Origin of the sequence: Tsukamurella paurometabola, assembly GCF_900631615.1 — a bacterium.
GTDB classification, from domain to species: Bacteria; Actinomycetota; Actinomycetes; order Mycobacteriales; family Mycobacteriaceae; genus Tsukamurella; species Tsukamurella paurometabola_A.
Genome location: NZ_LR131273.1, coordinates 110,862 through 340,068, shown reverse-complemented (window position 1 = coordinate 340,068; position 229,207 = coordinate 110,862). Strand labels below are relative to the sequence as shown.

208 protein-coding genes, 2 tRNA genes, 3 rRNA genes and 1 pseudogene (2 of these 214 only partly in view) are annotated in these 229,207 nt (G+C 71.1%); 133 read left to right on the top strand and 81 right to left on the bottom strand.

Annotation, left to right across the window (positions count from 1 at the left end):
• Both ELY19_RS01740 and ELY19_RS01735 read left to right on the top strand, forming a co-directional pair.
• Window positions 1-707, top strand: the 3' portion of a protein-coding gene (locus tag ELY19_RS01740; protein WP_126194663.1) for an ROK family protein. The gene continues 199 nt to the left of window position 1, outside the view; the window shows 707 of its 906 coding nt (coding positions 200-906); its start codon lies off the left edge, out of view; it ends in the stop codon at window positions 705-707.
• Complete coding sequence (locus ELY19_RS01735) at window positions 704-2,032, top strand: WS/DGAT/MGAT family O-acyltransferase (RefSeq protein WP_126194662.1); 1,329 nt, start codon at window positions 704-706, stop codon at window positions 2,030-2,032. The genes ELY19_RS01740 and ELY19_RS01735 overlap by 4 nt, the downstream gene beginning before the upstream one ends.
• On the opposite strand, the gene ELY19_RS01730 is transcribed toward ELY19_RS01735, so the two are convergent.
• Complete coding sequence (locus ELY19_RS01730) at window positions 2,020-3,045, bottom strand: LacI family DNA-binding transcriptional regulator (RefSeq protein ID WP_126194661.1); 1,026 nt, start codon at window positions 3,043-3,045, stop codon at window positions 2,020-2,022. The two genes, ELY19_RS01735 and ELY19_RS01730, sit on opposite strands and share 13 nt — an antisense overlap.
• A 50-nt stretch (window positions 3,046-3,095) precedes the next feature.
• Between ELY19_RS01730 and ELY19_RS01725 the strand changes: the two genes are divergently transcribed.
• Window positions 3,096-4,316, top strand: a complete 1,221-nt coding sequence (locus ELY19_RS01725; RefSeq protein WP_126194660.1) for an MFS transporter — start codon at window positions 3,096-3,098, stop codon at window positions 4,314-4,316.
• A 247-nt stretch (window positions 4,317-4,563) separates the two neighbouring features.
• Window positions 4,564-5,490 carry a hypothetical protein gene (locus tag ELY19_RS01720; RefSeq protein WP_126194659.1) on the top strand — a complete coding sequence of 309 codons (927 nt, stop codon included), beginning with the start codon at window positions 4,564-4,566 and terminating at the stop codon, window positions 5,488-5,490.
• 190 nt (window positions 5,491-5,680) lie between these two features.
• On the opposite strand, the gene ELY19_RS01715 is transcribed toward ELY19_RS01720, so the two are convergent.
• Window positions 5,681-6,445 carry a CPBP family intramembrane glutamic endopeptidase gene (locus ELY19_RS01715; protein WP_126194658.1) on the bottom strand — a complete coding sequence of 255 codons (765 nt, stop codon included), beginning with the start codon at window positions 6,443-6,445 and terminating at the stop codon, window positions 5,681-5,683.
• 57 nt (window positions 6,446-6,502) lie between these two features.
• Here ELY19_RS01715 and ELY19_RS01710 point away from each other — a divergent pair, with 57 nt between their 5' ends.
• From ELY19_RS01710 to ELY19_RS01690, 5 genes are read left to right on the top strand one after another with little or no spacing between them, the layout of a single operon-like run.
• Window positions 6,503-7,813, top strand: a complete 1,311-nt coding sequence (locus tag ELY19_RS01710) for a glycosyltransferase 87 family protein (RefSeq protein WP_126194657.1) — start codon at window positions 6,503-6,505, stop codon at window positions 7,811-7,813.
• 4 nt (window positions 7,814-7,817) lie between these two features.
• Window positions 7,818-8,882 carry a thiamine ABC transporter substrate-binding protein gene (locus ELY19_RS01705; RefSeq protein WP_126194656.1) on the top strand — a complete coding sequence of 355 codons (1,065 nt, stop codon included), beginning with the start codon at window positions 7,818-7,820 and terminating at the stop codon, window positions 8,880-8,882.
• Window positions 8,883-8,905: 23 nt separating this feature from the next.
• Window positions 8,906-10,516 carry an ABC transporter permease gene (locus tag ELY19_RS01700; RefSeq protein WP_126194655.1) on the top strand — a complete coding sequence of 537 codons (1,611 nt, stop codon included), beginning with the start codon at window positions 8,906-8,908 and terminating at the stop codon, window positions 10,514-10,516.
• Between the two features lie 40 nt (window positions 10,517-10,556).
• Entirely contained in the window at window positions 10,557-11,597 is a 1,041-nt protein-coding gene (locus ELY19_RS01695) for an ABC transporter ATP-binding protein (protein WP_126194654.1), read from the top strand.
• 4 nt (window positions 11,598-11,601) lie between these two features.
• The gene (locus ELY19_RS01690) at window positions 11,602-13,548 is read left to right on the top strand and encodes a GMC family oxidoreductase (RefSeq protein WP_126194653.1); all 1,947 of its coding nucleotides are present in this window, start codon (window positions 11,602-11,604) and stop codon (window positions 13,546-13,548) included.
• A 14-nt stretch (window positions 13,549-13,562) separates the two neighbouring features.
• Here ELY19_RS01690 and ELY19_RS01685 read toward each other — a convergent pair whose 3' ends face one another.
• Window positions 13,563-14,561 (bottom strand): cation diffusion facilitator family transporter, encoded by a 999-nt coding sequence (locus ELY19_RS01685; protein ID WP_126194652.1) that lies wholly within the window; start codon window positions 14,559-14,561, stop codon window positions 13,563-13,565.
• Between the two features lie 50 nt (window positions 14,562-14,611).
• On the opposite strand from ELY19_RS01685, the gene mgrA reads away from it, so the two are divergent.
• Genes mgrA through ELY19_RS01670 form a run of 3 tightly spaced genes read left to right on the top strand, consistent with a single transcriptional unit; the run spans window position 14,612 to window position 17,185 of the window.
• Entirely contained in the window at window positions 14,612-15,679 is a 1,068-nt protein-coding gene (gene mgrA / locus ELY19_RS01680) for an L-glyceraldehyde 3-phosphate reductase (protein WP_227967116.1), read from the top strand.
• On the top strand, window positions 15,676-16,404 hold the full coding sequence (locus ELY19_RS23315; RefSeq protein WP_164711484.1) for a TetR/AcrR family transcriptional regulator: 729 nt from the start codon (window positions 15,676-15,678) through the stop codon (window positions 16,402-16,404). The genes mgrA and ELY19_RS23315 overlap by 4 nt, the downstream gene beginning before the upstream one ends.
• A gap of 25 nt (window positions 16,405-16,429) precedes the next feature.
• The gene (locus ELY19_RS01670) at window positions 16,430-17,185 is read left to right on the top strand and encodes a DUF8817 family protein (protein ID WP_126194651.1); all 756 of its coding nucleotides are present in this window, start codon (window positions 16,430-16,432) and stop codon (window positions 17,183-17,185) included.
• A 22-nt stretch (window positions 17,186-17,207) separates the two neighbouring features.
• Here the strand turns inward: ELY19_RS01670 and ELY19_RS01665 are convergent, their stop codons facing one another.
• A complete protein-coding gene (locus ELY19_RS01665) occupies window positions 17,208-17,405 on the bottom strand; it encodes a hypothetical protein (RefSeq protein WP_126194650.1) in 198 nt (65 codons plus the stop codon).
• Between the two features lie 183 nt (window positions 17,406-17,588).
• Between ELY19_RS01665 and typA the strand changes: the two genes are divergently transcribed.
• The 7 genes from typA (at window position 17,589) to ELY19_RS01630 (ending at window position 26,626) form a co-directional block, all read left to right on the top strand.
• Entirely contained in the window at window positions 17,589-19,496 is a 1,908-nt protein-coding gene (gene typA, locus ELY19_RS01660) for a translational GTPase TypA (protein ID WP_126194649.1), read from the top strand.
• 81 nt (window positions 19,497-19,577) lie between these two features.
• On the top strand, window positions 19,578-21,437 hold the full coding sequence (locus ELY19_RS01655; RefSeq protein ID WP_126194648.1) for an ABC transporter family substrate-binding protein: 1,860 nt from the start codon (window positions 19,578-19,580) through the stop codon (window positions 21,435-21,437).
• On the top strand, window positions 21,422-22,345 hold the full coding sequence (gene mshB / locus ELY19_RS01650) for an N-acetyl-1-D-myo-inositol-2-amino-2-deoxy-alpha-D-glucopyranoside deacetylase (protein WP_126194647.1): 924 nt from the start codon (window positions 21,422-21,424) through the stop codon (window positions 22,343-22,345). The genes ELY19_RS01655 and mshB overlap by 16 nt, the downstream gene beginning before the upstream one ends.
• Window positions 22,345-22,698 carry a hypothetical protein gene (locus tag ELY19_RS01645; protein ID WP_126194646.1) on the top strand — a complete coding sequence of 118 codons (354 nt, stop codon included), beginning with the start codon at window positions 22,345-22,347 and terminating at the stop codon, window positions 22,696-22,698. The genes mshB and ELY19_RS01645 overlap by 1 nt, the downstream gene beginning before the upstream one ends.
• Before the next feature lie 35 nt (window positions 22,699-22,733).
• Window positions 22,734-25,286: a bifunctional FO biosynthesis protein CofGH gene (locus ELY19_RS01640; RefSeq protein WP_126198641.1), complete on the top strand. Its 2,553-nt coding sequence runs from the start codon at window positions 22,734-22,736 to the stop codon at window positions 25,284-25,286.
• The gene (locus ELY19_RS01635; protein WP_126194645.1) at window positions 25,283-26,050 is read left to right on the top strand and encodes a hypothetical protein; all 768 of its coding nucleotides are present in this window, start codon (window positions 25,283-25,285) and stop codon (window positions 26,048-26,050) included. Before ELY19_RS01640 ends, ELY19_RS01635 begins: the two co-directional genes overlap by 4 nt.
• 39 nt (window positions 26,051-26,089) lie before the next feature.
• Window positions 26,090-26,626, top strand: coding sequence for a Uma2 family endonuclease (locus tag ELY19_RS01630; RefSeq protein WP_126194644.1), 537 nt, complete (start codon window positions 26,090-26,092; stop codon window positions 26,624-26,626).
• A gap of 204 nt (window positions 26,627-26,830) precedes the next feature.
• On the opposite strand, the gene ELY19_RS01620 is transcribed toward ELY19_RS01630, so the two are convergent.
• Complete coding sequence (locus ELY19_RS01620) at window positions 26,831-28,054, bottom strand: NupC/NupG family nucleoside CNT transporter (protein WP_126194643.1); 1,224 nt, start codon at window positions 28,052-28,054, stop codon at window positions 26,831-26,833.
• 108 nt (window positions 28,055-28,162) lie between these two features.
• Here ELY19_RS01620 and fdxA point away from each other — a divergent pair, with 108 nt between their 5' ends.
• The 5 genes from fdxA (at window position 28,163) to ELY19_RS01595 (ending at window position 31,553) form a co-directional block, all read left to right on the top strand.
• Complete coding sequence (gene fdxA, locus ELY19_RS01615; protein WP_126194642.1) at window positions 28,163-28,495, top strand: ferredoxin; 333 nt, start codon at window positions 28,163-28,165, stop codon at window positions 28,493-28,495.
• Between the two features lie 16 nt (window positions 28,496-28,511).
• Window positions 28,512-29,597 carry a succinyldiaminopimelate transaminase gene (gene dapC, locus ELY19_RS01610; protein ID WP_126198640.1) on the top strand — a complete coding sequence of 362 codons (1,086 nt, stop codon included), beginning with the start codon at window positions 28,512-28,514 and terminating at the stop codon, window positions 29,595-29,597.
• On the top strand, window positions 29,597-30,493 hold the full coding sequence (locus ELY19_RS01605; protein ID WP_126194641.1) for a multinuclear nonheme iron-dependent oxidase: 897 nt from the start codon (window positions 29,597-29,599) through the stop codon (window positions 30,491-30,493). Before dapC ends, ELY19_RS01605 begins: the two co-directional genes overlap by 1 nt.
• Before the next feature lie 277 nt (window positions 30,494-30,770).
• Complete coding sequence (locus tag ELY19_RS01600; protein WP_126194640.1) at window positions 30,771-31,181, top strand: SCO6045 C-terminal-like domain-containing protein; 411 nt, start codon at window positions 30,771-30,773, stop codon at window positions 31,179-31,181.
• Window positions 31,182-31,301: 120 nt separating this feature from the next.
• Window positions 31,302-31,553 carry a hypothetical protein gene (locus ELY19_RS01595; RefSeq protein ID WP_126194639.1) on the top strand — a complete coding sequence of 84 codons (252 nt, stop codon included), beginning with the start codon at window positions 31,302-31,304 and terminating at the stop codon, window positions 31,551-31,553.
• Window positions 31,554-31,619: 66 nt separating this feature from the next.
• On the opposite strand, the gene dapD is transcribed toward ELY19_RS01595, so the two are convergent.
• On the bottom strand, window positions 31,620-32,570 hold the full coding sequence (gene dapD, locus ELY19_RS01590) for a 2,3,4,5-tetrahydropyridine-2,6-dicarboxylate N-succinyltransferase (protein ID WP_126194638.1): 951 nt from the start codon (window positions 32,568-32,570) through the stop codon (window positions 31,620-31,622).
• A 119-nt stretch (window positions 32,571-32,689) separates the two neighbouring features.
• Here dapD and mgtE point away from each other — a divergent pair, with 119 nt between their 5' ends.
• The 9 genes from mgtE to ELY19_RS01545 all read left to right on the top strand — a co-directional run bounded on the left by mgtE (window position 32,690) and on the right by ELY19_RS01545 (window position 41,135).
• Complete coding sequence (mgtE, locus tag ELY19_RS01585) at window positions 32,690-34,042, top strand: magnesium transporter (RefSeq protein ID WP_126194637.1); 1,353 nt, start codon at window positions 32,690-32,692, stop codon at window positions 34,040-34,042.
• Window positions 34,043-34,178: 136 nt separating this feature from the next.
• Window positions 34,179-35,255 (top strand): succinyl-diaminopimelate desuccinylase, encoded by a 1,077-nt coding sequence (gene dapE, locus ELY19_RS01580; protein WP_126194636.1) that lies wholly within the window; start codon window positions 34,179-34,181, stop codon window positions 35,253-35,255.
• 10 nt (window positions 35,256-35,265) lie between these two features.
• Window positions 35,266-36,060, top strand: a complete 795-nt coding sequence (locus tag ELY19_RS01575; protein WP_126194635.1) for an LOG family protein — start codon at window positions 35,266-35,268, stop codon at window positions 36,058-36,060.
• Window positions 36,057-36,605, top strand: a complete 549-nt coding sequence (locus ELY19_RS01570) for an LOG family protein (protein WP_126194634.1) — start codon at window positions 36,057-36,059, stop codon at window positions 36,603-36,605. The genes ELY19_RS01575 and ELY19_RS01570 overlap by 4 nt, the downstream gene beginning before the upstream one ends.
• Before the next feature lie 9 nt (window positions 36,606-36,614).
• The gene (locus tag ELY19_RS01565; protein WP_126194633.1) at window positions 36,615-38,450 is read left to right on the top strand and encodes a long-chain-acyl-CoA synthetase; all 1,836 of its coding nucleotides are present in this window, start codon (window positions 36,615-36,617) and stop codon (window positions 38,448-38,450) included.
• Between the two features lie 121 nt (window positions 38,451-38,571).
• On the top strand, window positions 38,572-39,384 hold the full coding sequence (gene folP, locus ELY19_RS01560) for a dihydropteroate synthase (protein WP_227967261.1): 813 nt from the start codon (window positions 38,572-38,574) through the stop codon (window positions 39,382-39,384).
• Entirely contained in the window at window positions 39,381-40,289 is a 909-nt protein-coding gene (locus tag ELY19_RS01555) for a glucosyl-3-phosphoglycerate synthase (RefSeq protein ID WP_126194631.1), read from the top strand. The genes folP and ELY19_RS01555 overlap by 4 nt, the downstream gene beginning before the upstream one ends.
• A gap of 67 nt (window positions 40,290-40,356) precedes the next feature.
• Window positions 40,357-40,830 carry a hypothetical protein gene (locus ELY19_RS01550; protein WP_126194630.1) on the top strand — a complete coding sequence of 158 codons (474 nt, stop codon included), beginning with the start codon at window positions 40,357-40,359 and terminating at the stop codon, window positions 40,828-40,830.
• A complete protein-coding gene (locus ELY19_RS01545) occupies window positions 40,827-41,135 on the top strand; it encodes a winged helix-turn-helix domain-containing protein (protein WP_126194629.1) in 309 nt (102 codons plus the stop codon). Before ELY19_RS01550 ends, ELY19_RS01545 begins: the two co-directional genes overlap by 4 nt.
• Before the next feature lie 8 nt (window positions 41,136-41,143).
• On the opposite strand, the gene ELY19_RS01540 is transcribed toward ELY19_RS01545, so the two are convergent.
• Window positions 41,144-41,848 carry a MerR family transcriptional regulator gene (locus ELY19_RS01540; protein WP_126194628.1) on the bottom strand — a complete coding sequence of 235 codons (705 nt, stop codon included), beginning with the start codon at window positions 41,846-41,848 and terminating at the stop codon, window positions 41,144-41,146.
• A 58-nt stretch (window positions 41,849-41,906) separates the two neighbouring features.
• On the opposite strand from ELY19_RS01540, the gene ELY19_RS01535 reads away from it, so the two are divergent.
• From ELY19_RS01535 to ELY19_RS01520, 4 genes are all read left to right on the top strand, one after another.
• Window positions 41,907-43,085 (top strand): erythromycin esterase family protein, encoded by a 1,179-nt coding sequence (locus ELY19_RS01535; protein WP_164711483.1) that lies wholly within the window; start codon window positions 41,907-41,909, stop codon window positions 43,083-43,085.
• 7 nt (window positions 43,086-43,092) lie between these two features.
• Window positions 43,093-43,413 (top strand): DivIVA domain-containing protein, encoded by a 321-nt coding sequence (locus tag ELY19_RS01530; RefSeq protein ID WP_126194626.1) that lies wholly within the window; start codon window positions 43,093-43,095, stop codon window positions 43,411-43,413.
• A 111-nt stretch (window positions 43,414-43,524) separates the two neighbouring features.
• A complete protein-coding gene (locus ELY19_RS01525; protein WP_068532479.1) occupies window positions 43,525-43,692 on the top strand; it encodes a DUF3117 domain-containing protein in 168 nt (55 codons plus the stop codon).
• A gap of 73 nt (window positions 43,693-43,765) precedes the next feature.
• Window positions 43,766-44,629 carry a putative RNA methyltransferase gene (locus tag ELY19_RS01520; protein WP_126194625.1) on the top strand — a complete coding sequence of 288 codons (864 nt, stop codon included), beginning with the start codon at window positions 43,766-43,768 and terminating at the stop codon, window positions 44,627-44,629.
• A 168-nt stretch (window positions 44,630-44,797) separates the two neighbouring features.
• Here ELY19_RS01520 and glgA read toward each other — a convergent pair whose 3' ends face one another.
• On the bottom strand, window positions 44,798-45,979 hold the full coding sequence (gene glgA, locus ELY19_RS01515) for a glycogen synthase (protein ID WP_126194624.1): 1,182 nt from the start codon (window positions 45,977-45,979) through the stop codon (window positions 44,798-44,800).
• 166 nt (window positions 45,980-46,145) lie between these two features.
• On the opposite strand from glgA, the gene glgC reads away from it, so the two are divergent.
• Window positions 46,146-47,363, top strand: coding sequence for a glucose-1-phosphate adenylyltransferase (glgC, locus tag ELY19_RS01510; protein WP_126194623.1), 1,218 nt, complete (start codon window positions 46,146-46,148; stop codon window positions 47,361-47,363).
• An 84-nt stretch (window positions 47,364-47,447) separates the two neighbouring features.
• Here glgC and ELY19_RS01505 read toward each other — a convergent pair whose 3' ends face one another.
• The 4 genes and pseudogenes from ELY19_RS01505 to cofD form a co-directional block, all read right to left on the bottom strand.
• A complete protein-coding gene (locus ELY19_RS01505; protein WP_126194622.1) occupies window positions 47,448-48,254 on the bottom strand; it encodes an alpha/beta fold hydrolase in 807 nt (268 codons plus the stop codon).
• A 140-nt stretch (window positions 48,255-48,394) separates the two neighbouring features.
• The gene (locus tag ELY19_RS01500; RefSeq protein WP_126194621.1) at window positions 48,395-48,952 is read right to left on the bottom strand and encodes an NUDIX hydrolase; all 558 of its coding nucleotides are present in this window, start codon (window positions 48,950-48,952) and stop codon (window positions 48,395-48,397) included.
• A gap of 64 nt (window positions 48,953-49,016) precedes the next feature.
• Window positions 49,017-50,396, bottom strand: a pseudogene (locus ELY19_RS01495) (coenzyme F420-0:L-glutamate ligase); the annotation flags it as partial.
• Complete coding sequence (gene cofD, locus ELY19_RS01490; RefSeq protein ID WP_126194619.1) at window positions 50,393-51,430, bottom strand: 2-phospho-L-lactate transferase; 1,038 nt, start codon at window positions 51,428-51,430, stop codon at window positions 50,393-50,395. The gene cofD and the pseudogene ELY19_RS01495, both read right to left, overlap by 4 nt.
• A gap of 350 nt (window positions 51,431-51,780) precedes the next feature.
• Here cofD and ELY19_RS01485 point away from each other — a divergent pair, with 350 nt between their 5' ends.
• Window positions 51,781-52,107, top strand: coding sequence for a WhiB family transcriptional regulator (locus ELY19_RS01485; protein WP_126194618.1), 327 nt, complete (start codon window positions 51,781-51,783; stop codon window positions 52,105-52,107).
• Between the two features lie 130 nt (window positions 52,108-52,237).
• Here ELY19_RS01485 and ELY19_RS01480 read toward each other — a convergent pair whose 3' ends face one another.
• The gene (locus tag ELY19_RS01480) at window positions 52,238-52,738 is read right to left on the bottom strand and encodes a metallopeptidase family protein (protein ID WP_126194617.1); all 501 of its coding nucleotides are present in this window, start codon (window positions 52,736-52,738) and stop codon (window positions 52,238-52,240) included.
• 101 nt (window positions 52,739-52,839) lie between these two features.
• Here ELY19_RS01480 and ELY19_RS01475 point away from each other — a divergent pair, with 101 nt between their 5' ends.
• From ELY19_RS01475 to manA, 4 genes are all read left to right on the top strand, one after another.
• On the top strand, window positions 52,840-53,325 hold the full coding sequence (locus ELY19_RS01475; RefSeq protein ID WP_126194616.1) for a DUF3499 domain-containing protein: 486 nt from the start codon (window positions 52,840-52,842) through the stop codon (window positions 53,323-53,325).
• A gap of 126 nt (window positions 53,326-53,451) precedes the next feature.
• Window positions 53,452-54,822 carry a phosphomannomutase/phosphoglucomutase gene (locus tag ELY19_RS01470; RefSeq protein WP_126194615.1) on the top strand — a complete coding sequence of 457 codons (1,371 nt, stop codon included), beginning with the start codon at window positions 53,452-53,454 and terminating at the stop codon, window positions 54,820-54,822.
• Between the two features lie 69 nt (window positions 54,823-54,891).
• The gene (locus ELY19_RS01465) at window positions 54,892-55,998 is read left to right on the top strand and encodes a tobH protein (protein ID WP_126194614.1); all 1,107 of its coding nucleotides are present in this window, start codon (window positions 54,892-54,894) and stop codon (window positions 55,996-55,998) included.
• Window positions 55,998-57,236, top strand: a complete 1,239-nt coding sequence (gene manA, locus ELY19_RS01460; RefSeq protein ID WP_126198639.1) for a mannose-6-phosphate isomerase, class I — start codon at window positions 55,998-56,000, stop codon at window positions 57,234-57,236. The genes ELY19_RS01465 and manA overlap by 1 nt, the downstream gene beginning before the upstream one ends.
• A gap of 13 nt (window positions 57,237-57,249) precedes the next feature.
• On the opposite strand, the gene ELY19_RS01455 is transcribed toward manA, so the two are convergent.
• The gene (locus ELY19_RS01455) at window positions 57,250-57,453 is read right to left on the bottom strand and encodes a hypothetical protein (protein ID WP_126194613.1); all 204 of its coding nucleotides are present in this window, start codon (window positions 57,451-57,453) and stop codon (window positions 57,250-57,252) included.
• 240 nt (window positions 57,454-57,693) lie between these two features.
• Between ELY19_RS01455 and ELY19_RS01450 the strand changes: the two genes are divergently transcribed.
• The 3 genes from ELY19_RS01450 (at window position 57,694) to ahcY (ending at window position 62,048) form a co-directional block, all read left to right on the top strand.
• Entirely contained in the window at window positions 57,694-59,193 is a 1,500-nt protein-coding gene (locus ELY19_RS01450) for an amino acid permease (protein ID WP_126194612.1), read from the top strand.
• Between the two features lie 101 nt (window positions 59,194-59,294).
• Entirely contained in the window at window positions 59,295-60,446 is a 1,152-nt protein-coding gene (locus ELY19_RS01445; protein WP_126194611.1) for an SMI1/KNR4 family protein, read from the top strand.
• Between the two features lie 135 nt (window positions 60,447-60,581).
• Entirely contained in the window at window positions 60,582-62,048 is a 1,467-nt protein-coding gene (gene ahcY, locus ELY19_RS01440) for an adenosylhomocysteinase (protein WP_227967114.1), read from the top strand.
• 4 nt (window positions 62,049-62,052) lie between these two features.
• Here the strand turns inward: ahcY and ELY19_RS01435 are convergent, their stop codons facing one another.
• The 3 genes from ELY19_RS01435 to ELY19_RS01425 are packed head-to-tail and all read right to left on the bottom strand — an operon-like array spanning window position 62,053 to window position 64,584.
• Window positions 62,053-62,784, bottom strand: coding sequence for an Rv0361 family membrane protein (locus ELY19_RS01435; RefSeq protein ID WP_126194610.1), 732 nt, complete (start codon window positions 62,782-62,784; stop codon window positions 62,053-62,055).
• Window positions 62,771-63,298, bottom strand: a complete 528-nt coding sequence (locus ELY19_RS01430) for a DUF1003 domain-containing protein (protein WP_126194609.1) — start codon at window positions 63,296-63,298, stop codon at window positions 62,771-62,773. The genes ELY19_RS01435 and ELY19_RS01430 overlap by 14 nt, the downstream gene beginning before the upstream one ends.
• Window positions 63,295-64,584 (bottom strand): magnesium transporter MgtE N-terminal domain-containing protein, encoded by a 1,290-nt coding sequence (locus tag ELY19_RS01425; protein ID WP_126194608.1) that lies wholly within the window; start codon window positions 64,582-64,584, stop codon window positions 63,295-63,297. The genes ELY19_RS01430 and ELY19_RS01425 overlap by 4 nt, the downstream gene beginning before the upstream one ends.
• Before the next feature lie 51 nt (window positions 64,585-64,635).
• On the opposite strand from ELY19_RS01425, the gene ELY19_RS01420 reads away from it, so the two are divergent.
• The 11 genes from ELY19_RS01420 (at window position 64,636) to ELY19_RS01370 (ending at window position 74,126) form a co-directional block, all read left to right on the top strand.
• Window positions 64,636-65,157: a YflT domain-containing protein gene (locus ELY19_RS01420; RefSeq protein WP_126194607.1), complete on the top strand. Its 522-nt coding sequence runs from the start codon at window positions 64,636-64,638 to the stop codon at window positions 65,155-65,157.
• A 45-nt stretch (window positions 65,158-65,202) separates the two neighbouring features.
• Window positions 65,203-65,640: a hypothetical protein gene (locus ELY19_RS01415; RefSeq protein WP_126194606.1), complete on the top strand. Its 438-nt coding sequence runs from the start codon at window positions 65,203-65,205 to the stop codon at window positions 65,638-65,640.
• Window positions 65,637-65,933: a transcriptional regulator gene (locus ELY19_RS01410; protein ID WP_197715962.1), complete on the top strand. Its 297-nt coding sequence runs from the start codon at window positions 65,637-65,639 to the stop codon at window positions 65,931-65,933. The genes ELY19_RS01415 and ELY19_RS01410 overlap by 4 nt, the downstream gene beginning before the upstream one ends.
• Window positions 65,934-66,114: 181 nt before the next feature.
• Window positions 66,115-67,116, top strand: a complete 1,002-nt coding sequence (locus tag ELY19_RS01405) for an AurF N-oxygenase family protein (RefSeq protein ID WP_126194605.1) — start codon at window positions 66,115-66,117, stop codon at window positions 67,114-67,116.
• A 135-nt stretch (window positions 67,117-67,251) separates the two neighbouring features.
• A complete protein-coding gene (locus ELY19_RS01400) occupies window positions 67,252-68,019 on the top strand; it encodes a TetR/AcrR family transcriptional regulator (protein ID WP_126194604.1) in 768 nt (255 codons plus the stop codon).
• A gap of 220 nt (window positions 68,020-68,239) precedes the next feature.
• Complete coding sequence (locus tag ELY19_RS01395; RefSeq protein ID WP_227967112.1) at window positions 68,240-69,595, top strand: extracellular solute-binding protein; 1,356 nt, start codon at window positions 68,240-68,242, stop codon at window positions 69,593-69,595.
• Entirely contained in the window at window positions 69,592-70,533 is a 942-nt protein-coding gene (locus tag ELY19_RS01390) for a carbohydrate ABC transporter permease (protein ID WP_269462562.1), read from the top strand. The genes ELY19_RS01395 and ELY19_RS01390 overlap by 4 nt, the downstream gene beginning before the upstream one ends.
• 10 nt (window positions 70,534-70,543) lie before the next feature.
• Complete coding sequence (locus ELY19_RS01385) at window positions 70,544-71,377, top strand: carbohydrate ABC transporter permease (protein WP_126198634.1); 834 nt, start codon at window positions 70,544-70,546, stop codon at window positions 71,375-71,377.
• Window positions 71,378-71,406: 29 nt separating this feature from the next.
• A complete protein-coding gene (locus tag ELY19_RS01380) occupies window positions 71,407-72,588 on the top strand; it encodes an ABC transporter ATP-binding protein (protein ID WP_126194603.1) in 1,182 nt (393 codons plus the stop codon).
• 7 nt (window positions 72,589-72,595) lie between these two features.
• Entirely contained in the window at window positions 72,596-73,270 is a 675-nt protein-coding gene (locus ELY19_RS01375; RefSeq protein WP_126194602.1) for a metallophosphoesterase family protein, read from the top strand.
• Entirely contained in the window at window positions 73,260-74,126 is an 867-nt protein-coding gene (locus ELY19_RS01370; protein ID WP_126194601.1) for a chromosome partitioning protein ParB, read from the top strand. The genes ELY19_RS01375 and ELY19_RS01370 overlap by 11 nt, the downstream gene beginning before the upstream one ends.
• Before the next feature lie 76 nt (window positions 74,127-74,202).
• Here the strand turns inward: ELY19_RS01370 and ELY19_RS01365 are convergent, their stop codons facing one another.
• The gene (locus ELY19_RS01365; protein WP_126194600.1) at window positions 74,203-75,852 is read right to left on the bottom strand and encodes a glycoside hydrolase family 13 protein; all 1,650 of its coding nucleotides are present in this window, start codon (window positions 75,850-75,852) and stop codon (window positions 74,203-74,205) included.
• A gap of 144 nt (window positions 75,853-75,996) precedes the next feature.
• Here ELY19_RS01365 and ELY19_RS01360 point away from each other — a divergent pair, with 144 nt between their 5' ends.
• On the top strand, window positions 75,997-77,022 hold the full coding sequence (locus ELY19_RS01360) for a LacI family DNA-binding transcriptional regulator (RefSeq protein ID WP_227967257.1): 1,026 nt from the start codon (window positions 75,997-75,999) through the stop codon (window positions 77,020-77,022).
• Between the two features lie 11 nt (window positions 77,023-77,033).
• Entirely contained in the window at window positions 77,034-77,630 is a 597-nt protein-coding gene (locus ELY19_RS01355; RefSeq protein ID WP_126194598.1) for a suppressor of fused domain protein, read from the top strand.
• Between the two features lie 76 nt (window positions 77,631-77,706).
• On the opposite strand, the gene corA is transcribed toward ELY19_RS01355, so the two are convergent.
• Entirely contained in the window at window positions 77,707-78,792 is a 1,086-nt protein-coding gene (gene corA, locus ELY19_RS01350) for a magnesium/cobalt transporter CorA (RefSeq protein WP_126194597.1), read from the bottom strand.
• A 61-nt stretch (window positions 78,793-78,853) separates the two neighbouring features.
• On the opposite strand from corA, the gene ELY19_RS01345 reads away from it, so the two are divergent.
• Window positions 78,854-79,759 (top strand): glycine betaine ABC transporter substrate-binding protein, encoded by a 906-nt coding sequence (locus ELY19_RS01345; RefSeq protein ID WP_126194596.1) that lies wholly within the window; start codon window positions 78,854-78,856, stop codon window positions 79,757-79,759.
• Window positions 79,760-79,817: 58 nt separating this feature from the next.
• On the opposite strand, the gene ELY19_RS01340 is transcribed toward ELY19_RS01345, so the two are convergent.
• On the bottom strand, window positions 79,818-80,648 hold the full coding sequence (locus ELY19_RS01340) for an SDR family NAD(P)-dependent oxidoreductase (protein ID WP_126194595.1): 831 nt from the start codon (window positions 80,646-80,648) through the stop codon (window positions 79,818-79,820).
• Window positions 80,649-80,774: 126 nt separating this feature from the next.
• Between ELY19_RS01340 and ELY19_RS01335 the strand changes: the two genes are divergently transcribed.
• Window positions 80,775-81,434, top strand: coding sequence for a TetR/AcrR family transcriptional regulator (locus ELY19_RS01335; RefSeq protein WP_126194594.1), 660 nt, complete (start codon window positions 80,775-80,777; stop codon window positions 81,432-81,434).
• Between the two features lie 257 nt (window positions 81,435-81,691).
• On the opposite strand, the gene ELY19_RS01330 is transcribed toward ELY19_RS01335, so the two are convergent.
• Window positions 81,692-85,429: a multifunctional oxoglutarate decarboxylase/oxoglutarate dehydrogenase thiamine pyrophosphate-binding subunit/dihydrolipoyllysine-residue succinyltransferase subunit gene (locus ELY19_RS01330; protein ID WP_126194593.1), complete on the bottom strand. Its 3,738-nt coding sequence runs from the start codon at window positions 85,427-85,429 to the stop codon at window positions 81,692-81,694.
• A gap of 136 nt (window positions 85,430-85,565) precedes the next feature.
• Window positions 85,566-86,345 (bottom strand): hypothetical protein, encoded by a 780-nt coding sequence (locus ELY19_RS01325; RefSeq protein ID WP_197715961.1) that lies wholly within the window; start codon window positions 86,343-86,345, stop codon window positions 85,566-85,568.
• A gap of 118 nt (window positions 86,346-86,463) precedes the next feature.
• On the opposite strand from ELY19_RS01325, the gene ELY19_RS01320 reads away from it, so the two are divergent.
• From ELY19_RS01320 to ELY19_RS01295, 6 genes are all read left to right on the top strand, one after another.
• Complete coding sequence (locus ELY19_RS01320; protein ID WP_126194592.1) at window positions 86,464-86,892, top strand: acyl-CoA thioesterase; 429 nt, start codon at window positions 86,464-86,466, stop codon at window positions 86,890-86,892.
• A gap of 10 nt (window positions 86,893-86,902) precedes the next feature.
• Complete coding sequence (locus ELY19_RS01315; protein ID WP_126194591.1) at window positions 86,903-87,526, top strand: GNAT family N-acetyltransferase; 624 nt, start codon at window positions 86,903-86,905, stop codon at window positions 87,524-87,526.
• A gap of 340 nt (window positions 87,527-87,866) precedes the next feature.
• Complete coding sequence (locus ELY19_RS01310; RefSeq protein WP_322745658.1) at window positions 87,867-90,449, top strand: DEAD/DEAH box helicase; 2,583 nt, start codon at window positions 87,867-87,869, stop codon at window positions 90,447-90,449.
• Window positions 90,450-91,256 carry a hypothetical protein gene (locus tag ELY19_RS01305; RefSeq protein WP_126194589.1) on the top strand — a complete coding sequence of 269 codons (807 nt, stop codon included), beginning with the start codon at window positions 90,450-90,452 and terminating at the stop codon, window positions 91,254-91,256.
• 80 nt (window positions 91,257-91,336) lie between these two features.
• On the top strand, window positions 91,337-92,473 hold the full coding sequence (locus tag ELY19_RS01300) for a metallophosphoesterase family protein (protein WP_126194588.1): 1,137 nt from the start codon (window positions 91,337-91,339) through the stop codon (window positions 92,471-92,473).
• Window positions 92,470-95,103, top strand: a complete 2,634-nt coding sequence (locus ELY19_RS01295) for an AAA family ATPase (protein ID WP_126194587.1) — start codon at window positions 92,470-92,472, stop codon at window positions 95,101-95,103. Before ELY19_RS01300 ends, ELY19_RS01295 begins: the two co-directional genes overlap by 4 nt.
• Here the strand turns inward: ELY19_RS01295 and ELY19_RS01290 are convergent.
• The 3 genes from ELY19_RS01290 to ELY19_RS01280 all read right to left on the bottom strand — a co-directional run bounded on the left by ELY19_RS01290 (window position 95,100) and on the right by ELY19_RS01280 (window position 98,438).
• Window positions 95,100-96,623 carry an acyl-CoA synthetase gene (locus ELY19_RS01290; RefSeq protein ID WP_126194586.1) on the bottom strand — a complete coding sequence of 508 codons (1,524 nt, stop codon included), beginning with the start codon at window positions 96,621-96,623 and terminating at the stop codon, window positions 95,100-95,102. The two genes, ELY19_RS01295 and ELY19_RS01290, sit on opposite strands and share 4 nt — an antisense overlap.
• Window positions 96,624-96,788: 165 nt before the next feature.
• Window positions 96,789-97,271, bottom strand: coding sequence for an SRPBCC family protein (locus ELY19_RS01285; RefSeq protein ID WP_126194585.1), 483 nt, complete (start codon window positions 97,269-97,271; stop codon window positions 96,789-96,791).
• Window positions 97,272-97,289: 18 nt separating this feature from the next.
• A complete protein-coding gene (locus ELY19_RS01280) occupies window positions 97,290-98,438 on the bottom strand; it encodes an MFS transporter (RefSeq protein WP_126194584.1) in 1,149 nt (382 codons plus the stop codon).
• A gap of 79 nt (window positions 98,439-98,517) precedes the next feature.
• Here ELY19_RS01280 and ELY19_RS01275 point away from each other — a divergent pair, with 79 nt between their 5' ends.
• Together ELY19_RS01275 and ELY19_RS01270 are read left to right on the top strand one after the other, a co-directional pair.
• Window positions 98,518-100,977: an HAD-IC family P-type ATPase gene (locus tag ELY19_RS01275; RefSeq protein ID WP_126194583.1), complete on the top strand. Its 2,460-nt coding sequence runs from the start codon at window positions 98,518-98,520 to the stop codon at window positions 100,975-100,977.
• A 10-nt stretch (window positions 100,978-100,987) separates the two neighbouring features.
• Complete coding sequence (locus ELY19_RS01270) at window positions 100,988-101,401, top strand: hypothetical protein (RefSeq protein ID WP_126194582.1); 414 nt, start codon at window positions 100,988-100,990, stop codon at window positions 101,399-101,401.
• A gap of 2 nt (window positions 101,402-101,403) precedes the next feature.
• Here ELY19_RS01270 and ELY19_RS01265 read toward each other — a convergent pair whose 3' ends face one another.
• A complete protein-coding gene (locus tag ELY19_RS01265; RefSeq protein ID WP_126194581.1) occupies window positions 101,404-101,883 on the bottom strand; it encodes a hypothetical protein in 480 nt (159 codons plus the stop codon).
• 97 nt (window positions 101,884-101,980) lie between these two features.
• The gene (locus ELY19_RS01260; protein WP_126194580.1) at window positions 101,981-103,069 is read right to left on the bottom strand and encodes a GGDEF domain-containing protein; all 1,089 of its coding nucleotides are present in this window, start codon (window positions 103,067-103,069) and stop codon (window positions 101,981-101,983) included.
• Between the two features lie 120 nt (window positions 103,070-103,189).
• Here ELY19_RS01260 and ELY19_RS01255 point away from each other — a divergent pair, with 120 nt between their 5' ends.
• Window positions 103,190-103,600: a DUF6998 domain-containing protein gene (locus tag ELY19_RS01255; protein WP_126194579.1), complete on the top strand. Its 411-nt coding sequence runs from the start codon at window positions 103,190-103,192 to the stop codon at window positions 103,598-103,600.
• A gap of 69 nt (window positions 103,601-103,669) precedes the next feature.
• Complete coding sequence (locus ELY19_RS01250; RefSeq protein WP_126194578.1) at window positions 103,670-105,274, top strand: HNH endonuclease signature motif containing protein; 1,605 nt, start codon at window positions 103,670-103,672, stop codon at window positions 105,272-105,274.
• A gap of 2 nt (window positions 105,275-105,276) precedes the next feature.
• Here ELY19_RS01250 and ELY19_RS01245 read toward each other — a convergent pair whose 3' ends face one another.
• From ELY19_RS01245 to ELY19_RS01235, 3 genes are all read right to left on the bottom strand, one after another.
• Complete coding sequence (locus ELY19_RS01245) at window positions 105,277-106,914, bottom strand: FUSC family protein (RefSeq protein WP_126194577.1); 1,638 nt, start codon at window positions 106,912-106,914, stop codon at window positions 105,277-105,279.
• A 190-nt stretch (window positions 106,915-107,104) separates the two neighbouring features.
• Entirely contained in the window at window positions 107,105-107,401 is a 297-nt protein-coding gene (locus ELY19_RS01240; protein ID WP_126194576.1) for a hypothetical protein, read from the bottom strand.
• A 135-nt stretch (window positions 107,402-107,536) separates the two neighbouring features.
• A tRNA-Arg gene (locus ELY19_RS01235) sits at window positions 107,537-107,609 on the bottom strand.
• Window positions 107,610-107,685: 76 nt separating this feature from the next.
• Between ELY19_RS01235 and argS the strand changes: the two genes are divergently transcribed.
• The 6 genes from argS to rho all read left to right on the top strand — a co-directional run bounded on the left by argS (window position 107,686) and on the right by rho (window position 116,715).
• Window positions 107,686-109,338, top strand: a complete 1,653-nt coding sequence (gene argS / locus ELY19_RS01230) for an arginine--tRNA ligase (RefSeq protein WP_126194575.1) — start codon at window positions 107,686-107,688, stop codon at window positions 109,336-109,338.
• Window positions 109,313-110,749, top strand: a complete 1,437-nt coding sequence (lysA, locus tag ELY19_RS01225) for a diaminopimelate decarboxylase (protein ID WP_126194574.1) — start codon at window positions 109,313-109,315, stop codon at window positions 110,747-110,749. The genes argS and lysA overlap by 26 nt, the downstream gene beginning before the upstream one ends.
• Window positions 110,749-112,086, top strand: coding sequence for a homoserine dehydrogenase (locus ELY19_RS01220; protein WP_126194573.1), 1,338 nt, complete (start codon window positions 110,749-110,751; stop codon window positions 112,084-112,086). The genes lysA and ELY19_RS01220 overlap by 1 nt, the downstream gene beginning before the upstream one ends.
• Window positions 112,079-113,170 carry a threonine synthase gene (gene thrC / locus ELY19_RS01215; protein WP_126194572.1) on the top strand — a complete coding sequence of 364 codons (1,092 nt, stop codon included), beginning with the start codon at window positions 112,079-112,081 and terminating at the stop codon, window positions 113,168-113,170. Before ELY19_RS01220 ends, thrC begins: the two co-directional genes overlap by 8 nt.
• A gap of 8 nt (window positions 113,171-113,178) precedes the next feature.
• Window positions 113,179-114,189: a homoserine kinase gene (gene thrB / locus ELY19_RS01210; protein ID WP_126194571.1), complete on the top strand. Its 1,011-nt coding sequence runs from the start codon at window positions 113,179-113,181 to the stop codon at window positions 114,187-114,189.
• A gap of 486 nt (window positions 114,190-114,675) precedes the next feature.
• Complete coding sequence (rho, locus tag ELY19_RS01205) at window positions 114,676-116,715, top strand: transcription termination factor Rho (protein WP_126194570.1); 2,040 nt, start codon at window positions 114,676-114,678, stop codon at window positions 116,713-116,715.
• A gap of 87 nt (window positions 116,716-116,802) precedes the next feature.
• On the opposite strand, the gene ELY19_RS01200 is transcribed toward rho, so the two are convergent.
• Window positions 116,803-118,476 (bottom strand): serine/threonine-protein kinase, encoded by a 1,674-nt coding sequence (locus ELY19_RS01200; RefSeq protein WP_227967110.1) that lies wholly within the window; start codon window positions 118,474-118,476, stop codon window positions 116,803-116,805.
• A gap of 285 nt (window positions 118,477-118,761) precedes the next feature.
• Here ELY19_RS01200 and rpmE point away from each other — a divergent pair, with 285 nt between their 5' ends.
• From rpmE to ELY19_RS01180, 4 genes are all read left to right on the top strand, one after another.
• Window positions 118,762-118,992: a 50S ribosomal protein L31 gene (gene rpmE / locus ELY19_RS01195; RefSeq protein ID WP_013125904.1), complete on the top strand. Its 231-nt coding sequence runs from the start codon at window positions 118,762-118,764 to the stop codon at window positions 118,990-118,992.
• A 100-nt stretch (window positions 118,993-119,092) separates the two neighbouring features.
• Window positions 119,093-120,181, top strand: a complete 1,089-nt coding sequence (gene prfA / locus ELY19_RS01190; protein WP_126194568.1) for a peptide chain release factor 1 — start codon at window positions 119,093-119,095, stop codon at window positions 120,179-120,181.
• Between the two features lie 7 nt (window positions 120,182-120,188).
• Window positions 120,189-121,040, top strand: a complete 852-nt coding sequence (prmC, locus tag ELY19_RS01185) for a peptide chain release factor N(5)-glutamine methyltransferase (RefSeq protein ID WP_227967109.1) — start codon at window positions 120,189-120,191, stop codon at window positions 121,038-121,040.
• Window positions 121,037-121,696, top strand: coding sequence for an L-threonylcarbamoyladenylate synthase (locus ELY19_RS01180; protein ID WP_227967107.1), 660 nt, complete (start codon window positions 121,037-121,039; stop codon window positions 121,694-121,696). Before prmC ends, ELY19_RS01180 begins: the two co-directional genes overlap by 4 nt.
• 106 nt (window positions 121,697-121,802) lie before the next feature.
• Here ELY19_RS01180 and ELY19_RS01175 read toward each other — a convergent pair whose 3' ends face one another.
• The 9 genes from ELY19_RS01175 to ELY19_RS01130 all read right to left on the bottom strand — a co-directional run bounded on the left by ELY19_RS01175 (window position 121,803) and on the right by ELY19_RS01130 (window position 130,914).
• Entirely contained in the window at window positions 121,803-122,699 is an 897-nt protein-coding gene (locus ELY19_RS01175; RefSeq protein WP_164711482.1) for a hypothetical protein, read from the bottom strand.
• Between the two features lie 45 nt (window positions 122,700-122,744).
• Window positions 122,745-123,707, bottom strand: a complete 963-nt coding sequence (locus ELY19_RS01165) for an MlaD family protein (protein WP_126194565.1) — start codon at window positions 123,705-123,707, stop codon at window positions 122,745-122,747.
• Window positions 123,704-124,753: an MlaD family protein gene (locus ELY19_RS01160; protein WP_126194564.1), complete on the bottom strand. Its 1,050-nt coding sequence runs from the start codon at window positions 124,751-124,753 to the stop codon at window positions 123,704-123,706. The genes ELY19_RS01165 and ELY19_RS01160 overlap by 4 nt, the downstream gene beginning before the upstream one ends.
• Entirely contained in the window at window positions 124,753-125,856 is a 1,104-nt protein-coding gene (locus ELY19_RS01155; protein WP_126194563.1) for an MlaD family protein, read from the bottom strand. Before ELY19_RS01155 ends, ELY19_RS01160 begins: the two co-directional genes overlap by 1 nt.
• On the bottom strand, window positions 125,856-126,875 hold the full coding sequence (locus tag ELY19_RS01150) for an MlaD family protein (RefSeq protein ID WP_126194562.1): 1,020 nt from the start codon (window positions 126,873-126,875) through the stop codon (window positions 125,856-125,858). The genes ELY19_RS01155 and ELY19_RS01150 overlap by 1 nt, the downstream gene beginning before the upstream one ends.
• On the bottom strand, window positions 126,860-127,885 hold the full coding sequence (locus ELY19_RS01145) for an MCE family protein (protein WP_164711481.1): 1,026 nt from the start codon (window positions 127,883-127,885) through the stop codon (window positions 126,860-126,862). The genes ELY19_RS01150 and ELY19_RS01145 overlap by 16 nt, the downstream gene beginning before the upstream one ends.
• 15 nt (window positions 127,886-127,900) lie before the next feature.
• Window positions 127,901-129,049: an MlaD family protein gene (locus tag ELY19_RS01140; RefSeq protein WP_227967106.1), complete on the bottom strand. Its 1,149-nt coding sequence runs from the start codon at window positions 129,047-129,049 to the stop codon at window positions 127,901-127,903.
• A gap of 27 nt (window positions 129,050-129,076) precedes the next feature.
• Window positions 129,077-129,940, bottom strand: a complete 864-nt coding sequence (locus ELY19_RS01135; protein ID WP_126194559.1) for an ABC transporter permease — start codon at window positions 129,938-129,940, stop codon at window positions 129,077-129,079.
• 116 nt (window positions 129,941-130,056) lie between these two features.
• Window positions 130,057-130,914: an MlaE family ABC transporter permease gene (locus ELY19_RS01130; protein ID WP_126194558.1), complete on the bottom strand. Its 858-nt coding sequence runs from the start codon at window positions 130,912-130,914 to the stop codon at window positions 130,057-130,059.
• A gap of 281 nt (window positions 130,915-131,195) precedes the next feature.
• Here ELY19_RS01130 and ELY19_RS01125 point away from each other — a divergent pair, with 281 nt between their 5' ends.
• From ELY19_RS01125 to ELY19_RS01075, 11 genes are all read left to right on the top strand, one after another.
• Window positions 131,196-132,398: a glycosyltransferase family 4 protein gene (locus tag ELY19_RS01125; RefSeq protein WP_126198631.1), complete on the top strand. Its 1,203-nt coding sequence runs from the start codon at window positions 131,196-131,198 to the stop codon at window positions 132,396-132,398.
• Between the two features lie 210 nt (window positions 132,399-132,608).
• Window positions 132,609-133,022, top strand: coding sequence for an ATP synthase subunit I (locus ELY19_RS01120; protein ID WP_126194557.1), 414 nt, complete (start codon window positions 132,609-132,611; stop codon window positions 133,020-133,022).
• A complete protein-coding gene (gene atpB, locus ELY19_RS01115; protein ID WP_126194556.1) occupies window positions 133,019-133,771 on the top strand; it encodes a F0F1 ATP synthase subunit A in 753 nt (250 codons plus the stop codon). Before ELY19_RS01120 ends, atpB begins: the two co-directional genes overlap by 4 nt.
• Window positions 133,772-133,849: 78 nt before the next feature.
• Window positions 133,850-134,095, top strand: coding sequence for a F0F1 ATP synthase subunit C (locus ELY19_RS01110; RefSeq protein WP_013125919.1), 246 nt, complete (start codon window positions 133,850-133,852; stop codon window positions 134,093-134,095).
• Between the two features lie 29 nt (window positions 134,096-134,124).
• Window positions 134,125-134,637: a F0F1 ATP synthase subunit B gene (locus ELY19_RS01105; protein ID WP_126194555.1), complete on the top strand. Its 513-nt coding sequence runs from the start codon at window positions 134,125-134,127 to the stop codon at window positions 134,635-134,637.
• On the top strand, window positions 134,638-135,984 hold the full coding sequence (locus ELY19_RS01100) for a F0F1 ATP synthase subunit B/delta (protein WP_126194554.1): 1,347 nt from the start codon (window positions 134,638-134,640) through the stop codon (window positions 135,982-135,984).
• 47 nt (window positions 135,985-136,031) lie between these two features.
• Window positions 136,032-137,666: a F0F1 ATP synthase subunit alpha gene (gene atpA, locus ELY19_RS01095; protein WP_126194553.1), complete on the top strand. Its 1,635-nt coding sequence runs from the start codon at window positions 136,032-136,034 to the stop codon at window positions 137,664-137,666.
• On the top strand, window positions 137,659-138,579 hold the full coding sequence (locus ELY19_RS01090; protein ID WP_126194552.1) for a F0F1 ATP synthase subunit gamma: 921 nt from the start codon (window positions 137,659-137,661) through the stop codon (window positions 138,577-138,579). The genes atpA and ELY19_RS01090 overlap by 8 nt, the downstream gene beginning before the upstream one ends.
• An 18-nt stretch (window positions 138,580-138,597) precedes the next feature.
• Window positions 138,598-140,043 carry a F0F1 ATP synthase subunit beta gene (gene atpD / locus ELY19_RS01085; protein ID WP_126194551.1) on the top strand — a complete coding sequence of 482 codons (1,446 nt, stop codon included), beginning with the start codon at window positions 138,598-138,600 and terminating at the stop codon, window positions 140,041-140,043.
• Between the two features lie 7 nt (window positions 140,044-140,050).
• On the top strand, window positions 140,051-140,434 hold the full coding sequence (locus tag ELY19_RS01080) for a F0F1 ATP synthase subunit epsilon (protein WP_126194550.1): 384 nt from the start codon (window positions 140,051-140,053) through the stop codon (window positions 140,432-140,434).
• Between the two features lie 91 nt (window positions 140,435-140,525).
• Complete coding sequence (locus tag ELY19_RS01075; protein WP_126194549.1) at window positions 140,526-140,951, top strand: DUF2550 domain-containing protein; 426 nt, start codon at window positions 140,526-140,528, stop codon at window positions 140,949-140,951.
• Window positions 140,952-140,984: 33 nt separating this feature from the next.
• Here ELY19_RS01075 and ELY19_RS01070 read toward each other — a convergent pair whose 3' ends face one another.
• Window positions 140,985-141,557, bottom strand: a complete 573-nt coding sequence (locus ELY19_RS01070) for a cob(I)yrinic acid a,c-diamide adenosyltransferase (protein ID WP_126194548.1) — start codon at window positions 141,555-141,557, stop codon at window positions 140,985-140,987.
• A 48-nt stretch (window positions 141,558-141,605) separates the two neighbouring features.
• On the opposite strand from ELY19_RS01070, the gene murA reads away from it, so the two are divergent.
• From murA to ELY19_RS01040, 6 genes are all read left to right on the top strand, one after another.
• Window positions 141,606-142,859: a UDP-N-acetylglucosamine 1-carboxyvinyltransferase gene (gene murA / locus ELY19_RS01065; protein ID WP_126194547.1), complete on the top strand. Its 1,254-nt coding sequence runs from the start codon at window positions 141,606-141,608 to the stop codon at window positions 142,857-142,859.
• Window positions 142,860-143,707: 848 nt separating this feature from the next.
• Window positions 143,708-145,228, top strand: a 16S ribosomal RNA gene (locus ELY19_RS01060).
• Window positions 145,229-145,678: 450 nt separating this feature from the next.
• Window positions 145,679-148,766: ribosomal RNA gene (locus tag ELY19_RS01055) — 23S ribosomal RNA — on the top strand.
• A gap of 132 nt (window positions 148,767-148,898) precedes the next feature.
• Window positions 148,899-149,015: ribosomal RNA gene (gene rrf, locus ELY19_RS01050) — 5S ribosomal RNA — on the top strand.
• The 16S, 23S and 5S rRNA genes sit together here, the layout of an rRNA operon.
• 194 nt (window positions 149,016-149,209) lie before the next feature.
• Window positions 149,210-149,905: an endonuclease NucS gene (gene nucS / locus ELY19_RS01045; protein WP_126194546.1), complete on the top strand. Its 696-nt coding sequence runs from the start codon at window positions 149,210-149,212 to the stop codon at window positions 149,903-149,905.
• On the top strand, window positions 149,905-150,198 hold the full coding sequence (locus ELY19_RS01040) for an Rv1322 family protein (RefSeq protein ID WP_197715960.1): 294 nt from the start codon (window positions 149,905-149,907) through the stop codon (window positions 150,196-150,198). Before nucS ends, ELY19_RS01040 begins: the two co-directional genes overlap by 1 nt.
• On the opposite strand, the gene ELY19_RS01035 is transcribed toward ELY19_RS01040, so the two are convergent.
• Window positions 150,199-151,302: a coiled-coil domain-containing protein gene (locus tag ELY19_RS01035; RefSeq protein ID WP_126194545.1), complete on the bottom strand. Its 1,104-nt coding sequence runs from the start codon at window positions 151,300-151,302 to the stop codon at window positions 150,199-150,201.
• Window positions 151,303-151,379: 77 nt separating this feature from the next.
• Window positions 151,380-151,883, bottom strand: a complete 504-nt coding sequence (mce, locus tag ELY19_RS01030) for a methylmalonyl-CoA epimerase (RefSeq protein ID WP_126194544.1) — start codon at window positions 151,881-151,883, stop codon at window positions 151,380-151,382.
• A gap of 52 nt (window positions 151,884-151,935) precedes the next feature.
• On the opposite strand from mce, the gene ELY19_RS01025 reads away from it, so the two are divergent.
• The 8 genes from ELY19_RS01025 (at window position 151,936) to ELY19_RS00990 (ending at window position 162,085) form a co-directional block, all read left to right on the top strand.
• Window positions 151,936-153,162 (top strand): acetyl-CoA C-acetyltransferase, encoded by a 1,227-nt coding sequence (locus tag ELY19_RS01025; protein ID WP_227967104.1) that lies wholly within the window; start codon window positions 151,936-151,938, stop codon window positions 153,160-153,162.
• Between the two features lie 5 nt (window positions 153,163-153,167).
• Window positions 153,168-153,527 (top strand): DUF3817 domain-containing protein, encoded by a 360-nt coding sequence (locus ELY19_RS01020; protein WP_126194542.1) that lies wholly within the window; start codon window positions 153,168-153,170, stop codon window positions 153,525-153,527.
• A 66-nt stretch (window positions 153,528-153,593) separates the two neighbouring features.
• A complete protein-coding gene (locus tag ELY19_RS01015) occupies window positions 153,594-156,539 on the top strand; it encodes an alpha/beta fold hydrolase (RefSeq protein ID WP_126194541.1) in 2,946 nt (981 codons plus the stop codon).
• 58 nt (window positions 156,540-156,597) lie between these two features.
• Complete coding sequence (locus ELY19_RS01010) at window positions 156,598-157,578, top strand: tetratricopeptide repeat protein (RefSeq protein ID WP_322745657.1); 981 nt, start codon at window positions 156,598-156,600, stop codon at window positions 157,576-157,578.
• 54 nt (window positions 157,579-157,632) lie between these two features.
• Window positions 157,633-158,886 carry an ABC transporter substrate-binding protein gene (locus ELY19_RS01005; RefSeq protein ID WP_227967103.1) on the top strand — a complete coding sequence of 418 codons (1,254 nt, stop codon included), beginning with the start codon at window positions 157,633-157,635 and terminating at the stop codon, window positions 158,884-158,886.
• A 207-nt stretch (window positions 158,887-159,093) separates the two neighbouring features.
• The gene (locus ELY19_RS01000) at window positions 159,094-160,050 is read left to right on the top strand and encodes an alpha/beta hydrolase (protein WP_164711480.1); all 957 of its coding nucleotides are present in this window, start codon (window positions 159,094-159,096) and stop codon (window positions 160,048-160,050) included.
• 79 nt (window positions 160,051-160,129) lie between these two features.
• Entirely contained in the window at window positions 160,130-161,551 is a 1,422-nt protein-coding gene (locus ELY19_RS00995; protein ID WP_126194539.1) for an acyl-CoA synthetase, read from the top strand.
• Between the two features lie 24 nt (window positions 161,552-161,575).
• Complete coding sequence (locus ELY19_RS00990; protein WP_126194538.1) at window positions 161,576-162,085, top strand: lipoprotein LpqH; 510 nt, start codon at window positions 161,576-161,578, stop codon at window positions 162,083-162,085.
• Here ELY19_RS00990 and ELY19_RS00985 read toward each other — a convergent pair.
• A complete protein-coding gene (locus ELY19_RS00985) occupies window positions 162,075-162,983 on the bottom strand; it encodes a LysR family transcriptional regulator (protein ID WP_126194537.1) in 909 nt (302 codons plus the stop codon). The two genes, ELY19_RS00990 and ELY19_RS00985, sit on opposite strands and share 11 nt — an antisense overlap.
• An 89-nt stretch (window positions 162,984-163,072) precedes the next feature.
• Here ELY19_RS00985 and ELY19_RS00980 point away from each other — a divergent pair, with 89 nt between their 5' ends.
• Both ELY19_RS00980 and ELY19_RS00975 read left to right on the top strand, forming a co-directional pair.
• Window positions 163,073-164,461, top strand: coding sequence for a malate:quinone oxidoreductase (locus ELY19_RS00980; RefSeq protein WP_126194536.1), 1,389 nt, complete (start codon window positions 163,073-163,075; stop codon window positions 164,459-164,461).
• Window positions 164,462-164,524: 63 nt separating this feature from the next.
• Entirely contained in the window at window positions 164,525-165,004 is a 480-nt protein-coding gene (locus ELY19_RS00975) for a lipoprotein LpqH (protein WP_126194535.1), read from the top strand.
• Here ELY19_RS00975 and ELY19_RS00970 read toward each other — a convergent pair.
• The 5 genes from ELY19_RS00970 to ELY19_RS00950 all read right to left on the bottom strand — a co-directional run bounded on the left by ELY19_RS00970 (window position 164,991) and on the right by ELY19_RS00950 (window position 172,834).
• The gene (locus tag ELY19_RS00970) at window positions 164,991-165,731 is read right to left on the bottom strand and encodes an MBL fold metallo-hydrolase (RefSeq protein WP_126194534.1); all 741 of its coding nucleotides are present in this window, start codon (window positions 165,729-165,731) and stop codon (window positions 164,991-164,993) included. The genes ELY19_RS00975 and ELY19_RS00970 overlap by 14 nt on opposite strands.
• Window positions 165,731-167,926: a 1,4-alpha-glucan branching protein GlgB gene (glgB, locus tag ELY19_RS00965; RefSeq protein WP_126194533.1), complete on the bottom strand. Its 2,196-nt coding sequence runs from the start codon at window positions 167,924-167,926 to the stop codon at window positions 165,731-165,733. The genes ELY19_RS00970 and glgB overlap by 1 nt, the downstream gene beginning before the upstream one ends.
• Window positions 167,927-167,968: 42 nt before the next feature.
• A complete protein-coding gene (locus ELY19_RS00960) occupies window positions 167,969-169,969 on the bottom strand; it encodes an alpha-1,4-glucan--maltose-1-phosphate maltosyltransferase (protein WP_126194532.1) in 2,001 nt (666 codons plus the stop codon).
• Between the two features lie 116 nt (window positions 169,970-170,085).
• Window positions 170,086-172,131: an ATP-dependent DNA helicase gene (locus ELY19_RS00955; RefSeq protein WP_126194531.1), complete on the bottom strand. Its 2,046-nt coding sequence runs from the start codon at window positions 172,129-172,131 to the stop codon at window positions 170,086-170,088.
• A 52-nt stretch (window positions 172,132-172,183) separates the two neighbouring features.
• Window positions 172,184-172,834: a GntR family transcriptional regulator gene (locus ELY19_RS00950; RefSeq protein WP_126194530.1), complete on the bottom strand. Its 651-nt coding sequence runs from the start codon at window positions 172,832-172,834 to the stop codon at window positions 172,184-172,186.
• 92 nt (window positions 172,835-172,926) lie between these two features.
• Here ELY19_RS00950 and ELY19_RS00945 point away from each other — a divergent pair, with 92 nt between their 5' ends.
• Window positions 172,927-174,171, top strand: coding sequence for an MFS transporter (locus ELY19_RS00945; protein WP_126194529.1), 1,245 nt, complete (start codon window positions 172,927-172,929; stop codon window positions 174,169-174,171).
• On the opposite strand, the gene ELY19_RS00940 is transcribed toward ELY19_RS00945, so the two are convergent.
• On the bottom strand, window positions 174,087-175,043 hold the full coding sequence (locus tag ELY19_RS00940) for a LysR family transcriptional regulator (RefSeq protein WP_126194528.1): 957 nt from the start codon (window positions 175,041-175,043) through the stop codon (window positions 174,087-174,089). The two genes, ELY19_RS00945 and ELY19_RS00940, sit on opposite strands and share 85 nt — an antisense overlap.
• A 70-nt stretch (window positions 175,044-175,113) precedes the next feature.
• Here ELY19_RS00940 and ELY19_RS00935 point away from each other — a divergent pair, with 70 nt between their 5' ends.
• From ELY19_RS00935 to ELY19_RS00925, 3 genes are all read left to right on the top strand, one after another.
• Window positions 175,114-175,473 (top strand): nuclear transport factor 2 family protein, encoded by a 360-nt coding sequence (locus ELY19_RS00935; protein WP_126194527.1) that lies wholly within the window; start codon window positions 175,114-175,116, stop codon window positions 175,471-175,473.
• 31 nt (window positions 175,474-175,504) lie between these two features.
• Window positions 175,505-176,167 (top strand): TetR/AcrR family transcriptional regulator, encoded by a 663-nt coding sequence (locus tag ELY19_RS00930; protein ID WP_126194526.1) that lies wholly within the window; start codon window positions 175,505-175,507, stop codon window positions 176,165-176,167.
• Between the two features lie 61 nt (window positions 176,168-176,228).
• Window positions 176,229-177,407, top strand: coding sequence for an oxygenase MpaB family protein (locus ELY19_RS00925; RefSeq protein WP_126194525.1), 1,179 nt, complete (start codon window positions 176,229-176,231; stop codon window positions 177,405-177,407).
• A gap of 76 nt (window positions 177,408-177,483) precedes the next feature.
• Here the strand turns inward: ELY19_RS00925 and ELY19_RS00920 are convergent, their stop codons facing one another.
• The 8 genes from ELY19_RS00920 to uraD all read right to left on the bottom strand — a co-directional run bounded on the left by ELY19_RS00920 (window position 177,484) and on the right by uraD (window position 185,642).
• A complete protein-coding gene (locus tag ELY19_RS00920; RefSeq protein WP_227967102.1) occupies window positions 177,484-178,626 on the bottom strand; it encodes a glycerate kinase in 1,143 nt (380 codons plus the stop codon).
• Between the two features lie 8 nt (window positions 178,627-178,634).
• A complete protein-coding gene (gene gcl / locus ELY19_RS00915; protein WP_126194524.1) occupies window positions 178,635-180,467 on the bottom strand; it encodes a glyoxylate carboligase in 1,833 nt (610 codons plus the stop codon).
• 24 nt (window positions 180,468-180,491) lie between these two features.
• Entirely contained in the window at window positions 180,492-181,373 is an 882-nt protein-coding gene (locus ELY19_RS00910) for a 2-hydroxy-3-oxopropionate reductase (RefSeq protein WP_126194523.1), read from the bottom strand.
• Window positions 181,374-181,422: 49 nt separating this feature from the next.
• Window positions 181,423-182,259, bottom strand: a complete 837-nt coding sequence (locus ELY19_RS00905) for a hydroxypyruvate isomerase family protein (protein WP_126194522.1) — start codon at window positions 182,257-182,259, stop codon at window positions 181,423-181,425.
• Between the two features lie 219 nt (window positions 182,260-182,478).
• Window positions 182,479-183,852, bottom strand: coding sequence for a nucleobase:cation symporter-2 family protein (locus ELY19_RS00900; RefSeq protein WP_126194521.1), 1,374 nt, complete (start codon window positions 183,850-183,852; stop codon window positions 182,479-182,481).
• A gap of 13 nt (window positions 183,853-183,865) precedes the next feature.
• The gene (pucL, locus tag ELY19_RS00895; RefSeq protein WP_126194520.1) at window positions 183,866-184,771 is read right to left on the bottom strand and encodes a factor-independent urate hydroxylase; all 906 of its coding nucleotides are present in this window, start codon (window positions 184,769-184,771) and stop codon (window positions 183,866-183,868) included.
• A 5-nt stretch (window positions 184,772-184,776) separates the two neighbouring features.
• Entirely contained in the window at window positions 184,777-185,124 is a 348-nt protein-coding gene (gene uraH, locus ELY19_RS00890) for a hydroxyisourate hydrolase (protein ID WP_126194519.1), read from the bottom strand.
• Window positions 185,121-185,642 carry a 2-oxo-4-hydroxy-4-carboxy-5-ureidoimidazoline decarboxylase gene (uraD, locus tag ELY19_RS00885; RefSeq protein ID WP_126194518.1) on the bottom strand — a complete coding sequence of 174 codons (522 nt, stop codon included), beginning with the start codon at window positions 185,640-185,642 and terminating at the stop codon, window positions 185,121-185,123. Before uraD ends, uraH begins: the two co-directional genes overlap by 4 nt.
• A 113-nt stretch (window positions 185,643-185,755) precedes the next feature.
• Here uraD and ELY19_RS00880 point away from each other — a divergent pair, with 113 nt between their 5' ends.
• Complete coding sequence (locus tag ELY19_RS00880) at window positions 185,756-185,998, top strand: thiamine-binding protein (protein WP_126194517.1); 243 nt, start codon at window positions 185,756-185,758, stop codon at window positions 185,996-185,998.
• Window positions 185,991-186,380, top strand: coding sequence for a helix-turn-helix domain-containing protein (locus ELY19_RS00875; RefSeq protein ID WP_126194516.1), 390 nt, complete (start codon window positions 185,991-185,993; stop codon window positions 186,378-186,380). Before ELY19_RS00880 ends, ELY19_RS00875 begins: the two co-directional genes overlap by 8 nt.
• Here ELY19_RS00875 and ELY19_RS00870 read toward each other — a convergent pair.
• The gene (locus ELY19_RS00870; protein WP_164711479.1) at window positions 186,361-186,906 is read right to left on the bottom strand and encodes a TetR/AcrR family transcriptional regulator; all 546 of its coding nucleotides are present in this window, start codon (window positions 186,904-186,906) and stop codon (window positions 186,361-186,363) included. The two genes, ELY19_RS00875 and ELY19_RS00870, sit on opposite strands and share 20 nt — an antisense overlap.
• Before the next feature lie 71 nt (window positions 186,907-186,977).
• Between ELY19_RS00870 and ELY19_RS00865 the strand changes: the two genes are divergently transcribed.
• Complete coding sequence (locus tag ELY19_RS00865) at window positions 186,978-187,949, top strand: alpha/beta fold hydrolase (protein WP_126194514.1); 972 nt, start codon at window positions 186,978-186,980, stop codon at window positions 187,947-187,949.
• 9 nt (window positions 187,950-187,958) lie between these two features.
• On the opposite strand, the gene ELY19_RS00860 is transcribed toward ELY19_RS00865, so the two are convergent.
• Both ELY19_RS00860 and ELY19_RS00855 read right to left on the bottom strand, forming a co-directional pair.
• Window positions 187,959-188,507 (bottom strand): isochorismatase family protein, encoded by a 549-nt coding sequence (locus ELY19_RS00860; RefSeq protein WP_126194513.1) that lies wholly within the window; start codon window positions 188,505-188,507, stop codon window positions 187,959-187,961.
• On the bottom strand, window positions 188,504-189,763 hold the full coding sequence (locus ELY19_RS00855; protein WP_232015657.1) for a nicotinate phosphoribosyltransferase: 1,260 nt from the start codon (window positions 189,761-189,763) through the stop codon (window positions 188,504-188,506). The genes ELY19_RS00860 and ELY19_RS00855 overlap by 4 nt, the downstream gene beginning before the upstream one ends.
• A gap of 93 nt (window positions 189,764-189,856) precedes the next feature.
• On the opposite strand from ELY19_RS00855, the gene clpS reads away from it, so the two are divergent.
• Genes clpS through ELY19_RS00805 form a run of 10 tightly spaced genes read left to right on the top strand, consistent with a single transcriptional unit; the run spans window position 189,857 to window position 196,765 of the window.
• Window positions 189,857-190,189 carry an ATP-dependent Clp protease adapter ClpS gene (gene clpS, locus ELY19_RS00850; RefSeq protein WP_126194511.1) on the top strand — a complete coding sequence of 111 codons (333 nt, stop codon included), beginning with the start codon at window positions 189,857-189,859 and terminating at the stop codon, window positions 190,187-190,189.
• Complete coding sequence (locus ELY19_RS00845) at window positions 190,190-190,798, top strand: DUF2017 domain-containing protein (protein WP_126194510.1); 609 nt, start codon at window positions 190,190-190,192, stop codon at window positions 190,796-190,798.
• 28 nt (window positions 190,799-190,826) lie between these two features.
• The gene (locus ELY19_RS00840; RefSeq protein ID WP_126194509.1) at window positions 190,827-191,258 is read left to right on the top strand and encodes a M67 family metallopeptidase; all 432 of its coding nucleotides are present in this window, start codon (window positions 190,827-190,829) and stop codon (window positions 191,256-191,258) included.
• The gene (locus tag ELY19_RS00835) at window positions 191,258-191,536 is read left to right on the top strand and encodes a MoaD/ThiS family protein (RefSeq protein ID WP_126194508.1); all 279 of its coding nucleotides are present in this window, start codon (window positions 191,258-191,260) and stop codon (window positions 191,534-191,536) included. Before ELY19_RS00840 ends, ELY19_RS00835 begins: the two co-directional genes overlap by 1 nt.
• 60 nt (window positions 191,537-191,596) lie before the next feature.
• Window positions 191,597-192,583 carry a PLP-dependent cysteine synthase family protein gene (locus ELY19_RS00830; RefSeq protein ID WP_126194507.1) on the top strand — a complete coding sequence of 329 codons (987 nt, stop codon included), beginning with the start codon at window positions 191,597-191,599 and terminating at the stop codon, window positions 192,581-192,583.
• A 35-nt stretch (window positions 192,584-192,618) separates the two neighbouring features.
• A complete protein-coding gene (locus tag ELY19_RS00825; protein WP_126194506.1) occupies window positions 192,619-193,269 on the top strand; it encodes a rhomboid family intramembrane serine protease in 651 nt (216 codons plus the stop codon).
• Between the two features lie 28 nt (window positions 193,270-193,297).
• A complete protein-coding gene (locus ELY19_RS00820; RefSeq protein ID WP_126194505.1) occupies window positions 193,298-194,059 on the top strand; it encodes a cyclic nucleotide-degrading phosphodiesterase in 762 nt (253 codons plus the stop codon).
• A gap of 34 nt (window positions 194,060-194,093) precedes the next feature.
• A complete protein-coding gene (rph, locus tag ELY19_RS00815) occupies window positions 194,094-194,876 on the top strand; it encodes a ribonuclease PH (RefSeq protein WP_126194504.1) in 783 nt (260 codons plus the stop codon).
• Window positions 194,873-195,508, top strand: coding sequence for an RdgB/HAM1 family non-canonical purine NTP pyrophosphatase (rdgB, locus tag ELY19_RS00810; RefSeq protein WP_126194503.1), 636 nt, complete (start codon window positions 194,873-194,875; stop codon window positions 195,506-195,508). The genes rph and rdgB overlap by 4 nt, the downstream gene beginning before the upstream one ends.
• A gap of 9 nt (window positions 195,509-195,517) precedes the next feature.
• Window positions 195,518-196,765: an LCP family protein gene (locus ELY19_RS00805; protein WP_126194502.1), complete on the top strand. Its 1,248-nt coding sequence runs from the start codon at window positions 195,518-195,520 to the stop codon at window positions 196,763-196,765.
• A 74-nt stretch (window positions 196,766-196,839) separates the two neighbouring features.
• On the opposite strand, the gene ELY19_RS00800 is transcribed toward ELY19_RS00805, so the two are convergent.
• The 16 genes from ELY19_RS00800 to ELY19_RS00735 form a co-directional block, all read right to left on the bottom strand.
• Window positions 196,840-198,165 (bottom strand): hypothetical protein, encoded by a 1,326-nt coding sequence (locus ELY19_RS00800; RefSeq protein ID WP_126194501.1) that lies wholly within the window; start codon window positions 198,163-198,165, stop codon window positions 196,840-196,842.
• A 578-nt stretch (window positions 198,166-198,743) separates the two neighbouring features.
• Window positions 198,744-200,201 (bottom strand): hypothetical protein, encoded by a 1,458-nt coding sequence (locus tag ELY19_RS00795; protein ID WP_126194500.1) that lies wholly within the window; start codon window positions 200,199-200,201, stop codon window positions 198,744-198,746.
• Between the two features lie 899 nt (window positions 200,202-201,100).
• The gene (locus tag ELY19_RS00790) at window positions 201,101-201,436 is read right to left on the bottom strand and encodes a hypothetical protein (RefSeq protein ID WP_068571102.1); all 336 of its coding nucleotides are present in this window, start codon (window positions 201,434-201,436) and stop codon (window positions 201,101-201,103) included.
• Window positions 201,436-201,747, bottom strand: coding sequence for a hypothetical protein (locus ELY19_RS00785; RefSeq protein ID WP_126194499.1), 312 nt, complete (start codon window positions 201,745-201,747; stop codon window positions 201,436-201,438). The genes ELY19_RS00790 and ELY19_RS00785 overlap by 1 nt, the downstream gene beginning before the upstream one ends.
• A 2-nt stretch (window positions 201,748-201,749) precedes the next feature.
• The gene (locus tag ELY19_RS00780) at window positions 201,750-202,685 is read right to left on the bottom strand and encodes a phage major capsid protein (protein WP_126194498.1); all 936 of its coding nucleotides are present in this window, start codon (window positions 202,683-202,685) and stop codon (window positions 201,750-201,752) included.
• 8 nt (window positions 202,686-202,693) lie between these two features.
• On the bottom strand, window positions 202,694-202,864 hold the full coding sequence (locus ELY19_RS23310; protein ID WP_164711478.1) for a hypothetical protein: 171 nt from the start codon (window positions 202,862-202,864) through the stop codon (window positions 202,694-202,696).
• A gap of 13 nt (window positions 202,865-202,877) precedes the next feature.
• A complete protein-coding gene (locus ELY19_RS00775; protein WP_227967101.1) occupies window positions 202,878-203,402 on the bottom strand; it encodes a hypothetical protein in 525 nt (174 codons plus the stop codon).
• Window positions 203,395-203,982, bottom strand: a complete 588-nt coding sequence (locus ELY19_RS00770) for a VG15 protein (protein WP_126194497.1) — start codon at window positions 203,980-203,982, stop codon at window positions 203,395-203,397. Before ELY19_RS00770 ends, ELY19_RS00775 begins: the two co-directional genes overlap by 8 nt.
• A complete protein-coding gene (locus tag ELY19_RS00765; protein ID WP_126194496.1) occupies window positions 203,979-205,265 on the bottom strand; it encodes a phage portal protein in 1,287 nt (428 codons plus the stop codon). Before ELY19_RS00765 ends, ELY19_RS00770 begins: the two co-directional genes overlap by 4 nt.
• Before the next feature lie 3 nt (window positions 205,266-205,268).
• Window positions 205,269-206,741, bottom strand: coding sequence for a terminase large subunit domain-containing protein (locus tag ELY19_RS00760; RefSeq protein ID WP_126194495.1), 1,473 nt, complete (start codon window positions 206,739-206,741; stop codon window positions 205,269-205,271).
• Complete coding sequence (locus ELY19_RS24080; protein WP_126194494.1) at window positions 206,738-207,229, bottom strand: HNH endonuclease; 492 nt, start codon at window positions 207,227-207,229, stop codon at window positions 206,738-206,740. The genes ELY19_RS00760 and ELY19_RS24080 overlap by 4 nt, the downstream gene beginning before the upstream one ends.
• On the bottom strand, window positions 207,226-207,384 hold the full coding sequence (locus tag ELY19_RS23305; RefSeq protein WP_164711477.1) for a hypothetical protein: 159 nt from the start codon (window positions 207,382-207,384) through the stop codon (window positions 207,226-207,228). The genes ELY19_RS24080 and ELY19_RS23305 overlap by 4 nt, the downstream gene beginning before the upstream one ends.
• A gap of 148 nt (window positions 207,385-207,532) precedes the next feature.
• Window positions 207,533-208,450 carry a hypothetical protein gene (locus ELY19_RS00750; RefSeq protein ID WP_126194493.1) on the bottom strand — a complete coding sequence of 306 codons (918 nt, stop codon included), beginning with the start codon at window positions 208,448-208,450 and terminating at the stop codon, window positions 207,533-207,535.
• A complete protein-coding gene (locus ELY19_RS00745; protein ID WP_126194492.1) occupies window positions 208,447-208,752 on the bottom strand; it encodes a hypothetical protein in 306 nt (101 codons plus the stop codon). The genes ELY19_RS00750 and ELY19_RS00745 overlap by 4 nt, the downstream gene beginning before the upstream one ends.
• Before the next feature lie 146 nt (window positions 208,753-208,898).
• A complete protein-coding gene (locus tag ELY19_RS00740; RefSeq protein ID WP_126194491.1) occupies window positions 208,899-209,234 on the bottom strand; it encodes a hypothetical protein in 336 nt (111 codons plus the stop codon).
• Entirely contained in the window at window positions 209,235-209,453 is a 219-nt protein-coding gene (locus tag ELY19_RS00735) for a DNA-binding protein (protein ID WP_322745656.1), read from the bottom strand.
• A gap of 98 nt (window positions 209,454-209,551) precedes the next feature.
• Between ELY19_RS00735 and ELY19_RS00730 the strand changes: the two genes are divergently transcribed.
• Both ELY19_RS00730 and ELY19_RS00725 read left to right on the top strand, forming a co-directional pair.
• Complete coding sequence (locus ELY19_RS00730; protein WP_126194490.1) at window positions 209,552-210,097, top strand: helix-turn-helix domain-containing protein; 546 nt, start codon at window positions 209,552-209,554, stop codon at window positions 210,095-210,097.
• Entirely contained in the window at window positions 210,097-211,284 is a 1,188-nt protein-coding gene (locus ELY19_RS00725) for a tyrosine-type recombinase/integrase (protein WP_126194489.1), read from the top strand. The genes ELY19_RS00730 and ELY19_RS00725 overlap by 1 nt, the downstream gene beginning before the upstream one ends.
• Window positions 211,285-211,321: 37 nt before the next feature.
• Here the strand turns inward: ELY19_RS00725 and ELY19_RS00720 are convergent.
• Window positions 211,322-211,403 (bottom strand) — tRNA-Leu (locus tag ELY19_RS00720).
• Between the two features lie 87 nt (window positions 211,404-211,490).
• Between ELY19_RS00720 and ELY19_RS00715 the strand changes: the two genes are divergently transcribed.
• Both ELY19_RS00715 and ELY19_RS00710 read left to right on the top strand, forming a co-directional pair.
• Complete coding sequence (locus tag ELY19_RS00715) at window positions 211,491-211,964, top strand: transcriptional regulator (RefSeq protein WP_126194488.1); 474 nt, start codon at window positions 211,491-211,493, stop codon at window positions 211,962-211,964.
• Window positions 211,961-212,338: a DUF3817 domain-containing protein gene (locus ELY19_RS00710; RefSeq protein ID WP_227967100.1), complete on the top strand. Its 378-nt coding sequence runs from the start codon at window positions 211,961-211,963 to the stop codon at window positions 212,336-212,338. Before ELY19_RS00715 ends, ELY19_RS00710 begins: the two co-directional genes overlap by 4 nt.
• A 71-nt stretch (window positions 212,339-212,409) precedes the next feature.
• Here the strand turns inward: ELY19_RS00710 and ELY19_RS00705 are convergent, their stop codons facing one another.
• Window positions 212,410-214,194: an AMP-dependent synthetase/ligase gene (locus ELY19_RS00705; RefSeq protein ID WP_227967099.1), complete on the bottom strand. Its 1,785-nt coding sequence runs from the start codon at window positions 214,192-214,194 to the stop codon at window positions 212,410-212,412.
• Between the two features lie 100 nt (window positions 214,195-214,294).
• On the opposite strand from ELY19_RS00705, the gene ELY19_RS00700 reads away from it, so the two are divergent.
• Together ELY19_RS00700 and ELY19_RS00695 are read left to right on the top strand one after the other, a co-directional pair.
• A complete protein-coding gene (locus ELY19_RS00700; RefSeq protein ID WP_126194487.1) occupies window positions 214,295-216,100 on the top strand; it encodes a DEAD/DEAH box helicase in 1,806 nt (601 codons plus the stop codon).
• 111 nt (window positions 216,101-216,211) lie between these two features.
• On the top strand, window positions 216,212-220,429 hold the full coding sequence (locus ELY19_RS00695) for a PDDEXK-like endonuclease domain-containing protein (RefSeq protein WP_126194486.1): 4,218 nt from the start codon (window positions 216,212-216,214) through the stop codon (window positions 220,427-220,429).
• 12 nt (window positions 220,430-220,441) lie between these two features.
• On the opposite strand, the gene ELY19_RS00690 is transcribed toward ELY19_RS00695, so the two are convergent.
• On the bottom strand, window positions 220,442-221,248 hold the full coding sequence (locus ELY19_RS00690) for a shikimate 5-dehydrogenase (RefSeq protein WP_126198622.1): 807 nt from the start codon (window positions 221,246-221,248) through the stop codon (window positions 220,442-220,444).
• Window positions 221,249-221,326: 78 nt separating this feature from the next.
• Here ELY19_RS00690 and ELY19_RS23300 point away from each other — a divergent pair, with 78 nt between their 5' ends.
• Complete coding sequence (locus ELY19_RS23300; RefSeq protein ID WP_164711476.1) at window positions 221,327-222,628, top strand: hypothetical protein; 1,302 nt, start codon at window positions 221,327-221,329, stop codon at window positions 222,626-222,628.
• Here ELY19_RS23300 and ELY19_RS00680 read toward each other — a convergent pair.
• A complete protein-coding gene (locus ELY19_RS00680) occupies window positions 222,603-223,421 on the bottom strand; it encodes an SIR2 family NAD-dependent protein deacylase (RefSeq protein ID WP_126194485.1) in 819 nt (272 codons plus the stop codon). The genes ELY19_RS23300 and ELY19_RS00680 overlap by 26 nt on opposite strands.
• Before the next feature lie 308 nt (window positions 223,422-223,729).
• On the opposite strand from ELY19_RS00680, the gene ELY19_RS00675 reads away from it, so the two are divergent.
• Window positions 223,730-229,207, top strand: the 5' portion of a protein-coding gene (locus ELY19_RS00675) for a type I polyketide synthase (RefSeq protein WP_126194484.1). 3,816 nt of this gene lie beyond the right edge of the window; 5,478 of the gene's 9,294 nt are visible here — the first part of the coding sequence; it begins with the start codon at window positions 223,730-223,732; the stop codon falls past the right edge of the window.

Here is a 229,207-nt window from a genome sequence, read left to right as displayed (position 1 = left end):
TCGCGGCCGCAGGGCCGGTCGACGACGCGGCCGGCACCACGTCGCCGATCAACCTCGAGGCGTTGCACGGCTTCCCGCTGCGGGACCTCGTCGCGGACGCCGCCGGCGGACTTCCCGTCGAGTTCCGCCGCGACGGGGTGGCGATCGTCCTCGGCGAGCACTGGCTCGGTGCCGCCCGCGGCCACGACGACGCCCTCGGCATGGTGGTCTCCACCGGTATCGGCGGCGGTTTCGTCGTGGGCGGCCGTGCGCTGGTGGGCAACGCGGGACACATCGGCCAGGTGGAACTGTCGGGGTACACCGGCAGCGAATCCCTCGGCCGCACCACCATGCTCGAATCCGTCGCCTCCGGCCCGCACACCGTGGAGTGGGCGCGCACGCAGGGTTTCACCGGCGAGACGGGGGAGGACCTCGGCGCCGCCTACCGCGCCGGGGACGCCATCGCCGTTGCCGCGGTCCGACGGTGCGCCGCCGCCGTCGGCCAGGGGATCGGCAGCGCCGTGGCGCTGGTGCCCGTCTCCGTCGTCGTCCTCGGCGGCGGGTTCACCCGCGTCGCCGACGATTTCGTGGACCTCGTGCAGGCCGCGGTCGCCGCGCACCCGCTGCCCTACGTGGCCGGCGCGCGCGTGGTGCCCGCGGGCCTCGGGGGTGACGCCCCACTCGTCGGCGCGGCCGCGCTCGTGTACCGGCGGGACCTGCTGCCGTGACCGACGGGTTGCTCTCCCCGCGCGACGCTCGCACCTACTGGGCGTCCGCGGTGATCCCGAGCGACCAGTTCCTCCTGTACTGCTTCGACCACGGCGCGGGACCGGCACCGTCGGCCGCTCGGGTGGCCGACGCCGTCCTGGCGCGCGTGCCCTCCGTGACGGACCTGCGGCTGCGGATCGCCCCCGCTCCCGGCGATCTCGAGCATCCGGCGTGGGCGCCGAGCGCGGTGGCCGACGTCCGGGAGGGCGTCGCGCGCACCTGGGACGCGGTGCCCGCCGCGGTCGCCCGGCTGTTCGCGCGGCAGGTGGACGCGACCGTCGCGCCCTGGCGGCTGCACGTCTTCCCGCATGTGGCGGGCGCGCCGCGGTGCACCGGCCCGGCGACGGTCGTCGTCCTCCAGATCGCACACGCCCTCGCGGACGGGAGGCGGTCCGCCGAGATCGCCCGCGCGCTGTTCGGTCCCGGGGACCCGGTGGAGGCGCCCGTCTTCCGGCCGCTGCCCGGCCCCCTGCGTGCCGTGCGCGGCGTGCTGGGACTTCCCGTCGCGCTGGGGCGGACGGTGGCGCTCGGCGCGCTCGCCCCGCGGGCGCGGGCCGCCATCGACAGGCGCACGCGCGACGGCGCATTGCCGCCCGCGGCCCCAGGCTGCCCGCGCACCCTCCTCAACGCCCCGCCCGACACGACCCGGGACGTGCGGATGCTGGTGCGCGACACCGGACTCCTACGCGCCGAGCGCACCGTCACCGTGACCGCGCTGGCGGCGATCTCGCTCGCGGTGGAGCGGTACCTCCGGTCGCGCGGCGGCGCGGTGCCGGCGGAACTGTCCGCCGAGGTGATGGTGGCGCGCGAACGACGGCACGGCGAGCGCAACGCGTTCGGCAACGTCTCCGTGCCGCTGTACCCGGGCGCGCCCACGGCGGAGCGCGCCGGCCTCATCGCCGCGGCGCTCTCCGCGGCGCGCGAGCGCGCGGCGAGTCCCCTGTGGCGCATCGTGGGCGCGGCGGAGGATGCGGCACCGTCGGCCCTGACGGTGCTCGGCGTGCGCTCCTTCGACCCGACCGTCGTTCCGGAGACGATGGCGGGCGCGACGGTCCTCTCCAGCGTGCACCGCGGCCCGGCGGACCTGGAACTCCTCGGCGGCAGATCGGTGTTCACGGCGGGGTTCCCGGCGCTCTCGCCGGCGATGGGCCTCACCCACGGCGTGCACGGACTCGGCGAGACGGTGACGGTGTCGGCCACCAGCAGTAGGACCGCCGTCCCGGATCCGGACGCGTACGCGGACCTGCTCGCGGCGGCGCTGGACGAGGTGGCTCAGGCGCGCTGAGGCGCCGGCCCGGTGGTATCGCCGATCACGAGGTCGACCGGCAACGCGAGGGTCGGCAGCGGCGCACCCTCCTGGGCGGCGAGAACGGCCTGGGCGGCCCGCCGGCCCATCTCGACGATCGGCTGGCGGATCGTGGTGAGCGAGCGGTCGAAGCCGTCGACCCGGACACCGTCGAATCCGACGACCGAGAGATCCTCCGGGACGCGCAACCCTCTGGCCTCGGCGGCGCGGATCACCCCCGCGGCCAGGAGATCCGACTGCGCGATGACGGCGGTCGGGGCGTACCGGAATCGATCCGGCCCGCTCGCGTCGGTCCCGGCGCCGTCGAGGAGTTCGCCGCCCGCGCGGAAGCCCTCGTCGATCGTGCTGTCGGTGGAGACGACGACGGGCGCCCCCGGGAACGCGGCGAGGGCCGCCGCCGTCCGGGCCCGCTCCACGTCGCCGTGCCGGAGCCGGACCACGCCGACCGCGCTGTGGCCGAGCGCGCGCAGGTGGTCCGTGAGCCGGGTCGTGGCCGCGCGGTTCTCCACGCCGACGCTGCCGATGGCGTCGACCTGATTGCCGGCCGTGACGACCGGGATCGAGCGCTTCGCCATCGCCGCGCGCAGCGACTCGAGGGCGGGGGAGCAGCCGGCGGCGACGACACCGTCGACGGGCAGCGTTCGCAGGCGCTCCTCCGGGAGGGAGTCGGGCAGCAACAGGACGGACGTGGGGCTCGCGGCCAGCGCCGCGGACACCCCGTCGAGGATGCCGATGATCACGGGATCGCGGAAGGCGCGGCCGGCCTCGTCGTCCACCTGGACGCCGATGATGTCGGTCCGTCCGCTGCGCAGCGACCGGGCGCGCGGGTCCGGCCCCTCGTAGCCGAGGTCCGCCGCGGCGGCGAGGACCCGGGCGCGGGTGGCATCGCTGATGGGCTTGTCGACGCCGAAGGCGTGCGAGGCCGTGGACAGCGAGACGCCCGCCGCCTCGGCGACGTGCACCAGCGTTATTCGGTTTGACCCGCGTGTCATGGGGACTTAGCCTAGCAAGCAGCAATCGAAACGTTTCGAAGGGTTGAGCGGTGAGCGTGGATTTCCAGGAGCAGAAGACGGGTGCGGCAGGGGGCTCGGTGCTCGCCTGGCGCAACGGCGTCTTCGTGATCTTCGCGCTCAGCGGGCTCACCTTCGCCAGCTACATCGGGCGACTGCCCCAGGTGCGCGACGACCTTCGCGCGACCACCCTGCAGGTGGCGCTCCTGACCTTCGGCCTCGCGGTCGGCTCCGTCGTGGGGCTCGTCGGCTCCGGGGCGCTGGCCGCCCGCTTCGGGGCGCGCCGCGTGCTCGCGGTGACCCTGCCCGCGCTCGGCGTCACGATGATCGCCGCCGCGGCGGGTGCGCAGTCCGGGAACTACGCCTTCACGCTGCTGCCGCTGATCCTCGTCGGGCTCTCGCACGGCATCACCGACGTGTGCATGAACCTCTCCGGCGCGGAGAACGAGCGTGCCCTGGGGCGCACCGTGATGCCCGCCTTCCACGCCGGATTCTCCCTGGGCACCGTCGCCGGCGCGCTCACCGCGGCCGCGGCCCAGGCCGCCCACGTGCCCCTGCTGCCGCACCTGCTGGTGGTGAACGGCGTCCTGCTCGCCGCCGGGTGGTTCGCCCTGCGGCACGTTCCGTACGAGGCGCACGACGCCGACGATCACGCGCCGGTCTCGCGCCGCGAGCGCCTCGCCGTCTGGCGCGAGCCCCGCACGCTGCTCATCGGCCTCATGGTGCTGGGCATGGCGCTCACCGAGGGCAGCGCGAACGACTGGCTGGCCCTGGCGATGGTCGACGACCACGGCACGTCGAAGACCGTCGGCGCCCTGACCTTCGCGGTCTTCGTCACGTTCATGACCATCGGCCGGTTCGCCGGCACACGCGTGCTCGACCGGTTCGGGCGGGTACGCACGCTGCGGGCCTGCGGCGGCCTCGCGTTCGTCGGCCTGTCGCTGGTGATCTTCGGCCCGACCTCCGCGGCCTACGTGGGCGTCGCGCTGTGGGGCCTCGGCGCCTCGCTCGGCTTCCCCGTCGGAATGTCCGCCGCGGCCGACGACCCGCGCATGGCGGCGGCGCGCGTATCGGTGGTCTCGACGATCGGCTACCTCTCGTTCCTCGCCGGCCCGCCGATCATCGGCGCGCTGGGTGAGTACGTGACGCTGCTCTACGCACTGATCCTGGTGCTCGTGGCGGTCGCCGTGGCCGTCGCCGTGGCACCCGCGGCGCGCGAGCCGGAGGCGCAGGCACCGTCGAGCGCGGGCTGAGGCGCGCACGCGGGGCCCTCGCGAGCGCCGCCACCGTCGGGCCCTCCCCTAGCGGGACGTGCATCGCCATGGCGCGTCGTGCATTCCCCAGGTCCATGGCCATGGGGAGGCCGCCGCCCCGCTAGGGAAGAACGTGCGCGGGGCGGAGCGCGAGCGCCTGTGGATGACCGCGGTCCTGTGGATTGGACGGCCGATTCGGCGGCTCGGCCCGGCAGGCGGGAGGCGCCGGAGCGGCAGCATCGGCTCCATGGGGGAACTGATGACGCGCGATCTGCTGCTCGCGCAGGGGTGGACGCGCAACGGGATCAGGCAGGCGATCCGGGCCAAGAAATTGCGGATGCTGTGGCCGACGATCTACACCGATGCGTCCGTCGGGGAGGCGTGGATCGAGTACGAGCGGATGGTGCGGGCGGCCGGCACCGTCGGGGGATGGGGAGTGATCAGCCACCAGAGTGCCGCGGTCCTCTGGGGGCTGCCCGTGCTCAGGCCCGACCACTCCCGGGTGCACACCACGATCGACGATCGCCACAAAGGAGGTCTGGTCAGCGGGAAGCGGCACGTCCACCCACGACCGTTGCCGCCCGAGGACGTGACGGTCCTCGACGGGATCCGGGTCACCTCGCTCGCCCGGACGGCGATCGACTGTGCGATGGCGGGCGACTACGAGCAGGCCCTCGTCCTCATCGACGCTGCGCGGCGGGTCCCGCGGGTGCCCACGCCCTCGGATCGTCCGACGGTGCCGCTCGCGGAGCTGGTGCGGGTGGTGACCGCGCTCGGCAGGCGGACGGGTAGCGAAACCGTGATGCGCGCGCTCGCGGACTCCGTGGAGGGCAGCGAATCCGCGGGGGAGTCGTGGTCGCGGGCTCGGATGATCCAGTGGAAGCTGCCGGCACCGCAGTTGCAGCGCACGTTCCGGATCAGGGGGCGGACGTACCACGTCGACTTCTGCTGGGGCAGGCTCGTCGGGGAGTTCGACGGGGAGGACAAGTACCGCTCGGACGCGGACCGTCGCCGGTACGAGCAACGACGCGACAGCGACTTCGCCACAATCGGGATCACCGTGTGCCACTGGAAGTGGGAGGACCTGCTCGACCGGAAGCGGTTCTACTCGATCCTGACCACGCAGATGTTCAACACTGGCGTGATCGAATCGATCCCGCGGTTCCCCGGCTGACACCCGCAGGCACCGTCGGACGCCCCCTCGCGGGAATGCCTGCTCGGCCTCGCCGGCACCGTCCGATCTCCCTAGCGGGACGTGCTGCGCCCTGGCGTGTCGTGCATTCCCCATGTCCATGGACCTAGGGAGACGGCAGTCCCGCTAGGGAGAGAGCCACGAGCGCAGCGAGCGGGCGCGACGGCGCGGGTCAGCGCAGGAGCTGCCAGGCGAAGGCGGCGGCGAGAGCGCCCGCGCCGTTGAGGCACCAATGCAGGGCGATGGGAGCGATGAGGGAGCCGCTGCGGGAGCGGAGCCAGGTGAACACCCAGCCCGCGAAGGCGGTCGCGACCACGGCGCCCGCGATACCGAGGACCTGCGCCAGCGGGCCGGCGCCGAGGATCTTGGTCAGGCCGGCGTTGCCGCTGGTCAGGCCCAGCGACGAGGCGATGTGCCAGAAACCGAAGAGCAGCGACCCCGTGACCACCACCCAGCGGAAGCGCATCGCGCGCGACAGGGTGCCGTGCAGCGCGCCACGGAAGGCGAGCTCCTCGGGGATCACCGTCTGCAGCGGGATGATCACCATCGACGCGATGATCGCGGTCGAGAACGTGGCGTAGCGGTCGTTGAGGAACAGGCCGCGCGTGACCGGCATGAGCGCGCCGATCACGATCACCGTCGCCACCACGAACACGGCCGCGGCGGCGTACTTCGCGCCGGAACGCCAGTGCTCGCGCCCGAGGCCCAGCTCGTGCCAGTCCAGGCCCCGGTGCCGGGCGATGGCGATGAGCAGCACCGCGGACACCGGAACCGCCAGCAGGGCGGCCCAGCTGCCCGTGAAATGCGCGACCAGGTTGGTCGCGACCAGCACCGCGACGACGACGCCGACGTCGACGATCGCGCGTGCTCCCGACACCGCCGAGCGCAGGGCGGAGTGGTCGGGGGCGGTCGTCTGTGCTGCAGTCACCCGCTCCATGGTCCAGATGCGCGGCGGTTCGCGCAACGGGTGTGAGCATCGCTAAGGTGTCCACCCGTGACCAAGGACCGCAGCTCGTCCGCCGTGGGCGGTCCCGCGAGCGGTCTCCGGCGTGCCGCGCTGCCCCTCTTCCTCGTGGCCCTCGGCGCCCGGATCGTGTGGATCCTCGCCGGACAGCACAACTTCAACTTCGTCGACCTGCGGGTCTACTACGAGGCCGCCCAGCGGGTGACCGCCGACGGCGGGCTCTACGACTTCGCGCTCCGCGACTACACCCCGCAACAGCCGCTGCCCTTCACCTACCCGCCCTTCGCCGCCCTGTTCTTCTACCCGCTGAAGTTCCTCCCGTTCCCGGTGGTCGCGGTCGGCTGGGTGGCGCTCACCGCGGGCCTGCTGTTCCTGGTCATCCGGATGTGCCTGGCCATCCTCGCCGCGGGGCGCGGCGCACCGTCGCGCCTGGGCGACGTGCCGCGCGAGCTGCCCCTGGCGTGGACCGCGGCCGCGCTCTGGATCGACCCCGTGCGCACCAACCTCGACTACGGCCAGATCAACGTGGTCCTCATGACCTTCGGCGTGTGGGCCGCGTACCTCGTGGCCCGCGTCGCGCCCCGCCCCGCGCTCGCGCTCAGGCCCGAGAAGGTCGACGGTGCCTCCGGCTTCCTCATCGGGCTCGCCGCCGGGATCAAGCTCACGCCCGCGGTGGGTGGGCTGTTCCTGCTCGCCCGCGGCCGGGTGTGGGCGGCCGTCTTCTCCGGCGTGACGTTCGCCGCCACCGTCGGGATCAGCTACCTGATCCTGCCCTCGGAGACCCGCCGCTACTTCACGGTGCTGCTCGGCGACACCGGCCCCATCGGCGACCCCGCCAAGCCCGACAACCAGGCGCTGCGCGGCGCCGTCTCGCGGTTCGCCGGGCACGACGTGGGCACCGGGCCCGCCTGGATCGTCGCGGTCGCCGTGGCCGCGATCCTCCTGTTCGCGGCGTGGTGGGTCGTGCGCCGCGGCGACGCCCTCATCACCCTGGTCCTGGTCCAGTTCCTGGGCCTGCTCTCCTCGCCGATCTCCTGGATCCATCACTTCGTGTGGATCGTTCCGCTGCTGATCTGGGTGGTGCACGGCCCGCTCGGCCCCGGCGGCGGCGCCGACTTCCGCAGCCCGGGCGATGCCTTCACCCCGTGGGCGACCCGGGTCGCGGCGGTCACCGCGGTGTTCGGCTACATCGGGGTGCACTTCCTGCGCAAGGGCCTCGCCGTGATCGGGATCGAGGACGGCCCGGTCTGGGCCCTCTTCATGGCGCCGGGCGTGCTCGCCGCCGCCGTTCTGGTCGGGCTGATCCTCGCGCAGCGGCGACGGCTGGACGCACTAGTCTGAGCGGATGACCAACCTCGGCCGGTTCGGCCTGGCGATCCTCACGGCGGCGACCCTCGCGACCAGCGCCTGCGCGACCAGCACTGCACCGTCGGCGGAGAGCGGCGCACCGTCGGCCACCGGGACCGTGACCCTGGTGACGCACTCGAGCTTCCATCTGCCGCAGGACGTCCTGGCCGACTTCACGAAGCAGACCGGGCTCGCGATCAAGACCGTCGAGCTGGGCGACGGCGGCGAGCTCGCCACCAAGCTGGCGCTGACCCCGGGGAACCCGCCCGGCGACGTCGCGTTCGGCGTGGACAACACCTACGCGGCCCGGCCCGTGCGCGCCGGCGTCTTCGACGAGTACGTCTCGCCGGCCGCCGCGAACGGCGCGCAGGAGTACGCGCTCGCGGGCATGCCGCAGCTCACCGCGATCGACTTCGGCGACGTGTGCGTCAACATCGACACCCGGTACTTCAAGGACAGGAACCTGCCCGAGCCGGTCACCTACCAGGACCTGGCGAAGCCCGAGTACCGCGGCCTGACCGTCGTGCAGAACCCGGAGACCGCGTCGCCCGGCATGGCCTTCCTGGCCGGCACCGTCGCGACGCTCGGCGACGGCTGGCAGGACTACTGGCGCTCGCTGCGCGCCAACGACGTCGCCGTCAGCCCGAACTGGACGACCGCGTACTCCACCGACTTCTCCGGCTCGTCGGGCAAGGGGCCCAAGCCCATCGTCGTCTCGTACGCCAGCTCGCCCGCCGCCGAGGTGGGCAAGGACGGGGCAGCGCCGCCGACCAAGGCACTCCTGGACACCTGCTTCCGGCAGGTCGAGTACGCGGGCGTGCTGCGCGGCACCAAGAACCCCGACGGCGCGCGCAAGCTCATCGACTTCCTGCTCTCGCCCGCGGCGCAGGCCACCATCCCCGACGAGATGTACGTCTACCCCGTCACCCGCGGCGTCGCGCTGCCCGAGACCTGGGAGAAGTACGCCCCCGTGCCGCCGAGGGCCTCGACCCTGCCCGCCGACCGCCTCGCGGACGAGCGCGACGGCTGGGTGCGGCAGTGGCGCCAGCTGATGGGGCGGTGACTCCGCTGTCGTTGCGGGGCGCCGTGACGTCACCCTCGCGCGGTCGGCTCGCGCTGCTGGCCGCCCCGCTGCTGTTCGTCGCGGTGTTCTTCCTCTGGCCCGTCGCCGCGATCGTCGCGCGGGGGCTCTCGTCCGACGGTGTCGGACTGTGGGAGGGCTTCACCGGGGCGGGCGGCCCGGGGCTGGTCTGGTTCACCCTCTGGCAGGCCGCGGCGTCGACGCTGCTGACGGTGGCGCTCGGGCTGCCGCTCGCGTGGCTCACCGCGCGGGTCCGGTTCCGGGGACAGTGGCTCCTGCGCGTGGTGGCGACGGTGCCCTTCGTCCTGCCGACCGTCGTGGTCGGCGTCGCCTTCCGCACCCTCTTCGCGCCCGGCGGCGGCCTCGGCTTCCTCGGCCTCTCCGAGACCGTGTGGGCGGTCCTGCTCGCGCACGCCTACTTCAACGTCTCGGTCGTCGCGCGGATCGTCGGCGGCGTGTGGTCGGCCGTCGACCCGCGCGCCGAACAGGCCGCGCGCACCCTGGGCGCCGGCCCGGTCCGCGCGTTCCTCACCGCGACCGCGCCCGCGCTGCTGCCCGCGGTGGCCTCCGCCGCGTCCGTGGTCTTCCTGTTCTGCGCGACCAGCTTCGGCATCGTCCTCGTGGTCGGCGGCAGCCGGCTGCGCACCCTGGAGACCGCCGTCTACCAGGAGGTGGTCGGCGCCTTCGACCTGCGTACCGCCGCGCTGCTGGCCCTGGTCCAGATCGTCATCGTGGTGCTCGCCGTCGCCCTGAGCGGCGCGCTGCGCGTGCGGGTCTCGCGGCCCTCGGCGGCCGCGCGGGTCGACCCTCGCCGACCCGTCGGGCGCGCCCGGCTCGCGGTGCTCGCCGGCGTACCCGTGAGCGTCGTGCTGCTGCTCTTCCCACTCGGCGCCCTGCTGCTGCGCTCGCTGCGTCCCGACCCGTCGGGCGCGCTGAGCCTCGACGCCTACCGGCGGCTCACCAGCGACTTCGGTGGGGTCGTGCCGGCGAAGGCGCTGCTGATGTCGCTGGTGACGGCCGCGCAAGCGGGCGCGATCGCGCTGCTGGTCGGCGGGCTCGCTGCGGTGGCGATCTCCCGGTCCCGGGGGCTGCTGAGCAGATTCGCCGACGCCGTGGTCATGCTGCCGCTCGGCGTGAGCGCGGTGACGCTCGGCTTCGGCTACCTCCTCGCGCTGCAGTCGCTGCCCGCGGTCCGGGAGTCGCCCGCGGTGCTGCCGTTCGTCCAGGCCCTCGTCGCGCTGCCGCTGGTGGTGCGCGTGCTGGTGCCCGCACTCGGCGCCGTCGACCCGCGGCAACGGCAGGCGGCCGCCGTGCTCGGTGCCTCGCCGCTGCGCGTCTTCACCTCCGTCGACCTGCCGGTCATCAGCCGCTCGGTGGCCGTGGCCGCCGGCTTCGCCTACGTCGTTACGCTGGGGGAGTTCGGGGCCGCGAGCTTCCTGGTCCGGCCCGAGCAGATGACGCTGCCGGTGCTGATCGGCCGGATCTCCGGCCGTCCCGGCTGGTCCGACGCGGCGCTCGCCGCCTCGTGCTCGGTGCTGCTCATCGCCGCGACCGTGGCGGTGATCGGCGCCGTGGAGGCGCTGCGCCGCGACGACATCGGGCGGGCCGAGTTCTGATGCGGATCCGAGGATGCGAGAACAGGGGAGGGGGCCGACGGTGCTGACCATCGACCGGGTCTCGGTGCGCTACGGCGACCGGACGGCCGTGCGGGACGTCTCGCTCACCGTCGGCGACGGGGCGGTGGCGGGTGCGGCCACGGGCGGCGGAAGTGCCGTGACCGCGCTGCTCGGCCCGTCGGGCTGCGGCAAGTCCACCCTGCTGCGCGCCGTCGCGGGTCTCGAACCGCTGGCCGCCGGCCGGATCCTGTGGGACGGCGAGGACCTCGCCGACGTGCCGACCCACCGGCGCGGCTTCGGAGTCGTCTTCCAGGACGGGCAGCTGTTCGGGCACCGCGACGTGGCCGGCAACATCCGCTACGGCCTGCAGCGCCACCACTGGGCGCGGGCCGCGGCGAGCGCCCGCGTGGAGGAACTGCTGGAACTCGTCGGCCTGCCGGGGATGGGCGCGCGGCCCGTCGGGGAGCTGTCCGGCGGGCAGCAGCAACGCGTCGCGCTGGCCCGTGCACTGGCGCCCGAACCCCGGCTCCTGCTGCTCGACGAGCCGCTGTCCGCGCTCGACCGGCAACTGCGCGACCGCCTCGTGGGCGACCTGCGGCGGATCCTGCGCGAGACCGGAACGCCCGCGCTCATCGTGACCCACGACCACGACGAGGCCGTCGAGCTGGCCGACACCGTCGCCGTCCTCGACGCCGGTGAACTCGCCCAGGTCGACCGGCCCGCCCGGCTGTGGCGGCGGCCCCGCACGCCCGACGTCGCCCGGTTCCTCGGCTACTCGGTGCTGGTGGACGCGCAGGTCAAGGACCTGCAGGCCACGTCAGCGCTGGGGCAGGTGCTCGTCGACTGCCCCGACGGCCGGTTCCGGCTGGGCCTGCGCCCGGGGTCCGTCGTGATCCAGGCCCACGGGGTGCCGGCCCGGGTCACGGGCTCCGTGCCCACCGCCGACGGGGTGCGGATCACCGCCGCCGTCGACACCGACGACGGCGAACTGCTCGTCGACGCCCTCGGCGACACCGCGCCCGCGGACGGCGAGATCGTGCGCGTCGCGCTCAACCCGCGCCGCATCGCCGTGATCGGATAGTCCGGTGACCGACGTCTTCACCCCGCGCCAGGCCCGCGCGCTGCTCTCGATCGCCGACACCCTGGTCCCCGGCGGCGACGGCGTACCCGGTGCCCGCGACATCGACTTCCTCGCCTCGGTCTCGCGCACCGCGCAGCACAAGATGCTGCCCCGCGAGCTGCGCGAGCTGAAGGCCTTCCTCGACCTCTGGGACACCCGCGGCTTCGGCCTGGTCACCGGCATCGGACCGCGGCGGTTCTCCGCGCTGCCGCACGCCCGGCGCGAGGAGGCCCTACTGACCTGGGGCGCCCACTCGCTCGCACCCGTGCGCGCCGTCTTCCAGGGGCTGCGCTCGCTGCTCATCGGCTCCTACTACATCGCCCCCGACGCCATCGCCGCCCGCGCGGCGATCGGCTACCCCGAGGCCCCCGGACCGCTGCCCGACGCACCCGAGCCGCCGCTGCGGCCGCTGGCGATCCCGGCGGGCGGCACGCACCTCACGGCCGACGTCGTGGTCGTGGGCTCCGGTGCGGGCGGCGGCACCGCGGCGGCCGTGCTGGCCGCCGCCGGACTCGACGTGCTGGTGCTCGAACGCGGCGGCTACCACGACGATCGCGACTTCGGTCGCGGCGAGCTGGAATCGCTCACCACGCTGTACGCCGGCGCCCCCGCGGTCTCGGCCGAGGGGCAGGTCTCCTCGTTCATGGCGGGCGGCACGCTCGGCGGCGGTACCGTCGTCAACTGGTCCACGTCGTTCGCGACCCCCGATCGCGTGCGCGCGGAGTGGGCCGCGCACGGGGCGCGGCAGTTCGCCGGCGACGAGTTCACCCGCTCCCTCCACGCCGTGCAGCGCCGGCTCGGCGTGAACACCGAGCACGGCGCCGCCTCGTCGCGCGATGCGATCCTCGAACGCGGGCTCACCGCCCTGGGCTGGCAGTGCGATGCGATGCCCCGCAACGTGCTCGGCTGCGACCAGGGCGTCGAATGCGGGCGCTGCGGCTACGGCTGCCGGATCGGCGCCAAACAGTCCACGGCCAAGACCTGGCTGCAGGACGCCGCCGACGACGGTGCCCGGATCGCCGTCGGCGTCGAGGTGCGGCGGGTCGTCGTCGAACGGGGCCGCGCCACCGGCGTCGAGGCCGTCGGGCCCGACGGTGCCCCCGTCACCGTCGCGGCGAGGGCCGTCGTCGTGGCAGCGGGCTCCCTGCAGACCCCGCCCCTGCTGCGCCGCTCGGGCCTGCGGAACAAGCGGATCGGCGCGAACCTGCGGCTGCACCCCGTGACGGCCGTCGCCGGCGTCTTCGACGAGGACGTGCGGCCCTGGGAGGGCGGCCTGCAGACCCGCTACTCCACCGAACACGCCGACCTCGACGGCGACGGCTACGGCGTCATCTACGAGACCGGGCCCGCCAGCCCCGGCGCGATCACCCTGTTCCAGCCGTGGCACTCCGCGGCCCGCCACGCCGCCGACATGCGGGCGCTGCGGCACACCGTGCAGGTGGGCGTCATCGTCCGCGACACCGGGAGCGGTCGGGTCACCGTCGGGCGCGACGGTGAGCCCGTCGTGCGCTACCGCCTGAACGCGCACGACGCCGCGCACATGCAGCGCGGCGTGGTGGGCGCGGCCGAGATCCTCGCCGCCGCGGGTGCGACATCGGTGCGCAGTTCGCACCAGAACCGGGTGGCCGCGGACCTGCCGGGGCCGCTCGACGACTTCGCCGCCGCCGCGCAGCGCGAGGGCTACGCGCCCGCCCGGTGCTCGATGATCGCTCTGCACATCATGGGCACCGCCGCGATGGGCGGTAGCCGCGAGACCTCCGCGACGGATCCGGACGGCGCGACCTGGGAGGTGCCGAACCTCGTGGTCGCGGACGCCTCCTGCTTCCCCACGCCGAGCGGCGTGAACCCCATGATCTCCATCGAGGCCATCGCGCACATGAACGCGACCCGGCTCGCGGCGCGACTCACGTAGCGCAGGCCCGCGCGCTACGGCCGGCGTTCGTCCTCGGGCAGGTACCAGTCCGGGAGCGGCTCCGTGGACAGGCGGGTCGGGTCACCGGGCCGGGTGAGGGTGAACAGCGCCCGCTGGATGCGGGGAATCCGGTTCATGTCGTCCGCGATCGCCGCCAGGCGGGCCGCGACCTGCGATTCCGGCAGGTCGCCCTCGAGGTCGACGGCGGCGACGAGGAACAGGCGGTCGGCGCCGACCCACTCCATGTGCAGGAAGCTGACCTGCTTGACGTCCGGGTGCGCGAGCAGGGCCTCCAGCATGCGGTTGCGGGCGAGCGGCGTCGCCTCCTCACCGGTGAGGAAATCCATGTTCCGCCGGATCAGGAAGACCGCGACGAAGCCCAGCAGGATGCCGACGAGGATCGAACCGATCGCGTCCCACACCGGATTGCCCGTGATCTGGTGCAGCGCCATCGCGGCCGCGGCGATGACGATGCCGATGAGCGCGCTGAGGTCCTCCGCGAAGACCGAGCGCAGCACGGGGTTCGACGTGACCCGCACGTACCGCAGCGGGTGCAGCATCCGCTCCTGTGCGCCCTCCTTGGTCTGGCGCAGTGCCTGCAGGAACGAGGTGCCCTCGAGGACGAAGGAAATGGCCAGGACGGCGTAACCCCAGCCGTAATCCGTGGCCTCCTCGGGCGCGCCGAGGGAGGAGATGCCGTGCCACACCGACACCGCGGCACCCACGCTGAACAGGCCGAAGGCCGCGAACATCGACCACACGTAGCCCGAGCGCCCGTACCCGAACGGGTGCGCCTCGTCGGCGGGCTTGCTCGCGCGCTTCGCGCCGATGAGCAGGAAGACCTCGTTGCCCGTGTCGGCCCACGAGTGCGCCGCCTCCGCCACCATCGCCGCCGAGCCGGTCACCACCGCGGCGACCGACTTCGCCACCGCGATCAGCACGTTCGCGCCGAAGGCGATGAGCACCGTCAGCAGGCTCTCGTCCTGGGAATCGTCCGCCGCCTCGTCGCTCATGCTGCTGATCGTAGGCCCGGCGATGCCGTGCGCCGGGCATGATGGGGGGCATGGGTGCATTCGATCCGTACGCCGCCGACGACCGTCGCTACGAGGCGATGCCGTACCGGCGGGTGGGCGCGTCGGGCCTGCGGCTCCCGGCTGTCTCGCTCGGCCTCTGGCACAACTTCGGCGACGACAAGCCGCTGCAGACCCAGCGCGACATCCTGCGCCGAGCCTTCGACCTGGGCGTGACCCACTTCGACCTCGCGAACAACTACGGCCCGCCGCCCGGCAGCGCGGAGCGGAACTTCGGCACCCTGTTCGCCGAGGACTTCCGGCCCTACCGCGACCAGCTGATCATCTCCTCGAAGGCGGGATGGGACATGCAGCCCGGCCCCTACGGCTTCGGCGGCTCCCGCAAGTACCTGCTGTCCTCGCTGGACCAGTCCCTGCGGCGGATGGGCCTCGACCACGTGGACATCTTCTACAGTCACCGGCCCGATCCCGAGACGCCGCTCGAGGAGACCATGGGCGCGCTGCACACCGCCGTCACCTCGGGACGGGCGCTGTACGTGGGCATCTCGTCGTACAGCGCGGAGCTCACCGCGCGGGCGCAGGAGATCATGCGCGACCTCGGCACGCCGCTGCTCATCCACCAGCCGTCGTACTCGATGCTCAACCGCTGGATCGAGCGCGGCGGGGAGACCGGCACCGGCCCCTCGCTACTGGAGACCACCGCCGCCGAGGGAATGGGCGTCATCGCGTTCTCGCCGCTGGCGCAGGGCCTGCTCACCGACCGCTACCTCGGCGGCGTGCCGGAGGACTCCCGCGCCGCGGCGGGCAAGAGCCTCTCGGGCGGCATGCTCTCCGAGGAGAACCTCGCGCGCGTGCGGGGGCTCGCGGGCATCGCCGCCGACCGCGGCCAGACCCTCGCGCAGATGGCCATCGCCTGGGTGCTCCGGTCGCCGGCGGTGACCTCCGCGTTGATCGGCGCGTCCAGCGTCGCGCAGCTCGAGGACAGCGTGGGCGCCGTCGCGAACCTCGAGTTCACCCCCGACGAGCTGACCGCGATCGACGAGTTCGCCGTGGACGGCGACGTGAACATCTGGTGGGGCGCCACCGCCTCGACGCCGTGACCGCCGCGAGACCGGGTGCGGCCGGCGCACCCCGTGACGCCCGTGCGGCCGCTGCCGGCGGGCGGGACACCGGCCGGCACGACTCCGCCGGGCGGCTGTACGGCGGCGCCGATGCCCGGACACGGCACGCGGAGCGCCTCGCCCGGCTGGAGGAGGCGGGGCTGGAACTGTTCGCCACCGCCGGGTACCAGCAGACGACGGTCGCCGACGTGTGCGAGCGGGCGAAGGTCTCGCGGCGCCACTTCTACGAACAGTTCGCCGACCGCGAGGCCCTGCTGCGGCACCTCTACACCGCCGTCCACGACCGGGGGCGCGCGGCCGTGGCCGCCGCCCTGGCGGAGGGGGCACCCGCAGCGGGCACGGGCGACGGTGCCGTCGCGCCCCTGGTCGCGCGGGGCCTGACGGCCTACATCGAGGCGATCCTCGCGGACCCGCGCGGGCTGCGGGTCGCGCTCGTCGAGGTCGTGGGCGTGAGCGCCGAACTGGAGGCCTACCGCCTGGCCAACCGCGACCAGTGGGCGCGGACCATCCGCGCGGCGGCGGAGGCGGCCGGCGCGCGCCCGGTCGCGCCGTGGGTGCATGCGGCCTTCATCCCCTCGGTCAACGAATTCGTCCTCGCCTGGTGGCAGTACGCCGAGGATCGGTCCGACCCCGCCGAGCTGGTGCGCGTGTTGACCTCCGTGCTGACGAACCTGCTGGTGACCGCACCGTCGGACAGGAACTGACCGGATTCCGCACTAGCCTGGCGCCGTGCCCACCATCGCCGTCCCCGTGCTGCCCTGCGTCGACCCCGAGTCCCTCCGCGACTTCTACTCGGCCCTCGGATTCGAGTGCATCGACTACCAGGTGCGCCCGTACCTGTACCTCGCGTTCCGGCGCGACGGTGCGGACGTCCACTTCGGGCGGTTCGCCCGCGACGCGGACGACACGGGGACCTGCCTGCTGCTGGTCGACGACGTGGCCGCCGAGCACGCGGCGTTCAAGGCCGCGATCAAGGGGCTGCTGGGCAGGGTGCCCGCCTCCGGCGAGCCGCGGCTGACCCGCTTCCGCCCCGGCGCCACGCGGTTCACCCTCGTCGATCCGTCGGGGAACCAGCTGCTGGTGATCCAGAAGGACGAGCCGGAGTTCGATTACGGCGGCGGGAAGGAGCTCTCGGGACTGGCGAAGGCGCTCGACAACGCCCGGATCCTCAGCGGCTTCAAGAACGACGACGCCGCGGCGTACCGCGCGCTGACCTCGGCGCTGCGGCGCCCCAAGGAGGGCGACACCGACGCCGACCGGGCGCTGGCCCTGGCCTTCCTGCTCGAGATCGCGCCCGCGGCGGGGCGCGCGGCGGACGTGGCCGCGCTGGCGGGGGAGTGGCGAGCGCTGCCGGTGACGGCGGAGCAACGGGAGGTCGCGGTCGCGACCGCGGCCGATCCGGCCGCGCTCCGGGCGATGCTGGCCGGCGCCGCGGAGGATCGCGCAGGTGACGGGGAGAACCGCACGGCCGGCGGGGATACGTAGCGCCGCGACGGCACCCGCGGCATCAGGCGACGCGCGTGCGATCGGGGTTGGCGCGCACCGTCTTCAGGGACTTCTCGAGTTCCTTCTTGGTGGCGCCGTGCGCGGCCATCCGGTTGAGCTTGTGGATCACCACGGGGCACTTGAGGCACCGCGTCTTCTTGCGGCAGCACTTCTTCTTGGGCTTGCTGCCCACGAGCTTGTGCGCCTTGGTCTTACTCACACAAGTAGGTTAGCGCAACCTAAGCGTGGGATGCCAACCGTCACATCCGGCGGTCACGATGCGGCTCCGCGGGCCTCCGGGAAGTAACCTGGTCACGACCAGGCGTGTCCGCACGCCCCCTTCGACGCGCCCACGGACCACCGACCGCCGCGGCGCGCACGATCACCTCACAGGAGAACCACAGTGGCTCAGCCCAGCTTCCGCAACGTCGCCATCGTCGCGCACGTCGACCACGGGAAGACCACTCTGGTCGACGCCATGCTGCGGCAGTCCGGCGCGTTCGGCGAGCGCGCCGAACTGGTCGACCGGGTCATGGACTCGGGCGACCTGGAGAAGGAGAAGGGCATCACCATCCTGGCGAAGAACACGGCCGTGCATCGTGTCAACGCCGATGGCACCACCACCGTCATCAACGTGATCGACACCCCGGGCCACGCCGACTTCGGCGGCGAGGTCGAGCGCGGCCTGTCCATGGTCGACGGCGTCGTCCTGCTCGTCGACGCCTCCGAGGGCCCGCTCCCGCAGACCCGCTTCGTGCTGCGCAAGGCGCTCGCCGCGTCGCTGCCCGTGATCCTGGTCGTGAACAAGACCGACCGCCCCGACGCCCGCATCGAGGAGGTCGTCACCGAGGCCCAGGACCTGCTGCTGGACCTCGCCTCCGACCTGTCCGACGAGGCCGCGGAAGCCGCCGAGCTCGCGCTCGGGCTGCCCGTGATCTACGCCTCCGGCCGCGAGGGCAAGGCATCGACCACCGCGCCCGCCAACGGCGCCGTCCCGGACGCCGAGAACCTCGACGAGCTGTTCCAGATCCTGCACGACCACATCCCCGCGCCCAAGGGCGATGCCGAGGCCCCGCTGCAGGCCCACGTGACCAACCTCGACGCCTCGGCGTTCCTCGGCCGCCTCGCGCTGGTCCGCATCCACAACGGCACGCTGCGCAAGGGCCAGACCGTGGCCTGGATGCGCGAGGTCGACGGCGAGCCCGTGGTCACCAACGCCAAGGTCACCGAGCTGCTCGCGACCGAGGGCGTCGAGCGCAAGCCCGCGGAGGAGGCCGTCGCCGGCGACATCGTGGCCGTCGCGGGCTTCCCCGAGATCATGATCGGCGACACCCTCGCCGACGTGGAGAACCCCGTCGCGCTGCCGCGGATCACCGTCGACCAGCCCGCCATCTCGGTCACCATCGGCACCAACACGTCGCCGCTCGTCGGCAAGGTGTCGGGCCACAAGCTGACCGCCCGCATGGTCAAGTCGCGCCTCGACTCCGAGCTCATCGGCAACGTCTCGCTCAAGGTCATGGACATCGGTAAGCCGGACCAGTGGGAGGTGCAGGGCCGCGGCGAGCTGGCCCTGGCCATCCTCGTCGAGCAGATGCGCCGCGAGGGCTTCGAGCTCACCGTCGGCAAGCCGCAGGTGGTCACCCAGAAGATCGACGGCAAGGTGCACGAGCCCTACGAGCACCTGACGGTCGACGTGCCCGAGGAGTACCTCGGCTCCGTCACCCAGCTGCTCGCGAACCGCCGCGGCCGCATGGAGACCATGGCGAACCAGGGCGCCGGTTGGGTCCGCATGGAATTCGTCGTCCCGTCGCGCGGCCTCATCGGCTTCCGGACGGACTTCCTCACCGAGACCCGCGGCACCGGCATCGCGAACGCCGTCTTCCACGAGTACGCGCCGTGGGCCGGCGAGATCCGCGCCCGCCACACCGGCTCGCTGGTCTCCGACCGCCAGGGCACCGTGACGCCGTTCGCGATGATCCAGCTCGCGGACCGCGGCACCTTCTTCGTCGAGCCCGGCGCCGACACCTACGAGGGCATGGTCGTGGGCATCAACCCGCGCGCCGAGGACCTCGACATCAACGTGACCAAGGAGAAGAAGCTGACCAACATGCGTCAGTCCTCCGCCGACGTGATGGAGACCCTCGCCAAGCCCATCAAGCTGGAGCTCGAGGCCGCGATGGAGTTCTGCGCCGCCGACGAGTGCGTCGAGGTGACCCCCGAGGTGGTTCGGGTGCGTAAGGTGCACCTGAACGCCACCGAGCGCGCCCGCGAGCGGTCGCGCGCCAAGTCGCGGGACCAGGCCGCGGGCTGACCGCCCTCGGTCGCGGTGACGTGACCCGACGGTGACCGTCGGGCGGAGTGGACTTCGAGCGAGCGGTAGGAGGCACGAGCAGTGCGGCGTAGGTCCCTGGGGCTGACGGTGGCGTCGGCGCTGCTCGCGACGACCCTGACCGCCTGCGTCGCGGACCCGCCGCCGGCGGTGCCGGGCTCGGAGACCTCCGCGCCGCCGCAGGCCCCGGCCACCACCGGCGCCACCGTGCAGGTGGCGATCGACGGGCTGGGCCCCGGCTTCAACCCGCACCTCGCGTCCAATTCCTCCTCGGCCTCGCGGGCGCTGGCCGCGATGACCCTGCCGAGCGTCTTCCGCGAGGTCAAGGGGCCGGACGGGCGGGTCACGCTCGCGCAGAACACCGACCTCGTCCCGACGATCGAGCATCCCGCGCCGCTGCAGATCGCCTACACCATCCGGCAGGACGCGCAGTGGTCCGACGGTGCGCCCATCGCCGCCGAGGACTTCGTGTACCTCTGGCAGTCGATGACCACCGCGCCCGACACCGTGGGGTCCGCGCCGTACCGGCAGATCGAGTCGGTGGCGTCGGGCGCGGGCGGCAAGCGGGTCATCGTCACCCTCAAGGCCCCACTGCCCGGCTGGCGGACGCTGTTCCAGAACCTGCTGCCGAGCCACCTCGTCAAGGGCTCGCCCGGCGGCTTCAACGGCGCGATGCGGGAGAAGATCCCCGCCTCGGGCGCCGGCTACCTCGTCAAGAAGGTCGACGTGGCGCGCGACGAGGTCACCCTCGAGCGCAACGACCGGTACTGGATGAAGCCCGCGCGCGTGGACCGGATCGTGCTGCGCAAGGGCGGCACCGACACGCAGCTCGCCAATTCGGTCCGCACCGGCGACGTGCAGGTGGTCTCGATGCACGGCGGGCAGTCCCTGCTGGCGCAGCTCACGTCGATCTACGAGGTGCGGGCCGTGGAGCAGGTCGACCCCCGGGTGCTGTCGCTGACGCTGAACACCCGGTCGAAGTTCCTCTCCGACGTGGAGGTGCGGCGCGCCCTGCTCGACGCGGTGAACGTGGACCTGCTCACGACGGTCGGCTCCGGCGGCGATGCGGTGCGCCCCGCCCGCGCGCAGGTGCTGGCACCGTCGGACCCCGGCTACGCACCGACGATGCCGGCGCGCCCCGCCCCCGCGGAGGCGAAGGCCCGGCTGGAGCAGGCGCTCGCCGCCGCCGGGTACACGCTGCAGAACGCCCCGATCCCGCCGAGTCAGAGCGTTCCCCCCACGCCGCCGCCCACCGCGACCGAGCCCACGGCACCGAGCACCAGCACCGACCCGTCGGCGCTCCCGGTGCCGCCCTCGCCGTCGCCCGGCGAGAACGTCCAGCAGTACGTGCGCGACGGGGTGCCGATGTTCCTGCGGATCGGGGTGCCGCAGGGCAACGTCGCCGCGTTCGCCGTCGCCAGCAACGCCACCGATCAGCTCCGGGCCATGGGCGTCTTCGCCTCGGTGGTCACCCTGGAGCCGCAGGTGGTCGCGGGTACCGCGCTCCTCGACGGTGCCGTCGACGCCGTCGTCGGCTGGTCCAGCACCGGTCCCACGCCAGCCGAGCGGTTCGCCTCCCGCGTCGAGTGCCCCGCACCCCCGTCGGAGGGCACGCAGCGGCCCACGACCACCAGCGCGCCGCCGGTGCCGAACCTCGAGAACGACCCCGCGGCGACCACCGTCGGGGGCAACCTGGCCGGCCTGTGCGACGCGGACCTGCAGGGCCTCGCGCTCGACGGGCTGCGCGGCGGCCCCATCGACCTCGCGGCGATCGACGCGCAACTGTGGTCGCGCGCGACCGTGCTGCCGATCCTGCAGGACGTGACCCTGACGGCCGTCGGCCCGACGGTGCAGGGGGTGACGCTGGAGGGCCCGCCGCGCGACGGGGTCTTCACCGGCGTGGAGGGATGGTCCCGCAAGTGACGCACGCGAGCGGACGGCGGCTGCTGCTGGTGCACGCGCACCCCGACGACGAGACGATCACCACCGGCGGGACCATCGCGCGCTACCTCGCCGAGGGCGCCGAGGTGACCGTGGTGACCTGCACGCTCGGCGAGGAGGGCGAGGTGATGGAGCCGCGCTTCGCACAGCTCACGGCCGAGAACGCCGACCAGCTGGGTGGGTACAGGATCGGCGAGCTCACCGGCGCGCTGGCCGCGCTGAGCGACCCCGCGGGCCCGGTGCTGCGGCCGCGCTTCCTCGGCGGCATGGGCCGCTGGCGCGACTCCGGCATGGCCGGTACTCCCGCGGCCGAGCATCCCCGCGCCTTCGCGTCGTCGCCGTACCGGGAGTGGGTCGACGGCAGCCCCCTGGAGGCGCTCACGCGGATCATCCGCGAGACGCGGCCCCAGGTCGTGGTGACCTACGACGAGATCGGCGGCTACGGGCACCCCGATCACATCACCGCGCACCGCGTCACCCACGGCGCCGTCTCCGCCGCAGCGGATCCGGCGGTCCCGGGGGAGCCGTGGGCCGTCGCGAAGCTGTACTGGACGGTGACCTCGCGCGGTGACCTCGACGCCGGGCTCGCGGCGCTGCGCGACGCGGAGTTGCCCGCGGGCTGGCGCGTGCCCGCGACGGACGAGCTTCCGGCCCGGGACGACGCCGCGATCACCACCCGGATCGACGTCTCCGCCGTTCTCGACCGCAAACGCGCCGCCCTCCGCGCCCACGCGACGCAGCTCGGCCTCAGCACGGACGGTGCCGCGCTCGCACTGACCAACCGGATCGCGCAGCCCGTGTTCGCCGAGGAGGCCTACGTGCTCGCCCACGGTGCGCCGGTCCCCGGCGCCGACGGGCTCGAGCGCGACCTGTTCGCGGGGGTGGCGTGATGGAACCGCTCGACAGGATCCTGCTCGGCCTCGCCGTCGTGGGCGGCGCCGTCTGCGCCGTCGGCGCGACGATGTACCTCTACCTCTACGCCGGCTCGGTGCCCCTTCCGATCTCCGCGGTTCTGTTCGGCGCGCTGCTCGCGGGAATCTCCGTCGCGGCGCGTCGCCTGGGGGGCGAACCCGTCCACGGCGCGCTGCCCGTGATCGCGTTCCTCCTGGTGATCGCGGTGTTCCTGCTCGGTGGTCCGGGCGGCGACATCGTGCTCTACGCCGACTGGCGGCTGCTGCTGCTCCTGCTCTGTGGAATCGGGATGCCGATCCTCGCGGGACACCTGGCATCATCGATGGAGTGACGGACGCTTCAGAGCAGACCCCCGCTCTTCTGCCGATGCCCTCGGTGCCGAAGCGAGCGGCGGAGCCGTACGTGCCGACCGCCTCGGCCATGCGCCGCGCCCTGCGGCGGGCGCGGGACGGCGCGGTGCTCAACGTCGACGAGGCGCAGGTGCTGCTCGCGGCCCGCGGCGATGATCTGGACGACCTGTGCCGCTCCGCGGCGCGGGTGCGCGACGCCGGGCTCCTCGAGGCCGGGCTCACCGGGGCCGACGGTACGCCGCAGGTCACGTACAGCAAGAAGGTCTTCATCCCGATCACGCGGCTGTGCCGCGACCGCTGCCACTACTGCACCTTCGTGACGGTGCCGGGCAAGCTGGCCGCGGAGGGGCACGGCGCCTACATGGAGCCGGACGAGATCCTCGAGGTCGCACGCCGCGGCGCCGAACTCGGCTGCCACGAGGCGTTGTTCACGTTGGGCGATCGGCCGGAGGACCGCTGGGAGGCGGCCCGGACGTGGCTCGACGAACGCGGCTACGACTCGACGCTGGACTACGTGCGCGCCATGGCGATCCGCGTGCTGGAGGAGACGGGGCTGCTACCGCACCTCAACCCGGGCGTCATGAGCTGGGAGGAGCTGTCGCGGCTCAAGCCCGTCGCGCCGTCGATGGGCATGATGCTCGAGACCACCTCGGAGCGCCTGTTCACCGAGAAGGGGCAGCCGCACTACGGCTCGCCGGACAAGGACCCGGCCGTGCGCCTGCGCACCCTCACCGACGCGGGGCGCCTCTCGGTGCCCTTCACGACGGGGCTGCTCATCGGCATCGGTGAGGACGAGCGGGAACGCGCCGAGTCGATCATGGCCATCCGCAAGGCGCACAAGGCGTTCGGTCACGTGCAGGAGGTCATCATCCAGAACTTCCGCGCCAAGCCCGACACCGCCATGCGGTCGGTCGAGGACGCGGACCTGGAGGTCTACCGCGCGGCGATCGCCGTGACGCGGATGGTGCTGGGACCCGCGATGCGGGTGCAGGCCCCGCCGAACCTGGTGTCGGCCGACGAGTGCCGCCTACTGCTGGAGGCCGGCGTCGACGACTGGGGCGGCGTCTCGCCGGTGACCCCGGACCACGTCAACCCCGAGCGCCCCTGGCCGGACCTGGATGCGCTCGCCGCGATCACCGCGGATGCGGGCTTCGAGCTGCGGCAGCGGCTCACGGCGCAGCCCAAGTACGTGCGCGCCGGCAACCCGTGGATCGACCCGCGCGTCGCGCCGCACGTCGCGGCGCTCGCCGACGCCGAGACGGGGCTCGCTGACCCCGGGGCGATGCCCGTCGGACTGCCCTGGCAGGAGCCCGACGAGGAGTGGGCGTCCTCCGGCCGGACCGACCTCAACACCGCCATCGACATCGACGGCCGCAACACCGACACCCGCTCGGATCTCGGCTCCGCCTTCGGCGACTGGGAGTCGGTGCGCGAGCAGGTGCTCTCGCTGTCGGCGCCCGAGAAGGTGGAGTCCGACGTGCTGTCGGCACTGCGGGCCGCGGAGAAGAACCCGGGCGGCCTGTCCGACGACCAGTACCGGGCGCTCGCGTACGCCGACGGCAGCGGGCTGGAGGCGCTGGTGGCGCTGGCGGATCAGCTGCGCAAGGACGTCGTCGGCGACGTGGTGACCTACGTGGTCAACCGGAACATCAACTTCACCAACATCTGCTACACCGGCTGCCGGTTCTGCGCCTTCGCGCAGCGCAAGGGCGACGCCGACGCCTTCACCCTGTCGATGACGGAGGTCGCCGACCGCGCCGAGGAGGCGTGGCGGGTGGGCGCCACCGAGGTGTGCATGCAGGGTGGTATCGACCCCGACCTGCCCGCCACCGGCTACGCCGACCTGGTGCGCGCCGTCAAGGACCGCGTGCCCGGCATGCACGTGCACGCTTTCAGCCCGATGGAGATCGTCAACGGTGCCGCCCACTCCGGGGAGTCCGTGCGCGACTGGCTGATCGGCCTGCGGGAGGCGGGCCTGGACACCATCCCGGGCACCGCCGCCGAGATCCTCGACGACGAGGTCCGCTGGGTGCTCACCAAGGGCAAGCTGCCCACGTCGGCGTGGATCGACGTGGTCACCACGGCGCACGAGGTGGGCATCCGTTCCAGCTCGACGATGATGTACGGCCACGTCGACAACCCGTCGCACTGGGTCACGCACCTGAACGTGCTGCGCGACATCCAGGACCGCACGGGCGGTTTCACCGAGTTCGTGCCGCTGCCGTTCGTGCACCAGAGCGCCCCGCTGTACCTGGCGGGCGCGGCACGGCCGGGGCCGACCAAGCGCGACAACCGCGCGGTGCACGCGCTGGCCCGGGTCATGCTGCACGGCCGCATCGACCACGTCCAGACGTCGTGGGTCAAGCTGGGCACGGCGGGCACGCAGGCCATGCTGCAGGGCGGCGCGAACGACCTGGGTGGCACCCTGATGGAGGAGACGATCTCGCGGATGGCGGGATCGGCGCACGGATCGGAGAAGACAGTGGCCGAACTGCACGCGATAGCCAACGGCATCGGGCGGCCCGCCCGTGAGCGGACCACGACGCACGCCCAGCGGGGGGCGGCGTGAACGCGCTGGAGCCGCGCGGCGGCGCGGTCACGGGCACGGTGACGGACCTGGAACTGGCGCGCACCGTCGGGGTGTTCGTGACGGTCGCGCGGCCCGCGGTCGCCGGCGTCCGCATCGTCTCCACGCTCGCCGGGCTCACCCCGATCCCACTGGTCAACGGCTACCTCAAGCGCGACGCCGACGGGCGGTCCCGGTGGTGGGTCATCCCCGTCGGCGCGGTCTCGACGGTGGCGGTGGCCTGGCCGGGCGCGCTCGGGATCATCGCGCGGCTGCTGCCCGTGCAGACCTACCTCGGCTTCGCCAACCAGACCCTCGTGGTCGTCGGCGTGGCGGGCGAGCACGGTGTCGACCAGGTACCCGAGCAGATCGACCTCGTCGCGCGGGTGCTCTCGCGGCGCCAGATCGACGCCCGGGCGCTGCTCGGCGATCACCCCGGATTCCAGGACCTGGTGCCGGTGCGCGAGACGAGCGACAAGCTCCGCGGCGGCGTCTTCTCGGCGTTCGGCGCGGTCCGCGACGTCCTGCACACCGTGAAGTCGGCGCGCTCGGCCCTCGAATCGCGCCCGCGGCCCGCCGGCGTCTTCGACACGCTCGGCAAGCTGCCCGTCGTCGGCGCGGTGGCCGGCTACGTGGGCGAGTTCGCCACACTGCGCATCGTCGAGGCGCGCGCCTCCGACGGGGCGAAGATCCTCGGCCTGGAGGCCGCCTTCGCAGGCAGCGCGGCACCGTCGGTCATCGAGGCGGACCCCGAAGCGGAGTCGTAGTCCTGAATCCTGTCGGTCGGCGGCGCTAGACTCGGCGGCATGACCGCAGCTCGGAGAGTCGACTTGATGTCGCTGGACGACTGGCGTGCCCTGGGGGAGGACACGGCGGGCCGGTCGGAGCTTCAGGAGGGGGTCCTGATCGTGTCTCCGAGTCCGGTGCCGAGGCATCAGAAGGCGGGTTTTCGACTCGGTTTGGCGCTACACCCGCAGGTACCCGACGGCGTCGAGATCGTGCCGGATGTCGACGTCATCGTGGCGAGCGGGTTCCCGCCGACCGTGCGTCGTCCGGATCTCGTGATCGTGACGGCGAGCATCGAGACGGACATCGTCGCCGCAGATGTGGTGCTCGTCGTCGAGATCCTCTCGCCCGGCACCCGTCGCCAGGATCTGGTGACCAAGCGCAGCGAGTACGCCGACGCGGGGATCCCGCACTACTGGATCGTCGACCTCGACGGCGGTCCGAGCATCGAGGCCCTGCGACTCGAGGACGGCGCCTACATCGGCGAGGTCGTCACGGGGGTGCTGGAGACGACGGTGCCGTTCGACGTCCGCGTGGACCTGACCGCCCTCGCCTGACGAGCGTCGGCGCGAACTCCCCAGGTCCCAAAGTCGCGACCAACGCAGGGCGGAGCGTGTCGTCGAGCATCGCCGCGAGAAACCCGCCCTGCACCGAACCCCGCGGGTTTCAGCAGATGACTGCCGGCGTCGAAGGACACCGTGATCGACGCGAACATGTACCGGCGACAGCTGTGGCGACGAAGCGCGTTGGCCTCACGGCGCTCAGGAGATGAGCCCCACGACGGTCGCGGAGATGAACGAGACCAGGGTCGCGCCGTAGAGCAGCTTGAGGCCGAACTTGGCGATCTGATCGCCCTGTTCGGGGGCGAGGGATTTGGCGGCGCCGGCGATGATGCCGATCGAGCTGAAGTTGGCGAAGGAGACCAGGAAGGTCTGCACGATCGCGGTGGCGCGCGCGCTCATCTCGACCGGGCCGTTGCCGGACGGGTTCGCCTCGGTGAAGGACATCATGGCGACGAACTCGTTGCTGACGAGCTTGGTCGCCATGATCTCGCCCGCCTGCACGCTCTCGGACCACGGCACGCCGGTGAGCCATGCCAGCGGTGCGAAGGCGTACCCGAGGACGTCCTGGAACGTGGTGCCGCCGAAAATCGCCGCGAAGAGGCCGTTCACCAGCGCGAGCAGCGCGACGAAGCCGATCAGCATCGCGGCGACGGTGAGCGCCACCTTCGCGCCGTCCATGATGTATTCGCCGAGCATCTCGAAGAACGACTGCTTCTTCTGCTCCGGCGGCGCGAAGACGTCGTCCTCCGGCGCGATCTCGTACGGGTTGAGCAGCGAGACCACGATGAAGGCGCCGAACAGGTTGAGCACGATCGCCGCGACCACGTAGCGGGGCTCGATCATCGTCATGTACGAGCCGACGATCGACATCGACACCGTGGACATGGCCGACGCGGACAGCGTGTACAGGCGGTTCGCGGGCAGCGTCGGGAGGATCTTCTTGATCGCGATGAAGTTCTCGGACTGGCCGATGATCGCCGAGCTCACCGCGTTGAAGGACTCCAGTTTCGGCATGCCCGTGACCTTCGAGAGCGCGAGGCCGAGGTACTTGATGATCAGCGGCAGCAGCTTGATGAACTGCAGGATGCCGATCAGTGCCGAGATCAGGATGATCGGGGTGAGCACGTTGAGGAAGAAGACCGTGGGGCCGTCGGGGCTGGCCTTGTAGTCCACCAGGCCGCCGAAGACGAAGGCCGTGCCCTCGTGCGCATAGGACAACAACGTCTTGAAGCCGTTACCGAGGGCGCGGATGACGTTCTCGCCGACGGAGGTCTTGAGCATCACCAGGCCCAGTACGAACTGGATGGCGAGCATGCCCACGATGTACGGCGCCTTCTTCTTGAGCATGGCGACGTTCCGCGTGGGCAGGTACGCGAGGAGGAGGAAGACGACGAGTCCGAACACACCGACGATTACGTGCACTGGTGAATGAAATCACAGACCGGCAGGTTAGGCGACACTTCTTTGTGACACGTTCCAGCGGCGCGGAATACTGTCGGGTGGAAGCAGTCGGTGCGAAGGAGATGACAGGTGACGTACACCATCGCAGAGCCCTGTGTGGATGTGCTCGACAAGGCATGTATCGAGGAGTGCCCCGTCGACTGTATCTACGAGGGCAACCGGATGCTGTACATCCAGCCCGACGAGTGCGTGGACTGCGGCGCGTGCGAGCCCGTGTGCCCCGTCGAGGCCATCTTCTACGAGGACGACGTGCCGGATGAGTGGGCCGAGTACGTCACCGCGAACATCGATTTCTTCAACGAGATCGGTTCGCCCGGCGGCGCCGCGAAGCAGGGGAAGATCGATTACGACCATCCCTTCATCAAGGCGCTCCCGCCCATGAACACCGACACCGAGCACTGACGTGCCGCGCGTGCCCGTGGCGTCCGGCCTGCCGGACTTTCCGTGGGACACCCTGGCGGGCGCGAAGGCGAAGGCCGCCGCGCACGTCGGTGGCATCGTCGACCTCTCGGTCGGCACCCCGGTCGATCCGGTGGCCGAGCCCATCCGTCGTGCTCTCTACGAGGGCTCCGCGTTCCCGGGATACCCGGCGACGATCGGCACCCTCGCGCTGCGCGAGGCCGCCGCGGCGGCACTGAGCCGCCGGTACGGCACCGTCGCGCTGCCGGAGAACGCCGTCCTGCCCGTGATCGGGACCAAAGAGGCGATCGCGCAGCTGCCGTCGCAGCTCGGGCTCGGCGCGGGTGACACGGTCGTGATCCCCGAGGTGGCGTACCCGACGTACGAGGTGGGTGCGTTGCTCGCCGGCGCGCGGCCGGTGCGGGCCGACGGTACCGCGCAGCTCGGCCCGGAGCGGCCGGCGCTGGTCTTCGTGAACTCGCCGTCGAACCCGACCGGCAAGGTGCTCGGGGTCGATCACCTCCGCAAGGTGGTGCAGTGGGCCCGCGAGCGCGGCGCGATCGTGGCCTCGGACGAGTGCTACTTGGGTCTGGCCTGGGAGGCCGAGCCCGTTTCGGTGCTCGATCCCCGTGTCTGCGACGGCGACACCACCGGGCTGATCGCGATCCACTCGCTGTCGAAGACCTCGAACCTGGCCTCGTACCGCGCGGGTTTCCTCGCGGGCGATCCGGCGCTGATCGCGGAGCTGGCCGCGGTGCGCAAGCACGCCGGCGCCATCGTGCCGTTCCCGATCCAGGCGGCCATGACCTACGCGCTCTCGGTGGACGAGCACGAGGCGGAGCAGCGCGCCCGCTACGCCGCGCGCCGCGCGGTGCTGCTGCGGGCCGTGCGCGGCGCGGGCTTCGCCGTGGATCACTCGGAGGCCGGGCTGTACCTGTGGTCGACGCGCGGCGAGCCGTGCCGCGACACCGTCGACTGGCTGGCCGAGCGGGGCATCCTCGCCGCCCCGGGCGAGTTCTACGGCCCGCAGGGCGCCCAGCACGTGCGCATCGCCATGACCGCGACGGACGAGCGGATCGCCGCTGCCGCCGAGCGCCTGGCCTGATGGGGATCTCCGGCGTCTCGGCCGCGTGGCGGCCCGAGCTCGCCGGGATGCTGCTCGACGGTGCGCGGTCGGGCACCGTCGCCTTCACCGAGGTCGTGGCGGAGAACGTCGATCCGGCCGCTCCACCGCCGGAACTGGCGGACCTGGCGGGCCTGGGTGTCGCGGTGGTGCCGCACGGCGTGACGCTGGGGATCGCGGGCGCTGACCTCCCCGATCCCGGCCGCCTGCAGCGGCTCGCCGACCTCGCCGTGGCGTTGGACGCGCCGCTGGTCAGCGAGCACGTGGCGTTCGTCCGGGCGGGCACCGTCGGGCTGGACGACGATGCGCCGTCGGATCCGGCCGGGCCGCACGCCGACGTGCTCGAAGCCGGCCACCTCATGCCCGCGCCGCGCACCGCGGAGGCGCTCGACGTGCTCGTCGAGAACGTCCGGGCCGCTCAGGCGGCGTTGCCGGTGCCGCTCGCGCTGGAGAACATCGCGGCCCTGTTCGCCTGGCCCGAGGACGGCTACGACGAGCCCTCGTACCTGCGGGAACTGGTCGAGCGGACCGGTGTGCGCCTCGTTCTCGACCTCGCCAACGTCTACGCGTCGTGCACCGCGCGCGGGGCGGATGCCGCCGCCGAGCTGCGCCGGTATCCGCTCGAGGCCGTCGCGTACGTGCACATCGCGGGCGGCCGGTTCGACGGGACGCTCTACCTCGACACCCACGCTGATCCGATTTGTCCGGAAGTTCTGGAGCTGCTCGCCGTCTGGCGGGATTCACAGCGTTCTCTTGGGGGCGTTTCCGCAGGTGGGGGCGTGTTGCCCGGAGTGTTGCTGGAACGTGACGAGTCCGTGATCGAATCCGCCGTCCGGCACGAGATGCTGTGCCTACGAGAGGTTCTCGGGATCGACTGAACGACGAGGAGGTGCGGGATGGAGTTCGCCATCGTGCTCTTCGTGATCTTCGCAGTGATCGCCGTGTGCGTGTCCATCGCCGGCGGCGGTGGGAACGGTCGGCGCGGGGGACGCTCGCGCAGGCGGGGCGGCTCGTCCGGGAGCGGTTCGGCCTGGTTCTTCGACGGTTCCGACGGTGGTTCGCACCACTCGAGCCACGACTCCGGCTCCAACTGCAGCGCGAGCAGCTGCGGAGGCTCCAGCTGCGGGTCGAGCTCGTCGAGCAGTTCGAGCAGCTGTGGTTCCTCCTGAGGCGCGGGAGCGGTTGCGGCAGCGTCAGGCGGCGGTGCTCACCGATCTCCTCGCCGGCCGGGTGCCCGCCGGCTTCGATGCCGACGGCACCGCGTTGACCGGCAGGGTCCTCGCGGTGAAGCGGGCGGGCTCCGCGGCCCGGGCCCTTCCGGCGCTGCGGACCCTGCCCGGCTGGCCCGCGGGTTTCGTCGCCTATGCCGCGGCGCATCCGAAGGCCGACTGCTCCGCCCACGACGCCCGCGCCTACATCGCGTGGCTCCGCGCGCACGGCACCGACGCCGAGCGCGCCTGGGTCGCGGTGGAGGCGGTGCGCAGCGGGGCGCGGCGCTGGGCACTCGCGCGCGGCCGGCCCGTCGTCCGGGTGGGGTCCCGGGTGTACGGGGCGCGGCGACGGTAGCCGCTGCGGAGATCCGCGGCGCGGTCGGAGCCGCGGACGGTTGCTTGTGCGAAGAATTTGCGTTCCAGTGATACGCTATCGCAAAAGCGACTGAGGTTCAGTTGAGCGGAGGTGGTGAATATGCGATTCACGAAAGCGGGAACGGCGGCGGTCGCCGCACTGTGCGCGGCCGTGGTGATGTGCGGCGTCGCCCTGTGGATCATCGAATCACGGCTCGTCGCAGCTCATCCGGAGTGTGTGGGTGCGGGCTCTCCCCGGTTGTCGGTCTCGGAACGGGTCGGCGACGAACCGGTTCTCCACCGAGCGCTGGACCGGGTGCTCAGCGGCCTGGGGTGTGTTCCGGGCCTGCCGCGCGACGCGGTCGCGAAATAGAATTCACTGACACGGTACGAAAACGGCGGCCGGCGTCATGCCGGCCGCCGTCTCCCGAGACGCGGGTCAGTTCTTGTGCAGCGCGGCGTTGAGCTCGACGCCCTCGCTCTTCCAGGGCACGACCTCGACCGCGCCGGTCACCGAGTTGCGGCGGAACAGCAGGTTGCTGCGGCCGGCGAAGTCGCGCGCCTTGACCTGGGTGCCGTCCGGGGCGGTCACCTTGGTTCCGGCGGTGAGGTAGAGGCCCGCCTCGAGCACGCAGTCGTCGCCGAGCGGGATGCCCAGGCCCGAGTTGGCGCCCAGGAGGCACCGCTCGCCGAGCGCGATGATCTCCTTGCCCCCGCCCGACAGGGTGCCCATCGTGGACGCGCCGCCGCCTACGTCGGAGTGGTCGCCGATGACGACGCCGGCGGAGATGCGCCCCTCGACCATCGCCGTCCCCAGCGTGCCGGCGTTGAAGTTCACGAAGCCCTCGTGCATGACGGTCGTGCCCTCGGCGAGGTGGGCGCCGAGGCGCACCCGGTCGGCGTCGCCGATGCGCACGCCGGTGGGCAGCACGTAGTCGACCATCCGCGGGAACTTGTCCAGCGAGTAGACGGTGACCTGCCCGCGCTTGCGCAGTGCCGCGCGCACCAGCTCGAAGCCGGCGGGGGAGCAGGGCCCGAAGTTCGTCCACACGACGTTCGCCAGCAGGCCGAACTGTCCCTCGAGGCTCAGCCCGTGCGGCTGGACGAGGCGGTGGCTCAGCAGGTGCAGGCGCAGGTACACGTCGTGCGCGTCGATCGGCGCCGCCGCCAGGTCCGCGATGGTGGTCTCGACGACGACGGTACGCACCTTGCGATCGGCGTCCGGGCCCGCGAGGGCGGTCAGCTCGGCGGGCGCGCCCGCCGGATCCTGGACCGACCCGGCGGTGCCGCCGCCGTCGGTCAGCTCCGGCGCGGGGAACCAGGTGTCGAGCACCGTCCCGTCGTCGGTGAGGGTGGCCAGTCCGTATGCCTTCGCTCCACGATTCGTCACCCGCTCAGACTACTGGCCCCTCCGGGGTGGCGGCGGCCCAGGCGAGCGGTCGCGGCGGCGTTCCCTCCCCGCGGCGCGCTCGCGCTGCGCAGTCGCCGGATTCGGATACCGTCCATGCAGTGACCACGACTCTCGACACGGCCAGGCTCGCCAACCGGATCGATGACGCCGTCGACGACGGGGACCTGGCGACCGTCTCGTCGCTCATCGCACCGCTCACGTCGCACCAGGTCGCCGACGTCCTCGAGCGCCTGAGCCGCAAGGACCGCGCCGTCGTCTTCCGGCTCCTCGCCAAGGACGAAGCGCTGACCGTCTTCGAATCGCTGGACGCGCCGCTGCAGGGCGAGCTGATCCACGACCTCCAGGACGAACAGGTCACCGGCCTGTTCGCCGACCTCGACCCCGACGACCGGGTCACCCTGCTCGACGAACTGCCCGCGACCGTGGCCGCGCGCCTGCTGCACGGCCTGCCCGAGGGGGAACGTGCCGCCACCGCGGCCCTGCTCGGCTACCCGCAGGGCTCCGTCGGACGCGAGATGACGCCCGAGTTCGTCTCGGTGCACCCGGGCGACACCGCCGAAGAGGCCCTCGCCGCGGTCCGGGAGCGCATCGATGACGTCGAGACCATCTACGGCATCCCCGTCGTCGGCCCCGGCCGGGTGCTCGTGGGCATCGTCGGGCTGCGGGGCCTGCTGCGCAGCGATCCGGAGACCCCGGTCAGCGAGATCATGAACATCGCGGGCACGGCCCGGGCACGGGAGTCCGCCGAGGACGCCGCGCGCCGCTGCGCCGAGCAGCGGCTGCTGGTGATGCCGATCGTCGACGACGAGCACCGCCTCGTCGGCATCCTCACCGTCGACGACGCCCTCCGCATCCTCGAGGAGGCGGAGAGCGAGGACGCCGCGCGCCAGGGCGGTGTCGAACCGCTGAACCGGCCCTACCTGTCCACGCCCGTGCGGACCCTGGTGCGCTCGCGCGTCGTGTGGCTGCTCGTCCTCGCGATCGGCGCGACGCTCACCGTGAAGGTGCTCTCCGTCTTCGAGGACAGCCTGCAGGAGATGGTGGTGCTCTCGCTGTTCGTGCCGCTCATCATCGGCACCGGCGGTAACACCGGCAACCAGGCCGCCACCACCGTCACCCGCGCGCTCGCGCTGGGCGACATCACCACCCGCGACGTCTTCCGGGTGCTGGGGCGGGAAGTCCGCGTGGGGGCGACGCTCGGCCTGGTCCTGGGCACCCTCGGTGCGGTCATCGCGGGCGTCCTGTTCGGCACCGATGTGGGCCTGGTGATCGGCGCGACGCTGTTCGGCGTGTGCACCATGTCGGCCACCGTCGGCGGTCTCATGCCGATCGTGGCGAAATCGATCGGCGTGGACCCGGCGGTCTTCTCCAACCCGTTCATCAGCACGTTCGTCGACGCGACGGGCCTCATCCTGTACTTCCTCATCGCCAAGGCGATCCTCGGGATCTGACCACTCCCCTGGAGCGGTGACTCCGCCGTCGCGCCCTTGGCGGTGGTCGCGTCCGGTAGCGCCACCACGCTGGGGCTGTGCCCGCCCGCCGCGACCTCGGAGTGGTCGCGCCCCGTAGCGCCACTACGCTGGGGCCGTGCCCCTCGACATCACCCAGAACCCGATCGACCTCACCGCCGCGCTCGTGGACATCCCCAGCGTGAGCCACGACGAGGAGCGCATCGCCGACGAGGTGGAGGCCGCGCTCCGCGCACTCGGTCGCTTCGAGGTGCTCCGCGTGGGCAACAACGTGCTGGCCCGCACCGACCGCGGCCTGCCGCAGCGGGTGATGCTCGCGGGCCACCTCGACACCGTGCCGATCGCCGACAACGTGCCCAGCCGCCGTGAGGGCGGCGTGCTGCACGGCTGCGGCACCGTCGACATGAAGAGCGGGGACGCGGTCTTCCTGCACCTCGCCGCCACGCTGGCCGAGCCCGCGTACGATCTGACGCTCATCTTCTACGAGTGCGAGGAGATCGCCTCGCAGTTCAACGGTCTCGGCCGCATCGAGCGGGAGCTCCCGGAGTGGCTGGCCGCCGACGTCGCGATCCTCGGCGAGCCCTCGGGCGGGCTCATCGAGGCGGGCTGCCAGGGCACCATCCGGGTGCGCATCACCGCGGGCGGGGTCCGGGCGCACAGCGCGCGGTCGTGGCTGGGGGACAACGCGATCCACAAGTTGGGGCCCGTCCTCACGGCCCTGCAGGGCTACACCGCGCGCACCGTCGACATCGACGGCTGCGAGTACCGCGAGGGCCTCTCCGCGGTGAAGATCGAGGGCGGCGTCGCCGGCAACGTCGTGCCCGACGAGGCCTTCGTCGACGTCAACTTCCGCTTCGCCCCGGACCGCACGGTCGAGGAGGCCGTCGCCCACGTCCGCGAGGTCCTCGCGGGACCGCTCGCCGACGGTGCGCTGTCCTTCGACGTCACCGACGCGGCCCCCGGCGCGCTGCCCGGCCTCGGCGCCCCGGCTGCGGCGAGGCTCGTGGCGGCCGCGGGCGGCCGCTTCCGCGCCAAGTACGGGTGGACCGACGTCTCCCGCTTCGCCGCGCTGGGCATCCCCGCGGTGAACTTCGGCCCGGGCGACCCCAACTACGCGCACAAGCGCGACGAACACGTCGAGACTGCGCAGATCACCGAGGTGGCCGCCGTGCTGCGCGCCTTCCTCGCTGGGTAGGTTGTGCGTCATGGCCTCCGATAAGAAGCCCTCCGCCGACCACTACCTGCGTTACCGCGGCCCCGTCCGCGTGCAGGGCGCGGCGGCGACGGAATCGTCGACCACCGATCAGCGGCTGCTCGCCAACGCGGACGACGCCGACTGGCTGCACCGCGACCCCTGGCGCGTCATGCGGATCCAGGCCGAGTTCGTCGAGGGCTTCGGGGCCCTCGCCGAACTGCCGCGGGCCGTCACGGTGTTCGGTTCCGCTCGGATCAAACAGGATTCGGCCGAGTACGCGACCGGGCGCGAGCTGGGCGCCGGTCTCGTGCGGGCCGGCTACGCCGTGATCACCGGCGGCGGACCGGGCGCGATGGAGGCGGCGAACCGCGGCGCCAAGGACGCCGACGGTCTCTCGGTGGGGCTGGGCATCGAGTTGCCCTTCGAGCAGGGGCTCAACGACTGGGTCGACCTCGGCATCAACTTCCGCTACTTCTTCGTGCGGAAGACGATGTTCGTCAAGTACGCGCAGGCCTTCGTCTGCCTCCCCGGCGGGTTCGGCACACTCGACGAGCTCTTCGAGGCACTCACCCTGGTCCAGACGCACAAGGTGACCCGGTTCCCGATCGTGCTGCTCGGTTCCGCCTACTGGGGCGGCCTGGTGGACTGGATCCGCGGCACCCTGACGGAGGAGGGGATGGTCTCGCCCGGCGACGCGGACCTCATCACCGTCACGGATTCGGTGGACGAGGCCATCGAGATCATCGTGCGCGCCGACGCCGCCCGCGAACGCGAGGCCGAGGCGAGCGAGGTGGACCCGTCGTGACCGCGATCGCCGTCTTCTGCGCCTCGCGCCCCGTGCCGCAGGAGTACATCGACCTCGCCACCGAGGTGGGGCGCGGCATCGCCGCCGGTGGCGACTCCCTGGTGTGGGGCGGCGGCCACGTCTCGATGATGGGCGCGGTCGCCCAGGCCGCCCGTGGCGGCGGAGCCCACACGCTCGGCGTGATCCCGACGGCGCTCGTCGACCGCGAGGTCGCCGACCACGCCGCGGACGAACTGCTCGTGGTGGCGACGATGCGCGAGCGCAAGCAACTGATGGACGACAACGCGGGAGCCTTCCTCGTGCTGCCCGGAGGCGTGGGCACGCTCGAGGAGTTCTTCGAGGCGTGGACCGCCGGCTATCTCTCGATGCACGACAAGCCGGTGGTGATCCTCGACCACGAGGGCTTCTACAGCCCGCTCCTGGACTGGATCGACAGCCTCAAGGCCAAGGGTTTCGTGGGTGACGCGGCTCTCGGCCGACTGCTGCGCGCGACGGACGTCACGGCGGCCCTCGAGGCGTGCCGTGGTACGGCGGTGCCACGGTAGGCTCGCCGCGTGAGCTCTACGCATAAGAACACCACCGTCGGCGTCGCGGACCTGGCGCGGGGTGTCGGCAAGCTGGTACCCGACCTGCCCCTCCTGATCAAGGAGGGCCCGTCGATCCTGCTGCGCACGCAGAACAGCAAGGAGACCATCGGCACGGTGTTCGCCAAGCGCGCGGCGCAGCACCCGTCGCGCGACTTCCTGCGGTTCCACGGCGAGGGCATCAGCTACGGCGAGGCGAACGCCACGGTCAACACCTACGCCCGCGTGCTGCTCCAGCGCGGGGTCAAGGTGGGCGACGTGGTGGGCGTGGTCATGCACAACCACCCGCAGATGGTGCTGGTGATGCTCGCCATCGTCAAGGTCGGCGCCACCGCCGGCCTGGTGAACTACAACCAGCGGGGCGCCGTGCTCGCGCACAGCCTCGGCATCCTCGACACCGGCACCATCATCGCCGGGACCGAGGACCTGGAGGCGTTCGACTCGCTCGACGAGGCCGACCGCCCGGCCGACGGGGTGGTGCTGACCGTCGACGAGCTCGCCGAGCAGGCGCGCCGGGTCCGCGCGGAGGATCCGCGCGCGACCGAGAATCCCGCCGTCACCGCCACGCTGCCCGCGAGCACCCGCGCCTTCTACGTCTTCACCTCGGGCACCACGGGCATGCCGAAGGCGTCGATCATGACGCACTACCGCTGGCTCAAGGGCATGGCGGGCTTCGGTGCGACCGCGGTGCGGATGCGCCGCGACGACGTGATGTACTGCCCGCTTCCGCTGTACCACAACAACGCCGCACTCGTGGCGCTCGGCTCGGTGCTCGTCTCCGGTGCCACCCTCGCCATCGGCCGCAAGTTCTCGGCGACCAGGTTCTGGGACGAGGCGAACGAGAACTCGGCCACGATGTTCATCTACATCGGCGAGATCTGCCGCTACCTGCTCAACCAGCCGCCCAAGCCGAGCGACCGGTCCAACACCATCCGGGTCGCCGCCGGCAACGGGATGCGGCCCGAGATCTGGCGGGAGTTCCAGGAGCGCTTCGGGATCGAGCGGATCATGGAGTTCTACGCGGCGAGCGAGACGAACATCGCCTTCGTCAACGTCTTCAACATCGAGGGCACCGTCGGACTGTGCCCCCTCCCGCACGCCGTGGTGGAGTACGACATCGACACCGCGGGGCCGCTGCGCGACGCGCGCGGCAGGCTCAAGCGGGTCAAGAGGGGCGAGAACGGCCTGCTGCTGACGAAGATCACCAAGTCCGCACCCTTCGACGGCTACACGGATGGGAAGGCGAACGACGCCAAGCTGATCCGCGACGGCTTCAAGGACGGCGACGTGTGGTTCAACACCGGCGACGTGGTGACCAACCAGGGCTTCGACCACATCGCGTTCGTCGACCGCCTCGGCGACACCTTCCGGTGGAAGGGCGAGAACGTCGCGACCACCGAGGTCGAGGGCGCGCTCGACGAGGCCGATCAGGTGGAGGGCGCCATCGTCTACGGCGTCGCGATCCCCGGCGCCGACGGCAAGGCCGGGATGGCCGCGGTCAAGCTGGCCGAGGGACGCGAGTTCGACGGCGCCGCACTGGCGTCGCAGTTGCGGAACGAGCTGCCGGGCTACGCGATCCCGCTCTTCGTGCGCGTGGTGCCCAGCCTGGAGGTCACATCGACCTTCAAGAGCCTCAAGGGCGAACTCCGCGAGCAGGGGTTCACGGAGACCGGCGACGACCCGCTGTACGTCTTCGTCGGCGGCGCGGACGGTTACGTTCCCGCGTACGACGGCTACGCGGCGGACGTCGCCGCCGCCAAGGTCCCGGACCTGCGCGGGAATCCCGGCTCGCCGGGGCGCTCCTAGCGTGGCCGGGTCGGCGGCGGGCCCGGATCCCGCGGCGTCCCCGAGCCGGCCTCCGGCGTCGAGCGCGCCGGTGCGCCCGACCTTCTGCGGTCGCCCGGTGCCGGTGGACCGCGCGCTGGTGATGGCGATCATCAACCGCACGCCGGACTCGTTCTACGACCGCGGCAGCTACTTCGCCGTGGATGCCGCGCTGGAGCGCGTGGACACCGCGGTCGCCGAGGGCGCCGATGTCGTGGACGTGGGCGGCGTCAAGGCCGGCCCCGGCCAGGAGGTCGACGCGACCGAGGAGATCGCGCGCACCGTGCCCTTCATCGCGCAGGTGCGTGATCGCCACCCGGATCTGCTCATCAGTGTGGACACCTGGCGCGCGTCCGTGGCCGAGGCGGCCGTCGATGCGGGAGCGGATCTCATCAACGACACCTGGGCGGGTGCCGACCCGGACCTGCCGCGGATCGCCGCCGCCACCGGCGCGGGCCTCGTCTGCTCGCACACGGGCGGCGCCGTGCCGCGCACCCGGCCGTTCCGCGTGCGCTATCCCGATGTGGTGGCCGACGTGCGGGATTCGCTCGCCGCGGCCGCGGAGGCCGCGTTCGCGGCGGGGGTGCGTGCGGACGGCATCGTCATCGATCCGACCCACGACTTCGGCAAGAACACCCACCACGGCCTCGCGCTGCTGCGGCACCTCGATGAACTCGTCGGCACGGGGTGGCCGGTGCTCATGGCACTGTCCAACAAGGACTTCATCGGCGAGACCCTGGACGCGGGTCTGGAGGAGCGGGTGGCGGGGACACTCGCCGCGACGGCGCTGGCCGCGCACGCGGGGGCGCGGATGTTCCGCGTGCACCAGGTGGCCGACACCCGTCGGGTGGTCGAAATGGTGGCGTCGATCGACGGTGTGCGCCCGCCGGCCCGCGTGGTGCGGGGCCTCGCGTGAGTACGGCGCACCGGTTCTTCGAGGAGCCCCGCTGGAGCATCGAGGAACTCGTCGCGGCCAAGGCGGGCCGTACCGTCTCCGTGGTCCTTCCGGCGCTGAACGAGGAGGACACCGTCGGTGCGGTGGTGGCGACGATCGAGCCCCTGCTGGGCACCCTCGTCGACGAGTTGATCGTGCTCGACTCCGGTTCGACGGATCGCACCGCGGAGCGGGCCCGCGCCGCGGGCGCGACGGTGATCAGCCGGGAGCAGGCGATCCCGTCACTGCCGCCTGTGCCGGGGAAGGGCGAGGCCCTGTGGCGCGGGGTCGCGGCATCGACGGGCGATCTGATCGCGTTCATCGACTCGGACCTCATCGAGCCGGATCCGCGGTACGTGCCGCGGCTGGTCGGCCCCGTGCTGTTCCACCCCGACGTGCACCTCGTGAAGGCCTACTACCGGCGGCCGCTGCGCGTGTTCAAGGCGGGCGAGGACCCGACGGGCGGTGGGCGCGTCACGGAGCTCGTGGCACGGCCGCTGCTCGCGGCGCTGCGGCCGTCGTTGCGCGCGATCCTGCAGCCGCTCGGCGGCGAGTACGCGGGGACGCGCGAGTTCCTGGCCTCGGTGCCGTTCGCGCCCGGCTACGGCGTGGAGATCGGGTTGCTGTTGGACGCGGAGGCACGTTACGGCCTGGCCGGGATCGCCCAGGTGAACCTCCCGGTGCGCAAGCACCGCAACCGCGACCTCCGGGACCTGGGGGTGATGAGCCGGCAGATCATGGGGACGGCGCTGCGGCGCTGCGGTATCGACGACTCGGGCGCGGGGATCACGCAGTACCTGGTGGAGCCGGGCCCCGAGGACCGGTTCACGGAGGTCACCACCGAGCTGTCGCTGGCGGACCGGCCGCCCGTGAGCGAGGTGACCTAGCAGAAACTACTTGACGGACTGGAAAGTGCTTTCTATGGTTGAGTCATCGACCACGGAGGGAGCCGTCATGACCGAGCACTACGCGAACCCCACCCCGGAGGAGGCGCGGAGCGCCCTCGCGCGGGCCGACCGGGCCTCGGTGGCCACACCCGCCGACCGCGACCGGCTCGAGCGCGGCCTCATCACCATCGGGCTCGCGGTGGGGGCGTTGGTGCCCGCGCTCCGCGTCACCGTCGGTAACCCGGATGCCCCCGGGTGGTTCCGGCTCGGTGGCCTCGCGGTCGTCGTGCTTCTCTACCTCGCGGCGATCGCGATCGCGGTCGCGGGTATGCGGCGCGCCTCCGCCGCGCCGCGGGGCTTCACGCTGCGGTACCACCTGGGCCTCGGCGGCACCATGGCCCTGTACGCCGGATACGTCGTCCTCCAGTCCGCACGCGGCGAGGATGCGCTTGCGTGGCACTGGACGATCACCGCCGCCCTCGTGACCACGATCCCGGCGCTGCTCGGCGCTCGAGCCATCTCCAAGCTGGCCCTGCGATGACCACGACGGGCGGTCACGCGCGCCACCGGCTCGACGACGTGATCCACGCGCCGGTGCGGTTCTCCATCGTGGCGGCGCTGTCGAAGGTCGAGAACGCCGAGTTCGCCGCCGTGCGGGACGCGGTGGAGCTCTCCGATTCCGTCCTGTCCAAGCAGGCCTCGCAGCTCGAGGCGGCCGGATACGTCGCGATCAAGAAGGGGTACGTGGGCAAGCGGCCGCGCACCTGGCTGTCGCTCACCGCGGAGGGACGCACGGCCTTCGCGTCGCACCTCGATGCGCTGCGTGCGATCGCCGACGGATCCTGACCGCGGGATCAGTCCGCCCGGAGGAGCGCGTCCAGCGCCGCCGCGCCGGCGAGGAGTGCCCGCCCCCGTGCGGTCAGGGACGCCTGCCAGCCGTCGAGCGTCGCGCGGAGAGGGCCGACCCCACCCGCGGCACGGACCCGCTCGGTGAGTTCCGCGATGCGCTCCAGTCCGTACCCGCCGCGCCGCAGTTGCTCCGCCGTCCGCGCGTCGCGGACGTCCGCGGGGGAGTAGAGGCGATAGCCGGTGACGCGTTCACGGACGGGCCGCACGACACCCGCTCGCTCCCAGGCCCGCAGGGTCGCCGGCACGACGCCCAGCCGGTGGGCCACCTCGCCGACGTACAGGCCCGGGGTGCCGTCGTCCTCGGGATCGTCGAGGTCCGCCAGCGCGGCACGGACCCGCCGGAGAGTGTCGCGATCGCCCGCGAGTTCCTCGTGCGCCCGGTCGAGCAGACCGAAAGCGGCGTCGAGGTCGCCGCGGTGCACCGCCCGCAGGATCGATCCGGCCCGCGCGTGCCCGCAGCCCGGGACGAGCGCGAGGAAGGCGGCGAGCGCGAGTCGATGTCGCTCGGCGTAGGCGCGGTAGCCCGACGGGGTGCGCGCCGCAGGCGGCAACACGCCCTGCTCCTCGTAGTTCCGCACCGCCTGCGCGGAGAGGCCGTGCGGCCTGGCGAGATCGATCGGGCGGAGCCGCTCTTGAAGGTTCGTGGTCATCAACCTCGAGTAATCGACGAGAAGTTTCAATGGAGGCTTCAACGATATCGTGAAAGGGGTGATCACGGACCAGGTAGACCTCCCTTCCTTCCTCGACGCCCAGCCCACTCCGACCCGCCTGCTCGCGCTCGGCGAGCCCCTGCACGGCTCCGAGGAGATCCTGCGCGCGCGCAACGCCGCCATCGAGGATCTCGTACGGCACGCCGGCTACCGCTCGATCGCCGTGGAGTCCGACCTCCATCGCGCACCGCTCGTGAACGCCTACGTCGCGGGCGCGGACCTCGACCTGCATCGGGTCCTCGACGAGGGCTTCAGCCACCCCTTCGTGCACGCGCTCGACGCGACCGCCGAGTTGCTGCGGACCCTCCGCGACCTGAACCGTTCCCTGGACACGCCGGTCCGCTTCTACGGCTTCGACGGGCCGATGGAGATGGCGTCCGCCCCGAGCCCGCGGGCGTTCCTCCTCCCCGTGCGCGCGGCGCTGGCCGCGGTGGCACCGGGCACCGTCGGCGAGGCCGAACTCGATGCGCTGCTCGGTGACGAGGCGCGGTGGACCGGGGAACGGGCCATGTACGAGGCGGACCGGGGCGTGGGGCGGACCGTCGACGCCGACCGCCTCCGCCTGCTCACCGACGACCTGTGCGCGGTCCTGGACGCGCACGCTCCCGAACTGGCCGAGCGGCCCGAGGACTGGTGGTGGCTGCGCGCCGACGCCGCGACCGCCGTCGGCCTGCTGCGGTATCACGCGATCATGGCGACCGACACCCCCGACCGCCTCGGGCGGCTCAGTGCGCAGCGGGACGCGATGATGGGCCGGAACCTGCGGGCGATCCTCGATCGGGAAGCGGGCCGCGGGGGCACCATCGCATCCGCTCACAACCTGCACCTGCAGCGCGGGCCGAGCGAGATGCGGATGGGACCGCACCTCGTGCGCTGGTTCAGCGGTGGCGCGCAGGCGGCGGCGCACCTCGGCGACGGCTACCGCTTCGTCGCGATCGCCGTCGGGTCCGCGCCCGCGCACGGCCTCGCGGTGCCCGCTCCGGGCACGATCGAGGGCGAACTGCATCGCGCGCAATCCGCGCCCGCCCACCTGTACGCGGGGCCGGAGCTCGCCGAACGGCTGGGCGCCGCCGCCGATCGCGAGGACCGCGACGATCGCGGCGCCTACTTCCCGCTGGAGGCCGGCCGCCTCGCGGAGACCGACGGTGTGCTCTTCCTCCGCGAGGTTCGGGCATGATGGCCCCATGGTGATCGTGATGTACGCCCTGGGCCTGCTCGCCGTCGCCGCCGTCTTGTACGGGGTGGCGGCGCTGGTCTTCGGGCGCGGCGACGATACCCCGCCCCTGGAGACGGGTGCCACGCCCACGGTGCTCCCTGCGGAGGACGTCGCGGGGGCGGACGTCCGTGCGCTCCGGTTCCAGCAGGTGGTACGCGGGTACAAACCCGCCGAGGTGGACTGGGCCCTCGAGCGGCTCGCGCGCGAGATCGACGTCCTGCGGACCCGGCTGGCCGCGGAACGGGAGCCCGCGGAGGCCGTGACCGACGCCCCCGGAGAGGACGATTAGCCCCACGTTGCCAGTAGTCCGCGCCGATCAGTGCAGCGCACAGGCTAGAATGTGGAGCGGACCCGCTGCGGGCTGCGCTCGGGCGGGTGAAGGATCTGAAGGGAGCAACGGATGGCGGCTATGAAGCCACGTACGGGGGACGGCCCCTTGGAAGCGACCAAGGAGGGGCGCGGGATCGTGATGCGCGTACCCCTGGAGGGTGGTGGACGCCTCGTGGTGGAGCTCACGCCGGATGAGGCCGCTGCGCTCGGCGAGGAGCTGCGCGGCGTCACGTCGTAGCCGGTAGAACTGTTTCCCTGGAGATCCCGCGCGGTGCCACCGTGCGGGATCTCCTCGTTTCCCGAGGTGTCCCATGGTGCAAGTCCCGCCCGGTCTGGCCGCGGTGCTGCCGGCCCTGGCGTGCCCGCACTGCGCCGGCGCGCTCGAGGCCGACGACGGCACGCTGCTGTGCCCCGTCGGTCACTCCTTCGACGTCGCACGACAGGGATACGTCTCCCTCCTGGCGGGCGACGCGAGCGGACTCATCGCCGACGACGCCGACATGATCGCGGCCCGCGAACGCTTCTTCGCGACGGGCCACTACGAGACCTTCCACGCCGCCGTGGCGGCGGCCGCCGCCACGGCGCCCGCCGGACCGGCCCTGGACTGCGGCGCGGGCGAGGGCGCGTACCTCGCGCGGGCCTGCGCCGCGCGCGCGGCGAACGGGCTCGGCGGCACCGGGATCGGTCTCGACCTGTCGAAGCCCGCTGCGCGGCGCACGGCGCGACGCGGGCCGTCGATCGGCTCGGTGGTCGCGAACGGGTGGGCGCGCTTGCCCGTCGCCGACGGTGCCGTCGCCGCGGTCCTGTCGGTCTTCGCGCCCCGTAACGCGGCCGAGTTCGCGCGCGTCCTCGCCCCCGGCGGGCTGCTCGTGGTGCTCACGCCCGGGCCGCGACACCTGCGCGAGATCGTCGGACCGCTGGGGATGATCTCCGTCGAGGACGGCAAGGTCGCCCGGCTCGACGGTGCGCTGCACGACTTCTCGCTCGTCGCCCGCGAGAAGCACGAGTGGGTCATGGATCTCACCGCGGACGCCGTGGCCGACCTGGTCGCGATGGGACCCAGTGCGCACCACGGCTCCCCGGAGGCCCGGGCGGCCGCGATCGCCGAACTCACCGCGGGCGGCACCGCGGCGGTGACGGCGTCGGGCACCGTCAGCGTCTACGCCCTGCAGTGACGGGCTCGCGACAACCAGCGGCCACGCACTGAGGTAGGCGTGGCTCGCCTGCGCGGGTAGGCGCGCACGTGCCGCGTGCGCAGAGGCGGCCGCGCACAGGACGCCGCCGTGCGGACGTGCCGCGTGCGCACAGTCGCGCCACGTGCGCGGATACCCGCGCCGCGTGCTTCACCCGCGAGCGGCCCGGGCGTGCTCGTAGACGTCCAGCGTCTGCGCGGCGATGGACTCCCAGCTGAAATCGGCGATCGCGCGAGCACGTCCGGCCGCGCCGTACGCAGCGGCGCGCGCCGGATCCGCACAGAGCGCGTTCACCGCGTCGGCGAGGCCCGCCTCGAAGGCATCGGTGTGCGCCTCGTCGTAGTGCACGAGCGTGCCGGTCTCGCCGTCCACGACGACCTCGGGGATGCCACCGACGTCCGAGGCGACGACGGCGGTACCGCAGGCCATGGCCTCGAGGTTCACGATGCCCAGTGGCTCGTAGACCGACGGGCAGACGAAGACGGATGCCGCGCTGAGGATCTCACGGACCTTGGGGGTGGGCAGCATGTCCTGCACCCAGTGCACCCCGTCGCGCGAGTCCGCGAGCGCGGCCACGGCGTCCGCCGTCTCCGCAGCGATCTCGGGGGTGTCCGGGGCGCCGGCGCAGAGCACCAGTTGGACCTCCGGAGCGAACCGGTGCGCCGCGGCGACGAGGTGCTTGACGCCCTTCTGCCGCGTGATCCGGCCGACGAAGGCGACGATGGGGCGATCGGGGTCGACCCCACGGTCGACGAGCGGTGAGTCCTCGCCGAAGGTCGGAGCGGGATGCCACAGCTCGGAGTCGATGCCGTTGAGCACCACGTGGACCCGCGCCGGATCGAGGTTCGGGTACGCGTCCAGCACGTCGTCGGCCATGCCGCGGCTGACGGCGATCACCGCGTCGGCGTACTCGACGGCGTTGCGCTCGGCCCAGCTGGAGAGCCGGTAGCCGCCGCCCAGTTGCTCGGCCTTCCACGGACGGTGCGGCTCGAGCGAGTGGGCCGTGAGGATGTGGGGGACGCCGTAGAGCTGGGCGGCGACGTGCCCCGCCAGGCCGGTGTACCAGGTGTGGCTGTGCACCACGTCGGCGGCCGCGGCGAGGTTCGCCATCCGCAGGTCCGTCGAGAACATCTCGAGGGCCGTGTTCGCGCCGACGAGCTGCGGGTCCGGCCCGGAGACGGTCACGCCGTCCATGTCCGGTCGCGGGGCACCCATGCAGTGGACATCGACCTCGCACAGGCTGCGCAGCCGCGCGACGAGTTCGGTCACGTGCACGCCCGCGCCGCCGTAGACCTCCGGCGGGTACTCCCTCGTCATCATCGCTACACGCATGGCACCACGCTAGAGCGTGCCGGGGCCGCACGCAGGCGGTTCGACGGAGCCCGAGCGCTGTGGTTCACCTGTGGTTGTCCGCCCGGACGCCTGTGCTTAGCCCTGGAACAGGATCCGCTGTCGCAGAACGCTGCACGGCTGCCCGGATTGGGGTTAGCGTGGACCCGTGAGCAGCCAGCCTCGTGTCCTGGGAATCGTCCTCGCCGGCGGCGAGGGCAAGCGTCTGTATCCGCTGACCGCGGACCGCGCGAAGCCCGCAGTGCCCTTCGGCGGCTCGTACCGCCTCATCGACTTCGTGCTGTCGAATCTGGTGAACGCGGGGTATCAGCGGCTGTGCGTGTTGACCCAGTACAAGTCGCACTCGCTGGACCGCCACATCAGCCAGACCTGGCGCATGTTCGGCTTCCGCGGGGAGTACATCACCCCCGTCCCGGCGCAGCAGCGCGTGGGCAAGCGCTGGTTCACGGGTAGCGCCGACGCGATCTTCCAGTCCATGAACCTCATCTCCGATGACGACCCGGACTACATCGTGGTGTTCGGCGCGGACCATGTGTACCGGATGGACCCGTCCCAGATGGTGCAGGCGCACATCGAATCCGGCGCCGGCGTGACCGTCGCGGGCATCCGAGTCCCGCGGTCCGAGGCGAAGGCCTTCGGCTGCATCGAGTCCGACGATTCCGGCCGGATCACGCAGTTCCTGGAGAAGCCGGCCGACCCGCCCGGCACGCCGGACGACCCCGAGGTCACCTTCGCGTCGATGGGCAACTACGTCTTCAGCCGGCAGGCGCTCGTCGAGGCGATCATCGCCGATGCGGAGAACCCCGACTCAGATCACGACATGGGTGGGGACATCATCCCCGCGTTCGTGGCTCGCGGCGAGGCGGCGGTCTACGACTTCAGCGACAACAAGGTGCCCGGCGCCACCGAGCGCGACGCGGGGTACTGGCGCGACGTCGGCACCGTCGACGCCTTCTACGACGCGCACATGGACCTGGTGTCGGTGTACCCGATCTTCAACCTCTACAACCGCCAGTGGCCCATCCGCTGCGAGAACGACAACCTGCCCCCGGCCAAGTTCGCCCGCGGCGGCCTCGCCCAGGAATCCATGGTGGGGGCGGGCAGCATCATCTCCGGCGCGACGGTCCGCAACTCCGTCATCGGCGCCAACGTCACCATCGGCGACGGGGCCACCGTCGAGGGGTCGGTCCTCATGCCCGGCGTGCGGATCGAGCCCGGCGCCGTGGTCCGCAAGGCGATCCTCGACAAGAACGTCGTGGTGGGCCGCGGTGAGATCCTCGGCGTGAACCTCGACCGCGAGCGCGAGCGGTTCAACGTCTCGGCGGGCGGCGTGGTCACCGTTGGCAAGGGCGTCCGGATCGGCTGACGGGCTGTCGCTCGCCGCGACGGAGCACAAGATCGCGGCCTACGGGCGCGGACGGATTCCCTGACGGCCGGCGTCTCGTTCTCGTCAGGCGGCGTCGTCGACGGCGAGCAGGCCGCCCGAGGAACCGCGGAGGATGATCTCGACGACGGCGTCGGCATCGTCGGACATGGGGACGTGACCGCTGCCGGGGAGCCAGACGTGTTCGGCCTGCGGCAGCAGGCGGCGGGCGCGCCGGCCCTGGTAGGGGAGGAGGACGCGGTCCCGCGTGCCCCACGCGACGGTGACGGGGACATCGGCGGCGATCTCGGCCTCGAACGGGAACGCGCCACCGATGATGTCGCGGAGCGTCTTCCGCGCCTCGACCATGTTCCGGAGGTCGCCGAGTACGCGATCGGCGGATAGCCGCTCGCCGTGCGTCATCAGCGACGCGAGCATCAGGCGCCGGCCGATGCCGCTGCGGGTGAGCGTCGGTGCGAGCGGCGCCGCGACGCGCCCCGCGGCGATGAGCGCGGCGAAGTGTGCGCGGATCAGCTGGAAGTCCTTGTCGTCGCGCCAGAAGCCCGCGGGCGCGAGCCCGGTCGCGCTGCTGACGATGCCGCTCGCCGCGGCCTCGAGCGCGATGCGGCCACCCAGCGAATTGCCCGCGATGTGCGGGCGGACGAGGCCCAACTCGCGGAACAGGTCCTCCAGGTGCTGCTGGAGCGCCTCCTGGACCGTGCGGCCGGCGAGGTCGAGCGCCGGGGATTCGCCGTGTCCGGGGAGGTCGAACAGGACGACCTCACGGTGCTCGGCGAGCCGCTCGGCCACGGGGTACCAGGCCTGACGGCGGTGCGCGATCCCGTGGACCAGGACCAGCGGCTCACCGGAGCCGAATCGTTCGTACGCCAACATCTCGTGCCACCTCGTCGTGGTCGGGCGGGCCGGGCCCGCGGGGTCCGACGGTGCGCCGGACGGATTGTTCGGAGCGTACGGATTGATAGAAGTCGGCGCAATACCTCTCAGAAAAGTCGCTGGTGATGGAAATGCCGGCGTCAGTCGCGGGCGAGCGCGGCGCGGACCTGGTGCGCCACGGTGGTGTGCTCCGCCGAGTCCGGAAGGGCGTCGACCGGCCACCACCGAAGATCGTTCGATTCGTCGCTGATCGCGAGCTCCGGGGTGCCGGCGCCCACCGCGAAGGCGCGGAAGCGCAGGTCCAGGTGGCGCGTCGGCACGCCCAGTGAGCATCGGATCGGGTGGGTGTGCAGCGTGAGGAGATCCGCGTCGAGGACGAGATCGGCGAGGCCCGACTCCTCGTGCCCCTCGCGGAGGGCGGCGGCGGGCACCGTCGAATCGGTGTCCTCGCAGTGCCCGCCCAACTGCAGCCACTCGCCGACCCGCGGATGGTGGGTGAGCACGACGTGGGTGCGCGCCTCGTTGAGGATCACCACCGACGCGGTGATGTGGCCCGGCACGTTCGCGCGGGCACACGCGTTCGGCTGGGCGTCGAGGAAGGCGAGCACGGTGTGGCGCAGTGCGTCGTCGGCGTCCGTGCGGGCGTCGAACCGGGCGAGGACATCGATCGCGGAGGCGTGCAGGGAGGCGAAAGTCATTCGGCTACCGTCCCTCCGGCGCAGCGGGGGCCTCGGCGGCCTGCGCGGTGCCGCCGGGAGCGGGTATCTCGATGAGCATGTCGCCCGGCGGGAGCGGCGGCCGGGGCGCGGCCAGTGCGGACGGATCGGCCGGGTAGCCGACGGCGATCGCGCCCGCGGGGCGGTAGTCGTCGGGGAGCCCCAGTACCTCGCGCACGGTCCCGGCGGCGAAGATCGTCGACCCCACCCAGCAGCTGCCGATGCCCCGCACCGCGAGGGCCACCAGCAGCGACTGCACCGCGGCGCCGACGGCCACGGTGAACATGGTCTCCTCGGCGGCGGTGCGTCGCGCGTCGGGATAGGTGTGGGCCCCGTCGGGGACCATGAACGGCAGGATCAGCTCCGGGGCGTCGTAGAGCAGCTGCCCCCGCCGCACCCGCTTCGCCACCGATTCGGGAGTGCGCCCGTCGCCGGTGAGGTCCGCCGACCACCGGTCCTTCATGGCGTCCAGCAGCGCCGTGCGGCGCGCGGCGTCCCGCACCCAGAGGAACCGGACCGGATGCGTGTGATGCGGCGCAGGGGCCGTCAGAGCCTCCGCCACGGCATCGCGAACGTCCTCGGCCGGCACGGGCTCCTCGGAGAAGGTGCGGACCGAGCGGCGCACGAGCAGCGCCTGCCGGCGGGCGAGTTCCACGCCGGTGTGGAACAGGTCGTCCTCGCCGGGGCGGACCAGTCCCCGGGCGGTCGCGAGCGGCGAGCCGGCCTCGGGGGCGCGGACGGCGAATCCGCGCACCACCGCGACGGGAACGCCGCCCAGCTTGCCCTTGACCAGATCCGCGGCGGCGGCCAGCTCGTCGGCGACGGCGATCTCGGTGACCACGAGATCGTTGCCGTAGGCGTCGACCGCACCCGCGTAGCCGTGCAGCACCTCCATCCCGGCCGCGCCGATCGCGGCGTCGGTCTGCCCGTTCCGCCAGGCGCGCCCCATGGTGTCGGTGACCAGCACCGCGACGTCCACGCCGAGGCGCTCACGCAGGCCGGCCCGCACCGCGGCGGCGCTGCCGTCGGGATCCTCGGGCAGCAGCGCGACGGTGTCCGATGCCACGTTCGAGGCGTCCACGCCCGACGCCGCCTGCACGATGCCGAGCCTGTTCTCCGTGATCCAGGTGCGCCCCTTGGTCGCCAGGACGCGCACCGACTCCTCGGCGATCAGACGGCGCCGGAAGGCGTCCCGCTCGTCGGGGTCCGACGGCGCGTCGAGAACCCGGCCCTCCGCCTTGGAGAAGACCTTCGACGTGATGACCACGACGTCGCCGTCGCGGAGCCATGGCGCTGCCGCGGCGAGGAGTGCGGCCACGTCGTCGCCCGGAGTCACCTCGGGGACGCCGAGCACCGGAAGGATCTCGAGGGACGCGGCGCCGTGGTCGCGATCGGGTCGCGACGCGGGACCGTCCGGCGCGCTCACAGGCCCACCAGCTCGAGCCCGGCGTCGATCATGGCCGCCGTGGCCTGCGGCGAGCTCATCAGGAGCGGCACCGCCGCGACGGGCAGGCCGTCGATCGCGACGCCCGCGTCCTCCTCCGAGACCAACCAGCCGTCGAGGAGGCCGTTGCCGCTCCGGGCTCCGAAGTGCTCGCCGATCGCCCGGGCGCTGGTCTCGATGCCGAGGACCTCCAGGCAGCGGTCGGCCATGCCGCGCAGCGGCGCGCCGCCGATCACGGGGGAGACCCCGACCACGCGGGCCTTCGTGGTGCGCAGCGCGGCGCGGATCCCGCCGACCGACAGGATCGCCCCGATCGAGACGACCGGATTCGACGGGGCGAGGAACACCACGTCGGCCTCCTCGATCGCCGTAATCGCGGCCCGCGACGCCTGCGCCCGATTCCCCTGGGCGCCGGGGGAGCCGCCCTCGGCGCCGCCGACCTGCGCGAAGCCGAACGTCTCGATGTCGGCGCGGTACCGCACCCACCACTCCTGGAAGTGGATGGCCTTCTTCGCCCCGTCGGTGGAGTCGGGGTCCGCAACCACGACGTGCGTCTCGTGCCGGCCGTCGGTCGCGGGCAGCAGGCGGACCCCGGGCCGCCAGCGATTGCACAGCGCCGCCGTGACATCGGTCAGCGAGTATCCGGAGGCGAGCATCTGCGTGCGGATCAGGTGCGTCGCCAGGTCGCGGTCGCCCAGGCCGAACCAGTCCGGATCGGCGCCGTACTTCGCCAGCTCCTCCTTGGCGTGCCAGGTCTCGTTGCGGTGGCCCCAGCCGCGCTCGGTGTCGATGCCGCCGCCGAGCGTGTACATGCACGTGTCCAGGTCGGGGCAGATCCGGACGCCGTGCATCCAGGCGTCGTCGCCCACGTTCACCACCGCGGTCACGGCGTGTTCGGGGGCTCCGACGGCGGCCGTGTCGTCCCGCTCCGGGAACGGGGTCACCCCGAAGCGCTCCCGGGCGCCCTCGAGGAACCGCGCACCGCCGACACCGCCCACCAGCACCGTCACCTTCACGACTTCGAGCGTAATGGTCGGCCGGCGGCCGCTCCCGCGACGGGTCTCGACCGTCCGGCAGGTCGCGCGAACGACCCCTTCCCTGGCATGATCGACGGTGCGGCGCCCCTCTGTGGTGCGTCGGCGAGCGCGTGTGAAATATGACGCGTATCACATCTCAACCACGTGTCGAGGGCTCGGATTCGGGCATCCAGGTGGTATTAGCTAATTTCCCGGTTCAGCTTGACGTGGCAGCTTTGCACGTGTGTAATCACAACCGTGTCATTCAGTGCGGCGATCTCTTCGCCGGCGCGGGGCATGCAGACAGGAAGACCATCGAACACCACGAAAGCAACGAGGGAGGCGGGCCGATGACGATCGACGCTCATCGTGAACCGTTCGGAAGCTTCTCCGGTGGGTCCAGCCGCGCGCACCTGAGTGTCGTGCCCGCGGGTTTCGAGGAACTCTACGAGGCCGTCGAGGAACAGTGGCAGGACCGCGCACTGTGCTCGCAGACGGATCCCGAGGCGTTCTTCCCCGAGAAGGGCGGCTCCACTCGCGAGGCCAAGCGCATCTGCCTGGGCTGCGAGGTGCGCAACGAGTGCCTCGAGTACGCCCTGCAGAAGGACGAGCGCTTCGGCATCTGGGGCGGCCTCTCCGAGCGCGAGCGCCGCAAGCTCAAGCGCGGCATCATCTGATCGTTCGTCGCGCGACGACCGCCGTGAGGACGGCGGTCCGTACGACAGGTCCGTCCGAGCGGTGAGTTCCGCCCGGGCGGACTTCCTGCGTTCGGGGCGGCGCCTCGGCGTAGGGCCGTCCGCCCGCCGCTCAGAGCGCGTCCGGACCGGCGAGCAGAGTCTCCTCGGTCACGCCCAGGTAGTCGCTGATCTGATGCACGAGGATCGCGAGGATCTCCTCCAGCAGATCGGCCTCCGTCTTCGCGCGCCGCTGCAGTGGCCGCCGGAACAGGATCAACCGCGCCCGGGTGCGGTTCCCCCGCCGGTCGATCCCCACGGGAACCATGCGCGCCAACGGGATCGGGCCGTCGGCCTCGACCTCGGCCGGCCACGACACCGCATCCGGATCGTGCGGCAGGATGCCCGGCACGTCGTCGACCGCGATGTCCAACTCGCTCAGCCTGTCGTGCCACAGCGAATCGATCTCGGCGAAGGCGTCGAGCACCACCTCGTCGAAGTCCTGCGCCCGCGTCCGGTGCGCCGGCAGATCGCGGGGCACCAGCGGGCCGCGCAGCCCGTGGCCGCGACGGTCCCGCGCCACGCGGCGCCGCAGCCGCGCGCCGCCGTCGGGCGTCCGTCTCCTGCTTCTCATCGTGCTCTCAGTCTAGGTGGAGGCCCCGCGGACGGGCGCCGCGCGCCGCTGTGCGGTGTGTCGGGAGCGCGCCGTCCGAGCCAGGGGTTAACCTTCTTGCTGTGAACTCCGTCCGTCAGTGCTGCCGCCCCGGCTGCAGGAACCACGCCGTGGCGACGCTGACGTTCGACTACCGCCAGTCGATCGCCGTGCTGGGGCCCCTGGGAACCACGAGTGAGCCCCATTCGTGGGACCTCTGCGAATTCCACGCCACCCGGATGACCGCGCCCCGCGGCTGGGAGATGCTCCGCAACCTCTCCGCGTACAGCGCCGCGTCCGTCGGGAACGCCGCACTCGACGACGATCTCACCGCCCTGGCCGACACCGTTCACGAACGCGCCGCCCGCGAGCAGGGACGCCATGCGCCCGAGTCCGCCGAGGCCCCGCTGCGTTCGCTCCCGCCGATCGGCGCGATGCGCCCCGTCCACGACGGGCTCGGCGGCCCCCAGGCCACCCCCTCGGCGCAGCCCGGGGGATCCGCACCCAAGCACGCCGCCCGCCCGGGCCGCCGCGGCCATCTGCGGGTGCTGCCCGATCCGGTCGACTGAGAGTCGCCCGAGAACCGGCGCCGTCCCCGCGCCGGATGCCGGTCCGCGCTCCGTTTGCCGATAGGGTGGGGCGTCCGCACGGGGCCCGCCGGGTACCCGCATGCCGTTCACAGGAGGTCGTCGAGCGTGGTTCGAGCGCTGGAGTCGGTGCAGGCTGTCATCAAGGCGTACGACGTGCGCGGCCTGGTCGGTGAGCAGATCGACGAGGCCTTCGTCCGCGACGTGGGTGCCGCGTTCGGCGCGCTGATCCGCGGCGAGGGCGCGACCGACGCCGTCGTCGGGCACGACATGCGCGACTCGTCGCCGTCCCTGTCCGCGGCCTTCGCCGAGGGCGTGACCGCGCAGGGCGTGAACGTCACCCTCATCGGCCTCGCGTCCACCGACGAGCTGTACTTCGCCTCCGGGCTGCTCGACCGGCCCGGCGCCATGTTCACCGCCTCGCACAACCCCGCCGCCTACAACGGCATCAAGCTCTGCCGCGCCGGGGCCAAGCCCGTGGGCCAGGAGTCGGGCCTGCGGTGGATCACCGAGCAGGTGGCCGAGGGCGTCCCGTCGTACGACGGTGCCCCCGGCGTCGTCTCCGAGCGCGACGTGCTCGATGAGTACGGCGACTACCTCCGGGGACTCGTCGACCTCTCCGGATCGCGCCCGCTGCGCGTGGCCGTGGACGCCGGCAACGGTATGGGCGGCTTCACCGTGCCCTCCGTCCTCGGCCCCGTCGAGGCGCTCGATGTGCGTCCGCTGTACTTCGAACTGGACGGCAACTTCCCCAACCACGAGGCCAACCCGCTCGACCCGAAGAACCTCGTCGACCTGCAGCGGTTCGTCGTCGAGCAGGGCGCCGACATCGGGCTCGCCTTCGACGGTGACGCCGACCGCTGCTTCGTGGTGGACGAGAAGGGTGAGCCCGTCTCGCCGTCGGCCGTGACCGCCCTCGTCGCCGAGCGGGAACTCGCGAAGAACCCGGGCGCCACCGTCATCCACAACCTCATCACGTCCAAGGCGGTGCCCGAGATCATCGCCGAGAACGGCGGCACCGCGGTGCGCACCCGCGTGGGGCACTCCTTCATCAAGGCGCAGATGGCCGAGACCGGGGCGGTGTTCGGCGGCGAGCACTCCGCGCACTACTACTTCCGTGAGTTCTGGGGCGCCGACTCCGGCATGCTGGCCGCCATGCACGTGCTGGCCGCGCTGGGGGAGCAGCCGAAGCCGCTCTCGGAGCTGATGGGGGTGTACGACCGCTACGCCGCGTCGGGCGAGATCAACTCGACGGTCGCGGATCAGGGGGAGCGCACACGCGCCGTGATCGATGCTTTCGGAGACGAAATCCGGAGCACCGATGAATTGGACGGCGTGACGGTACAGTTGGATTCGGGCGCCTGGTTCAACCTGCGCGCTTCCAACACCGAGCCGCTGCTCCGGCTGAACGTCGAGGCCGCGACCACGGACGAGGTGCGCGCGCTGACCGAGCGGATCCTGGCGATCGTACGTGCCTGATCGCGCAGTGCGCTCCGGCGGTCGAAACGGCGCCGGCGGGACGCAGCGCCGATGGGACGGGAGGAAGCCGTGACCGAGATTGCCGATCTCGATGATCCGGCGGGTCTGATCGCGGCCGACGTGGGCGGACACCTGCGTGCCGCCGCGCTCGCGGGCGCGCAGGTACGCGCCGTCGCCAGCGCCGTCGACGAGGGCGCCCTCGCCCAGCTCGACGGTCTCGCCCCGCGCGCCGTCGTCGTGGTGTGCGGTGCCGGCCCCGCCGCCGCTGCCGCAGGCTTCGTCGAAGCCCTCACCGCCGGCCGATTCGACGTCCCGCTCGTGCGCTCCACCGAGCTACCGCCGTGGGTCGGCGCGCTCGACGTGGTCGTGGTCTGCGGCTTCGACGCCGGCGACCTGGTGCTCGCCCGCGCCATCGCGACCGCCTCGCGCCGCGGCGCCGTCGTCGTCGTGGCGGTCCCCATGGAGGGCCCCGTCGCCGAGGCGGCAGCGGGGCGCACCGTCGACCTCTCGCCCCGCCTGCGCGTGCCCGAACGGTTCGGCTTCGTCGGCGTCGCCGCCGCGCTCCTGGCGGTGCTCGGCCGCCTCGCCGGCACCGACCGCGGCGAGGTCCCGGGGGAGGGCTTCCTGCACACGCTCGCCGCGGCGCTCGACGACGAGGCCGTGCGCGGTGCGCCGGACCGGGACGTCGAGTCGAATCCCGCCAAGCGCCTCGCGGCCCGCATGACCGGCCGTCGGATCGCGCTCACGGCCGACACCGCGCCCGGCCTGGCCGTCGCGGAACATGCGGCGTCGCAAGCGCTCACGCTCGGCGGGCAGGTCGTCGCCGCCGTCGGCCTGGCCGATGTCGAGCTCGCCACGCCAGAGCTCGCGGCCGCCCCGTCCGGCGGCGCGCTGGAGACGGGCGCCGCCGCGGACCCGCTGTTCCACGATCCCTTCCTCGACGGCCCGGCGGCGCAGACGCCGCTCCGGGTTCTCATCCTGACCACGGAACAGCGCGCGCCCCTCGTGGAGGCGCGGCTGCGCGCCCTGCCCGACGTGGAGTCGCTGCCCGTCGACGAGGGCACGGAGCGCGCACCGGAGACGACGGTGCCGCGTGCGGACGCGCTGGACCTGCTGGCGCTCGCGGTACGGTTCGATCTCGCGTCGGTGTACCGGCGCCTGACGGGGGAGGCGTGATGCAGCGGATCGAGGGAGTCATCCGGCCGTACGCCTGGGGCTCGCGCACGGTCCTGGCGACGATGCAGGGGCGCCCGGTGCCGTCGAACCATCCCGAGGCGGAGCTGTGGTTCGGCGCGCACCCCGCCGACCCGGCCAAGCTCTACGACGCCGACACCGCGACCGACGGCGACCTGCTGTCCGCGATCGGCGCCGACCTGGACGGTCAGCTCGGCCGCACGTGCCGCGACGAGTTCGGCGACCGGCTCCCGTACCTGGTGAAGGTGCTCGCCGCCGACGAACCCCTGTCGCTGCAGGCGCATCCGTCCCGGGAGCAGGCCGAGGAGGGCTTCGCCCGCGAGAACGCCGCCGGCATCCCCCTCGACGCCCCCGAGCGCAACTACCGCGACGCCGCGCACAAGCCCGAGGTCGTCATCGCGCTGAGCCCGTTCGAGGCCCTCGCCGGCTTCCGCGACCCGGCGGTCACCGTCGAACTGCTGCGCGTGCTGGCCGTGCCCGAGTTGGACAGCTATCTGGGCCTGCTCGCCGGGCAGCCGGACTCGCAGGGGCTGCGGGCGCTGGTCACGACGTGGATCACGCTGCCGCAGCCCGCCCTCGCGGTGCTGGTGCCCGCCGTCCTCGCCGGCTGCGTGCGCTACCTGGAGAGCGGAGCGGAGCAGTTCAAGGGCGAGGCGCAGCTCGCGCTCACGCTGGGGGAGCGCTACCCCGACGACGCGGGAGTGCTGGCGGCGCTGCTGCTCAACCGGATCGTGCTCGATCCGGGCCAGGCGCTGTACCTCTCGGCAGGCAACCTGCACGCCTACATCAGCGGTGCGGCCGTCGAGGTGATGGCGAACTCGGACAACGTGCTGCGCGGCGGCCTCACGCCCAAGCACGTCGACGTGCCGGAACTGCTGCGAGTGCTGGACTTCACGCCTCGGGCACCGTCGGAGCTGGCGCCCCGGACGAGCACCGTGGGCCCGGAGGTCATCTTCTCGACCCCCGCGCCCGAGTTCCGGGTGTCGCGGGTGCGGCTCGACGGGACCGCGCTCAAGCGCGCCGCGTCGGTGGAGCTGGACGCACGCGGCCCGCAACTGCTCGTGGTCACCGAGGGAACGGTGACGGTGCGCAGCGCGGGCCGGGCGATCGACGTCCCGGCGGGCAGCGGCCTGTGGATGGCCGCGTCGGACCCGGGCGTCGTGGTGGCGGCCCACTCACCGGCGGCGGAGTTCTTCCGCACGCTGGTGGGCGGGCACTAGGCCACCGGAGGGATCAGCAGCCGCCGAGGTTCTCGTAGAACGTCTCGGGGATGTCGAAGGTCTGCATGTCACCCACGGCTACGGCCTCGGGCTGTGCCTTGCTGAGCACGGCGAGCGGCTTGCCGTCGCGCGTGAGCAGCACATCGTCTCCACCCTCGACGATGCTGAGGAGCTGGGCGACGGTCTGGTCGGTGGTGTGCGCGAAAGTCTTGGTCATAGGCCCGACGGTAAGTGTTACTTGCCGGTACGCCAACACTTTTCGCCTACCAACGAGTAACACCCGCGAGTAACTTCCGCTCCTCGTCGACGACGCTGTTTGCTATCGCGGGACGGGCGCGGGTTGTCGCAGTGCGCGGTGCAGACGCCTGAAATGCCCCGCTGCAGTGCCGCAGTGGTGTTTGATGAATCGTCACAGACCCGAGACGACTCACACTCCCGAGACGACACAGGAGCACGCATGGCCAACCCACTGCTGCGCACCAAATCGGTGGAACAATCGATCGCCGACACCGAGGTGGTAGGCACCCGGCTCAAGAAGCAGCTCACCGCCTGGGACCTCACGATCTTCGGCGTCGCCGTCGTCGTCGGCGCCGGCATCTTCACCATCGGCGCCTCGACCGCCGGTGACTTCGCCGGCCCCGCGGTGTCGGTCTCGTTCATCATCGCCGCGATCGCGTGCGGCCTGGCCGCACTCTGCTACGCGGAGTTCGCGTCGACGGTGCCCGTCGCGGGGTCGGCGTACACGTTCTCCTACGCGACCTTCGGCGAGTTCGCCGCGTGGATCATCGGTTGGGACCTGGTGCTGGAGTTCTCCATCGCCGCCGCGGCCGTCGCGAGCGGCTGGTCGAGCTACCTCGGCACGGTGTTCGGCACCGGACCCGCGGCGTTCCAGGTCGGCGGGCATACGGTCGACTGGGGCGCCATGCTCATCGTCGGGGTGCTGACCGTGCTGCTCACCTTCGGGGCGAAGGTCTCCTCGCGGGTGTCCGCCGTGATCACCGCGATCAAGGTCGCGGTGGTGCTGCTCGTCATCGCGGTCGGTGCCTTCTACATCAAGGGCTCCAACTACTCCCCGTTCGTGCCGGATTCCGTTCCGGGCAAGAGCACCGACGTGACGTGGGCGACCACGCTGTTCCAGGCGATCAGCGGCGGCTCGGGTTCGACCTACGGCTGGTACGGCGTGCTCGCCGGCGCCGGCATCGTCTTCTTCGCGTTCATCGGCTTCGACATCGTCGCGACGTCCGCCGAGGAGACCGTGAATCCGCAGCGCGACGTGCCGCGCGGCATCCTGGGCTCGCTCGCGATCGTCACCGTGCTGTACATCGCGGTCACCGTCGTGGTCACCGGTATGGCGAGCTACAAGGACCTCGCGACCTCCGCCGGCAATGGGAAGGAGAAGAACCTCGCGTACGCCTTCTCGCTCAACGGTGTGGATTGGGCGGCGACGATCATCTCCATCGGTGCGCTCGCCGGCCTCACCACGGTGGTGATGGTGCTGCTCATGGGCCAGAACCGGGTGCTGTTCGCCATGGCGCGGGACGGCCTGCTGCCCCGCAAGCTCGCCAAGACCTCCGATCGCGGCGTCCCCGTGCGGATCTCGGTGGGCGTCGGCGTCGTCGTCGCGATCTTCGCCGGCCTCGTCCCGCTGAGCGAGCTGGCCTCGCTGATCAACATCGGCACCCTGTTCGCCTTCGTCCTGGTGTCCGTCGGCGTGATCGTGCTGCGCAAGCAGCGGCCCGACCTCAAGCGCGGCTTCACCGCTCCGCTCGTTCCGCTGGTGCCGATCCTGTCGGTCATCGCGTGCGGCTGGCTGATGCTGAACCTCTCGCTGGAGACCTGGTTCCGCTTCGTCTGCTGGATGGCGCTCGGCGTGATCGTGTACTTCCTCTACTCGATGAACCACTCGGTCCTCGGGCGACGCGCGCGCGGCGAGAAGATCGAGTCGCTCGCCGACTGATCGGAGTCCGCGAGACGGTCGAGGCGCGAGGCGTCAGGTGCGGCCGGACTGCGCTCTCGGATTCTGTCCATCTCGGACACGGCTGAGTTATATTCAGAATCGTGAACACCGACGTGGGGGTAGCACGCTGGCGGGAGCTGATCGATGAGATCCTCGCTCAGAAGGAGCGGCTCATCCGGGCGGATCCCGACCTGTACGAGATGTCGCAGCCGAACCTCGGTGCCACCGAGGCGCAGTTGCTCGCCGCAGAGGAGCGACTGGGGCACCGCATCCCCGCGCAGTACCGCGAGTTCCTGACGGTCGCGAACGGATGGAACGGGTGGGGCGGCATCTCCGGCCGGCTGCTCAGCAGTGAGGCGATGAGCGGCGGGGCCGGGCTCGAGGTGTCCATCCGCCTGGCGAACAACACCGTCCTCGAATGGGCGACCGATGCGGATTGGGTTCGCATCGAGGACGACCCCGTCACGATGATGCTCCACCGCGATAGCCAGGGGTATCCGGCGGGGAGCCTACTTCGCCCGGTGTACGGCGACCGGATCTACGGGACGTTCGAGGAGTACGTCACGGACCATCTGGCCGATCTCACCGCGTGGGCGGACCGGGAGGCTCTCGGGCCCCACGGCGCGGCGTGGGGGCGCGATCTGCGCGAGGCCGAACCCACTCTCGAGGAGATTGTCCGGCGTCTGGTCGACGCCCAACTCGACCTCGCGATGCTCGAGGGCCGTGTCAAGGCGTTCGTCCCACCCGGTGCGCCCGCGGCCGCGGAGCAGGTGGCCGAGGTGGAGCGGGTGATCGGTCGATCCTTGCATCCGGAACACCGGGAGTTGCTCCTCCTCATGAACGGCTGGCCCGGCATCCCGTACATCCTCAGCACCGCCGAGATCATCAGCGGCGAACGATGGAAGGCGACGCTCGCCGAGCAGGATCGATCCGATGCCGATCACCGGCGCAACCGCGATGCGGTGTACGCGGGCGCGGGCATCCCGATTCCCGACGACGATCCGGCCGCCGCATCGCTCAGGGCGGCGCGCATCGACGCCGTGCCGTTCGCCGCGTGGGCGATCTGCTCCTTCGGCGTCGACCCCGACGACGGCTTCGTGCGATGGGTCCCGCGCGACGCGAAGTACGCCGATGACCCCCAGGGGACCTCTACACGGTCGGCGGGCACCGTTCGTGAGTACCTGCTCGCCGAGATCGACCAATTGCACGGCAGGATCGAGGCGCGCAAGTGGGCAGAGCCGCAGTCCTCGTGAGCCGTCGCGTCCGAAATCAGGGTTCTCAGGGGCTTGGCGGAATCCGGCCGCGGATCGTCGAGAAAGCCGACGTTCGGAACGCGACCGCAACGGGCGGCGGCACCGTCGAGCACCAGGAGCGATAGCCTGGAGCGCGTGACTTCTACGCTGACCGCCGATACGGCGAACGGAATCGACTTCAAGGTCGCCGACCTCTCCCTCGCGGAGGCGGGCCGCAAGCAGCTGCGCCTAGCCGAGCACGAGATGCCGGGCCTGATGGCGCTGCGTCGCGAGTACGCCGACGTCAAGCCGCTCAAGGGTGCGCGGATCTCGGGTTCGCTGCACATGACGGTGCAGACCGCGGTGCTCATCGAGACCCTGGTGGACCTCGGCGCCGAGGTGCGCTGGGCCTCCTGCAACATCTTCTCCACGCAGGACGAGGCCGCCGCGGCCGTCGTGGTGGGGCCGAACGGCACCGTCGAGGCGCCGCAGGGCGTGCCCGTCTTCGCCTGGAAGGGCGAGACCCTCGAGGAGTACTGGTGGGCGGCCGAGCAGATGCTGACCTGGCCGAACGAGCCCGCCAACATGATCCTCGACGACGGCGGCGACGCCACCATGCTCGTGCTGCGCGGCGCGCAGTTCGAGGCGGCCGGGGTCGTCCCGCCGACCGATGAGGACCAGGACAGCGCGGAGTACCAGGTCTTCCTGGCCCTGCTGCGCGAGTCGCTGGCCAAGGACGCGACCAAGTGGTCGACGATCGCGGAGTCGGTCAAGGGCGTCACCGAGGAGACCACCACCGGTGTGCTGCGCCTGTACCAGTTCGCCGCGGCCGGCGAGCTGAAGTTCCCGGCGATCAACGTCAACGACTCGGTCACCAAGAGCAAGTTCGACAACAAGTACGGCACCCGCCACAGCCTCATCGACGGCATCAACCGCGGTACCGACGTGCTGATCGGCGGCAAGAAGGTCCTCATCTGCGGCTACGGCGACGTGGGTAAGGGCTGCGCCGAGTCGCTCGCCGGCCAGGGCGCCCGCGTCCAGGTCACCGAGATCGACCCGATCAACGCGCTGCAGGCGCTCATGGACGGCTTCGACGTGGTGACCGTGGAGGACGCGATCGGGGACGCCGACATCGTCATCACCTCCACGGGCAACAAGGACATCATCCTGCTCGAGCACATGAAGGCGATGAAGGATCACGCGATCCTGGGCAACATCGGCCACTTCGACAACGAGATCGACATGGCCGCGCTGGAGAAGTCGGGTGCCGTGCGCCTGAACATCAAGCCGCAGGTCGACCAGTGGACGTTCGGTGACACCGGCAAGTCCATCGTGGTGCTGTCCGAGGGCCGCCTGCTCAACCTGGGCAACGCGACCGGCCACCCGTCGTTCGTGATGTCCAACAGCTTCAGCAACCAGGTCATCGCCCAGGTCGAGCTGTGGACCAAGCCCGACGAGTACGACAACGAGGTCTACCGCCTCCCCAAGCACCTCGACGAGAAGGTCGCGAAGATCCACGTCGAGGCCCTGGGCGGCACCCTCACCAAGCTCACCAAGGATCAGGCCGAGTACATCGGCGTCGACGTCGAGGGCCCGTACAAGCCCGAGCACTACCGCTACTGAGCGGTCAGCGCACCCGCGACGAACTGACGCACACCTTCCACCCTCCGGATTCCTTCCGGAGGGTGGTGGTGTCCGTGAGGGATCTGGAGACGACCGTCGACGAGCCGACCGGCGTCGAGGTGACCTCGGCCTCCGCCGTGCCCCGGGCACCGTCGATCCTGATGTCCCCCACGGTGACCTTCCAGCGGCCGTCGGGGCCGAGCAGCGTGTCGACCTCCGCGGCGAAGGTCTGCGCGGTGAACTGCGTCTGCAGCATCTGGACGTCCGCGGCGCAGCGCACCCCGATGAGCGCCGCGAGGTCGCGGTCGTTGAGGGTCTTGGTCTCCGCGGCGATCACGTCGCGGATCTGCTGCTCGTCGTTCGCGCCGCCGCGGTTGGCGAGGATGTACCAGGTGGCGCCGAGGATGATCGCGATGATGAGCACCGTCGCGCCCAAGACGATCGCGACGGAGCGGTCCTTCGCCGGGGGAGGTCCCGCGGGCACCGCGGGAACGTACGGCGGGCCGGCGGTCGCCGCGCCCCCGCCCCGACCGTCCGGGTCCGGCGGTGCCGCGGCGCGCGGTTCCGCCGGGGCGCCGGTCACGGCGCGGCCCGTCAGGTAGGGCGTGCCCGCGGACGAGACGGGCCCGCCCGTCCCGTACAGCTGCGGCGGCCGCGGGGGCGCGATCCCGAGCTGCCGGTAGGTCTCCGGCGGCAGGACGGGATGCAGCAGCTCGCGCGGGTCAGTCGGACGCATCGGCGCGTTCCTCGTCGACGTTGCGCGCGTGCTGCATCGACTGCAGCAGCGCGGTGAGCGCGTCCAGCTTCTCGTGCACCTCGTCGAGCTCGCGGCGCATGTAGTCGCGGCTCGCCGCCTCACCGACGGCCAGGCGCACCGATGCCAGCTCGCGGGCCAGGAACTCGGTGTCGGCCTTGGTCTGCGCGGCGCGCATCCGGTCCTCGTCGAGCGCGACGCGGTCCCGGCTCTCCTGCCGGTTCTGTGCGAGGAGGATCAGCGGTGCGGCGTACGCGGCCTGGGTCGAGAAGGCCAGGTTGAGCAGGATGAACGGGTACGGGTCGAAGTGGTACGTGAACCACAGCACGTTGAGCGCGATCCACACCAGCACGATCACGGTCTGGATGGCCAGGTAGCGGCCGGTCCCGAGGAACCGGGCGACGCTCTCGGCGCCCTGGCCGATCATGTCGTCGCCCAGGTTGAGGTGGAAGCTGCGGTTCAGCCGCGGGGTGTCGAGCCGGGAACGATCCTTCATCCGCTGACCTCCACGGTGCCCTCGTCCTGATCCTCGTCGCGCCAGTCCTCCGGCAGCAGGTGGTCGAGCACGTCGTCGACCGAGACCGCCCCCAGCAGGTGGTTCTCCGCGTCGATCACGGGTCCGGTCACCAGGTTGTACGCCGCGAAGTACCGGGTCACGGCGCCGAGGGGGTCGTCGGGGCCCAGCCGCGGCAGATCGGTGTCGACGATGCCGCCGACCAGATCGGCCGGCGGCTCGCGCAGCAGCTGCTGCAGGTGCACCGCGCCCAGATAGCGGCCCGTGGGGGTCGCCGTGGGCGGGCGCACCACGAAGACCATGCTGGCCAGCGCCGGCGTGATGTCGGGGTTGCGGACGCGGGCCAGGGCCTCGGCCACGGTGGTCGACGGGGTGACCACGATCGGCTCCGGCGTCATCATGCCGCCCGCCGTGTACGGGGAGAAGGTGAGCAGGCGGCGCACGGTGCCCGAGTCCTCGGGGTCCATCACCGCGAGCAGCTCCTCACGCTGTTTGGCGGGGAGTTCGCCGAGGAGGTCGGCGGCGTCGTCGGGGTCCATGGCCTCGAGCACGTCGGCCGCGCGCGCCTTGGAGAGGTGCGCGATGACCTCGGCCTGGTCGTCGGAACCGAGCTCCTGGATCACGTCGGCGAGGCGCTCGTCGTCGAAGGCGGCCGCGATGGACAGCCGGCGCTGCGCGGGCAGCTCGCGCAGCGCCTGGGCGACATCGGTGGCGCGCATGTCCTCGAAGACGGTCAGCGCCTCGGCGATGTCGTGGTCGGCGCCGGTGAGCGCGGTGGTGGTGAAGCCGGAGACGTGGGGGAGATCCACCACCTGGACGCCGCCGCGCCGGCTCCATCCCGACCCGCGGATCTTCACCGCCAGTCGGTGCACCACCCAGTCGCGGGTGCGGGTCTGTTCGATCCCGACGTCGGCGACCGTCGCGTCTGCACCGTCGTACGGCTCGCCCGGCTCCTCGATGCGGACCTTGGTGCCGAGGAGCTGGCCCAGGGCAAGCGCCTCGCCGGGGCGCACGTGCAGGCGGCGCAGGCTCACCGAGCCGGTGTTGAGGGTGACGGCGGCGGGTTCGATGCTGGTCACGCGCAGCATCGGGACGAAGATCCGGCGGCGGTTGGCCAGCTCCACGGCGAGTCCGAGCACCCGGGGCGCCTTGCGGTCGGCGCGCAGGCCGATCACCGCATCGCGGACGCGGCCGACGGACTCACCGTCCGGGCCGACGACGGGCAAGCCGGACAGTCGCGCGACGAATACTCTGGAGACAGCCGACATGTACTTCAGGGTAGTTTCGTTCTACGAATCGCATGTGAGGGAGGGCGCCGAATGTCGCAACCGCTACCCGGACCCGGGTCGCCGAACCAGCCGGGAGGGCCCGCCGGACGTGGCCTGCCGACGCCGCCGAAGGGCTGGCCGATCGGCTCCTACGGTACCTACGCCGAGGCGCAGCGGGCCGTCGACTACCTCTCCGACCAGGAGTTCCCGGTCCAGAACGTGACCATCGTGGGCGTCGACCTGATGCAGGTCGAGCGCATCACGGGCCGCCTGACCTGGGGGCGGGTGCTCAGCGCCGGCGCCGCGTCCGGCGCCTGGCTGGGCCTGTTCCTCGGCCTGCTGGTGGGCCTCTTCGTCGGCGGCGGGGAGGAGCTGCCCGCCACCGTGATCGCCGGCGTGATCGGCGGCATCGTCTTCGGCCTGATCAGCGCCGCGGTGCCGTACTGGGCGTCGCGCGGCACCCGCGACTTCTCGTCGACGATGCAGCTCGTCGCGGGCCGGTACGACGTGCTCTGCGACCCGCAGGTCGCCGAGCGCGCCCGCGACATGCTGGCGCGGCTCAACATCCAGTAGCCGAGACTGTTGCCGGACCGGAAACGATCGAATATCGTTTCCGGTATGGAAACGAATTCGGAGAACGGTGGCACGCTCGCCGACGTCGAGGCGGCCGGGGCCGCCGGGCGGCGCGCCGCGCTGCCGTGGTGGCTGATCGCGCTCGAAGTCCTCGTGGTCGCGGGCGTGTGGTCGATGCTCTACGGCGGCGAACAGACCTGGCGGAACATCGGGCTCACCGTGGCCGTCTTCGCCGTGCCGGCCGCGGTCCTGGTCGTGGTCGCGAAGCGGCGCGGGCGGGCCGGCGAACTCGCGTCGGGGTCCCGTGCCTCCGTCGTCCACTGGTCCGGCTTCTTCGGCGCGATGATCGCCGGGATGATCTCCACGAAGTACCTCGAGGCGGGGCGGCCGCTGACCTACGCCGCGGTCTTCCTCATCGTGGTGGTCCTGTACGGCGGTTGCCGGGTGGCGGCGGAGCGGATCGCGCTCCGGCGACCGTCGTGAGCGCGGCCGAGAACGAGGCGCCCGCGTTCGACGACCTCATCCATCCGCGGCAGCGGCTCATGATCTGCGCCGCGCTGGCGCAGACGCAGGAGCTGCGCTTCGACCTCCTGGCGAAGGCGCTGGAGATGAGCGCGCCCACGCTGAGCAAGCACCTGGCGAAGCTGGAGGAGGCGCAGTACGTCGCCTTCCGTCGCGACGCCGCCGACTCGCGGCGGCAGTGGGTCGCGCTCACGCCCGCCGGTACGTCGGCCTTCGCGCGACACGTCGCCGCGCTCCGCGAGCTCACGACCTGAGCCGGGGCGCGATGCGGATCTCCGCACGCGACAGGAATCTCCGCTCGCTCTGGGGACCCGCACGGCGCACCCGTCGAACCTGGGTCGACCTGGGGGGATCTCGGAATTCTCGCCGAACTATTTACCGGGTCGCGATGTCCTGCTAAATTCCGAAGTGATAGCGATCACAAGGAGGACTCTCATGGCGGACATTGTGGGGCGCGTGAGCCGGCGCGAGCTGGACCAGGGCTACCGCGACGTGCTGGAAGACCTGTCGGAGGGCTCGGTGCATCGCCGATTCGACCCGTTCCTCGACATCGCGTGGGACGCGCCCGAGCTCGCGCTCGACCCGAACGACCCCCGCTGGGTCCTGCCGCCGACGCTCGACTCGCTCGGCGCGACGCAGTGGTATCGCGATCTGCCCCTGGAGAAGCGGATCGAGATCGGCAAGTGGCGGCTGGCGAACACCATCAAGGTGGGCGCCGCCTTCGAATCCATCCTGATCCGCGGGATGATGCAGTACATCATGAAGCTCCCGAACCGGTCTCCGGAGTTCCGCTACTCGCTCCACGAGATGACCGAGGAGTGCAACCACATCCAGATGTTCCAGGAGCTGGTCAACCGCATCGACGTCGACGTGCCCGGCATGCGGAAGTGGTTCCGGCGTGCCTCGCCGATGATCGGCGTGCTCGGCGGCTACGCCCACGTGATCCTGTTCATGGGCATCCTCGGCGGCGAGGAGCCGATCGACCACTACCAGAAGGCGATCATGCGCCACGGGGGACAGGTCCCGCCGCTGGTGCTGCGCACCATGGAGATCCACGTGGCCGAGGAGGCTCGCCACATCTCCTTCGCGCACGAGTTCCTGCACGCCCACCTCCAGGACATGACGAAGCGGCAGAAGCGGCTCTGCGCGTTCGCCTTCCCGCTCGCGATGCGCTGGCTGGTGGGGGAGATCTTCACCCCGCCGAAGGAGTTCTTCGAGCGGTTCGACGTGCCGCGGGAGGTCAAGCGGGAGGCCTTCTGGCGCGGCCCGACGGCGCGCGCCCTTCTCAACGACTACTTCGCCGAGATGCGCGCCCTCGCCGACGACCTGGGCCTCATGACCCCGGTGGGCAGGCTCATGTGGCGTCTGCTCAGGATCGACGGGCACAAGGCGCGGTACCGCGGCGAGCCCACCCGACCCGCGCAGCTCGCCGCCTGAGCGCGACCCGGCGGCCGCGGCATCCCGCGCGGGCCGCGGCGTCCGGGTGACCCGCGGCGTCCGGGGCACTCGAGGTGCGGGCCGCGCGCCGGTGGGGCGGTGCGGCGGATGCGCGCGGGCGTAGGATCGCCGAGTATGGCGACCGCGCACGACGAGCCCGAGAGCGGCTACGAGCTGCGCTGGCGCGCCCACAACTCCCAGCGTCGCGAGCTCATCCTGCGCGCGGCCGCCGAGCTCGTCGAGGAGTCCGAGCCGGGTGCCGCGATCCCGGTGCGCCGCATCGCCGAACGCGCCGGACTCGTGAAGTCGGTGGTCTACCGCCAGTTCAAGAGCAAGGACGACTTGGCGCGGGGCCTCCGGGGCTACGTGGTCGATCAGTTCGCCGCGGAGCTCGAGGCCGATCTCGACGTCTCCACCGGCTCGCTGCGCGAGATCCTGCGGCGCTCGATCGCCAGCGCCGCCGCCTGGATGGAGGACAATCCGCGGCTCGTCGACCTGCTGCGCGCCGGCCCCACCGACGCCGCGAGCGGGCCCGACGACGTGCCCGTGGCGCCCGACGCGATCGGCGAACTCCGGCACCGCGTGGTGGCGCGCGCCGAGCAGACGATCGACGGTCTCGCGGCACTCACCGGGCTCGACCCGTCCGCCTTCGACGGCGTGCCCTTCGTGGTGTTCACCATGGTCGAGGGCACGCTCACCAGCTGGGTGCGCGGCGAGGCCGCCGTCCGGGGGCGCTCGCGCGCGGAGGTGGTCGAGTCGCTCACGGACGTCACGTGGTTCGTGCTCGACGGTGCCGCGCGCACCCTCGGGGTGCGCGTCGATCCGGACGCGGAGCTGACGCCCTTCCTCGAGGGGCTGGTGTCCGACGGGGCCACGCCCGCAGCGACTTCCGGGCGCGGGTGACGACGCGGTAGGGACGCACACCCGGAAGCAAACACAGGTACATCCGGGCTCCGGCACATCGGTCTGGCACGATTATCCCGAATGTGGTTCATCTCACCGGCCGCGTCGACTAGCTTTTCGAATCGACGCTTCCGGTCGGTAGCGGGGATAGGAGCGGCGCGTGGCGGGCAGAACCAGTCGAACGCGTAGGAGCCGGGCGGCCCGGTTCGGCGCGGTCGGAGTGACCACGACGATGGCCGCCACCCTGTTGGCGGGGTGCGGGACCGACTCGAGCGGCATCACCATCAGTGTGTACGTGGGTGCCGACAGTGCACCCACCGTGGCGCGGGCCGCGGAGAAGTGCTCGACCGACGAGTACAAGGTGGTCGGATACTCGCTGCCGAAATCGGCCGACGACGCCCGCCTGCAGCTGGCGCGGCGCGTGACCGGCGGTGACAAGACCCTGGACGTCCTGGGGCTCGACGTGACGTGGACCGCCGAGTTCGCGCAGGCGGGCTGGGCGGTGAAGGTGCCCTCGGACCTCGCCGAACGCACGAAGAAGCGCGTGCTCGCGGGTCCGCTGAAGACCGGCATGTTCGACGGCGAGATGTACGCCATCCCGGCGTGGACCAACACGCAGCTGCTCTGGTACCGCAAGGACGTCCTCGCCAAGATCACCGGCAAGCCCGTCAACTCGCCGCCGAAGCTGACGTGGAGCCAGATGCTCGAGCTGTCGGCGAAGTCCGGCGCGCAGGGCGGGCCCACGCAGATCGGCGTGACCGCCGCCCAGTACGAGGGCCTCACGGTGTGGTTCAACTCGCTCCTCGCGAGCGAGGGCGGCAGGATCGTCGACGAGACCGGCAAGCAGGTCGTGCTCGGCGAGGGCAAGAACCGCGAGGCCGCGGTGAAGGCGCTGCAGACCATGAAGTCGGTCGCGACGGCCCCCGGCCGTGATCCCAGTTTCACGCAGACGATGGAGACGGAGATCCGGCTCGGCATGGAGCGCGGCGACGCGCTGTTCGAGGTGAACTGGCCGTTCGTCCTGTCGGCCATTCAGCAGAACTCGGCCGCCGGCTCGGTGCCCTTCCTGCCGGAGATGACGAAGTTCGCGGCCGACGTGAAGAAGCCGACGAACGACCAGCTCAAGAAGATGAACGAGGTCATCCGCAAGAAGTTCGATTTCGCGCCGTTCCCGCAGGTCGCGCCGGGCGTGCCGGCCCGCCCGACGATGGGCGGCGGCAACTACGCGGTCTCGCCCACGTCGGTCCACCAGGAGCAGGCGTGGAAGGCGATCGAGTGCCTGACCAACGAGGAGTCGGAGAAGGCGTACGGCCTCGACGCGGGCACGCCGCCCGTCCTCCCGTCGCTCTACGACGACCCGGAGTACCTGGCCGTCTACCCGATGGCGAAGCTCATTCGGGACCAGTTGCAGGAGAACACCTCCTCGGTACGCCCGGTGACGCCGGTGTACCAGGCGATGTCCACGCTGCTGCAGGCGAAGCTGAGCCCGGTCGGCTCGTGGGATCCGAACACGCTCGTCGACGAGTTGGTCACCGCCGCCACGAAGGCGATCGATCAGAAGGGGCTGGTCCCGTGACGACTGCGACGACGAACGGGGGCACCGCGCCCGCGCCCGCGGAGGAGAAGGCGGCGCTGTCCCAAGGGCAGCGCGAGGAACGCAAGCTGGGCCTGATGCTCATCGCGCCGGCGGCGTTGGTGATGTTGTTGGTGACGGCGTATCCGATCGTGTACGCGTTCTGGTTGAGTTTGCATAAGTCGTCGTTGGCGGCGCCGGGGCAGGATGAGTTCATCGGGCTGGGTAATTACGGCACGGTGTTGCAGGATTCGTATTGGTGGCAGGCGTTGGGGGTGACGTCGTTCATCACTGTCGTCTCGGTGGTGATCGAGTTCGTGTTGGGTTTGGCGATCGCGTTGGTGATGCATCGGACGATCGTCGGCCGGGGCTTGGTGCGGACGGTGGTGCTGATCCCGTACGGCATCGTGACGGTGGCGGCGTCGTTCTCGTGGTTCTATGCGTGGACGCCGGGGACGGGGTATCTGGCGAATTTGTTGCCGGACGGCAGCGCGCCGTTGACGGAGCAGATCCCGTCGTTGTTCATCATCGTCTTGGCCGAGGTGTGGAAGACGACGCCGTTCATGGCGTTGCTGTTGTTGTCGGGTTTGGCGTTGGTGCCGGATGATCTGCTCAAGGCGGCGGCGATGGATGGTGCGGGCCCGTGGACCCGGTTGACGAGGATCATCATTCCGTTGATGAAGCCGGCGATCTTGGTGGCGTTGTTGTTCCGCACGCTGGATGCGTTCCGGATCTTCGACAACATTTACGTGTTGACGAAGGGTGCGAATGGGACGGGGTCGGTGTCGATCCTCGGTTACGACAATCTGTTCAAGGCGTTCAACCTGGGTGTGGGGTCGGCGATTTCGGTGCTGATTTTCATCTGTGTGGCGATCATCGCTTTCATCTTCGTCAAGGCGTTCGGGACCGCGGTGCCGGGCTCGGATCAGGACCAGAGGTAGGGGCGCGGTCATGGCTACGAGTACTGCGGGGCGCAAGGTCGCCTGGAGTGTGATCGACCTGTTGGTCGTGTGTTACGCGCTGATCCCGGTGTTGTGGATCGTGTCGCTGTCGCTGAAGTCGCCGGCGACGGTGACGGACGGGAATTTCGTCCCGAAGAGTGTGACGATGGACAATTACACGTCGATCTTCGAGGGCAGCGGCTTCGTGCGCCCGTTGATCAATTCGATCGGGGTGGCGTTGATCTCGACGGTGATCGCGGTGATCATCGGGATGTTCGCCGCGTACGCGGTGGCGCGGTTGAGTTTTCCGGGGAAGAAGTTGTTCATCGGCGCGGCGCTGCTGATCGCGATGTTCCCGCAGATTTCGCTGATCACGCCGTTGTTCAACATCGAGCGGGCGGTGGGGTTGTTCGATACCTGGCCGGGTCTGATCCTGCCGAACGTGACGTTCGCGTTGCCGTTGTGCGTGTACACGTTGTCGGCGTTCTTCCGGGAGATCCCGTGGGAGCTGGAGAAGGCGGCCAAGATGGATGGTGCGACGCCGGCGCAGGCGTTTCGTCAGGTGATCGCGCCGTTGGCGGTGCCGGGTGTGGTGACCGCCGCGATCCTGGTGTTCATCGCGGCGTGGAACGACCTGCTGTTCGGTGTGTCGCTGACGGCGACGGAGCGGTCGATCACCGCGCCGGTCGCGATCGTGAACTTCACCGGTAGCTCGCAGTTCGAGGAGCCGACCGGGTCCATCGCCGCTGCGGCGGTCATCATCACCATTCCGATCATCATTTTCGTCCTGATCTTCCAACGACGGATCGTCGCCGGACTGACCTCCGGTGCGGTCAAGGGCTGACGCCGGAAAGTACAAGGGGAGCTAACACCATGGCCGACATCGTCCTGGACCACGTCAAGAAGACCTACCCCGACGGCTCGACCGCCGTCAGTGACATCAATCTGGAGATCGCCGACGGCGAGTTCGTGATCTTGGTGGGCCCGTCGGGGTGCGGTAAGTCCACCACGCTGAACATGATCGCCGGGTTGGAGGACATCTCCGCCGGTGAGCTGCGGATCGGTGGTGAGCGGGTCAACGAACGCGCCCCGAAGGACCGCGACATCGCGATGGTCTTCCAGTCGTATGCGCTGTATCCGCATATGACGGTGCGGGAGAACATCGCCTTCCCGCTCAAGCTGGCGAAGCTCGGCAAGGACGAGATCACCGCGAAGGTCGAGGACGCCGCCCGCACGCTGGACCTGACGCAGCACCTCGACCGCCGCCCGAGCCAGCTGTCGGGCGGCCAGCGTCAGCGTGTGGCGATGGGCCGGGCGATCGTCCGCAGCCCCAAGGCGTTCCTCATGGACGAGCCGCTGTCGAACCTGGACGCGAAGCTGCGGGTGCAGATGCGCACCGAGGTCTCCCGGCTGCAGAAACGCCTGGGCACCACCATGGTGTACGTGACGCACGATCAGACCGAGGCCATGACCCTCGGCGACCGCGTGGTGGTGCTCAAAAGCGGTGATGTGCAGCAGATCGGCGCCCCGCAGGAACTCTACGACCGCCCGAACAACCTGTTCGTCGCCGGTTTCATCGGCTCGCCGGCGATGAACTTCGTGCCCGGCCGCCTCACCTCCGTCGGTATCGACACCGCGCTCGGTGAGATCCTGCTGCTCGACGCGCCGCAGCTCGCCGACAAGGCCGCCGCCGCGGGCAACAAAACCGGTGACGTGGTCGTCGGTATCCGCCCCGAACACTTCGAGGACGCCCGCCTGCTCGACCCCAACCAGCGTGTCGGCGGCCTGACCTTCCGCGCCCGCGTCGATGTCCTCGAATCGATGGGCTCGGACAAGTACGTCCACTTCGCCGTCCCCGCCGACGACGCCCGCACCGACGTCCTCGGCGACCTCAACGCCGGACAACAACTGCCGCCGCCCGCCGGCGTCGACGAAATCGTCGCCCGCCTGTCCGCCGACTCGGGCGCCGCCCGCGGCGCCGAAGTCGACCTGTACTACGACCCCACCAAGATCGCCGTCTTCGACGCCGCGACCGGTCGCAACCTGGCCCTGTAGGCCCGCCGTGCGGGTGCTCGCGGTCAGCGACGAGGAGGTCCCGGGGCTCGCCCTCGCCTCGTCGACGCTGCGGCCCGACCTGATCCTCGGGGCGGGCGACCTGAACGGCGCGTACCTCGAATCGCTCGTCGACCGCTACGGCGTGCCCTGCGTCTTCGTGCCCGGCAACCACGATCCGGACCACTCCGGGTACCGGCGCACCCGCGGCGGATTCGTGCGCGGCGGCGTGCCGTGCGAGCCGCCCGGCCCCCGCGGCGGGATCAACGCCGACGGCCGAGTGGTCACCGTCGGGGGCCTCACGGTGGCCGGCCTGGGCGGATCGATCCGGTACAACGGGGGCCCGAACCAGTGGACGCAGGCGCAGGCGGCCCGGCGGACGTGGCGGGTGCGGCTCGCGGCGCGGCGGCGTACCGTCGACGTGGTGCTGGCGCACTCACCCGCGCAGGGCGTGGGGGACGGCGAGGACGGGCCGCACCGCGGCCTCGCCGCGCTCGGACGCCTGGTCGCGCGGCTCCGCCCCCAGGTGTTCGTGCACGGGCACGTGCACCCGTTCGGGCGGCCCGGTCCGGACCACGAGATCGACGGTGTGCCCGTGCTCAACACCGTCGGGTACACCTATTTCGAGATCACCCCCGGCAGCCCGGGGGACTACCGCGTGAGGGAGCGGCGACGTGGCGCGTGACACCGGATTCCCCGACGAGGACGCCCGCACCGACTTCGAACGTTCGCGGCGGCGCGCCAACATCGCACGCCTCGCGTCGTGGGTGCGCGGCCAGCCCGGCGACGTCAACGAGGTGCTGCCGTACGACGAGGTCGTCTCCGCGCTGGGTTTCGTCTCGGAACGGCCGCTGGGGCTCCAGGTGGTGCCCGTCGCGCGGATCGTCGGCAGCGTCGACCGCACCCGCGACTTCGACCGCTACTTCCGGCCCCGCTCGCCCGCGCTGCGCGCCCGATGGCAGCGGCTGGCCGCGGCCCAGCGCCGCGGCGAGGCCATGCCGCCGGTCGAGCTGAAGAAAGTGGGCGACATGTACTTCGTCGTCGACGGCCACCACCGCGTGTCCATCGCCTTCGCCCGCGGCTTCAGCACCATCGACGCCGACGTCACCGAGGTGGTCACCCGCATCGGCTCCGGCGGCATCGCGGTCCGCTCGGACCTGCTGCTCAAGGACCACCGCCGGCTGTTCCTCGAGCGGGTGCCGCTGGAGGGCGCCGCGCGGGAGCGGATCCGGTTCACCAACGCCTGGGACTACTCGGTGCTCGCGGAATCGGTGGAGGCCTGGGGCTTCCGGCTGATCCAGGAGGCGGGGGAGTACCTCTCCCGCGACGTGGTCGCGCGCCGCTGGTACGAGGAGGAGTTCGCGCCCGTGATCGAGATGGCACGGGCCGCCGGGATCATGCAGTCCTCCACCGACGCCGAGGTCTACCTGTTCGTGGCGTGCGAGCGCTACCGGCTGGTCCGCAAGCACGTCTGGACGCCGGAGATCATCCACGAGGTCTCCGCGCAGAACCCGGGCTGGCAGCCCGGCAGGTTCTTCTAGGCGGCGACCGTCCTCGCGCGCGGGACCGGTGGCGCGTCGTGCGTCACCGGCCCCGCCTCGCTGTGCGCCGGACGGCTCAGCGCATCCAGACGGTCGTCGCCCCCGGCAGCCGGTCGCCGTCGAACGGTGTACTGGCGAGAAGGATCTCGCCGTCGGGCAGTTCGACGGGCTCGGAACCGAAGTTCGTGTACGACCGCCAGCCACCGGGCCGCTCGAAGGCGAGCACCGAGGCGGACGGGTGCGGGATCCAGGTCAGGGTCTCCGCGCTCTGCAGGTCGCCGCGCAGCGCCAGCGCCCGCCGGTACAGGTTCAGGGTGGACGCCGGGTCCCCGTCCTCGACCGAGACCGCGTAGTCGGCGAACCACGCGGGCTGCGGAAGGTGCGCACCGTCGGACCCGAAACCGTACGAGGAGCCGGTGGCGGCCCAGGGGAGGGGGACGCGGCAGCCGTCGCGGCCGACCTCCTTGCCCTCGGTTCGGAAGAACGTCGGGTCCTGACGGGACTCGGCGGGCACGTCGCCCACCTCGTGCAGGCCGAGTTCCTCGCCCTGGTAGACGTAGGTGGAGCCGGGAAGCGCGAAGAGCAGCATCGTTGCGGCGCGGGCGCGTCGCTCTCCCAGCTCGGTGTCCACCTCGTCGTGCGATCCGCCGGCGAGCGTCCACGCCGCGGCGTGGTGGCCGAGACCGGCCGGCAGGCCGTAGCGCGTCGCGTGCCGGGTCACGTCGTGGTTCGAGAGCACCCACGTACTCGACGAGCCGGTCTCGGCGGAGCGGCTGAGATTCTCGTCGATGACGTCCTTGAACTCGTGGGCATCGAACTCCGACACCAGGAGGTCGAAGTTGAAGGCCTGGCCGAGCCCGTCGGGGCTGGCGTAGGCGGGCAGTCGGGACTTGTGCACCCAGGCCTCTGCCACCGCGGTGCGCGGCGGGTCGTACTCGTCGAAGACGGCGCGCCAGGCGCGGTAGATCTCGTGGACCTCGTCGCGGTCCGAGAACGGATGGTCCGGGTGGACCGTGAGTTCGCCGTTGCCGATCTCGTGCCACGCGGCGAACGGTTCGCTCATGTCCTTGCGCAGGTAGTGGGCGACGTCGATGCGGAAGCCGTCGACTCCGCGGTCGGACCAGAACCGCAGCGTCCGCTCGAAGTCCGCGCGGACGTCGTCGCGCTCCCAGTTCAGGTCGGGCTGCTCGGGCGCGAACATGTGCAGATACCACTGCCCGGGACTGCCGTCGGGCTCCGTCACGCGGTCCCAGGCAGGACCGCCGAAGTTGGACTGCCAATCGTTGGGCGGCTCGTCACCGTTCTCGCCCCTGCCCTCGAAGAAGTGGTAGCGGTCCCGCTCGTCGGAGCCGCGCCCCGCGGCCAGCGCCGCCTGGAACCACTCGTGCTGGTCGGAGGTGTGGTTGGGGACGATGTCGACGATCAGCTTGATGCCGGCCTCGTGCAGCGCCGCGCTCATCGCGTCGAAGTCGTCCAGCGTGCCCAGGCGCGGGTCGACGTCGCGGTAGTCGGCCACGTCGTAGCCGCCGTCGGCGAGCTCGGAGGGGTAGAACGGGCTGAGCCACACCGCATCGATGCCGAGATCACGCAGGTACGGCACGCGCGAGGTGATGCCGGGCAGGTCGCCGATCCCGTCGCCGTTGGAATCGGCGAAGCTGCGCGGGTAGATCTGGTACACCACCGCCTGGCGCCACCAGTCGGCCGTTCCGAGGTCCTTGAGAACCACAACACTCCCTTCGAAGGCTTCTCCCGCCGACCGATCGTCGACGCGCGTCGATGACGTCCCACGAGCGTAGCGGATCCGTAGGATCGGACGCGGTGTTTCGCCGTCCGACCGACGGCGGCGAGGGGAGGTGCAGCTGTGGCGACCATGGCCGACGTCGCGCGCCTCGCGGGCGTCTCACGCAGCACCGTCTCCTACGTGCTGAGCGGCGCCCGCCCGATCTCCGCGGAAACCCGCGAACGGGTCCTCGCCGCCATGGAGGCGCTCGACTACGCGCCCAACGTGCTGGCCCGGGCGCTCGCCGGCACACGCACCGGCCTGCTCGGGCTGCTGCTGACGACGGAGGCGCTCGGCCAGGGGGTGGACACCGCGGGCTACGTCACCGCCGCCGCGGACGAGGCCCGCGCCCTCGGTTCGCACCTGATGCTGCTCCCGGGACCCGCCGACGACGCGGACCCGGTGCGGGAGACCGTCCGCCAGGGGCTCGTGGACGGCTTCGCGGTGATGGAGGTCTACACCGCGGACGCGCGCGTCGACTACCTCCGTGCGGCGGGCGTTCCGTTCGTCCTGGTCGGCCGGACCGACGACGTCGAGGGAACGGCGTTCTGCGACGCGGACTTCGACGCCGCCGCGGAGGAGGCGGTCGCGCACCTCACGGGGAAGGGGCACCGCGAGCTCGCCGTCCTCACCGGGCCGGCGGTGGACCGCGCCCGCGCTCCGGGGTTCGCCGTGCGCTCATCGGCCGCCGTGGCCGCGGCGGTCCGCAGGCACGGCGCCCGCGCCCGCGTCGTCCCCACGGCGGCCACCTTCGCCGGTGGTTGGGACGCCTACGCGGGCATCGCCGCCGGTCCCGCGACGGCCGTGCTCCTCTGCAACGAGCCCGCCGGGCTGGGCATGATCTCGGCCGCCGCCGCGGCCGGAGTCCGTATTCCGCAGGAACTCTCGGTGGTCACCGTGTTCGCGGGGACCGAGACCGGGGAGCTGACCCGCCCCCGGCTGACCAGCATCGGCCCCGACCACACGGCCATGGCGCGCCGCGCGATCAGGTTCCTCCTGCGCCGGGTGGCGGGCGAGCCCGCGGCCGAACTGCAGAGCCTCAGCGAGCCGGTCCTGCTCGACCGCGGCAGCACCGCGGCTCCGCGGCCGACGCTTCCGGGCGCCGGCCTTCGATAGACTCGGCGCTCGTGACTTCCGTCGTCGACGCCGTCCGGTCCCACCTCGCCGAGCACTACGCGGGACGCGGCTTCGCGCCGCCCGCCTCGGCGTCGGTCACGTTCCTCGGCCTCGAACCCATGACGATCCAGCGCTGGGTCGGTGAGCAGCTCGTCGCGTTCGCGAGCGTCGGCTGCAGCCGCCATGCGATGACGGACCCCAACGCGCTGGTCACCGGCGAGGACGGACCGCGCGCGGAGGTCGTGCTGGAGCTGCGCCCCGCGACCTCCGGACCGGGTGCGGCGCTCGACGGGGTGCACCGCTCGCTCGCCGTTCTCGCCGCCACGCCCGCCGTCGAAGGGCTGGTCCTCGCCCCCGATGCGCTCGTCGATCTGAGCGCCCCGCTGTGGGCCGGGGCGCCATTCACCGCGGTACTGCTGCGGGATTCCGCGGTGCCGGACCTCGAGCGGGCCGACGGAGAACCGGTGCGGTTCCTGCGCGCCGACCCGATCACCGCGAACGAGGCGGCGTGGATACGGCTCAAGGGCGCGGCGGCGCTGCGCGAGGCGTGGGCGGAGGCGGGCATCGACCCCGCGGACCCGGGACGGCCCGCCGCCCACGAGGTCTAGTTCACGATGTCGACACCTGCGGGCGTCCGCGTGCGTGAGGGCACGTCCACAGCCGCAGAAACCGACATCGTGAGCGTCACAACCACTTGATCCTGCGGAACACCACGAACAGGCCGAGACAGGCCACGAGCATGATCGCCAGCACGATGAAGTAGCCGTACTGCCAGTGCAGTTCCGGCATGTTGTCGAAGTTCATGCCGTAGATGCCGGCGATCATCGTGGGCACGGCGACCAGGCCGATGATCGCGGACATCTTGCGCATGTCCTCGTTCTGCTGCATTCCGATCTTCGCGACGGCCGCGTCGATGAGCGAGCTCAACACGTCGTTGTAGGTCTCCACGTGATCGGCGACCATCGCCTGGTGGTCGAGGACGTCGGAGAAGTAGCGCTGGATCTCCTGCGGGATGATGTCGCCGAAGTCGCACGTCAGCCGCTTGAGCGCGTGCGAGAGCGGGTGGATGCCGCGGCGCAGCTCCACGATGTCGCGCTTGAGCTGGTAGATCTCGTCCACCTGGGTCCGCGCGCCCGCCCGGAAGACGTCCTCCTCGACCCGGTCGATGTCGTCCTCGAGCAGGTCCGAGACGGCGACGTACGAGTCGACCACGTGGTCGGCGACGGCGTGCATGACCGCCGACGGCCCGAGCTTGAGCAGCTCGGGATTGGCCTCCAGGTTGCGGCGCACGCGGCGCAGGCTGCCGTGGTCGCCGTGCCGGACGGTGATCACGTGGTCCGGGCCGACGAGGACCATCACCTCACCGGTCTCGACGATGCGGGCCATCGGATCCGTGCGGTCGTGCCCCACGTAGTTCACGGTCTTGAGGATGAGGAACAGCGTGTCGTCGAACCGGTCGACCTTGGGGCGCGTGTGCGTGACCAGCGTGTCCTCGACGGTCAGCGGGTGCAGCCCGAACACGCGGGCCACCTCGTCCATCTGGTGCTGGTCCGGATCGAGCAGACCCACCCAGACGTAGCCCTCGCCGCGGCGCCGGACCTCCTCGATCGCCTCGACGTAACTGAACCGGCCGGGGAGACGCACCCCGTCGACGTAGACGCCGCAATCGACGACGGCGCGCGCCACGGGCACGGGGACGCGCGGCACGTCCGCCTCGCGGACCTCGCGGCGGCCGGCGCCGGGCCGGGGCATGGACGGCAGGGAGGGCATGGTCGAGATAGTAGACCGGCCCAGGCGGCCCGGCCGCGGCGGCGGCGGGTAGAAAGTAGGCGTGAGAACTCGCACGCCCCGCCTCGCCGCCGCGGCCCTCGCCGCGCTGGTGCTCGCGGGCTGCTCCGACCCCGGAGACCAGGCGGACCTGGGCGCGCGCACCGCGCCCGGCACCGTCACCGTCGGGTCGGCCGGGAGCGCCGCCTCGAAGATCGAGGCCCTGATCTACGCCGGCGCCCTGCGGATGGCGGGGACGCCGGTCGAGACCCGGCTCGGCCTCGGCCCGGGGGAGGACGCCGCCGTGGCCGCCGTCGAGCGGGGCGACCTCACCGTCGCGCCCGCGCTGACCGGCGCCCTGTGGGACCGGTACCGGCCCGGCGCTCCGCAGCCCACGAAGGCGAAGGAGGAGGAGTCCGAGAACCCGCGGGCGCAGTGGGACGCGCAGTTCGTGGCCCTGAGCGCCGTCCTGCCCGAGGGACTCGGCCTGGGTGATCCGACGCTGGCGCTCGACCAGCCGATGCTGTTCGCGCCCAAGGAGGCCCCGTCCGCGACGTTACGCGGATGCGAGGGTCTGTCCGGCGCGGTCGCGGTGCCGGCCGGGTCGCCGTCGGACCTGCGGGCCCGCTACGGCTGCCCGACGGGTCCGGTGGTCCCGGTTGCCGACGAGGCGGCGGCCGCGCGCGCCGTCCGCGAGGGCCGCGCGGCGCTCGCGCAACTCGGCACGCTCTCGTCCGCGGCGAAGGACTTCGCCCAGGTGGCCGATCCCGACGGTGTCGTGCCGTCGCGGGCCGTGGTGCCGCTGGTGCGGCGCGACGGACTGACGGTGGCGCAGACGAAGCGGCTGTCCGCGATCGCCGGCGAACTCACCACCGCCGACCTCGCGGAGATGGTCGCGCAGGTCGAGTCGGGTGAGCGCACGCCCGAGCAGGCGGCCAGCGACTGGGCCGCCGAGCACACGCTGAACTGACGATACGGCGAGGGCGGGTACCGGAACCGGTACCCGCCCTCGCCGAATCGGGGGAGCGCTACTTCAGGCGCTTGTTGAGCTGCTGGTCGATGAGCGCGTTGACGCGCTCGTAGGCGGAGCCGCCGAGACGCACGAGCACGTCGATGATCTTCGCGTCGGCGCCGATGAGGACGCGGCCGCGCTTGCGCTTGACGCCGTTCAGGATGGTGCGCGCGGCGTCGTCGGCCTCCGTGCGGGCGAGGTACTTGTCGAAGAGGGCCGCGGTGTGCGCGGTGTCGACGTTCTCGGCGCCGGTGGCGTTGCGCGCGATCGCGGTCTTGATGCCGCCGGGGTGCACGCAGGTCACGCCGACGTTGTGGTCGCTGGAGAGCATCTCGATGCGCAGCGCCTCCGTGAAACCGCGGACGCCGAACTTGGCGGCGTTGTAGGCGCTCTGGCCGCCCACGGACAGCAGGCCGAACAGCGAGCTGGTGTTGACGATGTGCGCGTCGCCCGAGGCGATGAGGTGCGGCAGGAAGGCCTTGGTGCCGTTGACCACGCCCCAGAAGTCGATGTCCATGACCCGGTCGTAGTCCTTGAACGACGTGGTCTCGACCGGCTCGTGGTGCGCGATGCCGGCGTTGTTGAACAGCAGGTTGACGGTGCCGTAGTGCTCGACCACCTCGTCCGCGTAGGCCAGCAGCTGCTCGCGCTCGCCCACGTTGACGACCTTCGTGTGCACCTCGGCGCCGCGGGCGCGGGCCAGCTCGGCGGTCTGCTCGAGCCCGGTGGGGTCGTAATCGCAGAGCGAGAGCTTCGCGCCCTCGTCGGCGAGCTGGAGGGCCAGCTCGCGGCCCATGCCGGAGGCGGCCCCGGTGATGACGGCGACCTTGCCGCGGAAAATCTTCATGCTGTTGTTCATCCCTCACACTGGTCGTGGCCGGGCGGCTGTGCTGCGCCGCTGCTCGGCGTTCTTACTCGACAGTAGGGTCGGTACGGGAGGTCTGTCAACGACCTATTGAGTATGATTCAGTAGGTGACCAGAAAGTCCGTCGCCGCAGCGGTGGGGCGCAAGCGCACCCGGCTCAGCCCCCAGGCCCGGCGCCAGCAGTTCATCGACCTGGGCCTGCTCAGTCTGAAGCACCAGGCGCTCGAGCAGGTGTCCATCGAGGACATCGCGAGCCAGGCGGGCGTCTCCGCAGGCCTGTTGTTCCACTACTTCGACTCCAAGCTCGACTTCCAGGTCGCGCTCGTGGAGGAGCAGGCGCGGATCGTCGGGGAGGTCGCCACCCCCGATCGCGACCCCGAGGACATCACCGACGTGATGCCGATCCTCACCGCGACGCTCGGTACGTACGTCGACCACATCATGGAGAACCGGCAGTCCCTGCTGCCGATGCTCGCCGGCGTCAGCTGGTCCGAGCCGCGGATCCGGACGGCCGTGAAGTCCGTCCGCGAGCAGATCGTCGACCAGTTCGTGAACCAGGCCGAGAACATCGGCATCGAGCGTTCGCCCCGGTTCGTGCTCGCCGTGCACGGCTGGATCGCCGTGGTCGAGGAGACGCTGGTGCAGTGGCTCGACGAGAACGCCGGCTTCGCCGCGATGAGCCGCGACGAGGTCGTCGACCACCTCGCCACCATGTTCGTGGGGATGGCCGGGGCGGTGGGGCTGGATCTGGCGCCCGTGGAGGCCTGACGGTGCTGGGTGTGCTGGGTGTGCTGGGCCGAGCTGGGTGTGTCGGGCCGGGTCGGGTGGCGGCACCGCCGCTCGCTTAGACCTCGCTCCCTCGCCTAGCGGCTCGCTCGCTCCGATGCGCTCGACGGCGGTGCCGCCACCCGTCCCTCGTTCAATGCCGTCCGGTCCGGTGGGCATTCATGCCCGCTGGTGTCGACATGGACGACCAGAGCCGCCCTTCCTGAGAGGGAGGGCGGCTCTGGCGTGGCTCGGAGGATCTAGAGGGTGAAGGCCTCGTCGATGATCTGGGCCTGCTCCACGGCGTGCACCTTGGACGAACCCGAGCACGGGGCGGACATGGCGCGGCGCGAGACCCGCTTGATGCCCACCAGGCGGCCGTCGAGCTCCGGCAGCGCCAGGCCGAAGAACGGCCACGCGCCCTGGTTGGCCGGCTCCTCCTGGACCCAGCGCACGTCGGTCGCGTTGGGGTACAGGTCGAGCGTGGCGGGCAGGCGCCGCGACGGGAGCGGGTAGAGCTGCTCCATGCGGACGATCGCGACGTCGTCGCGGCCGTCCTTCTTCCGGCGCGCCTCCAGCTCGTAGTAGAGCTTGCCGGAGACCAGCAGCAGGGTCGTGACCTTGCTGCGGTCGCCGCCCTCCACCTCGAACGCCGGATCGTCGATGACCGAGCGGAACTTGCCCGAGGTGAAGTCCTCGACGGGGTTCACGGCGGCCTTGTTGCGCAGCATCGACTTCGGCGTCGCGACCACCATCGGGCGACGCACGCCGTCGAGGGCGTGGCGGCGCAGCAGATGGAAGTACGAGGCCGGCGTCGACGGCATGGCGACGGTCATCGAGCCCTCCGCGCACAACTGCAGGAAACGCTCGATACGGGCCGACGTGTGGTCGGGGCCCTGGCCCTCGTGACCGTGCGGGAGCAGCAGCGTCACGCCCGAGGTCTGGCCCCACTTGGCCTCGCCCGAGCTGATGAACTCGTCGATGATCGACTGCGCGCCGTTGACGAAGTCGCCGAACTGCGCCTCCCAGCACACCAGCGCCGACTCGTCGGCCACGGAGTAGCCGTACTCGAAGCCCAGGCCCGCGTACTCGGTGAGCGCCGAGTCGTAGACCATGAACTTGCCGGGTGACGGCGAGCCGTCGGGGCCGAGGTGGTCGAGCGGGGTGTACTCGGTGCCCGACTGGCGGTCGATGAGCACCGCGTGCCGCTGCGTGAACGTGCCGCGGCGGCTGTCCTGGCCGGCCAGGCGGACCGTGCGGCCCTCCTCCAGCAGGGTGCCGAAGGCGAGCAGCTCGCCGAAGGCCCAGTCGATGCCGCCCTCGCGCGACATCTCGAAGCGGCGCTTGACCACCGGTGCCACGCGCGGGTGCACGGTGAAGCCCTCGGGGACGTTGGCGTAGGCGTCGCCCACGCGCTGGATCTGCTCCAGCGGCACCGCGGTCACGAGCGAGCTCGGCAGCGGCTGGTCGGCGATGATCGACGGGGCGGGCTCGGCCTGGAACTTCTCCAGCTCCTTGACCTCGTTGAAGACCCGCTCCAGCTGGCCCTGGTAGTCGCGCAGCGCGTCCTCGGCCTCCTTGGTCGAGATGTCGCCACGACCGATGAGGGCCTCGGTGTAGGACTTGCGGACGCCGCGCTTGGTGTCGATCACGTCGTACATGCCGGGCTGGGTCATCGACGGGTCGTCGCCCTCGTTGTGGCCGCGGCGGCGGTAGCAGACGAGGTCGATCACGACGTCCTTGTGGAAACGCTCGCGGAAGTCGACGGCGAGCTTGGCGACCCACACGCAGGCCTCGGGATCGTCGCCGTTGACGTGGAAGATCGGCGCACCGATCATCTTCGCCACGTCGGTGCAGTACTGCGAGCTGCGCGAGTTCTCCGGCGACGTGGTGAAGCCCACCTGGTTGTTCACCACGATGTGGACGGTGCCGCCGTTGGAGAAGCCGTCGAGGTTCGCCATGTTCAGCGTCTCGGCCACCACGCCCTGGCCCGCGAAGGCCGCGTCGCCGTGCAGCATGAGCGGCATGACCGGGTGCACGCCGTCGGGCGCGTTCAGCATGTCCTGCTTGGCGTGCACGATGCCCTCGAGCACGGGATCGACGGCCTCGAGGTGCGAGGGGTTCGCGACCAGCGAGACGGTGATCTCGTTCTCGCCGAACATCTGGTAGTACTTGCCCTCGGCGCCGAGGTGGTACTTCACGTCGCCCGAGCCGTGCGCCTGGGCCGGGTTCAGGTTGCCCTCGAACTCGGTGAAGATCTTGCTGTACGGCTTGCCGACGATGTTCGCCAGCACGTTCAGGCGGCCGCGGTGCGGCATGCCGATGACGACCTCGTCGAGCTGGTGCTCGGCGGCCTGGTCCAGCACGGCGTCCATCATCGGGATGACGGACTCCGCGCCCTCGAGCGAGAAGCGCTTCTGGCCGACGTACTTGGTCTGCAGGAAGGTCTCGAAGGCCTCGGCCGCGTTGAGCTTGCTGAGGATGTACTTCTGCTCGGCGACGGTGGGCTTGATGTCCTTCGTCTCCACGCGCTCCTGCAGCCACTTCTGCTGCTCGGGCTCGAGGATGTGCGTGTACTCGATGCCCACGTGGCGGCAGTAGGCGTCGCGCAGGACCGAGAGCACCTTGCGCAGCTTGAGCCGCTCGGCCCCGTGGAAACCGCCGACGTTGAACGTGCGGTCCAGGTCCCACAGCGTGAGCTCGTAGGTGAGCACGTTCAGGTCGGGGTGCGACTCGAGGCTCTCGTTGTTGTAGCGCAGCGGGTCGACGTCGGCCATGAGGTGCCCGCGCGCCCGGTACGCCGCGATGAGCTCGAGGACGCGCGCGTCCTTGTCGATGCCGTGGGCGGGGATGTCCTGCCGCCAGCGGATCGGCTCGTAGGGCACGTGCATCGTGCGGAAGATGTCGTCCCAGAAGTCGTCGCTCAGCGTGAGCTCGTGGACGTACCGCAGGAAGTCGCCGGATTCGGCGCCCTGGATGATGCGGTGATCGTAGGTCGAGGTCAGGGTGGTGAGCTTGCCGACCGCCAGCTCGGCGATCTTCTCGTCGCTCGCGCCCTGGAACTCGGCGGGGTACTCCATGGCGCCGACGCCGATGATCGCGCCCTGGCCGACCATGAGGCGGGGCACCGAGTGCACGGTGCCGATACCGCCGGGGTTGGTCAGCGAGATCGTGACGCCGGCGAAGTCCTCGGCGCCCAGCTTGCCCTGGCGGGCGCGGCGCACGATGTCCTCGTAGGCGGCCACGAACTGGCCGAAGTCCATGGTCTCGGCTTCCTTGACGCCCGCGACCACGAGGCTGCGGCTGCCGTTCTTGCCGACCAGGTCGATGGCGATGCCCAGGTTCACGTGCGGCGGGGTCACCGCGTTCGGCTTGCCGTCGATCTCGGCGTAGTGCCGGTTCATGTTGGGGAAGGCCTTGACGCCCTGCACCAGGGCGTAACCCAGGATGTGGGTGAAGCTGATCTTGCCGCCGCGGGTGCGCGCGAGGTGGTTGTTGATGACCACGCGGTTGTCGAACATCACCTTGACCGGCATCGAGCGCACCGACGTCGCGGTCGGCACCTCGCGGCTCGCGTTCATGTTCTTCACCACGGCGTTGGCGGCGCCGCGGAGCACGGTGCGCTCCTCCTCGTCCGGGAACGAGGCGGGCGCCGGGGCCTTCGGCGCGGGGGCGGGCTTCGCGGGCGACGACGGTGCCGGAGTCACCGGGGCGGACGGCGCGGGGGTCAGCGTGGTGTCGGCCGTCTTGGGGGCCTTTGCCGCCGGTGCAGCGGCGGGCTGCGCCGGTGCCGGAGCGGCGGGCGCCGCGGCGGGAGCGGCCGCGGGGGCCGCGCCGTTGCCGGCCGCGTTGCCACCCTCTGCAACTCCCGGGGTGTACTTCGAGAGGAATTCGTGCCAGCTCGGGTCGACCGAATTAGGGTCGGCCTTGAACCGCTCGTACATCTCCTCGACCAGCCACTCGTTTTGGCCGAAATCCGATACAGAACTGCTGCTCACGGCAGGTCCTCGCCTCGATTCATCATCGTCGTATCAAGCGCGCGCCACCCTGGATCGCAGAGGGCGCAGGTCCGCGCGGTCCAGGGTAGTCCACCACGGAAAACATGTGTCGGTTACTCCCGTTCCGCGGTCGCGGTCACTCCGCGCCGGGTCCGGGCAGTCCGGTCGCCGGGCCGTCGGTCGCCGACCCCTCGACCACCCGCAGGTGGGCGGTGGGCCAGGTGGCCGGGACGGGGCCGAAGGCCGCGCGGGCGTTCTTGATCACGCCCTTGCCCAGGACCCGGTTGCCGCCCGCGCCCACCACGGCGCCGATCCCCGCCGGCAGGAGCTTGCCCAGGATCAGGGGCGACTTCTTCGCCAGGAACCGGCGGCTGAACATCTTCATCAGCTGCTTGTTCAGGTTGCCGACGCCCGGGATCTGGGTGGGGTTCTTCTTCAGGTTCATCAGCGACGCGTTCTTGGCGCCCACCGTCGCCCGCAGGGCGCCGAGCCCGGCCTCGCCCAGCACCGCCGTGAGGACCAGGGCCTTGCGCAGCTCACGATCCTCGGGCGAGATGCCGTAGACCTCGGCGACGGCCAGGGCGTACAGGGCCGAGGCCTCCATGAACACCACGGTCTCCGCGCCGACCGTGCCGATCGCCGCCAGCGTGCCGACGCCGGGGACGGCCGCGGTGGCGCCCGCGGCGCCGCCCGTCCCGGTCACGGTGAGCAGGTAGCGCTTCTCCAGGCGCGCGATGATCTGCTCCGGCGTCTCGTCGGGATGATCGGCGCGCAGGCTCGCGACGTACTTGGCGACGGCCGGGGCCTGCAGGCGCGCGGCGCGGTCGATGACGGAGCCCAGGACGCCGCCCCCGTCGTGCCGCACGGCGGGGAGGTCGGGCTGATCGGGCTGGATGCGAGCGGGCTTGTTCGCCATGGTGTCCTCCGTGGTGTGCGATCCCGTCGGGACCGTCCACCCCTTGTTACCACCGATCGGCGACGGAAATTCCCCGTCGGTGACGGGGCACACGCCGGCCCCAAGTAGCGTCCGGGCCATGCCGAGCATCGACGAGCAGCCGTACACCCTGGTCATCCCCACGCGCTGGAAGGACAACGACGTCTACGGGCACGTCAACAACGTCGTCTACTACAGCTTCTTCGACACGGTGATCAACACCTTCCTGATCCGCGAGGGCGGCCTCGACATCCACGCCGGGGACACCATCGGCCTCTGTGTGGAATCTCACTGCCGGTACGACGCCCCGCTGGCCTTCCCCGAGCCGGTCACCGCCGGGTTGGCGGTCACGAAGCTCGGCCGGTCCAGCGTGACCTATGCCGTCACCCTGTTCGGGGCCGACGGTGCCGCCGCCGCGGAGGGGTGGTTCGTGCACGTCTTCGTCGATCGGGAGACCCGTCGTCCGGCCGGCGTGCCGGACGGGATCCGCACCGCACTGGAGCGGCTTCTCGTCGGTGGCTCGCAGTAGTCTGCGAGGCATGGCCTTCCTCACCCCGCTGGAGCCCGTCACGCTGACGGGGCACCTCGTCACGCTCGTGCCCCTGGCGCACGACCAGCACGACGGCCTGCGCGAGGCGCTCGACGACGGGCAGCTGTGGGACCGCTGGTACACGTCCGTGCCGGCACCGTCGGGCCTGCGCGCCGAGATCGACCGCCGGCTGCAACTGCAGGAGCAGGGCGCGATGATCCCGTTCACCGCGATCGACGCCGCGGGCCGGGTGCTCGGCATGACCACCTACTACGACATCGACCCCGCGGTCCCGCGGATGGAGATCGGTTACACCTGGAACCGGGCATCGGCGCACGGCACCGGCACCAACGCCGAGTCCAAGCTGCTCTTGCTGCAGCACGCCTTCGACGTGCTCGGCTGCGAGTGCATCGGCCTGCGCACCCAGTGGATCAACACCCAGTCGCGCGAGGCCATCGCTCGCCTCGGCGCGAAGCAGGACGGGGTGCTGCGCAGCTACAAGCGGCACCGCAACGGCGCGCTGCAGGACGCGGTCCTGTTCTCCATCCTCCGGCACGAGTGGCCCACCGTGGAGGCGCATCTGCGGCACCGCCTGCGCCACCGGCACGAGGCCTACCGCGCCGTCCCGGAGTAGGGAGGCCGCCCTGCCCCGCCCCCAGGCCGCCGCGCACGGGCTGTGGCGCCCCGGCCTCGGGCTCGCGCTCTGGTTCACCGACGAGCTCGGCGAGCCCACCGCAGAGCCCGAGGCCGCGGCCCTGCCCGCGCCCGTCGCCGAGGTACTCGGCGACCGCCGTCCCCGCCGCTCCGTCACCGTCGCGGGGCCGCAGCGGCGCCTCGTCGCGCCGGCCCTCACGCTGGGCCCGGACCGCGCCGCCGCGCTGCTCGACGCCCTCGCACCGTCGGAGGGCGCAGGCGACCTCCGGTACCTGCGGTGGGTCGCGAAGTCCGTCGAGCGGTTCGTCGCCGCCGGTGCCGTGAGCCCGGTGCTGCGCAGCGACGACGGCGATCAGATCGTGCGCTGGGCGCCCATCGAGTCGGTGCAGTGGCGCACCTGGGTGCAGGCCGCGGCCGCCGCGATGCCGCCGGTCCTGCGCCGCACGGGCGACCTCGCCGCGATCCTCGACATGGCCGCCGAGCTCGCCGACCGGTACGCCCGGGTCCGGCTCGGCGACGGCCCCTGGTCCTGGGTCGCCGCACCGTCGTTGCGCGCTCTGGTCGACGGCGAGCCCCTGCCGGCCCGGGCCGTCGCCGACGCCGGGGCCGCGGCCGCGTGGACCGAATGGGCGGGGAGCGTCCGCTCCGCCGAGACGCTGCTGGTGCTGCGCCTCGTCGAGCCCGACGGCCGCAGCCCGGGCGAGAACCCCCTGGCCCCGTATTCGATGCGGGCCGCCGGTTCCGCCGCCGGCACCGGGGGCGGAGCCCCGCCGGCCCTCTGGCGGCTCGAGGTGTGCCGCCGCGTCCCCGGCGCCGCGCCCGTGCGCGCCGATCCCGGCCGGATGAGCCCCGTCGACCTGGACGACCTGGCGGGGGAGTTGGCCCGCGCGCTCGCGGTCTATCCGCCGCTCAAACGGGTCGCGCAGGACGAGAGCTCGCTGGACTTCCTGCTCACCACCGAGGAGGCGGAGGCGCTCTTCCTGGAGGGCGCGCCCGGGCTCACGAAGGCCGGCTACGAGGTGCTGCTGCCCGCCTCCATCGCGACGGTGCGCCCCGCCCTGCGGCTCGTCGGGCGGGAGCAGCCGGGCCGCACGGCCCTGACGGTGCAGGCCGGTCTCGCCGAGGTCAAGGACTTCGCCTGGCAACTCGCCGTCGGTGACACGGTGCTCACCGCGAGCGAGCTGGCGTCCCTGGCGAACTCGGCGTCCGGGCTGGTGGAGGTGCGCGGCCGGTGGGTGCGTGCCGACCGCCGCACGCTGGCGCACGCGGCGCGGTTCGTGGCGGAGCAGCGCTCCGCCGCCGAGTCCGGTACGGACCTGAGCGACCTGCTCGGGATGATCGCCGACCCCGCGGCGCTGCCCGCGCCGCTCGCCGCCGTCGACGGCCTCGGCTGGCTCGACTCCGTGTACCGCGGCGGCACCATCGCCCCGGCGGAGGTGGCGGCACCGTCGACCCTGAAAGCGCAGCTGCGCGACTACCAGGTGCGCGGGTTGGAGTGGTTGGTCACGCTGTGGCGCAGCGGGATCGGCGCCGTCCTCGCCGACGACATGGGGCTGGGCAAGACGATCCAGGTGCTCGCGCTGCTCTGCCACGAGCGGGAGGCGGGTGAGCCGGTCCGGCCGACGCTGCTGGTCTGCCCGATGTCCGTGGTCGGCAATTGGGTCGCGGAGGCGCAGCGCTTCGCCCCGGGCCTGCGCGTGCACGTGCACCACGGCGCAGACCGCCCGACCGGTGAGGAGTTCGGGCGGATCGCGGCCGAATCCGACGTGGTGGTCACGACGTTCGCCCTCGCCGCGCGCGACCGCGAGCTGCTCGCCGGGCACCACTGGGGCCGCCTCGTGGTCGACGAGGCGCAGCACGTGAAGAACGTCAACACCGCCGCCGCCAGGGCGTTGCGCGCGTTCCCCGCGGCGCACCGCGTCGCGCTCACCGGTACCCCCGTCGAGAACCGCCTCGAGGACCTGCGCGCCGTGATCGACCTGGTCAACCCCGGCCTGCTCGGCTCGGCCCGCACCTTCCGCAATCGCTACGCGCTGCCCATCGAACGCGAACAGGACCGGGCGGCCGTCCGCAGGCTGAACACCCTGACCTCGCCGTTCATCCTGCGCCGCGAGAAGACCGACCCGGCGATCGCACCGGAACTGCCGGAGAAGGCCGAGTTCACGGTGCGCGCGTCGCTCACGCCGGAGCAGGCGGGGCTGTACCAGGCCGTGCTGAACCGGCTGGTCGAGGAGCTGCGTCAGTCGCAGGGCATGGGCCGGCGGGGCCTGGTTCTGGCGTCCCTGACCAGGCTCAAGCAGATCTGCAACCACCCCGCGCACTACCTCGGCGACGGCTCGCCGCTGCTGCGCCGCGGGCAGCACCGCTCGGGCAAGGTGGAGCTGCTGGCCGACATCCTCACCACGGTCGCCGACGAGGGCGAACGGGCACTCGTCTTCACCCAGTACGCCGAGTTCGCGCGCATGCTCCAGCCCTGGCTCACGGGCCTGCTGGGCGCGGACGTCCCCGTCCTCGACGGCGGGGTGCCCCGCGCCGAGCGCGACGCGCTGGTCGCGCGGTTCCAGTCCGGTGACGGCGCCCCGACCCTCGTCGCGACGGTGCAGTCCGGCGGCACCGGGCTCAACCTCACCGCCGCGAATCACGTGATCCACGTGGACCGCTGGTGGAACCCCGCCGTCGAGAACCAGGCCACCGATCGCGCCTTCCGCATCGGCCAGACCCGAGCGGTGCAGGTCCGCAAGTTCGTCTGCGCGGGGACGCTCGAGGAGCGCATCGACGGGGTGATCGCGGCCAAGAAGGAGCTCTCGTCGATGACGGTGCGGACGGGCGAGGCGTGGCTGACCGAGCTGAACAACGACGAGCTCTACGAGCTGGTCGCCCTGCGCGACGAGGCGGTGGTCTAGGTGGCGAGACGAACCCGCGACACCGCGCGGCCCATGGGCGCGACGTGGTTCAGCAGGCGCCTCATCCAGCAGCGCGAGGACGTCACCGAGCGGCGCAAGGTCCAATACGCCCGGCGGCTCTACCAGGAGCACCAGGTGTACTCGCTCGCCGTGGTGCCCGCGTCGATCACCGCGACGGTGCAGGGCAGCCAGCTCGACCCGTTCGGCGTCGCGCTCTCCCGCGTGCCCGGCGATCCGGCCGCGGTGGTCTCCCTGCTCGTCGCGCAGGGCGCGGCCGCGGAGCTGCTCGGCGTCACCCGCGGCGACCTCGGGCGCACGCTGGGCGAGCTGGTGCTGCCCGAGACCGCGTCCGACGTGCTGGTCGACTGCGCGTGCCCCGACGACTCCGGCGCGTGCGTGCACGCCCTCGCCCTGACCTACGAGTTCTGCGCCGCCGCCGACACGGACCCGTCGCTGATCCTCGACTTCGCCGGCGTCCCGCTCGCGGGGCTGTTGGCGCGCGTCAGCACGACCGAGCGGGAGGGCCCGGCACCGTCGGGCTCGGCGACGGGCCCCGACGGTGCGCGCGATGCCGGGGAACCCGCTGCCGGGGAGCCCGGGGACTGGGACGCGGGTGCCGCGGCGTTCTACGGCGAGGGCTACGACCTGCCGGCGCTGCCGGAGCCGTCCCCGATCGACGCCATGACCCTGCTCGACCCGTCGCTCCTGCGCAGGGCGCTGCGCCGCACCGGGACGAAGCCCGCCGACGTCGCCGAGGCGCAGGACGAGCTGGCCGAGCTCTACGACCGCCTCCGTGACCCGCGATGACGCGGCGGGGCCGCGTCGGTGACGGAACCTGTCGGTGGGGGTCACTACCCTGAGGGGCGACCTACGAGGGGGTGACGGGCATGCGATTTCTGCACACGGCGGACTGGCAGCTGGGAATGACCCGGCACTTCCTCGACGCGGACGCGCAGGCGCGATTCACCGACGCCCGGCTGGACGCGATCTCCCGGCTCGGCGCCGTGGCGGCCGAGCGGGACGCGGAGTTCGTCGTCGTCTGCGGTGACGTCTTCGAGGACAACCGGCTCGCCCCCGCAGTCGTCGCCCGCAGCCTCGACCGCATCGCCGCGATCGAGCGGCCCGTCTACCTGATGCCCGGTAATCACGACCCGCTGGACGCCGCGTCGATCTACACCTCCGAGCTGTTCCGGCGGCACCGCCCCGAGAACGTGATCGTGCTCGAGCGCCCCGGCGTCCACGCGGTGCGCCCGGGGGGCGAGCTGCTGGCCGCGCCGTGGTTCTCCAAGCACCCCGCCGGGGATCCGCTCACCGAAGCGGTCGCCGCGGCGCCGCCGCCCGCGGAGGGCGTGATCCGGATCGCCGTCGGGCACGGCGGGACGCTGCCCGTCGGCGCGCAGGACCAGCGCCTCATCGACGTCGGCGCGCTGTCGCAGCGGATCGCCACCGGACAGCTGCGGTACGTCGCCCTCGGCGACCGGCACTCGGTCACCGAGGTGGCGCCGGGCGTCTGGTACTCCGGTGCCCCCGAGGTCACCAACTTCGACCACAAGGAGACGGCGTCCGGCTCCGTCCTCGTCGTCGACGTGCCCGACGCCGGCCCGCCGGAGGTCGAGCCGGTCCGCGTCGGCACCTGGCGGTTCGCCTCCCGCGAGTTCCCGCTGACCGCCGAGCGCGACGTCGACGCCGCCGTCGGCGCGCTCTCGGCCCTGCCCGACAAGGACCGCACCGTGGTCAAGGTCGGCTTCACCGGCACCGTCGGGCTCGCCGCGAAGGCGCGCCTCGACGACGAGATCGCGGCCCTGCGGGCACGGTTCGCGGCCGTCGAGCTGTGGGAGCGCAAGACCGATCTCGCGGTGCTCCCCGGCGAGGACGAACTGGACGCGCTGGAACTCACCGGCCCCGCCGCCGACGCCGCGCAGGAGTTGCTGGGCGTCGCCCGCAGCGGAGGGGAGCGCGCGGCGGACGCCTCGGGCGCGCTCGCGCTGCTCTACCGCCTCACCCGCCAGGAGGTGGGCGCATGAGGCTGCACCGGCTGGCGGTCAAGGACTTCCGCGGCGTGGACGAGCGCGAGATCGTCTTCGCCGATACCGGCGTCACCCTGCTGCACGGTCCGAACGAGGCCGGGAAGTCGTCGATGGTCGAGGCGCTGCAGCTGCTGCTGGAGGTCAAGGCCACGTCGAAGTCGCAGCGGGTCGAGGCCGTGTGCCCCGCGCACCGCGACGCCGGGCCGTGGGTCGAGGCGGAGCTCACCGTCGGCCCCTACCGCTTCGTCTACGCCAAGCAGTACCACCGCCGCCCCGGCACCACGCTGACGGTGCTCGCACCCACGCCGCAGCAGCTCACCGGCGGCAGCGCCGAGGCGTGGGTGGCGGAGCAGATGGCCGCGCACGTCGACGGCGATCTGCTCGCCGCGCTCACCGTGCTGCAGGGCCCCGGCCCCGGGCAGCCGTCCCTGCGGGACAGCGCCGCGTTCGCCAAGGCGCTGGACTCCGCGTCGGGTGGCGCGGGCGAGGACGAGCCGGGGGCGGAGCGGCTCGCCGAGGCCGTCGCCGCCGAGCGCGCCCGGTACTTCACGCCGACGGGCCGGCCCACGGGCGAGCTGTCCGCGGCCCGCGCCCGGGAGACCGCTGCCCGCACGGCCCTGGAGGAGGCCGAGGCCGCGCTGCGGGAGGTGGACCGCGTCGTCGAGGAGCACGCCGTCGCGTCCGCCCGCCTGGGCGCACTGGTGGAACGACGGTCCGCCGCCGCCGCGGACCTGGAGACCCTCGCCGCCGACCAGGAGCGGATCGGCGCACTCCGATCGCGGCTGGCGCAGGCCCGCTCCGCCCTCGAGTCCGCACAGCTGCGCGAGCAGCACGCGGGCGATGCGGCCAACCGCCGGCGCCGCCTCGTCGACAAGCAGGCCCTCGCGGTCGAGCGCACGGCCCAGGTGCGGGTGCAGCGCGACCGCGCGCTGGCCGATCGCGATGCCCTGGCCGCGGAGGCGTCGTGGCTCGAGACCACGGTGCACGAGCTGTCGGCCGTCTCGGCCGATCGCCGGGAGCGGAAGTCGCAGGCGCAGTACGCCGTCGACTACGCCCGCGAGTCGGTCGGCTATCAGCGGATCGTGAAGCGGATCGAGCAGGCGCAACTCCTCGGCAAGGACGTGGAGGACGCGCGCAACCGGCTGGCCGCCAACCCCATTGACCGTCGCTCACTGCAGACGATCGCGGTCGCCGAGCAGCGGTACGAGAAGGCGCAGGCCCGGTTCTCCGCGCTCGCCGCCACCCTCAAGCTCGAACGACTGGGCTTCGCCGACGTGCTCGTCGACGGGCGGAACATCGGCGAGGAACCCGTGGAGGTCGTGGCCGGGAACGGCACCGTGATCGACGTACCCGGGGCCGTGCGGATCGAGGTGATGCAGCGCGGCGAGAGCGCCGACGCCGCCGCGGAGGTGAAGGCCGCGCACGCCGCTCTGCTCGCGGCCTGCCGCGATGCGGGAGCGGCGGACGTCGCGGAGGCCCGCGAGCTGCACGAGCAGCGCGAGGCCGTCGAGATCGAGCTGCAGGAGGCGCGGATCGCCCTCGCGCACGCCCTCGGCGACAACACGCTCGCGGAGCTGCGGCAGCTCGCCGAGGAGTCGGCGGAGCGGATCGTCGCGCTCGAGGCGGCGGTCGACCCCGAGCTGCTGGCCGTCGATCCCGAGCGGGCCAAGGCGAACCTCATGGAGGCCACGCAGGCCGAGGTGGCGTCGCGCACGGAGGAGAAGCGGACCCGCGAGCAGCTCGGGCAGAAGCACCAGGAGCTGCACCGTGCGACGACCGAGGCGCAGGTCGCCGCGGATCGCCTGCAGCACTTCGATCAGCAGGCGTCCGAGCTCACGGTGGAACTCGAGCGCGCGCGGGCCGAGTCCGCCGACGAGGCGCTCGGCACGGCGGCGGACGCCGCCGTCGCGGCGCGCGAGGCAGCCGCGGCAGAGGTCGCCGAGCACGAGGCGGCGGCGCGCGAGGCCGACGTAGCGGGCTTCGCCGCCCGGCTCGCCGCCGCCCGCGCGCGGGACGAACGGGCCCGTGCCGCAGAGGCGGCCGCGCGCGAAGAGCTGGCGGGACTGAACGGCCAGCTGCAGCTCTTCCAGGCCGACGGTCGCCGGGACCGCCTCGACGCGGCCGTGGCCGAGCACGTGCACGCCGAGCGCGCCCGGACGTCGGTGGAGGAGCGGGCCCGCGCCGCGGCGCTGTTGCACGAGACGCTCACCGCCCACCGCGACGCCCGCCGCGCCCGCGTGCAGGCGCCCTATCAGCGGGCCCTGGAGGAGCTGGGCCGCACCGTCTTCGGCGATCCGCTCACCATCACCGTCGGCGACGACCTCACCATCGCCTCGCGCACCGTGGACGGCGTCACGGTGCCGTTCGAGTCGCTGTCGGGCGGCGCGCAGGAGCAGCTGGGCGTGCTCAGCCGGCTCGCGTGCGCCCGCCTGGTCGACGGTGCCGACGGCGCGCCCGTGATCTTCGACGACGCCCTGGGCCACAGCGATCCCACGCGCCTCGGCGCGATGGCGGACGCGCTCGTCGAGGCCGGCCGCTCCGCGCAGGTGATCGTCTTCAGCTGCGTCCCCGGCCGATTCGACGCCCTCCGCGGCCGCGACGGCGTCACCGAGGTCGCGCTCGGTTAAACCTGCTCGCGCAGCTTGAACTTGAGCACCTTGCCCGCGGGGTTGCGGGGGAGGGCGTCCACGACGTGCAGGGCGAGCGGCAACTTGTAGGGCGCGAGGGAGTCCTTCGCGAACTCGCGGACCTCCTCGAGCGTGAGGGAGGCCTCCGGCTTGAGCGCGACGATCGCGGTCACGGCCTCGCCCCACTTCTCGTGCGGCGTACCGATGATCGCGACTTCCGCGATCGACGGATGCCGGTACAGCACGGATTCGACCTCGGCGGGGTAGACGTTCTCGCCGCCCGAGATCACCATGTCCTTCACCCGGTCGACGACGGTGACGTAGCCGTCCTCGTCCTGCTCGCCCACGTCGCCGGTGTGGAACCAGCCGTCGGCGTCGATCGCCGCGCCGGTGGCTTCGGGGTTCTGCCAGTAGCCGGGGGTGACCTGCGGGCCGCGCACGCAGACCTCGCCGCGCTCCCCGGCGGGGACGGGCGCACCGTCGGGGCCGAGCAGCGCGACCTCGGAGAGCGGCAGGATGTGGTGGCCGGCGGCACCGATCTTGCGTGCGGTGTCGTAGACGTCCATGACCAGGGCGAGCGGGGCGGTCTCGGTGAGCCCGTAGCCCTGGCAGAAGGGGATGTCCCGGCCGTTGTAGAGCGCGATGAGCGGCTCGGGCACGGGCGCGCCGCCGCACGTGAACTGGCGGACGCTGGACAGATCGGCGGTCTCGAACGCCGGTACCTGGCTCATGAACAGGAACATCGCCGGGACACCGAACATCGTGGTCACGCGGTGCTTCTCGATGAGCTGCAGTGCGGCGGTGGGGTCGAAGGCGGGCAGGATCACCAGCTGCCCGCCCTTCTGCAGGGTGATCAGGGTGGTCACGTTGAGGCCGCCGATGTGGAACATCGGCGCGGCCACGAGGCTGATGTCCGTCGACACCGTGTCGAGGCTCAGCAGCGCGTTCATGTTGTTCCAGAACATGTTCCCGTGCGTGAGCATCGCGCCCTTGGGGCGGCCGGTGGTGCCGGAGGTGTACATGATGAGCGCGAGGTCGTCCTCGGCCGGGGACTGCGGCTCGGCGATCGGCGCGCGCGCCGCGAGCAGCTCGTCGAGCCGCTCCCAGCCGTCGACCGGCTCGAGCGCGATGGCGCGCGTGATCCCGGACGAGGCCCGCACCGGCTCCACGACGGCGGCGCGGTCGGCGTCCGCGACGAGGGTGTGTACGCCCGCGTCGGTGAGGATGTACTCCAGCTCCGCCGAGGTCAGCCGGAAGTTGAGCGGCACGAAGACGGCCCCCGCGCGGGATGCCGCGAACATCGTGGTGAGGAAGTCGGGGTGGTTGAAGCCCACGTAGCCCACTCGGTCGCCGGTGCGCACGCCGCCGGCCACCAGCTCGGCGGCCAGCCGGTCGACCCGCTCCGCGAACTCCCGGTAGCTCCACGTCGTATCGCCGTACGTGACGGCGGGCCGGTCGCCGCTCACGGCGGCACGGCGCGCGATCCAGGATCCGAGGTCGACGGCGGGGCGAGCGGGCATGGTGCCTCCTTGCGGCAGCGGGCGCGGGCGATTGCGTGCATTCTGACCGCCGCCGCGTCGGGCCGGGGACGATTCGCCGGATTTCGCAGCCCGACGGTGCGCGGCACGCGGTGAGACGATCGCGGGTCGCGCGGCCGGTTCCGCCCCCTGCCGCGGGCGACCGGGCTACGCGTCGCCGTCGCCGGTGTTCTCGCTGCGGGCCTTGAGGGCCGCGAGTCCCTTCTCGAAGTCCTTGCCGACGAGCCGGTCCATCGGCACGATCCGGCCGATCAGCGAGGCCAGGCCGCTGGTCTCGCCGGTCATCGTCCAGGTGACCGCGACCCCGCCGCCGGTGGCGGCCGGGACGATGTCGAAGCGCACGTGGTTGTGCGCGGGGAAGGGCTTGAGGAACTCGAGGTCGACGTCCACCGATCGGCCGGGCTCGACCGCGGACACCGTCATCCGGCCGGCCCCGGCCCTGCGGTTGCCCTTCCAGGCGTAGCTCGCGCCCGGTCCGCTCGACGGCCCCGTGTACTCCCGGTGCAGGTGGGGGTCGAGGCCCTCCCACGGCGACCACAGCCGCCACTCGTGGAGGTCGGCGATGAGGCCGTGGACGGTGTCGGCGGGCGCGGCGATCTCGGTCGATCGGGCCACGGTGAAGGCGGTCATGAGCGGAAGGATACGGCGCTACCGCAGCCGGAGCGCGGCGAGCGCGATCACGGCCAGCACCGCCGTGAGGCCGGCGAGTCCCGCGGTGAGGCCGGCGACCGCCGCGATGGCCCCGACCAGCAGCGGGCCGCCCGCGTCGCCCAGCTCGCGGCCGATCTCCGCGGAGCCCATCGTCTGGCCCAGGTGCTCCTTCGGGGAGTTCTGCGCGAGGTGCGCGAAGCCGAGCGGTGTCACCAGGCCCACTCCGGCGCCGACCGCGACCGCGGAGACCACGATCCCGGCGGGCCCGGGGATCGCGACGGCGAGCAGGCCGAGCGCGGCGAGGGACAGGCCCGCGGCGATGCCGGCACCGTCGGACAGGCGGCCCGCGTCGCGCGCCCGCCCGGCCCGCGGCTGCACGAGCGACGCGGTGAGCGCGAGCACCGAGACCGCGGCGCCCGTGACGAGCGGCCCCATGCCGTGCTCGGAACCGGCGACGGGGAGGAATCCGACACCGACGGCGAGTACGCCCGTCGAGCCCGCGAGCGCCGCGGTGGGCAGCAGGAAGGACCGTGAGCCGAGGCGGCGCGCGAGGTCGAGCACGGTCTGCCGCTGCCGGGGGAGGGGATCGAGCGCCGGTACCGCGGCGGCGGCCCACGCCGCGACCAGCGCCGCGACGCCGCCGAGCACGCCGAACAGCAGCGCGTATCCGCCGGCCCAGATGAGCCCGCCGCCGAGCACGGGGCCCAGGGTGTAGCCGAGGCCCTTCCACGCGCCGTAGCCGCCGAAGGCGCGGCCCTGCGCGGTGTCGGGGGTGAGCCGGGAGACCATGGCGCTCGCGGCGGGCGAGAAGGCGGCGGCGGCCGCGCCCTGCGCGAACCGCGCCAGCGCGAGCCACCCGGGCTCGCCGGCGACGACGAACGCCGCCGACGCCACCGCGAAGGCCACGAGGCCGCCGAGCAGGACCGGGCGGGGACCGATGCGGTCGGCGAGCGTGCCGAAGACGGGCTTGAGGAGTACCTCGGCACCGTCGTAGAGGGCCAGCAGCAGACCGAGTGTCAGGAGCTGCGCGCCGATCGTGCCGGTGAGGCCGCCGAGGCTCGCCGCGATGCTGTGGGCGCCGAACGCCGTGGTGAAGCCCGCCGCGTACAGGGGGTACAGGGCGCGGCTCTGCGTCGTCGCGGTCACGAGCCGAACCTAACAACCGGCGGTGTCACGGGCATCACCACGGCGCCTGCGCCGCGTGCGCGTCATTAGACTCGCGGTCATGACTGCTGCCCCCGACACGACCTCCGGCGTCCCCGCGTCCGGCCTCACCGCGGCGCAGGTCGCGGAGCGGGTACGCGACGGCCGGGTGAACACGCTGCCCAACAGGTCGGGCCGGAGCACCTGGGACATCGTCCGCGCCAACGTCTTCACCCGCATCAACGCGATGCTCGGCGTGCTCTTCCTGCTGGTGCTGTTCACCGGCTCACTCATCAACGGCCTGTTCGGCCTGCTCATCGTCTTCAACTCGGGTATCGGCATCGTCCAGGAGCTGCGTGCGAAGCGGACGCTGGACTCGCTGGCCATCGTCGGGCAGGCCCGCCCGGTGGTGCGGCGCGACGGTGTCGCCACCGAGGTCGCGCAGTCCGACGTGGTGCTCGACGACGTGATCGAGATCGGTCCGGGCGACCAGATCGTGGTCGACGGCGAGACGATCGAGTTCGAGGCCCTCGAGGTCGACGAGTCGCTGCTCACGGGCGAGGCCGATCCCGTGGACAAGCAGCTGGGCGACGAGATCTTCTCCGGCAGCTTCGTGGTCTCCGGCTCGGGCGCGTACCGCGCCACGAAGGTGGGCGCCGACGCCTACGCGGCGAAGCTCGCCGACGAGGCCAGCAAGTTCACCCTCGTCAATTCCGAGCTGCGGTCGGGCATCGACAAGATCCTCCAGGTGATCACGTGGCTGTTGGTGCCGGCCGGGGTGCTCACCGTCTTCAACCAGCTGGTGATCTCGAAACAGGAACTGAACCAGGCGATCCTGGGCATGGTGGCTGCCCTGGTCCCGATGGTGCCCGAGGGGCTCGTGCTGATGACGTCCATCGCCTTCGCGGTCGGCGTGGTACGGCTGGGGCAGCGCAAGTGTCTCGTGCAGGAGCTCCCCGCGATCGAGGGCCTGGCCCGTGTGAACGTGGTGTGCGCCGACAAGACCGGCACGCTCACCGAGAACGGCATGCGCCTGTCCGAGCTGGACGTCCTCGACGGCGACCGCGCCGACATCGAGACCGCCCTCGCCGCCGTCGCGGCGCTCGACCCGCGCCCGAACGCGAGCGTGCAGGCGATCGCCGAGGCGTATCCCGACGCGCCGTCCTGGCGCGCCGCCGCGGTGGCGCCGTTCAGCTCCGCCAAGAAGTGGTCCGGCATCTCGCTCGCCGAGGATGGCGCGCCGCGGGGGAACTGGATCCTCGGGGCCGCCGACGTTCTCCTCGATCCCGAGTCCGACGGTGCGCGGCGCGCCACCGAGCTGGGGTCGACGGGCCTGCGGGTGCTGCTCGTGGCGTCGACCGACGTGCCGGTGGACACCGAGGTCGACGGGCTCGCCGCGCCCGGGAACCTGGTGCCGCGCGCGCTGATCGCACTGGAACAGCGGGTGCGCGTCGACGCCCGCGACACGCTCGACTTCTTCGACTCGCAGGGCGTCGCCGTGAAGGTCATCTCCGGCGACAACGCCGTCTCGGTGGGGGCGGTGGCGCACTCGCTGGGACTGGGCTCGCCCGACTCGTCCGTCGATGCGCGGAAGCTCCCGTCGGACAACGACGAGCTGGGCGAGGTCGTCACCGACAACGTGACCTTCGGCCGGGTGCGCCCGGACCAGAAGCGGGCGATGGTCAAGGCGCTGCAGTCGCGGGGAGACACGGTCGCCATGACCGGCGACGGCGTGAACGACGTGCTGGCGCTGAAGGACTCCGACATCGGCGTCGCGATGGGCTCCGGCAGCTCCGCGGCGCGGTCGGTCGCGCAGATCGTGCTGCTGGACAACAAGTTCGCCACCCTGCCCTATGTGGTGGGCGAGGGGCGGCGCGTGATCGGCAACATCGAGCGCGTCGCGAACCTCTTCCTCACCAAGACCGTGTACGCGGTGCTGCTCGCCTGGCTCGTGGGCCTGGCCGGCCTGGGCGCCAAGGTCTTCGGCTTCGCGCCGGTCTCGTACCCGTTCCAGCCGATCCACGTGACGATCGCCGCGTGGTTCACCATCGGTATCCCCGCGTTCGTGATGTCCTTGGCACCCAACAACGAACGGGCCAAGACCGGCTTCGTCGGGCGCGTGCTGCGGCTGGCGGCACCGTCGGGCGTGGGGATCGGCCTGGCGACGTTCCTGTGCTACCTCGTCGTCAATCCCGGCGGCTCCGGCGCTTCACTGGGCGGCAAGGCCGCGACGCTGAGCGCCGACCAGATCCAGGCCTCGACGGCCGCCTTGATCACGCTGCTCGTGGGCTCGCTGTGGGTGCTGGGGATCGTGGCGCGGCCGTACACCTGGTGGAAGGTCCTCCTCGTCGGCGCCTCGGTCGCGTTCTACGTGGTGCTGTTCTCGATCCCGTTGGCGCAGGAGAAGTTCTTCCTCGACATCAGCGACCCGGCGATGGTGGGCACCGGCTTCGCCTTCGGCGCGCTGGCGATCGTGATGGTGGAGGTCCTCCGCCGCGCGGCGCCCGCCGTGTTCGCGAAGCTCGGGCATCGCGGCGCCTGAGATGTGGTCCGTGTACGACGCGGCGTCGAGGATCGTCCCCATCGTCGCCGTCGTCGCGTGGATCGTCTTCGCCGTCGCGTCCGCCGTGGTGGGCGACAGGCGGAGGATCGCAGATGCGGTGGGCTGGGCGGCGAGCGGCCTGACGGCCCTCGTGCTGCTCCCGTACGTCTCGATCGTGGTCGGGCTTCTGCTGTTCCTTCCGGCCCTGTGGTTCGAGCGGGCCGGGGCGCCCGGTGCGGTGTCCGTCGTCGCCTGGGCCGAGGCGGTGGTCCTCACGGCGGCGGTGCTCGCGATGGGCCGGTGGTTCGTCCGGAGATTCGGACGAGTGCGGTACCTGGCCGCCGTCGTGGTGATCCTGGGACTGGGCAGCGTCTGGATGGGGCGCTACCTCGCCACCGTCGACTGGTTCGCGGGTCCGGGCTGAGCTCAGCCGGGCAGCGGCGTTCCCCACCAGTGGACGCCGTTCGCGTCGGGGCGCAGGTGATCGGCGACGGTTCCGAGCGGCTCGCCGATGCAGAAGGCGGCGGCGTCCCGGCCGACCGTCTCCGGGTCTCCGGGGAACCCGTACAGCGGTGAGATCGTCGCCTCCGTCGCGAAGCCGAGAGTGATCGGATGGTCCCGCCAGCGGTACACGACGTGGAACAGGTCGCCGGTGGTCCCGGCGGCGATCACGCCGACGCACCACTCTTCGGTGAGCGAGACGTCCCGCAGCGCGGTGAGGCAGCCGCGGAGCGCCGTCTGCGCCGCGGTGGTCGGAACGGCGAGACCGTCGATGAGTGCGCGGTGGGTGCGGGTCGTGCGCGGCCGCTCACGCGAGTAGGTCGCGGACGCCTCCGCGGCGTCGAAGTAGTCCTCCGTGACGATCGGAGGGGTCGCCCGGCCGGTCCGCCATCGCTCGATCCGCATCGCTCGATCCTAGGAGCCGGACGAACGGAGTCGGACGGACAATGCGGCCGGTGGGGGCCGGTGGGGGCCGCGGCCACCGTCACCGCCCGGAGCGGGGTCAGCCCTCGACGCTGGTCGTCCGGTTCCGGCCCGTGGTCTTGCTCGCCTTGAGGGCCCGATCAGCGCGGTCGTTGAGATCGTCGAGCGATGGCACTGCGGAATCGGAGACGTGGTCCACGTGGACGAGCCCGATGCTCAGCGACACCGTGCTGCCGTCCGGCAGCCGCACCGGATCCCGGTGGACGTCGTCGGTCAGGAACGTCGCGTCGTGCGCGGGGTCCGCGCTGATGACGGCGAACTCGTCGCCGCCGAGGCGGCCGACGACCGCGCCCGGCGTGGTACCCGTGTCCAGGAGCCGGGCGACGTTGCGCAGCACACCGTCGCCGACGGCATGACCGAAGCGGTCGTTGATCGTCTTGAACTCGTCCACGTCGATGGCCGCCACGAGCAGATCGCCCGGCGAGCGGTCGACGAGTCGCCCGCCCGAGAACGCGAATCCCCGTCGATTGAGGATGTTGGTCAGCGGATCGAGCGACGACTCGAGCAGCTGCTTGGTGATCAACCGCTGCATCTCGACCGTGTATCGCCGCAGGAGCGCCACGACCGCGTTCGCCACCACGATCGCGACCACGATCTCGAGGCTCACGGTGATCGGGTTGGTCCCGGCGGCGAGGAGTTTCGCCCCGAGGATCAGGATGACCGTGGTCGAGAAGGTGATGTGGAGGGTCATGACCTTGCCGTCGACGAAGTGTGCGACGTACGCGCCGATCACGGAGAACAGTCCCGTGCCGATCAGCGACGCCTGCGCGTTCTGCATGCACAGCACCACGCCGGCGAGGCCGAGATCCGCATAGGCGACGAAGGCGATGCTGCCCCTGTTCCGAGCGCCCTTCGACCACCAGGCGCCGGCGAGCGGTGTCCGCGCGACGACCGCCGCGGCGGGGATCGCGCTGAGGCAGATGAGGCCGATCGTGGCGCGCCGCCAGTGACTGTCGCCCGCACCGTCGGGAATGACGAGCGTGATCGCCCCGAACGCCCCGTACGCGAGGGTCAGCGCGGCGATCGCGTAGCGCCACACCCGGTCCTGCATGTCGATGCGGCGGAGCAGGTGACGTGGCGTCCCTTCCCCGACGATCGTCTTCTCCATGGGCGCTATGGTCCCACGGCGCAGGCCTTCGTGTTCGATATTGCAAGCAGATCGACACGGCCATCGGGCGGTGGGATGGAGATACCGCGCACGCGCTGAATCGTCTGCTTGGCTGCACCGATGGACCGGACCACGGAACTCGTAGCGCAACTGCACGCCATCACCTCCGAGCTGGGCGCTATACACGGCCGGAGGTTCACGCCGGATGGGCACCTCGTCGGCACTCTCGGGGAAGTGCTGGCGGCATCGATGTTCGGGCTCAGGCTCGTTCCCCCGTCCACGAAGGGCTACGACGCCGTCGACCGCAACGGCCGGAAGGTCGAGATCAAGGCGACCTACGGGACGAGTATCGCGCTGCGCGCTTCGTCTCATCAGGAGGCCGACGACCTGCTCGTACTCAGGCTGGACGTGCGCGGCGAGCCCGAGGTCGTGTTCTACGGGCCGATCACGCGGGTCGCCGAGCGGCCGGTGCAGTCCAACGGACAGTTCGCTGTAGCGCTGTCAACGCTCCGCCGCCTGAGTTCAGAATGAACATTCGAGTGTGTGGCTATGTATCGAACATTCTCGTAGAATGGTGGGAGCAGGTGAAAGGGGGGCGCGATGAGGTCCTGCACGGCAGAGGAGTATCTCGATTCGCTCTCGATGTTCGAACAGGCGGCCCAACGGCTCGCCGCCGCTGATCCGGTGATGCTCTCCTCGCAGCAGGTCCTCGACTGTCTGCGCCGGCTGGAAACCGCCGCTCGCCGCGTTCCCTACGGCCAGAACCTCCTCGCCGGAGTCGCCTTCGAGCAAGGTCTGCCCGCGCAGCTGGGGTACACCGGTATCAAGGAACTCCTCGTCGACCAGCTGCGTCTCGCCGGCGCGGAAGCCCGCGACCGGATGCACGGTGGAACGGGCCGGGTGCCGCGGCACGCCCGGGGCCTCGCGCCGGAGCCGAAGTACGCGATCATCGCGGAGGCGCAGCGCGAGGGCCGGATCTCCGAGCGGCACGCCACGGCGATGGAGCGCATTCTCGACAGGAGCTACCGGCTCAACTGCCGCGACCTCGACGATCTCGAGGAGATCCTCGTGACGGCGGCGGAGAGCGTGCCGCCGGAGGACATCGTGCTGATCGGCAAGCGAGCGATCGCCCACCTCGATCCCGACGGTGCCGAGCCCGACCAGGACCGCATCCGGCGCTCGCGGGAACTGACCGTGAGCGCCCAGGGCGACGACCTCATGTCGGACATCGGCGGTTCCCTCTCACCCGAATGTCGCGCCCTCCTGGACGTGGTTCTCGCGAAGTTCGCCCGTCCGGGTGTCGTCAACCCCGACGATGCCGACGCCCCGGTCGACCCGACGGACGCCGACGCGGTTCGCGAGGCCGCCGCCCGCGATACCCGGACCGCGACGCAGCGCAACCACGATGCGTTGGCGTACGCGCTGGGTGTCGCGATCGCCTCGGGCGGGCTCGGCAATCATCGCGGCCTTCCCTGCATCCCGATCATCACGCTCGGTATCGAGCAGCTCGAATCGGAGGCCGGCATCGCGACGACGGCCACCGGTGGCAGGCTTCCCGTCGAGGATGCACTGCGGATGATGGGCGCCAATCCCAAGTACGTCCTCGTGCTGGATCTCGCGTCGCGTCCGCTGTTCCTCGGCCGCGAGAAGCGCCTCGCCTCCGCCGACCAGCGCATCGCGCTGTACGGCGCTGAGAAGGGCTGCAGCGCACCGGGCTGCGACGCGCCCGCCACGCGCTGTCAGGTGCACCACGTCACCGAGTGGGCCGGAGGCGGCGCGACCGACGTCACGGCGCTCACTCTCGCCTGCGACGCCCACCACGGCAAGGTCGTGCCCGACCTCGCGGAGGACCCGCGCGGGTGGGAGACCATCACCATCCCGCGCGGCCGGCAGTACGCCGGGCGTACCGGTTGGCGCCGCGGGGCCGACCCGACCGGGGTGCACCGCGTCAACCACCGGCACCACACCGAGGAGCTCTACCGCGAGGCGCTCGCGCGCTGGCGCACTCGATGCGCGCAGTTCCGGGATGCCTGGGTCGAGCAGGATCTCCGCCGCCAGTTCGAGGACATGCGCGCCGAGCAGGAGATGGTCGCGAAGATTCTCGACGGCCCGCACGGCCCGCCGCTCCTGGAACAACTCCTCGCCGACCACGACGCCGAAACCGCCTGGTGTGAGCAGTCGGCGGCCACGGCGCGCGCGGCGTGAGGTCAGACGAAGCGGCGACGCCAGGCGTTGCCGTCGGTGATCGGGAGATCGGCGGGCGTCGTCCAGAAGCGCGCCGTCAGGTCGTAGCCGTCGTGGATCAGCGCGGCCCGCGCCGGCCAGCGGTCCGCGGCCCAGTCCGGCTCGTTGTGCATCGAATCGATGCCCGCGCGCACCCCACCCTCCAACTCGAAGTGCAGGTGCCGGGCCGCCTCGCGCGCGGGCGCGGAGCCGGTCGGCGCGGTCGCGCAGGCGTCGACCAGCGCCGCCGCCGCATCGCGGATCCGGCGATCCGTCCAGGCGAACGTCCGGCGGTGCGCACCCGGGTCCAGCAGGTACATCGCGAGCAGCGCTACGACGACGCCGACCACCGTCTCCAGCAACCGGTCTCGCATCACCGGCAGGGCCGGCCCGCCTGTCACGCCCGCGCCGCTCGCGAGGAGCGCCACGGGCGTGATCACGACGACCGCCGCCGCGTAGTTGCGCACCACGAGCACCTCGATGCAGAACTGCAGCACAGCGACGACCGCGATGAGCGCGTAGCCCTGCGGCGCGGCCGCATGGAGTCCCGCGAACAGCACGAGCCCCACCGCGGTGCCGAGGAACCGATGCAGCGCGCGCACGGTCCCGTGCACCCGGTCGACACCGGTCTGGAGGACGACGAGCGCGCTGATCGCCGCCCAGTGCGGACGCTCGAAGCCGAGCGCCGTACTCACGCCACCGGCGACGAGGCAGGCGACCCCGACCCGGCCCGACGTGATGGCGGCATGCGACGACGGGCTGAGCGAACGGCGCAGCCGATGGCCGACAGTCGGCCGCAGTCGCGACGTGGTGACCGCGCGCGTGGGATCGACCTCGGTGTCGGAGTCGTCGGACGACGACGCCGCGAACCGGCGGTTCGCATCCCGCAGGTCGGCCAGCAGCGGAGCGTCGGCCGGACGGTGCGCCGCCCGCGCATCGTCCATCGTCGACCAGGCGGCGACCAGGGCCGACCCCGCTGCATGCCGGCGCTCGGCCGACCGCGGACCGTCGGACGCGAGGAAGGAATCGACCGCCCCGATCGCGCGCCCCGCGGCCTCACGCTGTGGCGCCGAAGGGTCGATGAGCGCCCCGGACATGGAGACGAGGACGGACGCCATCGCGCCGAGAGCGGCGCCGGTGACCAGCATCGCGGGGTCGGCGCCGGACTCCACCGCGATCACTGCGCCGGAGCCGACCAGCGCGAAGAACAGGGCGCCCGGCGGGCCGAGACGCAGGGCGTCGACCACGAACACCGCGGCCACGGCGGGGACGACCGTCATCAGGACCGCACAGGACTTGAGGACCGGGCCGCCGGCGGGCACCGCCCACCCGACCGTCGCACCCACCGCCACCGCGGCCAGCAGGGCCAGCCCCGCGGCGGCGACCACCTGGCCGCGGACCCGGTACGCGCGCCCCTCGCCGTACAGGACGGCGAAGGCGCCGAACGTGGTGAACAGCGCGGAGGCGCCGTGACCCGTGGCGACCAGCAACGCCCCCGGGATCCCGACCGCCGCTGCGGCCCGCAGGCCGGCCCGCCACCGCCAGACCGGCGCACCGTCGGCGAAGACGAGGGAGCGAACGCGCGCGACGCGGGGCGGGGGCTCGGGGACTGGTTCGCTCACCTATCCATTCCAACACCGAGTCGCCCGCGCCGCGCACGGGGCACCGCGCCGGCGCCGGTCCCGGCGGCAGGCGCCCCGCCGGAATGACGGGGATCCGATACCACGAATGCACATGGGTGTCGCCGCACGGCGCGCGACGATCGCCCCGGCGGCGCCGTACCCCGGGTCGACGGGCCGCCGACGGCTCGCGTCAGGACACGGGCGGAGGGATACTGCTGTCGCCGGGCGGGATCGGAGTACCGATGGTGCGGTAGGTCTTGTCGTACTCGGCCTTCCAGCGCGGCCAATCCAGGTAGGGGCGGCCATCCAGGCTCCGCCGATACCGTCGGTACTGCCCGCGGGCGGTGCGCAGCGTGTTGCGCGACTGCCGCGCGGCGCGGCGCGCCTCGTAGAGCGCATTCCACTCCTCCCGCTCGGACAGCGGTCGCGGCGGATCGGTGAAGATCTGGCGGTTCAGCACATCGGCTCCGGACAGGTCTGGGCTCATTGCGGATGGCCGCTCAGGGTAGCGAATCGCGGAGCCGATGCGCGCCGGGGCGCGAATCCCGACTGCGCGGATGCCGATGGCGAGAGCGGCGGAACCGTGCGATGTACGACGTGAGAACCACGAATTCCGAAGGAGTGCCCCCGGCAGGATTCGAACCTGCGGCCTTTCGCTCCGGAGGCGAACGCTCTATCCCCTGAGCTACGGGGGCGCAGGGCGTAGCAAGGTTAGCGCATAGGGCAGGCCCGGCGGAAACCGGGCGGTCAGGCGCACCCTAGGATGGACCGGTGACTCCCGCTGACCTTTCGGAACTCCTGCACGCCACCGCGACCACCGTGCTCACCGAGCGCGGCCTCGACGCCTCCGTGCTGCCCGAACGCGTCACCGTCGAGCGGCCCCGCAATCCCGAACACGGCGACTACTCGACCAACGTGGCGATGCAGGTCGCCAAGAAGGCCGGTGTGAACCCGCGCGACCTCGCGACCTGGCTCGCCGAGGCCCTCGGCAGCGCCGCGGGGATCGACGAGGCCACCGTCGCGGGCCCCGGCTTCCTCAACATCCGCCTCGCCGCGGACGCGCAGAACCAGCTCGTCGCGAGCATTCTCGAGCAGGCGGGCGCGTTCGGTCACGGCACGGCGCTCGACGGTGCCCTCATCAACCTAGAGTTCGTCTCCGCCAACCCGACCGGCCCCGTCCACCTGGGGGGCGCCCGCTGGGCAGCCGTCGGCGACAGCCTGGGCCGCGTGCTCGAGGCGCAGGGCGCCGAGGTCACCCGCGAGTACTACTTCAACGACCACGGCGCGCAGATCGACCGCTTCGCCCGCTCGCTCGACGCCGCCGCGCGGAACGAACCGACCCCGGAGGACGGCTACGCCGGCGACTACATCGGTGAGATCGCGGCCACCGTCGTCTCCGAGACCCCCGGCATCCTCGACCTCCCGGACGCCGAGCGGATCGAGGCCTTCCGGGCCTCCGGCGTGGAGCTGATGTTCGCGCACATCAAGCGCACCCTGCACGAGTTCGGCACCGACTTCGCCGTGTTCACCCACGAGGACGAGATGTTCACCTCGGGCCTCGTGGAGAGCAGCGTCGAGCAGCTCAAGGCCGGCGGCAGCCTGTACGAGAAGGACGGCGCCTGGTGGCTCAGGGCCACCGACTACGGCGACGACAAGGACCGCGTCGTCATCAAGTCCGACGGCGACGCCGCGTACATCGCGGGCGACATCGCCTACATCAAGCACAAGTTCGACCGCGGCTTCACCCTGGCGATCTACATGCTCGGCGCCGACCACCACGGCTACATCGCCCGTCTCAAGGCCGCCGCCGCCGCGATGGGCTACGACCCCGACCGCATCGAGGTGCTCATCGGCCAGCTGGTGAACCTCGTCAAGGACGGCAAGCCCGTCCGGATGAGCAAGCGCGCGGGCACCGTCATCACCCTCGACGACCTGGTCGAGGCCGTCGGCGTGGACGCCGCGCGCTACTCGCTGGTGCGCAGCTCGGTGGACACCTCCATCGACCTCGACCTGGACCTCCTCGCGCAGGCCAGCAACGAGAACCCCGTCTACTACGTGCAGTACGCGCACGCCCGGCTCTCGGCGATCGCCCGCTCGGCCGCCGAGCTCGGCATCGCGCCGTCGACGGAGCATCTGGGCCTGCTCGATCATGCCCGCGAGGGCGACCTCGTCCGCACGCTGGGGGAGTTCCCGGCGGTGGCCGCGGGCGCGGCGAGCCTGCGCGAGCCGCACCGCGTCGCCCGCTACCTCGAGGAGCTGGCCGGCGCGTACCACCGCTTCTACGGTGAGTGCCGCGTGCTGCCGCTGGGCGACGAGGAGCCGACCGACCTGCACCGCGCCCGCGTGGCGCTGTGCGCCGCCACCCGCCAGGTGCTCGCGAACGGCCTGGCCCTCGTGGGTGTCTCGGCGCCCGACCGGATGTGAGGGGCCACCACTCGTGAGTGAATTGGACCGGGCCGTGTGGCCCGCCCACGCGCGCCGGGAGGCCGACGGTGCCGTCTCGGTCGCCGGGGTGCCCGTCACCGCGCTCGCGGCCGAATTCGGCACGCCCCTGCTCGTGATCGACGAGGAGGACTTCCGGGCCCGGTGCCGCGGCATGCGGGAGGCCTTCGGCGCCGACGCCGCGGTGCATTACGCCTCGAAGGCGTTCCTGTCCATGGAGATCGCCCGCTGGGTGCGCGACGAGGGCCTGAGCCTCGACGTGTGCAGCGGCGGCGAACTCGCCGTCGCGCTTCGCGCCGGGTTCCCCGCCGAACGGATCGCGCTGCACGGCAACAACAAGTCCGTCGCCGAGCTGGACTTCGCCGTCGAGTCGGGCATCGGGCACGTCGTGGTGGATTCGCTCTCCGAGATCGCGCGGCTCGACGCCGTCGCGGCGGAGCGGAACACGGTGCAGGAGGTGTTGATCCGCCTCACCCCGGGTGTCGAGGCGCACACCCACGAGTTCATCTCCACCGCGCACGAGGATCAGAAGTTCGGCTTCTCGCTGGCCGCCACGGCGGGCCGTGAAGCCAGCGGAGCCGGCTCCGACTCCCCGGCGATGCAGGCCGTCACCGCCGTGTTCGCCGCCGACAACCTGCGCCTGGTGGGGCTGCACAGTCACATCGGCTCGCAGATCTTCGACGTCAACGGATTCGAGATCGCCGCCCGGCGCGTGCTGGAGCTCCTGCGCGACGTGGTGGCCCGGTTCGGCGCCGAGAAGACCGCGCAGCTGAGCACCATCGACCTGGGCGGCGGCCTGGGCATCTCCTACACCGCGCACGACGACCCGCCGCCCGTCACCGACCTCGCGGCGAAGCTGCGCCACATCGTCGAAGCCGAGTCCGCCGCACTGGGACTGGCGACGCCGCACCTGGCGGTCGAGCCGGGGCGCGCGATCGCCGGCCCGCCCGGCATCACGCTGTACGAGGTCGGGACCATCAAGGACGTCGCGGTCGACGCGGCGTCGGCATCGGACGCCGCCGCGGCACAGGGCTTCCGGCGCTACGTCTCCGTGGACGGCGGCATGAGCGACAACATCCGCACCGCCCTGTACGGCGCGGAGTACACCGCCGTCGTCGCGAGCCGTGACCCGCAGGGGGCGCCGGTGCTCTCCCGCATCGTCGGCAAGCACTGCGAGACCGGCGACATCGTGGTCCGCGACACCGACACCCCCGGCGACCTGGCGGAGGGCGACCTCCTGGCCGTCGCCGCCACGGGGGCGTACTGCTATTCGATGTCCAGCCGCTACAACATGCAGCCGCGACCGGCGGTGGTGGCGGTCAAGGACGGCGCGGCGCGGCTGATCCTGCGCCGGGAGACCGTGGACGATCTGGTGAGCCTGGAGGTGCTCTGATGACTGAAAATCCTGGTCAGACCAAGGAACTGGGCGTCGCCCTCCTCGGTATGGGCACCGTCGGCGCCGAGGTGGCGCGCATCCTCGTGGAGAACGCGGACGATCTCGCCGCCCGCGTGGGCGCGAGGCTCGTCATCCGCGGAATCGCCGTGCGCAACACCGAGAGGGACCGCGGGCTCAAGGAACTCGGCCTGAAGAAGAGCCTGCTCACCGACGACGCGGAGGCCCTCGTCGGCCGCGACGACGTCGACATCGTCGTCGAGGTGATGGGCGGCATCGAGCCCACGCGCTCGCTGATGCTCAGCGCGTTCAAGGCGGGCAAGTCGGTGGTCACGGCGAACAAGGCACTGCTCGCCGAGTACACCGGTCAGCTCGCCGACGCCGCCAACAAGGCCCGCGCCGACCTGTACTTCGAGGCCGCCGTGGCCGGTGCGATCCCCGTGATCCGCCCGCTCCAGCAGTCGCTCGCCGGTGACAGCGTGGAACTGGTGGCGGGCATCGTCAACGGCACCACCAACTTCATCCTCTCCAACATGGCCGAGCACGGCGATCCCTACGAGATCGTGCTCAAGGAGGCCGGCCGCCTGGGGTACGCGGAGGCCGACCCGACGGCCGACGTCGAGGGCTACGACGCCGCGTCCAAGGCCGCGATCCTGGCCTCGATCGCCTTCCACACCCGCGTCAAGGCGGACGATGTGCACCGCGAGGGGATCACCGGCGTGACGGCGGCCGACATCGAGGCGGCCAAGGCCTTCGACTGCACCATCAAGCTGCTCGCGATCTGCGAGAAGTTCACCGACGCCTCGGGCGCGCAACGCGTCTCGGCCCGCGTGTACCCGGCGCTCGTCCCCGTCAAGCACCCGCTCGCGAGCGTCGACGGGGCGTACAACGCCGTCTTCGTGGAGGCCGAGAACGCCGGCCGGCTCATGTTCTACGGTGCCGGAGCGGGCGGCGCGCCCACGGCGTCCGCGGTCATGGGTGACCTCGTCGCCGCGGCCCGCAACAAGGTGGTCTCCGGCCGGGGCCCGCGCGATTCGGCGTACGCCAAGCTGCCGATCGCGCCGATCGGGGAGGTGCTCACCCGGTACTACGTGGCGATGGAGGTCACCGACCGCCCCGGCGTGCTCAGTGCCGTCGCGAACGAGTTCTCCGCGCGCGACGTCTCGATCAGTACCGTCCGCCAGCAGGCCGATACGCCCGACCAGGGTGCGCGGCTGGTGATCCTCACCCACAAGGCACCCGACGCGGCCCTGTCGGCCACCGTCGAGGCCCTGAAGAAACTGGACGTGGTGACCGCCGTGTCCTCCGTGCTCCGTCTGGAGGGAACCAATGACTAGCACCGCCGTGCACCGGCCCTGGCCCGGCCTGATCGAGGCCTACCGGCACCGTCTGCCCGTGTGCGACACGTGGGAGCCCGGCTGGGCCCCCGTCACCCTGCGCGAGGGCGCGACGCCGCTCCTGCCGGCCCGTGCGCTGTCCGAGCTCACGGGGTGCGACGTGCACCTCAAGGTCGAGGGCCTCAACCCCACCGGTTCGTTCAAGGACCGCGGCATGACGATGGCCGTCACCGAGGCCAAGGCCACGGGCAAGAAGGGCGTCCTCTGCGCGTCCACCGGCAACACCTCGGCGTCCGCCGCGGCCTACGCGGCCATCGCGGGCATCGAGTGCGCGGTGCTGGTGCCCGCCGGCAAGATCGCCATGGGCAAGCTCGCCCAGGCCGTCATGTACGGCGCCACGATCATCGAGGTCGACGGCAACTTCGACGACTGCCTCGAGCTGGCGCGCAAGACCACCGCCACGTTCGACACCATCGCCCTGGTCAACTCGGTGAACCCGGTGCGCATCGAGGGCCAGAAGACCGCGGCCTTCGAGATCGTCGACGCGCTCGGCAAGGCGCCCGACGTGCACGCGCTGCCCGTCGGCAACGCCGGCAACATCACCGCGTACTGGCGCGGCTACAGCGAGTACTTCGCCGACGGCGTCAGCGCCTCCCGGCCGCGCATGCTCGGCGTGCAGGCGGCCGGCGCCGCGCCGCTCGTGAACGGGGCCCCGGTGAAGGACCCCGAGACCATCGCCACCGCCATCCGCATCGGCAGCCCGGCGTCCTGGAACCAGGCCGTCGCCGCCAAGGACGAGTCCGACGGCCAGTTCCGTGCCGCGACCGACGAGAAGCTGCTCGAGGCCTACCGGCTCGTCGCCAAGACCGAGGGCGTCTTCGTCGAGCCCGCGTCGGCCGCGTCCGTGGCCGGCCTGCTCGCCGCCACCGCGGACGGCTGGATCGAGAAGGGCTCCACCGTGGTGTGCACCGTGACCGGCAACGGCCTCAAGGACCCCGACACCGCGCTGAGCAGCCTGCCCGAGATCGCGCGCGTGGGCATCGACCCCGTCGCCGTGGCCGCGGCCATGGGACTGACGGAGTAGCCGCGGCCGTGTCACCCGCCTCGAACGCCCCGCTCGTCCTGCCCGCCGGCCTCGCGGCCACCGTGACCGTCCCGGCGTCCAGCGCCAACCTCGGTCCCGGATTCGACACGCTCGGCCTCGCGCTGGGCCTCTACGACGACGTCACCGTCGAGACCGTCGACCCCGGGACCGACGGCGATCTCACGATCGAGATCACGGGGGAGGGGGCCGGCGAGGTGCCCACCGACGACCGTCACCTCGTGGTGGTCGCCCTGCGGCGCACCCTCGCCCACCTCGGCGTCACGGCGCCCGGACTGCGCTTGACCTGCGTCAACCGCATTCCGCACTCGCGTGGACTGGGCTCGTCCGCGGCGGCGGCCGTCGCCGGGATCGCGGCCGCCGCGGCGCTGGCCGCCGACGCCGACGCGCCGCGCGGGCTGACGACCGACGAGATGGTGCAGCTCGCCTCGGAGTTCGAGGGGCACCCCGACAACGCCTCCGCGAGCGTGCTCGGCGGCGCCGTCGTGTCCTGGACCGTGCCCGCCGTGCCCGTACCCGACGTCGCCGGCTACCGCGACCACGCGGCGGCGAGCGCCGCACCGTCGGCCCCCCTGCACTACGGGGCGCGCCGCGTGGACGTGCACCCCGACATCCGGGCGTACGCGTTCGTCCCCGACGTGCAGTCCTCGACGTCGGTCACGCGCGGCATGCTGCCGCGGCTGGTGCCGCACGCCGACGCCGCGTTCAACGCCTCGCGAGCCGCCCTCATGGTGCTCGCGCTCACCGCGCACCCGGACCTGTTGCTCGACGCGACCGAGGACCGGCTGCACCAGCGGTACCGCGCGGCGTCGATGAAGGAGTCGTTCGCGCTGGTGGAGCGGCTGCGTGCCGCCGGGGTGGCGGCCGCGATCTCCGGCGCCGGACCCACCGTGCTCGCACTGACCCCACAGGCACTGCCGACCCGGCTGGCGGACGCCGCCACCGAGGCCGGGTTCACGGTGCGGGAGTTCCCGATCGCCGACGGCGTCGCGCGCGGCTGACGCCCCGCCGTCGCGCCTCCCGCGCACGTGCCGCGCGCGGGACCGCTGTCGCGCATCCGGCGCGACGGTGCGGACGTGCGGCGTGCGCACCCGCGCGCCGCGTGCGCGCGAGGCCGTCCGCGGCCGTGCCGCGTGCGCGGATCCGCGGGCGAACGGCGGGCACGGTGGGGGCGGTGATTGCCGGGGACCCGCACCCGCGCTATCATGGCCGAAGTGTCCGACGAATGCGCGGACGCTGTTTCGGCACCTTGCCATTTCCACGCCCAGCAACCAGCTTCGGACGTGATGGCGCGCCGGTCTCCACATCAGGCCGAGACATCTGTGCCCCCGCCGGAAACGCGGGGCCCGGCAGCCGAAGCGCATACAAGCACCTTCGTCATTCGTGCGTCGCCCGCGAAAACGCCTGTGCACCATCGCAGGACAGCCCGGCGAGCACGGTAGGCCCCTGCTTCCGCACTGCGCGAGCAGGGAATTGAAAGGAACTCCGTGACCGAAACGGACGTGACCACCAGCCCGGAGACGGCCACCGCCGCGGCCAGCACGACGCGGGCCGACGAGCGCCGCCGCTCGGGCCTCAACGGCATGGTGCTGGCCGAGCTGCGCGGAATCGCGAGCGAGCTGGGGATCAAGGGCGTCTCCGGGCTCCGCAAGGGCGATCTCATCGCGGCGATCAACGAGCACGGCGGCGCAGGCAAGGCCGCGCCGAAGGCGACCAAGGCCGACGCCCCCAAGAGCGACGCCCCCAAGAGCGACGCCCCCAAGAGCGACGCCCCCAAGAACGAGGCGCCCAAGAACGACGTGCCCAAGGCGGACGCTTCGCCGGCCGAGGCCTCCACGAACGAGACGCCGAAGCCCGACGCCGCGACCGAGGCGCCCGCGGGCGCGGCCGACGGCGCGAAGGCCCAGGGCCGCACCCGCGCTCCCCGCGGCGAGCGGGCCGCGAAGGCGGACCGGGCATCGTCGGACCGCGGCGACGCGAGCGCCCAGGGCGACGCGCCCCAGGGGAACGCCGCGAAGGCCGACGCGCCCACGAACGACGCCGCCAAGAACGACACCGCCAAGAACGACGGTGAGCAGGGCCAGCGCCGCGAGCGCAACCAGCGCCGCAACCAGAACCAGGACGGTCAGGGCGGCGAGAACCGCCAGGACCGCCAGCAGGGCGAGCGCAACCAGAACGATCGCCAGCAGGGGCAGCGCGGCAACAACGGCCCCAACCAGAACCAGAACAACAACGGCCCCGACGAGGGCGAGGGACAGGGGCGCCGCGGGCGCCGCTTCCGCGAGCGCCGCCGCGGCCGCGACCGCAACCAGAACGACGGCGAGCCGCAGGTCAGCGAGGACGACGTCCTGCAGCCCGTGGCCGGCATCCTCGACGTCCTCGACAACTACGCCTTCGTCCGCACCTCGGGCTACATCGCCGGGCCGAACGACGTGTACGTCTCCATGAACATGATCCGCCGCAACGGCCTGCGCCGCGGCGACGCGATCACGGGCGCCGTGAAGATGCCCCGCGACGGCGAGAACGACGGCGGCAACCAGGGCGGCGGCGGAGGCGGCCGGGGCAACCAGAACCGGCAGAAGTTCAACCCGCTGGTGCGCCTCGACTCGGTGAACGGCCAGCCCGTCGAGGCGGCCAAGAACCGGCCCGAGTTCAACAAGCTCACGCCGCTGTACCCCAACCAGCGACTGCGCCTGGAGACCGCGCAGAACATCCTCACCACCCGCGTGATCGACCTGATCATGCCGATCGGCAAGGGCCAGCGCGCGCTGATCTCCGCCCCGCCGAAGGCCGGCAAGACCACGGTGCTGCAGGACATCGCGAACGCGATCGCGACCAACAACCCGGAGTGCTACCTCATGGTGGTGCTGGTGGACGAGCGGCCCGAAGAGGTCACCGACATGCAGCGCAGCGTGCGCGGCGAGGTCATCAGCTCGACCTTCGACCGGCCGCCGTCAGACCACACCTCGGTCGCCGAGCTCGCCATCGAGCGGGCCAAGCGCCTGGTGGAGGGCGGCAAGGACGTGGTGGTGCTGCTCGACTCGATCACCCGCCTGGGCCGCGCCTACAACAACTCGAGCCCCGCGTCGGGCCGCATCCTCTCGGGCGGTATCGACTCGACGGCCCTGTACCCGCCGAAGCGGTTCCTGGGCGCGGCGCGCAACATCGAGAACGGCGGCTCGCTGACCATCATCGCCACGGCACTGGTCGAGACCGGCTCCACCGGCGACACGGTGATCTTCGAGGAGTTCAAGGGCACCGGCAACGCCGAGCTCAAGCTGGACCGCAAGATCTCGGAACGGCGCGTCTTCCCGGCGGTCGACGTCGCCGCGTCGAACACCCGTAAGGACGAGCTCATCATGGCTCCCGACGAGGCCGCCGTGGTGAACAAGCTGCGCCGGCTGCTCTCCGCGCTGGACAGCCAGCAGGCCATCGACCTGCTGATCAGCCAGCTCAAGAAGACGCAGAACAACATCGAGTTCCTCATGACGGTGCAGAAGAACAGCGGCTTCGGCGACAACGACTGACGCCCGGCCCGAACGACGACGGCGCCCCACTCCCTCGGGAGTGGGGCGCCGTCGCCCGTACCCGACCTCGGTGCCCGCGGGAGCGACCTACTGCGGCAGGTACTGCGTGATCGCCGCGGCGATCTCCGTGCCGCGATTGCAGTCGCGGTTACCCACCTTCTGCAGCCCGATGTAGAGCACCCCGTTCGACAACGACTTGTACGCCGTGACGCAGTAGTCCGGCGTCGCGGTGTTCGTGCTCGGCACGGTGAAGGACCGCCACTTCGTCGAGCCCGGCACCGTCACCGGGGCGCCCGTCTCCCACGAGTTGGAGGTGACGAAGGTCGCGAACTTCACGTCCGCGTTGCTCGCCTTGGAATCGGATCCCTTGCAGGCGTACTTGGCGCCGGCGTCGCCGGAGCGCTGGCCGGGGTCGTCCGCGAGCGGGCTGATCCCCAGCGACGAGATCACGGACACCGGCAGCAGGCACGGGTCGATGAAGCCCTCCCGCAGCGTGGACGTGTTGTTCACCGGCGTCGCGGTGGTCGTCGTGGTCGTCGCCGAGGGCCGGGCCGACGAGGTGGGCGATGCGACGGCCTCGTCGGAGCTCGTGCTGAACACCAGGATCGACACCGCGGCCACGGCCACCACCGCGACCGCGGCGATCGCGCCGATGACCACGCCCTTGCGCGTACCGCCCTGCTGTCCCTGCGGCACCGGGCCCGCGAGACCCACGGGCCCGCCCTGCCAGGTGCCCTGCGGCCCCGCGACCTGCGGGTTCGACACCGGCCCCGACGGCCGGGCGAAGGGCTGCGACGGCGCGCCCTGAAAGGGTGGGGGAGTCGCCGGGCGGTACGCCGGACCCGGCGGCGGGGTCGCCACCCGCGCCGTCGGGGTCGACGGTGCCTGTGCCTGCACGCCGCCCGCCGCCGCGGCCCGCAGCGCCTGGGCGAAATCGTGACACGTCGCGAACCGCTGCTGCGGCGACTTCGCCATCGCGCGGGCGATCACCGCGTCGATCGCCGGCGGCACCCCGGGACGCTGGCGCGAGGGCGCCGGCGGCGGCGCCATCAGATGGTCGCGGATCACGGCGGTGCCGCTGCTGGCCCCGTAGGGCTTCGCGCCCGTGAGCAGCTGCACCGTCGTGCCGGCGAGACTGTACTGGTCGCTGCGGCCGTCGACGGGATCGCCGCTGAGCTGCTCCGGCGACGCGTAGTCCAGGGTGCCGACCACCATGCCGACCGAGGTCAGGTCGCTGCTCTCCTGCTGCTGCCGGGCGATACCGAAATCGCCGAGCATGACGCGCGGCGACGCGCCGGTCGTGTCGATCATGATGTTGCCGGGCTTGACGTCGCGGTGCAGCAGGCCCTGGGAGTGCGCGTAGTCCAGGGCCGCTGCCACCGCGTCGACGATGGTCAGCACCTGGGGGATCGGCAGTCCGCCGGGGTTGCTCGCGAGGAGCGCCGAGGCGTCCTGGCCGGGGACCAGCTTCATCGACATCCAGAGCCGGCCGTCGTCGTTGCCGCGGTCGTAGACCGGCACGATGTTCGGGTGATCGAGCCGGGCGGCCATGTCCGCCTCCCGCTCGAACCGGGCCCGGTAGGTCGGGTCGTGGGAGAAGGCCGTGGGGAGCACCTTGAGGGCGTCCACACGCGGCAGCCGGGGGTGCCGGGCCGCGTACACGGCGCCCATGCCGCCCGCGCCCAGCAGGCGCTCCACGACGTATCCGCCGATCACGGTCCCGGCGGGCTCGATCGCCGGTCCACTGCCTGACTCGTTCACGTCTTCACTCCCAGGATTCCTCGAGAACTCGGCCCGTTCGCCCGCTGACGCACGGTGCCGGTCCGGTGACAGCTCGTAGCTAACACCGGGCGGCTTACGGCGCGCCAGGCAACCGCCAAACGGGTACCGCATCGTGATCGGGGCTGCGCCCGCACGCCCTCCGGCCGGGAATTTCTCGAAGCCCTGTGCGTTCTGGCATACTGGAACGTCGGTATGGGTTCCGGTTCACGGTCCTGGCGCACGCCAGGGGCGACCCGGCGACCACGAACAAGAAGGACGGCAATCATGAAGCAGGGGATCCACCCCGATTACGTGGCCACCACCGTTGTCTGCGGTTGCGGTAACACGTTCGAGACGCACAGCACCAAGGCCGACGGCCGGATCAACGTCGAGGTCTGCTCGCAGTGCCACCCGTTCTACACGGGCAAGCAGAAGATCCTCGACACCGGCGGCCGCGTCGCCCGCTTCGAGAAGCGCTACGGCAAGCGCCCGAGCAAGGCCTCGGCCTCCGAGTAGCTGTCCCGCCGACGCCCGTCCTGCCCCGCAGGCCGGGCGTCGGCGCGTTTCACGGGCCGCCCGCCCCGTCACCGCCCCGTCCGAGAAAGGCACCGCCGCCATGAGCGCCACGTCCCCCTCCGCGATCGACGACATCCTCGCCGAGTACGCCGGCCTCGAGCAGCAGATGTCCGATCCGGCGCTGCACAACGACGCCGCCGCGGCCCGCAAGGTGGGCAAGCGCTTCGCCGAGCTGGCGCCCATCATGGCGACGCACCGCAAGCTGGAGGCCGCCCGCGAGGACCGCGCCGCCGCGCAGGAGCTCGCGGCCGACGACGCCTCGTTCGCCGACGAGGTGGCCGCCCTGACCGAGCAGATCGAGGCGCTCGAGCAGCAGCTCACCGACCTGCTCGCCCCGCGCGATCCGCACGACTCGGACGACGTGGTGCTCGAGGTCAAGTCCGGCGAGGGCGGCGAGGAGTCGGCCCTCTTCGCCGGCGACCTCGCGCGCATGTACCTGCGCTACGCGGAGCGCCGCGGGTGGAAGGTCGAGACCCTCGGCGCCACCTACTCCGACCTCGGCGGCTTCAAGGACGCCACGTTCGCGATCAAATCCCGCGGCCCCGCGGCCGACGGCACCATCGACGGCGTCTGGGCCCGGATGAAGTTCGAGGGCGGCGTGCACCGCGTGCAGCGCGTCCCCGCCACCGAGAGCCAGGGCCGCATCCACACCTCCGCGGCCGGCGTGCTGGTCTACCCCGAGCCCGACGAGGTCGAGGAGGTGCAGATCGACGAATCGGATCTGCGCATCGACGTCTACCGCTCGTCCGGCAAGGGCGGCCAGGGCGTCAACACCACCGACTCCGCGGTGCGCATCACCCACCTGCCCACGAACATCGTCGTGACCTGCCAGAACGAGCGCTCCCAGCTGCAGAACAAGGCGCGCGCCATGCAGGTGCTCGCCGCGCGACTGCAGGCCCTCAAGGAGGAGGAGGCCGAGGCCGCCGCGTCGGACTCCCGGGCCGCGCAGATCCGCACCGTCGACCGGTCCGAGCGGATCCGCACCTACAACTTCCCCGAGAACCGCATCGCAGACCACCGCATCGGCTTCAAGGCGCACAATCTCGACCAGGTCCTCGACGGCGAGCTCGACGCCCTGCTCGATGCGCTGCAGGCCGCGGACCGCCAGGCCCGCCTCGAGGCCGAGTAACCCGGCGGTGACCCGGCCCACAGTGCTCGCGGCCGCCGCGACGGCCCGGCTGGCGGCGGCGGGCGTCCCGTCGGCCCAGTTCGACGCGGAGACGCTGCTCGCCGAGGCCCTCGGCATCGACCGCGGCCGCCTTCCCGTCGCCGACGACGCGACGACGGAACAGGCCGCCGCGTTCGAGGCCCTCCTCGCCCGCAGGGCGTCCCGGGAGCCGCTCCAGCACATCCTGGGCCGCGCGTACTTCGGTCCGCTCACGCTGGCCGTGGGGCCCGGCGTCTTCGTGCCGCGGCCCGAGACCGAACTCCTCGCCGCCTGGGCCGCCCGGCAGGTGGGCTGCGGCGCCGCGATCGTCGACCTCTGCGCCGGCTCCGGCGCACTGGGCCTGTACCTCGCGGCGACGGTGCCCGACGCGCGTGTCGTGCTCGTCGAGCGCGAACCCGCCGCCCTCGACTACCTGCGGCGCAACGCCGCCGCGGCCGACCTCACCGGCACGGCGACCGTGCTCGACGGCGACGTGCGCGACCCGGAGCTGCCGGACCGCCTGACGGGGCGGCTCGGCGCCGTCGACCTCGTCGTCTCGAACCCGCCGTACGTGCCCGACGGCGCGGACCTCGACCGCGAGGCCGCCGCCGACCCCGCGGCCGCCCTGTTCTCCGGCGCCGACGGCCTCGACCTGATGCGCGACCTCGCCCCGCTCGCCGCCCGCCTGCTCGCCGGCGGGGGAGCGGTGGGCGTCGAGCACGACGACAGCAACGGCGACGGCACCGCCGGGCTGCTGCGCGCGGCCGGGTTCGGGGGCGTCGCCGAGCACCGGGACCTCGCCGGAAGGCCCCGCTACGTGACTGGCAGGATGGACCCGTGAGCATCGCCAGCCGCGCCTTCGACTGCACCGACCCGGAATCCCGCGCCGCGGGCCTCAGCGCCGCCCGGTCCGCCCTCAAGAGCGGGCACCTCGTCGTGATGCCGACCGACACGGTCTACGGCATCGGCTGCGACGCCTTCGACGGCCGTGCCGTCGCCGCGCTCCTCGCCGCGAAGAACCGCGGCCCGGACATGCCCGTCGGCGTGCTCGTGGGCTCCTGGAACACGATCGACGGGCTCGTCAGCCGGGTCAGCGACGCCGCCCGCGAGCTGACCCGCGCCTTCTGGCCGGGGGCCGTCTCGCTCGTCGTCGAGCAGGCGCCCAGCCTCGCCTGGGACCTCGGCGACACCCGGGGCACCGTGATGCTGCGGATGCCGCTCCACCCCGTCGCCATCGAGTTGCTGCGCGACGTGGGGCCGATGGCCGTCTCCAGCGCCAACGTCTCCGGGCGGCCGCCCGCCGCCACCATGCTCGAGGCGCGCGACCAGCTCGGCGATTCCGTCGACGTCTACCTCGACGGCGGCCCCTCCGAGCACGCCGCCCCGTCGAGCATCGTCGACCTGTCCGGGCCCCAGCCGCGGGTGCTGCGCGAAGGCGCCGTGAGCACCGCCCGGATCGCCGAGGTCCTCGGCGTCACCCCCGAATCGCTCGCCTGACCCGAATCGCTCGCCCCGCCCGGGTTCGGCCGCCCCGCGCCCACCGCGAACGGCGGAACGCCCGGTCCCCTCGCGGGGACCGGGCGCTCCGGTCGAATCGATCCGGCTAGTTGCCGGGGGCCGGTGCGGGGGCGGGAGCCGGCGCGGTCTCCGTCGGCGCCGCCGGTGCTTGGGTGGTACCCCCGGCGTCGGGCGCCAGGGAATCCATCAGGGAGCTGCCCGCATCGGTGATCTGCCAGTCCCTGGCCTTGTCCATGGTGATCTCGTAGCCGGTCACCAGATCGCGGGACGTGGTCGCCTGGATGTTGGTCCCGTCCACCTTGACGTAGGCGGTCACCTTGTACACCGAACCCGACTGCGAGCTCACCACGGCGTCGAGCGCGGTGCCCTTGGACACCCACTGGAGGGGGACCAGCAGCTGGGTCATCGCGCCCGCGCTCGCGTCGAGCTTCGCCTTGAGTTCCGGCGTCACGCCCTTCGTCAGCGCCGCGCGCCACGGACCGAGGTCGCGGAAATCGATGGTCGCGGTGCCGGTGGCGTACTCCGAGGCCACCTTCTCGGCGTGCGCCTTGTCGGCCGCCGCCTGCTTCATGTCGTCGTTCTCGGACTTCTGCATCCCCCACAGCACGCCGAAGGTGATCGCGGCGGCGAGCAGCGCGACGATCACGACGGTGATCACGACGGTGGTCACCGTGGCGCCGGCCGTCGTGGCCGCGGCGCGGGTCCGCGCCGTCTCGCGGGGCGCAGCCTTGGGACGCCGCCGCACGGGCGCTTCGTCCTCGTCGTCGTCCTCGTCTTCGTCCTCGGCCGGGGGAGCGGGGCGCTTCTTCGCTGCCGAGGGCTTCTTCGTGGTCGAGACCTTCTTCGTGGGGGCCTCGGCCTCCGCGACCGAGTCGGTCACGGCATCGGCGTTCTCGGCCTCCTCGGCGGCGTCCTGCACGGTCTCCTCGGGCGCCGCGGCCTCGTCATCGAGGGTCTTGTCGTCCGGGGTGGAATCAGTCACTTGTCGCGTAGCCAATCGTTGTCGGGGCGTCGGTCGTGCGGTGCGCTACTTCTTGGGCGGAATCACCACCGTGAGGTTCGCGGCGCCGTCGGAGCCGACCGTGTTCAACGCCTGCGAGAGTAGCGCGGCCACGTCGATCTGTGGCATCACGTCGGTCAGGGCCTGCACCACGGGCACCAGCGGCTCGTTGATCGTGCCGAGGTTCGCCAGCAGCTTGCTGGTGTTCGGGGCGATCCGCATCAGGCCGGGGTTGACCGACTTGGTGAGCGCCTCCGGCGAGCCGGACCCCTTCATCAGGGTGTCGAGCGCCTTGAGCAAATCGACGTTCTTGACCACGAAGGTCCGCGTGGCCGGGCCGAAGTCCGCGAGCGCGCCGGGCAGCCAGTTCATGTCGCTCTGGTAGTTCTGCGTGTTCTCCATCATCCGGCGGATCTCGGGCATCCGCGCGGTCAGCGTGCGCGCCAGGAGGTCGCCGGCTTGCGAGATGTTCGGCAGCGACGCCTGGGTGTTGCTCGTGGCGTCCGCCAGGGTCTCGGTGATGCCGCCCAGGTCCGTCGAGTTGATGTTGCTGGTGAGGCCCGAGATCAGCTTGAAGATCTCGGGGAGCGAGAGCGGTTCCTTGATCTTCGCCGTGTCGATCGTCGCACCGTCGGCCAGGAACGGACCGTCGAGCGAATCCGGGCGGAAGTCGATGTACGGCTCGCCGACGGCCGACAGCTGCTCGATGCGCAGCCCGGTGTTCGCCGGGATCTTGTACTTGCCGTCGTACCGGAACTTCACGACGACCTTGCCGTTCTCCCGGTCGATCGACTGGATGTTGCCGACCTTGACCCCGCGGAGCAGGACCGAGGAATCGGGCACCAGCTGGTTCGCGTCGTCGAGCTTCATCGTGACCGACCGGTAGTCCGCCAGCGGACGCCACTGCAGCACGGAGAAGGCGATGTACGCCGTGCCCAGCACCAGGACCAGCGCGAAGGTCAGGAGGCTGAAGAAGGTGCTCTTTTTCACGGAACTGCTCCCACCATCCGGAGATTGTTGACGGCCTGGCGGGCGGCCTCGGAGGTGGGCACTCCGCCGTTGGTGCCCAACTCCTTCACGTTCACCTTGGCGCCGCTCGAGAGGAACGGCAGGATCTTGTTCCTCAGCAGGTCCTCGAGGTTCGCCAGGTTCGCGGGCCGGCCGTTCATATCGGGCCAGCCGGGGAACATGAGCGGCTTGATCACGCCGGCCACCGTCGCCGTCGAGGCGTCGAGCAGGGGCTTGGTGAACACCAGGGGAGCGAGGGCGTCGGACAGGCGGCTGAGCACCTTGATGGCGCCGGTCGTCAGCTGCAGCGAGTCGGGGAACCAGTCGTCCTGCGGGCGCAGCAGCGCCACCAGCACGTCGTCGTTCTCGTTGACCGTGTTGACCAGATTGCCGACCGAGGTGATCGCCTGGCTGACGTTGTCGCTCTGCTGCCCGAGGTCGACCACCGTCTGCGACACGGTCTTCATCAGGCCCGAGAGCTTCTGCGGATCCTCCGGCAGGTTGGTGTTGATCCGGCTGAAGGTGTCCTGCAGCTGCATCAGGCTGCCGCTGCCGAGGAAGTTCGCCAGATCGGCGAGGATGTCCTCGATCTGGGTCGGCGGCTTGGTCTGCGAGGTCGGCAGGGTGTCGCCGGCCTTGAGCGGGGTGCCCGGCTTGCCCGGCGTGGACTTGAGGGCCACGTAGGTGTCGCCGAGGATCGTGTCCTGCTGCAGGGTCGCCGTGATCGTGTTCGGCACCTTCACGCCGTCCTGGATCTTGATGTCGACGACGGCCTTCTCGTCCTCGAGGGTCACCTTCTGGAGGCGACCGGCGACCACGCCGTCGAAGACGACCCGCGCGCGGTCGGGCAGGTTGAGCACGTTCGTGAAGTCGAGGTGCACGACGTAGCCGTCGCCGCCGCCGGGCTGCCCGGGCGCGGGGATCGCCGACGGGTTGAACGGCACGGAGCCGCAGCCCGCGAGCAGCGCCCCGGTCGCGAGGGTGGCGACGCCCATGGCGACGGATCGCCGGTTCAGTGGATTACGCATCAGTACGCCGCTCCTGTCGCGCGGAGGACCGTGGAGATGAGCTCCACGTTGACGTGGCCCGCATCGGCGACCTTGCACTGCCCCGGAGCGAACCGGTTCAGGTTGTTGCAGGTCTGGGCGGGGTTCTTCGACGGCACCAGCGCTGACGGCGGCCGGTAGGTGATCTTGGTGGCGAGGGTCTTCTTGTCGACGCTCACCGTGAAGGCGTGGATCAGCGGCGGCAGGATGTTCAGCAGGTCACCGAACTGCTTGCTGGAGGCGGCCATCACCGTGGTGACGGGAACCGTGATCTCCAGCAGGGGAGCGATGAAGTCGCCGTACTTGTCGAACACCGTCGCGAGCGTCTTGATCAGCGGGACCATCTGCGGGAAGGCGCCGATACCGGTGTCCATCAGCGGCTCGCCGACGTTCTTGATGTAGAAGGCGTACTTCGTGAGGAAGTCGCGCATCTCGCCCCAGTTCTGGACCAGACCGTCGGAGGCAGGGGCGAAGGCGTCGAGGATCGCCGCCACGTCGCCCATGCCGGGGCCGGGGTTGCGCATCAGCTCGCCGAGCTTGTTGGTGAGCTCCGCGATCTCCGGGCCGGTGCCCTTCGTGGCCTTGTTCAGCGCGGGGACCGCGGCCATCGCCTTGCGGAACTCCTCGTCGCCGCCGGCGGTGGTGAGGTCGTCGACGACCTGCGACACGGCCTGCAGGGACTCCGTGATCGACAGCGGGGTCTTGGTGTTGGTGATGCACTTGCCGGGCTGCCAGGTGGGACCGCCCTTGTAGGTCTCGAGGAGCTCGAGGCGGCGCTGGGCGACGAGCGAGTCGGCGACCGCCACGACACCGATGTTGGTCGGCAGCTTGCGGTCGGCCGGGATGGTGAAGTCGATCCGGGTCTTCGCGCCGTTCGGCGTGATCTTGGTGATCTCGCCGATCGGGTAGCCGAACTGGGCGACCTTGCTGCCGTCGTACAGGCCCACCGAGTTGTCGAGCTCGGCGCAGTAGGCCGTGGTCTTCTCGGTGATCCCCCGGAAGGCCACGCCGCCGACGACGAGTGCGACGGCCAACAGGACCACGAACGCGGACATCGCGCCGCGTGAAGCGAGGAACTTCCGCATCAGCAGGTCACCCCCGGGCTCGGAATGCAGACATTGGTCGCGAGGAAGGTCTTCTCGGAGTCGTTGAGCTGGAGCGTGCCGTCCGGCGCGATGGTCTTCTGCAGGCCCGCCAGCATCTCCTTCGCGTTGGCGATCGCGGGCTCGGCCTGCTTCACCAGCTCGCGGGCCTTGGCGACCAGCGCGTCGAAACGGCTGGCGATCGGGTCCACGTTGTTCAGGTACACGTTCAGGACGGGAGCGAGGCGCTGCACGATCTGCGTGGTGTTCGTCAGGTAGCTCTTGAAGCCCGCCAGGTTCACCTCCGCGGCCGCGAAGAAGGTGCTCATGTTGCGCATGAGCGAGAGCAGCAGGTCGCCGTTCTGGTTGACCGTCGTCGAGTACTCGCTCATCACCTTCACGAAGTCGCCCGCCTGGTCCTGCTGCCGCAGGATGTTGTCGAACATGCGGTTGAACGTGGTGACGGTGTTGCGGATCGACTCCGGCTGGTCCTCGAGGGCCTCGTTCAGCTGCGACATGGTCTCGCGCACCGGCGTCGCCTTGATCTTCTGCACCTTCGGCGTCGCCTGCTGGAAGGTCTCCAGGAGGCTGTACGGCATCGACACGCGCTCCGGCGGGATCGGCTTGTCACCGAGGTCCGCGGTACCCATCGGCGTGAGCGCCATGTAGTAGCCGCCGACCGTGGTCAGCATCTTCATGGAGGCGGTGGTGGCGTCGCCGAGGAAGACGTCCTTGTCCACCCGGAACTTCACCCGCACCCGGTCGTCGAGCAGCTCCACGTCGGACACCGAGCCGACGCTGATGCCGGCGACGCGGACGTCCACGCCGGAGCGCACCGCCTGGGCCTCCGTGAAGTCCGCCGAGTACTCCTTGGTCCCGGGTTGGAAGACGAAGAGGTAACCGCAGATCCCGAGGACGATCACGGTGAGCAGGGCTCCGACGATGCCCCAGTTCAGCTGGTACCGACGGTCCTGTTCGGCCGTCGGCAACGGACGGTTGAAGAGGTTCACTTTGGATTGCATACCGTCACCTTCTGACCTGCGACGAGAAAGTTCATCATGCCGGGGAGCTTGGCCTCGCCCTTGCTGCACGTCAGCGCCACCGCGTTGCCCGCCTGCGGCTTCGTGCCCTCGTTGAGGAGCTGCACGATGCCGGGGAGGGTCCCGAGCGCGTTGATCAGCTGCTCCGCCATCGGCATCGCGTTGCTGACGATCGCGTCCAGCGGGGGGTTCTCGTTGGGGGTGAGGCCCAGCGCCGCGAGGAGCGCGTTCGTGCTGCTGACGACGCCCGAGGTCTTGTCGGACCACTCGCGCATCGAGTCGATGTTGCTCGCCAGGGTGCGGGCGAACAGCTCGAGCTGCTGGAGCACCTTCGTGAGGCCGGGGGAGGCGCCGCCGATGGACTCGGAGATCGAGCCGAGGTTGGTGATCAGCTGGGTCAGGACGCGCTGGCGGTCGTTGCTGACCGCCATCAGCTTGTCCAGCGACTGCAGCAGCGGGCCGAGGCCCTCGCCGTTGCCCTGGACCACCGCGAGCACCGACTGCGTCAGGTGGTTGATGTCGTCGGCGTTGAGCGTCGACAGCACCGGCTTGAGGCCCACGAAGACCGTGGTGATGTCGAACGAGGGCTGCGTGTGCTTCTCGTCGATGGTGCTGCCGGGCTTGACCTCGGCCGCCGTGCTCCGCGGCGTGGGGCGCACCTCGAGGAACCGGGAGCCGGTGAGGTTCTGGTACCGGATGGCGAGCGTGTCGTCGGTCCGGAACTTCCGGTCGCGCTGCAGGGTGAAGGTCACCGCCGCGTTCGAGAGCCGGTGGTCGGAGGACTGCTTGACCGCGATGTCCTTCACCTTGCCCACCTGGACGCCGAGCATGCGGACGTCGTCACCGACCTTGAGGCCCGAGACGTCCTTGAACTCCGCGTGGAAGGTGTCGAGGTCGCCCTGGGGCGGCCGGGTCAGCGCCTGCATCACGAGGACCAGCAGCAGGATCATCACCGCGGCGAAGACCGCGATCTTGATCGATGTCGCCTTCATTGACTTCATGTTCGCTCAGCTCCCAGGCTTCGTGGACGTCGGGGTGCTCGGCTTCGCGGACGACGGTGCACCCTGGGACGGCGTGGCCGGGGCGGGCTCGCCCGGCTTACCGGCGGCGGGCTTGTCGCCCGGCTTGGGCGGGATGTACTCGAACGTCGGAAGCGGGGGGAGCATCGTCGCGATCGCAGGGTAGTCGACGGACAGCCGCAAGTTCAGCACCGGCCCGTTCGGGGTGTTCGGCATCGCCTTGCGGACGTTGTCGATGAGCTGCCCGAGCTGGATGCCGACGCCCGTGGCGCTCCCGTTGGGGAACGCGTTGAGCAGGGGCTGCATCAGATTCACCAGCAGCGGCGTCGCCGTCTCGAGGCCCTTGAGCGCCTTCGGATCGAGGATCTTCTGCAGCGCCGCCGTCAGGCTGTCCCGCTCATTGGTCAGGGCGTCGAGCGTGGTCTTACCGCGCTCGACCCAGCCCTTGTCGTGCAGCGGCTGGTAGCCGTAGAGGACCTTGATCGCCGGCACCAGGGCCGCCGTGGCCGCGTCCGCGTTCTCCATGGCCCGCGCGATGATCGGGAAGGTCTCCGCGGTCGTGAGGCGCTGGGTGTCCTGCACCGCCTGCGCGACGCCGCCGAGGGCGGTGAAGAGCGGCATCATGGCCTTCGACGAGGCGTCGAAGTTCAGCAGGATCTGGCTCATGTGCGGGCGCAGCGCATCGCTGTTCACGTCGCCGATCGTGGTGATCATGTTCGAGACGGTGTTGTCGGTGATCGGCTTCCTCGGCGCGATCTGGGCGCCGTCCTGCAGCTGGCCGCCGCCGTCGTGCGGGGTCAGGATGACCTCGGAGACGCCGAACAGGTTGCCGGCGGAGTACGCGGCCTCGAGGTTGTTGGTCAGCGACTTGCCGTCGGCCGACTTCATCGTGACCTTCACGCCCTGCTGGCCGTTGCCGAGCGAGCTGATGCCCGTGACCTCGCCCACCTGGATGCCCTGGATGCGCACGGGGGCACCGGCGACGATACCCGCCGCGACGGAGGGCGACCGGAGGGTGAACGAGAACTCGTCCTTCGGCCAGAGCGCCTTGACGAGCCATCCGACGAGCACGATCGCGAGGATGATGGCGACCGCGATGAGCCCGCGGCGGCGCAGCACCGACCGCTCGATCGACATTCCTGGTACGGAAACGACTCCCATTGGTTACCCCTTGAAGTAGACCGGGGAGGTGAAGCCCCACAGCGCGACGGTCATGACGAGGTTGAGGACGACGACGGCGACGAGACTGGCGCGGATGGCCCGGCCGGAGGCCGTGCCCACGCCCTCCGGGCCGCCGGAGGCGAAGAAGCCCTGGTAGCAGTGGATGATGATGACCGCGGTGAGGAAGACGGCCACCTTGATGACGGAGAAGACGATGTCCGGCCCACTGACGAACTGACTGAAGTAGTGGTCGTAGGTGCCGGACGGCATCGAGTACACCGACTTCACCACCCAGGCGCAGGAGACCCACGACAGGATCAGCGTGATCAGGTAGACGGGGACGACGGCGATCAGGCCTGCGAGGACGCGGGTGGTGACCACGAAGGACACCGAGCGGAGGCCGAGGGACTCGAGCGCGTCGATCTCCTCGTTGATGCGCATGGCGCCGATCTCCGCGGTCATGCGGCAGCCGGCCTGGGCGGCGAAGCCGACGCCGGCCAGCATCGGGGCGAACTCGCGGGTGTTCGCGAACGAGGCGACGACGGCGGTGAGCGGGCCCATGCCGAGCATGTTGAGGATCGCGAAGCCCTGGACCGCGACGATGCCGCCGACGGTGATGCCGAGGACGGCGAGCACCGGCGCCGTGCCGCCGCCGACGACGAGGGCGCCGCGGCCCCACGTGATGTCCGTGAGGATGTACATGATCTGCGATCGGTAGTGCTTGATCGCGTGCGGGACGGTGCGGATCACCTCGGCCACGAAGGAGACGACGTGCCCGATGGTGTCGAAGAGGCTCCAGGCCGATCCGGATGCGCCGAACAGGTTGAAGAACCAGCGTGTGCCCCGGGGGCGGTAAACGGTTGCCATGGATCAGCTCACCTGTTCAGGGACGGAGACGGTCGGGTGGGCGGTGCGGTGGGGCATGGTCAGCCCACCTGCGTCCGGGGTGCAGCGGGACGGGTCCAGCGGGGGTGGGGCACGGGTCAGCCCACCTGCATGGGGAAGAACATCGTCGTGACCTGCGTGATGAGCAGGTTCAACGCGAAGATGACGACGAACGAGAGGACGACGGTGGCGTTCACCGCGTCGGCGACGCCGCGCGAGCCGCCGCGGGCCTCGAGGCCGCGCTGGCAGCCGATGATCGCGATCACGGTGCCGAAGATGATGGACTTCACCAGCGAGATCCACACGTCGACGGGATGGGCGAAGGAGCCGAAGGACAGCCAGTACGCGCCGGGCGTGACGCCCTGGCCGCCGACCGCCACGAGGTAGCCGGAGATGGTGCCGACGGCGATCACCAGGATGTTGAGCAGCGGCGCGACGATCCACGCGGCGAGCAGGCGGGGGACGACGAGGCGGTTGAGCGGGTTGATGCCCATGACGCGCATGGCGTCCGTCTCCTCGCGGATGGTGCGCGCGCCGAGGTCGGCGGCGATGGCCGAGGCGCCGGCGCCGGCGAGGAGAAGGCCCGTCGCGATCGGCGCACCCTGCGTGATGACGGCCAGGCCGCCCGTGGCGCCCGAGAGGGAGTCGGCGCCGAGCTGGGAGATGATGTTGCCGACCTGGATCGAGATGACGATGCCGAAGGGAACGGCGATGAGCACGCCGGGGACGGAGGTGACGCCGATCATGTACCAGATCTGGTTCAGCGCCTCCTTCCACTGCAGCCTGCCGCGGACCGTGTCGGTCACCAGCGCCACCAGCGACATGATGAGCATGCGGACGCTGCGGCCGATGGTCCGGATGGAATCGACGACGGTGCTGGAGAAGTTCTTGCTGATGATGGACCAATAGGAAGGTCGCTTGGCAGGTGCCGCGCCCTGCGCAACGGATTGCGTCACCGCGAACGTCTCCTCTCGACTGTGGTCACACTGTGGTCCGTATATCGAACTCTCAGGTGTATGACCGAGGACACTATAACGGTCGGTGGAGTGATGTGCGTCATTGGCCTGCTTCGCCGGAGGTGAGTGAGCGACTCGTCAGTAACAAACGGGCACGCCCACAGCCGTTGTCCATCGGCTCAGGTCAGACAGGGTTCTCCTGGGGCCCGATCGCGGGGGCCGCGCCCGGACGGCCTGGGCCCCGGCCGAGGGGGAGTAGATTCGCACGCGTGCACATCGAGATGCTGGGCGGACCGGTCGTCGGTGCCGGCGCCGCCGGAGTCCCGATGCGGGAGCTGTTGGTCGTCGGACTGACAGCCGCTGTTGTCACGTTCTTCGCCACCTCGATGGTCCGCGTCCTCGCGACGCGCTTCGGGGCGGTCGCGGTTCCCCGCGCACGCGACGTCCACGTCGTGCCCACGCCGCGCCTCGGCGGAGTGGGCATCTACGTGGGAATGGTCGCGGGGATCTTCCTCGCGGCGCAGCTGCCCGCGCTCACCCGGGGCTTCGCGTACTCGAAGGACGCCGTCGCGGTCCTCGTCGCGGGCGCCGTCATCGTGGTCGTCGGGATCATCGACGACCGCTGGGGCGTGGACGCGCTGACGAAGCTGGTCGGCCAGATCTTCGCGGCGGCGCTCCTCGTGGTGATGGGCGTCGCCTGGAACGTGGTCTACGTGCCCGGCATCAACACCACCGTGGTGCTCGATCAACTGCAGGCCGGCCTGCTGACCGTCGTCGTCACCGTCGCGACGGTCAACGCCATGAACTTCATCGACGGCCTGGACGGCCTTCTGGCAGGCGTCGCGGCGCTGGCCGCGCTGGCGATCCTCGTCTTCTCGGTGGGCCTGATGTTCGACTCGGGCGGCGACGCACCGTCGTACCCCCCGGCCCTTATTACTGCGGCGTTGTTTGGCGCCTGCATGGGCTTCCTGCCCCACAACTTCCAGCCGGCCCGCATCTTCATGGGCGATTCGGGGTCGATGCTGCTCGGCCTGACCCTGGCGGCGGCGTCGACGTCGGCCTCGGGGCGCATCTCGCAGAACGCCTACGGAACGACGGACATCTTCGCGCTGCTGCTCCCGCTCCTGCTCGCCGTCGCGGTGATGTTCGTGCCGATGCTCGACCTGTTGCTGGCCGTCGTGCGCCGCACGCGGGCCGGCGTGCACCCGTTCACCGCCGACAAGATGCATCTGCATCATCGGCTCCTGCAGATCGGGCACAGTCAGCGTCGCGTCGTGGTGGTCATCTACCTGTGGGTGGGTGTGCTGGGCCTGAGTGCCGCCGCGTCCACGATGCTGCCGCCGACGCTGATCGCACCGCTGTTCGGGGCGGGTCTGCTGTGCGCGCTCGTGTTCACCGTCGTGCCCCGAATCGTGCCGCGGTTGCGGGAACGCTACTCCGAAAGCGCGAGGTCAGATACATCGCCCAAGACGGGAGCCCGGTAACGCAGGACGGGTGTCCTGTTGTACTATCGTGTGTAGTTGATCGGCGGGATCACTGCACGGACCCGATGTGGGGAGTGCCCCTACTTCTTGGTAGAGTCTCAGCCAATCACAAAGAATCCGTGATGTGACCCACGCTACGGATTCGGCAGACGCCGCCCCCGGTCGCCGCGAGACCTTCGCTGGAGCGACCCTGACCCCGAAGGAGGGGACATGACGACGCCCGCCCCCTCCGTCGATGGCCAGGTCGGCCGTTCCGTCGTGAGCTTCGTGAACCCGATCGTCATCGTGCTCGGCCTGACCGTGATCGCGGCCGGCGTCGGCACCGCCTTCGGTCACCCCTGGTTCGCCGCGTGGTTCCTGCTCGGCGGCCTGCTCTCCGTGCTCAACGCCAAGCTGGCCGTGCTCAAGGTCGCCACCGTCACCGCGGAGAACGAGCCCCGCAAGGCCCCGGTCGCCGTCAACTCGATGGTCCGGCTCGGCGTCGTCTCCGTCATTGCGATCGTGATCGCCTACTTCTTCCGGCCCGATGGGCTGGGCGTGATCTTCGGCCTCGCCGTGGGTCAGATCGTCCTCGTCCTGAACACCGTCATCCCCGTTCTGAAAGGGCTTCGCCAGCAGTCATGAACACCAATCTGTACGCCGAGGGCGCGATCAAGGTCGCCCACTACAAGTCGTTCGAGTTGTGGGGCATGACCTTTCACTGGGACACGATCCTGGCCACGGCCATCGCGGCGGCGATCGTCCTGATCCTGGCGTTCATCCTCAAGGCGAAGGTCACCTCGACCGGCGTGCCCAGCGGTGTGCAGCTGTTCTGGGAGGCCATCACCATCCAGCTCCGCGGTCAGATCGAGTCCGCGATCGGCATGAAGGTGGCGCCGTTCCTGCTGCCGCTCGCGATCGCGCTGTTCTCGCTGATCCTGTTCGCGAACTGGCTCGCCGTGCTGCCGCAGCAGTACTCCGGTGAGGGCGGCACCCCGTCGGAGATCTTCCTCCCGCCGGCGGCCGACGTCAGCTTCGTCTACGCGCTCGTGCTCGTCGTCTACCTGGGCTACCACTTCGCCGGCTTCCGCACCCACGGCATCTTCGGCTACCCGGCCAAGGTCGTGAAGGGCCACGCGATCGGCCTGGCGCCCATCAACGTGATCGAGGAGCTCGTCTCCAAGCCGCTCTCGCTCGCGCTGCGACTCTTCGGCAACGTCTTCGCCGGCACGGTCATGGTCGCGGTCATCGCGCTGCTGCCGGCCTACATCCTCTGGTTCCCGAACTCCCTGTGGAAGTCCTTCGAGCTCTTCGTCGGTCTCATCCAGGCGTTCATCTTCTCGCTCCTGACCATCCTGTACTTCTCCACCGCAATGGAGAAGGAACACCACTGACCTGTTCGCGGCCCGCACGGGCCACGGACGAGTAGACCCTGGTAGGCCGACTACCAGAAACCGAAAGGGAAAAGATAAATGGATCCGAACATCGCGCAGGGTGCCCTCATCGGCGGCGGCCTGATCATGGGTGGCGGCGCCATCGGCGCCGGTATCGGTAACGGTCTCGCCGGTTCCCAGCTCGTCGCCGGCATCGCGCGGCAGCCGGAGGCCCAGGGCCGCCTGATGACCCCGTTCTTCATCACCGTTGGTCTGGTCGAGGCCGCGTACTTCATCAACCTGGCCTTCATGGCCCTGTTCGTGTTCGCGACCCCGATCTCCTAACTCGCTCGTAAGAAACGGGAACTGACGTCATGCAGCTCGCTGAGGGTAACTTCCTCCTCCCCACCGCGGGAACCTTCCTCTCGTGCCTGATCATCTTCTTGATCGTGCTCGGAGTGATCTGGTTCTTCGTGGCACCTTCCATCCAGAAGGTCCTGGACGATCGCGAAAAGATGATCCACCAGACCGCCAACGACGGTCGCGCCGCGGCCAAGGGGTTCGAGGACGCCGAGTCGGAGTACCGCGCCGGAATCGCTTCCGCACGCGGTGAGGCCGGCAGCATCCGCGACGAGGCGCGCGCCACCGGCCGCGTCTCGATGGAGGAGCAGAAGCAGCGGGCTGCGGCCGAGGCGGACGCGATCACGCGGGAGAAGACCGAGCAGCTGCGCGCCGCGGGCGAGTCCGCGGCCGCGGCGGCGCGCGCCGATCTCGCTCCGCTCTCGGCGTCGTTGGCGAGCCGCGTGCTCGGCTTCGACGTCACGCAGGACCCGGCCCTCAAGGCGAAGCTGGATGCACTCTCGAGCGACAAGGTGGTGAAGAACTAAATGGGTGTCTTTATCGGCAACCTGATCGCCTTCGCGGTCATCCTCTTCGTCCTGTGGAAGTTCGTCGTCCCGCCGGTGAAGCGACTCATGAAGGAGCGTCAGGACACCGTCCGGGCGCAGCTCGAGGAGTCGCGCATCGCGCAGGAGAAGCTGGCGCAGGCGGGACAGGCGGGGGAGCGGGCACGCTCCGACGCCGCCCGCGAGGGCAGCCAGATCCGCGACGAGGCCCGTGGCGACGCCGACGCGATCCGCGAGGAGCTGCGCGCGCAGACCGAGCGCGAGGTCGCCCGGATCGGCGAGCACGGCCAGGGCCAGATCGCGCTCAACCGCAGCAACCTGGTGCGCGGCCTGCGCGCCGGGTTGGGCGCCGAGGCGGTCGACGTGGCCGGGCGCCTCGTCCGCGACCACCTCAGCGACCCCGCCAATCAGGTCACGTCCGTGGACCGCGCGCTCGACGAGCTCGAGTCGATGACCGAGGGCGCCGACGACGTGCGCGTCAGCGAGGCCGATCGCATCGGCACCCGGTCGCTGCGCGCCGCGAGCCGCGACGCCGTGCGGTCCCTGGCCGCCGGCTTCGACCAGCGCACCGCCGGCCTCGACCAGCCCGCGCTGGCCCGGGTCGCCGACGACCTCGCCGACGTGGTCAACGTGCTGGGCGAGCAGCCGGTGCTGCGCAAGCACCTCGCCGAGTCGGCCGAGGCCCCCGAGGCCAAGCGGACGCTGGTCGAGAACCTCTTCGGCGGCAAGATCAGCGCCGAGGCCAACGCCTTCGTGCAGGACGCCGCGGCGGCGAAGTGGTCGGCCCCCGCCGACTTCGTGACCGCCGTCGAGCGCCAGGCCCGCGTGGCCGTGCTGCTCGGCGCCGAGCGCGCGGGTTCGCTGGACGAGACCGAGGACGAGCTGTTCCGCGCGGGACGCATCCTCGAGGGCGAGCCGGAGCTGACCGCGGCCCTGTCCGACACCCGCGTCCCGGCCGCGACCCGCATCGCGCTGCTGGACAAGGTCTTCGGTGGCAAGGTGAACGAGTTCACCGCGGCTCTGCTGCGCCAGACGGTGCGCCTCGTGCGCGTCGGCCGCGTGGACGCCGCCGTCGCGTCGATCGCCGACCTGGCTGCGGCCCGGCGCGGCGAGTCCGTCGCCGTCGTCGAGTCGGCGGTCGCCCTGACCGACGCCCAGCGGACCCGCACGGCGGATCTGCTGGCCCGCATCTACCAGCGCAAGATCGCGGTGCAGACCGAGGTCGTCGCCGAGCTCCTGGGCGGCCTGCGCATCACGGTGGGCAACGAGGTCATCGAGGCCGACATCGCGTCGCGCCTCGACAAGGCCGCCGACCAGCTGCCCCGCTAACACACACAAACTTCCACCCAGAACACAAAAGAGGGAAACGAGTACTCATGGCTGAGTTGACGATCTCAACCGACGACGTCAAGGGCGCGATCGAGCAGTACGTCTCGACGTTCGAGGCCGACGCCTCCCGCGAGGAGATCGGCACCGTCTCCGACACCGCCGACGGCATCGCCCACGTGACCGGGCTCCCCGGCGCGATGGCGAATGAGCTGCTCGAGTTCCCCGGCGGGGTGCTCGGCGTGGCCCTGAACCTCGACGAGGACGAGATCGGCGCCGTCATCCTCGGTAACTACGAGTCGCTCGAGGAGGGCCAGCAGGTCCGCCGCACCGGCGACGTGCTGTCCGTGCCCGTGGGCGACAAGTTCCTGGGCCGCGTGGTCAACCCGCTCGGCCAGCCGATCGACGGCCTGGGCGACATCGAGGCCGAGGAGCAGCGCGTCCTCGAGCTGCAGGCCGCCACCGTGCTCGAGCGCCAGCCGGTCGAGGAGTCCCTCGCCACCGGCATCAAGGCGATCGACGCCATGACCGCCATCGGCCGCGGCCAGCGCCAGCTGGTCATCGGTGACCGCAAGACCGGCAAGACCGCCGTCTGCGTCGACACCATCCTGAACCAGAAGTCGAACTGGGAGTCGGGCGATCCGACCAAGCAGGTCCGCTGCATCTACGTCGCCATCGGCCAGAAGGGCTCGACGATCGCCGGCGTGAAGGCCGCGCTCGACGAGGCCGGCGCCATGGAGTACACGACCATCGTCGCGGCCCCCGCGTCCGATTCGGCCGGCTTCAAGTGGCTCGCCCCGTACACCGGCTCGGCGATCGGCCAGCACTGGATGTACCAGGGCAAGCACGTCCTCATCGTCTTCGACGACCTGTCCAAGCAGGCCGAGGCGTACCGCGCCATCTCGCTGCTGCTGCGCCGCCCGCCGGGCCGCGAGGCGTACCCCGGCGACGTCTTCTACCTGCACTCCCGCCTGCTGGAGCGCTCGGCCAAGCTGTCCGACGCCCTCGGCGGCGGCTCGATGACCGCGCTGCCGATCATCGAGACCAAGGCCAACGACGTCTCGGCGTTCATCCCGACCAACGTTATCTCGATCACCGACGGCCAGGTCTTCCTCGAGTCCGACCTGTTCAACAAGGGCGTCCGCCCCGCGATCAACGTCGGTACCTCGGTGTCCCGCGTCGGTGGCGCCGCGCAGACCAAGGGCCTCAAGAAGGTCTCGGGCTCGCTGCGTCTCGAGCTCGCCCAGTTCCGCGAGCTGGAGGCCTTCTCGGCCTTCGCCTCGGACCTCGACGACGCCTCGAAGGCGCAGCTGGCGCGTGGCGCCCGCTGGGTCGAGCTGCTCAAGCAGGACCAGTACAGCCCGTCGTCGGTCGAGGACGAGATCGTCTCGATCTACCTCTGCGGCGAGGGCCACTACGATTCGGTGCCCGTCGAGGACGTGCGCCGGTTCGACGGTGAGCTGCTGAGCCACCTGCACCACGCCGCGGCCGGCGTCTACGAGTCCATCGCGGGCGGCAAGGTGCTCGAGAAGGACCAGGCGGAGATCCTCGTCGCCGAGACCAACCGCTTCAAGCAGAGCTTCCTCGCCTCGGACGGCTCGCGCGTGGTGAACGAGGCCGAGGCCGGCGCCCTCCCCGCCGAGGACGTCGAGCACGAGACGATCAAGGTCAAGCGCAATGGCTAGTATCCGAGAGCTGCGCTCGCGGATCCGGTCGGTCAACTCGACCAAGAAGATCACCAAGGCGCAGGAACTGATCGCGACCTCGCGGATCACCAAGGCGCAGGCCCGAGTCGCGGCCGCCAAGCCCTACGCCGAGGAGATGACCTCGGTGCTCTCGGAGCTGGCCAGCAAGTCGGGCTCGCTCGATCACCCGCTCCTCACCGAGCGGGCGAACCCGAAGCGCGCGGCGATCCTCGTCGTGTCGTCGGACCGCGGCATGTGCGGCGGCTACAACTCCAACGTGCTGCGGGAGACGCGCGAGCTGATCCAGCTGCTCAAGGACGAGGGCAAGGAGCCCGTCCTCTACGTCATGGGCCAGAAGGGGCTGGACTACTTCCGGTTCCGCGGGCAGGACGTCGCGGGCGCGTGGACCGGGTTCTCGCAGCAGCCGCACCACTCGGACGCCACCGCCGCGACCGAGACCCTGGTGAAGCTCTTCGAGACCGGCTCGCAGGAGTACGTCACGATCGACGGTGTGGAGACGCACGGCGTGGACGAGCTGCACATCGTGTACACCCGTTTCGTGTCGATGCTCTCGCAGAACCCCGAGGTGCGCCGCATGGCCCCGCTGGTGGTCGAGGAGAGCGACGCGACGGGTGAGGACGAGGCCGTGGCCCGGAACTTCACCTTCGAGCCCAGCGCCGACAGCCTGCTGTCCTCGCTGCTGCCGCGGTACATCGCCACCCGCGTCTTCGCGGCCCTGCTCGACTCGGCGGCGTCGGAGAACGCCGCCCGTCGTACGGCCATGAAGGCGGCCACCGACAACGCCAACGAGCTGGCCGTCTCGCTCTCCCGCGAGGCCAACCAGCTCCGCCAGGCGCAGATCACCCAGGAAATCAGCGAAATCGTCGGTGGCGCCGGCGCCCTCGCGAACTAGAAACCGGAAAGCAGACACATGACTACAGCAACCCAGCCCGCGTCGGCGGGCACCGCTGCGGCCACCGGTCGCGTGACGCGGGTCATCGGCCCGGTCGTCGACATCGAGTTCCCGCGCGGCGCCGTCCCCGACCTGTTCAACGCCCTGCACGCGGAGATCACCCTCCCGTCCGTGGCCAAGACGCTGACCCTCGAGGTCGCGCAGCACCTGGGCGACAACCTGGTGCGCGCCATCTCGATGCAGCCCACCGACGGCCTGGTCCGCGGCACCGACGTCACCGACTCGGGCTTCCCGATCCGCGTGCCCGTCGGCGACGTCGTCAAGGGCCACGTCTTCAACGCCCTGGGCGACTGCCTGGACACCCCCGGGCTCGGCCGCGACGGCGAGCAGTGGGGCATCCACCGCAAGCCCCCGGCCTTCGATCAGCTCGAGGGCAAGACCGAGATCCTGGAGACGGGCATCAAGGTCATCGACCTCCTGACCCCGTACGTCAAGGGCGGCAAGATCGGCCTGTTCGGCGGCGCCGGCGTCGGCAAGACCGTTCTGATCCAGGAGATGATCACCCGTATCGCGCGCGAGTTCTCGGGCACCTCGGTGTTCGCGGGCGTCGGCGAGCGTACCCGTGAGGGCACCGACCTCCACCTCGAGATGGAGGAGATGGGCGTTCTCCAGGACACCGCGTTGGTGTTCGGCCAGATGGACGAGCCGCCGGGGACGCGTATGCGCGTCGCCCTCTCGGCCCTCACCATGGCCGAGTACTTCCGCGACGTGCAGCACCAGGACGTGCTGCTGTTCATCGACAACATCTTCCGCTTCACGCAGGCGGGCTCCGAGGTCTCGACCCTGCTGGGCCGTATGCCCTCGGCCGTGGGTTACCAGCCCACCCTGGCCGACGAGATGGGTGAGCTCCAGGAGCGCATCACCTCGACCAAGGGCCGGTCGATCACCTCGCTGCAGGCCATCTACGTGCCCGCGGACGACTACACCGACCCGGCGCCGGCCACCACCTTCGCGCACCTCGATGCGACCACCGAGCTCTCGCGTCCGATCTCGCAGCTGGGTATCTACCCCGCCGTGGATCCGCTGACGTCGACCTCGCGCATCCTCGAGGCGTCGATCGTCGGCGACGAGCACTTCCGCGTCGCCAACGAGGTCAAGCGCATCCTGCAGAAGTACAAAGAGCTGCAGGACATCATCGCCATCCTCGGTATGGACGAGCTCTCCGAGGAGGACAAGGTCACGGTGCAGCGCGCTCGCCGTCTCCAGAAGTTCCTCGGCCAGAACTTCATCGTCGCCGAGAAGTTCACGGGCGAGAAGGGCTCGGTCGTTCCGCTGGCGGACACCATCGAGGCCTTCGACCGCGTGTGCAAGGGTGAGTTCGACCACCTGCCCGAGCAGGCGTTCAACAGCTGTGGTGGTCTCGACGACGTCGAGGCCGCCGCGCAGAAGATCGCCGGGAAGTGACCTTCAAGTGGCTGACACGGCGTTTCAGGTAGAGGTCGTCTCCGTCGAGGAGCGGCTGTGGTCGGGCGAGGCGACCTTCGTCATCGCCCAGACCACGGAGGGTGAGCTGGGTGTCCTGGCTCATCACGAGCCGCTGTTCGGCCAGCTCACCACCGGTGGCGCTGTCGCCATCGACACGGTGGGCGGCGAGCGACTGGCCGCGGCCATCCGCGGCGGCTTCCTCTCGGTGACCGGCGAGAAGGTCACCGTGCTGGCGGACGGGGCCGAATGGGCCTCCACGCTGGAGGAGGCCGAGGTCCGGCGCGCCCTCGAGGCGGCGGCGGAGGGGTCCGACGAGCAGGCGACCGCGCAGGGACAGCTGCGCGCGATCGAGTTCCTCGCGGGCAAGTAACATAGAAGCAGCAGCGTGAAAGCCGGTGGCCCGGTCAAGACGGGCCACCGGCTTTCCTGCTATCCGGGCACGGAGCAGTGAGGAGCGCGTGATGGGCGGTGTGGTCTTCGTCGCGGTGGTCGCCGTCCTGGTGCTGCTCGCCGTCGGCGCGGTCGTCGCCCTGCGTCTCTACAGCCTCCGCGTCGCCGGCGTGCCGATCATCCTCCGGTACCTCCCGGCCCAGGAGGAGCAGGGCTGGCGCCACGGCACGCTCCGGTACGACGACCACGAGCTGAAGTACTACCGGCTCTCCAGCGTGCGGCTCGGCCCCAGCTGGACGCTGCCGCGCAACGGGACCGAGATCGTCGGCCGTCGCGCGCCGCACGGCACCGAGCTCGACGTCATCGACCCCGACATGGTCATCGTGCACGCGGTGACCCCGGGCGGGGAGACGGAGCTCGCCTTCGCGCGGGACGGCCTCACGGCGTTCCAGTCCTGGCTCGAGTCGCGCCCGAGCCCGCGCCGCCAGCGTCCGTGACCCCGCGGCCGGTCGCCGTCCGCGGCACGCGGGTCAGCGATCGCCGCCCGGCTTCCACAGCACGTCGCCCCCGGGATTCGCGACCCGGGACAGGATGAACAGCAGGTCCGAAAGCCGGTTGAGGTACTTCGCCGGCAGCACCGACACCGTGTCCCCGTGCTCGCGCACCGCGTCCCACGCCGCCCGCTCGGCCCGCCGCACGACGGTGCGCGCGAGGTGCAGGTACGCCGCGAGGGGGGTGCCGCCCGGCAGGACGAAGGAATCGAGCTTCGGCAGGTCCGCGTTGTACTCGTCGCACCACGCCTCGAGTCGCTCGATGTACTCCGGGGTCACACGCAGGGGCGGGTACTCGGGATCCGGGACGATCGGGTTCGAGAGATCCGCGCCCACGTCGAAGAGCTCGTTCTGCAGCCGGAGCAGCACGGCGCGGAGTGCGGGCTCCGGGGCGCCGACGGTGACTGCCAACCCGAGGGCCGCGTTCGCCTCGTCGCAGTCCGCGTAGGCCCGCAGCCGTGCGTCGGACTTCGTGACCCGGGTGAAGTCGCCCAGGCCGGTGGTGCCGTCGTCGCCGGTGCGGGTGTAGATGCGGGTGAGGTGGACAGCCATGGTCACAGGCTGTCACAGCCCCGGGCGACGTGCCATAGGCTGAACGGTGTGGGAGAGAAGTTTCTGGTGCACGGCGGAGCCCGGCTGACCGGCGAGGTCACCGTGGGCGGCGCGAAGAACAGTGTGCTCAAGCTGATGGCGGCGACATTGCTCGCCGAGGGCACGTCGGTACTGACCAACTGCCCGGAGATCCTCGACGTGCCGCTCATGGCGGACGTGCTGCGCGGGTTGGGCGCGGAGGTCGAGCTCGAGGGCGACACGGCCCGGATCACCACACCCGCGGTGCTGAACCACCGCGCGGACTTCGACGCGGTCAAGCAGTTCCGCGCTTCCGTGTGTGTGCTGGGCCCGCTGATGGCCCGCGAGCACCGCGCGGTGGTGGCGCTCCCGGGCGGCGATGCGATCGGTTCGCGCCCGCTCGACATGCACCAGTCGGGCCTGCGCGCCCTCGGCGCGACCAGCTCCATCGAGCACGGTTGCGTTGTGGCTCAAGCGGATTCGCTGCAAGGTGCGGAGATCACGCTGGAGTTCCCCTCGGTGGGCGCCACTGAGAACATCCTCATGGCGGCCGTCCTGGCCTCGGGGCTCACGGTGATCAGCAATGTCGCGCGCGAGCCGGAGATCGTCGACCTGTGCTCGATGCTGGTGCAGATGGGTGCCGACATCGAGGGGATCGGCACCGACACGCTCATGGTGCGCGGCGTGGAGAAGTTGCACCCCACGGAGCACCGGGTGATCGGTGATCGCATCGTCGCGGCCACGTGGGGCTTCGCCGCGGTGATGACGCGCGGCGACATCACCGTCAACGGCGTCGCCCCCGAGACCCTCGGGGTCGTGCTCCAGAAGCTGCAGGATGCGGGGGCGACGGTGACCGAACGCGCGGACGGATTCCGCATCGCGTCGCCGGAGCGGCCGCACGCCGTCAACGTCGCGACCCTGCCCTTCCCCGGGTTCCCCACCGACCTGCAGCCGATGGCGATCGGCATGGCGTGCGTCGCCGACGGGACGTCGATGATCACCGAGAACGTCTTCGAGGCGCGATTCCGCTTCGTCGAGGAGATGGTGCGGCTCGGCGCGGACGCGCGGACCGACGGTCATCACGCGGTGATCAGGGGAGTGGAGCAGCTCTCGAGTGCAGCGGTCTGGTCGACGGACATCCGGGCCGGCGTCGGTCTGGTTCTCGCCGGGCTGTGCGCCGACGGGGTGACCGAGGTGCACGACGTGTTCCACATCGACCGCGGATACCCGAACTTCGTCGGGAACGTGACGGCCCTCGGCGGGCGGATCGAGCGCGTCTCCTAGGAGCGCCCCGTTCGGGCCGCGCCCGGGCCGTGCGATCGGTTTCGTCAGCGCCCGATCGGTGGGACCACCTGCCGATTTGTGTTCCGAGTTCGACGTGTGTAACTTATATCGAGTCAGCAGCGCCCAGGCGCCGCCCGGCAAGGCCCACAGCAGTCCAATGAATCTGGATCTCGACGCGCCGCCGGAAGTTCGGAAACCGGGATGATCCGCGAGGATCGTCGCGCTGACCGCCACGGAAGAGAGACCTCTCCTCGATCGTGCACTGCACGATCGTGTGGTTCCTCCATGTGGTGAGCGGTTCGGAAGCCCGGATCGCAGCCGCGAGAGCGAGTTGCGAACGAAATTCCGACCTGCTAAGCTAGAACGGTTGCTCCGAGCAGCCAGCCCCGCGAAAGACCACTACTTTCGAGCGCATCACGCATTCGAGAGGGTTTCGTCGTGAGGTTGAGCCGCTTGAAGCGCTCCGGATGGCAGCCGCGAGAGCGAGTTGCACACGGAAATCCGCTCTGCTAAGCTAGAACGGTTGCTCCGAGCGGGTTACCAGGGTCAAGTTGACTCGGGAAGCGCGATCGAGTAGCATGAACTGCCTGCGAAGGCGCGGATCACTCCGAACACGAGTGGTCGGCCGCGTTTGGCGTGTTCTTTGAGAACTCAACAGTGTGTCGATGAAATTGTCAGTGCCAAAATTTTTTGGCACGCATGGACAATCATTATTTTGGTTGTTTGTGTTGTGGCTTTTCTCGTTTATTCTTTGCGAGATGTATTTCTGGAATCATTGATTTTTGTCAGTGGTTTCGTTTTGTTCAGGATTTCCTGGATTATGCTGAAACTTTGTGTTTCTAGTGTTTTTTATGGAGAGTTTGATCCTGGCTCAGGACGAACGCTGGCGGCGTGCTTAACACATGCAAGTCGAACGGTAAGGCCCTTTCGGGGGTACACGAGTGGCGAACGGGTGAGTAACACGTGGGTGACCTGCCCTGTACTTCGGGATAAGCCTGGGAAACTGGGTCTAATACCGGATATGACCTTCTCCTGCATGGGGGTTGGTGGAAAGCTTTTGCGGTACAGGATGGGCCCGCGGCCTATCAGCTTGTTGGTGGGGTAATGGCCTACCAAGGCGACGACGGGTAGCCGGCCTGAGAGGGCGACCGGCCACACTGGGACTGAGACACGGCCCAGACTCCTACGGGAGGCAGCAGTGGGGAATATTGCACAATGGGCGCAAGCCTGATGCAGCGACGCCGCGTGAGGGATGACGGCCTTCGGGTTGTAAACCTCTTTCAGTAGGGACGAAGCGCAAGTGACGGTACCTACAGAAGAAGCACCGGCCAACTACGTGCCAGCAGCCGCGGTAATACGTAGGGTGCGAGCGTTGTCCGGATTTACTGGGCGTAAAGAGCTCGTAGGCGGTTTGTCGCGTCGTCTGTGAAAACCCGAGGCTTAACCTCGGGCCTGCAGGCGATACGGGCAGACTTGAGTACTGTAGGGGAGACTGGAATTCCTGGTGTAGCGGTGGAATGCGCAGATATCAGGAGGAACACCGGTGGCGAAGGCGGGTCTCTGGGCAGTAACTGACGCTGAGGAGCGAAAGCGTGGGTAGCGAACAGGATTAGATACCCTGGTAGTCCACGCCGTAAACGGTGGGTACTAGGTGTGGGTTTCCTTCCACGGGATCCGTGCCGTAGCTAACGCATTAAGTACCCCGCCTGGGGAGTACGGCCGCAAGGCTAAAACTCAAAGGAATTGACGGGGGCCCGCACAAGCGGCGGAGCATGTGGATTAATTCGATGCAACGCGAAGAACCTTACCTGGGTTTGACATATAGAGGATCGCCGCAGAGATGTGGTTTGCCTTGTGCCTTCTATACAGGTGGTGCATGGCTGTCGTCAGCTCGTGTCGTGAGATGTTGGGTTAAGTCCCGCAACGAGCGCAACCCTTGTCTCATGTTGCCAGCACGTTATGGTGGGGACTCGTGAGAGACTGCCGGGGTCAACTCGGAGGAAGGTGGGGATGACGTCAAGTCATCATGCCCCTTATGTCCAGGGCTTCACACATGCTACAATGGCGCGTACAGAGGGCTGCGATACCGTGAGGTGGAGCGAATCCCTTAAAGCGCGTCTCAGTTCGGATTGGGGTCTGCAACTCGACCCCATGAAGTCGGAGTCGCTAGTAATCGCAGATCAGCAACGCTGCGGTGAATACGTTCCCGGGCCTTGTACACACCGCCCGTCACGTCATGAAAGTCGGTAACACCCGAAGCCGGTGGCCTAACCCCTTGTGGGAGGGAGCTGTCGAAGGTGGGATTGGCGATTGGGACGAAGTCGTAACAAGGTAGCCGTACCGGAAGGTGCGGCTGGATCACCTCCTTTCTAAGGAGCATGTAGTACCGTTGATCGGCTCGAATGTGGCTGATGCGGTTGCTCATATTATTGGGTGGAACACTGACACGGTAATTGTTATTGCCTGCTGGGCCGGCCTTCGGGTTGGTTGGTGGGGTTTCGTCGGCACACTGTTGGGTGTCTGAGAGGACACGTCTTCTCTGTTTGCTGCTGGATGTCAGCGCCTGCGTACCATGGCCTGTTGGTTGTGGGTGGGTGGCGGTGTGGTGGTGTGTGTTGTTTGAGAATTGTATAGTGGACGCGAGCATCAACCATGATGCCGGATCGTTTGTGTCTGGTTGTCGTGGTTTTTGTTTCTGTAATTTTATATGTTTCTGTGTAAGCATTTTGTTGTGTTTTTTTGGCGCTTGATGTCATGAAGGGCGCACCGGAATTTGTGATGGCTTGATGTTGTCTCGGGTTTGGTGTGTGTTTTGTGTGTTGTAAGTGTCTAAGGGCGCACGGTGGATGCCTTGGCGCAAGGAGCCGATGAAGGACGTGGGAGGCTGCGATATGCCTCGGGGAGCTGTCAACCGAGCTGTGATCCGAGGATTTCCGAATGGGGAAACCCAGCACCAGTCATGTGGTGTTACCCGCCGTTGAATATATAGACGGTGTGGAGGGAACGAGGGGAAGTGAAACATCTCAGTACCCTCAGGAAGAGAAAACAATAGTGATTCCGTGAGTAGTGGCGAGCGAAAGCGGATGAGGCTAAACCATGCACATGTGATACCGGGTAGGGGTTGTGTGTGTGGTGTTGTGGGGTTCATCTTTCCAGTTCTACCTGGCTGGACAGCAGTAAGAAAGCATCGTGTTAGGTGAAGTGGCCTGGAATGGTCTGCCGGAGAGGGTGAGAGTCCTGTAACCGAAAACGTGGTGCCTGTTGTGATGGATTCCCGAGTAGCAGCGAGCCCGTGGAATTTGCTGTGAATCTGCCGGGACCACCCGGTAAGCCTGAATACTACCTTGCGACCGATAGCGGACAAGTACCGTGAGGGAAAGGTGAAAAGTACCCCGGGAGGGGAGTGAAATAGTACCTGAAACCGTGTGCTTACAATCCGTCAGAGCCCTCGTTGTGGGGTGATGGCGTGCCTTTTGAAGAATGAGCCTGCGAGTCAGTGCTCGGTGGCGAGGTTAACCCGATGGGGGTAGCCGTAGCGAAAGCGAGTCCGAATAGGGCGTGTGAGTCGCCGGGTCTGGACCCGAAGCGGAGTGATCTACCCATGGCCAGGGTGAAGCAGCAGTAAGATGTTGTGGAGGCCCGAACCCACTTAGGTTGAAAACTGAGGGGATGAGCTGTGGGTAGGGGTGAAAGGCCAATCAAACTCCGTGATAGCTGGTTCTCCCCGAAATGCATTTAGGTGCAGCGTCACGTGTTTCTTGCCGGAGGTAGAGCTACTGGATGGCCGATGGGCCCTCACAGGTTACTGACGTCAGCCAAACTCCGAATGCCGGTAAGTGAGAGCGTGGCAGTGAGACTGCGGGGGATAAGCTTCGTAGTCGAGAGGGAAACAGCCCAGATCGCCGGCTAAGGCCCCTAAGCGTGTACTAAGTGGAAAAGGATGTCCGGTCGCGAAGACAACCAGGAGGTTGGCTTAGAAGCAGCCACCCTTGAAAGAGTGCGTAATAGCTCACTGGTCTAGTGGCTGGGCGCCGACAATGTAGCGGGGCTCAAGTACACCGCCGAAGCCGCGGCACTCACGGTTTTGACTGTGGGTGGGTAGGGGAGCGTCGTGCAGCCGTAGAAGCAGCAGGGTGACCTAGTTGTGGAGGCTGCGCGAGTGAGAATGCAGGCATGAGTAGCGAATGACAAGTGAGAAACTTGTCCTCCGGATGACCAAGGGTTCCTGGGCTAGGTTAATCCTCCCAGGGTGAGTCGGGACCTAAGGCGAGGCCGACAGGCGTAGTCGATGGACAACGGGTTGATATTCCCGTACCCGTGTCAGATCGCCCCTGATGAATCAGTTGTACTAACCGTCCTGAAGCCGCGAGATCACCTTCGGGTGACGAGCTGGTGGATGCACGGGACCTCGGCTGGTAGTAGTCAAGCGATGGGGTGACGCAGGAAGGTAGTGGGGCCAGTCAGTGGTTGTACTGGTGTAAGCCTGTAGGGCGAGATCTAGGCAAATCCGGATCTCATGCAGCCTGAGAGGTGATGCGTAGCCGTTGCGGTGAATTCCATGATCCTATGCTGCCGAGAAAAGCCTCTAGCGAGATCTGATGTGGCCCGTACCCCAAACCAACACAGGTGGTCAGGTAGAGAATACCAAGGAGATCGAGAGAACTGTGGTTAAGGAACTCGGCAAAATGCCCCCGTAACTTCGGGAGAAGGGGGACCTCGCATGGTGACCGGACTTGCTCCGTGAGCTGTGTGGGGTCGCAGAGACCAGAGAGAAGCGACTGTTTACTAAAAACACAGGTCCATGCGAAGTCGTAAGACGATGTATATGGACTGACGCCTGCCCGGTGCTGGAAGGTTAAGAGGACCGGTTAGCCGTAAGGCGAAGCTGAGAATTTAAGCCCCAGTAAACGGCGGTGGTAACTATAACCATCCTAAGGTAGCGAAATTCCTTGTCGGGTAAGTTCCGACCTGCACGAATGGCGTAACGACTTCTCTGCTGTCTCAACCACAGACTCGGCGAAATTGCAGTACGAGTAAAGATGCTCGTTACGCGCGGCAGGACGAAAAGACCCCGGGACCTTCACTATAGCTTGGTATTGGTGTTCGGTTCGGTTTGTGTAGGATAGGTGGGAGACTGTGAAGCGGGCACGCCAGTGTTCGTGGAGTCGTTGTTGAAATACCACTCTGATCGTATTGGATACCTCAACCTCGGACCATGATCTGGTTCAGGGACAGTGCCTGGTGGGTAGTTTAACTGGGGCGGTTGCCTCCCAAAATGTAACGGAGGCGCCCAAAGGTTCCCTCAGCCTGGTTGGCAATCAGGTGTTGAGTGCAAGTGCACAAGGGAGCTTGACTGTGAGACTGACAGGTCGAGCAGGGACGAAAGTCGGGACTAGTGATCCGGCACCGGCAAGTGGAAGCGGTGTCGCTCAACGGATAAAAGGTACCCCGGGGATAACAGGCTGATCTTCCCCAAGAGTCCATATCGACGGGATGGTTTGGCACCTCGATGTCGGCTCGTCGCATCCTGGGGCTGGAGTAGGTCCCAAGGGTTGGGCTGTTCGCCCATTAAAGCGGCACGCGAGCTGGGTTTAGAACGTCGTGAGACAGTTCGGTCTCTATCCGCCGCGCGCGTTAGAAACTTGAGGAAGGCTGTCCCTAGTACGAGAGGACCGGGACGGACGAACCTCTGGTGTGCCAGTTGTTCCACCAGGAGCACGGCTGGTTGGCTACGTTCGGAAGGGATAACCGCTGAAAGCATCTAAGCGGGAAGCCTGTTCCAAGATTAGGTTTCTCACCACCTTGAGTGGGTAAGACCCCCTACAGACTATGGGGTTGATAGGCCAGAACTGGAAGCGCAGTAATGCGTGTAGGTGACTGGTACTAATCGGTCGAGGGCTTACCACACACATAACATTCGCCAAAACGAGCACAAGCTCACAGGTGAAAGCGTGTAACAACAACAGAAACCAGGCAGTGTTCTGGTTCGCGTCCACTATGCAATGTCTGAGACAGCACACGAGTGTTGTTTCGCAGTGTTACGGCGGCCATAGCGGAGGGGAAACGCCCGGCTCCATTCCGAACCCGGAAGCTAAGCCCTCCAGCGCCGATGGTACTGCACTCGCGAGGGTGTGGGAGAGTAGGACACCGCCGGACTAAAATTAGATACAGGAGAAGACCCTCGGGTCGGTGAGCAGGAATGCTCCCGGCGCGGGGGTCTTCTTCGTATCCGGGCACGGTGCTCGCTCCTCCGGGGTGCCTCGTCGCGTACGGAACGGCCCGCCCCCGAGGGGCCGGCGTGCGCCCCGGGGACCGCGGCACCGTCGATCCCGTGCCGTAAGGTGGTGGCCGTGCGTGTCGTGATTGCCGAATGCCAGGTCGACTACGTGGGTCGGCTGACCGCCCACCTCCCGATGGCCCGGCGCCTGATCCTCGTCAAGGCCGACGGATCCGTCAGCATCCACGCGGACGACCGCGCCTACAAGCCGCTGAACTGGATGAGTCCGCCCTGCTGGCTGGAGACCACGCCGCCGGAGGACGAGGCGAAGGACGTGCCCGAGGGGCATCAGCTGTGGATCGTGCGCAACAAGGCGGAGGAACAGCTCCGCATCCTCATCGGCGCGGTCGAGCACGACAGCAGCCATGATCTGGGCGTCGACCCGGGCCTGGTGAAGGACGGCGTCGAGGCCCACCTGCAGGAGCTGCTCGCCGAACACACCCAGACGTTCGGGGAGGGCTACACGCTGATCCGGCGCGAGTACATGACGGCCATCGGCCCCGTAGACCTGCTGTGCCGGGACGCGGACGGCGGCACCGTCGCCGTGGAGGTCAAGCGCCGCGCGGAGATCGACGGCGTGGAGCAGCTGACCCGCTACCTGGAGCTCCTCAACCGGGACCCGCTCATCGCTCCCGTCACGGGCATCCTGGCGGCTCAGCAGGTCAAGCCGCAGGCCCGGACCCTCGCGGAGGACCGCGGCATCCGGTGCGTCACCGTCGACTACGACGTGCTCCGCGGTACCGAGGACACGTCCTACAAGCTCTTCTGATGGGCCGCAGGCCCGTCTCCCGGGAGCGGGCGGCCGCGCGGGACGGGCATCGACCCCTGAGCGCCGGCGGTTTCGGCGCGCGCGTCGACCTCGGTGACGAGGCCTTCCAGGTGCGGACGGTGACCGGGACGGGGGCGGTCAAGGACTACCGCTGCCCCGGCTGCCACCAGGTGATCGCCGCGGGCACCGCGCACGTGGTGGTGTGGCCGGCGGCCGAAGGCGGGGGCGTCGCCGAACGGCGCCACTGGCATCGCGGATGCTGGGCCAGGGAGGCCGGCCGGCGCTCTCGGTGATTACCGCTTGGCGGTGTTGATCGCGACGGTGTCCTGCGTGGACGCCGACGGCGCGGCGTCCGGGGACGCGGTCTTGATGGCGACGGTGTCGTCCGAGTCGTCCGACCCCAGCACCTCCTGGGCCCGTTGCGCCGCGGTGGGCGCGTCGTCGGTGACGTGCGCCGCCTTGGGCGCCGGCGCGGCGGTGAACGGCGCGGGATCGATCCGCTTCTCCACCACCTGTGCTTCGCCGTCGCCGGTCGCCAGGGCCTCGGGCACGAGCGAGAGCTGGCGGCGCACCGTCTCCAGCTGGTCGAGGATCGACGCGCGCAGGGACTGCATGTCCTCGGTGATGCGACGGGCGTTCGCGACCTGCGTGGCGATGCGGGTGTTCGTGTCCTCGAGCTTCTGCTCCGCGGTGGCGTTCGCCGTGTTGAGGGTCTGCTCGGCCCGCTCGTTCGCCGAGTCGATCCGCTCGCGCGCCTCCTCCTTCGAGGCCTCCTCGAGCTCGGTGATGGTGCGGATCGCCTTGTCCCGGCGCATCGACATCGCCATGTCGAAGTCGTTCTGGACGCGCTCGCGGTTCTCCGCCGCGGACTGCGCCAGTCGCTCCATCTCGGCCTTCGCCTCGGCCTTGATGCGCTCCGCCTCGGCGTGCGCCGCCTTCATGGTCTTCTCGTGCTCGGCCTCCATGGCCTCGCGCCGTGCCGTCATGTCCGCGCGCAGGCGGTCGGCCTCGCGGCGGGTGGCCTCGGCCTCCTGGCGCGCCAGCGAGCGCACCTCGGCGGACTCGTTCTCCGCCGCGGCCCGGATCTCCGAGGCCTCGTCGGACGCGAGGCGCATCATGCGGGCGATACGGTCGCTCATGCCCTCGGCGCTCGTCGGCGGGACGCTGAGGCGGTCCACCTCGCGGCGCAGGTTGTCGATCTCGTCCTGCGCCTCGTCGAGGAGGTCCGTCAGCTCGCGCGCGTGCGCCGACGCCGCGTCGCGGTCGGCGGCGAGAACCCGCAGCTCGGCCTGGTACCGATGGAACTGTTCGGTGACCTGGTCCCGGTCGTACCCACGCAGGACCACCGCGAACGGTGCGGGCGCCGGGCCGCCCGGGGTGTTGTCCGTATTCGCCATGCTCCGAATGGTACGTGGGCCGCCCGGTCACGCGGCGTCAGCAGTCGCAAAAGGTCCGAAATATGGGCCGGTCGCGGTCAGGATGCAGGTTCGACCAGCTCCACGAGGATGCCGCCCGCGTCCTTCGGATGCAGGAAGTTGATCCGCGAGCCCGCGGTACCCGCGCGGGGCTCGTCGTACAGCAGGCGCACGCCCTGCTCCCGCAGGTGCGCGGTGACCGCCGCGAGGTCCGTGACCCGGTAGGCCAGCTGCTGCATCCCCGGGCCGTTGCGGTCCAGGAACTTCGCGATGGTCGACTCCGGGGTCAGCGGGGCCAGCACCTGCAGCTGCGCCTGGCTCGACGGTGCGCCGTCGGCGGCGACGAGCGAGGCGGGGGAGAGCATCCCCTCCCGGACGCCCTGCGCCTCGTTGATCTCCTCGTGCGTGCAGACCATCCCGAGGACGCGGGCGTACCACTCGAGGGCCGCGTCGAAGTCGGACACGGCGACGCCCACGTGGTCGATGCCCAGGAGGTATGCGGCGGGCACGGCGTGCGCAGCGGGCGCGGTGTGATCGGAATGTCGCGATTGGCTCTCTGTCATGCCTCGAATGTAGCTTTGAGGCGGAAGACCCATGCCCACGAGGAGGAACGAAGTGGCCCCGACCGTATCCCCGCAGGACGCCAGCCACGACCCGACGGTCATCGTCGCCGGCGCGCGGACGCCCTTCGGCAAGCTGCTCGGCGCGCTCAAGTCGCAGTCGGGTACGGACCTCGGCGCGGTCGCCATCCGCGGCGCCCTCGAGAAGAGCGGCGTCGACCCGCAGACCATCGACTACGTCATCATGGGGCAGGTCCTCACCGCCGGCGCCGGGCAGATGCCCGCCCGCCAGGCCGCCATCGCCGGCGGCGTGCCGTGGGACGTGCCGACCCTCACGATCAACAAGATGTGCCTCTCGGGCATCAACGCCATCGCCCTCGCCGATCAGCTGATCCGCGCCGGCGAGTACGAGGTCGTCGTCGCCGGCGGCCAGGAGTCGATGACGCAGGCGCCGCACATCCTCACGGGCAGCCGCGAGGGCCACAAGTACGGCAGCATCGAGATGCTCGATCACACCGCCTACGACGGGCTCCACGACGTCTTCACCGACCAGCCGATGGGCGGCCTCACCGAGCAGCTCAACACCACCGACACCGTCACCTACTCCCGCGAGGAGCAGGACGTCTTCGCCGCCGACTCGCACCGCAAGGCCGCCGAGGCCTGGGCGGCCGGCAAGTTCGCCGACGAGGTCGTGCCGGTCGAGATCCCCCAGCGCCGCGGCGAGCCGATCCGCGTCACCGAGGACGAGGGTGTCCGCGGCGACACCACCGTCGAGTCGCTGGCGAAACTGCGCCCGGCCTTCGCCAAGGACGGCAGCATCACCGCCGGCAACGCCTCGCAGCTCACCGACGGAGCGGTCGCGGTCGTCGTGATGCGCAGGAGCAAGGCGCAGGAACTCGGCCTCGACTACCTCGCCGAGATCGGCGCGCACGGCGTCGTCGCCGGCCCGGACTCGTCGCTGCAGCACCAGCCGTCGAACGCCATCAAGAAGGCCTGCGAGAAGCAGGGCATCACCCCGGCCGATCTCGACCTGCTGGAGATCAACGAGGCGTTCGCGGCCGTCGGCCTCGCGTCCACCGCCGACCTCGGCGTCGACGCCGCCAAGGTCAACGTCGACGGTGGCGCGATCGCCATCGGCCACCCGCTCGGGGCGTCCGGCGCCCGCATCGTCCTGCACCTCGCACTCGAGCTCGCCCGCCGCGGCGGCGGCACCGGTGCCGCCGGCCTGTGCGGCGCCGGCGGCCAGGGCGACGCGCTCATCATCACCGTCCCCGGGAAGTAAGAGACATGAACGAATCCCTCGCGTCCAAGGTCGTCACGGCCTTCAAGATCGTCGCCTTCGTCGAGGCGCTCACCTGGGTGTGGCTGCTCATCGGCATGTACGGCAAGTGGGTCGGCGGCGATGCGACCGCGGTTCGCGTCCCCGGTATGACCCACGGCATGGTCTTCGTCCTGTTCGTCGCGCTCACCCTCGCCGTGGCGTGGCTGCGGAAGTGGGACCTGAAGACCCTGGCGCTCGGCCTGCTGTCCACGGTGCCGCCGCTGTGCTCCGTGGTGTTCGAGGTGTGGGCCCAGCGCGCCGGCAAGCTCGACGCGCCCGGGACCGCGGCGAAGGCGGCCGAGCCGGCCGACGCGATCGGCGGTTAGTCCGTCGTGGTGCCCCGCCTGCAGGTACGTTGATTCGCTGACCGGCGCGAACGAGAGGTGGGGTACGTGGTGGACATCCTGGGTGGACTTCCCGGCGGGAGGGCGCTCGAGGCGTCGGTGAACCGCCTGACGGCGACCGCGCGCAACGGCTTCGAGGTGCTCACCCAGGGCGGCCTCGAGACCGGGGCGAAGCCCTCGCAGTTCACGGTCGTGGAGCGCTCGCCGATGTACCGGCTGCGGCGCTACTTCGCCGACCGGGCGCCCGCACCGGCCGTGGACGACCGGCCGGTGATCCTGCTGGTGCCGCCCATGATGGTCGACGCGAACGTCTTCGACGTCACGGAGCACAACGGCGCCGTCTCGGTCCTGCACCGGGCGGGCCTCGATCCGTGGGTCATCGACTTCGGCGCCCCCGACCGCGAGGAGGGCGGCCTCGAACGCAACCTCGCCGACCACGTGGTCGCCATCTCCCGGGCGATCGACCAGGTGACGGCCCTGCGCGGCCGCGACGTGCACATCGGCGGCTACTCGCAGGGCGGCATGTTCTGCTACCAGGTGGCCGCCTACCGGCAGTCCCGCTCCATCGCGAGCCTGGTGACCTTCGGCAGCCCGGTCGACATCTCCGCGGGCCTGCCCCTGGGGGCGCCGCCGGCCCTGGTCAACAAGGGCGCCGAGTTCGTGGCCGATCACGTCTTCAACCGCTTCTACCTGCCCAGCTGGATGGTGCAGCGCGGTTTCGAGCTGCTCAACCCCGTGAAGGCGGTCCGCTCGCGGCTCGACTTCGTCCGGCAGCTGCACGATCGCGATGCGCTGCTCCCGCGCGAGGACCAGCGCCGGTTCCTGGAGGCCGACGGGTGGGTCGCCTACGCCGGGCCCGCGGTCGCCGACCTGCTCAAGCAGTTCGTCGTGCACAACCGCATGCTCACGGGCGGCTTCGCGATCGACGGTGACGCGGTCTCGCTGGCCTCGATCACGAGCCCCGTGCTGGCCTTCGTCGGCCTCTCCGACCAGATCGGCCGGCCCAGCGCCGTCCGTGGGATCCTGCAGGCCGCGCCGAAGGCGAAGGTGTACGAGGCGCAGGTGTCCGCCGGCCACTTCGGGCTCGTCGTCGGCAGTTCGGCGGGCGCGGTGACGTACCCGACGGTGACGCGGTGGATCAACTGGCTGGAGGGCCGCGGCCCGCAGCCCGACAACGTGGCGGCGATGCAGCCCGACGACGGCACCGACGTCGGCGTCAATCCGCTCGTCGCGGGCCTCGGCGGCATCGCCACCGTCGGCTTCGTGGCCGCGCGCGACGTCCTCGACGCGGCCTCCGGGGCCGCGGCCGGCGCGTCCGCGGTCGCCCGCGAGGTGACCCGCGGGCTGCCGAAACTGGCCCGCCTCGGCCAGCTGCAGGCCCACACCCAGGTGTCCCTCGGGAAGCTGCTCGCCGAGCAGGCGGCGTCGGACCCGCACGGCGAACTCTTCCTGTACGAGGACCGCGTGCACACCAAGCACGCGGTGAACGAGCGCATCGACCGCGTGGTGAGCGGCCTGATCCAGGTCGGCGTGCGCCAGGGCGAGCACGTGGGCGTGCTCATGCACACCCGCCCGTCGGCGCTGGTCGCGATGGCCGCGCTGTCGCGGCTCGGCGCCGTCGCGGTGCTGCTCCCGCCGGGAACGGACTACGCCGCGGCCCTGCGGCTGGGGGAGGCCACCGCGATGGTCACGGACCCCGAGCACGCGGAGGACGCGGCCGCCGTCGCGGAGCGCGTCTTCGTGGTCGGCGGCGGCGACCGACGCGACCGGCCCGGCGCCTCCCGGCAGGACCTCGGCGCCGAGCTGGTGGACCTGGAGCAGGTCGACCCGGACAACGTGCGGATCCCGCGGTGGTACCGACCCGACGCGGGACTGGGCCGCGACCTGGCCTTCGTGATGTTCTCCGAGGTCGGGGGCAGGCTGCGGGCGAAGCGGGTCACCAACGGCCGGTGGGCCCTGTCGGCGTTCGGCACCGCGTCGGCGGCCCGGCTCTCGCAGAGCGACACCGTGTACTGCCTCACGCCGCTCAGCCACAGCTCGGGCCTCATGACGAGCCTCGGCGGGGCGCTCGCCGGGGGCTCGCGGATCGCTCTCACCCGCGACTTCGATCCCGACCGGTTCATGGTCGAGGTGCAGCGGTACGGCGTCACCGTGGTCTGCTACACGTGGAACCTCATGCGGGCGGTGCTCGACACCCCCGGCCTGGAGATCCCGCGGTACCACCCGGTGCGGGCGTTCATCGGCTCCGGCATGTCGGCGGAGCTCTCGCGGCGGGTCGGTGAGACGTTCGACGCGCAGGTGATCGAGTTCTACGCGTCCACCGAGGGCGAGATCGTGCTCGCGAAGGTGCGGGGCGGCAAGCCGGGCGCGAAGGGACGACGCCTGCCCGGCAGCGCCGACGTGGCCCTCGTCGACTACTACTTCGATTCCGGGCGGTTCGTCGAGGACGACGACGGCTACCTGCAGGAGGTCGGCGACGGTGAGGTGGGCGTGCTCATCGGCCGCGCCGACCCGGATGTCACCCACCGCGACGTGCTGCTGCGGGGCGTGTTCCGGCCCGGTGACGCCTGGTTCTCGACGGGCCACCTGTTCCGCCGCGACGAGGACGGCGACTACTGGCTGGTCGACGACGTCCGCACCGTCGCCGTGACCGACCGCGGCCCGGTCTACTCCATCCCGATCACCGACGTGCTCGAACAGCTCGGGCAGGTGGATCAGGCCGTCGTGTACCAGGTGCCGGGCGACGGTGCCGGCGACGCGCCCCGCGTCGTCGCCGCGGTCACGGTCCGGACCGGCGCGGAGCTCACCGCCGACGACATCAGCGACGCCTTCGCGGGCCGGCACGACCAGTACCCGGACGCGGTGCACATCGTCGGCGAGGTGCCGCTCACGAGTTGGTACCGCCCCCGGCGGGCGGCGCTCGCCGCCGCGGGCATGCCCGAGCCGGGCCCGACGTCGTGGCGGTTCGACCCGGATCAGCAGCGCTACCGCTGATCCGCGGCCGGGTGGTCGCCGCGGGCGGCCGCCGGATCGGGCGTGCCAAGATGGAGGGGTGACTACACCTCGAGGCGCATCCAGGCAGGATCAGGAACGGGCGCTGCGCACCGCCGCGGCGATGGCGGGGGCTGTCGACCTCTCGGGTCTGAAGGCCCGGGCGGAGGCGAAGGCCGCGCAGCAGGCCCGCCCGGCACCGTCGGGCGACGCGGGGGAGGCGGGCGGCGCCCCCGGTCCCGGCGTGGTCGACGTGACGGATCAGAGCTTCCCCGTCGAGGTCATCGACCGCTCCGCGAAGCAGCTGGTCGTGGTGCTGCTCGCCGCGTCGTACAGCGAACAGTCGCAGGCGATGTCCGCGGTGCTGCAGAAGCTCGCGACGGACGACGCGGGCCGGTGGACCCTGGCCCGCGTGGACGTCGACGGTGCGCCGGGCGTCGCGCAGGCCTTCGGGGCGCAGTCGGTGCCGATGGTGATCGCCGTCGCGGGCGGCCGCGCGGTGACGGCCTTCGCCGGCGCGCAGCCCGAGGCGGCGGCGCGGCAGTGGCTGGACGACGTGCTCGCGCAGCTCCCGCCCGAGTTCGGCGGGGGACCGGCGAGCGCGGGCGAGGCACCGTCCGATCCGCGGCGCGAGGCCGCGGAGCAGCTCGCGGCCGACGGCGACTACGAGGGCGCGCGCGCCGCCTACGAGGCGATCCTGCACGCGAACCCGGGCGACGCCGAGGCGGCGGCCGCGGTCAAGCAGATGGCCTTCTTCGCCCGCGCCACCGGCGCCGAGCCGGGCGCGATCGCGCGGGCCGACGCGGCGGCCGGGGCGACGGGGGAGGAGCGGGTCGCACTCGCGCTCGCCGCCGCCGACGAGGAGCTCCTCACGGGATCGCCGAAGGGCGCGTTCGACCGGCTCATCGCCGGGATCCGCGTCACGGCGGGCGACGACCGCTCCGCGTTGCGCACCCGGCTGCTGGAGCTCTTCGAACTGTTCGACCCGGCGGATCCCGTGGTCCTGGCGGCCCGGCGCGACCTGGCGGGCGCGCTGTTCTGAGAGCGGACCCGTTCCTCGTCCGCGTGCCGTGCGCAGGTTTGCGATACTTACCCGGTGTCTGACTACGGTGTGCCCCGCCGCGCGGTGCTGACGGGCCTGGGCGGCCTGGCCCTGGCCGGCGCTCTCGCGGCGTGCGGCGACGCCGGTCGCGGCGCGCCCCGCGGTGACCTGCGGGTCTGGTTCCACCAGTACGGGGAACAGGGCGCGCAGGAGGCGCTGGCGCGCTACGCCGCGGACTACCCCAAGGGAGGTGTGCGCGTCAGCTCCTTCCCGGCCGACTACGACGAGCGGGTCTCGTCCGCCCTCGGCGGCGACGACGGCCCGGACGTCTTCGAGTTCGCCAACGGCCCGACGATCGACATGATCACCTCCGGCCAGGTCGCCGATCTCACCGGCCTGCTCGGGGACGCGCGCTCCGACTTCACGCCCGCGCTCCTCGAGCGGATGACATCGGGCGGCCGGGTGTACGGCATCCCGCAGGTGACCGACATGCAGCTTCTCGTGTACCGGAAGTCGCTGCTCGCCCAGGCCGGTGTCGTCCCGCCCCGTACCCTCGACGAGCTGGTCTCGGCCGCGCGGGCGTTGAACCGCGGCACGGTCAAGGGGCTGTTCCTCGGGAACAGCGGCGGCGCGGACGTCCTCGGCGGGGTTCTGCTGTGGTCCGCCGGCCGGGACTACCTGACGCCCGACCGCCGGCCGGGATTCGTCGCCGAGGAGGTCGCGGCGGGCCTGCGGACCATGCGCGGCCTCTTCACCTCGGGTGACCTGCTGCTGGGCGCCGCCCGGGACTGGCCGGACCCGAGCGTCTTCATCGCCGGGGAGGCGGCGATGCAGTGGACCGGTCTGTGGGCGCTGCCCGCGATCCGCGCGGCGCTCGGCGATGACGTCGGGGTGCGGCCGTTCCCCGCGATCGGCAGGAACGGCGCCACGAGCGTGCCCTTCGGGGCGTACGGCGCCGCGGTCAACGCCCGGGGTGACGTCGACCGCGCCAAGGACTTCGTGCGCTGGCTGTGGGTCGATCGGACCGACCTGCAACTGGACTGGGCCCAGCGCTACGGCCTGCACGTACCGTCCCGGCGCTCGCTGGTGCCGCAGGCGACCCAGTTGGCGACGGGACTGTTCAACGAGGCCGCCGACCTGGTGAACACCGTCGGGCACCCGCAGACGCCGCTGCTCTGGACGCCGCGCAGCGCCGCCGCCTACCGTGATGCGCTCGACCGGGTGATCCGCGGCGGCGCCGAACCGATGGCGGAGCTGCGCGCGGTCGCGTCGGTGGTGGAGGCGGAGCTCGCGCGGTTCCCGCGCTGACGCCGCGCTCCGACACGCCGACGCCGCCGCGTGCGCGCCGTCGCCGTCGGCCTCGGGGTGCGCGTGACCTGCGCCACAGCCGGATGGGCCCGGCGACCCGGCCACGCGCCGAGCGGTGATAGTCCGATTCACTGGATCTATCGGATGCTTCGGCATAGTCTGAACCGGTTCTGTCCGGCCCCTCCGGCCGGGCGAGAGGAGACGATGATGTCGGTCACCGAACACCGCGGTGTGAGCGTCCAGTCGGCGCTGGCCATCGCGGGCGCGCGACTGCTGCTCAAGCCCCTGATCGCGCTGTACCCGGTTCGGTCCTGGTCGTTCGCGCCCCTCGCCCTCGGCGAGGGCCTGGCGAACCTCATCGGCTGGTCCCCGAACGACGTCGAGGTGGAGCGGATCGAGCTGGCCGGCGTCCCCGTGGAGCGCCTGGTGCCGACCGCGGGCGACCTCCGGACCGACGTCGCGATCTGCTACTACCACGGCGGCGCCTTCCTGGCCGGCGGCCCGGGCACGCACCGCCGGGTGGCGGCGGCTCTCGCCAGGGCCCTCGGGGTGACCGTCTTCAACGTGGATTACCGGCAGCTCCCCGCCGTCGGCGTCGGGACGTCCGTCGACGACGGCTACCGCGTGTACCGGGCCGTCGCGGATTCGGGCCGGTACCGCCGGGTGGCCGTGGGCGGGGATTCCGCCGGCGGCTACATCTCGGCCAAGGTGGTCGAACTCGCGTACCTCGACGCCGCGCGCACCCCGGCGGCGTACTTCGGGTTCTCGCCGCTGCTCACCCCCACGGTCACCGAGGACGACCCGCGGCACGGCATCGACGACGCGTACCTCACCGCGGGCAAGCTGGCCGGCCTCCGTGGCTTCTTCGACCGCGGCCCGATCGCCTTCCGCGGGCAGGACGACGCCACCGAGATCGAGCCCGCGGCCTTCCCGCCGGCGCTCGTGATCGCCTGCACGGACGAGATGCTGCGCGTCGACGCCGAGCGGCTGCACGAGCGGCTCGACCGCGCCGGCAAGCCGTGCGATCTGCACCTCTACCGCGGGGGTGTGCACGCGTTCCCCGTGCTGGCGGGCGCCACCCCGGAGAGCGCGCAGGCCGTTCAGATCACCACGCTGTTCCTCGACGCCGCGTTCGACGCCCGTCTTCAGTACCGGGCCGCCTGACCGGGCGACAGCCGGCCGCCGAGCCGGGCGACGGCCGGGGCGCCGCGGGATCGGCCGCCCCGCGGCCTAGGCTGGGTCCATGCTGCTGCCGCACACCCGCACACCCGTCCCGCCCGGCTCCGACGGTGAGCCGGCCGTCACCGTCGGCGGCCGCACGCTGACCCGCACCGAGCTGATCGGCGCCACCACGGCCGTCGCCGAGCGGCTGGGCGGCCTCGGCGTCCGCGGGCCGGTCGCGGTGTGGGCGGAGCCGACACTCGCCACGGTGATCGCGATCGTCGGGGGCCTCCGCGCCGGCGTCCCGGTGGTCCCGGTCCCGCCCGACTCCGGCGCGGCCGAGATCGCGCACGTGCTCACCGATTCCGGCGCGCAGGCGTGGCTCGGCGTCACTCCGGCGGACCCGCACGGGCTGCCCGCGGTCCCGGTGCGCGAGCACGCCCGCGGCTGGCACGCCCTGCCCGAGCCGCCCGGGGCTGCGACGGCGCTCATCATGTACACGTCGGGTACCACGGGCGCGCCGAAGGGCGTGCCGATCCGGCGCGAGGCCATCGCGGCGTGCATCGACGGGCTCGCCGATGCGTGGGCCTGGACCGCGAACGATACTCTCGTGCACGGTCTTCCGCTGTTCCACGTGCACGGCCTCATCCTCGGCGTCCTGGGGCCGCTGCGCGTCGGCAGCCCGCTGGTGCACACCGGGAAGCCGACCCCCGAGGCCTATGCGGCGGCGGGCGGCACGATGTACTTCGGCGTGCCCACCGTGTGGTCGCGCATCGCGCGCGACCCGGAATCGGCCGCGGCACTGCGCGACGCGCGCCTGCTCGTCTCCGGCAGTGCGCCGCTGCCGGCCCCCGTCTTCGAACGGATCCGCGACCTCACGGGCCATGAGATCGTCGAGCGCTACGGCATGACGGAGACCCTCATCACGGTGAGCGCCCGCGTCGACGGCGAGCGCCGTCCGGGCTGGGTGGGCCTCCCGCTCACCGGGGTCGAGTCACGGATCATCGCGGAGTCCGGCACTGAGGCGCCGCACGACGGCGAGTCGATCGGCGCCCTGCAGATCCGCGGCCCGATGGTCGGCACGCAGTACCTGAACCGCCCGGAGGCCACCGCCGAATCCTGGGTGGGCGACGGTTGGTTCGACACCGGCGACGTCGCGGTGATCGACGAGGGCGGTTTCCACCGCATCGTGGGCCGCGCGTCCACCGATCTCATCAAGACCGGCGGGTTCCGGGTGGGCGCGGGCGAGATCGAGGCAGCCCTGCTGGGGCATCCCGACGTCCGCGAGGCCGCCGTCGTCGGCCTGCCCGACGACGACCTGGGACAGCGGCTCGTGGCCTTCCTGGTCGCCGACGGTGCACGCGACGACCGCGCCGCCGCCGCGATCGTCGAGTTCGTCGGCGAGACGCTGTCGAAGCACAAGCGGCCCCGCGAGATCCGCTTCGTCGACGACCTGCCGCGGAACCCGATGGGCAAGGTGCAGAAGAAGCTCCTGTTGGACTGAGCGCCGGTGTGGTGCAATGTCCCCATGAGACGGTGGGGGATGGGGATGGCCGCGGTCTGCGTCGCGGCGGCGACCGCGGGCTGCACGAGCACGATCGGCGGCACCGCCGTCCCGGCCGGGTCGGACGGCACGGGTGCCGCGGTCACGTCCGCGGCGCCCTCGGCGGGGGAGACGCCGCAGCGCGGCGCACCCGCCGCGCGGACGGCGACCGTGACGATCGACGACGAGGTGCCCGCGGGCGGCCGGGAGTTCGGCGTGGAGTGCCACACGACCTCGGACAAGCTGGCGGCGAATTCGACGGGATCCGCCGTCACGCTGCTCCTGGTCGTCGCGACCACGGGCGAGCCGCGCACGGAGAACCTGGTCCTCAGTGTCGGGAGCATGCCGCTGGTCGGGGACGAGGGCTCCTACCGCACCGTTCGCGACGGTGCGACCTATCGCATCACCGGAACGGCTATGGGCTTCACCGGGAACGTCGACACCGGGGACCTGCGGTCGGTGTCCAAACGCATCGCCGTCGCGATCACCTGCTGATCGCGCGCCGGGTGGGCTCGCCGGCGGCGTCGAGGAGGAAGTCGTGCAGGTGCCGGGTGGCGGGGGCGAGCGTGGACGTGGCGCGGGCCAGGGCGATCGCGCGGCGGTGTTCGCCCTCGAGGGGGACCTCCACCACGTCCGACGGTGCGCGGTCGTCGTGCGGGAGCAGCGCCACCCCGAGCCCGCGGGCGATGAGCTCGCGGATCGTGGCGAACTCGGTGACCTCCACGGCGATCTCCGGTGTGAATCCGGCCGCGGCGCACCAGCGCTCGGTGCTGCCGCGCAGGTGGTAATCGGGCGGGTTGGCGATGAAGGTCTCGGACCGCAGCTGCGCCAGCCGGATCCGCTCGGCACCCGCCTGCGGGTGGGAGCGGGGCAGGGCGGCCATGATCTCCTGGGATCCGATCACGGTGTGCGGCAGTCGTTCCGGAGGCGGGATCGTGACGGCGAGGTCCAGGGACCCCGACTCGAGGTCCCGGACGAGTTCTGAGCCGTGGCCCTGTTTGAGCGTGACGGTGATCCCCGGGTGGGCGCGCCGGAACGCGGAGAGCAGGTCGGGGAGCCGGCCCGAGCCCATGGTGAGTGGGAAGCCGAACCGGACGGTGCCGTGCTCCCCGTCGCCCTCGCCGACCACCGCGTCGATGGCGAGCTCGAGCTCTCGCAGGGGCTCCCGGATTCGGCGCGCGAGCTCCTCGCCCGCCGGTGTGAGCCGCACGGCCCGCCCGGCGTGGGCCAGCAGCGGCGTCCGCAGGTCGCTCTCGAGTGCGTGGATGCGCCGGCTCATCGACGACTGGGGGACGCCGAGCGCGGCCGCGGCGCGGGTCATGTGACCGTCGTGCGCCGCCAGAGCGGCGAGCGCCTGGAGCTGGGGCGCGAGAAGGCTGAGCCATTGATCCATATTCGGATGATAACGCTGCGATACGTCATTGGACGGATGAGTGGCGCGCGGTCGATGCTGGATCCGAACCCGGCTACGAGGAGGATCCGATGGTCACCCAGCACCCGTTCGACGCCGATGTCGTCCTGATCGGCGGCGGGATCATGTCCGCGACGCTCGGCGCGATGCTCGCGCAGGAGCGGCCCGAGTGGCGGATCCTGCTGCTCGAGCGCGCCGACGCGCTCGCCACCGAGAGCAGCGGCCCCTGGAACAACGCGGGCACCGGCCACACCGGTTTCTGCGAGCTCAACTACATGCCCGACCCCACCGACGCCACCAAACCCCTGGCGATGGTCGAGCAGTTCGGCCGCTCCCGCGCGTGGTGGGACGGCCTCGTCGCGGCCGGCCTCCTCGACGGCGGCTTCCTGCATCCGTCCCCGCACCTGGACGTGGTCTTCGGGGAGCGGGACATGACGTACCTGCGCCGGCGCTACGAGACGCTGCACACCCATCCCGAGTTCGCGGCGATGGAGTACACGGAGAACCCGGAGACGATCCGGGAGTGGGCACCGCTGGTCATGGAGGGCCGCGGCCCCGAATCGATGTGGGGCCGCATGGCGGCGACCCGCCATCCCGGCGGCACCGATGTCGATTTCGGGGCGCTGACCCGCGGCCTCACCACGATACTCACGGACGCCGGCGGCGAGGTGCGCCTCGGCCACGAGGTCACCCGCCTGCGCCGCACGTTCGCGGGCTGGACCGTCCGCGGCCGCGGGCCCGACGGGCGCTTCACGATCCGGGCCCGGCGCGTCTTCGTGGGCGCGGGTGGGAAGGCCCTGCGCCTGCTGCAGAGCGCCCGCGTGCCCGAGGTGCGGGGCTACGCCGTGCTCCCGGTCGGGGCCGCCTTCCTGCGCTGCTCGGATCCCGACGTCGCCCGCCGCCTCGACGGGAAGGTGTACGGGCAGGCCGACATCGGGGCACCGCCCATGTCGGTGCCGCACCTGGACCGCCGGTACGTCGACGGCGCCGACCACCTCCTCTTCGGCCCGTACGCGACCTTCAGTACGAAGCTGCTCAAGCGCGGCCGGCTCACCGACTTCTTCACCACCCTGCGGCCGGGCAACCTGCACGTCGTCGCCGCGGCCGCCCTGCAGAACCTGGGCCTGGTGAAGTACCTCGTCACGCAGCTCGCGGCGAGCCGCCGGGCGAAGTTCGCGCAGCTGCAGCGGTTCTACCCGGCCGCCGACCCGGCGCAGTGGGAACTCGTCGCCGCCGGCCAGCGCGCCCAACTGGTCACCCCCGACCGGCGCCGCATCGGCGTGCTCCAGCAGGGCACCGAGCTCGTCACCGGCGCGGACGGCACGATCGCGGGCCTGCTCGGCGCCTCGCCGGGCGCCAGCACCGCGGTGCCGATCATGCAGGAGCTGCTCGCACGGTGGGGGATCGGTTCCGGTGTGGAACCGCAAGCGAACTCCGAGTTCCGGCCCATCGCACACTGAGGTGTGCTTTCCTCCTCTCGGGCGGAGCGCCCGATTCCGGTTCCGTGCCCGAGGAGGCCCGCAATGCATCGCTCTCTCGTCATCGCCCCGGCGGCGGTCGTCGCCGCGATCGGACTCGCCGCCTGCGGCGGGGGATCCGACCAGGGATCGGACACCACGGCGACGACCGCCACGGCGACCGGCACCGCGTCGGCGCACACCGGCGCCGCGACCGTCGTCAAGGTCGACGGCAAGGACCTCACCGGCGTCGACCTGAGCAACGTCGGCTGCACGAAGCAGGGCGACCGGTTCGCGATCGGCGCCGGTGGCACGTCCGGCGGCGTCGGCGCGACCCTCAAGGCCGGAGACCCGCCCACCGTCGAGACCGTCGGGCTCACCGTGGACGGCAAGGCCCTCGCCGTCGGTCCGGGCGTCGGCGAGGCCACCGTCGAGGTCGACGGCGACCGCTACACGATCACGGGGACGGCCCAGGGCGCGGACGTCACGAACCCGATGGCCGGCCTGGTGAAGAAGCAGTTCGAGATCGTCGTCACCTGTCGGTAGCCCGCGCCCGCGCCACGGCCTCGGCGGGGTCCCCGCGCCACGGCGCGCCGTGGCCGGGGGCCAGCTGGTCCGCGTCCAGCGCGGCGATGGCGTCGAGCGTCGCTCGCGTGCGGGGCACGTCGTGGCTGAAGAAGCCGGGCAGCAGCTGCGGCCCCGTCGTACCCGCGAGCGGGTGGCCGGTGACCAGGGCGTCGCCCGTCGCGACGACCCCGCCCGGCAGCAGGTACGCGGTGTGCCCGGACGTGTGGCCGGCGCAGAGCACGGGAACGGGGGCGCCGGGCAGGTCCAGCGGTGCGTCCGCCGCCGGCACCGGGAACGGCTCCGCGTAGGGCATCGCCACGTGCCCGAGGGCGCCGACGCGGGCCACGTCGGCCATCCATCGCCAGGTGCGGGGTCGCCACCCGATCGGGAGCAGCTCCACGGGGGCGACCTGCTCGTGCTTCTCGCCCCGCGCGTGGGCCAGCTCGTCGGGGTGGGCGAGGACCGGGGTGCCGTACCGCTCGTGCAGCTTCGCGACGCCGCCCACGTGGTCGATGTGGGCGTGCGTCACCAGGATCGCGCGGACGTCCTGCGGGCGGCGTCCGATCGACGCCAACTGCGCCTCGACGCGCCCCACGTCCCCGGCCCAGCCCGCGTCGATCAGGGTGACGTCCGCACCGTCGACGAGGGCGAGGAAGTTCACGTGCGTGCCGGTGCCGAACCAGACGCCCGCCGCCAGCTCGCGCATCACTGCCCGTCGAAGGTGAGCCAGACGGCGGAGTTCGGGCCGAGCACCACCTCCGCGGACGCCTCGCGCCCGTGCCACGACCGCGGCTCCGCGGTGACGCCGCCCATGTTGCCCGCGCCGCTGCCCTCGTAGTCCGTGGAGTCGGTGTTGAGGATCTCGCGCCAGGAGCCGGCGAACGGGACGCCCACCCGGTAGCGCTCGTGCGTCTGCCCCGAGAAGTTGTACAGGCACAGCACCACCGAACCGTCGCTGCCCCAGCGCAGGAAGCTGAGCACGTTGTTCTGCGAGTCGTTCGCGTCCACCCACTCGTAGCCGGACGGGGTGGTGTCCTGGCTCCACAGCGCGGGGTGCGAGCGGTAGGCGGCGTTGAGATCCCGCGTCAGCGCCTGGATCCCGGCGTGCAGCTCGCCCTCCCAGCCGTCGAGGCTGTCCCAGTCGAGGGACCGTTCCTCGGACCACTCGCGGACCTGGCCGAACTCCTGGCCCATGAACAGCAGCTGCTTACCGGGGTGGCCCCACATGTAGGCGAGCAGGGCGCGCACGCCCGCCGCCTTGGTGTGCGCGTCGCCCGGCATCCGCGTCCACAGCGTGCCCTTGCCGTGGACCACCTCGTCGTGGCTGATGGGGAGCACGAAGTTCTCGCTCCACGCGTACATCAGCGAGAAGGTGATCTCGTGATGGTGGAAGTTGCGGTGCACCTGGTCGCGCCCCAGGTACCCCAGGGTGTCGTGCATCCAGCCCATGTTCCACTTCATGGAGAAGCCGAGGCCGCCGAGATTCGTCGGCCGGGTGACGCCCGGCCAGCTCGTCGACTCCTCGGCGACGGTCACCACACCCGGGAAGAGCTTGTGCACGGTGGCGTTCATCTCCTGCAGGAACTCCACCGCCTCGAGGTTCTCCCGGCCGCCGTAGACGTTCGGCGTCCAGCCGCCCTCGGGGCGCGAGTAGTCGAGGTACAGCATCGAGGCCACCGCGTCGACGCGCAGCCCGTCGACGTGGAACTCGTCGAACCAGTACAGGGCGTTGGCCACCAGGAAGTTCCGCACCTCGCGGCGGCCGAAGTCGAAGACGTAGGTGCCCCAGTCCAGCTGCTCGCCGCGCTGCGGGTCGCCGTGCTCGTAGAGCGGCTTGCCGTCGAACCGGGCGAGCGCCCAGGCGTCCTTGGGGAAGTGCGCGGGCACCCAGTCCATGATCACGCCGATGCCGCGGGCGTGCATGACGTCGACGAACTCGCGGAACTCGTCCGGGGTGCCGAACCGAGACGTGGGGGCGTAGTAGGAGGTGACCTGGTAGCCCCAGGACCCGCCGAACGGGTGCTCGGCCACCGGCAGCAGCTCGATGTGCGTGAATCCCGTCTCGGTCACGTAGTCGGCCAGCTCGTGCGCGAGGTCGAGGTAGCTCAGCCCCTGCCGCCAGGAGCCGAGGTGCACCTCGTAGGTGCTCATCGGCCGGTCGGTGGGGATCTGCTTGGCCCGCTCGGCGATCCACGCGGCGTCGCGCCATTCGTGGGTGCTGTGGGTGACGATCGACGCGGTGGCCGGGGGCACCTCGGTGCGCCGCGCCATCGGGTCGGCCTTCTCGACGGTGCCGCCGCCCTCGGTGAAGATCCGGAACTTGTAGGCCGCGCCGTCGCCCACGCCGGGGACGAAGACCTCCCACACGCCCGAGGAACCCAGCGTGCGCATGGGGTAGGACTCGCCCGACCAGTACTCGAAGTCGCCGATCACGGTGACGCCGCGGGCGTTCGGCGCCCACACCGCGAAGGACGTGCCCGTGACCTCACCGTCGGGCGTGGTGTAGCTGCGCAGGTGCGCACCGAGCACGTCCCACAGCCGCTCGTGCCGGCCTTCCGAGATCAGGTGCTGGTCGAGTTCGCCGATCGTCGGGAGGAAGCGGTAGCCGTCGGCGACGACGGTGCTGCCCGCGGGGTAGAGCACCTCGTACCGGTAGTCGATGAGATCGGTGATCGGAACCTCGGTGCCCCACAACGCACCCTGCAGCTGCGCCAGTGGGTAGCTCACGCCGCCGATGACCGCGGCGACCGCGGTGGCGCCCGGCTTGAGCGCCCGCAGCACCGTGCCCCGAGGGGTGGGGTGCGCGCCCAGGATCGCATGCGGGTCGTGGTAGGCGCCGGACAGCAGCCGAGCGGCGATGTCGGGGTCGACGGCCGCTGCGGCGGCGGGGTTCTCGGTCATGGCGTGGGGCCTTCCTCAGCAGTGGGCAGGGCGGTGGCGCCGCTAGGGCTCCCGGTAGGACAGTTCCCGGCGCTGCTGCGGGTCGAGTTGCGGGAGGACGAGGATGTGCGCCACGTTGCGCCAGGGTTCGAGCCGGACGAAGTTGGCCTGCCCCCAGTGGTACACCTCGCCGGAGACCTCGTCGCGCACCGGGAAGTGCTCGTGCCAGTCCCGGCCGAGGGCCGGGAGGTCCAGCCACACGGTGCCGGATTCGGCCCCGAAGGGGTTGAGGTTCACCACGACGAGGATCACGTCACCCGTGGTCGCGTCGTGCTTGCTGTAGGCGATCAGGGCGTCGTTGTCCACCGCGTGGAAGTGCAGGTTCCGCAACTGCTGCAGCGCGGGGTGACGGCGGCGGATCTCGTTGAGCCGGGTGATCCACGGCTCCAGGGACTCGCCGCGGCTCTGCGCCGCCTTGTAGTCGCGGGGGCGCAGCTCGTACTTCTCGGAGTCGAGGTACTCCTCGCTCCCCGGGCGGACCGCGACGTGCTCGTACAGTTCGTACCCCGAGTACATGCCCCAGCTGGGGGAGAGGGTGCCCGCGAGCGCGGCCCGGATCGCGAACATCCCCGGCCCGCCGTGCTGCAGGCTCTCGTGCAGGATGTCCGGCGTGTTCACCCACAGGTTCGGCCGGCACACGTCGGCCTGGGCCGCGTGTTCCCGCGCGAACTCCTCGAGCTCCCACTTCGCGGTGCGCCAGGTGAAGTACGTGTAGCTCTGCGTGAAGCCGAGCTTGGCGAGCCCGTACATCCGCGCCGGGCGGGTGAACGCCTCGGCGAGGAACAGGACGTTCGGGTTGACCTTCTTGACCTCGGCGATCAACCAGTGCCAGAAGTCCGGCGGCTTGGTGTGCGGGTTGTCCACCCGGAACACCTCGATGCCGCGCTGCACCCAGAACAGGGTGACGCGCAGCAGCTCCCGGTAGATGCCCACCCGGTCCTCGTCGAAGTTGATCGGGTAGATGTCCTGGTACTTCTTCGGCGGGTTCTCCGCGTACGCGATGGTGCCGTCGGGCAGCACCGTGAACCACTCGGGGTGCTCCCTGGCCCAGGGGTGGTCCGGCGCGGCCTGGAAGGCCAGGTCGAGCGCCACCTCCATGCCCAGGTCGCGCGTGCGCTGCACGAAGTGGTCGAAGTCCTCGAGCGTCCCGAGGGCGGGGTGGATCGCGTCGTGCCCGCCCTCGTCGGAGCCGATCGCCCACGGCACGCCGACGTCGTGTTCCTCGGGCGTGAGGGTGTTGTTGCGGCCCTTGCGGTTCACCTTGCCGATGGGGTGGACCGGCGGGAGGTAGACGATGTCGAATCCCATCTCCGCGATCCGGGGCAGCTCCTCGGCGGCGGTGTGGAACGTGCCGTGCACGGGCCTGCCCTCGGCGTCCCGGCCGCCGGTGGAGCGGGGGAAGAGCTCGTACCAGGAACCGAACAGGGCGCGCGTGCGGTCGACCCAGATCCGGTAGGTGCGGGACTTGGTGACGAGCTCGCGCACGGGGTACTGCTGCAGCAGCCGGGTGATGTCGGGATGCAGTGCGGCGCCGGTGCGTTCGACGAGGCTGCGGTCGGCGTCGCGGAGCGCGGCGGACGCGGCGAGGACCGTGCCGCGGTCACCGTCGGGTACCCCGGCGGCGGCACGCTCGAGCAGGCGCGCCCCCAACTCCAGGTCGTTCGCCAGCTCCGCGGGCCCCTGCCCGGCGGCGAGCTTCTTCTGCACCGCGCTGCGCCACGTGGTGGCGGGGTCCGACCAGCCCTCGATGCGCAGCGACCAGTAGCCGGTGAGATCGGGACGGAACACGGCGTGGAACCGGTCGGGTTCCGCCGCGGGCGACATCCGGATGTAGGTGCTCGTGCCGTCGGGCCCGGTGACGACGACAGACGCCGCGACGGCGTCGTGCCCCTCGCGCCAGACGGTCGCGGACACCGGCACCACCTCGCCGACGACCGCCTTGCCCGGGTATTGCCCGCCCGACACCACGGGTTCGATGTCGTCGATGCCGATGCGCCCTGTCACGGGGTCAACGGTAGTCGAAGCGGCCGGGTTGCGGGCGCGTACTCCCGGCTCGCGCGGGCCGCCGCGATGGGCTTCCTGCGGGCCTTTCCGGTTGTGCCCGGACGGGTCCGGATCGGTCAGGACCGGGCCAGTCGCTGGAGCGCCGCGACCGCGGTATCGCGGTTCGCGGTCTCCCAGAACGGGGGCAGGGAGGCGCGGAGGAAGCCGCCGTAGCGGGCCGTCGCGAGCCGCGAGTCGAGCACCGCGACCACCCCCTTGTCCTCGGTGGACCGCAGCAGCCGGCCCACGCCCTGCGCGAGCAGCAGCGCGGCGTGCGTGGCCGCGACGGCCATGAAGCCGTTGCCGCCGCGCGATTCGACGGCGCGCTGCCGGGCGGTCAGCAGCGGGTCGTCCGGGCGGGGGAACGGGATGCGGTCGATGAGCACGAGCGAGAGCGACGGCCCCGGCACGTCGACGCCCTGCCACAGGCTGAGCGTGCCGAACAACGAGGTGGCGGGGTCGGCCGCGAAGTCCCGTACGAGCTGGCCGGTGTTCCCCTCGCCCTGGCACAGGACGGGCGTGTCCACGCGCTCGCGGAGGGCCTCCGCGGCGGCCTTCGCCGCGCGGATGGAGCTGAACAGTCCCAGGGTGCGGCCGCCGGCCGCGGTGAGCAGGGTCTCGATCTCGTCGAGGATCGCCGGCGCGGTGCCGTCGCGCCCGGGCGGCGGCAGCTTCGTCGCGACGTACAGGATGCCGGACCGGGCGTAGTCGAAGGGCGAGCCGACGTCGAGGTGGCTCCACTCCAGCGTCGCGTCCGGCTTCTTGCCGCTCGCGAGCGCGGGATCCCGGTCGGGTTCGGGCGACGGTGCGTCGCCTCCCGCGCGGGGCAGGCCCCACGACCCGGCGACGGTGTCGAAGGCGCCGCCCACCGCGAGCGTCGCGGAGGTGAGGACGACCGTCGACTCGCCGAACAGGCGCGTGCGCAGCAGGCCGCCGACGGACAGGGGCGCGACGTACAGCGTCCGGCGGAAGCCGCCGCCGCGGGTCGGGACGTCGGAGGTCCACACCACGTCGCGGCGCTTGGCCTCGTCCGGCTCGTCGAAGGCGGTGAGCACCCGGACCGCGGTGTCGTGCACGTCGTCGAGGGCGGTGAGCGCCGCGCTGCGCGCCGCCGCGGCGTCGGAGTCGAGGTTGGCGCCGCGGGCCGGGCCGACGGCGGTGCGCGTCGCCCAGGCCGCGTCGCGGACGGCGGCCAGGGCGGGGCCGGCACCGTCGGGCAGGCCGAGCCAGCGCCGCGTCCCGGAGTCGTCGAGCAGGCGGGTCAGGCCCTCCGACGCGGCGACGAGCGCATCGGCGATCTCCTCCTCGACGAGCTTGCCGGCGCGGCGGGCCGCGGCCGCCACGGTCGCCCCCGTGAGCTCGGCGGTGGCGACCGAGGTCACCCGGTCCACCAGCTCGTGCGCCTCGTCGACGATGACGGCGTCGTGCTCGGGCAGCACCTTGACCTCGGTCATGGCGTCGATCGCGAGGAGTGCGTGGTTCGTCACCACCACGTCGACCTGGCCGGTGCGCTTGCGCGCGGCCTCGGCGAAGCAGTCCTGGCCGTAGGTGCAGTTGGTGGCGCCGAGGCACTCCCGGGCGCCGACGCTCACGAGGCGCCAGGACTGGTCGCCGACGGCGGGCGTGAGCTCGTCGCGGTCGCCGGTCTCGGTGTCGCTGCTCCATTCCCGCAGCCGCTTCATCTCGCGACCGAGGCGCGAGGCGGCGAACGGGTCGAAGAGCTCCTCGCTGTCGGGCTCGGAGGCGACCGAGCTGTGCAACTTGTTGAGGCACAGGTAGTTCCCGCGTCCCTTGAGGATCGCGAACTCCGGCTCGCGGCCGAGGTCCTTCTTCAGCGCCGTGGCCAGCCGGGGCAGGTCGCGGTCCACGAGCTGCTGCTGCAGTGCGATGGTCGCGGTGCTGACGACGACGGTCTTGCCGGAGGTCACGGCGTGCCGGATCGCGGGCACGAGGTAGGCGAGCGATTTGCCGGTGCCGGTGCCGGCCTGCACGGCCAGGTGTTCGCCGGTGTCGAGGGAGTGCGCGACCGCGGCGGCCATCCGCACCTGGCCCTCGCGCTTGCTGCCGCCGAGCGCGGTGACCGCGGTGTCCAGCAGTTTCGGCACGATCGGCGGTTCGCTCACCCGGGGAGTCTAGCCGCCGGGCGGCGCCGGGCCGGGGAGGCCCGGCCGGGCGTCACAGGTGCGGGCCGCCGGTGCCGTAGCTGTCGCGCTGGTGGGCGTCGAGGAGGCGCGTGAACTCGATGGTGTCGCCGGCGACCGCGGCGGCGAGGACGGCGCGGTGGTCGGCGATCGTCTGGTCGGCGTCGCCGATGATCCGGCCCGCGTGGTGCGTCAGCGAGAACCGCTGCCGGTCCCGCAGGCGCGCGTAGGTCGCCGACATCAGGTCATTGCCGGCCAGGTCGACGAAGGCGTTGTGGAAGGCCATCGCGGCCTCCGCGAAGGCGGGGAAGTCGCCGGCGCGCAGCGCGCGCTCCTGTGCGGCGAGGTTGGGGCGCATGCGCTCGTCGAGGTCGCGGCGCGCGGCCTCGGTCGAGTGGAAGACGCCCGCGGATTCGAGGGCCAGGCGCAACTGGGCGGACTCGCGGATCTCCCGGGGGGAGAGGCCCTGTACCTGCGCACCGCGCTGGGCGTAGATGCGGACCCAGCCCTCCTCCTGCAGTCGGGCGAGCGCGGCGCGCACGGGGGTGCGGCTCATCGAGAGCTCGGCGGCCAGGGCGTTCTCGCTGAGCATGGCGCCCGGCTCCAGGCCGCCGCCGACGATGGCGTCGCGGATGTGGGCGTGCGCGCGCTCGGCGGCGGTCGGGGCGCCGTCGGCTGCGGGCATGACGCGCTCCTTCCTCCGGGGACGGCATCGGACCCCTGGACAGTACCCGGACCATTGGGATACAACTGGGATACAAGTTGAAGGGATGCGATATGAGCGTGGACACCGAGATCGAAGCCGTCTCGACCCGGGACCGGGTCCGCCGGGTGCAGCGCCGCACCCTCGCCGTGGTCATGATCGCCCAGGTGCTCGGCGGGGCCGGGCTGGCGGCCGGCGTCACCGTCGGCGCACTCCTCGCGCAGGAGATGCTCGGCTCCGAGGCCCTCTCCGGCCTCCCGGTCGCCGTGTTCACCTTCGGTTCCGCGGGGGCGGCCTACCTCGTCGGGCGGATCAGTCAGCGCTCCGGGCGCCGGCTCGGGCTCGCGTCGGGGTTCGCGGCCGGCGCCGTCGGAGCCGGCGGCGTCGTCCTGGCCGCGGGGATCGGCAACGTGCCGCTGCTCTTCGCCTCCTTCGTGCTCTACGGTGCCGGGACCGCGACGAACCTGCAGGCGCGCTACGCCGGAACGGATCTCGCGGAACCCGCACGGCGGGCGACGGCGGTGAGCCTCGCGCTCGTCTCCACCACGCTGGGCGCCGTCGCGGGGCCGAACCTCGTGACGCCGCTCGGCTCGCTCGCCCGCGCCCTGGGCCTGCCCGCCCTGGCCGGTCCGTTCCTCCTCGCCGGCGTCGCCTACGCCGCCGCCGGCGTCGTGCTGCTCGTGCTCCTGCGGCCGGATCCGTTCCTCCTCGCCCGCGAGCTCGGCGCCGTCCCCGGGGCGGGCGCGGGGGAATCGGCCGGAACGGTGCGTCCCGCCGCGCTCCTCGGGGCCGCGGTCATGGTCGTGACCCAGATCGCGATGGTCGCGGTGATGACGATGACGCCGGTGCACATGGCGGCGAACTCCCACGGCCTCGGCGCCGTCGGCATGGTGATCGGCCTCCACATCGCGGGCATGTACCTGCCTTCGCCGATCACCGGCCTGCTGGTCGACCGGATCGGTCGCGTCCCGATGGTCGTGGCCTCGGGCACCGTGCTCGCCGCCGCGGGGCTGGTCTCCGCCCTCGTCCCGGGGGAGTCGCTCGCGGTCAACATCGTCGCGCTGGTGCTGCTCGGCGTCGGCTGGAACATCGGCCTCGTCGCCGGCACCGCCCTCGTCGTCGACGGGACCGACCCGGCCGTCCGGGCGCGCGTGCAGGGCAGGATCGACGTGCTCATCGCCGTGGCCGGGGCCGGCGGCGGCCTCGCCTCGGGCGTGGTCGTCGCGGCCTGGACCTACCCCGCGCTCGGGCTGGGCGTCGCCGCGCTCACCGCCGTGGCGCTCGCCGCGGCCGTGGCGCGCTGGCGCCCCGCCGGCTGATCGGCGCCGAGGTGCTCGCGCAGGGTGCGGGTCATCGCGCTCGCCGCCGCCGACGGTGCCGCCCGGGTCGCGAGCGAGAGCTCGGTGCGCGCCGACCGGGCGAGGGGCACCGTCGCCAGGCCGGGCCTGCCCGCGGTCATCGACGCGGTGAGCACGGCGACTCCCGCTCCGTGGGCGACGAGTGCGAGCAGGGCCTCGGGGGAGTGCGCCTGCACCGTCGGCTCGACGACGGCCCGCTCGGCGGCACAGGTGATCTCGAGTGCGGCGCGGACGCCCGTGCCGCGCGGTAGGCACAGCACGGTCGCGCCGGCCAGGTCCGTGCAGGTGACCGACCCCCTCCCGGCCCACGGGTGGTCCGCCGGAACGGCGACGGCGAGCGGCTCGCGGATCAGCCGGTGCACCGCCAGCGGCGCGGGCAGTGCGCGGGCGTGGGCGACGAGCGCGACATCCAGGGCGCCGGCCACGAGGTCGGCGACGAGGTCGGCCGAGTCGCCCTCGACGACGTCCACCGTGACCGCCGGGTGCGCCGCGCGGAAGGCCGCGAAGCCGGCCAGGTAGCCGGGGATCGTGCAGCCGATGACGGTGCCGAGGCGTACGTGCCCACGGACCACGCCGGTGAGTTCGTCGGCGACGGTGCGCACGGTGTCGACGGCCGCGAGCGCGGCGCGGGCGTGCGGCAGCAGCTCGGCCCCCTCGGGGGTCAGGCCGACGGTACGCGCACCGCGCTCGAGCAGGCGATGGCCGAGCTCGCGCTCGAGCTTGCCGACCTGGGCGGAGACGCCCGACTGCGCCACGTGCAGCGCGTCGGCGGCGGCGGTGAACGACCCGCGGTCGGCCACGGCGACGAGATAGCGGAGCTGGTGCAGTTCCATCACTGTTCATGATAGGACAGATCATATCCAGCTGTTGGACTTATGGCGATGGCGGCAGCAGGGTGGAGTCATGACCGAGAACACCACACCCCGCCGGATCGCCGAGACCTACTTCCGCTGCTGGGAGGCGAAGGACTTCGCGCCCCTGCGTCCGCTCCTCGCGCCCGACTGCACCTTCACCGGCGTCTTCGGCACCGCACACGGCCCCGACGAGTTCCTCCGCGGGCTCGGTGGCATGGCCGCGGCCACCGATTCGCTGGAGGTCCGCACCCGCCTCGCCGACGAGCGCGACGTCATCACCTGGTTCGAGCTGGGGATGGGCGGTGCCCCCGCGACTGCCGTCGCCAACTGGACCCGCGTCGAGAACGGCCTCATCACCGCGGTGAACGTCACCTTCGACCCGCGCGAGATCCTCGCCGCCTCCGCCTGAGACGGCGCGGTCCGGGCGATACCCTGGCCCGGTGACCGAGACCGAGGGGCGCCGATACAGCGGCGCCAGCGCCGCCGCCCGGCGCGACGAGCGTCGGGGGCGGTTCCTCGACGCCGCGCTCACCGTCGTCGCGCGCGACGGTCTGGCCGCGGTGAGCGCCCGCGCCCTGTGCGCCGAGGCGGGCCTGCACGCACGCTACTTCCGCGAGGCCTTCGCATCGACCGACGAGGTGCTGGATGCGGCGTTCGACGAGTTCACCGCCGCAGTGATGCGCACGCTCGCCGACCGGATCGCGTCGATCCCGCCGGAGGCCGAGGACGTGGTCGTCCGGCGGGTGCGGGCCGCGGTGCACGCGTCCACTGCGGCGCTGGACGACGATCCGCGCCGGACCGCACTGCTGATCGCCGCGGACGGCCACGCCGGGCTGCGTGCGCGGCTGGACGCGTTGGTCGATCTGCTGGCCGCCGCCATGGTGGCGCAGGCGGAGGAGATCCTCGACGATCCCGCCCCGGCGGCCGACGCCGCGCTCGCGGCGCGGCTGCTCGTGGTCGGGGGCCTGCGGCTCGGCATCGCCGCGAACGCGGGCCGCATCGCCGCGCCGCCGGAGCAGATCGAGGACGTGGTCGTGGCCACGATCCTCGCCAACCGGGACTTCGCTGCGCTGTTGCGCCAGGTCAGAGGGGTTTCGGGGTAGATTCCGCCACGCGGGAATATTGTGGCTACACAATGTAGCCAGATCGAGTTACGCTCGGGTCATGACGATGGCACCGAGCAGGACACCGGCGGCAGGCGCGCCGGAGCGATTCAACCGCGATCCGGAGTGGGCCGAGGGCACCGTCCGCGTGCTGCGCCTGCTACAGAAGGACCGCCGTCCGTTCACCCCCGAGGAGATCGCGTGGGCCCGGGACGCGGTCAGCCGCGGCGACGAGCTCGGCAATCGCGTGGCCCGCGCCATGATCGACGACCGCGCCTTCTCCATGCGCGAGGTGGACGACGCTCTGCGCGGCGGCGCGACGGTCGCGGCCCCACTGCAGGAGTTGCTCGACGCGTCCCTGGCGACGCCCGCGTGGGTGGACTTCGACGCCTGCGAGCGCGGCGCCGCCGTCTGCCGCCGGTCCGGTGATCTCGGCCTCGACGTGCTCGCGACGGCCTCCCTCATGACCGGATACACCACGTCGGCCACCACCCGGCAGCTCGTCGCCACCGGCCGCCTCGTCGAGGGCGTCGACGCCCGGATCCACGAGACCACCCAGTGGTGGGCCGAGGTGATCGGCGGCGGGATGCGCCCGCACCAACTCGGCTGGCGCTCCGTGGTCAAGGTCCGGCTGATCCACGGCCTGGCCAACACGACACTGCTCCGCCGCGACGACTGGGACTTCGCGGACTGGGGCATGCCGATCAACCAGTCGGATCAGCTCGGCACCCTCGCGCTGTTCTCCACCAGCTTCCTGCTCGGGCTCCGGCTCCTCGGCATGCCCGTCTCCGCCCAGGAGGGGCGGGACGTGATGGCCCTGTGGCGCTACGTCGGGTGGCTGCTGGGCATCGACGAGGACGTGCTCCCGGAGACGGAGGGGGAGGGCCGGCGCCGCATGGTGCAGATCGGGCAGTACGCGCCGGGGCCGGACGCCGACAGCGCCGTCCTCGGCCGCGCCCTCTACGGCAACTGGGGCAACCACCGGTACCCGGTCGCCCAGGGCGTCCGGCGCCTGCTGCACCAGCGGCGCCTCGGCAGCCTCGAGGCCGCCTTCGCCGGGCGGCAGGGCCTGCGTGACCTCGGCATCCCGCAGGACGTGCCGTGGGCCGTCCCGCTCTCGTGGGCGCTGCACGGGCCGGTGCAGGTCGCCGCGCGCCTCTCGCCCGGCGTGCGCCGCCGGGCGACCGCCCGCGGAGAACGGCGGATCGCCACCTGGCTCCGCCGCAACCGCCCGGCGTGACCATCCGGCGCGACCGCCCGGCGTGACCGTCCCGATCGGTGGCGACGGTCCCCACCGGGGGCGGGCGGCCCGGTGTTCAGCCCAGGCGTCCGCCCGCGCCCGCGGCGATCGAACGCCCCACCCGGCGCAGGAGTTCGGCGGCGTTCGCCATCGAACGCGCGGGGTCGGGTTCGATGTCGGACAGCGCCATCGCACGCCGGAAGCCCGCCGCGTGGAGCTGCTCCGCGGTGAGCGCGCTGCGCCCCGCGACGGCGACGGCGGGCACCCCCGCCGCGCGGGCCGCCGCGGCGACGCCGACGGGGGCCTTCCCGTGGAGTGACTGCTCGTCGAGCGACCCCTCGCCCGTGATCACGAGGTCCGCCGCCCGGACCTTCACGCCGAACTCGGCCAGCTCGAGCACGATGTCGACGCCCGGTCTCATCTCCGCGCCGAGCACGGCCATCGCCCCGAAGCCCGTGCCGCCGGCGGCGCCTGCGCCGGGAGCGTCCCGCAGGTCGGTCCCGGTCGCCTCGGCGATCACGTCGGCCCACGTGCGGAGGGCCCCGTCGAGGAGCGTGACCTGCGACGGGGAGGCGCCCTTCTGCGGGCCGTAGACGGCGGCGGCGCCGTGGGGTCCGAGGAGGGGGTTGTCGACGTCGCACGCGAGCGTGAACCGCGCGGCCCGCGCGGCGGGCAGCAGACCCGTGAGGTCGACGTGCGCCGCCTGCAGCAGCGCCGTGCCCCCGGGCCGGACGGGGACGCCCGCCCGGTCGGTGATCCCCACGCCGAGCGCCTGCAGCATCCCCGCCCCGCCGTCGGTCGAGGCGCTCCCGCCCAGGCCGAGCACCACGGTCCGCGCGCCGCTCTCGAGGGCGCGCCGGATCACCGTGCCCAGGCCGAAGGTGGTGGCGCCCAGCGCGTCCGGTCGTCCTCCGGGCAGCAGTTCCAGGCCGACCGCGGACGCGAGCTCGACCACGGCGGACGGGCCGCGGCGCGCGTAGGAGGTCGTGTGCGGAGCGCCGGTGGGGCCGGTGGTCGCGACCTCCACCCGTTCCCATCCCGCGGCGACGGCGGCGTCGACGGTGCCGTCGCCGCCGTCCGCGATCGGGGCGCGAACGCACACCCAGTCGGGGGCGACGTCGGCGATGCCGCGCGCGAGTGCGTCGGCGACGCCGGCCGCCGGCAACGAGCCCTTGAACTTGTCGGGCGCGAGCAGCACCGTGGTCCTTCGGTGGGTCACGGCGCCCCCTAGTCCAGCAGCAGGAGGGCGGTGGGCGCATCGGCCCCGACGGTCGCGAGGTCCTCGAACTCGGCGACGTTGTCGAGTTCCGTGCCCATGGCGATGTTCGTGACCCGCTCGAGGAAGATCTCGACCACCACGGGCACCTTGTGCTCGCGGGCGAGCTGCTGCGCGCGGGTGAGCGTCGCGGCGATCTCGGCCGGATCGGTCACGCGCAGCGCCTTGCAGCCCAGGCCCTCGGCGACCTTGACGTGGTCCACGCCGTAGCCCTTGGGGGCCAGGGGCATCGCGTCCGAGCCGGTGGGAGCGGGGGCGTCGCCGTGGGTGTCGCTGGTATCGGCGTTGATGTTGTCGAAGCCCAGCTGGACCTGGAAGTCCATGTCGAAGGCGCGCTGCGCCTGCCGGATCAGGCCCAGGTAGGAGTTGTTCACCACGACATGGACGTAGGGGAGGTTGAACTGCGCCGCGACCGCCAGTTCCTCGATCATGAACTGGAAATCGTAGTCGCCCGACAGGGCCACCACATCGGTTCCGGGCGCGGCCTTGACCACGCCGAGCGCGGCGGGGATGGTCCACCCGAGCGGTCCGGCCTGGCCGCAGTTGATCCAGTGCCGCGGTTTGAAGACGTGCAGGAACTGCCCGCCCGCGATCTGCGAGAGCCCGATGGTGCTGACGTACCGGGTGTCGCGGCCGAAGGCCCTGTTCATCTCCTCGTAGACGCGCTGGGGCTTGATGGGCACCTCGTCGAAGTGCGTGCGGCGCTGCATGGTCCGCTTGCGCTCGGCGCAGGACTCGACCCACGCCGAGCGGTCCGCGAGTTCGCCCGCGGCGCGCCGCTCGCGGGCCACCGCCACGAGCTGATCCAGCGCGGCCCCCGCGTCGGAGACGATGCCGTAGTCCGGCGGGAAGACCCGGCCGATCTGGGTGGGGTCGATGTCCACGTGGACGAACGTGCGCCCGGCGCGGTAGGTGTCCAGCCCGCCCGTGTGGCGGTTGGCCCAGCGGTTGCCGATGCCCAGCACGAAGTCCGCGGCGAGCATCGTCGCGTTGCCGTAGCGGTGCGCGGTCTGCAGCCCGACCATGCCCGCGGCGAGGCGGTGGTCGTCGGGGATGGTGCCCCAGCCCATGAGGGTCGGGACGACGGGGACGTCGAGCAGCTCCGCGAGTTCCACCAGCGCGTCGGAGGCGTCGGCGTTGATGATCCCGCCGCCGGCCACGATGAGCGGGCGCTCGGCCGCGGCCAGCATGTCCAGTGCCTTCTCGGCCTGCGCGCGGGTCGCGGCGGGCTTGTGCACGGGCAGCGGGGTGTAGGTGTCCGGGTCGAACTCGATCTCGGCGAGCTGCACGTCGATGGGCAGGTCGATGAGGACGGGCCCGGGCCGACCCGACCGCATGAGGTGGAAGGCCTGCGCGAAGACGCCGGGCACCTGCGCGGGTTCGAGCACGGTGACGGCCATCTTGGTGACGGGCTTCGCGATCGAGGCGATGTCGACCGCCTGGAAGTCCTCCTTGTGCAGGCGCGCGACGGGCGCCTGGCCGGTGATGGCGAGAATCGGGATGGAATCGGCCATGGCCGAGTACAACCCCGTGACCATGTCCGTCCCGGCGGGGCCGGACGTGCCGATGCAGACGCCGATGTTGCCGGCCGCGGCGCGGGTGTAGCCCTCCGCCATGTGGGAGGCGCCCTCGACGTGGCGCGCCAGCACATGGCCGATGCCGCCGTGCGCCCGCATCGCCGCGTAGAAGGGGTTGATGGCGGCGCCGGGGACGCCGAACGCCTGGACGGCGCCCTCGAGCTCCATGATCTTGACCGCTGCTTCGGCGGCACGCATACGAGCCATGTCAGTTCTCCAATGTTCTTCGGGTCAGGAGGTGCGGCCCGACAGCCGCTCGACGCCGCGCAGCAGCGCGGAGTGGTCGAGCGGGCCGTCGCCGCACGCGCGGGCGGAGGCCATGAGCTGGGCGACGAGGCCGCCGAGCGGGGCGACGACGCCGGCCTCGCGGGCGGCGGCCGTGACGATGCCGAGGTCCTTGTGGTGCAGCTCGATCCGGAAGCCGGGCTCGAACTCGCGGTCGAGCATCTTCTGCGCCTTCTGGTTGAGGACGGCGGAGCCCGCGAGCCCGCCGCCGAGCACCTCGGCGGCGGCGGCGGTGTCCACGCCGTAGGCCTCGAGGAAGACGATCGCCTCGGCGAGGAGCTGGATGTTGCCCGCCACGATGAGCTGGTTGGCGGCCTTGACGGTCTGCCCGGATCCGTTGGGGCCCACGTGCACGACGGTCTTGCCGACCACATCGAGCACGGGCTTCGCCGCCGCGAAGTCCTCGGGGGCGCCGCCCACCATGATCGAGAGGGCGGCGTTGATCGCGCCCGCCTCGCCGCCCGAGACGGGGGCGTCGACGAGGCGGTAGCCCCGCTCGGCGGCCTGCCGTGCCAGGTCGGTCGTGACATCGGGCCGGATGCTGGAGAAGTCGATGATGAGCGCGCCCGCGGGGGCGTGGTCGAAGACACCGCCCTCGCCCGCGAGCACGGCCTGCACGTCGGGGGAGTCCGGCACCATCACCGCGATGACCTCGGCGTCGGCGACGGCGTCCGCGATGGACGCGGCGGCGCGGCCGCCGGCGTCGACGAGGGGCTTGGCGCGCTCGGGGCTGCGGTTGAAGCCGGCGACCGTGTGGCCGGCGTTCGCGAGGTGCACGGCCATGGGGCTGCCCATGATGCCGAGTCCGATGAAGGCGATGTTCGTCATGAGATTCCTTGTCGGGTCGTCGATCGGTGGGATCGGGAGCGGTGGCGGCTCAGGAGGTGGCGGCGACGCGCGCGCCGCGCTGATCGCGGGGGAGCCACGCGAAGGGATCGTCCTGGGTCTGCTTGTACTCCAGGGAGATCGGCCCGCGGTAGCCCACGCGCTCGAGGTGGGCCAGGTGGCCGTCGAGGTCGAGAGTCCCGGTACCGGGCTCGCCGCGGCCGGGGTCGTCGGCGATCTGGACGTGGCCGATCCGGTCCGCGAAGGTGTCGATGGCCGCGGCGACGTCGTCGCCGTTGACCTGCAGGTGATACAGGTCCGCCAGCAGGCGCAGGGAGTCGACGCCGGACTGCTCGCGGACGCGGTCGATCACGGTCACCGCGTCGGCGGCGGTGAGCAGCGGGTAGCGCGGCGCTGCGCTGACCGGTTCGATGAGGACGACCGAACCGATCCGGGCCGCGGCGCGGCCCGCGGCGGCGAGGTTCTCGGTGGCGATCGCGTCCTGCTCCGCGGGGGCGACGCCCTCGATCCGGTTGCCGTACAGGGCGTTGAAGGCGGGGGTGCCCAGGCGCTCGCCGATGCCGACGACGACGTCGATGTTGTCGCGGAACTCGGTGGTGCGGGCGGGGTCGGAGAGGATGCCGCGCTCGCCGCCGGGCATGTCGCCGGCGAAGAAGTTGAGACCGGTCAGCTGCACGCCGGCGTCCTCGACGGCCGCGACGAAGGCGTCGACTTGACGGTCGCCGGGCACGGCCGTGGCGAAGGGCCACCAGAACTCGACGGCCTCGAAGCCGGCGTCGCGGACCACGCGGGGCCGCTCGAAGATCGGGGTGTCGGCGAGCAGGATCGAGCAGTTGACCGTGTACTTGGCGGGTGCGGTGGCGTTCATGAGGGCTCCTTCGTCAGCAGGACGTACGGGCGATGCAGGTTCTGGCGAGGTCCGATACGACCTGCAAGCTTTCGCCTGTTGGAAAGATCATTTCCGTACGATGGAATTGTGACATGTGATGACGGTCACGTCAAGAGGTTCGGATGGACCGCGAGCCGGGGTGCGCGTCGCGCACCCCGGCTCGCAGTGACGGTGGTGTGGGTCGGGCCCGCGGGCCCGTCAGTCGTCGTCCGGGACCGGATTGCCGCGCTCGTCGGGGGCGGCGGCGAACACCGAGACATCCGGCCGGTTGCCCGCCGTGATCTCGTTGAACAGGAAGTTCAGGACGACCGCGACGACGGCCGCGGCGCTGATCCCGGAGTGCATCACGGTCCCGACCGCCGTCGGGAAGGCGTGCCAGAAGTCCGGCGCCGCCACGGGGATCATGCCCATGCCGAGGGAGACGGCGACGATCACCATGTTGAGATTGCCGTCGAAGTCGACCCGTGAGAGCGTCTTGATGCCGCTGGCCGCGACGGACCCGAACAGCACCAGGCCGGCGCCGCCGAGCACGGGGTAGGGGATCGCGGCGATCACCCGCCCCACGACGGGGAGCAGCCCCAGGAACGCGAGGATGCCGCCACCCATCGCCACGACGTACCGGCTCTTGATCCCGGTGAGCGCCACCAGGCCGACGTTCTGCGCGAACGCGCTGCACGGGAAGGCGCTGAACGCGGGGGCCACGGCGGTGGAGAGCATGTCGGCCCGCAGGCCGTTCGCCACCCGCTTCGAATCGACGGGCGTGCCCACGATCTCGCCGATGGCGAGGATGTCGGCCGTCGTCTCGGTCATGATCACGAGGATCACGATCGTCATCGAGATGATCGCCCCGATCTGGAAGGTGGGGCTGCCGAAGTGCAGCACCGGCGGCAACGAGAAGATCGGCCCGTCGCCGACCTTCGAGAAGTCCAGCTCGCCCGCGAAAGCGGCGATGACGGTGCCGACCACGATGCCGATGAGGATCGACAGCCGGGAGATCGCGCCCTGGAACAGCCGGCTGATCACCAGGATGATGAGCACCGTGGCGCCGGCGAGCCCGATGTTGGCCATCGATCCGTAGTCCGGGGCCTTCGCGTTGCCGCCCTGCGCCCAGTTGAACGTCACGGGCAGGAGCGACAGGCCGATCACCGTGATGATCGACCCCGTCACCACGGGCGGGAAGAACCGCACGAGCTTCGCGAACACCGAGCTGAGGGCGAGGCCGATGAGCCCGGCGACGATGATCGCGCCGAAGATCGGCCGCACGCCGCCGTCCTGTGCGATGGCCGTCATCGTCGAGACGCTGGCGAAGGAGAGGCCCTGCACGATCGGCAGGCGCGCGCCGAGCGGGCCGATGCCGATCGTCTGCAGGATCGTGGCCAGGCCGCTGACGAACAGGCCCGCGGTCACGAGCAGGCTCATGTCCGTGGCGGAGAGGCCGGCGGCGCCGCCCACGATGAGCGGGGGCGCGATGACGCCGCCGTACATCGTGAGGATGTGCTGAAGGCCGTAGACGAAGGTCTTCCCCAGGGGGAGTCGTTCGTCCTCGGGGCGTACCTCGGTGGCTGTGGTCATGCCGGCGCCCCGCCTAACAGAATCCGGGGACGCCGTGCCACGCGGAGCCGGCGTCGGACGCGTCGTCCCGGACGACGCTCGCCTCGATCAGGCCGTACGGGCGGTCCGCCGCGATGAAGACCTCGCCGGGGTTCTCCGTGCCGAAGGGGGAGAGGTCCACCAGGAAGTGGTGCTTGTTCGGCGCCGAGAACTTGATCTCCGCGACCTCCGGGTGGCGCTCGAGCACCGCTTCGCCCATGCCGTACAGCGTCTGCTGCAGGGCCTTGCTGTGAATCTCCGCGAAACGCTGGAGCAGGATCGCGCGGATCGAGTCGAAGGCCTTGTCCCAGTCGACGTCCGTGTGGTCGTATCGCCACTTGGCCACGAGCGACGTGGCGAGGATCCGGTCGTCGGTCTCCTGCAGGGTCGTGTACTTGTCCTTGAGGAAGCCGTGGAACTCGGACCCCGTCGACTTGAGCAGGGTCAGGTCGTGGATGCCGGACACCACGTGCGCGCGCCGCTCCTCGCCGCGGCCGTCGACGTTGACGACCGTGGACCGGATACCGCCGCCGGAGCGCACGAAGGCGTGGTCGTGGCCCTCGCCGTCGACCGGGATGCGGTCCCACGGGTACTCGTGCACCTCGATGCGCGCCCCGTCGGCGTTCGGCGTGGAGTCGATGAAGTGGCCGCCGAGCGTGAGGGCGTAGTCCTCGATGGCGCCGATGCCCTTCTCCTTGGCGAAGGCGAAGGCGGTGTTCTTCTGGGTGTCGGTCGGCAGGACCGCCGCCTGGTCGCCACTGATGTGCGCGTCGGTGAAGTCGCCGCGCAGCGCGGAGGAGACGTTGAGGTCGCGGATCGTGTGCCGGGCGGTGTCGCGGTAGATCCGCACCACGCGGTTCTCCGCCTTGCCGTACTGGTTGGGGCCCAAGTGGATTGCCATGGTGGTCAGCTTCCTTTGTAGGTGGAGTAGTGGAACGGGCTCAGCAGCAGTGGGAGGTGGTGGTGCGGCACGGCGCCGCCCTCCGCTTCGAGCCGGAAGGTGATGGCGACCTCGGGGAAGAAGGCCTGCTGGCCCGTGGCCGCGGAGTAGCTCGCGGTGTCGAAGGTGAGCCGGTAGACGCCGGCGGCCAGGTCGTCCGGTCCGAGATCGCGGACCCGGCCGTCGTCGTCGGTGACGGCGCGGGCCACCGGTGCGACGGTGCCGTCCGGTCCGACCCGGTCCATGCGGACCGGAACCCCGGCGGCGGGCACGCCCCGCGCGGTATCGAGGACGTGGGTGGTGACGGTGCTCATGACTGCCTCTCTGCGAGTTCGTCTTCCAGTTCCAGCACGCGGGCCAGCCGGCGCAGGGCGATGCCCCGCAGCTCGCGGGTGACCTCGGCGGCCTCGGCGTCCGGCGTGTTCGCCAGCCGCCGGTGCAGCTCGGCCAGCACGGTCGTCGCGTCCAGCCCCGCGGCGTTGATGAGGAAGACGCGGTCGAAGCGCTCCTCGTACGCGCGGTTGCCCGCGAGCAGGGCCGCCTGCGTCTCGGTGTCGGTGGCGACGCCGGACTGCTCCTTGCGCGACCACGCGGCCTCGGTGGAGGCGCCGGCCGCGCGCTCTCCGATCCGTGGATGCGCGGCGAGAGCGCGGTCGACGTCGGCCGGGGTGAACGCCAGGGCCGCTGTACCGGCCGCCCGGAGGGCGTCCGAGGCGTCGGCGTACGGCCGCCCCGCGAGGACCGCATCGCTCCACGAGCGGACATCGCAACACGCGAGTAGAGTCGCCCGGATATCGGCCTCAGGTGCCGAGTTGAAGTGGTCGAGGTCCATCTGACCTGCCTTCTTTCGTTCTGCGGAAGATGTTTTCCACTAATCGAAGAATGACATGTGATCTGAGTCACGTCAACAGTTTGTTGAAAATTGCTCCGGGCTACGATGCGGGCATGCGCCTCACCGCGGAGTTCACCAGCGAACCCTTCGAGGGCGAGGGCTCCGTGCCCCCGCACGCCGAGCGGGCCGTCGCGGTGCTCCGCGCCCGGGGGCTCGACCACGACTTCGGACCGCTGGGCACCTCGGTGGAGGGGGATGCCGATGCGGTCCTCGACGCACTCCGTGCGGCGTTGGCCGGGGCCTTCGCGGGCGGCGCGAGCCGCGTCACGGTGCAGATCGACCGCGCCGATGGCTGACCGGGGCGCGGGGCCCGAGATCGACCACCCGCTGGTCGAGGCCGTCCGCGCGCTCGTCACGCGGCTCGACGCGGAGATCGTGGAGGCCGCAGCGCTTCGGCCCGGCGACGTGCCCCTCGTGTGGGAGGGGGAGACGGTCGCGGGTGTGCGCCTGCCGCCCGCGGAGGCGCCCGTGGGGGATCTGGGTGCCCTGCTCGCCGGCGTCGCCGACGAGTTGGGCGCGCCGCTGGCGGAGCTCGGACGCGCCGAGAAGCAGCGCGCGGTGCGCCTGCTCGAGGAGCGCGGCGCCTTCGCCTACCGCAAGTCGGCGGAGGCGGTGGCCGAGGCGCTCGGCGTCACCCGGTTCACGGTCTACAACTACCTCAACCGGATCCGCGGCTGATCCCGGCGAGGCCGCGCACCGCGGCCTCGGCCTCGTCCGCGCCGATCGTCCCGATCAGCGCGCGGTAGGCCAACCCGTCCGAGGCGGCCAGGAGGAGGCGGGCGCGCTCCCGGTCCCCGTCGAGCAGATCGGTCGCGAGGTCCTCGGTGCCCCGGAGGGTCTCGTCGACGATCGCGCGGATGCCGGGGTCCGTCACCGCCTCGGCGAGGTACGCGTACCAGACCTTCGCGCCGAGCCGCTGTGTCCCGTCGCGCGGGATCGCGTGGGTGAGGAGCATCAGGAGGGCCTCGCCGGGGTCCTCGGGGATCGGATGCGCCTGCTCCGCGAGGGCGAGGTACGAGGTCAACGCGTGCCGGACGATGGCCTCGCGGGTGGGGAAGTAGTGCTGGACGCGGCCCATCGAGATGTCGCCGCGTGCGGCGATCGCGCGCAGGGTCACGGCGGCGATGCCGTCCTCGGCGATGATCGCCCACACGACCCTGTCGATCTCGGCGCGACGTTCCGCGTGGTCCACCTGTTTCGGCACCCGCCGATTATAGCAATGCGGATGCATCGCGAAGCTGATACAATGCATGTGCATTGCCAAGGAGGTGTGACATGAACCGACGGATCCGCCGGGCCGTGGCGGCGGGGGTGACCGCCGTCGCCGCCCTCGCCGCGGTGGGCGCCTACCTGGTGCGTGACCCCAGCCCCGTCGGGTACTGGCGTTCCGCGCAGGCCCGCGCCGACTACTACGCGCAGTACGAACGCGCCTTCCGCAACCTCCCGCCGCCCACCGAAACGCGGGACGTGCGGACCGGGTTCGGCGTCGTCCGCGCCTACCGCTTCGGCGCGCCGCACCCGGGCGTGGCGCCGATCCTCCTGGTTCCGGGCCGCTCGTCCGGTGTGCCGATGTGGGCGGACATGCTGGCCCGGCTCGCGGATCGCGACGTGGTCGCCGTCGATGCGCTCGGTGACTCCGGCCTGAGTGTGCAGGACCGGCCGCTCGCCGGTGCCGGCGATCAGGCGGACTGGCTCGCCGAGGCGCTCACCGGACTCGGGATCGACCGTGCGCACCTCTTCGGCCACTCGTTCGGCGCGTGGAGCGCCGCGAATCTGGCGGTGCGTCACCCCGACCGGGTCGCCACGCTCACGCTGTCGGAGCCGATCCTGGTCTTCGCCGGGCTGCGCTGGCAGATGTACGTGGCCACTCTGCCATCGGCCCTGCCGTTCCTGCCCGAGTCCTGGCGTCGGAAAGGGCTGGGCTACATCGGCGGAGCCGGCGACGCCGATGCCGTGGGCACGCCGATCGGAGCCATGGTCGACGCCGGTGCCGCGGGGTACCGCGCCGCTCTGCCCACACCCGCGCAGCCCGACGATGCCGCCCTCGCGCGGCTGACCATGCCCGTCTTCGTCGGGCTCGGGGGCCGGAGCGCCGTCACCGACACCGCGGCGGCCGCGGATCGGGCCCGGACCCTCCCGAACGCGACGGTCCGCGTGTGGCCCGACGGAACGCACTCCCTCCCGATGGAGTATCCCGACGAGCTGCTCGCCGAACTCTCGGCGCTGATCGCGCGACGACCCGGTTGAGCGGGCCGCTCAGGCCACCGTGACCCCGGCGGCGGTGAACTCCGCCAGCGCCGCGCGCGTCGACTCCGCCGCGACGCCCGCGGTGTAGTCCGCGAGCACGCGCACCGCCAGACCCGCGGCCAGGCCGTCGAGCGCCGTCGCGCGGACGCAGTAGTCGGTGGCGATGCCCACCACGTCGATCGACGAGACGTCGTGCGCCGAGAGCCATTCCGCGAGTGCGGCGCCGTCGGGATCGTGCGCCTCGAAGCCCGAGTAGGCCGCCGAGTAGGCGCCCTTGCTGAACACCGGCACCCGCAGCGGCAGCCGCAGGTTCGGGTGGAACTCCGCCCCGTCGGTGCGCGCCCGGCAGTGCACCGGCCACGAGTCCACGAAGTCGGGGGTGGCGGAGAAGTGCGCGCCCGGGTCGATGTGCCAATCGCGGGTCGCGACGATCACGGGGTACGACTCCAGCAGGTCGTCGTGGATGCGCCGCGCCACCTGCGCGCCGCCGGCGACGGCCAGCGAGCCGCCCTCGCAGAAGTCGTTCTGCACGTCCACGACGACCAGGGCGGTGCTCATCGGCTCTCCTCGAAGCGGGTGGGGATCGCGGGTTCGCCGTTCGAGAGGCCGAGGCCCTCCCACGGCAGGGTCACCAGGGCGTCGCGCAGGTGGGCGCGGGCGTCCTCGAGGGTCGGCAGGCCGTCGACCTCCTCGCCGCCGCGCACCAGGGGGATCTGCAGCGGCGTCGCGGTGAGGTGCGCGGGCACCGCGGGCGTGGTGCCGGGCCGGTGCAGCACCTCCTCGACGATGGTGCCGGTGCTCCGGGCGAGCCGCACAGCACGCTTCTCGCCGCCCTGGGTCTCCTTGTGCGAGCTGCGCTTCGCGACCGGCATCCCGTCGACCTCGACGAGCTTGTAGACCATGCCCGCCGTCGGGGCGCCGGAGCCGGTGACGAGGGAGGTGCCGACGCCGTAGACGTCGATCGGCTCCGCGCGCAGGGCGCCGATCGCGTACTCGTCGAGGTCGCCCGAGACCACGATCTTGGTCCTCGTCGCGCCCAGCCCGTCGAGCTGCGCCCGGACCTGCCGGGTGATGATGCCGAGATCGCCGGAGTCGATCCGCACGCCGCCGAGCTCGGGGCCCGCGGCGCGGACGGCGCGGTTCACGCCCTCGGTGATGTCGTACGTGTCCACCAGCAGGGTGGTGCCCGGTCCCTGCGCCGCGACCTGCGCGGCGAACGCCGCCTCCTCGTCGGGCCCGTCCGGGCCGGTGTGCAACAGGGTGAAGGCGTGCGCCGCCGTACCGCCCGACGGGACGCCGTAGGTCCGGGCCGCCTCCATGTTGGAGGTGGTCGCGAACCCGGCGAGGTAGGCGGCGCGGGCCGACGCGACGGCGGCCCGCTCGTGCGTGCGCCGCGATCCCATCTCGATGAGCGGCCGGCCCGCGGCCGCGGAGACCATGCGCGCCGCCGCGGAGGCGATCGCGCTGTCGTGGTTGAGGATCGACAGGATCAGCGTCTCCAGGATCACGCCCTCGGCGAAGGTCGCGCGCACCGTCAGCAGCGGCGAGCCGGGGAAGTACAGCTCGCCCTCGCGGTAGCCGTCGATCTCGCCGGTGAACCGGTAGTCCTTCAGCCACGCGAGCGTGTCGGCGTCGAGGAACCGCTCGACGACCGCGAGCTCGGCCGGCCCGAAGCGGAACCGGCGGAGCTCGTCGAGCACGCGCGTGGTGCCGGCGACCACGCCGTACCGGCGGCCGGCCGGGAGGCGCCGCGCGAACACCTCGAAGACGCACGGCCGGTGCGCCGTGCCGTCCTTGAGCGCCGCCGCCAGCATCGTCAGCTCGTACTGATCCGTGAGCAGGGCGGAGCTGCGCCAGGAGGAGTCGGCCCCGTTTTCATCTACCGTCACACTGGGTACCCTAGAACCATGACCGACAGCAGCGCAGCGGCACCGGGAGGTCCTGGAGGCGCCGCCGCCCAGCCCGGTACGTCCGCGGTGCTCGAACGCCAGACCGACGAGGCCGTCGACAAGCCCTGGGTCACCGTCGTCTGGGACGACCCGGTGAACCTCATGTCGTACGTGACCTTCGTGCTGCGGAAGCTGTTCGGCTACAGCACCGCCAAGGCCAAGGAACTGATGATGCAGGTGCACACCGAGGGGAAGGCCGTGGTCTCCACGGGCGACCGCGACAAGGTGGAGTCCGACGTCCGCAAGCTGCACGCGGCCGGACTGTGGGCGACGATGCAGCGAGACGACTGAGTGCGTAACTGGCAGGTCAAGCGGGGCGCACGCGGCGACGTCCGCTTCGTCTCGAAGATGGACCCGGAGGAGGTGGGCCTCGTCCGGTCCCTCGTCGGCTCCCTGGTCGAGCTGTTCGACGAACGCGAGGACTCGGCCCCGCACGACGATCTCGCCGAGCTCACGGGGCTGCGCACCGGGCACGCCGAGCCGCCGCAGGAGTCCGTGCTCCAGCGCCTGCTGCCCGACTTCTACCGGCCCGATGCGAACGGTCCCGCCGCGACGGAGGCACCGTCGGGTGAATTGGCCCGCGACCTCAACGGCGCGCTCCGCTCCCTCAACGAGCCCGAGGTGATCGACGCCAAGCGCGAGGCGGCGCAGACCGTGCTCGCCACGCTGCCCGAGCGGGCCGGCGCCGTCGCCCTCACGGAGGCCGAGGCGCAGGACTGGCTGACCTGCATCAACGACCTGCGCCTCGCGCTCGGGACGCTGCTCGGCATCACGGCGGACCTGCCCGACGGGCCGTCGTCGGACGACCCGGCGCGCGCCGGGCACGTCGACGTCTACCACTGGCTGTCGGCGATGCTCGACGTGCTGGTCTCGGTGATGCTCGACCGCGAGCCGGAATAGCGCGCGCCCGGACGCGGTTGCACCGCACATGACGGAGCCGGGCGGATTGCGGATCAGGCGCGACCTCGTGGAGAAGATGGTCGCGCACGCGCGCCGCGACCACCCCGACGAGGCGTGCGGCGTGATCGCCGGGCCCGAGGGCTCGGACCGTCCGGAACGCTTCATCGAGATGCTCAACGCCGAACGCTCGCCCACCTTCTACCGCTTCGATTCCGCCGAGCAGCTGCGCGTCTGGCGCGGAATGGACGACGCCGACGAGGAGCCGGTGGTGATCTACCACTCGCACACGGCCACCGAGGCCTACCCGTCGCGCACCGACGTGAAGTACGCGTCCGAGCCGAACGCCCACTACGTCCTGATCTCCACCCGCGACGAGCTCGGCCCCGACGCCGAGGTCCGCAGCTTTGCCATCGTCGATGGCGTGATCACCGAGGAACCCGTTCACATCCTGGAGGATTGATGTCCGTCACCGTCTCCATCCCGACCATCCTGCGCCCGCTCACCGGCGACCGGAAGCGCGTGCCCGCCGAGGGCGCGACGCTCGCCGCCGTGATCGACGACCTCGAGACCCGCCACGCGGGGATCCGGGACCGGCTCATCGCCGACGGCGCGCTGCACCGCTTCGTCAACGTCTACGTCGACGACGAGGACGTGCGGTTCACGGGCGGCCTCGACACCCCCGTCGCCGACGGCGGCACCGTGACGGTTCTTCCCGCGGTAGCCGGGGGTTCCCGGTGAGTGCCGCGCCGCGATCCGTCGGTGCCCTCCTCGCCCACGGCGCAGGAGGATAGGCGCACAGTGGCGAGGTTCGATTCCCTGCTCGACTCGCTCGGCGGGACGCCGCTGGTCGGGTTGCCGCGCCTGTCGCCCCGCTGGGCCGGGGCCACGGCCCCGGACGGGGAGGCTCTGCCCCACGTCCGTCTGTGGGCCAAACTCGAGGACCGCAATCCGACGGGGTCGATCAAGGACCGCCCGGCGCTGCGCATGATCACCGAGGCCGAGGCCGACGGCCGGTTGCGTCCCGGTGACACCATCCTCGAGCCCACGTCGGGCAACACGGGCATCAGCCTGGCCATGGCGGCGAAGCTCAAGGGGTACCGGCTCGTGTGCGTCATGCCGGAGAACACCTCCGCCGAACGACGCCAGCTGCTCACCATGTACGGCGCCGAGATCATCTCCAGCCCCGCCGCGGGCGGCTCCAACCGCGCCGTCGCCGAAGCGAAGAAGCTCGCCGCCGAGCACCCCGACTGGGTGATGCTCTACCAGTACGGCAACCCCGCGAACGCCCGCGCGCACTACGCGGGGACCGGACCGGAACTGCTCGCCGACCTGCCCGAGATCACCCACTTCGTCGCCGGTCTCGGCACCACGGGAACCCTCATGGGCACCGGCCGTTACCTGCGCGAACACGTGCCGGGCGTGCAGATCGTCGCCGCCGAGCCGCGGTACGGCGAGCTGGTCTACGGGCTCCGCAACCTCGACGAGGGCTTCGTCCCGGAGCTCTACGACGAGTCGGTGCTCACCCGCCGGTTCTCCGTCGGCTCCTACGACGCGGTGCGCCGCATGCGGCAGCTCATCGACGACGAGGGGATCTTCGCCGGGGTCTCCACGGGCGGCGTGCTGCACGCCGCGCTCGGGGTCGCCGGCAAGGCCCTCGCGGCGGGGGAGCGGGCCGACGTGGCCTTCGTCGTCGCCGACGCCGGATGGAAGTATCTGTCGACCGGCGCGTACGACGGTACGTTGGAAGATGCGGAGGAGGCCCTCGACGGCCAGCTCTGGGCGTGAGCCGCTACCGCCTCCGCTCGCGCGAGGAGGTCGCCATGACGGTTCCCAGCAACGACGAGCGCACGCCCGCGCGCCGGGCGGCCGGGAGCGCGGCCGGACGGTCCGCGCTCGTGATCGCGGTGTTCGTCGCCGCCCTGTGGGGCATCGAGGTCGTCGACGCCGTCGCCGGCAACGCCCTGGACCAGTGGGGCATCCACCCGCGCGAGGGCGGTGACGCGGTCCGCGGGATCGCCGCCGCCCCGCTGCTGCACGGCGGCTGGGAGCACCTGGCCGCCAACAGCGTTCCGGCGCTGATCCTCGGTTTCCTCGGCCTGATCGCCGGTGCGGGCCGGTTCCTGCTCGCCACCGCGATCATCTGGCTGGTCTCGGGCGTCGGGGTGTGGATCACCGGAGGGACCGGCACCGTGGTGATCGGATTGTCGGGAGTGCTGTTCGGCTGGATGACCTACCTGGCGGTACGGGGGTTGTTCACCCGCAAGCCGCTGGACCTCGTCGTCGGGGTGGCGCTGATGGTCCTGTACGGCGGCATGCTGTGGGGCGTTCTGCCCGGTCAGCCCGGTGTGTCGTGGCAGGCGCACCTGTGGGGCGCCGTCGGCGGCGTGCTCGCGGCGGTGCTCCTGGGGCGCCGCGCCCGTACTCGGTCCGGACCTGGCAATTCACGTGAGGTCGGCGCGATTGCCTCGTGAGGATCGCGGATCTGGCAGCATGTGCTTCATGCGTCTCACCATCCTCGGGTGTTCCGGCAGCGTCGGCGGTCCTCGGGCGGCCTGCTCGGGATACCTCCTGGAGGTGGACGGGCACGATCCGGTCGTCATGGATTTCGGCCCCGGGGTGCTCGGGGAGTTGCAACAGCGCGTCGATCCCAACACCGTCACGGTGATGCTCTCGCACCTGCACGCCGACCACTGCCTGGACGTGCCCTCGCTGCTGGTGTGGCGGCGCTACCACCCGGTGCCCGCGTCCGGGCGCGCCCGGCTGATCGGCCCCGCCGACACGCCCGAGCGGCTCGGCCGTGCCTCCGCCGAGACGGCGGCGATGCTCGACGACATCTCCGACACGTTCGACTTCTCCGCGTGGGGGGAGGGCGAGGACCACACGGTCGGCGGCCTCACCGTGCGTCCCTTCCGCATGTTCCACCCGCCCGAGTCGCACGGATTGCGCATCACCGCGCCCAGCGGCAGGGTACTCGCATACACGGGTGATACGGGGGTGTGCGACAACCTGGTGGAGCTCGCGCGCGGCGCTGACGTGCTGCTCGCCGAGGCCAGCTGGACGCACGACCCGGCGAACCGGCCGCTCGGCGTGCACCTCTCGGGCGTCGAGGCGGGCCGGGCCGCCGCCGAGGCGGGCGTCGGCCGGTTGCTCCTCACCCACATCCCGCCGTGGACGTCGCGCGAGGCGGTCCTGGCCGAGGCGCGCTCCGTCTACGACGGCCCGGTCCACGCGGTCACGGGCGGCGACGTCTTCGAGCTCTGACGCCCCCGCCGACCGGAGGCGATAGGCTGGGCGCGTGAGCAGACGCGCAGACGGCAGGGCCGACGACGAACTCCGCCCCGTGACGATCACCCGGGGATTCACGCAGAACCCCGCCGGCTCGGTGCTGGTGGAGTTCGGCAACACCAAGGTGCTCTGCACCGCCAGCGTGGAACTGGGCGTGCCCGGATGGCGCCGCGGTTCCGGCCAGGGCTGGCTCACCGCGGAGTACGCGATGCTCCCCGGCGCCACCCACGAGCGCAGCCGCCGCGAGTCCACCAAGGGCAAGGTCGGCGGCCGCACGCACGAGATCTCCCGACTCATCGGACGGTCGTTGCGCGCGTGCATCGACCTCGCGGCCCTGGGCGAGAACACGATCGCCATCGACTGCGACGTCCTGCAGGCCGACGGCGGCACCCGCACCGCGTCGATCACCGGCGCCTACGTGGCCCTGTGCGACGCCGTCACCTACCTCGGCGCGGCCGGCAAGCTGACCGACCCGCAGCCGATCTCGTGCGCCATCGCCGCGGTCTCGGTGGGCGTCGTCGACGGCCGGGTCCGGCTGGACCTGCCGTACGAGGAGGACTCGCGCGCCGAGGTCGACATGAACGTCGTCGCCACCGATACCGGCACGCTCGTCGAGGTGCAGGGCACCGGCGAGGGGGCGACCTTCGCCCGCACGACCCTCGATTGGATGCTCGACTCCGCGATCGCCGGCACCGAGAAGCTCTTCGCGGTGCAGAAGGAGGCGCTCGCGGCGCCGTACCCCGGCGAGCTGCCCGAGTTCGAGGGCGAACAGAAGAAGAAGTTCGGTCAGTGACTGTGCGGTTGCTCCTGGCCTCCCGCAACACGAAGAAGCTCCGCGAGCTGCGGCAGGTCGTCGCGGCCGCCGGCATCGTCGGCCTCGAGGTCGTCGGCCTCGACGAGGTACCGGCCTTCGAGGAGCTGCCGGAGGACGCGCCGACGTTCGAGGGCAACGCGCTGATCAAGGCGCGGCAGGGTTTCGAGCGGACCGGCCTGCCCTGTGTCGCGGACGATTCCGGGATCTGTGTCGACGCGCTCAACGGGATGCCCGGCGTGCTCTCGGCGCGGTGGTCGGGCCGGCACGGCGACGATCCGGCGAACACCGCGCTACTGCTCGCGCAGATCTCCGACACCCCGGACGGGCGGCGCGGCGCGGAGTTCGTCTCGGCATGCGCGCTCGTGGACGGCAGCGGCGAGCTGACGGTGCGCGGCACCTGGCCGGGCACCGTCCTGCGGGAGGCCCGCGGGGAGGGCGGATTCGGCTACGACCCGGTCTTCCTGCCCGACGGTTCGGACCGCACCGCCGCGGAACTCACCGCGGAGGAGAAGAACGCGATCAGCCACCGCGCGCGGGCGCTCGCCCAACTGGTGGAACCGTTGCGGGCACTCGCGGCGCGCGTCCCCGACGAGGGGCGGTCCGCGCGGTAATGTCGCCGCGTGAAGCGCAGACCGTCGGGGGCGCGCGGTGGCCGCGTGGCCATCGCGCTGCTGTCTGCCGTCGTGCTCGCCGTCACCGGAACCGTCTGGTGGAGCACCAATCTGGTGATCGGCGGCTTCAACGTCTCCCGCGCGCTCGCTGAGGCGAAGGTCGCGAAGTCCACGGGCGGCGCGAAGAACATCCTGCTGATGGGTCTGGACACGCGCCGGGATCAGAACGGTGATCCGCTCCCGGCCGACGTCCTCCAGCAATTGCACGCCGGTACCAGTGACAACGGCGGCTACAACACCAACACCCTGATCCTGCTGCACGTGCCCGCGGACGGGAAGAAGGTGACCGCGTTCTCGATCCCGCGCGACGACTACGTGACCTTCGTCGGCGTCGAATCGCGGAAGAAGGGGAAGATCAAGGAGGCCTACGGCACCCGCAAGGCCGAGGTCGAGGACGAGCTGGCCGCGTCCGGCGTCTCGGACCGCAGGGAACTCGAGAGCAAGGCACGCGAATCCGCCCGCGCCGCCACGATCGCCACTGTCGGGCGCCTCGTCGGGGTGCCGATCGACCACTTCGCCGAGGTCAGCCTCGTCGGGTTCTACGACCTCGCGCAGACGCTCGGCGGTGTCGAGGTGTGCCTGAACAACCCGGTGCGCGACAGCTTCTCCGGCGCCGCCTTCCCCGCCGGCCGGCAGAAGCTCAACGCGGCGCAGTCACTGGCCTTCGTCCGGCAGCGGCACGGACTGGCCGACGGTGACCTCGACCGCACGCACCGGCAGCAGGCGTTCATCGCCGGGGTCATGGTGCAGCTGCAGAAGCAGGGCGTCTTCGGCGACGTCCGGAAGCTGCAGTCCCTGATCGCGGTGGCGCAGAAGGACGTCGTGGTCTCCGACGGCTGGGACCTGCAGGAGTTCGCGCAGCAGGCCGGGCAGATCGCTGGCACGAACCTCACCTTCACGACCCTGCCGGTGCTGGGCTACGACACGATCGACCAACAGGCCGTGAACCTGGTGGACCCGAAGGCCATTCGTGCGCAGGTGCAGAAGGCCTTCGGGCAGTCCGTGCCCGAACCCGACGACGCGGACGAGACCGCGGACGGGACGGAATCGCGCGCCGCGACGCCGGCCCCGAAGCCCGTGGGCTTCACCGCACCGCGCGCCCCGGGCACGACGGCGGTGCCGACGACCACCGCGGCGGGCCCCGTACCGGACGCCGGTACCACGCTGCGTGGCGGCGAGATCCCCTGCGTGGATTGATCAGGTGCGGTTCGCGCCGCTGGAGACGGCGAAGGCCGCCCGCGCGGTGGCGCGGGCGGCCCTCCTCGCGGTGATCAGGACGCCGAGCCCGCGGCCGAGTCGGAGTCGGCGGTCGCGCCGGAGCCGGCGGTCGCGTCGGAACCGGCGCTCGATGCGGAGTCGGTCGTCGAGGCGGGCTCGGGTGCGGGAGCGGGGTCCGCGGGGGAGTCGGCGCCCGCGGCGGCGCCGGACTCGGTCGGGGAGTCGGACGCGGCCGCCGGTGCGGAGTCCGGCTCGGGATCCGAGCTCTGCGGCGTCGCCGACGTGGTCCGCACGTCGATGCTCGGCGGCGTGAAGCCGTCGGTGGTGCTGAGGGAGCCCGTCCTGGCCTCGACGGTGGCGGAGTTCCCCGCGGTGTCCCGGACTCCGACCCCGGCACCGGGGCCGACGAGTGCGGCACCGTCCGGGCCCACGGAGGCCCGGCCGGCGTCGAGTTCGAGCGCACCGCGGCCGAGGCCGGTCGCGGTCACGGAGAAGTCCGCCTCGCCGCCGTCGATCGCCAGGCCCCGCGGACCCACCGACGCGTCCGGTCCCTCGATGTCGATGCTCACCCTGCCGAGCGGTGAATCGGCGCCGCCCTCGATCTCCCCGGTCTCGATGATGAGGCCGTCCCGGCCCAGCGAGATCTCGCTGCCGTCGATCTCGAGACCACCCTTCCTGAAGGGCGTTCGCACCAGGATGTCGAAGTCGGGGCCGCGGACGACCAGGTTGCCGTTGTCCACACCGAACGAGCCGGCCCCGAGCTGGAGTCGGGACTGCACGCCGAACACGTCGAGAGTGAAATCGAGGCGGGGCAGGAAGATGATGAAACGGGTGTCGTTGCGGGTGATGCCGCCGAGCGAGACGGTCAGGAGCGTGTTCCCGATGCCGAAGGGCGCCACGGCCCCGATCGCCGCCCGCGGGCGGATCTCACTGTAGGAGCCCGACTGGCTGACGCCGAGGGTGTAGGCGGCGGTCGCGGAGCTGCCGAAGGGCCCGGGAAGGGTGTGCATCGTGATCCCGGGGATGCGGGACAGGGCTTCCTCGATCACGGTCGCGGGCTGACCGGGCTGGGCGAGCGCGGTCACCGCCTCCGCCGCGACCGCCCGAGCGGAGGCGGCGTCCGGGACGACCAGGAGCGTGCCGACGGGCGTCACCGCGCCGGTCGGTCCCTTCACGAACACAGGCGCAGCGGTGGAAGCCGCCTCGAGGCTCGCGGGGGCCGCGGGCGCCGCCGCGGGCATGGGACGCGCGCTCGTCTCCAGCGTGGCGGGAAGGGCCGGGCCGGCCGCGATGGACGTGGTGGCGGCGATCGCGCCGGCGGCGGCTCCCACGCGCCGCGTCGCGCGTGCGCGGGGTGTGGGATTCGAATGACGACCCATGGGAAACTCCTGACGGGAACGAATGAAAGAAACTACGACGGGTTTGTTGGATCTCAAATCTAACAGCATTTCATCGCCTCGGATGCATTCACTGAAGATTCTGACAGGGTATGTTGTCACTGTTTAATGCGACGTACGAAGAGTCACTGTGTCGGCTTTGCGGACGTGGTGGAATCCGATGAATAGGCGAGGAGTGCGGGAGGCTTCCGATATTTGATATCGGGAAAGTGGGATGCGGATGAATTCGTGACGGTCGCGCACTATCGTTCGAATGCGACGTCGTGACCAGCGCATGATCGACAACAACACTCTTCGGTGCGAGGCGACCGTCGTTGCGCACGTGAGCCGACCCGCCTCTGCGGAATGCGCATACAGGCATTGATGGAATTGCAACTAATGGAGCCGGTGAAGGCTCGCGCGATGAACCCCGGTGTGGGTGTTCGAGTAGGGAAACGGCGGCGAATCGAAACGCCACCGGAATTCCTCATCAGCCCGACCCGTCCTCGTGGTGGTGGCACACGAGAACGGCCGCCGGACTCCGACGAGTCCGGCGGCCGTGCCTCGGGGGTGCAGCTGGATCAGTCGTTCGCGCTGGAAGCGGTGGCGTCGGATCCGCTGCTGGTCGTGCTCGACTCGCTCGAGCCGGAGCTGGAGCCGGAGGTGGTCGAGTCGGAGTCGGTCGACGTCGCGGACGGCGCAGCCGCGGCGGTCGGGGTCTCGGATTGCGGTGCGTCGGCGGCGGGGGCGCCGGCCTTGTCGGCGCTGGGCTTCGTCGTCGTCGAGGTCTCGAGCTCGGGCCGCTCCACCGTGACGCCGCCGGGTCCGACGCTGACGGCGCCCGAATCGGCCGTGGTGGTCTTCGACGTCGAGCCGTTGTCGGTCGTCCAGGTGCCCTCCGGTCCGTTGACGGAGACGCCACTCGTCCCGACCGCGGCGGAGCCGGCGGCGAGGTCGACGGTGGCGGTGCTCTTGTCGCTGGTGGTCTTCGAGCCCGCCGTCGGACCGGTGATCGTGGCGCCGTCGAGGCCGAGAGATGCGCTGCCGGTCGAGACGTCGAAGCGCGCCGTACTGCTCGCGTCGGACGGGTTGGTACCACCCGCGGTGAAGTCCGGACCCGCGGCGACGAGCCGGTTGTGGTCGAGGCCGACCTTGCCGAGGTTCACCCCGAAGTCGAGGAAGGGCTTCGTGTTGCCGTCCTTGTCCACGGTGTTCAGGGCGACCCCGAAGCTGGGGAGCGTGAGGAGCACGGTGCCCTCGCCGTAGGCGAACGCGCCCGGAGAGAAGGTGAAGACGACGTTGCCGAGGCCGAACGGTGCGGTCGCGCTGATCTTGGCGCCCGGCGTGAACGACGTGACGCCCTTCTCGCGCGCGGAGACGATCCAGAAGTCCGTGTTCAGCGCGCTGCCGAACGGTCCGGTGATGTCGGTGGCGTTGCCCGCCACGCTGCCCACGTCGACGCTGGACTTCGCGGCCTCGGACAGGTCGCCGTCCGACGTCGTGCCGAGCAGGATGCCCAGTGTGGGGGTGCCGATGAGGAACAGCAGGCCGCCGTACGTGTTGGTGTTGACGGAGAAGCCCTGGCCCTCCACGCCGATCTTCTGCTCGTAGAGCAGGCCGTCCCAGGGCTCACCGTCCGCATCGGTGTAGGTGTGCGGCAGGCCGAAGGTGCCGAAGGCGAGGCCGCCCGGCATCCCCGGCAGGGCACTCGGGGTGAACTCGGTGGTGACCTTGAACTGCTTGCCGAGGGGCGAGGAGTTCCACGATGCTGCTCCGTCCGAGATCTGCTTCTCGAGTCCGGGGAGGAACATCAGCGGCAACGAGCCCGGGGCCATCGGCAGAATGCCGAGGATCGTCTGCGGCGATTGCTTGAAGAGGTTCTGGAGCGTGAGCGGATTGGTGGTGGAACCGTCATCGGCGGCGTTCGCGAGCCCCGGTGTTGCCACCGTGAGTGACGCGGTCGCGGCCATCGCGCCCGCGGCGACGGCGGCCCGTCGCTTGGTGCGGGTCAAGGTGGTTGGTGCTGCGTGACGAGCCATGAAGTCCTCCGACTGGAACGATCAGGGTTTGGGGAAGTGCATCCCTGGGGCGGAGCGTACTCGCCAGTAGCTTGGCTGCAACGACTTTTCCGCATTCGTGCCTACGTGCGTAGTCATGGGAGGCCTGTGCAGCGCCTGAGAGGGGACGTCCGGTTCGGCTCCGGTTGTTATTTTCGGCCGCAAATCGGTCGGGCAATCATGTTAGGCGACAGTCTCGCGACGCTTTGACCTGCAAATTCAACGGTCGCAAGCACGGACACGGGGTGGTTCGCGCCATCCCGCGGTCGCGGGTTCACCGGGGCGTTGAGCGCGGCGGGGCATGCTCAAACATCGGGTGACAACCTGAGGCGCAGGTCACAGTATGTGCGTGGGCTGAGAACCGGGCTCAACGGCACCGTCGGAGCGTTTGCGCGGCGGAATCCGCATGCCGGACGAACAGTGGATGTCCACAGGTGGGCTGTAGCAAATCTGACAACACTGGTTGGCCACGGGCGGGAGGGTGCGACGAGGTGATGCGATGTGCCTCACTCGCGCCGTTTAGATGTGACGCGAGTCGCACACGGGCGTGGTGCGAGGGGTTCGGAACGCCGGAGAAGGCCTCGAAAAATTTCTGAGGCCGAAACGGGCAAATCGGAGAAGGTGACGGGATGGTGGGTGCGCCCGGGGAGACTTGAACTCGAATTTGCTCCCAGGTGAGCGCGGCTAATATCGCTCTACCTGCACAAATAGCTCGCGCTAGCTCACATAGAATTGACCCAATCGCGGCGAAGTGTGGGCAGGATGTGGGCAGACGGGAAACGCCCCCACCCTCAGCGGGTGGGGGCGCAGGGCGCGGGTGAAAGGGAACGAAAGCCGCGTGCCCTTGCCGGTAGCAGGGATAGGTGAACCCGCCCGGCCCGTTAGGTGAGGCTCTGTGACACCGCCTCGTAGTGGTGGAGTCGTCCGCCGAGCATGTGGCGTTCCGCGGCGCCCTGGGCGTCGAACCGTCGGCCGGCCCACTCGTACGTCACAGCAACTCCGTAGGTCGGGAGTTCGAGGGACGGGGCGAGCATGATCTTGTATCGCGTCTCGGTGTACGCGATGCCGCCGTTGACGGTGTTGCCGTTGCCGAGGGGCACCACCTGCCCCGGGACCACCTTCTCGATGGTCTCGTATATCTCGTTTCCATGGCTGTTGTACTGAGGCGGCACGTAGGGCTGTTCGTAGGACACCTTGATGCGGTGCGGCCACAGCATTAGATCGCCCTCCGCCTGAACCTGTTTAGGACGAACAGCTCGGCGAGGGTCCAGCCGGTGAACCCGCCGCGCACAGACACGGATCCGACATCGGTTGCCAGCTGCTCGGGGTGGACAGCGAGGCGGGCGGCTGCGGTGGTGATGACAGCCGCGATCTGGTCGTTCGGCTCGGTGCCGGTGAATCCCTGGTCGCGGGTGTAGGCCATCGCCATCGCCGTGATGACGGTGACGGCCTGCCCGGCCAGGGCGACGAGCTGCACGTCGTCGCCCTGACCAAGAAAGTCGGCCACGTCCTGGCCGGTGACCGCCATGACTACGGGGCGTCGGTGAGGACGATGACGCCGGCCGGATGGAGCAAGCCGAGATCATGGCGGCAGGTGACGCGAAGGCCAACTTGGTCGAACTCGGCGTAGCGCTCGGTCAGGACCGTGACGGTGGGGCTGGTGTCGCGGGCAACGACCACCTGGCTGAAGTCCGCGAGGACCGCCTTGCCGACGGGCAGCTTGTTCGTCGGGGTCACGCTAACACCGAACAGCCGGTAGGTGGCGTCCGCGGTCAGGTCGGCCTCGAGGATGTACTTGCCCGAGGTGTCCTTGATCTTGCGCAGGGCGATGAAGTCCTGGGAGTTGATCAGCCACCGGTTCGGGGTGACTTCGGCGGCGTGGGCGAGCGCGAGGGCGTCGAGCAGCGAGTCGGGGTCGGTGACGTCCAGCTCGCCGGTCTGCACGCCGGGCTGATTGAGGATGCCTGTGATGCCGTTCGCGGCGCCGGTACCCGCGAGCAGGTCAGCGTCGAGCTTGTCGGAGACGTCCTTGACGAGACGCTGCTTGAGCACGGCGTCGATGCCGATCTGCGACTGACGGACCAGCTCGTTGGTGTAGCGGAGGATGACCTTGTGTGACGTGCGCTCGGTCGGCATGAGGGTCAGCTCGTCGAAGTCGACGTCGGCGGTGTCGGGGATGAGCCCGCCCTCGGCGACGGTGCCGACGGTGGCACCGGAGACCAGCTTGGGGATGCGCAGCACGCCGGCGGTGTCGATGATGCGGGGACCGGATGCGAGGACGACCGACGCGGCCTCGAGCGGCTGCACGAGCAGCGACGAGATGGTGTCGGCGAGAAGTTCGGGATTGGTAGCGGTCGTTTCCGCCATGAGATGCCTCCTGGGGCAGAGTCGGGGAGATGAACACCCGCGCCGCCAGGACGCTTGAAGGGGTCGCGTTCCAGACGCGACCCCTTCAATATACCCCATTGGGGTATCTAGTCGATCTTGATGTCGAGCACGGTGTCGGTGCGCAGCGCCTTCACCTCTTTGCCGTCGGCGTCGTAGAACTTGGTAAACGCGCCGTCTTCCTCGTAGCGTTCGGCCTCGAATTCGTACTTCGGAACGATCGGCATTGATTGCTCAGAGTTGATGCTGAAGTGTGCCATTGCATGCCTCCTGTTAGACGTTGGTACCGCGAAGCATGCCAAGAAGATTGACGCCACCGGAGCCGTTCCGTGAACCTTGCCCGATATCCCCGCCGACGCGACGTGCACCCAGGTGGGGCTTGCGGGCGAGGAGGTCGTCGATGGCCTGCGTGAGACGCGCCCCATCGTCCTCCAGGTGGGTGGCGTCGAATGGTAGATCGGTGGGATCGGCCAGCTTTCCGGTAGCGGTGACCATCGCGGTGTGCAGCCGCTGGGCCAGGTCGTCGGCGCGCGCGGCGGCATCGCGGGCGTCCTGCCGGTACTTGCCGTTCTCCTGCCGAAGCTGCTCGACATAGGAGCGCGGGAACATGTCGCTGTCAGCGATTTGATCGGCCTCGGGCTGCTCGCCTGACGAGGAGGTGGGGTCGGTCTGATCTACCCCATCGTCCTTCTCGTCCACCTGATCTACGTCAACATCCATAGTGCGGATGTCAGCGTCGCCATCCGTCTTGGTCGCATTTGAAATGCGGGCATCCTCGGTGCTCTGGTCGTCATTCATGGTCGAGTTCCTTTCGGGTGGGGATAGGGGTACAGCGGCAGCCGACGTGCCGGTGCATCGGTCGGCTGTTGGGGTAGACGTAGCCACCGGGCCGCAAGTGCTCTTTGCGGAGCCAAATGCACAGTTCGCACGCGCCGGCATTCACTCCACGGACATAGCCATCAATGCCGTGCGACCGGTAGCTGTGCGTCATCTGCTCCTGCGCCGCACGTGCAGGCTCGTCTCGGGCGAACCTGTCCAGGCGGTCCGCGAAATCCGCAGCCTCGAGCAGGCCGGCCAACGTCGCCGCGGCCTTCGCCAGACGCTTGCGCTCCGCGGCCGCGGTGATCGGCGCCGTACCGAGGGGCACCACCTGCTCGCCCAGCACCTCCAGCACGTACGCCGCCGCTGTGACGTCCGCGCCGCCACGGACCGTCGCATTGATCGCCGCGACCGTCTGCACCACCAGCTCCTCGAACGCGGCCGTGTCGATCACACCGGACTGCCACAGGCGGTGGGCATTCGCGAGGGCACGGGCCGACTCGTCGCCGAGGCTCTGCAGCCACGCGTCGAACCGGTCGATCAGCTCACGTTCGGTCATGCCGCGCCACCGAGAACCTTGGACACGTCGATGTTCGCCACGGCGTCGCGGGCCCGGGCGGCATGGATCTCCGCGATCTCCGCATCGCTGTAGCCCAATCGCTTGAGCGCGAACGAGGCGGGCAGGATACCGGCCTGGTGGAGCTTGACCACCGCGTCGGCCTCCTGCGCAGTAGACCGGGTGGCGGCGTCGGCCCACTCGACACGTACGTCGACCGAGGCCGGATCGGCACCGTCACGGACACCAACCAGCAGGCGGGCCACCGACTCCCAGCTCCTGCCCAGGCTGTGCATCTTCGTCTCAGCTCTAGCAGTCAAGGCCGCCTCGGATGCTCGGATGGCGTCGGCGCTGGTCGGGTTGTCGCCGCCGATGCCGAGCATGTGTTCGGGAAGTCCTGATACAGCGGAGATTTGGCGCATGATGATACCGACCGCGTTCTCGTAGCCGCCGAGGTCCGCACCCGGGAGCTGCCCGAACTTGGCGGCGTCACCCTCAGCGACGAGGAACGCCGTGCCCTCATTGAACGGCGACACCGCGTTGCCGTCCTCGTCCTCAGCGAGTTCTACGCCCGTAGCCCACCGACGCGGACGGGCCGAGGTCTCGGACGCGATCATCATGTCCGAGAGCAGCTTGACGAGTGCCGCCGAGAGGTCGATGACGGACTCCATCTCGGACGTGCCCTCGGTGTCGAGCAGCCGGTCAGCGTTGGTGAACCGGACCACGGGAGGCACGCCGAGGGGGTTGTCGAACTCGTCGATGAGCTTGAATCCGGCGGTCGTCGCCCCGGTGCTGTTGGCCCGGTAGCGCTGCACGCGGTCGGGAAGGAACAGCGTCGCTTCGGTCGTCGTGGTGGTCTCCCAGCGCTTGAGTGCGGCGGTCACCTGCCGGGTGGCGGGGTCGATGAGCGACGACATCTGGTGCGCGGACTCGATGGACACGGACGGACGGCCCGTCGAGTCGGACCACACCAGCGCGTACGCGGCACCGAGCACCAGGGCCTCGCGGTGTGCGACCGGACTCATCTGGTCTAGATCGCACCTGGTCCAATCAGCCCACACGTCCGCGCCGGAGAAGCCCGTGATGCGGAGACGTTCGACGATGCTGTCGACGAGGATCTTCGGAATGTTCGCGCGGACCTGGCGCAGGCGGCCACCGAGAAGGGCAGCGGCTTCGGGGGCCAAGTAGCTCAAGGGGCTGTTGCCCGCGTACTCGCGATCGAGGCGGGCGTATCGGCCGGCGGGAGCGTCGACGGCCTGGAGCAGGGTGGTCAGGATGTCGGTCATGGGTCAGTACCTTCTAACTGCCGCAACGCGGCTTCGGGGTTTGTGGGATGCGAGCCAGGCGCTGCGCGAGTAAGCCATCACGGCACAAGCCGCGAGGTCGATCTTCTTGGCGGTCCTCGAGCGGGACCGCTTCGCGAGCCGGTACCCGCGTGCGTCCTCCGCGACCACCGCCGCAGCGATGTGCGCGGCCAGACGCTCGTCGCCGGAGTGCGACAGGTTGCCGTTCACGCACGCGGAGTACAGGTCTGTCGTCGCCGCAGTCAGACGCGACGGTGAGTGCGGGAACTCCACCACCGGCAGCCGCTCGGCTTCGAGCACCTGCAGCGTCCGGGTCCACCGGAATGGATCCGCTACGATCTCGCGGACCTTGTAGTCCTTGCACGCCCGCCGGATCCGGTCCTCCACCTCGGCGATCGGCACCCGGTAGGACTCGTCACCCGCCGGCCGCTCCCACACGCCGAGCACATCGAAATGGGGGGCCTCGTCGACGGTGGCGAGCAGCAGCGCCGTGGTGTCGTCGGAGAACGAACCGTCGAGCGCGATCACCACCTCCGAGCCGAGCGGAATCACCGCGCCGGTGGACAGGCCAGACCACACGCCCTCAGGCAGGAACGAGCCCTCGGTGTCGGTGGCGAGCTGGCACAACCGGGCACGTCGAAACGTCGCCTCACGCGTCTTCGGTGGCAGCAGCGCCACCAGCGCGTCCCGATGCAGGAAGTCATCCAGCGCGGGATTCGCCAGCTCCCAACAGTGCTCACAGTCCACCGGGTGATGCTCGAACCCGGCGGCAGAGAACTCACGGAACAACAGCGTCCGGTCGTCCGGGTGATCGCGGTGGTAGTCCCGCAGCGACAGCAGCACCTGGTCGTCGAGGTTCGGGCCCGGGGTGCCGATCGCGACGAGGACGGACTTCTCGCGCTTGCCCTGGGCGAGCTGCACCACCTCGAAGACATCGCGGTTCACCACACCCGCCTCGTCGACCAGAGCCAGCACGTAGTCCAGACCCTCGAGAGCGGCCGGCGATGCGGGCAGGCAAGAGAACACCGAGTCCGTCGTCGGGATCACCAGCTTGTCCTTGAACACCTGGCACCGCGACGACAGATCCTCGTTCAGCTCCACCATGCGCCGAGCAGCGTTGAACGCCAGCCCGGCCTGCCGCTCGTCCACGGCGACCACCACCACGTTCGCGCCCTCACCGCCGGTGAAGAACCGGTACAGCGCGATCGCCGCGTTCAAGGTCGTCTTGCCCTGCCCGCGGGGGAACATGATGCCGACGGTGCGCGCTCCGGAATCCAGCACGTCACGAGCAACGTCGACCTGCCAGTCCCGCAGATGCAGCTTGCCCTTCGCGCCAGTGCCCTTCGGCACCCGCAGGAACTTGTCCGCGAACGCGAGGAATCGCTCGGACTCCACCGTCGACCTGGGGCGAAACGGGAGCGCTGTGGCGTCCACCGCGGCCTTCGGACCGGCCTTCACGCATACCCCCCGGGGGTGTATAACGGTCTCTGCGCCTTGCCCCCGGGCGGAGAAGGGGCCTCAGGGGGCCTACTCCCCACCTGTACGGCTCGCTGAGCGACTGGGACGAGCTTTCGGTACTTGACCTTGCGTGTGCGTGCCTGCTCGCTTAGAAGGCGATTCAGGACGTCTGTTGCTTCGGCTAACGTGAAGGTGGCTCCTCGTCGGCCGTTGCAGGTGCGGCAGAGGACGCGCAGGTTTTCCACCTCGTACGTGAGTTCCGGGTAGTCGACGATCGGCAGGATGTGGTCGACCTGCAGGTTGCTGGTGCTGCTGCACAGCTCACAGAACGGTGCCTGCCGGCGGAGGCGTCGGGATAGGTTCTTCCACCTGCTGGTGTTCCAGTGAGCGCTCTTCTTGTCACGTCCGGTCTCTGCTGGCTTGCAGTCGGTGCAGTACGTGCCGCTGCTGATGAGGTCACCGCATGTAAGGCAGGGTCGTGCGGTCATGGTGTCTCCGTCTCGAGGGCGTCGGCGATTCGGTTTGTGAGGTCGCGGGCTTCATCTGCGCTCATAACCCAGGTGTCGCCGCCGAGTCGGACCATGACCTGGCCGGCATTGATGGGCGTGACGGTGGCCTCGCCGCGACGCTGCATGCGTTTCACCAGATGTCCTCGGGATCGAAGAGGGCGGGATCATCGTGTAGACCAGCACTGTCTTGTTCATCACCTCGTGCGTCGGCTGCGGCATGGGTGATGTATACGGCGGTGAGTCCGTGGGGTAGCTGGATGTGTTCGGTCACGGTGTGCGCTTTCATGAGGCTCGGCGGTGGAGGGTGGAGAGCACGGATTGGAAGAGCGGTACGTCGGGCTCAGGCCTGATTTCCATCAACCAGATGTGGATCCCGTTGCGGGTTTGGGGCCTGGTGGATTCGCTGTATGCGGTGAGTAGCCAGTCGACCGTGCTCCGCACGGCGTCGTCGGCGAGGTCGGTGAGGCCGGCGAGGTTGTTCTCGTCGACGATCTGTTGCGCGATGTCTTCGAGTTCGACGATGAGGTCTCGCCGGAGGAGGTGTTGCCACTCCGCGTAGCGGGGGGCGGTGTTCTTCTTGTCTTCGGGGATGAAAGGTTGGTTCTTCTCGACGAAGATGCTGGCGGGTCGGATCGCGGTGGTCTCGCGCGCGCCCGCGCCCGCGTTTACTAACGCAACGCCCCCAGCGAGCGGATCTATTGGTAGCGGATTTATTGGAGCGGGTTTATTGGGTAGCAGTCCACTGACGGTTGAGGAGCGCTGGACTGACGGTTGAGGAGCGCTGGACTGACGGTTGACATAGCTCTCAACCGGTAGCCCACTGACGGTTGAGGCGGATTCCTCCACAGGATCAACAGTCAGTGGGCTGTCGGTCGAGAAGGTCAGCTCGTAGGCAGATGCCCACTTGCGGCCGTCACCTGACCGACCGCCGCGGGCGGTACGACGGAGTAGACCGAGGTCGACAAGCGACTTGAGGGCGAGGCGCGCACTGGTCTTCCCCATGCCCGTGGTAGCGGCCAGCGACTCGTATCCCAGAAAGATGTCCCGCCCGTACTCGTCGGCCTTGTTGAACGCCGCGGTGGCGGCGTACAGCTGGGTGGCCGTGAGTCCTGGCGTCCGGGTCACCTGCTTGAGCCAGTTGAACTTGAACGCCCCCGACCGCTCCCCACGGTCAGGGGGCGGCGGGGTGGTACCCGTCAAGCGGCCTTCTCGGCGTAGGCGGCATCGAGCGCGGCGACCACCTTGGTCATAGCGTCGAGGGCCGCGTGCCACTGGTGAGGCTGGTGGCCGATCTTGATGGTGGCGCCGTACTTCGGAGTGATCCACAGCTCGGTCACGATCTCCACATCGAAGTCGCGGTCGGCGACGGCGATGAACTCGACCCAACCGGTGTCGGAGTCGCCGTCGACGGTGACTACCTCGTCGGCCAGCCACTCGGTGTCGACGCCCTTCTCGCGGACGATCCACGGCGAGGCCTGGGTGGTGGCGGTAGACTTGGTCATGATCGGCTCCTTAGGTGGGGTGTGGTCGGTTGCCTCGGATCTCGTGCCTGCAAGCTGGTGATCCGGGGCATTCCGCGTCTTGCGGAGGTCTTCGGTGTAGTCGTCCTCGATGAGTCCGAGGTCGCAGTGGGATTCCTGGGGTCTGCTCACGGTTCCTCCTGGGCGAGTGCGGCAAGGTGTGAGTGCCAGGTCGCTGTCTCACCGGTGATGTCGGTGTGGACGGTTGCGCGGGCCCGGTCCTCACGGGGGATGCGGGCTGCGGCTTGCTGCATGCCGCGTTCGATGAGCAAGGCGCGCAGGTAGACCTCGAGTGCTTGCCCCGCCGGCTCAGCTTTCAGCTCGTACGCCCGCACAGCTCGCACGATCTGCGACTGCGACCAGGTGATGCCAGCGCGGTCGAGGATCTGACGGGCACGTTCACGGTTGCGGGCAGGCTTCACCGCGGTCTCTCCGTCTCGGACGGAGGTTGTGGGGGTGCTCACCTATGCCGCGCCTCGCGGAGTTACGACGCTGCCCTCGATGTAGGCGTGTACGTCCTCCCAGCGGTAGGTGATGCGACGCCCGCCCGCATCCTTGATGTACGCCGGCCCGCGGCCCAGGTATCGCTCCTGGGCAAGTTGCGCCGTCGTCATGCGCCGGTACTCGGCGACTTCCTTGTTGGTGGCGATCCCCGTCCGTGGGGTGAAGGTCGTGATGGACACTGAGATACTCCAATCTGGATTGCGAACGAATGTCGCTATTGGAGTTCTACCATGATGGATTGAGCGAGTCAATCCAAAGTGGATTATCATGAGGTCTCATGAGTGCCGAACTGACAGCCGAGCAGCGCATCGCCGCGAACCTGAAGGCGATTCGCGAGGAGAATCGGATGACGCAGGAAGATGTTGCGGAAGCGATGTCGAAGCGTGGGTATCGCTGGCATCAGGCGACGGTCTACAAGGTGGAGAACGGAAGCCGTCAAGTACAGCTCGGGGAGGCAACCGCCCTGGCGGAGGTATTCGATGTGCCACTCAGTCAACTGGCTGCCAGCACTCAAGCTGCTGTGGGCTCGGCCCGCCTGTCTTGGTTGGACGATCTGACGAAGCAGGCCCGGAGGGATGTGGTTATGGCAGTGAGGGGTTGGCAGTTCGAGCAGAGACGCTTGGCGGAAGCCCTCAGTAGCGACTCTTGGGGGCAGGGCGAGGAGGAAGACGGATCTTGGCCGGGCGGCGACCTCGGCCCGTTCGCTTCGCCCAAGGTGGCATTCAGTGCGTTGCCGAATCACACTCAGAACGAGATCCGACGCCGCGCGTCCGAGACGGTCGAGGACGTACTCGCGCTTCCAGACGACAAATACCCGTTCTGATGGCGACCGTTGAGTCGTACACGCTGCAGTCCGGAGCCCGCCGCTACCGGGTCCGCTACCGGATGCCCGACCACCGGCAGACCGACAAGCGTGGGTTCACCACGAAGCGCGCCGCCGAGGCGTTCGCGGCCACCGTCGAGGTGGAGAAGCTGCGAGGAGAGTACGTACCGCCTGCACTCGGGAGGATTACGGTCGGCGAACTAGGGCCGGACTGGCTCGCGGCTAAGAAGATCGCCATGAAGCCCAGCGGGTACCTGACGTACGACACCGCGTGGCGGGTGCACGTCGAGCCGCGGTGGGCTGGGACTGCGGTCGCCTCGATCACCACCGGGGAAGTCGAAACGTGGATCACTGACATGCAGCGCACCGTGACCAAGCTCGAGGTCCAGAGCGACGGCACCGAGGTGGAGAAGGTCGTGAAGAAGGGCGCCGGGGCTGTGGTGGTGCTCCGCGCGTACGGGATCCTCGCGGGGATCCTCGACGGCGCGGTCAAGGCGGGCCGTCTCGCGCGCAACCCTGCGCGCGGCGTCGAGAACCTGCCACGGAAGCCCTCGAAGAAGACGACCCGGCGATATCTCACGCACGCCCAGGTGGACCAGCTCGCGGCAGAGGCCGGCGACCGCGCGACGCTCGTCTACTTCCTCGCGTACACCGGCCTGCGATGGGGTGAGGCGACCGGCCTGCGCGTCGAACACCTCGACCTCCTGCGGCGTCGGCTCACCGTCGCCGAGAACGCGGTCCTCGTCGGCACCGTCGTCCGCGTTGGCACGCCGAAGGGGCACGAGGCACGCACCGTCGCGCTGCCCGAGTTCCTCGTCGAGCTGCTCGCGAAACAGTGCGAGGGCAAGCCCCGAGACGGACTGCTGTTCCCCGGGCCGGACGGTGCGCACCAGAAGCTGCCGGCGTCGGGTACCGGGTGGCTTGAGCATGCGGTGCGTCGCGCTGGGGTGCCGAGGGTGACAGCGCACGACCTCCGGCACACGGCGGCGTCGCTCGCGGTGCAGGCCGGCGCGCACGTCAAGGCGGTGCAACGGATGCTCGGCCACGCCTCCGCGGCGATGACCCTGGACGTCTACTCGGACCTTTTTGACAGTGACCTCGACGCCGTTGCGATCGCGCTGAATCAGGCCCGTTCAGCGCCGAGTGTGGGCACTATGTGGGCACCGACCGCCGACGCGGGGGAGTAGTCGGGGGTATCGCCTGTTCAGGGCTGTGCAACGTGGGTGCGCCCGGGGAGACTTGAACTCCCACACCCGGAGGTACTGGAACCTAAATCCAGCGCGTCTGCCAATTCCGCCACGGGCGCGTGCGGCGGGGACGTAGGGCCCGGCCGCGGCGCAGGTCACGTTACCGGCATTCGGACACTCCCGCCGGGACGGGTACCGTCGAGGTCGTGAAACGTCGCCGCCATCGTCCCGCGCTGATCGCGTTCGTGGTGATCGCGGCCGCGGCCTGCCTGGCGCTCGGCTGGTGGCAGTGGGGCCGCTTCGAATCCAGCGCGGGATCCGCCCGCAACCTCGGCTACGCCATGCAGTGGCCGCTGTTCGCGGTCGCCTTCGTCTGGGGCTACAAGCGCTTCGTCCAGCTCGAGGACGAGGCGGAACTGCAGGACCGCCTGGTCGCCGAGGGGGAGGACCCCGTCGAGCCGCCCGGTCCCGCGTCCGACGCCGGCGCCCCCCGCGCGGCCGGCGTGCGCACCACCGAACCGTCGTCGGCGACGCTCACCGCGATCCCCGAGGGCTTCCTGCCCAGCCGGGCGCCGGCACCGTCGGCCCCGGACGCCGCGCCGGACGACCCGGCGCACGACGAGTACAACCGGCTCCTCGCCGAACTGGCGGGGAGCGAGCACACCGAGGAGACGAAGTGACCCGAGCCGCCAAGCCGACCGCGCAGCAGTTGGCGGACAAGCGTCGTGCGCAGATCCGGGGCGCGCTCACGCGCTACCGGTTCATGGCGAATTTCACCGGTTACTTCCTGCTCATCCTCTGTGCCGAGATGATCTACAAGTACCTGCTGGCCCCGGCGTTCGACTGGCCGATCCCGGGCTGGCTCGGCCTCATCGCGATCATCCACGGCTGGGGGTACTTCATCTACCTCATCCTCACGCTGGACCTCGGCGTCAAGGTGCGCTGGCCCGCGCCGCGCTTCCTGCTGACGCTGCTCGCCGGCACCATCCCGCTCCTCGGTTTCTACTTCGAGAAGAAGAACTCCGACGAGATCCGCGCGCAGTACGACCTCTGACCCGCTGACACCGACGACGCCGCCCGCTCCCATCGGGGAAGCGGGCGGCGTCGTTCGTGGGGCGCGGGGGATCAGGCGTAGATCTCGGCCACGTCGTCGGCGTACTTGTCCATCACCACGTTGCGCTTGACCTTGAGCGTCGGCGTCAGTTCGCCGCCCTCGATGGTGAAGTCCGTGGTCAGCACGCTCCACTTCTTCACCTGCTCGGCCTTGGACACGAGCGCGTTCGCCGTCGCCACGGCGGAGCCGATCTCGGCGAGCAGCGTCTCGTTCGCGGCGGCCTCCTCGAGGGTCATCTCGGCGGGCAGGCCGTGCGCCGCGAGCCAGCCGGGCAGGGCCTCCTGGTCGAGGGTGATGAGCGCGCCCACGAAGGGCTGCTTGTCGCCGACGAGCATGGCCTGCGAGACCAGCGGGTGCTGCCGCAGCGCGTCCTCCGTCTGCGCGGGCGCGACGTTCTTGCCCGCCGCGGTCACGAGGATCTCCTTCTTGCGGCCCGTGATCGACAGGTAGCCGTCGGCGTCGAGGGAGCCCAGGTCGCCGGTGTGGAACCAGCCGTCCTGCAGCGCCTCGGCGTTGGCCTGGGGGAGGCCCCAGTACCCGCCGAAGACGACGGGGCCGCGGAGCAGGATCTCGCCGTCGTCGGCGATCGCGACCTCGTTCCCCGGGACCGGGCGCCCCACGGTGCCGATCCGCTGCTCGGTCGGGGTGTTGCAGGTGATGGCCGCGCTGGTCTCCGAGAGGCCGTAGCCCTCGTAGACGGTCACGCCGGCGCCGCGGAAGAAGTGGCCGAGGCGCGCGCCGAGCGGGGCGCCGCCGGAGACGGCGCAGGTGCAGTTGCCGCCGAGCGCCTCGCGCAGCTTCGAGTAGACGAGCTTGTCGAACAGGGCGTGCTTGACCTTGAGCACCAGGCCCGCGCCGCCCGTGTCCCGGGCCTTGCTGAACTCGATCGCCGTGTCGACCGCGGCGGTGAAGATCTTGCCCTTGCCGCCCTCCTCGGCCTTGCTGCTCATCGTGTTGTAGACCTTCTCGAACACCCGCGGCACGCTGAGGATGTACGTCGGCTTGAGCTCCGCGAACAGGCCCGTCAGGTTCGACAGGTCGGCGGTGTGCGCGACGCGGATCCCGTGGTGGACCGCGGCGACCGAGATCGCGCGGGCGAAGATGTGCGCGAGCGGCAGGAACATCACCGTGCTCGCGTTCTTCCCGGCCATCTTGTCGAGACCCTCGTGGATCGCGTCGTACTCGCTGAGCAGGTTGTCGTGGGTGAGCACGACGCCCTTGGGCTTGCCGGTGGTGCCCGAGGTGTAGACCAGCGTCGCCTCGGCGGAGGCCTCCACGGCGGTCGCGCGGGCGAGGTAGTCGTCGTCCGACACGCCGGCGCCGTCGGCCACCAGGGCGTCGACCAGGCCCTCCTCGATCACCCACACCTGGGTGCCGGCGGGCACGCCCGCGGCGATCCGCTCGGCGGTCGCGCGGGTATCGGTGATGAGCGCGATCGACGCCGAGTCCGTGAGGATGTGCTCGACCTGCGCGGCCGAGTTCGACTCGTACACCGCCACCGTCGACCCGCCGACGGACCAGTTCGCGTAGTCGAGGAGGGCCCACTCGTAGCGCGTCGGGCTCATGATCGCGATACGCGTGCCCACCTCGACTCCGCGCGCTATGAGTCCCTTGCCGATCGCGGTGATCTGCTCGTTGAACTGCGCGGCGGTCACGGGCGTCCAGCCCGGCCCGGACGGGCGCAGGAACAGTTCCGTCGACGGTGCCGACGCGGCGAGGTCCCGGACCCGGGTGGTCAGATTGTCCGATGGTGCGTGGGTCCGGGTCGGTTCCGTGGACTCGATGCGCAACTTCATCTCCTCATGCAGATAGTGGAATGAGCACAACCTATCGGAGGATGTCCGAATCCGATAGTGTTTCGCGTGCACGGCGGATACCGCATATGCTGGGGAAACAATGTCTGATGAATTCGGTGCTGAGCGCACCGCCCCCGCCGCCGTCGCCACCGACGTGCAGGCCCCGGAGAACGAAGCCGATCCCGTGACCTTCCTCGACCTCGGGATCGATGAACGCGTCCTGCGTGCACTCGCCGAGGTCGGCTACGAGAACCCGTCGCCGATCCAGGCCGCCACGATCCCGCCGCTGCTCTCCGGGAGCGACGTCGTCGGCCTGGCGCAGACCGGCACCGGTAAGACCGCGGCCTTCGCCGTGCCCGTGCTGTCCAAGATCGACGGTGACAGCCGCAAGCCGCAGGCGCTCGTGCTGGCCCCGACCCGCGAGCTGGCGCTGCAGGTCTCGGAGGCCTTCGGCAAGTACGCCGTGCACATGCCGAACATCACCGTGCTGCCGATCTACGGCGGCCAGAGCTACGGCGTGCAGCTCTCGGGCCTGCGCCGCGGCGCGCAGATCATCGTGGGCACGCCGGGTCGCGTGATCGACCACCTCGAGAAGGGCACGCTCGACCTCTCCGAACTCGAGTTCCTGGTGCTCGACGAGGCCGACGAGATGCTCACCATGGGCTTCCAGGAGGACGTCGAGCGGATCCTCGCCGACACCCCGGAGTTCAAGCAGGTCGCGCTGTTCTCGGCGACGATGCCCGCCGGCATCCGCAAGATCTCCAAGAAGTACCTCCACGACCCGGTCGAGGTCACCGTCAAGGCCAAGACGGCGACGGCCTCGAACATCACCCAGCGCTACCTGCAGGTCGCGCACCAGCGCAAGCTCGACGCGCTCACCCGCCTCCTCGAGGTGGAGGAGTTCGACGGCATGATCATCTTCGTCCGCACCAAGTCGGCCACCGAGGAACTCGCGGAGAAGCTGCGCGCCCGCGGCCACGCCGCCGCCGCGATCAACGGCGACATCGTGCAGGCGCAGCGCGAGCGCACGATCGGCCAGCTCAAGGACGGCAAGATCGACATCCTGGTGGCCACGGACGTCGCGGCCCGCGGCCTCGACGTCGAGCGGATCAGCCACGTGGTGAACTACGACATCCCGCACGACACCGAGTCGTACGTGCACCGCATCGGGCGCACGGGCCGCGCCGGCCGCAAGGGTGATGCGCTGCTCTTCGTGACCCCGCGCGAGCGGCACCTGCTGCGCGCCATCGAGAAGGCCACCCGGCAGCCGCTCACCGAGATCGGCCTGCCGTCGGTCGAGGACGTCAACGCACACCGCGTGGAGAAGTTCGGCGAGTCGATCACCGAGAACCTCAGCAACGACCACCTGCAGCTCTTCCGCCGGCTGATCGAGGACTACGTGGGCGCCAACGACGTCCCGCTGGTCGACGTGGCCGCCGCGCTCGCGCTGCAGTCGCGCGACGGTGCGTCGTTCCTGCTCAAGCCCGACCCGCCCGAGCGCGAGCGCAACGCCCGCGACCGCAAGGACCGGGACTTCGGCGACCGCGACGGCCGGCCCGCGCGCGGCCGGGACCGCGACCGCGAGCCGTCGACGCACCGCAAGACGGGCCGCCCGATGGTGCCGTACCGGATCGCGGTGGGGAAGCGGCAGCACGCGACGCCGTCGCAGATCGTGGGCGCCATCGCGAACGAGGGCGGCCTGCGGCGGAGCGACTTCGGTCACATCAGCATCCGCCCGGATCACAGCATCGTCGAACTGCCGGACGATCTGGGGCGTGACGTCTTCGACGCGCTGGAGCGGACCCGCATCTCGGGGCAGCTGATCCACCTCGAACGGGACCCCGGCGCACCGTCGGGCCGGCCCGGCGCGGGCAAGCAGCGATTCCGGGCCGGGCGCAAACGCTGAGGAACGCGGTGGGCGTTTGCTCACAGGTGTATTAACCTTTAGTCAAGGTGTAGCCCGAGTCGGGGCGCGCCGACTGTCGGCTGCCGCCGACCCTAGAGACTTGAGGAGCGCATGACCGCCGCCGGTGAGCAGGGCGACGGCCCGGGTGGCCGTCGGGATCGCGTCGTCCGCCTGCTGCAGTACCTGGACGAGCTGATCCGGTCCCGCTCCGTGGTCACGCGCGACGTCGACGACCATCTGGCAGTGCTGCCGCTCACCGGCGACGGTGCGCTCACCGACACGTGGGACGCCGACGCCAAGCCCGGCGGCACCATCTTCACGGTGCCGCGTGACGACGCACCGGATTCGCCCCACTCGCGGTTGCTGCGCGTCTTCGACGAGCTGACCGATCATCCGGAGTCCGTGGAGCTGGTGCTGGCGTCGGGCCTGCTCACCGCCCGCGACGGCGACACGGCCATCCGCGCGCACCTGCTGACGCAGCCCGTGCTCCTGGAGCGCGACCGGCGCGGCAAGCGGCTCAGGGTGGTGCTGCCCCGCGACTCCGTGCCGCGCGTCGAGGACTCCCTGCTGCTCGCGGGGCTCGGATCCTTCGATCTCTCCGGCTCGGCCGAGCTGCAGACCGAGCTGCGGGAGAATGCCCGCACCGTGCTCGACCCCGCGTGCCAGGAGTTCACGACGCGGTGGCTGGACGCCGCGGTGAAGGACGGGGGAGCGCACGTCGAGTTCGCGCCCGCGCTCGTGCTCCGCACCCGCGGCTCCGCGCCCCTGCTGGGTTTCTACGACGCGATGAAGGCCGACGTCTCCGATCCCGGGCGGGACGTCCCGATCGGCCTCGCGCAGCTCGTCGAGGGTGTGAGCTCGGACGAGCGGATCCGGCAGCTCGCCGCCGACGGCGCGATGAGCCCGCTCGAACTGCTCGACGAGGCCTACTACGTGCTGCCGTCGAACGTGGAACAGCGGGACATCCTCGCGCACATGGGCGCCGACTCCGGCGTCGTCGTGGAGGGGCCGCCCGGCACGGGGAAGACCCACACCATCGCGAACCTGCTCGCCGCCCTGCTCGCGAAGGGCCAGCGTGTCCTCGTCGTCTCCGAGAAGGCGCAGGCGCTCGCGGTCCTCGAGGAGAAGCTGCCGCCGGAGGTGCGCCAGCTGGTCGTCTCCGTGACCGACGTGACCAAGGACGGCTCGGCCTCGCTCGCCGCGTCCGTGACCGAGATCGCCACCCGCAAGTCCACCTACTCCGAGCCGCTCGCGGATGCCGAGCTGCGCGACCTGCGGGCCAAGCGGGACCGCGCCGTCGAGCGGCGCGAGGAGCTGGTCCGCGAGGTCTGGGCCCTGCGGACCGCGGAGAGCGAGGACTCCGACTGGCTGGCCTCGGCCTACTCCGGCAAGCCGGCGGAGATCGTCGCGCAGGTGCGGCGCGACGCCGACAAGTACTCCTGGCTGCCGGGTCCCGTCGACGGCGCGGTGCCCCCGCTCGACACCCGCGAGTTCGACCGCCTCGTCGCCCTGCTGCGGCGCAACGACGAGCTGTTCTCCCGCCGGCTCGCGCACAACCTGCCGGACCTGTCCGAGATCCCCGACGTCGACGAGCTCGAGGCGCTGTGCGCGACCTTGGCCGACTCGCCCCTCGCCGGCGCCGACAGCGGCGCGCTGACGCACGTGCTCGGCGGCGTGGACGCCGATCGCCTCGCCGTGATCCGCGCCCGCGCCGACGTGATCCACGAGCTCGTGGAGCGGGTGCGCCGGTACCCGCCGTCGGCGCAGCTGCTCGCCGAGGACATGCTCATCGGCGACCGCGCGCACCTCGCGTCGCGGTTGACCGGTCTCGAGGAGCAGATCGCCTCCGCCCGCACCGCGGACAGCGAGCTCGAGGGCGTCGTCGTCCAGCTCAGCGACACGCCGGACGCCAACGACCGGGCCGCGATCGACGACTACGCACGCCACCTCGCGCTGGGCAACGAGCCGCGCAAGCGGTTCCGCAAGCCGGAGCAGAAGCAGTTCGAGGCCACCGGTCTCGGCATCGTCGTCGACGGTGTCGAGGGCGCGGACAAGGCGCACCTGCGGGCGGCCGCGCAACACCTCAAGGTCGAGGACGTGATCGGCCGGGTGGGCGATGTGCTCCGCGCGCTGGGCCTCGAGGCGCCGCCGACCGATCCGTCGGGGCGCACCGCCACGCGCGGCCGCAGCGAGCGGCTCAGTCAGGCCGCCGACCAGTTGCTGCGCGCCCGCACGGTCGTGCGGCTGGTGGCCGAACGCGACCGGCTCGTGGAGGCCATGCAGGCGGTCTCCGAGCACGCCCCCCGACCGAAGGACCTCGCGGAGACCGACCGGACCGCGCGCCAGGTGATCGCTATCTCCGCGGCGGCCGGGGCGCGCGACGCGCACAGCCGGCTCGACGCGGTGCGGCTGCAGGTGCAGGAGGCGGTCGAGCGCGGACCGTCGCCCGAGGGCGACGCGATGGTCGCCGCGCTGCGGGGCTACAAGTACTCCGCCATCCGCGACGCCCGCCGCGCCTGGGACGCCGCCCGCGCCGAACGCGACGACCGCGGTGCGCTGGACCTGCTCGCGCTGCGGCTGCGCACGAAGGCGCCGGCCCTGTTCGACCTCGTCGCGCGCACCGCCGACGACCCGGTCTGGGACGTGCGGGTGCCCGAGCTGGCCGCCGCGTGGTCGTGGCGGCGCGCGGTCACCTGGGCCGCGTCGCGCGTGCACCCCGATGACGACGCCCAGCTCGAGGCCGATCTGCAGGCCGCCGAGCAGGACGTGGCGCACTACACGACCCGCATCGCGACCGCGAGCGCGTGGCGACAGTGCCTGCGCCGCATGACCTTCGACGAGATCCAGGCCCTGCACGCCTACCGCGACCACGTCTCGTCGATCGGCCGCGGCTCCGGCCGGCACGCCGAGCGCTTCCGCGTGGCCGCCCGCGAGGCCATGCGCCAGGCGCAGTCCGCCGTCCCCGCGTGGATCATGCCGATCTCGCAGGTCGTTGCGTCGATCTCCCCGGAACGCAATGCCTTCGACGTGGTGATCGTCGACGAGGCCAGCCAGGCGGACATCACCAGCGCCTTCCTGCTCTGGCTCGCGCCGCGGGTGATCGTGGTGGGCGACGAGAACCAGTGCGCGCCCTCGGCGTTCACCGGTGTCAGCCTCGACGACGTCTTCGCCCGCCTCGACGCCCAGCTGCCCGACATCCCGCCCTACCTGCGCGACTCGCTGACCCCGCGGTCCAGCCTGTTCACCCTGCTGCGCACGCGGTTCGGGCACACCGTCCGGCTGCGCGAGCACTTCCGGTGCATGCCGGAGATCATCGACTTCTCCTCGCGCCAGTTCTACAGCGACGCGCCGCTGATCCCGGTGCGGCACTACGGCGCCGACCGCCCGGTTCCGCTGCGCGTGACGCACGTGCCGAAGGCGGAGGTCGTGGGCGAGGGCGCGCGGATCAGCAATCCGGCGGAGGCCCAGGCCATCGCCGACCAGCTGGCGCGCTGCTTCGCCGACCCGCTGTACGCCGGCCGCACCTTCGGCGTCATCGCCCTGCAGGGCCAGGGGCAGGTCGACGAGCTGTACCGGCGGCTGCGCGAGAGCATCGACCCGGACGAGTGGGACGCCCGCCGCCTGCGGGTGGGCACGCCGCCGGACTTCCAGGGCGACGAGCGCGACGTGATGATGCTGTCGATGGTCGTGGCGCCCGACTACCGCTTCCGCGCGCTGACCGGCCGCGACTTCCAGCGCCGGTTCAACGTGGCCGCGTCCCGCGCGCGGGATCAGCTGTGGCTGTTCACCTCCGTCGACGAACACGACCTCAAGGCGAACGACCTGCGGGCCTCACTGCTGCGGTACATGACCCGCGCCGATGTCGAGGTGGCGCAGCCGATGCCGGCCGACGTGCCCACCGATCGCCGCGTGGAGCCCTTCGACAACCTCTTCGAGCAGCAGGTCTTCGTGCGGCTGCGCGACATGGGCTACCACGTGAACCCGAAGGTCGTGGTCAACAACCGGTCCATCGACCTCGTCGTCACGGGGGAGCAGGGCCGCCTGGCCGTGGAGTGCGACAGCGCCGATTTCGCGTCCACCCCCGAGCAGGCCCGGTCCGACATCGAGCGCGAGCGGGAGCTGCGACGGTGCGGCTGGGAGTTCGTGCGCGTCCGCGAGTCGGTGTTCGCGACCGACGCGGACGCCGCGATGTCGGTCGTGGTGCAGGCGCTCGATCGCCGGGGCGTGCGCCCCCTGACCCTGCAGCGCGCGCTCACCGTCGGAGAGCGCGCCGACGACGGCTCCGTCGAGGTGTGGGAGCCCGTCGGCCTCGACATCGACACCGAGTAGATCGCCGCGCGGTCAGGCCCGGGAGTACTCCGACGCCTCCCGCACCAGGTCGGGGTCGGGGCGCACGCCGGTGTAGAGCACGAACTGCTCCGCGGCCTGGAGCGCGATGACCTCCGCCCCGGTGATCACCGTCGTGCCCGCGGCGCGACCCGCGCGCACCAGGGGCGTCTCGGGCGGCATCGCCACCACGTCGAAGACGGTGTCCGCGCCGGCGACGAGGGCCGCGGGGAAGGAGAGCTCCTCCGCGGCGGGTCCACCCGCCATCCCGACCGGCGTGGCGTTGACCAGGACCCGCGCCCCGCCGGGCGCCTCCGTCGCATGCCGGAAGCCGTACAGGCCCGCGAGCGCGGAACCCGCCGCGACGTTGCGGGCCACCACGGTCACGTCGGCGCAGCCGTGGTCGCGCAGGGCCGCCACCACCGCCTTCGCCATGCCGCCCGAGCCGTGGACCGCGACCGGCAGCGCCGGATCGACGCCGTGCGAGCGCAGCAGCGAGGCGACCGCCGCGTAGTCGGTGTTGTAGGCGTGGAGCACACCGTCCTCGTTGACGATGGTGTTCACCGAGTCGATGGCGCTCGCCGACGGCTCCATCACGTCGATCAGCTCGATCACCGCCTCCTTGAAGGGCATCGAGACGGCACAGCCCCGGACGCCGAGCGCGCGGACCCCACCGATGGCCGCGGGCAGGTCGGTGGTGGAGAAGGCCTTGTACAGGTAGTTCAGGCCGAGCTCGCGGTACAGGTAGTTGTGGAACCGGGTGCCGATGCTGCTGGGGCGGCCGGAGAGCGACATGCACAGCACGGTGTCGCGGTCGGGCATCGCGATCGAATCGTTCACCCGGTTCACCCTAATCCGGCGGCGCGGGAACCGTGGGCGTCCCTGGTGCGTCCAATTGATGTGACGGATTTCCAGGACATCGGGCAGACCGCGTGGGAGGGGATGGCGATCGCCGAGGTGCGGCACTTCGCGCGGGGGCTGTCCGGCTCGGGCGTCGCGGCGGACGCGCGTGCCATCGGCAGCGCGGGCAACGCCCACGCGGACAGCCTCGCGGAGCTGCAGCGCGACACGGTGATCCTGAGTACGCGGTGGAGCGGTGAGGCCAAGGATCAGTCGTACGTCGAACTGGGGGACTTCGTCCGGCGTGCGTACACCAACGCCGTCGCGCTCCGCAGGCTCGTGCAGAACGTGGACGCGCTGTCGGAGACGGCGTCCACGACGAACGAGCTGTTCAGCGACCTGCCCGATCCGCCCAGCGGTACCGGTCCGTGGGCGGACTCCGGCTACCGGAACACGGTGGCGGAGGCCATGCGCAGCACGTATTCCGCGCCCGTGCAGACGTCGGCGTCCACCCTGCCGCTCGGTACCAGCCGCGGCTCGGTCGGCTTCGATCACATCGGTCCGGGCAACACCAAGCGCGACTACACGGGGAGCGCCGCCCCGGAGGAGGCGCCGTCCGTCGAGCCGGCCGGAACGGGCGCGGGGAGCGGGACGGGAACGACCGGCGCCGGGACGGGCGCGGGAACGACAGACACGGGGACCGGTACGGGCGGCTCCGCGACCACGACCGACGGGACGGCTCGCGGGACCACCGACCCGCAGACCGGCGCGGCCGCGTCCGGGACCGGTGCGGGATCCGGCGCCGGGACGACGGGGGGTGGTTCCGGCACCGGGGCCGCTACCGGGACCGACACGGGCCCGGGCACCGATACCGGCACGGACCCCCTGCAGGACGACGCGGCGTACGACCCCGTCGCCTCCGCCGACGATCCGTCGTCGTCGCTCCTGTCGCCGTCGGCCGCGGTCCCGGTCACCTCGGCCGCGCGCACGGGCGCCGGGATCTCGGGGCTCGGCGGCGGCCGGGCCGAGGTCGGGCGGACCGCGTCGCCGCTCGGGCTCCGGCAGGACGCCGCCGTCGCGCGCTCGGCGGCGCCGCAGGTCGGGGCGGGCACCTCGACGGGCGCGCGGCCCTCGTCGGGCCCCTTCGGAATGCCGGCGGCGGGCGCGGGCGGACAGCGCGGGCAGGGCGACGGCCGGCACCGCGTGCCGGCCTACCTCATCGACCGCAGGAACGGTGAGGAACTGGTGGGTGGCATGCCGCTCGTCGGGCCGGGCGTGATCGGCCAGTGGAAGTCCGACGGTCCGCCGGACGCCCCGCGCCCGCCCGCGCCGCCCGCTACGAGCGAGCCGCGCCCGCGTTGATCGCCGCGACCAGCGCGGGCAGCGTCGTCGCCGCGGTGCCCCGCCAGTGGTACGAGGCGGCCTCGCTGAGCGGCGTCCGCTCGGGGTTGATCTCGATCACCGGGATCCCGGCGGCGAGCGCCGTCTCGGGCAGGCGCGCCGCCGGGTAGACGATGCCGGACGTGCCGACGACCAGCACCACGTCGGCCATGACGACCGCCGCCTCCGCGCGGCTCCAGGCGTCCATGGGCAGCGCCTCGCCGAACCAGACGATGCCCGGCCGCACCAGCGACAGGCAGTGCATGCACGTGGGCGGCGTGGCCCGCAGCTGCGGCGTGACGTCGGCATCGTCGGGGAGGAAGGCGTCGGCGCCCAGGTAGGGGGTGCCGCAGTGCTCGCAGCGCGGGGCGAAGAGGCTCCCGTGCAGGTGTGAGATCACCCGTGAGCCGGCCCGCTCGTGCAGGTCGTCGACGTTCTGCGTGACGATCGAGACGGTGCGGTGCGAGGCCAGCTCGGCGAGCGCGATGTGTCCGTCGTTGGGATCCGCCTGCCGGGCCACGTGCGCGCGCCACTGGTACCAGCCCCAAACCAGGGCGTTGTCGTTGTTCCAGCCGTCCACCGAGGCGATCGCCTCGGGCTCGTACTGCTCCCACAGGCCGGTCTGCGCCTCGCGGAAGGTCGCGATCCCGGATTCGCGGCTCATGCCCGCGCCGGTGAGCACCGCGACGGACTCGGCGGAGCGCACCAGCTCCGCGACGGCGGCGGGGACGGAGATCTCCGCGGGGCGGTCGGAAGGGTGCATTCCGGGCTGCATCGGCTCAGACTACCGACCGTCGACCGGGCCATGGGGTAGGTAACGATTCGATAACAACTGCTACTGGCGGGAAACATCGGTGATCGCCGTCACCCGCCGGTGGACCTGCGTGGATTCATGCGTGTATCGGCGTTCGGATACACCCGTGAATCGATATCTCCAAGCTACTCGCCGGTATACCGACTGGTTACATATCTGCACGTCAGAGCTGGTGCGAATCCTGTGTTCTCATGGGATACGGGTTTTCCGCGGGCCTGCCGCGGACGTGCCGTCATAGCGGCGCGCAGCGAGCTGATCCGAGGAGATTCATGACTGTCGACGACTTCGTCACCGCCAATGCACGCACCGCGAAGGGACCGCGGAGCAACGACGCGCTGGTGGACAGGTTGGCAGCGGGGGAGCAGTACGCGCTCGTCTTCGGCGGCCAGGGCGGCCCGTGGCTGCCGGGCCTCGTCTCGCTCCTGGAGCAGACCGGCCTCGCCGATGATCCCGAGTACCGCGACCTCTTCGACGGCTTCGTCGCGCGCGCCGACAGCGTGCTCGAGCCCGTTCGCGCCGAGCTGCTCCGCGCGCAGGCGCTGACCTTCGACCCGATGCGCTGGCGCGACGCCTCCATCGCCGCCTCCGAGGCCGAGACCACCGACGAGGAGGAAGAGGACGCCGGGCAGCCGGCGGCCGGCTCGCGCCGCCCCCTCGCCCCACAGGTCGACGGTGCCGTCTTCTCCGTCCCCGGCGTGCTGTTCGCACAGCTCGTCGCGCTCTACGGGCTCGAGGCCCAGGGTCTCGATCCGTGGGACGTGCCGCCCGTCGCGGCCATCGGCCACTCGCAGGGCCAGCTCGCGGTCTCCGCCTTCGCCTCGCGCGGCAACGAGGGCGACCTGCTCGCCATCGCGCGCCTGATCGGCGCCGCGGGCCGTGTCGTCGCCCGGCGCAAGGGTCTCGTCGCGCTCGGCGGCGCCACCCCGATGATGGCCGTCTCCGGCGTCCGGCAGGACAAGCTCGAGAAGCTGCTCGCCGACTTCACCGCCACCGTCTCCTTCGACGCCTGCGGCCCGGTGCTCGCGGTGCGCAACAACCGCAACTCCTTCGTGCTCACCGGCACCCCGAAGCTGCTCGCCGGCTTCCGCGAGTTCTGCGAGTCGGTCGCCGAGGCCGAGGAGGAGCAGCGCAAGGAGAAGCTCACCGGCGGCGCCGCGTTCGCCCCGAAGTTCGAGGACGTCGCCGTCGACATCGGCTTCCACCACCCCGCCCTCGCCGACGGTGTCGGCCTGGTCACCGAGTGGGCGGAGCGGTGCGGTCTCAACACCGAGACCGCCGCCCGCCTCGCCGCGGCCGTCCTGGTCGAGCCCGTCGACTGGGTCGCGGAGGTGGAGGGCGCGATCGGCAAGGGCGCGCGCTGGCTGATCGACCTCGGCCCCGAGGACATCGCCACCAAGCTCTCCGCCGCCCCCGCACGGGGCCGCGGCGTCGGCCTCGTCCCCGCCACCACGCTGCGCGGCGCCCGCAACCTCTTCTCGCCCGGCGGCGTGCCCGAGCTCCCCCTGGCCTGGTCGGAGTTCGCGCCGCGCCTGGTGAGCCTGCCCGACGGCCGCACGGTGCTCTCCACCCGCTTCACCGAGCTCACCGGCCGCAGCCCGATCCTGCTCGCCGGAATGACCCCGACCACCGTCGATCCCGGCATCGTGGCCGCGGCCGCCAACGCCGGCCACTGGGCCGAGCTGGCGGGCGGCGGCCAGGTCACCGAGCCGATCTTCGCCGATAACATCGCGAAGCTGACCGCGCTCCTCGAGCCGGGTCGCGCCGCGCAGTTCAACTCCCTGTTCCTCGATCCGTACCTGTGGAAGCTGCAGCTCGGCGGCAAGCGCATCGTGCAGAAGGCCCGCGCCGCGGGCGCCCCGCTCGACGGCGTGGTCATCACCGCCGGCATCCCCGAGCTGGAGGAGGCGACCGCCCTCGTCGAGGAGCTGACCGAGGCCGGCATGCGGCACGTCGCCTTCAAGCCCGGCACCGTCGAGCAGATCCGCCAGGTGGCGCGCATCGCCGCCGAGGTCCCGCAGTTCCCCGTGATCGTGCACGTCGAGGGCGGCAAGGCCGGCGGTCACCACTCGTGGGAGGACCTCGACGAGCTGCTGCTCGTGACCTACGCCGAACTGCGCGACCGCAACAACGTCGTGCTCGCGGTCGGCGGCGGCATCGGCACGCCCGAACTGGCCGCCGAGTACCTCTCCGGCGAGTGGTCGCGCAAGTACGGCGCGCCCGCGATGCCCGTCGACGGCATCCTCGTCGGCACCGCCGCGATGGCGACGCTCGAGGCCACCACGTCGGACGACGTCAAGCGCCTGCTCGCCGAGATCCCCGGCACGCCCGACTGGATCGGCGCCGGCCACGCCGGCGGCGGCATGGCCTCGGGCCGCAGCCAGCTGGGCGCGGACATCCACGAGATCGACAACACCGCGTCCGCGTGCGGTCGTCTGCTCGACGAGGTGGCCGGTGACGGCGATGCCGTCGCCGAGCGCCGCGACGAGATCATCGCCGCGATGGCGGGCACCGCGAAGCCGTACTTCGGCGACGCCGACGCGATGACCTACGCGCAGTGGCTCGAGCGCTACCTCGAGCTGTCGGTCGGCACCCGCGAGCAGGTCGCCGCCGCCGACCCCAGCCGCTTCGGCGACTACGGCTGGCTCGACATCACGCACCAGGACCGCTTCCTGTCCATGCTGCACCGCGCCGAGGCGCGCCTCGCGGCCGAGGACCGCGGCCCCATCGAGACCTCCTTCGCCGACGTCACCGCCACCGATGACGCCTACGCCGCGCTGGATCGGTTGCTCCAGCGCTACCCCGAGGCGGCCGAGACCCGTCTGCACCCCGCCGACGTCCCGTTCTTCGTGTCGCTGTGCCGCACCCCGGGCAAGCCGGTGAACTTCGTGCCCGTCGTCGACAAGGACGTCCGCCGCTGGTGGCGCTCCGACTCGCTGTGGCAGGCGCATTCGCCGCGCTACTCCGCCGACGAGGTGTGCATCATCCCCGGCCCGGAGGCCGTCGCCGGCATCACCCGCGTCGACGAGCCCGTCGGCGACCTGCTCGACCGGTTCGAGGCCGAGCTGGTCCGCCGTCGCCTCGGCGAGGGCGCCGTCGCGGACGCCGTCGCCGGCCGCCGCGTGGTGCCCGGCGTCGAATCCGTGCCGCTCGCGCGCGCCCTGGCCGCCACCAACATCCTGTGGGCCGGTCGTCTCGTGCACAGCCCCATCGCGCGCCTGGGCGCCGGCAGCACCTGGTCCGTCGAGGAGAGCGGCGATTCCGCGCTGCACGCCGCCACCGGGGCCCGCCTGCGGGTGACCGGCCCGAACGCCGTGGTCCTGGAGATCCCGGTCTCCGGTACCGACCTCGTCATCCCGATCCAGGTCCCCGACAGCTGCGCCGACGGCGGCGTTCCCGTCATCGAGCTCGGCGCCGCGAGCGAATCCATGTCCAAGCTGGTCGCGCTGGCCGCGGCCGGTGACCTGCCCGCGGTGACCGACGGTGCCGCCACCATCGACTTCGAGTTCCGCGCCGAGGACGCCGCCGACCACGCGGCGATCACCGCGGACAGCCTCCCCGTCGGCCTGTCGGCGCTGTACGGCGACGAGCAGCTGGCCGTGCCGGACGCCTTCGTCGGCCTGTGCTGGCCCGCCTCGTTCGCCGTGGTCGGCGCCGCCACCACGGCCGAGGGACGCCCGGTCGTCGAGGGCATGCTCGATCTGGTCCACCTCGACCACGCGATCGAGCTCGCCGCCAACCCGACGCCCGGCGCCTACCGCGCGACCGCGCGTCTCGAGGACGTGACCGCCACCGACATCGGCACCGTGGTCACCGTCGGCATCGACGTCCGCGCCCCGGGCGCGGACGCGCCCGCGGTCACCATGACCGAGCGCTTCGCGATCCGCGGCCGCACCGGTGAGGCCGAGCTGGCCGACCCGCAGCCCGCGGGCGGCGCCCGCGGCGAGACCGCCACCGAGACGCCGCGCAAGCGGGTCCGCCAGGCCGTGGTGAACGCGCCGCAGGACATGAGCGGCTTCGCCGCCGTCTCCGGCGACCACAACCCGATCCACACCTCGCAGGTGGCGGCGAGCCTCGCCGGCCTGCCCGGCCCGATCGTCCACGGCATGTGGCTCTCGGCCGCAGCGCAGCAGGTGGCGTCCGCCTCCAACGGCGACGTCATGCACCGCAAGATCCGCGGCTGGACCACCCGCTTCCTCGGCATGGTCCTCCCGGGCGACGAGGTGCAGTTCACCGTCGAGCGCGTCGGCATCGACCGCGGCGGCGAGCTGCTCGAGGTGACCGCCCGCGTCGGCGACGAGCTGGTGATGGCCGCCTCGGCCGTGGCCTTCCCGGCCGTCACCGCGTACGTCTTCCCCGGCCAGGGCATCCAGGGCAAGGGCATGGGCCTGAATCAGCGCTCGCGCAGCAAGGCCGCGCGCGAGGTCTGGGACGCCGCGGACGCGCACACCCGCGAGAACCTCGGCTTCTCCATCCTCGCCGTGGTCCGCGACAACCCGCTGTCGATCCGCGCGAACGGCACCGTCTACACCCACCCCGACGGTGTGCTGTACCTGACGGAGTTCACCCAGGTCGCGATGGCGACCGTGGCGTGCGCGCAGCTGGCCGAGCTCACCGAGATCGGTGCGCGCGTGGACGATCCGATCATCGCCGGCCACTCGGTGGGCGAGTACAACGCGCTGGCCTCGGCCGGCGTGCTGCCGCTCGGCACGATCCTCGAGACCGTCTTCCACCGCGGCCGCATCATGCAGCAGCTGGTGCCCCGTGACGAGCAGGGTCGCAGCCCCTACGCGATGGCCGCGCTCCGCCCCGAGCTGTTCGACGTCGACGATGCCGACATCGCCGAATGGGTCGAGGGCAACCTGGAGGGCGCCGATGAGTTCGCCGAGATCGTCAACCTGAACCTGCGCGGCGCGCAGTACGTCGTGGTCGGTAACCAGGCCGGGCTCGACGCGCTGGAGAAGGCGATCGCCGAGCGGACCGGCAGCCCGAAGGCCTTCCAGCTGGTGCCGGGCATCGATATCCCGTTCCACTCCTCGGTCCTGCGCGACGGTGTGCCGGAGTTCGCCGCCCGCCTGCAGGAGCTGGTGCCGGCCGAGTTCGACTACACCAAGCTCGTCGGCAAGTACCTGCCGAACCTGGTCGCGCGCCCGTTCGAGCTGACCGCCGACTTCGCGGTCTCCATCCTGGACGTGGTGCCCAGCGAGCCGGTCCGCGCGCTCGTCGCCGACTGGGACGCGGCCGCCGCGAATCCGATGGCCACGGCCCGCACGCTGCTCATCGAGCTCCTCGCGTGGCAGTTCGCGAGCCCGGTCCGGTGGATCGAGACGCAGGATCAGCTGCTCATCGACACCGACCACGGCGGCCTCGGCGTCGAGCGGTTCATCGAGGTGGGCCTCGCGTCCGCGCCGACGCTCGCGAACCTCGCCAGCCGCACCCTCGCACTCGCCTCGTACCAGCGCGCCGCCGCGACGGTGCTCAACGCCGAGCGCGACGCCGCGAAGGTCTTCGCGACCGACGAGGACGTCCCGGAGGACGAGGGCGCCGAGGCGGCCGCCGAGGACACCGCCCCCGCCGCGGCCCCGGCTGCGGCGGCCCCCGCCGCCGCGCCGGTGGCGAGCGCACCGTCGGGCGGCCCGCGCCCGGCCGACCTGACGTTCGACGCCTCGGACGCCACCCGCGCCATGATCGCGATCTGGACCAAGATGCGGCCGGACCAGTTGGAGAAGACCGACACCATCGAGACGCTG

Excerpts from the sequence above, each read along its gene's own strand:
- ELY19_RS01730 (WP_126194661.1), bottom strand. The coding sequence starts at position 3,045 with ATGACACGCGGGTCAAACCGAATAACGCTGGTGCACGTCGCCGAGGCG.
- ELY19_RS01720 (WP_126194659.1), top strand. The coding sequence starts at position 4,564 with ATGGGGGAACTGATGACGCGCGATCTGCTGCTCGCGCAGGGGTGGACG.
- ELY19_RS01715 (WP_126194658.1), bottom strand. The coding sequence starts at position 6,445 with ATGGAGCGGGTGACTGCAGCACAGACGACCGCCCCCGACCACTCCGCC.
- ELY19_RS01705 (WP_126194656.1), top strand. The coding sequence starts at position 7,818 with ATGACCAACCTCGGCCGGTTCGGCCTGGCGATCCTCACGGCGGCGACC.
- ELY19_RS01685 (WP_126194652.1), bottom strand. The coding sequence starts at position 14,561 with ATGAGCGACGAGGCGGCGGACGATTCCCAGGACGAGAGCCTGCTGACG.
- mgrA (WP_227967116.1), top strand. The coding sequence starts at position 14,612 with ATGGGTGCATTCGATCCGTACGCCGCCGACGACCGTCGCTACGAGGCG.
- mshB (WP_126194647.1), top strand. The coding sequence starts at position 21,422 with ATGGTCCCGCAAGTGACGCACGCGAGCGGACGGCGGCTGCTGCTGGTG.
- ELY19_RS01645 (WP_126194646.1), top strand. The coding sequence starts at position 22,345 with ATGGAACCGCTCGACAGGATCCTGCTCGGCCTCGCCGTCGTGGGCGGC.
- ELY19_RS01640 (WP_126198641.1), top strand. The coding sequence starts at position 22,734 with ATGCCCTCGGTGCCGAAGCGAGCGGCGGAGCCGTACGTGCCGACCGCC.
- ELY19_RS01630 (WP_126194644.1), top strand. The coding sequence starts at position 26,090 with ATGACCGCAGCTCGGAGAGTCGACTTGATGTCGCTGGACGACTGGCGT.
- ELY19_RS01605 (WP_126194641.1), top strand. The coding sequence starts at position 29,597 with ATGGGGATCTCCGGCGTCTCGGCCGCGTGGCGGCCCGAGCTCGCCGGG.
- ELY19_RS01595 (WP_126194639.1), top strand. The coding sequence starts at position 31,302 with ATGCGATTCACGAAAGCGGGAACGGCGGCGGTCGCCGCACTGTGCGCG.
- ELY19_RS01575 (WP_126194635.1), top strand. The coding sequence starts at position 35,266 with ATGGCCTCCGATAAGAAGCCCTCCGCCGACCACTACCTGCGTTACCGC.
- folP (WP_227967261.1), top strand. The coding sequence starts at position 38,572 with ATGGCGATCATCAACCGCACGCCGGACTCGTTCTACGACCGCGGCAGC.
- ELY19_RS01550 (WP_126194630.1), top strand. The coding sequence starts at position 40,357 with ATGACCGAGCACTACGCGAACCCCACCCCGGAGGAGGCGCGGAGCGCC.
- ELY19_RS01545 (WP_126194629.1), top strand. The coding sequence starts at position 40,827 with ATGACCACGACGGGCGGTCACGCGCGCCACCGGCTCGACGACGTGATC.
- ELY19_RS01540 (WP_126194628.1), bottom strand. The coding sequence starts at position 41,848 with ATGACCACGAACCTTCAAGAGCGGCTCCGCCCGATCGATCTCGCCAGG.
- ELY19_RS01530 (WP_126194626.1), top strand. The coding sequence starts at position 43,093 with ATGGTGATCGTGATGTACGCCCTGGGCCTGCTCGCCGTCGCCGCCGTC.
- ELY19_RS01525 (WP_068532479.1), top strand. The coding sequence starts at position 43,525 with ATGGCGGCTATGAAGCCACGTACGGGGGACGGCCCCTTGGAAGCGACC.
- ELY19_RS01520 (WP_126194625.1), top strand. The coding sequence starts at position 43,766 with ATGGTGCAAGTCCCGCCCGGTCTGGCCGCGGTGCTGCCGGCCCTGGCG.
- glgA (WP_126194624.1), bottom strand. The coding sequence starts at position 45,979 with ATGCGTGTAGCGATGATGACGAGGGAGTACCCGCCGGAGGTCTACGGC.
- ELY19_RS01505 (WP_126194622.1), bottom strand. The coding sequence starts at position 48,254 with ATGTTGGCGTACGAACGATTCGGCTCCGGTGAGCCGCTGGTCCTGGTC.
- ELY19_RS01500 (WP_126194621.1), bottom strand. The coding sequence starts at position 48,952 with ATGACTTTCGCCTCCCTGCACGCCTCCGCGATCGATGTCCTCGCCCGG.
- ELY19_RS01485 (WP_126194618.1), top strand. The coding sequence starts at position 51,781 with ATGACGATCGACGCTCATCGTGAACCGTTCGGAAGCTTCTCCGGTGGG.
- ELY19_RS01480 (WP_126194617.1), bottom strand. The coding sequence starts at position 52,738 with ATGAGAAGCAGGAGACGGACGCCCGACGGCGGCGCGCGGCTGCGGCGC.
- manA (WP_126198639.1), top strand. The coding sequence starts at position 55,998 with ATGCAGCGGATCGAGGGAGTCATCCGGCCGTACGCCTGGGGCTCGCGC.
- ELY19_RS01455 (WP_126194613.1), bottom strand. The coding sequence starts at position 57,453 with ATGACCAAGACTTTCGCGCACACCACCGACCAGACCGTCGCCCAGCTC.
- ELY19_RS01450 (WP_126194612.1), top strand. The coding sequence starts at position 57,694 with ATGGCCAACCCACTGCTGCGCACCAAATCGGTGGAACAATCGATCGCC.
- ELY19_RS01435 (WP_126194610.1), bottom strand. The coding sequence starts at position 62,784 with ATGCGTCCGACTGACCCGCGCGAGCTGCTGCATCCCGTCCTGCCGCCG.
- ELY19_RS01430 (WP_126194609.1), bottom strand. The coding sequence starts at position 63,298 with ATGAAGGATCGTTCCCGGCTCGACACCCCGCGGCTGAACCGCAGCTTC.
- ELY19_RS01425 (WP_126194608.1), bottom strand. The coding sequence starts at position 64,584 with ATGTCGGCTGTCTCCAGAGTATTCGTCGCGCGACTGTCCGGCTTGCCC.
- ELY19_RS01420 (WP_126194607.1), top strand. The coding sequence starts at position 64,636 with ATGTCGCAACCGCTACCCGGACCCGGGTCGCCGAACCAGCCGGGAGGG.
- ELY19_RS01415 (WP_126194606.1), top strand. The coding sequence starts at position 65,203 with ATGGAAACGAATTCGGAGAACGGTGGCACGCTCGCCGACGTCGAGGCG.
- ELY19_RS01405 (WP_126194605.1), top strand. The coding sequence starts at position 66,115 with ATGGCGGACATTGTGGGGCGCGTGAGCCGGCGCGAGCTGGACCAGGGC.
- ELY19_RS01400 (WP_126194604.1), top strand. The coding sequence starts at position 67,252 with ATGGCGACCGCGCACGACGAGCCCGAGAGCGGCTACGAGCTGCGCTGG.
- ELY19_RS01385 (WP_126198634.1), top strand. The coding sequence starts at position 70,544 with ATGGCTACGAGTACTGCGGGGCGCAAGGTCGCCTGGAGTGTGATCGAC.
- ELY19_RS01380 (WP_126194603.1), top strand. The coding sequence starts at position 71,407 with ATGGCCGACATCGTCCTGGACCACGTCAAGAAGACCTACCCCGACGGC.
- ELY19_RS01360 (WP_227967257.1), top strand. The coding sequence starts at position 75,997 with ATGGCCGACGTCGCGCGCCTCGCGGGCGTCTCACGCAGCACCGTCTCC.
- corA (WP_126194597.1), bottom strand. The coding sequence starts at position 78,792 with ATGCCCTCCCTGCCGTCCATGCCCCGGCCCGGCGCCGGCCGCCGCGAG.
- ELY19_RS01340 (WP_126194595.1), bottom strand. The coding sequence starts at position 80,648 with ATGAAGATTTTCCGCGGCAAGGTCGCCGTCATCACCGGGGCCGCCTCC.
- ELY19_RS01325 (WP_197715961.1), bottom strand. The coding sequence starts at position 86,345 with ATGGCGAACAAGCCCGCTCGCATCCAGCCCGATCAGCCCGACCTCCCC.
- ELY19_RS01320 (WP_126194592.1), top strand. The coding sequence starts at position 86,464 with ATGCCGAGCATCGACGAGCAGCCGTACACCCTGGTCATCCCCACGCGC.
- ELY19_RS01315 (WP_126194591.1), top strand. The coding sequence starts at position 86,903 with ATGGCCTTCCTCACCCCGCTGGAGCCCGTCACGCTGACGGGGCACCTC.
- ELY19_RS01300 (WP_126194588.1), top strand. The coding sequence starts at position 91,337 with ATGCGATTTCTGCACACGGCGGACTGGCAGCTGGGAATGACCCGGCAC.
- ELY19_RS01295 (WP_126194587.1), top strand. The coding sequence starts at position 92,470 with ATGAGGCTGCACCGGCTGGCGGTCAAGGACTTCCGCGGCGTGGACGAG.
- ELY19_RS01290 (WP_126194586.1), bottom strand. The coding sequence starts at position 96,623 with ATGCCCGCTCGCCCCGCCGTCGACCTCGGATCCTGGATCGCGCGCCGT.
- ELY19_RS01285 (WP_126194585.1), bottom strand. The coding sequence starts at position 97,271 with ATGACCGCCTTCACCGTGGCCCGATCGACCGAGATCGCCGCGCCCGCC.
- ELY19_RS01275 (WP_126194583.1), top strand. The coding sequence starts at position 98,518 with ATGACTGCTGCCCCCGACACGACCTCCGGCGTCCCCGCGTCCGGCCTC.
- ELY19_RS01265 (WP_126194581.1), bottom strand. The coding sequence starts at position 101,883 with ATGCGGATCGAGCGATGGCGGACCGGCCGGGCGACCCCTCCGATCGTC.
- ELY19_RS01260 (WP_126194580.1), bottom strand. The coding sequence starts at position 103,069 with ATGGAGAAGACGATCGTCGGGGAAGGGACGCCACGTCACCTGCTCCGC.
- ELY19_RS01255 (WP_126194579.1), top strand. The coding sequence starts at position 103,190 with ATGGACCGGACCACGGAACTCGTAGCGCAACTGCACGCCATCACCTCC.
- ELY19_RS01250 (WP_126194578.1), top strand. The coding sequence starts at position 103,670 with ATGAGGTCCTGCACGGCAGAGGAGTATCTCGATTCGCTCTCGATGTTC.
- ELY19_RS01240 (WP_126194576.1), bottom strand. The coding sequence starts at position 107,401 with ATGAGCCCAGACCTGTCCGGAGCCGATGTGCTGAACCGCCAGATCTTC.
- ELY19_RS01220 (WP_126194573.1), top strand. The coding sequence starts at position 110,749 with ATGACTGAAAATCCTGGTCAGACCAAGGAACTGGGCGTCGCCCTCCTC.
- thrC (WP_126194572.1), top strand. The coding sequence starts at position 112,079 with ATGACTAGCACCGCCGTGCACCGGCCCTGGCCCGGCCTGATCGAGGCC.
- rpmE (WP_013125904.1), top strand. The coding sequence starts at position 118,762 with ATGAAGCAGGGGATCCACCCCGATTACGTGGCCACCACCGTTGTCTGC.
- prfA (WP_126194568.1), top strand. The coding sequence starts at position 119,093 with ATGAGCGCCACGTCCCCCTCCGCGATCGACGACATCCTCGCCGAGTAC.
- ELY19_RS01160 (WP_126194564.1), bottom strand. The coding sequence starts at position 124,753 with ATGCGTAATCCACTGAACCGGCGATCCGTCGCCATGGGCGTCGCCACC.
- ELY19_RS01155 (WP_126194563.1), bottom strand. The coding sequence starts at position 125,856 with ATGCGGAAGTTCCTCGCTTCACGCGGCGCGATGTCCGCGTTCGTGGTC.
- ELY19_RS01150 (WP_126194562.1), bottom strand. The coding sequence starts at position 126,875 with ATGCAATCCAAAGTGAACCTCTTCAACCGTCCGTTGCCGACGGCCGAA.
- ELY19_RS01145 (WP_164711481.1), bottom strand. The coding sequence starts at position 127,885 with ATGAAGGCGACATCGATCAAGATCGCGGTCTTCGCCGCGGTGATGATC.
- ELY19_RS01140 (WP_227967106.1), bottom strand. The coding sequence starts at position 129,049 with ATGTCGATCGAGCGGTCGGTGCTGCGCCGCCGCGGGCTCATCGCGGTC.
- ELY19_RS01135 (WP_126194559.1), bottom strand. The coding sequence starts at position 129,940 with ATGGCAACCGTTTACCGCCCCCGGGGCACACGCTGGTTCTTCAACCTG.
- ELY19_RS01125 (WP_126198631.1), top strand. The coding sequence starts at position 131,196 with ATGCTGGGCGGACCGGTCGTCGGTGCCGGCGCCGCCGGAGTCCCGATG.
- ELY19_RS01120 (WP_126194557.1), top strand. The coding sequence starts at position 132,609 with ATGACGACGCCCGCCCCCTCCGTCGATGGCCAGGTCGGCCGTTCCGTC.
- atpB (WP_126194556.1), top strand. The coding sequence starts at position 133,019 with ATGAACACCAATCTGTACGCCGAGGGCGCGATCAAGGTCGCCCACTAC.
- ELY19_RS01110 (WP_013125919.1), top strand. The coding sequence starts at position 133,850 with ATGGATCCGAACATCGCGCAGGGTGCCCTCATCGGCGGCGGCCTGATC.
- ELY19_RS01105 (WP_126194555.1), top strand. The coding sequence starts at position 134,125 with ATGCAGCTCGCTGAGGGTAACTTCCTCCTCCCCACCGCGGGAACCTTC.
- ELY19_RS01100 (WP_126194554.1), top strand. The coding sequence starts at position 134,638 with ATGGGTGTCTTTATCGGCAACCTGATCGCCTTCGCGGTCATCCTCTTC.
- atpA (WP_126194553.1), top strand. The coding sequence starts at position 136,032 with ATGGCTGAGTTGACGATCTCAACCGACGACGTCAAGGGCGCGATCGAG.
- ELY19_RS01090 (WP_126194552.1), top strand. The coding sequence starts at position 137,659 with ATGGCTAGTATCCGAGAGCTGCGCTCGCGGATCCGGTCGGTCAACTCG.
- atpD (WP_126194551.1), top strand. The coding sequence starts at position 138,598 with ATGACTACAGCAACCCAGCCCGCGTCGGCGGGCACCGCTGCGGCCACC.
- ELY19_RS01075 (WP_126194549.1), top strand. The coding sequence starts at position 140,526 with ATGGGCGGTGTGGTCTTCGTCGCGGTGGTCGCCGTCCTGGTGCTGCTC.
- ELY19_RS01070 (WP_126194548.1), bottom strand. The coding sequence starts at position 141,557 with ATGGCTGTCCACCTCACCCGCATCTACACCCGCACCGGCGACGACGGC.
- ELY19_RS01040 (WP_197715960.1), top strand. The coding sequence starts at position 149,905 with ATGGGCCGCAGGCCCGTCTCCCGGGAGCGGGCGGCCGCGCGGGACGGG.
- ELY19_RS01035 (WP_126194545.1), bottom strand. The coding sequence starts at position 151,302 with ATGGCGAATACGGACAACACCCCGGGCGGCCCGGCGCCCGCACCGTTC.
- mce (WP_126194544.1), bottom strand. The coding sequence starts at position 151,883 with ATGACAGAGAGCCAATCGCGACATTCCGATCACACCGCGCCCGCTGCG.
- ELY19_RS01020 (WP_126194542.1), top strand. The coding sequence starts at position 153,168 with ATGAACGAATCCCTCGCGTCCAAGGTCGTCACGGCCTTCAAGATCGTC.
- ELY19_RS01000 (WP_164711480.1), top strand. The coding sequence starts at position 159,094 with ATGTCGGTCACCGAACACCGCGGTGTGAGCGTCCAGTCGGCGCTGGCC.
- ELY19_RS00995 (WP_126194539.1), top strand. The coding sequence starts at position 160,130 with ATGCTGCTGCCGCACACCCGCACACCCGTCCCGCCCGGCTCCGACGGT.
- ELY19_RS00990 (WP_126194538.1), top strand. The coding sequence starts at position 161,576 with ATGAGACGGTGGGGGATGGGGATGGCCGCGGTCTGCGTCGCGGCGGCG.
- ELY19_RS00985 (WP_126194537.1), bottom strand. The coding sequence starts at position 162,983 with ATGGATCAATGGCTCAGCCTTCTCGCGCCCCAGCTCCAGGCGCTCGCC.
- ELY19_RS00980 (WP_126194536.1), top strand. The coding sequence starts at position 163,073 with ATGGTCACCCAGCACCCGTTCGACGCCGATGTCGTCCTGATCGGCGGC.
- ELY19_RS00975 (WP_126194535.1), top strand. The coding sequence starts at position 164,525 with ATGCATCGCTCTCTCGTCATCGCCCCGGCGGCGGTCGTCGCCGCGATC.
- ELY19_RS00970 (WP_126194534.1), bottom strand. The coding sequence starts at position 165,731 with ATGCGCGAGCTGGCGGCGGGCGTCTGGTTCGGCACCGGCACGCACGTG.
- glgB (WP_126194533.1), bottom strand. The coding sequence starts at position 167,926 with ATGACCGAGAACCCCGCCGCCGCAGCGGCCGTCGACCCCGACATCGCC.
- ELY19_RS00950 (WP_126194530.1), bottom strand. The coding sequence starts at position 172,834 with ATGCCCGCAGCCGACGGCGCCCCGACCGCCGCCGAGCGCGCGCACGCC.
- ELY19_RS00945 (WP_126194529.1), top strand. The coding sequence starts at position 172,927 with ATGAGCGTGGACACCGAGATCGAAGCCGTCTCGACCCGGGACCGGGTC.
- ELY19_RS00940 (WP_126194528.1), bottom strand. The coding sequence starts at position 175,043 with ATGGAACTGCACCAGCTCCGCTATCTCGTCGCCGTGGCCGACCGCGGG.
- ELY19_RS00935 (WP_126194527.1), top strand. The coding sequence starts at position 175,114 with ATGACCGAGAACACCACACCCCGCCGGATCGCCGAGACCTACTTCCGC.
- ELY19_RS00925 (WP_126194525.1), top strand. The coding sequence starts at position 176,229 with ATGACGATGGCACCGAGCAGGACACCGGCGGCAGGCGCGCCGGAGCGA.
- gcl (WP_126194524.1), bottom strand. The coding sequence starts at position 180,467 with ATGGCTCGTATGCGTGCCGCCGAAGCAGCGGTCAAGATCATGGAGCTC.
- ELY19_RS00910 (WP_126194523.1), bottom strand. The coding sequence starts at position 181,373 with ATGACGAACATCGCCTTCATCGGACTCGGCATCATGGGCAGCCCCATG.
- ELY19_RS00905 (WP_126194522.1), bottom strand. The coding sequence starts at position 182,259 with ATGAACGCCACCGCACCCGCCAAGTACACGGTCAACTGCTCGATCCTG.
- ELY19_RS00900 (WP_126194521.1), bottom strand. The coding sequence starts at position 183,852 with ATGACCACAGCCACCGAGGTACGCCCCGAGGACGAACGACTCCCCCTG.
- pucL (WP_126194520.1), bottom strand. The coding sequence starts at position 184,771 with ATGGCAATCCACTTGGGCCCCAACCAGTACGGCAAGGCGGAGAACCGC.
- uraH (WP_126194519.1), bottom strand. The coding sequence starts at position 185,124 with ATGAGCACCGTCACCACCCACGTCCTCGATACCGCGCGGGGCGTGCCC.
- uraD (WP_126194518.1), bottom strand. The coding sequence starts at position 185,642 with ATGGACCTCGACCACTTCAACTCGGCACCTGAGGCCGATATCCGGGCG.
- ELY19_RS00880 (WP_126194517.1), top strand. The coding sequence starts at position 185,756 with ATGCGCCTCACCGCGGAGTTCACCAGCGAACCCTTCGAGGGCGAGGGC.
- ELY19_RS00875 (WP_126194516.1), top strand. The coding sequence starts at position 185,991 with ATGGCTGACCGGGGCGCGGGGCCCGAGATCGACCACCCGCTGGTCGAG.
- ELY19_RS00865 (WP_126194514.1), top strand. The coding sequence starts at position 186,978 with ATGAACCGACGGATCCGCCGGGCCGTGGCGGCGGGGGTGACCGCCGTC.
- ELY19_RS00860 (WP_126194513.1), bottom strand. The coding sequence starts at position 188,507 with ATGAGCACCGCCCTGGTCGTCGTGGACGTGCAGAACGACTTCTGCGAG.
- ELY19_RS00855 (WP_232015657.1), bottom strand. The coding sequence starts at position 189,763 with ATGCTGGCGGCGGCGCTCAAGGACGGCACGGCGCACCGGCCGTGCGTC.
- clpS (WP_126194511.1), top strand. The coding sequence starts at position 189,857 with ATGACCGACAGCAGCGCAGCGGCACCGGGAGGTCCTGGAGGCGCCGCC.
- ELY19_RS00840 (WP_126194509.1), top strand. The coding sequence starts at position 190,827 with ATGACGGAGCCGGGCGGATTGCGGATCAGGCGCGACCTCGTGGAGAAG.
- ELY19_RS00835 (WP_126194508.1), top strand. The coding sequence starts at position 191,258 with ATGTCCGTCACCGTCTCCATCCCGACCATCCTGCGCCCGCTCACCGGC.
- ELY19_RS00825 (WP_126194506.1), top strand. The coding sequence starts at position 192,619 with ATGACGGTTCCCAGCAACGACGAGCGCACGCCCGCGCGCCGGGCGGCC.
- ELY19_RS00820 (WP_126194505.1), top strand. The coding sequence starts at position 193,298 with ATGCGTCTCACCATCCTCGGGTGTTCCGGCAGCGTCGGCGGTCCTCGG.
- ELY19_RS00800 (WP_126194501.1), bottom strand. The coding sequence starts at position 198,165 with ATGGGTCGTCATTCGAATCCCACACCCCGCGCACGCGCGACGCGGCGC.
- ELY19_RS00795 (WP_126194500.1), bottom strand. The coding sequence starts at position 200,201 with ATGGCTCGTCACGCAGCACCAACCACCTTGACCCGCACCAAGCGACGG.
- ELY19_RS00790 (WP_068571102.1), bottom strand. The coding sequence starts at position 201,436 with ATGCTGTGGCCGCACCGCATCAAGGTGTCCTACGAACAGCCCTACGTG.
- ELY19_RS00785 (WP_126194499.1), bottom strand. The coding sequence starts at position 201,747 with ATGGCGGTCACCGGCCAGGACGTGGCCGACTTTCTTGGTCAGGGCGAC.
- ELY19_RS00780 (WP_126194498.1), bottom strand. The coding sequence starts at position 202,685 with ATGGGGTATATTGAAGGGGTCGCGTCTGGAACGCGACCCCTTCAAGCG.
- ELY19_RS23310 (WP_164711478.1), bottom strand. The coding sequence starts at position 202,864 with ATGGCACACTTCAGCATCAACTCTGAGCAATCAATGCCGATCGTTCCG.
- ELY19_RS00775 (WP_227967101.1), bottom strand. The coding sequence starts at position 203,402 with ATGAATGACGACCAGAGCACCGAGGATGCCCGCATTTCAAATGCGACC.
- ELY19_RS00770 (WP_126194497.1), bottom strand. The coding sequence starts at position 203,982 with ATGACCGAACGTGAGCTGATCGACCGGTTCGACGCGTGGCTGCAGAGC.
- ELY19_RS00765 (WP_126194496.1), bottom strand. The coding sequence starts at position 205,265 with ATGACCGACATCCTGACCACCCTGCTCCAGGCCGTCGACGCTCCCGCC.
- ELY19_RS24080 (WP_126194494.1), bottom strand. The coding sequence starts at position 207,229 with ATGACCGCACGACCCTGCCTTACATGCGGTGACCTCATCAGCAGCGGC.
- ELY19_RS00745 (WP_126194492.1), bottom strand. The coding sequence starts at position 208,752 with ATGACCAAGTCTACCGCCACCACCCAGGCCTCGCCGTGGATCGTCCGC.
- ELY19_RS00730 (WP_126194490.1), top strand. The coding sequence starts at position 209,552 with ATGAGTGCCGAACTGACAGCCGAGCAGCGCATCGCCGCGAACCTGAAG.
- ELY19_RS00725 (WP_126194489.1), top strand. The coding sequence starts at position 210,097 with ATGGCGACCGTTGAGTCGTACACGCTGCAGTCCGGAGCCCGCCGCTAC.
- ELY19_RS00705 (WP_227967099.1), bottom strand. The coding sequence starts at position 214,194 with ATGAAGTTGCGCATCGAGTCCACGGAACCGACCCGGACCCACGCACCA.
- ELY19_RS00700 (WP_126194487.1), top strand. The coding sequence starts at position 214,295 with ATGTCTGATGAATTCGGTGCTGAGCGCACCGCCCCCGCCGCCGTCGCC.
- ELY19_RS00695 (WP_126194486.1), top strand. The coding sequence starts at position 216,212 with ATGACCGCCGCCGGTGAGCAGGGCGACGGCCCGGGTGGCCGTCGGGAT.
- ELY19_RS00690 (WP_126198622.1), bottom strand. The coding sequence starts at position 221,248 with ATGCCCGACCGCGACACCGTGCTGTGCATGTCGCTCTCCGGCCGCCCC.
- ELY19_RS00680 (WP_126194485.1), bottom strand. The coding sequence starts at position 223,421 with ATGCAGCCCGGAATGCACCCTTCCGACCGCCCCGCGGAGATCTCCGTC.